This window comes from Streptomyces sp. NPDC048639 (assembly GCF_043199075.1).
GTDB lineage: Bacteria > Actinomycetota > Actinomycetes > Streptomycetales > Streptomycetaceae > Streptomyces.
In genome coordinates this window covers 112,454-289,635 of record NZ_JBICVP010000010.1, presented here as the reverse complement: position 1 = coordinate 289,635, position 177,182 = coordinate 112,454, and the positions used below count along the sequence as shown (strand labels likewise).

Below are 177,182 nucleotides of genomic sequence, written 5' to 3'. Positions count from 1 at the left end.
TGCGCACTGCAACTGCATGTACTGCTGCCGGCAGTTCGTCTCTGCCAGGCCCTGCTGTCTCTCTGGGCTACGAGAGAAACCATAGCCACGCCACCACCCAATGTCTACTCCGGCCAAGGCAGATTTCCATGCCTTCGGCGATGAGGTAATCGAGTCCCGCCGGGTTGAGGGGTGCCAGGCGGGGCATAAAGGGCGGCGTAGGCAGGACCGGCATTGACGAGCCAGAGACCAGGGGAGCCTGATGGACACGATGTGCGCCAACGCCACGACCACCCGCTCCGCGACCACTGTCTCCGGCGCACGCGAGACCACCCGGGCGTTCCTCGAAACCCTCGGGCAGTCGGCCGTCGACTCAGAAGCGACCGACAGTGTCGTCCTGGTCGTCTCCGAACTCGTCACCAACGCCCTGCGCCACGGCGGCGGCACCTACACCCTCCGCCTGACCGCCCACCCCGGCCTCATCGAGGTGTCCGTCGACGACCTCAGCCCGCGGTTACCGCGGATGCGCACCGCAGACCTGAACGGCGGCACCGGAGGCTTCGGCTGGCCCATGGTCAACCGCCTCGCCCGCGCCACCACGGTCACCCGCCGACCGTCCGGCGGCAAGACCGTAAGCGCCCTCCTCGCCCGCATGTAGGACACATTTGCTGGTGGGCGGATTGCTACGTTGGCCGCGTGCGCTCCCCAACAGGGCAGCGCCCCGCGGGAAGACATCGACTAGGCAGAGAACGGCAGGTGAGCCCCCGCCAGGCATATCTGCTGAAGCACGCGGAGGGGCCCGGGGCGGGCGGCGCTGGAGACGCAGGCCCCCTGCGTAAACGCCGCCCACCCCGGCCGAGAGACCAGGTGGCCGGATCCGCTGCAAGGGCACCGGCCCCGGGCGCCGAATCACGCAGGATCACTGGTCTTGTGCCCGATGACGATCCAACCCCAGGGCACGTTGAGGGCAGCAGATGTCGCAGGGGAGCACGTCCGGGTCGGCGAGTAGGTCGAAGGCCTACTGGCGCCGGAAACGGCGGCCGGGGCGGAAGGCGCTGGAGGCGCAGGTCCCCTGCGTAGACGCCGCCCACCCCGGCCCTGTGGATCCGGGTTCCCCCAATTCACAACCCTATGGATCCGCCTGGGCGTTTCTCGAAGGCTTATGCCGGATGGGAAAAGCGCAAGCATGCAGGTGGGGCCGGACCAGAGATCGATCTGGTCCGGCCCCACCCATAGGTTGAGACGGTCTACCAGCGGTACCAGCGGCCCCTGCGGCCGCCGGCTCCGGTGCTGCGGAGAACGAAGCCGAGAAGCCAGAGCACCAGCACGATGACGGCAATCCACCACAGGGCCTTAAGCGCGAATCCGGCACCAAAGAGGATCAGTGCGAGAAGCAGAACGAGGAGCAGGGGAACCATGATTATCAACCTCCGAGCAGTCGTGTGCCCGGCCGCAATCTGGCCATGCGCAAAAAGCCAATGAGTTGATACGGCCCTGACGCGGGAACTCGCTCGCGTTTGTCGCGCATTGCAGGATCCCAAATTTCTGCCGGCCGCTACGGTCCTTGTGTTCGATGGTTAGGCAGAGCGCATGCCACTATCCCTCCCGGCATGCGGTGACGATTGTTCGCCACCAGCCGGTAGACACCGTGGGCGGTCCACCGCACGGGGGGGGCAGCATGAGCAACGCACCCGGCAGCGACCATCCCCGGCCTGCGCTCAAGAGTGTCTTCGCAACGGCCTGGGCACCTCCGTGCACTGTTCCCACGGGAGTCACCCACAGCACCTCATACTCGGCTCGTGCCTGGGTGACGCCGAACGACTGCAGGTCCGCGAACTGCCAGGGGACGATCTCGCAGCGGGGCCGGATGCGTCGCTCGGCGAATCTCACCGAGATGGTGCAGAAACCGCAATCTCCATCGAAGACGAGCACAGGCTGAGTCCGCATGACTCCATCATGGCCTCCTGGGCGTAGACGTCGCCGGTCTACTCGCCGTGATGCTCTGCGACCAGCTCACCGGCTTCGCGCAGTGGCCCCGCTCCCAGCTGGCGGGAGCGAGCCACTGGGGCGCTCAGGGTCAGGCGGGGGTGATGTTCTCCGCCTGGGCGCCCTTCTGGCCCTGGGTGACGTCGAAGTGCACCTTCTGCCCCTCCTGCAGCTCACGGAAGCCGGAGCTGCTGATGTTGGAGTAGTGAGCGAAGACGTCCGGACCTCCACCGTCCTGCTCGATGAAGCCGAAGCCCTTTTCCGAGTTGAACCACTTCACGGTTCCGGTAGCCATGCATGCCCTCCACAGGGACTCGAAATCGGCTCCCGCACCGCGCGGAAGCCTGAGGTGATTGCCCTGGTCCTTCGTTGACCTGAACAGCAAACCGCCCGTGCATCGACTGATAACGGGCGGGAACTTCGGAACCACGACAGCTGGAACAGGCGCTACACGGCTGCTGTCGCGGACTCCACGATCTTCGGGCCGCGGAGCACCGCTGCCGCCAGCTGAGCCGGCGCCCGCGTCTCACCCATCGCGCTCGGGCAGGCCCAGCGACATCACTGCTCGCCGTTCAGCAGCGAATACATGAACGTGTCCCGCCTGTCGGTCCGAGAGGACCACTCCTGCGCCAGGGTGACTGGAACGCCTGGCCGCGAAGCAAACGAAAGGGGTCCACGCAGCCCAAACACCGGGCGGACATTAAGGGCAACGAAGGGCTCAAAGGGGCCCACACGATCGATAAGCATGTCGGGAAAACTGACACCGAACTGCGAGCTCGGCTTCGTGACGATCCGAACATCGCCGGCAGTTCCACTTTCCGCGATGAAGCCGATGCCCAACGCTTCACGGATGCGGCGATGCTGGACAAGCAGAGCGAAGTAAGCAGATGGCTTGACGGCGGCAAGGGCTCCTCAAAGGTGATCGAGGTAGAATTTGGTGAGGTTACGGGGCGTAGCCTGTCCCGTGAAGATTTCATACGTGGCTCGGGACCGCACGACGTCCAAAGCGTGAGGCTGGTGCTGCGCCGCGATCCCGACCTTGCGGACGGGTTCCGCATCCAGACGTCGTTCCCCACTCCCTAACCTCGGAGACTGAAGCATGAGCCACCCCAGAGATCTTGCGGAGTATGAACGCTTCCCCGCCCTCCACGAACTGCTCGATTCCTACGCTTCGATTGACTACACCTTCACGGATACGCCCGACCAACCAGGGCCTGCCCTCCAGGCGTATGCGCGGCTGTCACGCGATACACCAGACCGACTCGACATGGCGGTCCGTGAAATCGATGAGCTGCTCCACATCGGCTTGGCCAGTGAGGAAATCGCAAACGACGTGGACCTCCTGCCCCGTATCAAGCCGGCAGCAGGGCGTAGCGTCGAGGAATGCCTTCAGATCGCTCGTGACCATTTGATTCGGATGGCTGGCGCCGACAACGTGGTGAAACCTATGGCGCCGCAGACCAAATGGGAATGGAGAGCCCGATTCCCGGAGCTGCACCAGTTGCTCGGCGCCTACTTCCACCAGGACTTCTCTCACGACTACGCCTCTCATGATGAAGCGATCGCTGACTACTCCTCAGGGGCACCAACTGATGACATCCGTCAAGCAGTAGAGGAGATTCACACGCTCTTGTCGCTTATCGAGTCGGACACCGAGCTCAGCCACGCTGCGAACGTGCTCGGCCTCGAGGTCTATCCCCCCAAGGGCACTTCACTCCGCCAGTGGTTGACGGACGTATCCGACCGCCTCGCCCGATCCGTGGAGTACAGGTAGGGGCCCCGAGGGAGCGATGGTCCGCCTCGTGTGTGCAATGGGGCCCTGCTGTCCGGAGCGGCAAACGAGCACGACATGAAGAGGCCCCGGCAGTCATTCCGGGGGACCCAGCCGGCAGGGGCGGCTGGGTGGTTAGGACGCGGCGCGGACGAGCAGGGTGCCGATGTGGTGGGGCTCGGGCGCCGAGAAGGCGTGCCTCGGCTGCGGAGAACACACGATTCAGAGCCGGCCACCGATTCTGGAACCACGTAGCCCCGCTCGCACCCCCCTGGCCGAACGTGGCCAATGCCCTGGAGGAAGGGATCCCGTTCTGAGACCTCAACTGCTAGTGGTGGTCACGGACGCGTGCAGAAAGGCACCCCGTCCAGAGCGGTGCGCTCAGCACTCGGTGACCGCACGCAGGATGCCATCGCCGCCTCATCCGGTCCGGGGAAAATCTCACCGCCGTGGTGAGAAGAGGGAGTCGGATCGAATTCCGAGACCATGTGTTTGATCTGGTGCAGGTACGTCTCAGCGAACGGCGGCTCGTAACCCAGCTCGTTCCAGCGGTGCCGGCACAAAGCGAGCTCGACGGTGCGGAGGATGAACGCCTTAGCCCGGTCTGGCTCGTCGCCCCAGTCGAGGTCCTGCAGATCAAAACCCACGGCGCCTCTCCCCATGACGATGGCCACGAGCTTTTGCTGCTCGGCGGAGAGGCCGGCCGGGTTCTGCCCGGCCTCTTCCTCAAGACCCACATGGCGCAGAGCTTCCATGACAGCAGTCCGCCGGGCCGTGCGGTCGGTGGCGCACAACCCCTGGGCCAAGGCCTCGTACGTGGTGAGCGCCGTGAGCAAAGCGGGCTGCTGCGGGACGAGAAGACCTCGAAGCTCCGTGAGTTCCTGCTCGTCCATAGCGTCCAGCTCCCGGGAGCCCTGGAAGACCTTGCCCTGGCTTGGTCGCTCCAGGCCCGAGGCGCACCGCAGGAGTGTGCTCTTGCCCGCACCGGGAGGGCCCACGACCGCGGTCAGAGTTCGCTCCGGGAAGCCGACACTGGCTTCGCTGAGGCCGGCGGCACCGTGGTGGTCGACGGAGACTTGACCAACTGGACGACGGGTAGACGAATATCAGCGATCTGGGGCATGTCGGTCAGTCCTCGTCGAGGTCGAATGCGGGTGGTCTCAGTGCAGCAGGACGACCTGGGGGTGGCAGTAGACCTGACAGGAGAGTCAAGGGGCGGGTTTCCCCCACCGCCGCCCCCGAAATGGCAGGTACCTGGCGTTTGCGATCGTTCAGCCGCGGGGCATGACGGACTTCCTGTCTCAAAGTTGTCGGCAAAGGATCAGCGGGGCCTAGGCTCGGATGTGTCCTGCAATCCAGAAGGAGCCAGAAAAGCAGTGGCCGACAAGCGAGTTGTCATCGTGACCGGTGGAGGTACGGGCATTGGAGAGGCCACCGCCCGGCTGCTCCGAGAAGGAGGTCACCACGTGGTCGCCTCCGGTCGGCGGAGCGAGCCGTTGCGACGTCTCGAACAGGAGATAGGGGTACTCGCGCATCCGTCCGATGTAGGGGACCCGGAGGCCGCCGACGGTCTCGTTCGAGCCGCCCTGGCCGTCCACGGGCGACTCGACGGACTTGTACTCAACGCGGGCATCGGGCGCGGTGGGACCGTAGGCGACTTGTCGTTGGAGGACTGGGACGAGGTGATGCGCACGAACGTCACCGGCCCGTTGCTGCTCCTGCGCGCGGCGATCCCGCACTTGCTGGAGGCGAGCGGAGCGGTGGTCGCTGTCGCTTCGGTATCCGCGCTGCGCAACGGCACGAGCAACGCCCCGTACGCCACGTCCAAGGCAGCCTTGCTCCAGCTTTGCCGTTCCGTCGCCGTCGACTACGGGCGTCAGGGGGTGCGGGCCAACATCGTGTGTCCGAGCTGGGTGAGGAGCGAGATGGCCGACCGCCGCATGGCGCGCTTCGCCGCTGAAGCGGACCTGCGGGGCGATGGCGTGGATGACGCCTATGAGGAGGTGACCGGGCACCTTCCCCTGGGCCGACCGGGTGAGCCGCGTGAGATCGCGGAGGCGATCGGCTGGCTGCTGTCCCCGGCAGCGTCGTATGTGAACGGTGCCGTGCTCACCGTCGACGGCGGGGCGACGGCCCTGGACCCCGGGACGCTCGCGTTCGACTTCCACGTCGCGCCACGCCGCGACGAAGTATCCGACACTCCCCGATGAGCACCGCTGGGCCTACGACTCTCCTGCCACCTGAGCCTGTTGCTCCCGGGGGGCCAGGGCTGCCGGGCCGGAGCGCGCCGGTCCTGGTACGGCAGTGCGTCCGTCATGGACGGCCACATCCGGGCGATCCCGAGCAATGTCTCCGGGCTGCCGTGAGCCATGCCGGGCAGGGGGACGGAGGTGGATGGCGGAGTACCTGCGAGTTTGGTGCGCCGGGCCTGGCCCAGCGCACCGGCGAGTCGCGGTCACGGCGACCGTAGGTGTCCTCGGGGGAACTGGGACGGCGACCGCTTCGACCAGCGGCGAGTCCCGGCCCCAGGCCGATCCGGCGTACAAGATTCTCAAGCATCTGGACTACCGCGGTCCGGGGAAGGCGTCGCTGCGGCTGGGCTACTACAACGCCGGCGCGGACAGGGGCTTCGGCTGGACCAAGGTCAAGCGGAAGCACAACATCACGAAGTACTCGGCCGTGGAGTACATCGCGAAGTCCCCGAAGCGGAAGCACATCAGCGGTGACTCGCACCAGGAAACCGGCTACGCGGGGAAGTACAAGTGCCGCAACGGCGTGTGTCGCTTGGTGAAGCAGTACAAGGTGCTCCTGACCGTCAACGAGAAGGAGCTCCGCGACGGGCAGGACAAGGGTGTGATCACCCAGTACTGCGTGGGCATAGTCCGATGCCCGAACTGGGTGACGAAGTCCCTGTCGAAGGCCAACCGCCGCGCTGTCGCGACGGAGGGCAACGAGAAGTACGTCGGCGCCTACGAGCCTCTCGCCCGCACGCAGCGTGCCGCGGAGGTGGAGGCCGGCGTCAACGAGAAGCTGGCAGCCGGCTATGAGCCGCTCAGGCGGGAGACCGCAGCACGCTGACGGCGTATCACCGTTACGTGCGACAGCCATCCAGCGCGTTCATGCCGCCCCCGGTCTTCGAGCCTGACCAGGCTTGGGGACCGGGGGCGGCTCCTCTCCCGAAAGGCAGGGCAATCACCCGTGGCTTCGCCCGACAGCATCTTCCTCACCCGCACCTCGGAATCCGTCTTCGACCTCGGCCTGGACGGGTACCGCCTCAGTGCACTCGACATCACCGGCCGCAGCCTGACCATGATCGACACCGGAACCGCGGGTGACCCGCCCCAGTACGCCGATGGGCCCCCGCCCGTCCCCGGACGAGAAGGACGCCGAAAGCACGACTGGCAACCCGCCCCGGCCGCGCCGTCCTGGATGCAGATGGCCTGGCTTCTGGAAGACCTGGCCACCTGGGCAGAGTCCATGGCGGAGGAGCACGTCACCCTGACCGGAATCGACGCCCCACAACCCCAGTGGTGCGACATCCTGCTGCGCGATGGCGATGCCTATCGGGTACGCATCGCGCTCACCGGCCGGGACGAGCCGCTGGACTTCCCCGGCATGTACCTGCGGGACCTGGTCACCGAAGGCCGCCACCGCGACCACCTGACGACCGACGAGACCAGTGACGTGCCGGTCGTGGACATGCGCCGCATCCTGTGAGCCCGGCACATGTCTCGAGCCAAGCGATACACCGGAGCATGCGTTTGTCGGAGACGGCAGGCCCCCGGCACCATCCCGGGCGCCGGGGCCTGCCGCTGGCATGGGCCGCTGAGAGAGCCCACTGGGACCCGCGTGCACGTGGCGTATAGATCAACGTGTGGTCGCGAGACCGTAATGCCCCCGCGTTTCCGCGGGGCCACCCCAGGCAACCGGGCAGCGCGCCAGTTCAGAGAAGGTCACCTTGCCCATTGCGCTGGTGACGGCGACGGAGTCCCACACGGTCCGGTTTCATCAACTCCAGCGCGGGACGTCCGACTGGGTCCGGAACAAGCGAATGAACGAGCGCACGGGGAAGGGAGTCTCCTTCGACAGCATCGTCAAGGCCTATGAGACCGGGCGACGAGAGGTATGTCGTGGTGGAGCCCGACGAGCCTCGACGAACTGGCACCGGGGCGCTCCCAGGCGGTGGAAATCACGGGATTCGCGTGCCTGGAGGACATCGAGCCCGGCCATTTCGACGCCACGTACCACGTTCAGCCCAGGTCCGAGGGCGACGCGAATGTCTATGCCCTAATGCGGGATGCCTTAGAGGACTCCGGCCGGGCAGGGATCGCCACGATGACCATGCGTCAGAAGGGGTATCTCGTAGCGGTGCATGCCGAGGGCGGGATCGTCGTCGTGCACACATTGCACTGGGCCGACGAGGTGCGTGGTCCCCACGAGGTCAGCGTCCTTCGAAGCAACGCAAGATGGCCGTCCAGCATTGTCGTCGTGACCGGTGGGCCGGGGCACCGGCATGACCGTCATCGCCTGCCGGCTGCTGGGCGACGTGTGCAATCAACCAGGCGGCAACCCACGCCTGCTGTCCCCGTCAGGCACACTCACGCGACAACTGCGCAGACGGTCGGTGAGGACTTCCGAGGCCTCACCGCGCACACCGGGCCACTCCCCCGTGGATGTCCAGCTCCTCGACCACGGCCTGCTCTTCCAGGCGCCGGGACGTCGAGACCGGGCGCGAGCCGCCGACTGGGCACTGCGCGTCGTTGCCCGGGATCCCCTGCGCGTCCGCGGGCCGCTCAACCTCGAAAGGCGTGACGGAGTACCCGACCTCGCACAGCGGCCGCCAGGCCGCTGCCTCAGCCGCACCCGCGGCGGGCCAGGCCCCGCGGGCCCACGAGGATGCCCCCAGCACGGCCGCCCCCGACCCTCGCCGCGCCATGCAGCAGGCCGCGAGCGACCCAGCGTTGCGGCTGACCGCTCTCACCGCACCTGTCCCCCGGGTGGCCTTCACGGCAGCCTGGAAACCGACCAGCTCGCACGCATCAGCGCTCTGGCCGTCGAGGAACTGGACGCGTCGATCCATCAGCTGGCTGCCGTGGGTTGCATCAAAGCGTGGTCGAGCGATCCAGTTCGCAACGAACTTCACTGGCACGCATCGCGGAACTGACCGGTCCGAGGAGATTCAGCAGGGTCCTCGTCGGCTTAATCCAGCACGAATGACGCCATCCAGGTGTGCCAGACTCGCTCGCAGACATGAGGGGGGCGGCCACGGCAAAGGTGAACCGGGTCAAGCCTTTGCGGGTTCATATTTCGTACCACAGCTGGTGCTTCCAGGAATCCGACGAGCCCCAGGTCCCCGTTCCCTTCCCTGACGATGCCGGAGAAGAGTCGTTCCTGACGGGGTTTCAGGGACGCTTTGATCTTCTGAGTGCGGGTCATACTCACACGGCAGCGGTAACGGTAGAAGTCTGGATGGTGAGCCGCCTCAGGACACGCGCCGGTCGTGGGATGAGCTGGGCGAGGCTGTCTTTGAATCGGCGTCAGGTGAGGTGGCGGTGTGGTCGCATGGGCATGACCACACCTTCCGGCTGACCTCGCCCGGGGTGTGGCGGGTACGGGTGCATTGTGCGGGCCGAGCCGAGGTCGAGCGAGTCTGCCGGAACGAAGGCGTAGCGGACGGGGTGGAGGGGCTTGATGTAGTGGGTGCACTTGGAGGGGTGCGCGGAGGCCGACGGGGCGAAAGCGACAGAACTGCCAAGGAGCGCCGAAGTCATGACGGCGGTCGAAGTGACCGTACGGAGCGTCTTCGCGGAAGCGCGCGTTTTCTTCACGGAAGGAATCCCTTTCTGGGGAGGTCGTATCACCGCGGAGTATGTGCAGAAGTGCCGTGCATGGACGCAGAGCCAGGGCTGTGGAGACGCTGCCAACGACGAGAGCGGGCAGTGCCTGGGGATGCCTGGCGGGCTCGGAGGACGCACTGCGGGCGCGGGTCAGCGAGGTGAACGTGCCGGTGATGGCCCGCATTTTCCTCGGAATCGTCACGCCGTGGACCTGCGGCAAAGTTCGTCACGAGCGCGTCACCGGCGTGCGGCAGCCTTGTCCTCGAAGGAACGGCCGTCATCGCTCCGGCATGTTGCCATTTCATCGAGCGGGCGGGATGAGAGGGACGCATGCGCGAGCACTGAGCAACGCATACTCTAGGTTGTCAGACGTCTGATGTCTATTCTCTGCTGATGGCGGCGAGCAACCACCGTTGGCGACGGTGGGGCGACCTCCCCGCTTTACATTGCAAGCGTTTGAGGGGAACCACACACATGCGGATACGAACTCGTTCCGTCGTTCCGGCGATTCTGTTGGCTTCGGCGCTCACGATTTCGCTCTCGGCGTGCGGGCCGGAGGAAGACAGCAACGGCTCCGGCAAGCCGGCGAGCAGCGCATCGAAGTCCCAGGGAGGCGACTCAAAGGACAACGGCGAGGGCGGCTCGTCATCCGGGTCCGGTAAGGGCTCGTCGTCCGGCTCCGACACAGGAGGCGAAGGCGGGAACAGCGACTTCGACAACTCGAAGTCCACGTCCCTGCCGCTGCCGATCGGCTACGGCACTCCTTCCTCCGCCTTCACGGAGGAAGAGATCCTTCATCTGGAGTTCGAGATCACCGGCCCTCTCGAGGAGGCCGAGGAGGAGTACAACAAGACACTCCAGGAGAAGGGATACGAGGCGCACGAGAACGGGACCTTCAGTCGGGGCCAGCAGGAGCTCACTTACGGCACGGAAAGCGGCGCGTTCCGCATGACCGTCGCCTACCCGGATGCCGCGCCTCCCCTCCCGTCGGACGAACTGTTGACGGGGATCAGCAACCCCAGCGACGACACCCTGGTGCTCACCTACGACCTGCCGGAGGACGATGGGGACTACGCCACGTTCAAGGAATACATGGGTGAGCTCAAGGCGGACGGCTATGAGGTTCCGCTGGAGGGTGACAGGCCGGTGGCCACCAAGGGCGATATGAAGGTCCAAGTTGAGATGCCGGACGACAAGTCGCTGCAGGTGATCGTTCCCCTTCCGAGTTCTGTCAGCTGAGAAGTCGGTCGACGCGGGCGTCACACCAGCACTCCTCTGCGGCGAAGGGGGCAGCCGGAGCGGAGGGGTCCCTGAGGGACCGCCGATCAGGCCCACCTTGCGTGAGATGGGCCTGATCCTTTGATCCGCTTCCGGCTACGTGGCGTCGGCGTCGGTCATCTCGTACTCACTGGTGAGGAGTTGAGCCTTTCCGGTGGGCGGGATGTAGGCGGTGGACTGGTGGAGGTAGTCCACGGTGAATGCGCGCTGTGGCTCTATTCACCAGTAGTGACGTCGGTTTGTTCACGGGTTTGGGAGGCACCCGGATCCACGGTCGGGTGATGTTCACAAGTTGCGACAGCACTGGGGTACTTGCCAGGGCAGCATCGGGGTGCTCAGCCCGCGGAGGAGCTGGCTTCGGCGGGTTCAAAGACCTGCTTCTGGAGCACGATCTTCATCTGCTTCTTCTGCGGGTCGATGTGGAGCAGGTCCCCGTTGTCGCCCTCCACCGAGATCAGCCGGCCGTCCTTGGGGTGGTGGGCGAAGTCGTCCCACCGCCCGGCGCCGGAGTCGCTGCCGGCGGTCGCCGTCCTGGTGGTCACACCGATCGAGTAGCTGGGCACGCCGGGGTAGCTCACGACGTAGAGGGTCTTCCCGTCGTCATCCAGGTCCCCGCCGTACCAGGTCTTGCCGCTCGGCAGCCCGTTGACAACAGCGTCCGTGACCGTACCGGCCTCCACGTCAATCGTGACCAGCTTGTTGTCGCTGACCGCCAAGAGCAGCGGCTCCTTGTCCTCACCCCGGTACTGCGCGCCCATGGCGGTGCAACCAGCCGCGTATGCCGGCACGTTCCCGACCACGCGAGTGTCTCCGTCGATCGGATCGAAGCGGTAGATCCGGGTGTTCGTCCTGCCGACCGCGAGATGCGGGGCCGGAGTGGAAGGGCCTGTATGCCCGCCACCCCCTTGCGCTGAGCCCAGCGCGCCGCCCGGCGAGGCCGCAGGCCCCCTTCATGCGCTCGCAAGCCCGTCGCGGCGGGAAAGAGCTCCGCCGCGACACCCGGGCCGGATTGAAGGGCCCGGGCCCCTCAGACCTCCTTCGCCTGCTCCAGCATCCGGTCGACCACCCGTGCCGACGCGCTGCCGTCGTCCAGGTCGCAGAACAGGTGATGGAACCGGTCGAAGCGGTCCTGGTACTCCACCGACACCTTCTCGATGTCGCGGATCGCGTCGATCAGCTCCTCGGAGGTGCGGATCAGCGGTCCGGGCGAGTCGTTCTCGAAGTCGAAGTAGAACCCGCGCAGCTTGTCCCGGTAGTGCTCCAGGTCGTACGTGAAGAACAGCATCGGCCGCTTGAGGTGCGCGTAGTCGAACATCACGGAGGAGTAGTCCGTGATCATCATGTCCGCGGCGAGATACAGGTCGGCGATGTCGGGGTACTCCGAGGCGTCGAACACGAAGCCGCTGCCCGCACCGGGAACCGCGTCGACCACGTTGGAGTGGCGGCGGATCAGCAGCACATGGTCGTCGCCCAGCTTGTGGCGGGCGTCTTCGAGGTCGATCCGCAGGTCGAAGCGGTACTGACCGGCGCTGTGCGACTGGTCGTCGCGCCAGGTCGGGGCGTACAGCACGACCTTCTTGTCCGCGGGCAGGCCCAGCTTCGCCTTCACCTTCTCGGCGATGGCGTCCCGCTCGGGTGAGTACAGGTAGTCGTTGCGGGGGTAGCCCGCTTCCTGGATCTCCCCGTCGTAGGAGAATGCCCGCTTCAGGATGGGCGTCGAGAAGCGGTTGGACGACACCAGCAGGCTCCAGTTGTTCGCCTCAAGCGCCAGACGGTTCTGGTACTCGCGGTCGAAGTGGAGCGTCTCGATGTCGTGGCCGATCTTCTTCAGCATCGTGCCGTGCCAGGTCTGCACGATCACCTGGCCGGGACGGCGGACCACCCACTCCGGCAGGTGGCCGTTGGTGACGATGTAGCGGGACGTGGCGAGCGCCTCGAACCACTCGGTGCCCCACATGCGTACTGCCTCGGCGGTCTCGGGCAGCACCACCTGGCCGTCACGGACGGCCCACAGGTACGTCATGTCGCTGCCGCGCCGCAGCAGTTCCTCGTGCATGGCCCGGGGGCTGTCCGAGTACTGCTTGCCGTTGTAGCTGAGGAAGAAGACCTGGTCACGCAGCGGCTTGTCGCGGCCGGCCTCGTAGACCTCCCGGCGCAGCTGCAGCTGACGGTACGGGCCGAGCTCCAGGTCGCTCAGCTCGGAACGGCAGTTGAGCTGCGGGAAGTCGCCCCAGCGGCTCTCGAACCAGTAACGGCGGCCACCCAGCTCGGTCTTGAGCGGGAACAGGTCGGCGGCCAGCCGGTCGATGACGAACGCGGTGTCCGGGGCGTCGTCGCCGGCCTTGCGCAGGAAGAGGTTCCAGCGTCCCGCCTTGACCGGCACGTTGCCCGCGCCGCCCATGACCGACGGGTCGAAGGAGGCGGTGAACGTGCCGTCCGGCTGCCACTCGGCGGGGACCGAGCGATCGTCGAACCAGCTCCGGGCCTTGATGACCAGGTCGGCGCCGACGAGCCGCTCGGTGGAGTGGCCGCTGACGACGATGCGGCCGCCGCGCTCGGCGATCTCGGTGATCACGGCCCGGCGCGCCCGGCCGACGATCTTCAGGTAACCGTTGTGGCCGGACACCAAGGCCAGTTCGTGGTGGGACGCCTGCGTGCCCAGCGATTCCGGCAGGTCGAAGCGCAGGTCGGCGAGGCCCTCCTGGACGATGCTGCTGAACCGGCGCCGGGAGCCGTCCGGCGCGGTCGCGACCAGGACCGTGCTCCACAACCGCTGCTCGGGCTGCGCCTTCTCATCGATGCTTTCGGATGGGACCAGCGCCACGTCCGCGACCGGCACGCGGGTGCGGAAGGCCGCGCCGCCCGACTCCACGGTGACGGGGTAGTCCATCACCTCGCCGCTCCTGGAGTTGCTCAGCCGAAGCACGACCTTGTCGTCGGCGGAGACCTTCGCGCGCAGCTCACCGCTGATCTCGACGGCGTCGCCGTCCAGCCGGCGGTCGGTGATGAGCGCGTGCACCTTCTCGACACGCAGCTTCAGCGCGCTGCGTTGGACGATCGGCAGCAGCCGGAAGTCGTCGTCGAGCCACTGATACGGAGGGAAGTTCGCGGCCGAACCGCCGCGCGCCCAGAGGCCGCTGCGGCGCACGAGTCCGGAGGCGTAGACGTTGATCCCGACGTGCCATAGACCTTCCTGCCAGGTGTCGCCCTTGCGGAGCTTGGCCGGGTCGATGGCGAGTTCCCAGCCTGCCCAGTCGTAGTTGTAGCGCTTCTGGCCGGAGGAGGTGGTGCACTCGGGACGGTGGACGTTCTTGGCCGGCAGGAACAGACGGCGGCGCGACTTGTCCCGCTTGAGCTGCACGACCTTCAGCATGCTGCGCTTCGTCGCCGCCTCGATCTTGTCGATGTAGGCATCGCCGGACAGCACCAGCTTGCCGTTCTCCCAGGTGACCGAGCGCAGCGGGGCGCGCAGCGAGAGGTCGCGGTCGACCCGCAGGGCCGACTTGGGCAGTTCGACGCTGCTGGACTCCAGCGGGCCGAAGCCGGCGTACTTGCGGAACGTTCCGGAGACCTCGATCGGCTCCTTGCGGCGCTGGGAGGCGATCAGCGCGATGAGCTCCGGCATGGCGTGCTTGCGGACGAGGAGGTACTGCACGCGCAGTTCGGCGGGCAGGTCCATCACGGTCTGCTGGTCGATGGTGTCGAGGTAGCGGTTGGCGGCCTCGAGGAACGCCTCATGGAACTCCGCGGTGGCGTCCGGCAGCACGCGCAGGAAGAGGCGGAGGTCGTCGCGCAGGACTCGGTCGTCGTACTGGCGCTTGTACGCCGCGAACTCGGGACCGGGCTGCTCTGCCAGGAACCTGCTGATCATGCTCACCGAGGTGACGCGGTCCCGGATGGCCTGCGGCTCCCTGCGGCGCTGGGTGATCGAGGGCACCGACTCGCCCTCCCGCAGCCGCCAGTAGTACGTCGGCTCACCGATTATGTCGACGGCCTCGGCCAGGTAGTGGGCCGGGATCACGACGGGGCCGTCCTCGAAGAGCATCCCTTCGGGGAAGGAGAACTTCCGCTGCTCCCAGAAGCTGCGCCGGAAGACCTTGTTGCAGGCGATCCGGTCGGCCACCAGCTTCGGGTTCTGGGATATGTGTGTGCGCTTCTTCGCCTCGCCCGCGAGCATCTTCAGCAGCGGCACCTGCCAGGACTTCTCGCCCTTGAGGTGGTGGACGTTGCCGGTGGCGAAGTCGGAGCGGCTCTCGTCCAGGCTCGCCACCATCAGCCGGTACGCGTCCGGCGGGATGACGTCGTCGCTGTCGACGAACGTGAGGTACTCCGACTCCGGCGAACTGTGGGAGATTCCGGTGTTGCGGGCCGCGCCGAGGCCGCCGTTCTCCTTGCGTATCAGCGTGAAGCGCGCGTCGCGTGCCGCGTACTCGGCGGCGACGGTGGCGGAGTCGTCGGGCGAGCCGTCGTCCACCATCAGGACTTCTATGTCACGCAGTGTCTGCGCCCCCAGCGAGTCCAAGCACGCCGGCAGATAGCGCTCCACGTTGTAGATGGGTACGACGACACTGAGCCGAGGGGCCATGTGGCGAGGTTTCCTTTCGGGTCAGACCCGCTCGACCAGATCAAGCACCTGGGCGGGGGACGGAGCGTGCGGGCGTTCATCGAACGGCACGAAGGGCAGCAGGGCTTCTTCGCCGAGGAACACCCGGCGGACGACGCGTTCGGCCGCGCGGCCGTCGTCGAACTCGCAGAACCGCCGGCGGAAGTCGGCACGCAGCAGATCGGACGACGTGCCGCGCCACGCGCCCGAGCGGAGCAGACCGATGAGGTCCTCCACGGTGGTGGCCACCGCGCCTGGCGGTTCCTCGAGCAGGTCGAAGTAGGTGCCGCGGACGGCCGAGTACGTGTCCCAGTCGTCGGCGAGAATCACGATCGGGCGGTCCAGGATCGCGTAGTCGAACATCGCCGACGAGTAGTCGGTGATCAGCCCGTCGGCGGCCAGGTACAGCTCCTCCACCCGAGGGTGGTCCGAGACATCGACGATCCGGCCGCTCGCCTGGAGCGCCGTCAGCTGCGGCGACGACGAATAGAAGTAGTGGCCGCGCACCAACAGCGTGACGTCCGGGCCGAGTTCGTCGGCGACCCGCGCCAGGTCCAGACGCGGCCGGAACTCGGTCTGGTACTCGCGGTACGTGGGCATGTAGAGGAACGCGGTCGTGGAGTCCGCGAGGCCCAGCGCCCGGCGGGCGGCGCGCACGTCGTCCGACGTGCCGTTCACCAGCACGTCGTTGCGCGGGTAGCCGGTCTCCAGCGACACGTACCTGCACGGGTACACCCGCTCCCACGCGGCGGTGGAGAACCGGTTGGAGGACAGGCTGTAGTCCCAGCGGTCGCAGCGCTCCAGCAGCTTCTCGAAGTCCATGTGGGTGGACGCCGGGTACTTGCGCTGGTCCAGTCCCATGGTCTTGAGCGGGGTGCCGTGGTGTGTCTGGACGTGGATCTGGCCCTCGCGCTTGACCATGGCGTCGGCGAAGTTGACGTTGTTGACGAGGTACTTGGCCCGAGCGAGCGCTGTCCAGTAGGCGCGCGAGCCGACCCGGACCACCTCCACGCCCTCGGGCACCCGCTCGACGCTGTCCGGCCGCACGGCCCACACGCGCCGTACGTGCGGGGCGAGTTCGGCCAGGGCGGCGTCGATGGCCGCCGGGTTGCAGGAGACACTGCGGCTCCAGTACGCCGAGAACAGCGCGAGGTTCTCGTGGATCGGCGCCCGCAGGTTCGAGTGGTACAGGGCTCCCATGGCGCCGCGCTTGGACCGGTTGATCACCGAGCGCTGCCCCCGCAGGAGAGCCTGGCGGGCCTTGGCCACAGTGGTGGCGCCGGCCATCGTGGAGTAGGCGTCCCGCTCCAGCAGCGTGTACTTGTAGCCACGGCCGCCGGCCGGGCGCTGGAAGCCCTCCGGCAGATAGGTGCCGTAGTCGGCTGCGGCGCGGTGGAAGAACTCCGCGCGGGCGTTCTTCGGCAGCCGGTCGGGCTGCTTCAGGATGGTGAGGTAGTGGTCGACCATTTTCCGGAACAACTGCGGTCGCCAACGGTCCAGTTCGGGGTGCTCGTCGATGAAGGAGAACACCCGGGCGTACTGCTCGAAGACGTCGAAGTGCTTGCGGCTGACGGTCTTCAGGATGTTGCCGCCCTCACGGCGCTGGCGATAATGCACGCACACGGTGTCGAGGACGGATATTCGCTCGGCGGCTATCAGCGAGCAGTACGTCCACGGCGCGTCCTCGTAGTACCCGGACGGGAACGTCAGACCCAGGCGGGTGACCAAGTCACGGCGGTACGCCTTGTTCCAGACCACCTGGAGCAGGTCGAGCAGCTCGGGACGGTCGGACAGCGAGAAGACGTCCGGGCTGTCCTTGCTGCGCAGCAGGTCGGCGAGAGCGTTCGGGCGAACCTTGCCGTGCCAGTACGTGCGGGCGTAGTCGTAGATGAGGACGTCCGGGTCGCCGGTGGCCTCGAGCCGGTGGGCGAGGGAGCTCAGCGCGCCGGGGACGAGCGTGTCGTCACTGTCCAAGAACAGGATGTAGTCGCCGCGTGCCTCGGCCAGGCCGGCGTTGCGGGCACGTCCGAGGCCGACGTTCTCGGTGAGGTGCACGACCCGGACCTGCGGGTACCGCGCAGCGTACTCGTCGAGGATCGCTCCGGACGCGTCGGGCGAGCAGTCGTCGACCGCCACGACCTCGAAGTCGGTGTAGTCCTGTCCCAGCACGGATTCGAGGCACTCGGGCACATAGCTCTGCACCCCGTGCGCAGGAACGACGAGTGTGAAAGTGGGCATTCTTGCAACCTGTTCCGAGAACTGACATGTCGTGGGGTCGGTGAAGATGTCCTTGTGGCTGATCACCTTCAGGCCCGGGATTGCTGTGCGAGCCAGCGCGGTGTCTGGTCGTCGGTGACGAGAGAGATGGTGCGGATCCGGGCGCGTTCTGCTGCATGGAGCGCAGGGAGTGGCGCAGCTCGTCACGGCTGATGGCGTGCACGAGGACCGTGCGCCGGGCCGCGCGCCTGGGTGACACGGCTGTCCTCCACCCGCACCTCGTAGGCGAGCCCGGGCTTGCCGCCCCGGGCGTGGACGACGAGTTCGGCCTTGCCCGCCGTGCCCTTCGCCGCGCGAGCGGCTGCGCCTCGATCTGGTCGGCCGTCAACTGCGTCTTGATGGTGCGGACTTCGATTTACCGGTCCATCGCCTTGGTGACGCCCAGGTACCGGGACTTGGCATCCAGGTGGACGGCCAGGTCGCCGCCGAGCACCGGCAGACCGCGGTGGGTCGGGACGAACCGTACGTGCCGCGTGCCCTCTGCGTTGGTCAGGTGTCAATGGCCCTCAGGCCGTCGTACTTCCCGACACCGGTGGCCGCACCGTGCTTCAACGCCGCCGTCCGAGCCGCGTCCACGGCCGACGGGTGCGCGGAGCCGGAGGAGGGGCTCGCGGCTCCTGGGGGGCGGGGCGGATGCGGAGACGGCGTCTCCTGTGGTGACTGCCGCCGCCGTTGTCACCGCTGTCGCGATAGTCGGCCTGCGTATGTGAGGTCTACGCACAGCCCTTCTGGCCCTCGAACGAGTAGGCACACTTCTCCTTGAGTGTGGGGGGCACATTGCGAACGTGGCGGATCTGCACGTCCCCAGGTGGCTCTGTAGCGAACTTTCGGCGAGCCTTCCGAACGGCTTCCGCGGCCCTGGCTCGTCACCACCTGGCTACCGGGCGAGCCCACCGAGCCGCCTGACGCCAGGGTCATGGCATGGACACTTTCGCGACCGTCAAGTCGTGGCCCGCGCCGCGGAGAGCAGGAGCCGGATGTCCGGTTCCTCCGAGGCGCGGGCGACGGGGATATCAGCTGCCGAAGTTGTCGAAGGGCACCTCGTCCGGATTGCACACCGTGAACACGGGTTGCCAGCAGGACGGCGCCTGCAGTGGCGGTGAGGGCTCGAATGCGCATGGTGTCTCCGTGTCGTCTGCTGCTCGTACGGCCACACCGAGTCCCCGCAGCGCTCAGACATGGCCACATCACGTAGTCAGTGAGGATCCCGTTCCCGTCAAACCGGGCGGGCCCGCCCTGAGAGCGCGGTGGATGCGCCCGGGGGTCAATCTAGGACAGGGCCAGAGAAGTCATCAGACGTCTGATGAAATGTCTACCAATTCTCCACTTCTGCCGAGTTGCGGCTCATCAAGCTCCACCGGATACCGGCCAACCGGTCACAAACGGCGACCAGCCCTCCGCCAACTGCACCCAACCCGGACAGCGCCACCGGCTTCACCGCCCCATCCACAGGGCCGGCAACCGGATCTTTCGCTCCCCTCAGCCCACTCCGGCAGGGCGGTGGGCCCGCGACCAGGTCCTGACCGTGGGCGTTACCTCACCGCGTACGTTCTGGAATGGACGCTGCATCACCTCGACCTGATCGCGCACCTCCCGGACGCGAAGGAGCCACCCCCGGAGTGTCTGGCCCAGTCCCGGACCATGCTGGAGAGCATCGCCGGAGACGCGTTCCCCGCGTCGTTCACCGACACGGACGTCCTGCTGATCCATGGCCATGTCGTCCTGATACGGCCCGTCCGTCCAGCGCGCCACGTCCTGCACCAGCGTGTCGATCAGCTGACGCGGGTGCCGGTAGATGCGGGTGCCGAGGCCGGCGTCCTCGTTGTCGCAGTCGACGCCTATCACCGCAGCAGCCCGCCGTGCCTGGCCCCAGGAATGCAAGGCCGACGGGCCAGAGCGCGCGTGGTGTCCCGACCACGACCCGGACTCATCTTCTGCGGCGGGGTCTTCAACCCCGTCTACATCACCTAACGTTTCGCGCGCACCGCGACCGGCCGTGTCGCCCGCACGCTGCGGAAGCCCAGGCGGTCTCAGCGCGCCCGCCGGACGATCAGTCGTCGAAGTAGGCCTTGGCAACGGCGTAGCTGTCCTCGTAGAGGTGGTAGCGGGTGATCCGCCCGTCCCGGACCGTGGTGTGCAGGGCGAACGCGGTGTCGATGTCCCGGCCCGTCCTCTTGACCTCGGAGACCATGCGCCCGATGAGCACCACGTTGTCGCCCTCGGCGATGACCTGGCGGAGGTCGAACTCCTTGGTTTGCACATGGGTCTGCAGCAGCTCGAAGAAGGTCCGCATGCCCTCTGCCGAGTCGACCTCCGGTACCCACGGAATGCCCGGCGGGTGCGGGATCGAGAACGACACCGAGTCTGCGAAAAGCGCCGCCGCCCCCGCACTCTTCCCCTCGGCGAGCAGCGGGAACAAGCGTTGGACAGTCTGCACCGGTGACTCTTCTGTCATGTGTGTCGACGTTAGACGTCCACAAAGCGCAACGCGGTGCCTCCGTCATGAACGTGATTCCGTGTCAGAACGCATGATCATGCGAGGGCCTCCCGCCTGCCGGGCGAAACCCGGACGAGCGATTGCCGATCGACAGGTTGATCACGCAGTCGGGGATCAAGCGTGGTCCAAGGGCGGCGGTGCGCAGGCCCGGGGTGGCTCGAGCGGACTCGAAGTCGACCAAGACCAGCAGAACACCGCCCAAGCGGGCAGGCAGAACAACGACTGGCGCCAACCCGAATGAGGGCGATGTGACGTTGGCCGGTGCCCGAACGAGCGTGGACTGCGGAACGATCGACCGTTCCTCAACCGTACGCACCGCAGAGATCGGCGGCCGCGCCACGGCGGAAGGCGGCTCCAGCACCGGCGGGTCACTGTTCCAGCAGAACACCGCTCAAGAAGGCCGTCAGAGCCGCAGGCAATCCCCGGCCGATGTGCGTCCAGGTTGGCTCGGTCCGTCGCTGAGGGACGGCTTCCATCAGGCCCTGGAGATGCTCGACAGCCTGACCGGTGATGGAGCAGCCAGAACAGAACGCAAAGCCTCCGGCTACAGCGACCTCAACGGAGCGCGGCCCGCTAAGTGCCCGGACCGCCGACCGGTCCTTCCCTTCGTCGTCCCACTGCAGCAGAACGAAAGGAATGGTGACCTCCGACCTCCCCGGCCTACCCGAACATCCCACCCCGCCCTGACCAACGAGAACACCGGGCGCCTGCGTGCAGGGGTGGGCTCCTCCTGGCAGGAGGAGCCCACTTCGGGGGATCTGTCAGGGGCTATTCCGTGCGCAGGCCCTCCGGGCGCATCATCCGCAGCAGCGACGGCAGACTGAGCAGCGTGACCACGCCGACCACGGCCGCGCCCACGCCGGTCATGGTCAGGACGCTCGCCCAGTCCATGGCCACCGGGGTTCGGGTCATCTTCAGCAGCACCGAGCCGAGGGTGATACCCACCGTTGTGGCCAGTGCGAGGCCGAGTCCGACCGGGAGGGCCGTCTGCCACAGCACCGACAGGCTCAGCGTGCGGCGGCGAGTGCCGAAGGCGACCAGCGCGGAGAGCAGCTTCCTGCGTTCGCGCAACTGCTCCAGCTGGGAGACCAGCAGACTCGCGCCGATCAGTGCCAGCACGAAGAAGGAGCCGACGAACAGGCCGGTGCGGATGGAGGTGTACTTGGCGTCCTCCTGGGTCGCCGACCAGCCGTAGGTGCTTGCCAGCGGGTCGATCCGGGCGACGGCATTGCGTATGTACTCCCGTGAGTCCGGTACCGACGGGTCCAGGCGCAGGTAGACCCCATCCGAGAACAAGGCGGGCGCGGCCTTGGCGGGAAGGGCGGCAGGGGTGGCCAGCAGGCTGTTGGAGTCCTGCACTGCGTCCTTGCGTGCGTCCACCACCCGTACGTTCGCCGGGACGGTCCAGGGCGCCTCGATGCCGCGTTCGGCAGCGTCGCCGTACGACGGGTCGATGTAGAGCTGCCGACCGGGCTTCACCAGGGCGATTTCGGCGGCGTTGCTGGGAGAGGCGTAGTGGCTCCTCGTTCGCGTGACGAACACGTCGCCGTCCTTGCAGGAGGGAAGCGTGGCGAGTTCGCGCAGGGCCGTGCAGTTGCCCACGGTCAGACCGTTGCTGTTCTCCGGGTCGCGACGCGCGTCCCCGTACTGCGAGATGGCCAGGGCCACTGCGGCCCCTACTCCCTTGGTGCCGGTGAAATCGCGCTCGACACCGGACAGCGGCTTGCGGTCGCTGAATTCGACCTGCATCTGGACCCGGCTGGGGTCATTGCCGGTGGCCTTGGTGTACTGGCTCTGCGTTCCCGTGAACAGCATCTGCAGGGCGATGGCTCCGGCCACGGCGACGGCGATGCCGTTGACCATGCGCGCGGCGGTTCCGCTGCTCAGTTGCAGCCGTCGTACCGCGAGCTGCCAGGACAGCGCGCCCTTGCCGAGGCGGACGACGGCCGCTTCCACGGCCCAGGGGAGCAGTGCGGTGATGCCGATCAGCAGCAGCAGTACGCCGCCGATGACGAGGTACTGGTTGAAGTCGCCGTTCTTGCGGCCTTTGCCGATCAACGGGTAGAGCATCGCGAGGCCGGCCAGTGGCGGTATGAGCCGCCACCACAGCCGGCGGCGGCGCTGCTTGGCCGCGCGTACGACGCCGAGCGGTTCCACCACAACGCCGCGCATCGCCAGCAGTGTGACGAGTACGGCGGCGACCGGGATCGCCACCGCGACCAGCGCGGCGAGCGCGGGGGTGGGGTCGAGGTAGCTGGGCCAGACGCTCACGCCCAGCAACTCGGTGGAGCCCAGCGTCTGACGGCCGAGGAGGAAGAAGGCGGTGCCGATGACCAGGCCGAGCAGGGATCCGGCGAGTGCTTCGCCTGCTGCGAACCGCCGGGTCATGTGGCTGTCCGAGCCGACCAGGCGCAGCGCGGCCAGCCGGCGGTCGCGGCGCTCGCCGCCGAAGCGGACGGCGGCGGCGATGAACACGGCGACCGGTGTCAGCAGTGCCACGAACACGACCAGGACCATGAGCAGCAGTACCGGGTCGGTCTTCTCGGGTGTCTCGTCCGGCTTGCCATACTCGGTCAGCCGGTGCACCGGGGAGGAGTCCGTGAGTTTCAGCCCCGAGGCGCCCGCGTAGTAGGCCAGTTCGTGTGAGCCGATGAGTCCGCTCTCGCCGATCGTGCCGGTGATCTTGTAGGGCAGCCGCTCCCGCAGCAGCTTGGCGTCGTCCGAGGCGAGCAGGTCCCCCAGCGCGGGAGAGACCACCATTTCGCCTTTGCCCGGGAAGCTGTCGACCCCCGGGGGCAACGGTGCCTGCTTGCCCTCGGGCTCGACGATCCGGCCGCGGATGTCGTCGTCGTGCCAGGTGGTGTCGGTGGCGGCGATCAGGAAGGTGTTGTCCGCCTTCGGCGGGGCCTTTTCGGAGTAGGTGTTGTCGTAGCGGGCGTCCTCCACCTTGTTGCGGGCGGCGAACACGTTGGGCAGGGCGGTGCACAGCAGGAGCAGTGCCACGCCGAGGCCGACGCCGATGGCGGTGAGCGTCATCCGGACCCAGCCCTCGCGTCCCCCGGTGACGGCGAAGCGGGCCCCCATGGCCAGGTCTCTGGCCCACTGACGAGGACTCATACGGCGCGCTCCATTTCGCGGGACTTGCCGTCGCGGACGACAATCTCGCGGTCGGAGTAGGCGGCCACGCGTGTCTCGTGGGTGACGAGGACGACGGCGGCGTTGGTAGCGCGGGCCGCTTCGGTCAGCAGTTCCATCACGCGTTCGCCGTTGGAGGAGTCGAGCGCGCCGGTGGGTTCGTCGGCGAACAGCAGGCGCGGTCCTGTGGCCAGCGCGCGGGCCACGGCGACGCGCTGGCCCTGGCCGCCGGAGACCTCGCCGGGACGCTTGGCCTGGAGGTCGTCGACCTCCAAGCGCTCCATCCAGCCGAGCGCGGCCCGCACGGCGTCCTTGCGGGAGGAGCCGTTCAGCCGCAACGGCAGGGCGACGTTCTCCACACAGGTCAGCTCCGGCACCAGCTGACCGAACTGGAACACGAACCCGAACTCGGAGCGGCGCAGCGCGCTGCGCTGGGCATCGCTCATCTTCGTCAGTTCTCGCCCGTTGTAGGTGATCGACCCGGAGTCGGGCGGCACGATCCCCGCGAGGCAGTGCAGCAGCGTGGACTTGCCGGACCCGGAGGGGCCCATGATGGCGACGACCTCGCCGGGGTGTATGGAGAACTCGGCGCCGTCCAGCGCGTGGGTCGGGCCGTACGCCTTGCGCAGGGCGTGCGCGGTGAGCAGGGAATCGGGGGGCGAAGTTGTCATGGGGTTACAGCCTTACGGAGTTTGTCGAGTCGGGCGGTGGTCAGCTCCAGCCAGCGCAGGTCGGCTTCCAGGTGGAACAGGGCGTGGTCGCAGATCAGCTGGTCGGCCAGGTCGCCGTTGCGCTTGCGGTCGGTGAGGATCCGCATGCTGCGCAGATGCTCGGAGCGCTGGGTGTCGAGGATCTCGGTGGCGTCGCGCGGGTGAGCAGGGCGAGGACGACCTTGGTGTAGAGGGTCGACTGGAGGTATTCCTCCGGTTTCTGCGGGGTCGCCAGCCACTGCTGTACGTCGGTGATGCCTGCGTCGGTGATCGCGTACCGCTTACGCTCGGGACCGCCGCCCGCCTCGATCCCGTCGACCTCGACGAGACCGTTCTTCAGCAGCCGGGACATCGTCGAGTAGACCTGGCCGTAGTGCAGCGGCCGGTCGTGACCGAACTTCTCGTCGAAAGCCCGCTTGAGGTCGTAGCCGTGGCGCGGGCCGGCCTCCAGGAGCCCTAAAAGGGTCTGACCGATGGACATGACCAGCACTATACACGCCGCGTATACATGGCATGTATACGCGGCATGCATACTCCAAGAGTGCAGGTCATGGCAGGTACGACAGGGCAGGTGAGGGAGCCTGGAGTTCCGATCGTCACGCTTCGAAACAGTGCACATGTGGGCCGGTGACGGCACTTGGGAGCCGGTGTTCACCGCGTTTGATGGCCAGGCCGACGCGGACGAGGACATGAAACTGGGCCGTCTCGGTGGACTCCACGACCGTGCGTGCCGATCAGCATGCGGCCGAGGCCCGCGGACCGCCTGACCACGCCATCGGCCGGTCCGCGGCCGACTGACCACAAAGGTTCATCTCGCATGGCCGCTCTGCCGGTCAACGCGGCGACGCGGCCCACGGGGCGGTCGCCGCCGGATTTCGGTCCCGCAGCCGGCTGACCATCCCCCGACGAGAACGGGCTGGTCCCCGGGCCGGCGGTCACGCACTACCACCACCCCTCGATTGGCCGCCGCCCTTCCGCGACCCGGGCCTGAGTGCCGGACGCGACACCGGACCGCCCCGCCCTGCCGGACGACTGAGTCCGGCTGAAGCGGCACCCGTACCGCGTCGTGCAGTCACATGACGGACTCGCGGAGCCGGATCCCCGCAGCACAATTCGAGGCGTACGGCGGTGGTCACCACGTCATCCGGCGTCATCGCAGTGCACCACAGACCGAGCGTCCCGCCGTACGCATCGCACGCGCCCGGTCCGGAACCACAGCTCGGCAGGAGGATCCGCCATGTCGAACCACATCCTTATGCTCAACATCCCGGCCTGGGGTGACATGCGGCCCGCCCTGGCGGTGACAGAGGAGTTGGTTCGCAGGAGCCACCGCGTCACCTGCCTCTCGCCAAAGGGATTCGAGGAGGCTACCCGGGCGTCCGGCGCCACCCCCGTGCCCTACGTCTCCACGCTCGTTAGCGTCCGACCGTGAATGGGCTATACGCACTCAAACCGTGGTTCGCCCGCCGATTGGCAGTGCTGCAGCGGCGGTTGCTTCGGGGCGGTGTTTCTCCTGATGTGGTCACCTTCGCTGGAATACTGTGTGCAGGGGCCGCTGCGATATCCCTTGCCATGTTGCCCGCCACTTGGGCCGTCCTACCAGTTGTGGTATTTCTGACTGCGCGGTTGGCCTGCGCAAATCTTGACGGCTCCATTGCCAGGGAAACAGGAAAGCAGACCCGCCTGGGTTCGGTCCTGAATGAAGTCGGTGATCGAGCGGCGGATCTCGTGATGATTCTTGGCCTTCTGCCGCACACATCGCTTCCGCTCGTTCTCGGTGCCCTGCTGGCCGGTTCCGCACCGTCATGGATCTCCATCGCCGGGGCGGCAGCCGGGGTGCGGAGAATCAACGGCGGCCCGATGGGGAAGACCGAACGCTGCCTCGTCATCGCGGTCGCCGCGGCGACCGGTTGGTATGCGCCCGCCGCCGTGGTGCTGGTTGTCGGTTCCGTACTGACGGCCGGGCTGCGGCTGTTCCAGGTGGGGGCCCTGTGCAACGGCCGTGTCGGTGAGGGTCGCGATGCCGTGGGCGGCCGGTCATGACCCCCTCTGCAATTCCGCTTTCGCCGGAGATGACGCGGGCCGTACCCTTCCTCGCCGGGACGCTCACGGTGAGCGGCCTCGTACTTGTCTTCGTCCACAACGCCGAACTGCGCCGCCGCTGGCGGACCTGGTGCGTCACTGCCCTGATCCTCTGCGGGACACTGGCCTTCGGCCCGCCCGGAGCCGTCCTGCTCGCGGCCGGGCTCGGCGTGGTGGGATCCGTCGAGTACGCGCGCATGGTGGGCCTGCGCCCCGCCGACGGTGCCGTGCTCCTCTGTGCCGGGGTGCTCCTGCCGCTCGGCGCCTGGCTGCGCCCCGGGCTGCTCACCCTGCCCATGGCCGGGGCCCTGTTCTGCGTGGCCGTGCTGCCGCCTCTGCTCGGCCAGGACATCACCCATGGCGCCGGCCGTGCGGCCAGGACCGCCTTCGGTCTCCTCTGGCTGCCCGTCGCCCTCACCGGACTGGTGTCCCTGGGGGAGACCGCCATCGCGATCTGCGTCAGCGTGGCCTTCGCGGATGTGGGCGGCTGGTGCGGCGGGCGGGCGCTGGGGCGCTCCGGCCCCCTGAGCCTGCCCCTGTCCGGCCTCTCACCTGCCAAGACCTGGGGCGGAGTTGTGGGCTCAGGCGCCCTGTCCGCTTTGGCGCTGGGCGTCATGGACGCCTGGACCCCGCTGCGGTGGCTTGCCGTGCTCTGCGGCTGCGTACTGGGCGACCTGCTCGAGTCCATGATCAAGCGAGGCGCCGGTGTGAAGGACGCGGGCCGCTGGCTGCCCGGATTCGGGGGGCTCCTGGACCGCATCGACTCCCTTCTCGTCACCCTTCTCCTGTTGGGAGCCATGCCATGACGAAGAATGCGGCAATCGGACGGTTGACCAAGGTGAGGCGTTCGGGGGTGGTGCGGCCCGAGCGGACCACCACGCGCGGAGCGGAGGCCGCCGGGCGGAGCGCACGGCCCGCGGTGCGGCTGATGGTTGCTGCGTGGCTGCGACGGCGGTTCTGGCGGAACTTCCTCTTCCTCACCGGCGGTATCACGGTCAACGGGAAGCTGCCGCGAGGTGGTTGCGTGGTGGTGGCCAACCACTCCTCGCACACGGACACCGCAGCGCTCCTCGCCGCACTTGGCGCGGCCCACGCCCCCCGGGTGGCGGCCGCCGCCGACTACTGGTTCCGGAACGGGCTGCGCAGCCTGGTGTGTTCGGTCCTGGCCGCCGCCTTTCCCGTACGCCGCCACGGCGGCGGCTATTGCGACCTCCAGGACATCGCCGGTCCCCTGCTGCGCGCCGGACACGCGGTCGTGGTATTTCCCGAAGGCACCCGGGGAGACGGCCAGGTCCGCACATTCCACCGGGGTGCCGTCGAACTGGCCGCCCACAACGGTGTGCCGGTGGTACCCGTCGCCCTGTCCGGCACCTTCGAGCTGCTGCCCAAGGGAGGACGGCTGCGTCCGCACGCGGTCCAGGTGCGCGTCGGACGGCCACTCGCGGATGCCGACGCCGACACCGCTCGCACGGAGGTCCTCGCGCTCCTTGCCGAGTGCCGGCCTCGCGACAGCCGGATCCGGCGCCGGGTCGCACGGCTGGCGGTCTCCGGATGGGGCCTGGGCCTGGTCGCCGCCTGGTCCTTCACCGAGGCGCTGAGTTGGCCGCTGCTGCCGGAGATCGCGCTCGCCGTCGTGTGTGTCGCCGCGCCCAGGGCGGGGGCGCGGCTCACCGCGGGCGCCGCGGTGGCCAGCGTCGCCGGCGGTCTGGTCGCGCTCGCCCTGTACTCCGGAACCCACGTCGACCTGCCCCAGCCGCTGACCACCCCACGCATGCACACCGCGGCGCGGCACGAGATCCGGCAGGAGGGCGCCGCTGCCGTACGGCACCAGCCTGCCAGCGGCATCCCCTACAAGGTGTACGCGGCCGAGGCGGGGCGAGCCGGGGTCCCCGCAGGCGACTGGGTACTGCGCTCCGCTCTCGCTCGCGGTCAGCGCATCGTCGTCGTCGGCCTGGTGTTCACGCTGATCGGCGTGCTCACCCAACGCTGGCGGCGATTCTTCCCGCAGTACCTGATCTTCCTGTGTGTGGCCTTCACCGCACTGTTCGCCCTGGTCATCCGTATGTGGAGCTGACCCCTGCCCCCGGCGGGTCGGTCGCCGCGCCCGTGTCGTAGGCCCTGCCGACGCCGCGCCCGCAGCCCGCCGAAGACCGACAGCCGTGTGAGGAGTTGCCCGCCGATGTCCACTCAGCCTGTCCCGGAAGCGACGGCGCCGGTCGACCGCGCCTCGTCCCTCCCACAAGGGGAGGCCCGCCGCATCCTGGCCCTGACCAGCCTCGGCGTGTTCATCGTCTTCCTCGACACCACGATCGTGAACGTCGCCTTCGACACGATCGGTCACAGCTTCGACGCCGGCATCACCCGCCTGGTGTGGGTCCTCAACGGCTACACCCTGGTCTTCGCGGCGTTCCTGATCCCGGCCGGGCAACTGGCCGACACCTACGGCCGCAAGCGCCTCTTCCAGATCGGTCTCGTCGGCTTCTCGCTCAGCAGCGCCCTGTGCGGGCTCGCTCCCGGCCTCGGCGTTCTCATCGCAGCGCGGGCTGCCCAAGGCGTCTTCGGCGCCGTCATCGTCCCGGCATCACTGGCGCTCCTCCTGCCGGCCTTCCCCCTCGAGCGCCGGGCCACGGCGATCAGCACCTGGGGCGCCATGGCGGCTGTCGCCACCGCGATCGGCCCGACCCTGGGCGCGCTCCTGGTCGAATACACCACCTGGCGCTGGGTCTTCCTGCTCAATGTCCCCATCTGTCTGCTCACCGCGGCCTGGGGCGCACGCCTGCTGACCGAGACTTGCAACACCCGCAGCAGAGGCTTCCCCGACCCCCTCGGCGTCGCCATGAGCGCCGCCGCGCCCGCCTTGCTCAGCTTCGCCGTCATCTACGGTCCGCGCCTGGGGTGGGGCGATCCGCGCGTCCTGGCCGCCGCGGTGGCCGGTGTCGTCCTCATCCCCGCGCTGATCCGCCGGTCGCGGCACGCCTCGCGGCCGGCCCTCGATCTGAGCCTGTTCCGGATCCGCAACTTCCAGGCGTCCAACATCGCCACACTGATCTTCTCCGTGGCCTTCTTCGCCGTCCTGCTCTCCAGCCTGCTGTTCCTGCAGAACGTCTGGCACTACTCCGTGCTGAAATCCGCACTGGCCGTCAGCCCCAGCGCGCTCGTCACCGCGCTCGTGGCCCCCTCAGCCGGCCGGCTGGCCGAACGATTCGGCTACCGCGTGGTCTTCGTGACCGGCGCCCTCTTCTACGCCACCGGCGCCGCCGCCCTCGCCCTACGCACCGGCCCCTCACCGCACTGGGCCACGCACTGGCTGCCCACCCTCGTACTCAACGGCATCGGAGTCGGCCTGGCCCTCTCCACCCTCAACAGCGCAGCCGCCAAAGCGCTGCCACCCGAACGCTTCGGTGTCGGCACCGCCATCAACAACAGCTTCCGGCAACTGGGCGCCCTCCTCGGCGTCAGCCTGTTCGTAGCCGTCCTCGGAACCCCCACCAGCGAAACGATCCTGGGCGGCTACCACCGGGTCTGGTGGGTCCTGGCCACCGTCCCTGTGATCAGCGCCGTGGCCTACCTCGCCACTCACCGCGAATCGGCTGCCACCGGATGACGCCGGACGTGACACCTGCCTGGACTCCCGCTCTCCCGAGAGCCGCGGGCGCAGACGGCACCGGCTCGGCTGAACCGGGTACAGGTAGTGGTCGTGATCGAAGCGGACCACGCCATTGAAGTCGTGCTCGACGCGGGCGCGGACCTGCTTGTGGGACTTGTTGTGTTCCTCTGTCCGGTCCGGGAGTACGGCCTGGCCGCGCTCGCGGCGGTGCGGGATGGCGAGTCCGGTGCCCGGGTAGCCACCGTCGGCGATGGTGAGGGTCTTGCCGACGGCAGCCTTGGCGCCGGATTCCTCCCATGCCTTGAACTCGTTGCGGTTCCCGGCGAGCGGCCGGCCGACCACGACGGCCAAGCGGGTGTCGGCGTCGATGACGACCTGGTGGTTGGTGGAGTACCCGTAGTTCTTCGACTGTGCGGCGATGGTGTGGTCGCGGGTGGGGGCCAGGGTGCCGTCCACTATGAGCACGGTGTCCTGGCGAACCGCCTTGCTGGGCTGGAGAACGAGCATGGGTCCGAGATGGTCGATGATCCGGTCTGCAGCCGACTTGGAAACCCCGAACAACGGGGCGAGCTGGCGCATGGTCAGGTTCGTGCGCCAATACGCCGCGACCAGCAGTGCCCGGTCCTCCAGTGGAAGGCTCCGCGGCCGGCCCTTGCGGACCGCGTTGGCACCCTCGCGCCGCAGAACCGTCACCAGCTTCCCGAAGGCGCGCGGGCTCAAGCCGGTGAACGGGGCTGTCCAGGACGGCTCCGACGCCGTGATCACACCAGCCACACCAAGATCATCTCACCTGTGACCAGCAGCTACGGGACACCCTAGGGAAAGGCGGCTGCCAAGGCTGAACGGGGCGAGCGGGGCGACTGCGCGCCCGGCCCGTGGACCTGGACTGATCATGCGCAGCAGACCCTCATCGGTCAACGCAAGCGTGAGCATCGAGGCGGCGCAGGATGTCCTTCGCTTCTGTCGGGAGCCCGTTGAATCCTCCAGCGGAAGCGTCTGAGCCTGCGGAGTCCGCGAGGGTCCGATTCAGCAGTTCCAGCCAGGCCCAACGCCGGGAAACGGGGTTGAGGCGCAGCGAATCCGGACGCCACCAGAATGTAATGTTGGCGTTAAAATCGCCAAGGTGATGAAAGCTATGGAACCAGAATGCTGGAAGAAACAGCATATCGCCTTCATGCATTTCCCCTTCCCGACATTCCATTTCATCAAAGAGCGGGAATCGCGCATGATCCGGGCTCTCGATGTTGACCTGACTGACGTTGGGCAGGGGAATTTTCGCATCAATTTCGAAGGGGTAGAACCCTTCTAGACCAACGGGCGGAAAAAGCCAGAAGCGCTTGGACCCAGAGATCTGTGCATTGAGATTATGACAGCCGTTGTTGTCATAATGCAGCCAGGTACGGGGTCCTGCCGAACCGAACCACGACCATACTGTATTGATTCGATCCTCACTGAAATACGGTGGAATCTCGAAGTCGTCGATCAGCGATCCAAGACTTGGACTGATCTCACGTGAACCATCAGGCATTGCCCGCATCAGCTGGGCATCTTCGCCCATCAAAAGGAACCTCGCCGCATCGGGTCCGCGCAGCCTGGCTAGAAAATCCGCAAATGTACTCTCCTCCGAGGCGAACAGAGGTTCACCCTCTTCGACATCGAAATCGGGGTGCAGATGGCTGCTCGACACCTTGTAGCGGACCGGCACAGAGCCGATCCGTTTCCTCAATTCTTCGGACGACCAGTTCTTGCGCGCGATCCAGTGATCGATCGCCCCTGAAATGATGACAGGGCGATCAGCCTGGACGAATTCTTTTTCGAATTCTTCCCGCGATGGCGCCTCTACCCGTTCCACGGAGCCCACTACTTTCATATGACACACCTCCTTACGCGCGACCCTAACAAAGAATGCCACATCCACATATAGCCCACACGGGTGGTAATTCTGTCGAAGCACGCACCAATGGGCAGTCACACTCCATGGACTCCTACCAATCGTGGCTCACGAAGTTTCTCGCCACACAGGACGGAGTCGCCGGCACGGTACATCTCGTGCGCGGTGATCTCCTGGAAATCACAGCTGCTGTCAACATCCCCGAGAGCGTCCAAACAGCCACTCGGGTGATTCAGCCGGGTAAGGGAATGGCCGGGCTGGCTTGGAGCCGGAGGCAACCGGTCCAGACCTGCAACCTACGCGAGGACACGACAGGGGACGTAAGTCCGGGCGCCTGTGCCGTCGCCGCACAGGCCGCTGTAGCGCTCCCAGTGCCGGATGGTGCGGGCGAAGTTCGCGCCGTCGTGGGAATCGCCTTCGCCAGCGAACGAGAGATCGAAATGTGGGAGCTCGACCGCCTCAGCGGGGCTGTGGTCTCCCTTCCTTGACCCTGACTCCATGAAAATCCGGTCGAGCGGATGTCGAAAATCCATGATGCAGACAGGTGGCCGAGGCTGCTCACAACATCAATGGCGTCAGTCCCATTCATGAAGGTCACGAACCTCAAGAACCGCGGGCCGCCCACCTGGTGTTCCAACAGTCGTTCACAAAGGGAGAGGTTCGCGTGATTCCCTATGTAGACCTGCCGCCGATCTCGGAGATGCCCAACGACGTCCTAGTCGGCGACTGGTATGTGGTGTTGGCTTCCGAACCGGCTCAGCGGGAAAGCAACATCAGTGTCGTGCCACGGTGTGACGATGCTACGACCTTCGATGCCGTCCAGACCTATCCGGCCCCCTCGAGGGACTCTCCCCCACAGACCGTCACGTACGCATTTGTGCTGCGGTCCACAAACCAGTACAGCTACACCTCACTCGGGTTCTCAGGCGACCTTCTCGTACTCAGCGGCAACAGTGAGAGCCATCTGCTGATCGGATCGCGCTCTGCCAAACACTCCCAGCTGAGCGTGATCAGCCGTACTCCCCGGCTTGATTCCGAGAACCGCGACGCCCTAAGGCATGATTGCCTCCGTCTCGGCATCGACCACGTCAGGCACCTCGGCCTCGGCTACTAGGAAAGCGGACGTCTTCCGTCGGAGATAGGGAAGTCGATGCGATGCCCTGCGCTCGGGGGATGAGACATGCTGACGCCGCCTGCCGGACCAGGCTGGACGCATTCACAGCATTGGGTGTGTATTCCGGAGCCGACAACGGTGATGCTCTCCCCGGACCGGGCCGTGGTGGTCGTGGCACTCCCCGCCATGGCGCACGATCTTGCTCTGGGGAACCTGGCGGCCCTGGGCGCGTTCGGCGGGCGGCTCGGCAGCATGATCGGGCCCCTTCAGCGTTCCGGATGGGCATCACGATCTGTGCGCTCGCCTCCGTGGGGTGCGCGTTGGCGCCGGCCGGGGAAGAGTCAGCGGCTCTCCTTGTCCTGTTCCGCTGCCTGGAGGGCGTGGGGGCCGCCCTGACCGTGCCGGTGACGGTCTCCATCGTGGCGGACACCTTCGGCGAAGGCTCACGGGGCCGCGCCATCGCCCTGTTTGCCGGCCGCTCCCAACTCGCCTCGCCGGCAGGGCCGTTGGTCGGCGGTGCAATACCGAGACTCTGGGCTGGCGGTGCGTTCTCTGGCTCGCCATCCCTGTGGCCGTCTGTGTGCTCATCCTGGTCACTGAGGGCGCCCGGTGTCGCGAGCGCCCGAGGGAGGCTCCGCCCGACTCGGTGAGCTGCTGCTCATGGCCCCGGGACTCTCGTTCCTCGTGGTGAGGTTCCGCAGAGCGCGGTCTGGGGCCTGACGTCGTGGCGATCGGGCGGGGCCGTGTTCATCGGGCTGATCCTGACCGCGCTCTTCTGCCGGGTCGCCCTGCGCTCGCCACAGCCGCTGCGGTCCCGCCCCGGCATCGGCCGGCGCGGGACCTGCCCAGCCGCTGCGCCGTTGGGCAAGCTCCGCACGGAGGGGATCGTTCACCAGTCGGTGCCTACAGGGCATCGACTGGTGCAGTTCCTGTCTCCCGCGCCGGTGTGACTGGCCGTCCTTGTGATCGTTCACGGGGCACCCGGTCGGGGGCGCTGGAGGCCTGTATTTCCAGGTCGGTCATGCGCGGCTGCCGTTCGGCCTCGTACGGCGCGTTCAATCAAGCGCTCGGTGCGCGGCCGAGCCGTGCCTGCTTCGAGCTGACTTCCCTCAATGGCCTTCCGCTCACGGGAGGCGCGTCTTCGCGGAACCAGTCGAGTGGCATCAGCGCGGGCGCCTTGATGGTCGGTCAGGCCGGCATCACAGGACGTCGGGTGCTGGTACGGCAGGGAGGGCGGAGCGACGTCCGGGTCCTTCATGTCTTCGCGCGATTCTTCGGGCATTCTTCGGGCCGCAGGGTGCTGAGGCACGGACACCCGTTGTCAGGATGGTCCGGCCCACCGATCACACGTCTGCCTCCCACGGCTTGCCGCAGTGGTCGACCGATCCCTTCATGGCTCCATGAGAGTTCCTGTGCGGCCGTTGCGGTTCGTCCTCCCGAAGCCGGTGTCCCGATCACTTCGCATCGGTTCCTTCCCGTCCTCCTCCGTCCGCAGCCGCCGTAACAGAAGGTCGGTCGCCGGAGTCGCTGCTCTGGCCTTGGCGATGCTGCTCGCCCCGGGGTGCACGCCGGCGCCCTCCTCACCGGCCGTTCCGAGACCGGGGGGTCCCGGCCCCAGCACGCCCGCCCCGAGCTCCGTCCCGAGTCAGGAGGGCGGCCCTGAGCCATCCAATTTGTTCCCCGAACCGCTCACCCTCACCCAGTGCCGGACACGGCTCGGCGTCGCCTGTTACACGCCACGGCAGATTCGCACTGCCTACGGGCTGACCGGCAAGCGCGTAGGTCATCTGACGGGGAAGGACGTCACCGTCGTAACCGGCATCGGCGTCATCCCGAAGACCATCCAGCACGACCTCGACGTATTCTCCGACCGCTTCGGACTGCCGCGCACGAAACTGGAGTTGGCGTACGAGAACGGCGCCTCACCCTCAAGCCCGCAGGACGCCTCGAACTACCGCGAGGCGATCCTGGACGTCTCGGCCATCCACGCCATGGCTCCCCGGGCTCGGATCGTCGTTGTCGCCGCTCCGACCATCCCGAACCAACACGCGGGCGACCTGCCTCCGGCCTACCTCGACGCGTTGGAACGGTATGACGGTGACGTGCTCTCCATGAGCTGGAACAACTTCGAGGAGCTCCTCTCGCAGCAGGACCCGGCGCTGCGGCAGGGGTCCGTCGCCCTGGAGCGACTGCGCGAGCCGCTGGTCCGGGCGTCGGAGCAGGGAGTGACCATCATGGGCTCCTCCGGTGACTGGGGAGGCCTGGCCCCCTCGGTGGGCGCGCTGTGGCCCACGGCCGACCCGGTCGTCACCTCAGTCGGTGGCACTGTGCTCGACCTGGACGCCGACGGACACCGCCTACGACCGGACACCGGGTGGAATGCGAGCTCCGGCGGTCTCTCCTCGTGGTTCGCACGACCCGCCTACCAGGATCCGGTGAGCCGGCTCGTGGGCACCCGTCGCGGCGAGCCCGATATCAGCATGATGGCGCGTTCATTCTGGGTTCACGACAGCGCAGGGCCCCAGCCTCCGGGTTGGCAGCTCGTCGGGGGCACGAGCCTGTCCGCCCCGTTGATGGCGGGGATCGTCGCGCTGGCAGTGGAGGCGGCGGGCCACCGGCTGGGGAACATCAATGAAACCCTCTACCGCCTCGGCGAGCGTCCGGGCGGTGGCATCGTCGACGTGACTACGGGTCAGAGCTCACGTGACGCCCACGTCGGCGCACACGCGGCACCCACGGTCCCCGAACCACCCGGTTGGCACGGCTACACCGCACACGCGGGGTACGACTTGGTCACCGGCCTGGGCACGGTCGACGGCGAGCGCCTCATCCCCTCCCTCGCCGCGGCGGGCCGGGGCAAGGAGGACCGGCATGAGATGCAAGAAGACGCGGTCCCTGACGATGCGGCCACGTCCGCGGGCAAGTAGAACGGGACCCCGATCGGGTCACTGGGACAAGCCCTCACGCCATCGGTCACAGAGCGATCGGTGGTCGCCCTCAGCGCTGGGTCCGGGTTCGAGCGACCTTCGCTGCTCGGAAGAGAAGGAGCGCAAATCCACAGGCGGGCAAGAGGGCGGATCCCCGCAGGACACTCTCCACAGCCGACGTATTCGTCGCGGCAGCGCCTGAACCCTCGTTGAGAGACTCGAGGCCGGTGGCCGCCAGGGAGATCACGGTGGCCGACGCGAGCATCTTGGCGGCCAGGGTCAGACTCATGGCTGCTCCCGCTTGCTCCGGTGGCACATGCTGCTGCGTCAGGACGTTGGTCAGTCCGCCTGCCAGTCCGACGCCGAGTCCGCAGAGGACGAAGGCCAGCACATAAGGGCCGAGGGTTTCGGACCACGTCACCATGAGCACGCCGACGGTGGCCGATGCCATCGCCCCGCACAGCCATGCGTACGTATATCCGGAGCCGGCCACTCTCCCAGCGGCATAACTGGACACCGCATCCGGGACGGAAAGCGCGAGAAAGACGCAACCCGCACTGATCGACGAAAGCCCCTGGGCCTCCTGCAGATAGAGGACCGATAACGTGGTCAGCAGGACGTAGGTGGCCATTGCCAACGTTCCGATGATGGTCAGCATCCGGATGCTGCGATCCCGGTACAGAGCCCGGTCGTGGAGTGATCGCTTACCTCTGGCCTCCTGAAGCGCGAAGGCAACCAGCAGCAGGACTCCGCCTCCCCCACTGGTGAGGGTTGGAAAGGATGTCCAGCCCCACGTCGACCCCCGGTCCAGGGCCAGGGTAACCCCGACAAAACCGAGAACGACAGAGACGGCATGGAGCAGAGGCGCTCGGCCCGCCGCCTTCCTGGAGTCGCGTGAGGGCGTGACACACCAATAGATAATGGGCATGGAAGCCAAGCAGAGGGGAATGTTGACAATGAATACATAGCGCCAGTTGAACTCCGCCAGGAGCCCGCCGATAAATGGTCCGAACGCAGCCCCGGCTCCCGCTGCCCCCAGAATAAAACCCAGGCCGACATCTTTTTGGTGGCCTTCAAGTACGGCAGAGATCATACCCACGGCCCCCGGAACCACAAAAGCTCCGCCGACTCCCTGCCCCACCCGTCCGGCAATCAGCCACAATACGTCCGGGGCCGCCGCACACACTGCAGAGCCGGCCAAGAAGGTAGCCATGCCATAGATGGTGACAAGCCGCCTTCCATGAGCATCAATGAGCCGGCCTGTAAGAGGAAGCACACCTCCGAACGCGAGCATGAAACCTGTAATGATCCAGTGCAAGTCCGTAGCCGGCCGGGAGAAGTACGAGGCGATGCGTGGAAGAGCCAGGTTCACCGCCAGCCAGTCCAGTTGCACCACGAGCACGGCTACCGCAGCCGAACACAACCCGAGCCTTTCCCGCCATGTGAATTGCGTCCGGGAGATGTGTCGCGCTCGATGCTCCATGAGCCCCAGACTCCTTCATGGTCCCTTCCCGGCAAAGGTAGACACGTTGAACCTCCACGGACGTGCCATGTGCAGCAGATGTCAGGACTCACGCACGTGATGCCGCTTCGCGACTCATGGAAGTGCGCCCGACACGGATGACCGCGCGTTGCCTGCCCTGGTCTCGGGAATCGGACGGATGATGCCAGTGCTGCAACTGGCACGCTGTCAGGCATCCGGTCCGCTTGCGAGTTCGTCCTCGCGTGAGGGGTGAGCCCATGCTGCAGGGCGCCGAGGACCTCTCGGCCCAGCGATCCGCCTGAGGATCACTACGCCAAACGGCTCGAGTCACTTGACCGGCGCCTTTGACACGGGCAGAAATTCGCACGGACGGAATGTCACATCCGTCAAATGTCCGACCGGCACCGGGAAGCCGGGGTCGTAGTAGAGCCGACGCGGTGACGGCAACCGGGTCAGGAGCGCACATTGACTCTGCCGGCATCCGCGGCTTCCTCACGACCCCGCAAACGATTCGTCCTCACGGCCATGGGTGGGGCCGGAGGGATGGTGCTGCTGGATCAGACCGTCGTCGCGGTGATCCTCGTTCCGATGACGCGCAGTCTCGGGATCAGCGTGACCGCCGCCCACCGCGTGCTCCTGATCTATCTCCTCGCCCTCTCATCGCTCACTGCCGTGGGCGCCATGGCAGCCAGGAAGTTCGGCCTCCTGCGTACCTTCTGGTTCGGAGTCATGCTCTTCACGCTGGCCTCCGGTTGCTGCGGTCTGACGCCGGAGGGCGACATCGCTGAACCCTTCCTGCTCATCTCAAGGGCTCTGCAGGGCGCAGGTGCGGCTCTCTTGCTCCCCGTGGCCACCACCCTGATCGCCGACGTCTACGAAGATCATGAACGCGCGGGGGCGTTGACGACGTACGCGGGTGCGGCACAGGTCTTCTTCGTGATCGGGCCGCTTGTGGGGGCTCTCCTTGCACAGTTCCTGAGCTGGCGCTGTGTCTTCTTCCTGAACATTCCCGTGGGCGTCGCGATCATCTGCTTCATCACCCGGGCGAGGCTCGGCAGGGAAGCAGTCGGTGGCAGGTTTCTCGTGGGCCAGCCGGTACTCATGATCTCGGCCTTGGCTGCCGTCGTGTTCGGTCTCTTCCAAATCGGGATCTGGGGGCCTGGCGATATCAGAACGATGGCGATTCTCACCCTGGGGATCCTGTTGCTGGCAATTTCGATCGCGTTCACACTGCGAGCGTCGCGCCCCCTTGTCGAACTACGGCTGCTCCGCAATAGGCCCTACAGGGCGGCGGTGACGATCACATTTCTTGTACAGGGCGCACAATTGATTGCGGTGGTGCACGGTACAGTGCATCTGCAGCAGGACCTGCATCTCAGCATCCTGGATTCCGGGGTCGCCATTCTTCCGCTGGTCATCGCGCTCGCAGTTGGCACATGCGCCTCGGCATATCTTCTGGATCGCTTCCGTTCGATCCGCGTGACCGCGCTGTCGAGCCTGGGGTGCGCGACGCTGGGCATGGCCGGCTGGACCTCCGTATTCGTGGCCGGGACATACGCCTGGCAGATTCCGGGGATGATTGTCGCCGGCCTCGGAATGGGCGCACCGATCCCTGCGCTCAGCGCGGAAATGATGCGTGTTGTCCGTGTGGAGCAACGCGCGGACGCCTCGGTTCTCCGTCAGACCCTGCGGCAGTTGGGAGGTGCGTTGGGACTCGCCGTTGCCGGAGCGCTCGTCCTGTCCGGCAACGACAAGGCGTCCGACGCCGCGGGAGCCATCGCAGCACCGGCAGCAGTTTCCGGATTTGTCTTCGCATCCATCGTGCTGGGTGCCGCATTTCTTGTTGCGGCCTTGATCATGCCGCGGGAGTGATGCGGCCGCCGCTTGTGACGGAATCTGCAGAAAAAAGGGCCCGACTCGTACGCGTGCTTGCCCCTGAGAAGTGCGTGCCACAGCGAGGCCGAGATGCCTCATCTCCCCCGCCTTGCCGCTCCCCCGCGTGTCCCTACATTCACGTCACCCCCACTGCCCTATCTTTGCTGCGATTCGGCCATGGACATCACGAGGTGGACCTCATGGATCAGGAAGTGCCGACCCGGAACCTGCTCGAGCGACTGAGGCAGCGCCTGGCGCGGGAGGAGCGCCTGATCGTGGCTCTCTCCGGAGGGGTCGATTCCTGCCTTCTGGCCGCTGTGGCCGGAGAGGTCCTGGGCGAACGGGCCATTTCCGTGACGGCGGTGTCCGCAAGCCTGCCGACGGCAGAGCGGGACTACGCGCGCGCTTTCACCCGTCAACACCGACTGCGCCACATCGAACTCTGCACAGATGAGCAGGACCGCCCGGAATACCGTGCCAATGGCGCGGACCGTTGCTATCACTGCAAAGATGCCCTCTTCCAAGCGATCGCGCCCCTGGCCGATTTGCTCGCAGCACCTGTGGCCCTGGGAACAAACCTCGACGACCTCGGTGACCACCGGCCTGGCCTGCGAGCAGCCGCCGATTGGTCGGCGATCGCTCCACTCGTCGACGCCGGCTTCGACAAAGCGGCAGTACGCCGCGCGGCTCGGTCTCTCGGTCTGGACGTTGCCGAGAAGCCGGCAGCGGCCTGTCTTGCCTCTCGCATCGCGTATGGGGACACCGTCACGGAGGAAGTCCTCGCACGCATCGAAACCGCGGAAGTCGCCTTGCACGCGCTGGGGTTCGCCGAGTGCCGAGTCCGCTCCCACGCCCAGGGAACAGTTGCCCGGCTGGAGGTTCCGCCCCAGGAGATCGAGCGGGCAACCGCCCTCCGGGACCGCGTTGACGCCGCGGTTCGCGAAGCAGGGTTCACGTTCTGCGCGCTCGACCTGGCCGGGTTTCGCAGCGGCCGGATGAACGTGCTGCTCGGTATGCCAACCCTGGCCTCCACGTCCTCCTGAACGCCGAACCCACTCCGCCGAACTGCCGCTCCGAGGACCCACGGTCCTCCTCTGTTCCGAAAGGTGTCCCCGTGCCCGGCCTCACCTCCGAAGACCGCACACCGACCGGGCCGGCACAGCACCCGTCCGTACCCCTTTCGCCCGAGCCCGGTTATGCCGATCTGGGCTTCGCGCGCGTCGACATCGACCGCGAGGCCCGGCAGGGCCTGCCGGAGGTCGTCTACGGTCCCGGCAAGACCATTGACGAGATCGCGGCGATCGTCTCCCGACTGCTGGACCGCAACACCGGTCCGGTTCTCGTCACGCGCGTCGAACCGTCCGTGGCAGCAGAGGTCACACAGCGCATGCCGAACGGTCGCTACCACCCTGAGGCACGCCTACTGGTGTGGCGACCCGCGGCGCAGGGCCTGTTCACGGTGGCCGTCGTCACAGCCGGCACGGCGGACGGCCCGGTCGCGGCGGAGGCCGCATCGGTTGCCGACGCGCTCGGACTTCGTGTCATGAGTCTGCGTGATGTCGGTGTCGCGGGCATCCACAGACTTCTGGCCGTTGTCGACGAACTGCGGTCGGCGGACAGCATCATCGTCGTCGCCGGGATGGAGGGCGCGCTCGCCAGCGCTGTCGGTGGTCTGGTGGCCTGCCCGGTGATCGCCGTCCCGACATCAACCGGTTACGGCGCCGCGCTCGAAGGAGTCACCGCCCTGCTGGCCATGCTCACATCGTGTGCTGCCGGGCTGACCGTGGTGAACATCGACTCCGGATTCTCGGCTGCCATGGCAGCCCACCGGCTCGCTCGCACAGGAGGGACACAAGGATGATCCTTTGGCTCAACCCGTCGACAGGGTTGTCCGGCGACATGCTCCTCGGCGCGCTCCTCGACCTGGGGGCACCGATCGCCGAGGTGCGGGCCGCGATCGCCTCGGCATGCCACTCCGGTTGGCAGCTGGACGCGGAGCGCGTCGAGGGAGGCGCTCTGCGTGCCAAGGTCCGTGTGGAGGACGGCGCCGTCGACAAGAGGCGGGCCACGGAAATCCTGGACATGGTCAGCAGCGTCTCGTCCGAACCGGTAGCCGCCATGGCCGCGCGCGCTGTCACTGCGATCACCAAGGCCAGGGGGGAGTTCAGCGACACGAGCCACGCAGACGTCGAGCTCTACGAGATCGGCCAGATGGACACCGTGGTGGACATCGTGGGCGTGGCCGCAGCGGTCCACTCCCTCGGCATCTCTCATGTGTACTGCGCCCCCGTGGCGCTGGGTTCCGGTGAGATCACCACGCGCCAGGGCACCCTCTCGACACCCACGCCCGTGACTCTCGCGCTGCTGAAGGGGGCCAAGACGCGCGGCATCGACGTTTCCGCGGAGACCGTCACCCCCACGGGAGCGGCCCTCCTGGTAGCGATGGAGGCCAAGTACGACCCCATGCCGACGATGCGTATCGAACGCGCGGGCTATGGTGCGGGCGGGATGACCTTTCCCGGACGCACGAACGTACTCCAGGCAATGCTCGGCACGATCGGGCACGTGAACGGCACACGTGAGTTGATCCTCATGGAGACCAACCTCGATGACGTCACAGGCGAGTTGCTCGGTCGGCTGATGAGCCAGCTCATGGATACCGGGGCTCTTGACGCCTGGACCTCGGTTGCGGTGATGAAGAAGGGGCGGCCGGCGCATCTCGTCCACGTGCTCTGCGAGCCGGGCGACGCACCACGCCTCCAGGAACGGCTCTTCGCGGAGAGCGGAACCCTAGGGATCCGGACGAGCAGCGTCATGCGCACCGCACTGCCCCGCAGCACCGTCACAGTCGATGTCGCGGGACAACGGGTTCGTGTGAAGGTGGGGCCCTACGGCGCGAAGGCCGAACATGACGACGTCGTCTCCGCTTCTGCGGCTTCGGGGCTGCCTGTGTGGGACGTGATGGCAAGGGCCCTGGACGCCTCCCGTACGAACTGACCGGGCCCGCCGACGTATTCGCCCAGCAGCGGGGTGCCGCTCAGCCATCCTGCGGCGACCTCCGGTCCGCTCCGATCGGGCGGTGAGGTGGTCAAGCCGCCTCGTCCCGATCACGCTCCGCCTCGACCTGCGCTTTGCCGGGCAGGAGCGCCACCCCGGCAGCCGCAACGAACAGCACTCCCGCCGCGACGTAGTAGGCGGTCGACACCGCGGCGGTGGTCGCCCCTTTCAGTGCCGGCAACAGATCCGAGGGGATCGAGGCGGGCAGTGATGTTCCCTGCTCGGACGCGGTCACTGCCTTTCCGATCGACCGTTCCACCCGGTCGTACTGGTCCGCGGGAACACGGCCGTACTGGTCGAGAACCTGCCTCAGCCGCGCATTCTGCTGCTGGGCGACCACGGCTCCCAGCACTGCCAGTCCGAAGGCGGCACTCACCTCCCGGCACGTCTGGACCATCCCTGCCGCCGCCGCGCGCACGCTCTGCGGGACACCGTTGAGCGCGGTTGTCCAGGCCGGTGACACCGCCATGCCGACCCCGGCACCCAAGGCGCAGTACGACGGAAGCAACCACGCCAGACTCTGTTGATGCAGCACCGCAGCCGCCCACAACAGAGCCCCCAGGCAGAGGATCATGCCGATGCCGAGGGGAAGGCGCGGGCCCGCACGGTCGTAGAGCCAACCGCCGAGAGGCGCGCACAACATGGTGGGCAGCGTAAGAGGGAGGACCCACAGGCCGGCTTCCAGGGCAGACTTTCCCAGGACGTCCTGAAGCCAGATCACTCCGAACACCGAGAATCCGACGAACGAGAAGCGCACCGTGGAGATGACCGCCGCCCCCACGGAATACTCTTTCAGCCGGAACAACGCGAAGCGGATCAGGGGATCGGGTCGTCGCCGTTCACGCCGGAAGAGAAGGCCCAGGAGTGCGGCACCCACGGCCAACAGGGAGATGACGGCCGGTGAGGACCATCTCCAGTACCTGGCCTGCATGAGCGCCAACACCACGCACACCAGGCCCCCGATCAGCAAAGGCGCGGCTGCCCAGTCGACCCGCTCGTGTCGGCGCGGTTCCGGGGCGAGCAAACGGCGTGCCAGGATCACCGCGGCGATGCCCAGGGGCGGATTGATGAAGAAGACTGCCCGCCAGGAGAACGCAGTGGTCAGTGCGCCACCGATGAGCGGTGCCAAGCTGTAGAACATGGTGGAGACACTGGAGGAGAACCCCATGGCCCGGCCCCGCTGGTGACGCCCGAACTCCTCGACGATGAGCACAAAGCATGCGGGGCGCAGAATCGCCCCGCCGGTGCCCTGCGCGGCACGCGCGGCGATGAGCCACCCTTCCGACTGTGCGAACCCGGCCGCCACCGACGCCACGACGAAGAGCATCGTGCCGAACAGGAACGTGCGTCGGTGACCGAACGCATCCCCCGCACGCCCACCCAGCGCACCCGCTCCGGCGAAGCTCAGAAGGTACGCGGTGACGATCCACTGCACTGCTGCAGGTGAGCTGTCCAGACTCCTTTGAATGCTGGGAAGCGCCACGAGAACCACCAGCGCATCGGTGGCAATCATCGAGGAGGCGCCGGTCATGACGGCCAGAACCCACCACTGGTGGCGTCTCTGCGATCGCGGCCGTTCCATGCTCTCCCTTTCCGAGCGATCCCTGCGGTCGGGAAGACGACTGCCGGATCAGAGCGCCCGGCGTGATCGGAGAACCGATTGGACGCCAGAGGTCCGACCCGGCTCCGGGACGGTGCGGGTGGTGGCGGGGGCCCTCCGGACTCCCTTCGGATGGCCGCTCGGGCCTCGTCACTCGCCGCGCGCCGCGTCCCGTTGGTACGGACGTCGTAGTGTGCTCAGCGCCCGTTCACTCAGCCGCGTGCGCCCGTGCGGCCCGGTGTACGTCACTTCGGTCACAGGGCCCACGTCGTACCGGACCTGATCCGCGATCAGGTAGCCGGCTTTTCGGGCGTTGGCCGTCGGGCTGAGGTCCGTCATGCGGACGGGCGCGCGCCCGACGCGGGCGGGCAGATGGCGCACGATCCGCGCACACACCTCAGCAGCCCGGCGAGATGCCAGCACGCCACGGTAGATGTCCGGGTGCCAGGGCGTGTCGGAGATTCCGCGGACCACCAGCCACGGAACACCCGAGACGGCATTGGCGAAGGCGAAGCCCGCCCCCTCGTTCTCCTCGGCATCGCTCTGGTACAGCATGTTCTGCGCCTCGATCCAGTCCAGGTTCTCCGTCCAGACCGGGCCTTCACCCACCGTGCCGATGACGACGCTGCCGGGCGCGGGTCGGGACACCGCGCCCCGTCGGCGGGGGTTTTCGGGGGCAGCTGCTCGCTTGGGGCGTCCCACGTTCTCGTGGGCACCGGCCCCGGCGGCCCGTACCAACTCCCTGCTGCCCGCAAGCGCCTTGACGTAGACCCAATTCCTGTCTACGGGCTGGGCCTCGGCATCGAAGTCCCGAGCCTCCTCGGGGGTGGCGTACTCCTTGCCGTAGCCATCGATGACCGCCCCCTCGAGGTTCGTCGTTCCGGTGATGTGGATCTCCATACCGGGGTACGGCACTTGACGGTTGTCCCGCCGGTAGTGGATCGCCTCCTTGTCGACCACGTATCCGCCGAGGACGACGTCGCCGACCCCGATACCCGCGTTCTGCGAGCCGGCGGTCCCGGAGAAGAGCGTGGCCCGAGGATGAAACGTCTTGTTCAGGATCCAGGTCGCCAGCTCAGCACCCGAATCCATGGAGCCGCTGGCCACACTGACGACGGGGCGGCCCTCCATCGCCCCGACGGTGAAGCGATATCCGTCGATGTCGACCTGCCGGTCGACGTCCATACGCGCCAGCACCGCCGCTTCCTCGACTGGAATCGCACTCACGATCCCGACCGGCGCCAGACCTGCGTCCTCACCGCGATCGCCGGGTACCGGTGCGGACCCCGCCCCGCACAGCAGCCCGAGCACGGCTGTGACCGTCAGCGGTGACGACCGTCTTCCGCGCCTGGAGATACGGGTTGGGAAGCGCACTTGGACTCCTTCTGCTCTGCCGGCCGATCCGCCCCGCGGGTGACCCTCGGCACGGTAGGGCTGGCCACGCCGCCGGGCACCGACCCACGTACGCGACACGGCACTTCTCAGGCCAACGGCCCTGCACCACCGCGTGTGCGGCCGGTGCCCTGGCCTCTGCCGCAAGCGGCGGTCCATGGGGACGACACAGTGGGCGTCCGACGAGGGGCAGTTCCTCGCTGAATCCGACGAACTCCCCCACGACCGCCGTCCCTCGATCAACACGATCGTTTCGAGAGCACCGGCACCGGGACCGGCTGTGCCCGGGCTTCACTCGCGTCCTGAACTCCCCGCCCACTCCTGCCCCTTGACCTGACAGCCCGGCGACATGGAGAGGGTGGACCGCGGCCGTCCTCCCCCGCGTCCACACGCTTGCTGTCACGGCACGCCGAATCGCTGACGAGCTGACTGTGCCGCCCGGCGGTACGTCCCGGTGCTCCTCGTCCTCGGCCGGAACCAGCGGGGGCGGGCGGACGCTTCGCCTGCCGAGGCTCGGCCTCCGGAAGCCGCAGCAGTTCGAGGGCAGCGGCGTTGACAGCGACGACGATGCTTGAGCCGGCCATGGACAGAGCGGCGATCTCAGGGCGGAGCACCAGTGCCGGCCTTGCCGAAACGCCGCTTCGAGGACGGGCAGGGGGAGCCGCACCTACCGGGGAAGGGTCCACCGCGTGGTTGGCGGAGCCCGGACGAACCGCGGTCGCCCAGGGTTTATGCGACGCGTATCACGAAACTCGTGAGAGTTCCGGCGGCGCCTGCGAAGGACGTGCGAGAAGAGGGACTCTGCGCCGATGACCAGCGCGTTCGCTCGTTTCAGTCACCGGCTCCGGCGTTCGCGCCAGAAGCCGGAGGGCGCCCCCAGCCTGCGCTGGGTCCTGGTCGGCATGATGCTCGTCTCGTTCATGGGCGCCCTCGACACGACGATCCTGGCCACGGCGCTCCCGACCATCGCCGGGGACCTGGGCGACCTGAAGCACCTGTCGTGGCCCGTCACCTCTTACCTACTGGCTGTGATGGCCTCGGCGATGGTGTGGGGAAAACTGGGGGATCTCCTCGGTCGCAAGCGGGTGCTCACGGCTGCGATCGCCCTGTTCCTCGTGGGATCCCTGCTGTGCGGGCAGTCGGAATCCATGGCGGAGTTCGTCGTATTCCGCGGTCTCCAGGGCTTGGGCGGCGGTGGGGTGATGGTTCTGCCGCAAGCCATCCTCGCGGACATCGTGGGACCTCGAGACCGGGGGCGCTACCAGGTCTACTTCGCCGCGAGCATCGTCCTCGCGGGAATCATCGGGCCGCTGGCGGGAGGGGTGCTGGTCGACGGGGCTTCATGGCGGTGGGCCTTCTACCTCAACCTGCCGATCGGGATCTTCGCCCTGCTGGTCATTGTCCTCCGACTGCGTATCGCGACACCCCGGGAGCCGCCGGACATCGACGGCTGGGGAATCGCACTCGTCGCCACGTTCTCCGTCGCGCTCGTCCTGATCATCACGTGGGGCGGCGTCGTGTTCCCCTGGCTCTCCCTGCCGGTCGTGGGACTCATAGCCCTATGCCTTGTCCTCCTGCCCGTCATCCGGCGGATCGAGAAACGGGCCGGAAGTCCCGTGCTCCCTCTGCACGTCCTGCGCCGACGAGGTTTCATCGTTCCTGGCAGCATCAGCTTCTTCTTCTTCTGGATTCAGGTGGGGCTGATCAATTACATACCCATCTACTTCCAGCTGGTGAAGGGCACTTCGGCGCCCGTGTCCGGCCTTCACCTTCTGCCGATGACATGCGCCGCGCTCGTGTGCTACACGCTGAGCGGGCGGGCCATCTCGCGCTGGGGCCGGTACAAGGTGTTCCCCGTCACCGGTGCGGTGTTCCTGACGGCAGGCGTGACGCTGTGCTCCTTCCTGGACAGCCGAACCACCTCCCTTGTCGCCTGCCTGTACCTCGTGGTTCTCGGACTCGGTTTCGGAATGATCTCCCAAGTCGCCCTCGTGGCGGCCCAGAACAGCGCGCCCTATCGCGATCTCGGCGCCGTGACCTCGGGTATCGGATATCTGCGCAACGTCGGGGCCGCCTTCGGCCTGGCACTGTTCGGAGCCATCCTCAACCGCGTACTGAGCTCGCGACTTTCCGCCGCAGCGGCAGAAGGAAGATTCCCCGGGGGGAACGAGAAGCGATGGACCGATGGAAATCCGAAGCTGCTCCACGAGCTGACCGGAAGTGCCCGGACGGTCTACATCGACGCGTACGTGGACGCCGTTCACACCATCTTCCTCTCGGCCATCCCCGTCGCCCTGTGCATCCTGGTTCTGGCCCTGATGATGCGTGAGGTGCCACTGCGGCGTACCGCGGGGGGAATCCGGATGCGGGACGGCTCGATCGTTCTGCCCGCATCGCAGGAATCACGAGAAGAGATGCAGCGTCTGCTCGAGGTGATCGCCGGTTTGCAGACCGGCGAGGACCTCCACCGGCATCTCGCGGAAAGGGTCGGCGCCCGCATCTCCTCAATGGAGAGCTGGACCCTGTTCAGAGTTGTCCAATACGGCCCCGCCACAACGGAGCATCTGGCCCGTTCCACTCGGATCGCCGGTGCCGAACTCCGGGAGAAAATCGATACGTTGAGGGGCCGGGGGCTCGTGGAGGAGGATCGCGGCGGTGTCGTGTCGCTCACCGCGGCGGGCGATGAGTTCAGTCAGGACATGATCAGGGCCCAGACGGAGGACCTGGTGGAACTGGTCGCCGACTGGTCGCCCGAAGGGGATGCGGAATTGCGTGGCCTGCTCCAGTCCCACGCCCGGGAGCTGCTCGTCGACGAACGCAAACCGCCGCTCCCCAGCGGCGGCTCGTCGTCGTGAGGATCCCCAAGGCGACCATGCCGACCGCGGTGCGGGCACAAGGCCGTACACCTGGGCCGCAGGAATGCGTCGCGGGCGTGGGTGCCGCGGCGGATGGCCTGCCGCGGCACCCACTGATGCCGGTGCGGTGCTAGCGGAGAGTCACGATGCGCCAGGCGCCGAGCTGGGACTGGGCGACGCCGGCGTCGATGTCCGGGGTGGAGGACATCAGGACGTACCGTCCCGGTCGCGGTGCCGGCGGGGTGGGGCTCGGGGGGGTGGGGGCTCCGCCGGGGCCGAGCAGTGTCGCCTCGTGGTGAGCGGACATGCCGTTCAACCCAAAGGCGGGCCCGTCGAAGGGACAGCCAGCCCCAGCGCAGCCGTCTTCCAATGCTCTGCGCACCTGGGCCTGGGTGGCGTTGGGCCGGAGGCGCTGGAGCAGCATCTCGCCGCCCTGGTCCGTAGCGTTGGTGAACCTGATGGGGCCCCGGGCGGGCAGGGTCTCCGGGGATCGCAAGCGCGGTCCGGCCGCGGTCTCAACCAGCTTGACCGTAGCGGGTGCTGTGCCGGCTCTCCCCTCCTGGGCGGGGCTGTTCTCGCATGCCTCGTGGTCGCCGGTGACGCGCAGCGTCTTCGTACGAGCCGGGCCATCGAGCACCTGAGTGAGGTCGACCAGTCTGTAGGTGCCGGGGCAGAGGGTGACGCTCATCCGGACGGGGTGAGCGCGCTGCACCTGGGCTCCGCCGAAGAACTCGGCCTCCCGGTCGACGAGTCTGGCCGCTGCGGCGACCTCACGCGGCGGGTTGGCCAGCGAGGTGCCGCGCAGGTCCCTCAGCACCTGGTTCACGGTCGCGCCCCGACGCGGCCGGAAGATCTCCAGTCCGTGCTCCTCCCCGTCGGCGGAGGAGACGCGGAACTCGACCGGACCGGCGGGTACGGACGCCGGAGCGCGGAAGCCCGCGTCACTCATCCGTACGTCGACGACGGGACGGTCGGTCGCCTGGACCGCCGAGGGGATGGCGATCATTCCGCCGACCAGACAGGCCAGAACCGAAGCCCTCCGGGCCTTGGCCCCTACAGTCAGTGTGCTCACGTGCTGTTCCTTTCGCGAAGCAGGCCCGGCCCCCTCCGTCCGGACCAAGTGGCTGACTCCGTCATGGAGTCACACATTCGGTCGGTGGGCGACACGAAAAGGGCGGCCCCGGACGGCTCCCCCGTCGCGGGCGAGGGAGGTTTCCGAACCGCATCAGGGCCAGTCGGGACGCGGGAGGGCCCCCTCGGCCGCCGGGAGTGGGCTTCCGCCGATCGGACCAGGGGAAGTGCACTCGTCAGGAGGAGCGCCCCGGGGTCGTGCCCGGAGGTGCCTTCGGCCCAGGGACAAGGCCCTGACCGTTCACGGGGCGGTGCCGTCGAGGAAATCCGCGGAGAGGCGCCCGCGAGAGGAGCACGGTCAACTGGGGTGGTCCTTCATCGAGGACGCGGACCCGTCGCCCCGGGGAGTCTCCGGGTGCAGTCGCGTCCAGGTGCGGTCACCGGACCCAGAGGTACTACAGGAAAGAACAGGGAGGCTGCTGTGCAAAGAACCTTCCGGCGAATGGGATCGTCCGTCCTCCATTCCCCGTCGCACCCGCTGTGTGCCTACGGTCCCACGAGGGGCGGGTCATGACCGGCCCGCGGCCGACGGTCAAGGATCTGACGGGTGTTTGGCTCGTGGGGGCGCGCGGTTCCGTGGCCACCACCGTGGTCGCGGGTTGCGCGGCCCTCACCGCGGGGCTTCATGAACCGACAGGCATGATCACGGAGACGGCGCCGTTCTCGGACTGCTCCCTGCCCGCACTCGAGTCCCTGGTCTTCGGTGGCCACGACACAGCGGTCTGCCCGCTTCCCAAACGTGCGGAGGAACTGGTTGCCGGCGGCGTACTGCCCCACGGCCTGCCGACGGCCATTGCCGGCGAACTGGCCGCTGCCGACTCCGCGATCCGTCCCGGTGGACCACTGCCGGGTGACGATCGCGACGACGAGCAGCTGATCGCCGCCTTCACCGAGGACATCACCGGCTTCGTGCGGGAACGGGGCCCGGCCCGCACCGTCGTGGTCCACCTCGCCTCGACCGAGCCCGCCCCCCTGCCGGACGACGACCGGCTGCCCGCCAGCTCGCTCTACGCGGCCGCCGCCCTGCGAGCAGGCTGCCCCTATGTCAATTTCACCCCCTCCTCCGGGCTGCATCATCCGAAGCTGCGTGAAGCGGCCGAGACGTCGGGTCTGCCGTATGCCGGGCGGGACGGCAAGACGGGGCAGACGCTGCTGCGGTCGGTGCTCGCCCCCATGTTTCTCCAGCGTGCCCTGAGCGTCCGGGCCTGGTCGGGCACCAATCTGCTCGGCGGGGGCGACGGCGCGGCGCTCGCCGACCCTGCCGCAGCAGCCGCGAAGAACGCGGGCAAGACCCGGGTTCTCACCGACACCTTGGGTCACCGTCCGGAGGGGGACCTGCACATCGACGATGTGCCGGCTCTGGGCGACTGGAAGACGGCCTGGGACCACGTCGCTTTCGACGGCTTTCTCGGCTCGCGCATGGTGCTGCAAACCATCTGGCAGGGCTGTGACTCGGCGCTCGCCGCCCCCTTGGTCCTGGACCTCGTACGGCTGACGGCAGCGGCCCACGCATCGGGCCTCACCGGCCCGCTCCCGGGTCTCGGTTTCTTTTTCAAGGACTCTGACCCCGGTGCCCCGGCCGGGCTCCCCGATCAGTGGCTGGCCCTCCTGGAATTCGGGGCCCGGCTCAGGGGGCGGACATGACCCGCAGGTCTACTCCGTGGTCAGGCGCGGGCCGGGCCGGGCACAGGGGACAGGAGCCCTCCGGCACCTGGCGCGGTTTCGGCCCTGTGTCCCGCGCGGAGACGTCTCACGCTCCGCAGGACCCGGCTGCGGCTTCCCGGCCCGAGGGCGGCGCGCCTGCCCGGCCGTACCCCAGTGATCCGCCGCCTCCGTCACCGGCCACGGTCGAGCACTCCGCGGTGCCTTGGACCGAGCAGGTGGAGGCACATGTCGCTCCGCGGGTGGGCGGGCAGGATGGCAGGCATCCTCGCCTGGCCTCTCCACGAGACCTTCGCGCTCCGAGGACCTTCCGGGCGCGGGCCGCGGTCTGGGGTGAACTCCTGCGTCTGCCGGCCCTGTTCACCGTGCCCGGTGACGCACTGGCGGGCGCGGCGGCGGCGGGGGTACGCCCCAACTCCGGCACGGCCCTCGCCGCCAGTGCGTCTCTGTGTCTCTATGCCGCCGGTATGGCTCTCAACGACTGGGCCGACCAGGAGACGGATGCCGTCGAGCGCCCGTCCCGTCCGCTGCCGTCCGGCCGTATCCGCCCTGTTTCCGCTCTCGCGGCCGCGGGGTGCCTCACCGTCTCAGGAATCGCCGTCGCCGCCCGGGCCGGCCGGGGCGCCGCGGTCACAGCGACCGCCCTGGCCGGGACCGTCTGGGCCTATGACCTGTGCCTGAAGGAGAGCAGTGCGGGTCCGGCCGCGATGGCCACCGCTCGCTCACTCGATCTGCTGCTCGGGGCGGTCGCCTCCCTCTCGCCCCTGGCGGGACATGCGCGAGGCACAGCGGCTTTCCTCCGGCATGCCCCGCTCGTCCGGGGCAGCTCAGGGCCTGCCGGCCTCGCGGCTGGTGGTCGGCATCGTCCTGGGGGCCCCGCGCATCAGCACCATGGCTCACCTGCGCGGGCCCTGACGTCGGCATGGCAGTCGGCGGCGATCCTGGGCTCCCATACGCTCGCGACAACCACTGTCTCCCGCCATGAGGCGTTCGGTGGTTCGTCCTCCGCGCCTTTGGCGGGGCTCGTCACAACGGCCTCGATCTCGGCGTTCCTGGGCTCCCGGGCCAGTCGCGGTTTCCGGACACACAGGTCCCGGCTCATGGAAGGCCGGGCCCACGGAACCGGTCCGCGCTCCTGGTCTGCCGCCACGGCCCCTCGTACGCCTTCCCCAGGCGCTCGTGCCTTCGCCATGGGGACCAGCGTCCTTTACGCGGCAACCGCGGGCCGACCCGGAGCCCACGCCGCCCTGAATCCGTCGCCGCAGCTCACCCGTCGCGCAGTCAGTGGCGGTATCCGCGCAATGATCCCGCTGCAGGCGGCGCTCGCCCTGCGCCACGGTGCCGTGGGCACAGCGTTGGCCTTGCTCGGTCTGGCGCCCATGGCTCGGCTCCTCTCCAGGAGGATCAGCCCAACATGACCGGCATCGAGACCAGGGACCGTGAACGTACACCCCTGCGATTCGCCTACGGCACCAACGGACTGGCCGACCTTCGGCTCGACGACATCCTCACCCTGCTCGCCGAACTCGGCTACGACGGGGTCGGTCTGACGCTGGACCACATGCATTTCGATCCCCTTGGTCCCGCAAGGGAATTGGCTGCCCGCGCCCGGCACGTCGCACGACGGCTCGACGCACTCGGGCTGAGTGTCGTCGTCGAAACCGGAGCGCGCTACATCCTCGATGCCCGACGCAAGCACCACCCCACCCTGTTGGATGCGGACCCCAATGCACAGGCCGCCCGGATCGATCTGCTGAAGACCGCCGTTCGTATCGGTGGCGACATCGGGGCGAACGTCGTCCACTGCTTCAGCGGGCCCCCACCCCGTGACACGCACGAAGAGATCGCATGGCAACGGCTGGCCGATGCTTTGATGCCCGTGCTCGATTGCGCGGAGGCGGCCGGTGCGACGCTCGCCATCGAACCCGAGCCCGGGCACCTCCTCGAGGATCTCGCGGGCTTCCAGCGCCTGTTCAAGATCCTTGGCGAGCCTGAGCCACTCCGTCTGACCTTGGACATCGGCCACTGCCAGTGCCTCGAGCCCGCATCGCCCGAGGAGTGCGTCCACCAGGCCGCGCCCTGGTTGCGCCATGTGCAGATCGAGGACATGCGACGGGGCATCCATGAGCATCTCCCGTTCGGAGAGGGCGAGGTCGACGTCCCGCCCGTCCTCGCCGCGCTGCGCGACATCGCCTACGAGGGACTGGTCGGCGTCGAACTCCCACGCCACTCCCATGCCGGCCCCGAACACGCGGCAGCGTCGATCGACTTCCTCCGGGCCGGCGGACGCCACCCCCGGTGATGCGGAGCGAGGTGCGAGGCGACCGGCTGCTCGGGAGGCACCTCCTCCCGTGCCGCGAGGGCCCTGCGCTGCGAAATCCGGGAAGACCCCCACGGATCCCACCCGAGCCGGCGTTTTCCCCGGCGGCCGGTCACGGGAACAGGACCCATCCAAGGAGGCATCACGTGGCGAGCGATCAGAGGTGGGCGGTCGGCCCCTCGGTCCACCGGATTCGAGCCGAACTCGAGGAGCAGCTCACCGAGGAAGCACGGGCGTGGCTGGGTGAAGCGCTCGCTGCCGCCTGCGCCCCCAGGGGGAAGCTGCAGCGGCAGGAGACGCCGTCCCCGCCCGTATGGCAGATCCACTTCGCGGCAGCGGGGCGCCGTTGTCAGTCCCGGCCCACCGATGACAGGGCTGCTCTCGCCGGCATGGAATCCCCCACTGCCGCGCCCCCGGGCCGCCGCGCCTCCCGGACGTCCGTCACATCCCCGTCCCCCTCCCCCGCGCCGCGTTCCTCAACGACCGGCCCCACTGCTGCGCGGGACGCGGCGCCTCATGCCGATCTCGTGGACGCGGCACGTGTGCTGCTGCTCCACGCCGCGCAGGCCGACTCGCATACGGTGATGCGGCTCTACCATCAGGGCTCCCGGTCCGAACGACGGGCCGTGCTCTGGGCTCTGCCGTACCTGGATCTCGGCGACAGCGCGCTTCCGCTGATCGAGGACGCACTCCGCACCAACGACACCCGCATCATGATCGCGGCCTTGGGCCCGTACTCCGATCGGCACCTGGACGCCCACACGTGGCGGCAGGCCGTTCTCAAGTGCCTGTTCACCGAGGTGTCCGTGACCGTGGTCGCCGGGCTCGAGCGCCGCGCACGTGGCGATGCCGAACTGGCGCGAATGCTGAACTCCTTCGCCGACGAGCGCAATGCCGCCGGCCGCCCCGTCCCGGAGGACCTCCACCACCTCCTGGCGCTTACATCCTCCGGCCCCGTCCGTCAGGAGTCCTGATGCGCATCTTCGATCCGCACATCCATATGAGTTCACGCACCACCGACGACTACCAGGCCATGTACGAAGCGGGAGTCAGGGCCGTCGTCGAGCCTTCGTTCTGGCTGGGTCAGCCCCGGACCTCCCCCGAGAGCTTCGTCGACCACTTCGACGCGCTGCTGGGCTGGGAGCCCTTCCGCGCGGCGCAGCACGGTATCGCCCATCACTGCACCCTGGCCCTCAATCCCAAGGAGGCCAACGACCCTCGCTGCACAACTGTGTTGGAGCTGTTGCCGCGCTACCTGGTGAAGGACGGGGTGGTGGCGGTCGGTGAGATCGGATACGACGCGATGACCGCCGAGGAAGACCATGCACTGGCGGCCCAGCTGCAGCTGGCCGCCGACCACTCTCTGCCCGCCCTGGTCCACACCCCGCACCGCGACAAGGCCGCGGGATTGCATCGGACCCTCGCCGTACTGCGGGAGTCGGACCTTCCCGCCGAACACGTCGTGCTCGACCACCTCAACGAGACCACCGTCGAGGCGGCCCTCGCCAGCGGCTGCTGGCTCGGTTTCTCGATCTATCCCGACACGAAAATGGACGAGGACCGGATGGTCGAAGTCCTCCGTCTGCACGGCACTGACCGGGTTCTGGTGAACTCGGCCGCCGACTGGGGACGCAGCGATCCGCTCAAGACGCGCAGAGTCGGCGAGGCCATGCTCGCCGGGGGCTTCACCGAGGACGACGTCGACAAGGTTCTGTGGCGCAATCCCGTCGCATTCTTCGGCATCAGCGGCCGGCTGAACCTCTCCGTGGAGGAAACGGCCTCCAGTCACCAGGGCAATTCGATCCTCCGCGGAGGAGAGTGACCGTGCGCTTCCGGCACCCCGACGGCTCCACCGTCCACCTCGCCTACTGCACCAACGTCCATCCTGCGGAGGACTTGGACGGAGTGCGCCGGATGCTGAGCGAGTACGCCGAGCAGGTCCGCCGTCGTCTCGGACGGAACACGCTCGGTATCGGTCTCTGGCTCGCCCGGAACGCCTCGCGCACGCTCGTCGAGAACCCCGCTGCCCTCCGCGATCTGAGGTCCGAGTTGGACGGCCGGGGCCTGGAGGTCGTGACGCTCAACGGCTTCCCCTACGAAGGCTTCGGAGCCGAGGAAGTCAAATACCGCGTGTATCACCCCGACTGGACCGAGGAGAAGCGTTACGCGTACACCCTCGACCTGGCACGTCTGCTCACCGTGCTTCTGCCCGACGACGTCACCGAGGGGAGCATCTCGACCCTGCCGCTGGCATGGCGCGCCCCGTTCGGGCAGACCCGCTCGCACACCGCTTGCCGCGCCCTGACGGCTCTGGCCGAACAACTCGATGCCCTGCAGCAACGCACGGGGCGCTCCGTTCTCGTAGGCCTGGAACCCGAACCCGGCTGCGCCGTCGAGACCACGGCCGACGCCGTCGAGGCGCTCACCGGCGCGGGCGCACCACCGCACCACCGTGTCGGAGTCTGCATCGACACATGCCACCTGGCCACTCAGTTCGAGGACCCGGGCGCCGCCGTCGACCGCCTGCGGTCCGCCGGCATTCCGATCGTCAAGGCCCAGCTCTCCGCGGCCCTCCACGCAGAAGAGCCGCATCTGCCCTCCGTCAGAGAGGCCCTGGCCGCCTTCGCCGAACCGCGTTTCCTGCACCAGACCCGTACCCGTACGCCCGACGGCACCGTCCGCGGAACCGACGACCTCGACCGGGCGCTCACCGATGACCGCCCCCTCCCCGACTCCGGGCCGTGGCGTTGTCACTTCCACGTGCCCCTGCACGCCGCACCCGAACCACCCCTGACGTCCACGATGCCCGTGTTGCGCGACACCCTGGCGCGGCTTGTCGGCGGCTCCGTACCACTCACCCGGCATCTGGAGGTGGAGACCTATACCTGGCAGGCCCTGCCGGCCCGTCTGCGCCCTTCCGACCCCGGGCAGCTCGCCGCCGGCATCGCCGAAGAACTCGCCCTGGTTCGCGGCTACCTCATCGATCTGGGCCTGAAGGAGATCCAGTGAGCGCTCCTACCGCCCCGGCCCCCCTCCTCGTCCTCGACGTGGTGGGCCTGACCCCCGCACTTCTGCCCTCCATGCCACGGCTCCGCGCTCTCGCCGACGCAGGCTCGTACGCACCGCTGGAAACGGTGCTGCCCGCGGTGACCTGCACCGTCCAGTCGACGTTCCTCACCGGAGCCGCCCCGAGCGAGCACGGCATCGTCGGCAACGGCTGGTACTTCCGCGAACTGGGCGAAGTACTGCTGTGGCGCCAGCACAATCGACTGGTCGGCGGGGAAAAGCTCTGGCACGCGGCTCGCCGGGTCCACCCGGACTACACGGTGGCCAACATCTGCTGGTGGTACGCCATCGGTGCCGACACCGACATCACCGTGACGCCCAAGCCCATCTATTACGCCGACGGCCGCAAGGAACCCGACTGCTACACCGAGCCTGCCTCACTGCGCGACGAACTCACCGAGAAACTGGGCACCTTCCCCCTGTTCGACTTCTGGGGTCCCCGTGCCGGGCTCAAGTCCTCGCAGTGGATCATCAACGCCACCCGCCACATCATCCGCACCCGGCACCCCGACCTGGCACTCGCCTACCTCCCCCATCTCGACTACGACCTCCAGCGTTTCGGTCCGGACGACCCACGGGCCCACACGGCCGCCGGCGCCCTGGACGCCGCCCTCGATCCCCTCCTGAACGAAGCTCAGGCCGAAGGGCGCACCATCGTCGCGCTCTCGGAATACGGCATCACTTCCGTCCGCCGGCCTGTCGACATCAATCGAGCCCTGCGCCGGGCCGGGCTGCTGGCCGTCCACACCCAGGACGGCATGGAATACCTGGACACCGGCGCCTCCCGCGCATTCGCCGTAGCCGATCACCAGATCGCACACGTATACGTGCGCCATCCCCGAGACCCGGCGGCCATCGCCGCGGCCCGCCTTGCCCTCGAAGAGCTGCCTGGCGTCGACACAGTCCTCGACACCGCGGGAAAGAAGGCTCACGGGCTGGACCACCCCCGTTCGGGGGACCTGGTCGCGATCGCCGAACCCGACGCCTGGTTCACCTACTACTACTGGATCGACGACGAACGGGCCCCCGACTTCGCGCGCATGGTCGACATCCACCGCAAGCCCGGCTACGACCCGGCCGAATTGTTCATGGACCCGCTCGACCCGTTCGTACGCCTGCGTGCGGGCACAGCCCTGCTTCGCAAGAAGGCCGGACTCCGCTACCGGATGGCAGTCGTCCCCCTCGATCCGTCCCCGGTCGGCGGCAGCCACGGGCGCCTGCCTGCCAACGAGGCCGAGGGTCCGGTCCTCATCTGCTCCCGCCCCGGCAGCGTCCGCGCCCCGGTGAAGGCCACCGACGTCAAGACCCTCCTCCTCGGCCTCGCAGGCATCCGCCCCACCGACGCAGTCCGGGCGGACATCACGCCCGTCCCCTCAGCTCCGGCTCCTGCCCGGCCCCTCATCGAGACGGACCGGCACGAGCACCGAGAGTAGGCGCTCGCCGATGCCCCCGAACCACGGCGCTGTCGAAGAAGTCCTGCGGCACATGCGCCTCGCCTCCTACCCCGTCCACCGACGACTGCGCGAGGAGATCCCCCTGGCCCAACTCCCCGGGCTGGGGTGGCTCGTGAGCCGGTACGGGAACGTCTCACACGTCCTGCGAAATCCGGACTTCCCCCGTGCCGACCGTGCGTGACTCGCGGTCGGAATCGCTCTTGCCGGTGACCGAGCGCACATCGCCGTCGGACGGGAGCGGGGGCGCCGCGTTGGGGTGGTGGACGAGTAGCTTGACATCGGCATCGACGTCGCCCCCGACCTGGAGTTCCTGCTCCCCGCGTGTCATCCGGCGAGCCGGTGCGATTCATAGCCGTTCTTCAGGAACTCTGCGTGTCGCCGTCACTGCCCCGACGCCCCCCATCACTATCGAGAGGCGCAACTGCGCGGGACATCGAGCACGGCAGGACAAGGAACCAACGGAGCCCCAAGGCTGAAGAGTTGAGCGTAGAGACCTTGCTCGACAGCCCGGGGGCTTCACCCGTCTCCCAGCCACCCTCATGTCACTCGATAGGTGGCCGAGTCGAAAAGGCTCAGAGCCTAGTCATCGGCGGGGGTGATGAAGATCTTGCTGCCGGCGATGACGTCACACCGGCCGTCCCCGTTGTAGTCACGGTACTCCGTGATGTCCTTGTACTTCAGGGTGGACTGGTTCAGATAGTGCTGAATACCCTCCGAATCCCACCACCACCAGGTCACACCGTTGGCACGGAAGTGATCCTTCGTCCCGTCGCCGTTGAAGTCGCAGACCGAGGTCATCATCGGCTCATCGGTGACACCGAACCTGTTGTCCGACTCCTTGAGGCCCTTCTCGGTCTGGTCGAAGGCACCGTCTCGGAAGATGGCGTCCGTCCACTTGTTCTTGTGGGCGAAGAGATTGTGATGCACGGTCATGTCGATGGTCGGGGTGCCCCGCAGCTTGACGCCGGTACCGGCCGTGTACCTGATCCAGTTGTAGGCGACGTCCATGTACTCACCGGCAAGACCACAGTTGTAGGAACCGAAGATTCCGCAGTTGTCACGCCCATGCATGTCGATCTGGTGGGTGTGGTAGACGTCCGTGTTCCACCCGCCGCCGGCCTCGACGATGTTGCGGTAGAACAGGAAACCACTACCCGCTCTGCCATCTCCCGCGACGGCATGCCGGTTGTGGTCGAACGTGTTTCGTTCGATCAGAGCGGTGCCGCCATACGTCACCTCGACACCGTAGCCACCACCGTGCCCACCGCCGAAGACGTCACCGGTCTGGTGCTGGTTGTGGTGGAAGTAGTTGTCCGTGATGTGCGGCAGCTCCTGCCGCCTGGCGATATCGAGCCGGTTCTGCTCGTCCCGGACCTGGATTCCCATGTTGCTCCACCCGTAGAACTCCGAGTGGTCGATCTTGACACCTCGACTTGATGCAAGTTGCACCCCGATTGAGTGCGGCTCTTCTTCCTCCGCCTGGCGCGTTCCGAGACCGCCGTCGATCCGGATCCCGCTGATCCGCACATTGTCCGCTGTCAGGTGGTACCCCTCGTAGTCCCGGCCGATCTTCAGGAACACCTCAGGGAACGTCGTGGTGTAGATACGCGGCCCGCGTGGAAACTCCTTGGTCCGCTCACCGATGATCTGCACCCCTGGAGCAATGAGAATGTCCTGAAGGCCGCTAAGGTTCAGGTTGACGCCGGCGCTGATCCTCACCTCGGCATCTTGCACCTTGATCGCGTCCAGGAACGCGTCGACCTGATCATCGGAAGTGATCTTTATCGTGGTCCTGGCGTTGAGAGCACCGGGGAGCTTCTGCCACCCCGACCAGTCGTCGACCGAGGGGCGATTCTGCACGTCCTGATAAAGGGCCCCGTCCTTGTCGACGCCCAACAGCGTCATAGTGCCGTTCTTGTTGCCCTCGACGGCCACGGAACGCATCCTGCCAAACGCACTCTGCCACTCGGACCATCTATTGGTGTCTGCAGAAGTCTGCCACGTGCGGAAGAGGGAGTCGTCGTCTCGGGTAACGAACGTCTCCATGCGGCCATCGGCATTCCGACCCACCGCCACCGAGGTCAACGGCGAAGCCGGCATCTGCTCCCACGCACTCCAGTTGTCGGTGTTCGCCTTGGTCTTCCAGCGGTGGAAAGCCTTGCCCGAGTTGTCGATGCCCCAGAGCTCCAGACGCCCGTCAGCCTGCCGCTCCACCGAAAGGGAACGCAGGGCTCCTCCGAAAGGCTTCCACCCGGACCACACGTTGGTGTTCTTACTGACCTGCGACATGGCGAAAGTCTCGGAAGCCGCATTCGTGGCGAAGACTTCCAGACGCCCATCCCCGTTACGGCCGACCGCAACCGACTTCAAGGGAGACGCGGGAACCTTTTCCCAGGCACTCCAGATGTCACTGTTCGCAGTCGTCTTCCACCGGTGGAAAATCTCGCCCGAACTATTCACACCCCACAACTCAAGACGACCGTCCTCATTCGCCTCCGCTGCCACCGAGCGCAGCACCCCGCCGAACGGCTTCCACTCACTCCACTCCGGGGAGTCAGCCGAGACTTGCTGACGATGCCACATCTGATCGTTGGAATCCGAAGCGAACGCCTCCAGACGTCCATCCCCGTTACGCGCCACAGCCAAAGCGCCATGCGCGAAGCGTTCACCCGCCGTCGCATCCACGTCAGGCCCAACGACCAGCGTCCCGGCGAGCACCACGAGCGCTAAACCACCCGCAGTACGCCTCAGCCGACGGGTCACCCCCCTGGGGAGGCGTTCGGCACACCAACTACTCATCGCACGATCCCTTCCAAGGCTGATCGAACATGACGGCATGATCTGACGCTCACTGTGCGTCGCTGCTGCGCCGACGGCGGAACCGAGCGATTCCGACTGCGGGATGTCCGGCAAGCAGGATGAGTGCGGCGGCATAGGTGCCGACGACATCCCCTGTGACGCTGAGATGCTCGTGCTCCCGGTGATCGGTAACTGCGAAGTAGAGCATGGCAGTTGCGTGAAGGAGATTCGAAACGATGGTGTAGTCGATCAGTGTCCGGTATCGAATGGGGTTCCGTGCACCCCGGATGAGAAAGACACCCAATGTTCCATATATTGCGTACAGCATGTACTCGAACGAGGTCAGCCGGTGAGGCTCCCCCCACACCCAACCGCCAGCCCCCAGAAGCACCAAGACCGGGTAGACAGCGCAGTACCCGACTCCTGCGACGGCCATAGCCACGGACGATCCCGTTGAACTCCCGCCTGCCGACGCAGCCTCCATGCCTACTCGCACTCCCTCTCGGCTCCCGATGCCAACCACGCGGCCACCGCGCATGTCGCCCGACTCCCCTCCGGACCGCTCATCGTCACGGTTCGGTCGGAACGCGCAGGCCCGGCCGAGGTGAGCACCCACATGGATGATTCCATACTTTAACTATCTTGGGAATCGGGATAGCTCTCTGTCGGCAGCCTTGAGTGGCCGCGCAGCAACTCGTTGGCAGCGACCGTGAAGGCGCTGCGGCGAACGAAGCGATCTGTGGCGCGCTTCTGGAAGAGGGGGCCGAGGATGGGACCGAGGAGCGTGCCTGCCACGGCGATGAGGGTCGTCAACACCTGATCCACCGGCGTGGTGGACTACCCACGCGTTGCTCGATTCAAGGCCGCATCGAGCGTCAGCGGCGGAGGAGGTAACCCGTCGGCCGTGAGCGTGCCTTGTCGGAGTGGATCCTGTGCGGGCCTCAGCCGTCTACTTCTCGCTTCAAGTGCCCTGACCGTGCACGGAAGCGTGCAACTCTGCGATGGAGTCGTGACGGATCCGGTGGGGCGGAGTTCCGAGCCCGACCAAGGTGTCGACGCCGTTGCTGACAAGGCCGGGCGGTCCGGCGAGATAGACGTCGCATGTGTCCCAGAGGCCGAACCGCCCCACAGCCTCGGGAAGCAGGCCCCTCAGGGCCCCGGACGGCGTGGGCCCCTCGGCGACGACGGTGCGGACACGGAGCCACGGGTGGGCGTGCTCCAGCCGCAGCCAGGTGTCCATGTCGTGGAGCTCGTGGCCACTGCGAGCGCCGTAGAAGACGTCGACCGCGCGCTTGCAGCCGTGCTCGACGATGTCTTCGACGAGCGCCTTGATGGGCGCGATCCCGGTGCCCCCGCCCAGGCACAGCAAGCCGTTGTCAGTGGCATGGTCCACGGTCATCGATCCGGCGGGCGGACCGAGACGGATGACGTCGCCCGGACGCGCGCGGTGGACGAGGGCGTTGGAGACCCAGCCGGCCGGGAGTGCCTTGATCTGGAAGGAGAGCAGACCGTCGGGGCGGGGCGCGGAGGCGAAGGAGTAGTGGCGCCAGACACGCGGCCACCACGGCGTTTCCAGCATCGTGTACTGCCCTGCCCGGAAGGGGTAGGGCCGGCTCGGCCGCACGGTGATGACCGCGATGTCGGAGGTGCGTTGTTCGTGCGAGACGACCTCTGCCTCCCACCAAGCGGGAGCCTTGACCTCGTCCTCGGCTGCGGCGTCGATCATGATCTGGGACATCGCGGTGTAGGCGCGCACCCAGGCGGCCTCGGTCTCCGCGTCCCAGCTCTTCGTGGCATAGCGTTCGAGCGCGAGGAGCAGGCTCTCGCCGACGGCCGGATAGTGGTCGGACACCGTGCCGTATTTGCGGTGGCCACGGCCCAGGCCCACGAGGTACTCGGTGAGCGTGTCCGCGTCGTCGACGTGCTCGGCGGCGGTGAGCAGCGCGTGGAGCAGGCGGTCACGCTGGGTATCCATGGCGGCGGGGAAGAGCACGCGCACATCGGGGTGCCGGACGAAGAGCATCGCGTAGAAGTACGAGATGACCTTGTCCGCGACCGGCCCGATCTCGGCCAGGGTGCGGCGGATGAGGATCGCGTCCGGCGAGGGGGAAGCGGAGCCGGCGCCGGAGGTGCTCTCCGCTGGGGCAGCGGCCGCTTCCGGGCTGGAACCGGTGTCGACGGGGAGTGGTGCGGGGGTACCGGGGCCGGGCGCTTCGGTGGGGTCCCGCCCGGCGTCGGCGGGAGGGGGGTTCTGAGCGGACCGCGCCGGGCGCGAGCCCTCGTTGGTCCGCGGCTGGGGCACGAAATCCGGCAGAGGGCTCGCGACGTGCGAGATCTGGGGCGCCCCGGCGGAGGCCGGGCCGCCGTTCCGGTCGGGGGCCAGGTCGGATATCCGCTCACGATGCGGTGACGCGCTCTGTGCGCGGCGGTGCCGCGGGCTCCGGCGCGCAGGCGGGGCGAACCAGCCCCACTCGCGCAACGCACCGCTCCCCCGGAGCTTGATCAAGTTTCTCAACAATGTGTTCCAACCTCAGCAGAGCCACATGAAGGAGACAGAGACCCCATGCGGCGATATGCGCCGTGAGATCCGTTCCGTGCAGCTTGCCACTCCCGACCCGGAAAGGGCGACCCCTGTCACACATACCGCAAGAAGCCATCACCCACGGTCACGCCGCATGCGCCCAGCGCGCGACCCGGTCGGTCGGTCGGACTCCCCCGTGGTCTGCACCGCGGTTTGTGCCTTCGGACCGCTCCCCAAAGCCTGGCACGAACTCGAGCCCGCCAACTGGCTGCGGACGCCGGCAGGTGACGTATCCCGATCCTGTGAGCGGGAGGTGACGGCGCAGTTGCTGGATGGCGCAGTTGTGGGCCGGGCCCGGCCGCCGCGACCGCGCCCGGGCCGCACACCGGGCTTCGCGCGCGACCACGGGATCACGGGTGTCCCGGTTGCCTTCCGCAGCCCGCCTGTTGGCACTGGCGCTCAGCGCTCAGCGCTCACCGGAGTGGCATTGGTCTTCACTGTTCCGCGGAAGCCGACACTCTGGGGCCAATGTGCGGCCTGAACCATGACCTGTTGTTCACGCTTCCCGACCAACCAGTGAGCGTCAGCGTGATGGCAACGTGGTCGCTCGATCCGGCTGCGGGCGATCTCCGGTGGGAGTTCCACCCCTGCAGGGGTGCTTGAGCCGCGCGGGTAACTGCTGTTGACCTTGCAGGAGCACGATGCATGACCGGCTTCCCCACCGGCAGGCTTGAGCCGGCTCCCGCGGCCTCGGCACCTCCGGAGCTGAGCCGTGTCGCGCACGTGGCAAGCGATCACCGTGCGATGGGGAAGCAATCTTTGGAGGGCCCATGCGCCGCTGGTCAGCCGTACTCGTGAGCACCCCGAGACATCTGTCGGGCTCACAGGATGTGGCTCCGTACGGAGGCGTTGGGGCAGCATGTCCGTCTGCCGGGCCGTTGCCCTTCGAGGCCCGGGTGGAACGTCGGGTGGTAGGACTTCCCACTCCCCCGGGTGGTCGTCGACCGAACGGACTCGGGAGCGGTCGCCTGGCTCCACCGGCCGAGTCGCCCCTTGACCTCTGTCGAGCGCATGGTGGCCACGCTCCCGGCAGGCGGGAGCGTGGCCACCATGGCGCCGCTGGAAGGTCAGGCGGGGGTGATGTTCTCCGCCTGGGGGCCCTTCTGGCCCTGGGTGACGTCGAAGTTCACCTTCTGGCCCTCCTGGAGCTCACGGAATCCGCCAGCGTTGATGTTGGAGTAGTGGGCGAAGACGTCGGGGCCTCCGCCTTCCTGCTCGATGAAACCAAAGCCCTTTTCCGAGTTGAACCACTTCACGGTTCCGGTAGCCATGCTTGCCCTCCACAGGGACTCGATGAGGTCGGTTCCCGCACCGCGCGGGAACCGGAGGTGATCGCCCTGGCTCGCGTTGACGCTGACAGCAAAACCGCCCGTGCATGTGCTCACGGGCGGAAAGACTTCGGAACCACGACAGCTGAGGATGACGCTACACGGACCTGGCCTCGGAAACCACGATCTCTCGAGTCAACACCGGGCTCAGGGGCGCTACGTGGCCTGTTGCTTCTTCCCAGCGGTGATGTTTCCGACGCCGGCACCAGCCTCGGAGCCACTTGTGGGCTCGGCTGGTCAAGCCGTCGATCACGTGGAATTCAGGGTCGGCAAGGCGCACCAAGTCCTGATCGACTCCGGAGGAGGTGCCGAAGACACGGCGAGCCTGTGGGCCGCAGTCCTGCTGTGCGCGGCTGCGCTCATCGGTTCCTCATGAGCGGGCCAGGAGACCGGAGGCGACGCCGGCATTGAGGTCACGCGCGAGGTGGGCGCACCGGCTGTCGTCCTTCTCGATTACTTCCCCGCCCTCAAGGCCGTCGTCGACGAAGACGGCGCGTCCGAACCGTCCTTATCACCGACTTGCCGCTCCCGGGAGCCACGTCTGGGCCCACCACCAGCTCGACGCCGAGCAGTCCGCCACTCCGCCACCAGGTCGGCATTCGGAGGGCTCCATCGTCACGACGTGCGGCAAGTCCGGCTCGTTGAGCTGGGCGAGTTCGAGCTCACCGTGGCGCCGGGCGGCAGGAGTGAGTTGCTTCCGGGAGTCGGAGACCATTGCCCCGGCCTTGCATACATCAGCTGGCGGGGTTCGTGGTCTTCGGGCGGTTCGACGGATCCGCCTGGCAGTTGCCATCGGCGCCAGGGGCGGCCGTTGACGGCGGCATCCGCCCCATCAGCAACCGTCGGCCGTCCTGATCCAGAACTGGCCCCCGCTGGAGAATCAGGAGGTAAGGGTGTCTTACGGAAGAAGGAACAACGGAGGACCCGGACGTGTTCAGCCTCGGCAAGCCAACAGGGCGTACCGGCCGAAACTGCGGCTCCACCCCCTGAACGGCCCCTCCGGCAACGGGCGAGACGAATGAGGAGAGACAGGATGTTTCACCGCATGCAGCCCGGTCGACCACACGGCCAGGTCGGGTCCGAGCCGTCGGGTCCCTCCGGGACCACCGTACGCGAACTGGGCGGGGGCGTCAGGGTGATCACCCATCCTCAGCTGACGCCGACGCTGGAGTCGGAAATGGTCGGAACCTGGGTGGAGGTCACCAATCGAGGAGGCGCGGGAATCGGATTTCTGCCACCCGTCAGCGCCCAGGATGTCGAGCCGGCCTCCGCCGAACTCGTCAAGAAGGTCAGAAACGATGCGGCACGCCTCGTGGTGGTGCAGCGCGACAGCACTCTCCTCGGCTGGCTGGCAGTTGTCCTGAACCGCGACCATACGCAGAGTCACTGGGCCTGGCTCAAGCGCATGCATGTGATCCCCGAAGGCCGCAGCGCGGGAATCGGGACGGCCATGCTCGACGCCGCTGTTGATCTCTGCGTGGCCGAGGGCTTGCGGCAGCTCTACCTGACAACCGATGGACAGACTGGGCCAGTTGGCTTCTACGGAAAGCGTGGTTTCGTCGAGGTCGGGCGCATGCCGCGCAACACACTTGCCGCCGACGGCAACCTGCACGACGAGGTGTACATGATGCGCGAATTCGAAGTCGCCGACAGCTCCTAGGGGGCGTCCAGCGGATCTGGACGGGCGACGGAGCACCACGCAACCGGACCGGCTTCCGTGACCCGTCCCCGGTGCCGCCCCACACCGACGCGGCCCTCCCCTCGCCCCATCGCAAGTCACGGCGGCAGGACGCTCCTGAGCCTCCTTCGTGCTGCCCGGAAGAGCAATCCCTCGAGTCTTCAAAGCGTCCGAACAGCCGCCGATCCCCCGACTCCCCCTATCAGGTGTCGAACACGGGCAAAGGTCTGCTCCATCGGCGGATCTGCCCCAAGCTGGTGCCCCGCCGGGCAGAGGCCCGGCCATCGTGCGGGGGCCATGACCGTACGAGAACTACGAGGTGCGCTGCGCACCGAGCTCGAAGCGTTGTTCGGGGCGTCGTTGCGCGGGATCCGGGTGCACGAGTCCGGGACCGTGCCGGGCGGCAGGCCCGCCATGGCATGGGCGACGACATGGTCTTCGCATCAGGCAGATACCGCCCGCACACGCGGTGGGGCCGAGAGCTGCTCGCCCACGAGCTGGCGCACGTGCTCCAGCAGCGGGCGGGTCGGGCCCACTCCGCGGCGGGGGCCGCACTGGAGGCGGAAGCGCTGGCGGCGGGCCGTACGGTGGCGGGCGGCCGGCCGGTCGTCCTGCCGGGTCTCCGGAATGTGCCCGGCGCGGTGGCCAGGCCGATCACGCAGCACTACACCGTGGTCACCACCGCCGCGCAGCGCCTGGCGCTCAACCTCCAGATGCCGGGCGCTGTGGGGAACGGCCCGTCGAATCCGGGGGACGCGTTCCCCGGGCAGACGAAGGTACTCAACGTGGCTGCCCGGACAGGCACGTTCATGAACGGCGCCGTACCCAACCTGCAGTCGACCCCGCCCGCCACCGCGCACCTGCGTCTCTCCGCCGCCGGGAACATGGCGATCGAGCACTGCGATTCAAACCTCCGTCAGCCGAAGGTCCTCTACGCCACCGACGCGGTGATCAACGAGAGCAACGCCCGACTGGCGCTGATCGGTGCGCACTACCGGCTGCTCAAGGACGTGGGAGTCGGCGCACAGCAGATCACCCTGCCCGGCCGGGTGCTCTGGCGGGCCGTACCCCAGCACATCGCCACCGGCACCTCGAACCTCACCGTGCAGTGCGACCAGAACTGCAACCAGGTCGTCAACGCGGTCATCGGCTCCAACGACCTCATGCCGCGATTCCTCGCGCCACTTGCCGTCGACCCGGCGTCGCTGTACGAATACGAGGTCGCCCGGAACCTGCTGCCGGGGGCCCGTCCGGCCCCGATGGGCGGCGCCGGCACCGCCCTGACGGACAGCCAGCGGAACATCGCACGGCCGTACGGGCAGATGCTCCAGGCACCGACCGCCGCCTTCACCGGCGCGGTAGCCGGCCTCGGGGTCAACGAGCGGGCCGTACCCGGGGTCGGCGAGGCGTTCCTCACCTGCTCCGTGCTGGCGTTCGCACCGGGCACGGTCCTCCCGCCCACGCCCGGCAGCCACACCGACTACTCCCGGCCCGCAGACCCGGTGTTCGAAAGCGGCGCGGTGTGGAGTTCGCATTTCGCGGGGGTGGTGGCGCAGGACGGCACCGAAGTAATGACGCTCGAGAACCATGCGCGGACCCACGAGGTGGGAGCCCACCCGAACTCCGTCGGCCTGTACTTCCAGATGTACGACACCGACCCAGCGGGCGCGGCGCGGTCCTGGCACACCATGTGGGGGACGCAGGCCCCGATCGCGCACCACGCACCGCCGGCCCTCCCGCTCCCGCCCACCCACGAGCCCGCCACCTTCGGCTCGAAGACCTTCACCAACCCCCTGACGTTGGTGCTACAAGCGCGGCCGGACTTCTACGACACGCGGGCGTCCGCCCTCTACGCAGCCGGAAACCTGGACCTGATCAAGAACGACCACAACTTGCTGGTCGCGGGCATCGATCCCAACACCGAACTGGAACACGCGCTCAAGGGGCTGCACTACGCGAACGTCCACCTGGCAGCTGATCGCACCGGAACGGGCAGCCGCATCGACGCGTGGATCGCCGCCGTCGGCGCGGCCCGGGCCGCGCCGACGCAGCTGGTTCGGACCGGCGACACAACATCACCGCGCTGGACTACACCCTGCTCAGACTGCACCTGGTGCGACGCTGACGCGTCCGACCGGCCAGGGCGGGGGGAGAAGCGGAGAAGAGAGAAGAGCCGAGGAGAAGCGGCATGTGCGGCTTCCATGAGGCCGCCCCACGCCCCGCTTCTCACCCGTGCCGTAGCGTGCCACTCAGCCGGTCGACGGCCCGGCCCCTCAGGCCACCTCAGCCATCATCTGCCTGCAGAGGTGGATCTCCTGGGCTTCATAGAACTCTTATCACTCGTATTGCAATGACTTCAGGCGTCGCCAGCAGATGAGTGCGCGTTGGCGCGGAAACTCCGGGTCGTTCGCACGGGCCCATCGCAACGTCGCCAGAGTGATGTTGAGCAGGTGCTTTTCTTCTGCTCGGCGGTGTCACGTTCCTCGAATGTGTCGGCCAGGGCGCCTTCGGTTTTGGACACGGGAGTGGGGGGGGTTGAACTGCTGTGGCTAGCACGCCCGCGTCCGCAAACCTGCCTGCGACGTCTACGCCCGGGCAGCCTGCTACACCGAGCCGAACTGAAGTGAGCCGCCGCCGTACGGCCTGCCCCTCGGGTAAGCGCCCGGCCCACCGGCCGCGATCGTGAGTCCCGCGACAATGGCTCTGAAGAGTGCTCCACGAGCGGCAGCACGCACGCCCGGGGCCGGCCTCGCGTAAGTCCTGGCACCCCCGTGACAAGGCGTGGGGAGAATACGCCGTAGAACACCGGCGTATTCTCCCCACGAAAATGATCCCCTCCGGCACAAGGCCTCGGCGCGCGGCATCGTCCTCCGAGCGCCGTTGCCGTCTCCGAAAGGTCGCGCGAAGCTCTCAGGTATTGAGCCTCAGCGTCCGCTTCAGTTCGTCGGCGCCCCGTCGAGGGGGAGGAGCGAGAACCGGACAGTGTGGCGGTCCACGGAGTTCTCCACGCCGTTCTGGCAGATGACGGGGCCCTCTGCCTCCTGCTCATTCCCGAGGAGCCCATCGAGGAGGCTGCCGTACTGCTCCTGATGGACGTTCCCGCACACGTTGAACTGGTCATAGTTGTCACGCGGGTGGTGCCCCCGCTCGCCGGCCGTCGCGGCCGCCGCGGAAGCGCAGATCAAACCCGCCGCAACAACAGCAGTGAATGATGCCCTGGTGAATTTACGCACTTCATTCTCCTTCTCAGTCCTTCTCCGGATTGAAGAACGAAGTCACGCCTACCTCCGCCGACGTGCATCACTAACCCCCCTTAGGCCGTCCGCGCTGTTTCGTCACCCGATATCAGCCTTTCGATTCAAATGCACCGATGACCCAACATTTCAAATGGATGTTCGCATGATGCAAGTGAAGTCAGCGTTCTTGCGACGCAGTTCCCACTGAAGCATCCGCCCGCAAGTGAGGAAAAGACGGGCGACGTGCGACCAAATGAGGCCCTGGATTTTCCGCCGATGCAGTTGAGTGCTGCGCCAGGGTCCGGGCACTCCCAAACTCTCTCTGCGCCGTAGCTCAACCAAGGGCGGCCCCGCCCAAGCACCAGTGGATTCGGGACCGCCCTTGTCAGCCAGCTCCCAACCCAGAAACTGGAGACCATCAGCATGCTCCAACCCCTGAACCGACGCGAGCACCGATCCGTGCATCGCCTCCCAATGGGGGCCTTCGACCATGCCCTATGGGTGAGTCGGATGAGTCGCTTGCAGCAGCCGAGCGCCTGATCGCCGCGAACGTGTCTCGTGGAGCGTCCTGGTCCCCCCGCCCCGCGGACTCGTTTTCGACGGCGGGATCAACGGCTCTGCGATCTCCCACAGCCCGTCCGGAACAATCCAACTCCACGTACCCCGCCCCATGAACAGCCAAGCGACCGACGATCACTTCGGACATGGTCTTGAGGGCGTGTTGCAGATGGCTGTGGCGGAGGGCATTTTTCCTTACATAGGTGGGTGTTGAGGTCCTGAAGGCATGTCAGGAGCCATAGCAGGCAAGCAACAGAAGTCCGACGCCGAGCTCATCACCATCGCGGAGACCGAACTCGGAACGGCTGAGCATCCGGGCCGAACGAAGTCGGTCACCGCTGCCGGGCGACGGCGGTGGCCAGTTCGACGCGGGAGGTGAGGCCGAGCTTGCTGAGGATGCTGGACACGTGTGACTGCACCGTCCGACGGGAGAGGAATATTCGGGCGGCGATGGCTGGGTTGGAGAGTCCTTCCGCGACCAGCGCCGCGATCTTGTGCTCCGTGTCGGTGAGGGCGTCCCAGCCAGTGGCCGGCCGCCGCCTGCGAGCAGAGCGCCTCCTCGGCAGGCCGGCGGCCACCAGCCGTTCCTCCGCACAGGTGATGCACCAGTCGGCGCGCATCTGGCCGTAGGCATCGAGCGCTTGGTCGAGCCGCGTCCGAGCTTGGTCCAGGCGACCGGTCAGAGCGAGGACCGCGGCGTAGTCCTCGTAGTACTGCGCGCGGGAGAACAGCCATGGAGTCCGCCAGTAGTAGTCGGCGGCAGCGGCGATGGTGTCGGGATCCCGGTCGACCAGCCCCCGGCAGTGGGCAATGATGGCGCGGGACCGTGGTGTCGAGCGTTCCGTGCCCTCGCTTCGCTCCGCTTGCGCGATCACTTCCCGCGCGGTGTCCGGCTCGCCGAGATCCATGGCCAGCCGCACCAGATCCGCGCCCCGGAACAACAGCCCCACGCCTCTGAACGGGCCGAAGCCCCGCCGCCACCCGTCCAACAGGTCGGCGAGCGCCTCGTGTCGTCTGCCCTGGGACTCGAGTCGCACCTCCCTCGCCCAGCGAGGCAGATACTCGAAGAAGGGGATGGTGGGCGAGGATGCGGTGGCACTGGCGGCATGAGCCTTGGCAAGGCGGGCGTCGGCGGTCGCAAAGTCGCCCCGGAGCCCGGCGATGAGCGCCATGAGGCCGTGGAAGGCCTGGGGCGTCTTGCTGCTCAGGTAATCCGGCAGCTCCAACCCGACCTGGGCCTCGGCGAGCGCGTCGTCCCAACGGCCGGAATGGAACATGAAGGATGCCCGGTTGGCATGACACAGCATCAGCATCATGGCGCCACTGCTCTCGCCGATGCGCATGCCCTCCCCGGTGGACTGGTGTGCCTCCTCGGCCCGGTCGAGTTCGAACAGGCTGCGCCCCCGGATCAGGTGGAGAGCGATCAGGCTGTACGCCGGTATGGCCTGTCCCGGTGCGTTCCGGAGCGCGTGTTCGGCGGCATCCATGGCCTCGACGTAGTGGCTCTGGAACAACTGCACGATCGCGATGGTGAGATAGGCGTCGACCATGGCGTGGTGCTCGTCGTGCTGCGCCGCGGCGGGGCGGACCTCCTCCGCCACCGCCGCAGCCCGTGGCAAGTCGCCGAGGCGGAAGAGACAGGTGGACAGGAAGGCCTGATACCTCCGGGCTTCGGGGGGCGATAGGCCTCCCGAGGCCAGGGCGTCCTGGGCCCGCTGCGCGGCGTGGTCCGGGCGGCCGCAGGCGATGTCCGCCAGGGCCAGCACCCAGAGCAGCTCGCTACGCAGCGCCGGGTCGTGCACGTGCTGCAGGGCCTCCTCGGTCTGCGGTTGGACCTCCGGGGCGCGGTCCGCCCACAGCAGGGCCGCAGCCAGCAGGGTTTCCAGGTGGCCGGCTTGTTGGCTGCCTGGTCTCGCAACTCGGAGTGTTTGCTGCAGCAGTTCGACGGAGAGACTCGGCGCGCGCTGGGTGAGCGCCGTGGCGTGGTCGGCCACCCAGTCGATCAATGCGTCCCGGCCCCCGCGGTCACTCATCAGCAGATGTTCGGCGACGCGTTCCACCGGGGCACCGCTTCTGGCCAGCGCACGGCCCACGGCACTGTGCGACGCGGCGCGCGCCGGAATCGCCTCGTACAGTGCCTGCCGGATCAAGTCGTGGCGGAATACCAGCCTTTCGCCCTGTTCCCTCAACAGGCCGTAGCGGACGACCTCTGTGATCGAGTCCACCAGTTTCGCGGCCGGTTTGCCCGTCACGGTCGACAGCTCCGGCACGGTGAAACCCGAGCCGAGCAGTGACGCGGTTCGCAGGACCTCCAGACCCTCCGGGGACACCCAGTCCAGTCGGCCCACGATCGCGGAGACCAGCGAGGCGGGTACGGCGGCGGTGTCGGCCTCCGCCGAGCCGTGCACGATGCGGATCGCGCTCTCTCGCTCCAGCGCTCCGAGCATCTCGGTGACGTAGAGCGGATTGCCCGCCGCGTCCCTCAGCAGCCCGCGCAGCGTCGGCCCGGCCGGGGCGCTGAGCAGACCATTGACGACTTGGGACACCGCGTGGTCGCTGAGCGGCCCGACCTCCACGAGCACGGCGCCGCGGCCGATGAGGCTGTGACGAAGCTGGTTCAGCTCCTCGTCGGCCGCGGTGGAGCGGGCTGCCATGAGCAGCACCAGAGGCAGGCTGTGGAGGGACTTACCGAGCTGGTTGAGCAGTACGAGTGTGCCGTGGTCCGCCCACTGGAGGTCGTCGAGCGTCAGCGCCACTGGACCCGCTGAGCACCAGTCGTCGAGGAGGGCGAGGATGGCCTCGACGGTCGCGAAGTCCGTTTCGATTTCCGGGACGCCCTCGGCTCGCCCCTCGCCGCGGATCTGTCCCGCCAGGACACTCAGTTGCGTGTCGGCACGGGCCGTGCCGATGCCGAGGCACCGCTGGATCGCGGCGAAGGGAAGACGCTGCTCCAGCTCCTCCGCCGCCCCGTACAGCACCCGCATCCCGGCCTCCCGGGCATGAGACGCGGCTGCCTGCAGCAGCGCGGTCTTGCCGATCCCCGGTTCGCCCTCCAGGAGGATGGCCCGACCGAGCCCGGTGGAGGCTCTGGTGATGGCGGTGTCCAGTTCCCGCATCTCTTCGGAACGTCCTGCCAGCCCGGTTGGTGCCGTTCCCATGTCGCCCACCGATCTGCGTTGCAGGTGCCGGACTCGCCGCCGTCTGCCACAGACCGAGCACTCATCTGGCACCTGTCTAAATCATGATAAGTCTCCACGGGTGACATGGGCGTGGAAGGGCCCCGCGCTCGGTAGCCGGGACGATCTCCATGATCTCCACTGCGGTGATCAGGATGGCCACCAGGCAGAGGGCGTAGACCAGGGCCAGCCCCGTCCGCCTGGCGATGGCTGCGGCGAAGTACGGCTGCCGCCCGGTCCATGTATCCAGGGACGCAGTGTTCTCCGGCTCCCGCGTCCGCTTTGACGGGAACTGCCTCCCGACCCTGTCACCCCTTACGGCGCGGCCAAGGCCGCAGCGGACACAGGGGTTCGCCTCGTGCACCCGGATGCCGTTAGCGTTCGCACCTCGCTGATCATCGGCGACCGGCAGTCTGGCGCACGTACGCGTGGTGCACGACCTCGCGGCCTGCACCCGAAACGACGTCCTGTTCACCGATGACGTCCGCTGTCCCGTCCGTGTCGGCGGCCTGGCCGCCCCTGCTGGAACTCGCGGCCTGCGACGCGAACGGCGTTCACCATCCGGCAGGAGCCGACGCCGTGAGCCGTCACGAACTCGGAAACCTATACCGCCAGGTGTGACGGGCTCGACGTCTCCCGACTGCCCCGCGGGCCAATAGCGCGCCTCCCGGGGGCCTCGGCGTCCGCCTCGACAACCGCGCCACCCAGCGCAAGCTGCCCACTACGTTGCGCGGCGCCCGCCAGCTCCTCGCGATAGGGGCTGAGCGCTTGCTCGACGCGACGCGCTCGACACGCTGTAACTTCGATCCTTCGGCGAATGGACGTCTGATCCTCGCATTGTTCGGTTTGCCGACGTTCATTCCTGCCGACATGTGCCCCTCCACGCGAAAAGGCGATGCGATGGACACCCTCGACTCCACCGGGGCGGACACCGTTGCAAGCCGCTCGGCGGCTGACCGTTTCTTGATGCACCGGCTGTGCTGTACCTCGGTGCGCGAAACGTAAGAGGTAAGGACGTGGGGAGGCGGCAGTCAGCAGCATTTCTGGGCACTTCCTCGACTTGGATAGAGCGAAGGCCCCTCACGCCAGGAAGGGGAACAGGCATAGGCCAGGGAATGCATGCACAATTTCCTGGGAGGGATGGGAACCGGTCCACAGTCGGACCGCCGAACGAGGGAACCCGTGCACAACTCGCGCTATCCGGGGGCAACTTATGCACATCTCGCTGACGTGAGCCCTTGGGACATCAGGCCGTCAGGGACGGAGGGCGTGGCTCACTGAAGTTCTCAGCGAAATGATCTCGTGGGGTGACTGGGCCCAGGGGACCCGCGTGCCGCGTGCCGCGATGAGTCCTGCGGCGTCCGGCGGTCGTACTGTCGAACTCGAGGAGGACTTCTGATGCGCAACGTGACCTATTCGATGAGCGTCTCACTCGACGGCTACATCGTCGGGCCGGACGGCGACTTCGACTGGACGGCTCCCGACGGGGAGGTCTTTCGCTTCTGGATCGACGAGATTCGACAGGTCGGCGTCCACCTGTTGGGACGACGGCTGTACGAGACGATGCTGTACTGGGAGACCGCCGACCAGGATCCAACGCTCGACGACGCAGATCGCGAATGGACCGCGCTCTGGAAGCCGCTCCCCAAGGTGGTGTTCTCCACCACGCTGTCGGCGGTGCAGGGCAATGCCCGCCTGGCCTCCAGCGGCCTGGCGGAGGAGATCGAGCGGTTGCGAGCCGAGCCGGGTGAGGGCGACATCGCGATCGGCGGCGCGACTCTCGCCGCCGAGGCGGCCGCGTTGGGTCTGATCGACGAGTACCAGGCCATGGTCTACCCGGTGCTGGTCGGCGGTGGCACTCCGTTCTTTCCCCAAGGCGAGCGCCGGGTGGATCTCGAACTCCTCGAGACCCGGACCTTCAGCTCGAGAGTCGTCTACCTCCGCTACCGCGTGGCGCGTTAGCCGGCTCGTCCGCCGAGCCCCAGGAAGAACGGGCCTGGGCGACAGGGGCCCTCACCCGGACAAGGCGCCCCGCCAGGCCCCCTGTTGTCAGCAGTCCTTCACGGCGTCGTGGTAGCAGCGGATGATCGCGGCCGCGCTGCGGGCTATGTCGTCGGCGGTCGTCTGCCAGGAGCAGACCGAGATCCGCATGACCGCGCGGCCCGCGAATACGGACCCGGACAGCCAGCACGTCCCGTCCTGCTGGACGTGGCGGACGACCTCTTCCGTGAGGCCGTCCGCGTCCTCCCGTACGGGGCCGGTGAAGCGCACGAGGACCTGGTTGAGGACGACGTCGTTCACGATCTCGACGCCCGGCTCGGAGGCGAGCAGCGACGCCATGTGCCGGGCATGGTCGATCGTGCCCCCGATCAGGCGGGCCACGCCCGCGCGGCCGAGACTCCGCAGGGCGGCGTAGACCGGGACCGAGCGGGCCCGGCGGGACCACTCCGGGACGGTGTCGATCTGCTCGCGGTGTCCGGAGATCTCCAGGTAGTCGGCCGTGACGGCGAGTGCGGCGCGGTGGGCCTCCGGGTGGGCCACGAGCGCGATGCCGCAGTCGAAGGGGATATTCAGCCACTTGTGCGCGTCGGTCGTCCAGGAGTCGGCGAGCTGCGCACCGTCCAGGAGACGGCGGTGTTCGTCGTCCGCGGCCAGGGCCCACAGGCCGATCGCCCCGTCGACATGGACCCAGCCCCCGCTCCCGTGGACGCGTTCGCACACCGCGCGCAGGGGGTCCACCGCACCGGTGTTGATGCTGCCCGCCTGGGCGCAGACGATCGGCGGGCGGTCGACCCGCGCCAACGCCGCGTCGAGCGCGGACAGTTCCATCGCGCCGTTCGCGTCGCACGCCACGGCGTCCACGCGGCTGCCCATGCCCAGATAACGCAGGGCCCGGTCGATCGAGGCGTGGCGCTCCGCGCTCGCAATGACCGGGATGCGCGGCGCGTCCCAGAGACCGTCGGCCTGCACGTCCCGGCCTGCCGCCGCCATCAGGTGGTGGCGGGCCGCGGCGAGACCCGTGAACGCGGCCATCTGGGTGCCGGTGGTGAAGCCGACCGACGTCCCGCTGGGGAGCCCCAGCAGGTCGACGATCCACGCGGCGCACACGTCCTCGACGACGCTCGCCGCTGGACTGCACGAGTAGAGCGTGGAGTTCTGGTCCCATGCGGTGACCAGCCAGTCCGCGGCCGCCGCAACCGGCAGCGAGGAACCGATGACATAGCCGAAGTAGCGCGGGCCGGCGCTCGCGGTCGATCCGAGTTCACCGGCGCGCGCGAGGGCGTCCAGGGTCGAGACCGCGTCCTCGCCCGTCGCGGGCATGCCGTCCACCTGCCCCAGTGCGGCGCGTATCTCGTCCGGTGTCGCCGCCGGGAAGACCGGACGGTCCGGCAGGGACGCCCGCCAGCGCACCGCGTGTTCGTACGCCTGGTGCAGCAGGCCCGGGAAGTCGCTCACGTCCGGCCACCGTGTTCCGTGGTCCTCGACTGCCGTCATGTCTCTCGCCGCCCATCCGTCCGGTGGTGACCGCGTTCGAGGGGCGGTCCTACCCGGGGACCCATCGTGCGCGGGACCGGGCGGAGGCGCTGGCGGAAATCGGACGTCCCGAACCAGCCGAGCCATTCGCCTCCTGAAACACCGGCCCGTCTCTCGCTGTCATGGCCCCGCTGCGTCTCCCACCCCAACAGCACAACCGAACCGTACGGGTTCCGGCTTCTCCGTTTCTCGTAGGACAACCGCCTTGCATCCAGGGGTAGGAGACGAACCGTCATGCGACGTTCATGCGTCGCCTACCTGCCGCGGGGTCAGAGCTGGCATCGCCGCGGAGACTTACGCTTCCCGCCGGGCCGGCAGCTACGGCGATGCCGGGTGGTCGGCTCGCTCGCAGGCCATCCTCCGGCTGATGCCGGTCGGCTTGCCGCCGTCGGGGACGGACTGCCGTGCGGGCGGCGGTAGTTCATCCGGCTACCCTCAATCTCCTCGTTGGGGGGGCGGGCCGGGAGGTGGCGTGTGTCCCGGGAGTGCACCGGTCAGGTGCGGAAGAGGGTGCGCAGTGTTCTTTCCTCTTCGGGTTTTGTGCGCCCTCGGAGCTTCATTGCGCCCCCTGCGGGCATCTCTGCCGTCGGTGCTTTGAGCATCGTTCTGCTTGGGAGGCCGCGGTTTCGGGAATTTTCGTTTCAACTCCCCCGCAGTGCCACTGACGTTGACTGCTTGGGGGGGGCGTTCTCGGGCCGATACATGCGCCTGAAGGGCCTTGAAGGGCAGTAGCACGCCAAATCTTGGAGGACGAATGCCGATCGATCCGGACCAGGGTTCTTCTGGTGGTGGCTCCACGGTGACCTTTACGGGTACCGCCCTCGGTGGCGCCACCGCAGTTCGTTTCGGGGACAGGCCGGCGACCATCACCGAGAATTCAGCGACATCGGTGTCGGTCGTCTCTCCGTCAGGTGCCGGCGTGGTCGGGGCCACCGTAACCACACCGGGAGGCACGAGCGGTCCGGTGCCGTTCTATTACATCCCACCGCCTGTTGTCGTTGCCGTCACGCCGGCCTCCGGACCGGTCTCAGGGGGCAGCGCCATCACCGTGACGGGCCGTCACCTCGGCACCGCCGAGTCCATACACTTCGGCACCACGGTCGTCACACCCACGGTGGTCGACGACCAGCAACTCACCGTTCTCACGCCCGTCACCGCGGCCGGTACCGTACCCCTGGTCGTCACCACCCGCGGCGGAGTCGCCAACGCCTCCTTCAGCTTCGTGGATCCGCCCGCCGTCACAGCGTTCAGCCCTCCAACCGGCTTACCTGCGGGCGGAACCCTCGTCTCCATCACGGGCACGAATCTCTCGACACCCACGAGCGTGACCTTTGATGGCCTCCCGGCCGTGTTCGCCGCTCTGTCCGATACACAGATCGCTGCCCTGGCCCCCGCACACGGGTTGGGCACTGCTGCCATCGTGGTCACCACCACGGGCGGGAGCGATACGGCGCCCGGCTTCTTCATCTACCTGCTGTGAGCCCCTCCCGCGGGCTCAGCCGGTGCAGAACACTCCCTTCTCCCAGGGCCTGCACAATATGAACGCTGGACCGGAGCACAACACCCGAACCCCCGCCGACTTCCGCCTCCATCCCGCCATCCCGCGCATCCTGGCCCCGCCCCGGCAGCAGAGAGCCGCCGACGGCCAGGAGTTGGAGATCGCGATCACGGTCAGCGACCCGGACCGGACCTACGGCTGAGCGACCGGCCGAACCCGGGGTGAGCGAGGCGATCGAGCGGGGCATCCTCGCGGGCTTCGAGATCTACGTGCTGGGGATCCGCGACCCTTCGAGGCAGCCCGCCACGGGATTCGGACTCCGCGTCAGGGCAAGACCGGCCTTGGCAGCCCCGGCCACTCCGCCCCGGCCCTCCAGCCACAACGTCCCCGCCATCGCCTCACACAAGCTCCCGGAACGCGAGCGCCGGGACCGCTCCGCATCAATGGACGGCACCCTGCGTGGTCGGCTCCATGCCCGAGAAGCCTTCCACCTTCGACGCGTCGATCGATTCACCGGGGGGCGTCACGGTGAGGGGCACGTCGTAGTCCGAGAATTGAACCGTCACCTCTTTGCCCCGGCCTGAGCCCTTGGAGGTCCCAGTGGACTCCAACTTCAGGGGGAGCGGCTTGCCTGCGACCGCAATGTAGATGGCCCCGGTCTGTCCCTCGGGCGAGGTCCCTCGCAAGACGACAGCAGACTTGCCGTCAAAGGTGACCATGCCGTCCTTCGTCCACTTCTCCACCTTCGAGAGAAAGCCGTGCTCAAGCGGGTTCATCTCACACATGAGGGAGTGGAACCCCAGTACGAGGGAGGAGGACTCCGTGCCCGAAACGTACTTACCCCTGGCCTCCGGAACCTTGGCAAGAGCCGCCTTGCCCCTCTTGGTGGCCCAGTAGGAATCCTCCGGCTTGAGCCAGATCCTCTCGCCCTTCCTGATGAGGTGCAAAGGAGATCCATCCCCTTGGGCAGTGACGGTGCCGGTGCAGTTGTCAGCCCGGTCCACCCTCAAGTCCACACCCGTTGTGCGCAGGCGTACGGACTCCATTTTCCTCAGCGCCTCAGAAGACTTCTCGACGATCTCCGTCGCGGACAGCTTCTGCACACCATTGGGAGTCTTGGCCTGACCAGAGCCGGCCCCGCCGCGGCTGTCCTTGCCCTTCGCGGAGGCACCGTGACTTTTCTTGTCCTTGCCGCCGTTCGTACCGGCGCCATCGGAATCGCTGCCGCATCCGGAGAGTCCCATCGCGGCGGCCGCACAAACAGCCACCGTCCACCTGCCGAACGTCTTCGCCATAGGGTGATGCTCGCCTTTCACTTGGTACAGCAGGCCATCTGCACCTCGCGGAACTCCCGGGAGGTGCAGCCGAATCGGCGCGCCAGGACAGCGCGTCGGAGACGCGCGCGCTGAGGAGTCGACACGGGCTGCGCTTCCATCGCCGCGGCAGCCGGAGGCCTGCGTGATTCGTTCAGGCCTCTACCCTCGGTGGGTGGGCGCCCGGGTCGGTAGTAACGATCTACGGCGACATCTGCCGGATCTGTGGTTCGCGCGCGGCCCACAGCACAGAAGCCCTCCGAGAGAAGGGCGGATGGCGGGTTCGGTGATCCAGAGGGGGCCGGGGGCCGGGTTGCGCCCCGATGCCGGCAAATGGCACTCAAGCACGCCCACGAGCATTCGACCCACGGCCATGGCCTCGGCCTGAGCCGCGGCCGCAGCGGATACGGGCCGGGCCGAGCTTGCGGGAGGTGCGTTGTGCGCACATCCGGGCTTCGAGTACTGCCGGGGTGCGCGATGCTGCCTGGTGAACGGTCGACCGGAGCGGTCGTGCAACCCGTTGGGGCCCTTTCAGCGGTGAAGCGGCGGAAGCGGCGGACCTACTTGAGGGCCGTGGCTCGTGAGACTCCCCTCTCGGCAGCGAGGTGAGCGACCGGCCGCCCGGAATGGACACGATGTACCGGCAACCGCCTGCCGTGAACGGTCAGCCGGGCGCTACGGGCGTCAACAACGCTCGTGATCAATACAACTAGCGCTTCTCGTCGTACCGCTGACGCGCTGCAAGTACGTCATCCATGCTGCCCTCCAGGAAGTGGATGAGGGTCCGCAGATGCTCGGCGACCTCATGGCCGAGCGACGTCAGTTCGTAGTCCACGCGGGGCGGATTGGTCGGCTGGGCCTCGCGGTGCACCAGGCCGTCGCGCTCCAGCGCGTGCAGGGTCTGGGAAAGCATCTTCTCGCTCACGCCATCGACGCGGCGGCGCAGCTCGTTGAAGCGTACGGAACCCTCGTACAGCGCGCCGAGCGTGAGCGCGCCCCAGCGGCCCGTGACGTGCTCCAGGGTGCCGCGTGAGGGGCATGCCTTGGCGAACACGTTGTACGGGAGGTCCTGCTCCCCCGGGCACTGGCTGAACATACATCGAGCGTACCCCAATGCAGCGCTAACCAGCAGGTTGCACTAACGAAAAGTTAGTGCTTTCCTTCTTTCATTGCCGGTGAGCTTCTGTCTCGCCGTGTCCTTTGCTCACGCCTTCCGAGGAGTACGTAACGTGACCACCCCTGTTGTCTCCATCGCCTACCACTCCGGCTACGGCCACACCGCCGTCCTCGCCGAGGCCGTCCGCACCGGTGCCGTCAAGGCCCGTGCCGAGGTGCACCTGATCAACGTGGACGAGATCACCGACGAGCAGTGGGCGACCCTCGACGGTTCGGACGCCATCGTCTTCGGCTCACCGACCTACATGGGCACCGCGTCCGGCGCCTTCCACGTCTTCGCCGAGGCAACATCGAAGCGCTGGGCCACGCTGGCCTGGAGGGACAAGCTGGCTGCCGGCTTCACCAACTCCGCCTCCAAGAGCGGCGACAAGCTGCACACCCTGCAGTTCTTCCAGATCCTGGCCGCGCAACTGGGCATGCACTGGGTCAACCTGGGCCTGCTCCCCGGCTGGAACAGCAGCTCGGGCTCCGAGAACGACCTCAACCGCCTTGGCGTCTTCGCCGGCGCCGCGGCCCAGTCCAACGTTGACGAGGGCCCGGATGCCGTCCACAAGGCCGACATCGCGACGGCCGAGCATCTGGGGCGCCGGGTGGCCGAGACGGCGAAGGTGCTCGCGCAGGGGCGCGCCGCGACTGCCGCATAAGCGTTCGCGCGAACGCACCTCGGTGAACCCGCCACCCAGGCCTGAAGGTCAGGCTTGCATCTGCGCCGGAGTGCAACGACAGCGGCAACGGCTCTCGCCGGCGAAGGCCAGGGACACCTCCATGAAGTCCCGGGCGCTCAGACGCCGATGCCGATGGCGATGGCGGAGACGCAGGCGTAGGACGCAGACGGCGAGGTCGAAGCCGAGTTCGTTGATGGTGTCCAGATGGCGTCGAGTTCGCCGAGGTCGCGTGCGGCCCAGGCGTCGACGATGTCGTCCCGGCCGTAGCGGACTTGGAGGCCTGGGGTCAGCACCCCCACGGACCACCACACGCACACATGGCATCACCGGCCCGTGTATGCCACGGACGGGCCCAGCCTCCTCATCATGGCGGCGACCCGCCGCCCCTGCCCTGCCCTGCCCTGCCCCGCGAACCGGACGGGTGAGAGCCGGCGCCCCGAGCCCAGGGACGGAGACCTCGTCCAGGCTCTCTGCACCGACTGGCTGAAGGGACCGAGCGCCGCCGGGCCCTCAATCGGTGGGGCGACGGGTCCCGGTCCACCAAACCGGCACAGGAAGCAGCGGCCCGATCAGGGAAGGGTCATCCTGCGTTGTCAATGCAGCCTGGAAACCTCGTACGGACGGCTCAGGAGGAACGAGCGGGTTCGCCGAATTGTCCTCCGACTCGTCGAAGACGATGACCGCGACGAGACCCTCATGGTCCTCCCGCCCCTGTAACTGGCAGGCGTCAGGATTGCTGTGCCGGCAGTGAGAGGGAACCATCCGGTTCCAGTCCGAACCGGATGATCGCTCGCAGGTGCGATGAAGGGGCCCGGAGGCTCGCGAGCGACCGCATAGCGCTTGGGTATCCGTGGTCGACGGCTTTGCGTGCAAGGCGCTCGGCCGCTTCTCGATCTCCGGCCCATTCCCGGGTTTCCGCGAGGGTGCGCAGGGCGGTGGCGTCGCCCCGGTCGGCGGTCTGGAAGGCGAGATGCTCGGCCTCCTCACCGTCCCCGGCCTTCTCCCGCATCGCTGCGAGGGCGCGCAGGGCCTCGTGGTCGTCGCCCTGGTCAGCGGCTTGGAAGGCGAGACGCTCGGCTCCCTCACCGTCCCCGGCCTTCTCCCGCATCGCTGCGAGGGCGCCCAGGGCGTCGTGGTGCCCCTGGTCAGCGGCTTGGAAGGCGAATCGCTCGGCCTCCTCACCGTCCCCGGCCTCTTCACGCAGCTCCGCGAGGGCGGGCAGGGAGTAGGTCGCCCCGTGGTCGACGGCGGCTCGAAGCAGACGTTCGGCTCTGTCCCGGTCCCCTCGTTCCCGGACGTGCCTTGCGACTTCGTGCAGGATCCACGGGTGGTTCTGCTCTGCGGCCATGAAGGCGAGGCGCTCGGCCCCCTCGGCGTCCCCTCTCATGGCGGCCCGCTCGAAGGCGAGACTGTGCAGGGGGGTGGAATCCCCGCGGTCGAGGGCCAGAAGCGCCAGACGCTCGCCCTCCTCCTGGTCGTCGCTCCGCCGCCAGTGCGCGACGAACTGCAGCGGGGTGGTGGAGCCGCTGTCGGCTGCATCAAGTGCGAGGCGCTCGGCCCCCTCACGGTCTCCCGCATGCTCCAACGACATCACGGCGCTGACGTCGGCCATGACGTCGCGGGCCCCCGCGACGGGCGGTGCGACGCGTTCTCGCGCTTCTGCCGGGGTGCTTGCGGACGCGAGTTCACCGTGATTCGCGGGGGGCTGGGGCGGGAATCCGGCATCCTGCCGCAGCCCCGGCCCCCCGGTGTCGTAGCGCTTCGCAGCGAATCCGCGCAACGCGCCCGCCGCGGCGGCGCGGAGGAGACGTCCGCCTTCCTGGGCGTCTCCTGCCCTCTCCCGCATCATCGCCAGCTCATGCAGGGCATCGCGGTTGCCACGGGCGAGGGCTGCACGGAAAAGACGTTCGGCCGTGGTCAGTCGCAGGCGATCATCGGCGGCCTTGGCGATACGTACGAGAGCGGCGGCAGGGGCCAAGTGGTTGCCCGAGGCATGCCAGAAGGAATCAGGCGGGACAAGGTGGCTGCGCGAGGTGGTCCCGTACTGGTCAAGGGACTCTGCCAGGCGGTAGACGCCGACCGTGCCGGATGGGACGTCGCCTTCCGTCCCCCTCTGCCGTCCCCGGTCGTCGGCGCGGGTGGCCGGAGCCCGGCCTCCCACATGGCTGAGGGGTGCCATGCCGGCGTCGCCGGGGCGCAGTGCCTCGCTCAGAGCGGAGTCGAACCAGCCCGTGGGCAGGTCATCGAGTACGTCCTGATCCAGGTAGCCGGGCGCTGCCTCTTCGAGGAAGAGCCGGGGCAGGTCGAGGTCGGCCCCGAGACGGCGAGCGTCCATCGCAGCCTCGAGGACCGCTCGCACACTCGCATGCACTTGCTCGAAGCGGGCCACCAGGTCGAGTGCAGTCGGTTCTTTTCGTGCTGTCATGCCGCCGCAGCATGGCACTCGGCCGGCCCCGGACGCCTAGCTGGATTTTCTAGTGACACCGGCGATGCAGGGACCCAGGCTTCGAAGCCATGACACCGCCCGGAGGAACGTGCGGTGGTGCTCACCGGCCTCGGCCGAGCCGCTCGCCTTCGGCTCGGGACTGCGGTCCGCGACGCACGGGATCCGAGGCACATTCCGTACTGGTGGTGATCGACGACGTGATGACTCATCGGCGAAGGCGGGTTCCGGAGGGGCCGGTGAAGCGGGTGCCGTACGTGCCCCAGCGGCCCTTGCTGGTGCGAGCCGAGGCACAGCGTCTGGACCGGGCGCACCCCGCTGTGGGCTTCGGGCCGCACGCGCACGACTTCTTCGAGATCGTCGTCTTCACCGCGCCCGGGGGCATGCACGTGGTCCAAGGCACCCCCGAGCCCGTGCGGCGGGGGGACGTGTGGATGCTCGCGCCCGGCGTTCCCCATGACCTCGCGGGGATCGGCGAGGCTCAAGGGTGGGTGGTCGTGGCGGGGTTGGAGGTACTGGGCCTGCCCTCTGGTGTACGCGATATCGCCCCGTGGGCCATGAGCCCGCTGGTACACGCATTCCAGCAGGCCGACCCCGCTGGGCGGCCCCGTCTCCTGCACCTCGACCGCGGAACGCTGCGGCGCTGGACAGGATGGCTGAGTGGCATGGCTCGCGAGTGCGTCGAACTCCGGCCGGGCTACCAGGAGGTGGTGGGGGCGCTGCTGCGGATCCTGCTCGTCGACGCCGCTCGGCTGACGCCCGCCCCGGCTTCCTCGACCAGGGCGGACACGCTGGTCCACCAAGCGCTGGAGCTGGTCGACAAGCGCTTCTCCGACCGGCTGTCGCTGGGCGATGTCGCCCGCGAGCTTGCCGTCACCCCCGGGCACCTGACCGAAGTCGTGCGCAAACAGACCGAACGCCCTCTGGGTGAGTGGATCCTGCAGCGCCGCATGGCCCAAGCCCGCCTGCTGCTCGCCGAAACGACCCGACCGATCGGCCTGGTGAGCACCGCGTGCGGATTCCAGGATGTGGGGCACTTCTCGCGGCAGTTCCGCCGCCACCACGCCATGAGCCCCTCGGCCTGGCGCACCGCGGTGACCGGAACGGCTCCGGTGACCAAGGACCTGGCCGGGGGCCGCTGAGACATCCCGAGCGTCCTGCGAGCTGCTCACCCGGACCACGGATCCGACCGTTCACGCCACAGATCACCACTACCGGGCCCCTGCGCCATGGCCTGAGGCTGGAACACATGAGCAGCGCGATCCATACGGCCGTCACCACGCTCACCAGCAGCGTGAACGGCCTGCACAGCAACACCTGCCTCGTCCACGCGCCCCACGGCATCATCGTGAAAGACCCTCCGACGCTCCTGTCGGGCAGGCGGCCCATCGACGACATGGCCATGGCCGAACTGCTGCGCGCCATGGAACAGTTCCGGCCGGGCGCACCATTGAGCAAACCCGTCAGCTGAGCGCCGGCCCCGTGACGGCCGAACTCGCCGCCCTGCCCGACAGCCATTCTGAGGAACCTGGGAAAACACTGCCGTGGAAGCCACATTTGACGTCCTGAGCGAACTCGCTGTGCAGCACTTGCCTTCGGATCTCGCCGAAAAGTGGATCGGGCAACTGCGCCCGGGCATAGCCCTGGAGGAGGGCACCGAAGCGGGACCGGTCGTCGGGTACCTCGGAGGGCTGCCGAAGCTGGCCGACGACATGGAGTGGCCGGTATGGAAGCACGGGCCCCTCTCGCTCATCGCCTCGATCGACTGTGCGGCCCTGCCGGCGGGTGCCCTGGACATCCCGCTGCCCGAGAGCGGCACACTCCTCTTCTTCTGCTTTGGCCACGGTGGAGACAATGACACGTCCGACAAGTACGTAGGCGTGGACGTCGAGGACCGTGAGACCTGGGACGGTGCCCGTGTGCTGTATGTGCCGGCCGGAGTCCCCACCGCGGAACGTGAAACACCCCTGGGGCTCGAACCACACATCAGGCGACCGCTGTCCGCACGGGAGACCACAACTGCCCCAGACCTGTGGCATGTCTGCCTCCGGGACATCTTCGCTCCGGGCCAGCCTCTGGCGAGCAGGTGGGAAACCACCTATCCGAAGGAGTTCTTCCAGGCGGCCTGCGATCTTCCCGAGGAGAACACACCGCACCGGATCGGCGGACACGCCAACGTGTGTCAGAACCCGGTGGAAGAGGAGCTCGCGTACCACCTCCTCGGTAGGGACCAGGCAGACGACGCCCGTCTGTCAGAGGAAGCACGCGGCTGGGTCCTGCTGGGACACTTCTACGGAGATGGCAGTCACGATGGATGGCTGTACTGGCTGATCCGCCCGCAGGACCTGGCCGAACGACGCTTCGACCGGGCCATGTTCATCTTCCAGGCTGAGAAGGCCCGCCTCGATCCCGTCACCTTCCGGCGGGACTGCGCCCGGCCCGTAGGGAGCGCTTGGCCAAGGCGATCCGTCTTTCCTCGGGGAGGTCGGCCCTGTGTGCTGTCGAGGATGGTGCGGGCGATGGTGTGGAGCTTGATGTTGGTGTGCCGGGAGACCTCGACCAGGAATTCCGTCGCAGCCTCCGGACACACGTCGCGTTGGATTTCTTGGCGTTGGTGGAGCAATCCTCGGACACCGCACACCTCCCGGCAGCCGCGCCCGTCGCAGCAGGCGCCGACCGCGTCCCCTCCTGACGCCTTTCGCACCTCACGCGCGCCTCTTCGCGGAGGCGCGCCCCACGCAAGGACTCATCCACATGAGTAGATCGCAGCGAAGTCGAAGTCGACCCGCACTTGCGCGTCGATGGCGCGATGCCGAAGCAGGTCGCGGCCGAGCTGGCCCACCGCGGGCGCCCCGATGGTCGTCAACGCCGGCATCGGCCTGTGGCCTGGACGACAGCAGGCAGGAAGGTGACCGCGCGCTGGTGAAAGGCGGTCCACATCGGATTTCGGATGGTCCGGTGTCGACCGCACAGCTCAGGCGGTCCGGATCGCGGCCACCAACCCGGTCACCAGGATCGCTCGCTCGACCATGCTCTCGACCAGCAGGTACTCGTGATCGGCATGGGCCCCACCACCGACGGCTCCAAGGCCGTCGAGGGTCGGCACCTCCAACGCAGCCGTGAAGTTGCCGTCGCTCCCGCCGCCCACGGCCACGGCCTCGATGCCGGGCAGCAGCCGGCTCGCCATCGCGAAGAGATCCACCGCCGCGGACTCCGGCATCGGCGGTCGGCTCACCCCACCCCGCACCTCGATCACGGCTCCCTCGACGTGCGGTGCCAACGCCGCGAATGCCGCTTCGACACGGTCCTTCTCGTCTCCCGACTCGACCCGCACATCCACGACCACGGTCGCTTCAGCCGGGACAACGTTGCTCTGCGTGCCGGCTGACGCGATGGTCGGGGTGACCGTGGTACCCGCTTCGGGACGGCTCATCGCGTCGATGCGGAGCACCTGGTGAGCGGCTTCGATCAGGGCGTTGACGCCGGCCTCGGGTTCGAGACCGGCGTGCGACGCCTGGCCGGTGATCAACACCTCGAACGTGCCACACCCCTTGCGGCCGGTTTTCAGCCCACCGCCCTCGGCCGCGCCCTCGAACACCAACGCCGCTCCGCACGCCCGTGCGCGTTCCTCGATGAGGTCCCGCGAAGTGTGGGAGCCGTTCTCCTCGTCGCACGTCACCAAGATCTCGACACCGGTCAGATCCTCGAGCGCGGCCAGCCCGTGGATCGCCTGCACCAAGCCGCCAAGCATGTCGAAGACGCCCGGACCGGTCACCCGCCCCTCCTCGACCGCGAACGGGCGACGCTCCAAAGTGCCGAGCGGGAACACTGTGTCGTGGTGTCCGAGGATCAGCACCCGGGGTTCACCCCCGCCCGACCAGTGCACGTGCGGTCCCGCCTCACCCTCGACGAGGACGGCCCGGCCGCCGAGGCGGTTCTCCAGGATCCCGGCGACCGCCTCGGCCGACCCTGCCAAGGCGGTTGGATCACCGGAAGGCGATTCGAGCTCGACGAGAGTCCTGAGGTCGTCGAGCATCGCGCCGACGGAGAGGGGAACGGCCGTGTGCGAGATCATATGGGGACGATAATCGGACGGCGGAGCGGGCTCGCTCACGAGGGTGTGAATGGGACGCTGTTGACCGCGGGACTCTGCTGAGCGTTGACGACAAGCCGCTACCCGGCGCGACGTGCCGGACGAAGACGCCAGAGACCCAGTGAGGTTGGCCAGGTGGGAGGTGATGTGTTCCAGGGACTGAGTTCTACGCCGAAACCGGTGTGGTCGCCGTGATGGAGGTGGACGAGCTTGTGCTGTGGCCGGGCCCGGTTGAGGCGCGACTGCAAGGGGCGCATGATCGCTCTCCGTGTAGCACCGGCCGGGTGTCGCTGTCGCTACCGAGGCGGGAGCGGGGAGCAGCCAGCGCTGCGACGGGCGCGGGTGTGTACCTGGCTCTTCCTCCGGCGCGAGGCGCAACCTTCGTCTCATCTGCTGAAGGATCACGAGTCAGAGGAACGTACGCAGGGCTACACCGTCGACGCCAGCGAGTCGACACACACGTCGCCGGTCCGGAACACCGTCGTTCCAGCATGTGCCCCCTCCTCCTCGCTACGCCGTTCAGGACCGATGTCCCGCCGAGGAGGCTGACACTGCTCACCCCCGCGATTCAGAGTCACGTGTCTCCCGCGGCCCCGACCAGCCGTGTGCCCAACTCCCGTACACACTGCACCAGTTGCTCCGGTGACCGGACTCGGAAGTCCAGGCCCAGCATGGCAAGCCGAACCGCCAGCCACTCCACCGGGTCCGAGACTGCGGTCCGCAGGACGCATTCGGCTCCGCCCTGCGTCGGCTCCGGCTTCCCCAGCCACTCCGGAAGGCGCGCCGAGACCACCGCCGTCGGGGCAGCGAAGGCGATCTCGACCTCGTAGGAATCTCCCAGCCGGCGTATGGAGCGCCGTAGGTACTCCGCGGCGCTCCCTGCCGGCAGTTCCCGTTGCGCGAACCGCGCACCTGTGGCGAACGGCTCGCTCACCCGGTCCACCCGGAAGGTCCGCCAGGCGGCGCGGTCGAGGTCATAGGCGACCAGGTACCAGCGGCGGCCCGTGGACACCAGCCGATACGGCTCCGTCACACGCCGGGACGTTGTGCCGTCCCCGGCTCGGTAGGCGAAACGCAGCAACTCCCGAGCAGCCACGGCCGAGGCCATGACAGTCAACGTCTCGGGCGCGATGCTCGGCCCGTCCCCACCGGTCAGCAGTGTTGTCGCCGCCTGGAGGGTGGTCACCCGGTGGCGCAGCCGCGCAGGCAGCACCTGTTCCAGCTTGGCCAGCGCGCGCACCGACGCCTCGTCCACGCCCTCGACCGCGTGCCCGGCTCCGGCGCGCAGCCCGACTGCGATGGCCACCGCCTCCTCGTCGTCGAGCACGAGAGGTGGCATGGCTTTGCCCGCAACCAGGCGGTACCCGCCGTCGGCGCCCATGCTCGCCTGCACCGGGTAGCCCAGCTCGCGCAGCCGGTCGATGTCCCGGCGGACCGTGCGCCGGGAGACCCCGAGTCGCTCGGAGAGCTCACCGCCGGGCCACGCACGGGGGGTCTGGAGAAGGGAGAGGAGTGTGAGCAGCCGGGCGGGGGTGTCCGTCGTCATGTCATCCAGAATGCTGCATGACTAGGACACGATCTGACCTACTGCCTGACTAGCTTTTCGGCCATGACCTTCACCGAGCCCATATCCGAAACAGATCGGGCGGCCTCCGGCGACCGCCGCCGCTGGTTCGCCCTCGCGATCGTGATGACCGCTGCCTTCATGGACCTGGTCGACGTCACGATCGTCAACATCGCGATCCCGTCGATACAGCAGGACGAGGGCGCCTCGTTCAGCCAGATCCAGTGGATCACCGCCGGTTACGCCCTCGCGTTCGCGGCCGGTTTGATCACCGGCGGACGACTCGGCGACATCCACGGCCGCAAGCGGATCTTCCTTCTCGGTGTCGGCGGTTTCACCATTGCCTCCGCACTGTGCGGGCTCGCCGCCAACCCGGAGATGCTCGTCGCGTCCCGCATCCTCCAGGGCGCCATGGCGGCGCTGATGGTGCCGCAGGTGCTGTCGATCGTGCACGCCACCTTCCCCGCGCACGAACGCGGCAAGGTCTTCGGGCTGTTCGGCGCGGTCGTCGGCCTCGGCGCGGTCTCGGGGCCGCTGCTCGGTGCCCTGCTCACCGAGTGGAACCTCTTCGACCTGTCGTGGCGGCCCATCTTCCTGATCAACCTGCCGGTCGGCATCGCGGGCCTGGTCCTGGGCAGCCGCGTGATCACCGAGTCCAAGGCGCCAGGCGCCCTCAAACTGGACCTGGTTGGCGTCGGCCTGGTCACGCTCGGCCTGCTGATGCTGATCTATCCGCTCACCCGCGGCCGCGAACTGGGCTGGCCGTTGTGGGGGTACGTCTCGATGGTGTGCGCGCTCCTCGTCCTCGCGGCACTGGTGGCCTACGAGCGCAGGAAGAGCGCGCGGGACGGATCCCCGCTTGTCGAGCTTTCGCTGTTCCGGGTGAAGAGCTTCGCGGCGGGCATCGCCGTGCAGACCGTCTTCGGTGTCGTGCTCGGCGTCTTCTTCCTGGTCTGGACGCTGTACATGCAGGTCGGGCTCGGCTGGAGCCCCCTTCGGGCAGGTCTGACCGGCGTACCGTTCTCGATTGCCGTGTCGACGGCGGCGGGGCTGTCGGTGCAGAAGCTGGTCCCGCGTTTCGGCCGCAAGGTGCTCCAGGCGGGAGCGCTGATCATGGCCGCCGGTGTGCTGCTCTACATGTGGGAGTCCAGCCGCTACGGCATCGGTACCACCTCCTGGCAGATGGCGTTGCCTCTCTTCGTCATGGGCGTGGGCATGGGCCTGATCATCGCCCCGCTGACCGACGCGGTGCTCTCCGAGGTGCCGCGCAAGCACGCGGGTGCTGCCTCCGGACTGATCAACACGGTGCAGCAGATGGGCAACGCACTGGGGCTGGGTCTGGTGTCCGTGGTGTTCTTCGGCTTGATCGACGATCACCTGAGCCCGGCGGAGATCGGCCCCGCCTACATTGACGCCTTCCGCCATGCGCTGGGCTGGGTCGCCGCCGTATTGGGCGTGATCTTCGTGGTGATGTTCGCCCTTCCGAAGCGGCCCGCTCTGCACGTCGAGGGCGCGCCGTCCGAAGGGCCGGCGGAGGTGAAGGAACCAGCACTGGTGCCCTAGGTATTGATCACGGTATTGATCACGAGCGTTGTTGACGCTTGTGGGCCTTGGGCAATGACGAAGACCTCCGGTGTGGTGGGCACGGCCCATGAACAGATCACGCGGAGGTCTTCGTGACGAGCGCGCGTCGCACCCGAGCTCGCCGTGAACGACCGGACCCGACCGGTCGGCCCGTGCGCGCTCCCTCCGGAGGAGGGGGGCCTGAGCAGAAGTCAGCAGGTGCGCTCGTACTCGACTTGGGCGAGGGGGTTGCCGTCGCCGAAGTCGAGGGTGCGTGCCCGACCCGACTCGGTGAAACCGCACTTGGCGTAGAAGCGGCGGGACCGTGGGGTGTCGCGCAGGGTCCAGAGGTGTACCTGTGCGAAGCCGTTCTCGCGCAGACGGTTGAGTGTCTCGTTCATCAGCACGGCCGCGGCGCCACTCCCCCAGCCGTCGGGATGGCCGTAGAAGCTATGGATCTCCGCAAGGCCCGGCCGGGCCGGGGACGAGGAAAAGTAGGACAGCGCCAGTGGGCGGCCCTCGAGCGCGGCGAGCAGAATCGTCTCGGGCCCGTTCGTGATCCGCTCGTGCCATCGCGTACGCCTGCTCCGTACGGCCTCGGCGACGAACCCCCGCGCGAAGAACGGCCCGTAGGCCGCCTCCCACGCCGCGGCGTGGATCTCCCCGAGGGTCGCAACAAGCACGGCCAGCAGGCAGAAGGTCCGTTGGCTGATGCACTCGAACGGACGGGTCACCACGGAGGGTGCGCGGAGGTGCACTGTCTAATTCAGGCGCAGGCGGCAGAGGGTTCCGAGGCCATCAGGGATGGAACCATGCGAACGGTAAGGACGCGGAATAGCTCCATGCCGACGTCGAATACGGATGGGCATGGCGAACCGGCTCACCCCTGCGGCCGTTGTGGTCGGCTACTGGAAGACCTAGGGATCAACTGATGTCCATCATTCGATTCGACTCGCTCAGCAAGGATTTGCTTGGGGCGCTTGTTGCGTCCGGGTGGAGCGCAGGCAGGAAAGTTGACGCCGGTCAATGGATAAAGCCGTTGGAGGGTGAAGGGTATCGGGCTCACCCATTGGCTCAAGAAATCCTCGCTGCGGTGGGAGGGCTCTCGATCGATCCGGTCAATCGAGTCGGCCAGAACTTCAATAATGACGAGCCTTACAATTTCGATCCCTTCGCCGCCGGATCAGGGCAGCGTGATCTAGCGGAAGAGGTAGAGAGCGTTCTCGGTGGGGCTTATTTCCCAATTGGCGAATGGCTCAGTTACTCAAGTGTATTCGTCGAGGCTGGGGGGAGGGTGGTTGCTGCTGGTATGGGATGGATTTGGGAGCTCGGTTCCACCTTTGAAGACTCCCTGGAGTTGGCAGTCTGCGCGAATCGCCCGCTGGTCTGCCTGCACTCCGATCCGGGACTCGATCCTTGGCCGAGACCTGATTCCCGTTAGCGAATCTCGGCCGCGTCGAGCATCGCCTGACGGAGCTTCCGGTCGGGGTGACAGCAGCGGCGGACACAGTGGTGTCCGCCGCCTCTGGCCGTCAGGGCGGTCGAGCGCATGGCCGAGCAGGTCGATGGCGCGTCGCGCTGCAGACGGATGCGTACGTGGGCGTAGACGGTGGCGGTGACCGCCGATGTGGGCGTGGCCCGAGGATTTCCCTGCCCGAGGAAGGGCCATTCTTGGAGGCCGCCACCGCTGGGACGAACTCCAATCAAGGATGGGCGAATAGCCCGGGACACGCCAATCCGTATCGACATCCATGGCGGGGAGTAGCGTTCGGATGCCAATGATTAATTCAATGGATCCCGACTTCCGCGTGTGTCAGATCACTTTCGATACGCTGCTGGAGCTCCAGTTGGAGGCGGAGGGCCGTGGCTGGGCTACCCGGTGGACTTCGATCCACGCACTCCGCAGCCAAGTCAAGGAAGAAGACGTCTTCCTCCAGTCGCTCATGCGCGAGGAGCGGGCAGGGGCGGTTCTGGCAGTCCGGTGCCTCGTGCTGTTCCCGGCCGTGGGCGGCAGAAATTCAGGCGGACTCGCCACGATCGATCTAGACCCAGCCAGGTTCGAATCGTTGCAGCGGATCGATCGCGACGCGGACACCCGGAGGGCGCTTGCCCGGATGTTCTCGCTTGCGGTGGGCGGCATCACGATGGTGGCAAAAATGTAGCGAGCGTTGTTGATACTCAGTGGCGTGATCGTCAACTGCGGCCCGAGTGCGACCGTCGGTCAGCCCATCGTGACCGCCTAGCGGGCTCTGGAAGCTGTGCGGCGCCGTGGAGTACAAGAGCATTGGATCGGGCGGGAATTTTGCCTATTCATGCGGCGATCTGGAGCCCTGCCAGGTGTCATCTGGCAGGGCCTCAGTGCGGTCTGATGGCATGGGTTTCACGTAGCCCGAACTCAGGGAGCCTCTTCGCATGGGTCGACTCGCAGAGTCGTCTCAGCCTCGGGCACGATCGGGTTCCGGGATCGAGTTCGCAGTTCCGGCACGCGCCGCCGGCACGCTCCTCTCGTTGATCTTGCCGAACGGAACGTGCACGCTGGGCGTGCTGCGCGACGTGCCCTCCAGGTGTCCCACCTGGTCGTCGAAGAAGATGTGGGGCTTGAGAATCCCCATGACCGTGCTCTTGTCTATGCCGCCGAGGAAGAAGGCGTCGTTGACCGTCACACCCCACCCCTTCAGGCTGCGCACCGCGCGTTCGTGGGCCGGGGCGTTGCGGGCGGTGACGAGCGAGACGTGGACGCGGACCTCGTAGTCCGGGTCCTGCGCCCGTCGTTCTTCCTCTCGCTGCTGAAGCCGGTTGATGCTGGCGAGGAAGTCCCGCAGCGGGCCCGGGTCGTGCGGCGTGGCGGCGTTCCTCGTCTCGTGGGAGCGGAACCCTTCGAGGCCGTCGGCCTGGAAGACCTGCTCGGAGGAGTCGTCGGCCAGGACACCGTCGAAGTCGAAGGCGATCCGCAGGTCCTGGTCGTCGGTCTCGTCGGCCGCGGCCGCACCCAGGACGCGGCCGGCGGGCAGGCCCAGGGCCACGGCCTCGCGGACGTCGGTCTCGTCCGCCGACAGGAAGAGCGACATGTTCAGCGCGGGCATGAACCGGTACGGCGAGCGCCCCTGCATGAAGATGGCCCGGCTGATCGGCAGGCCGTGCGCCTGGATCGACCGCATGACCCTCAACCCGGTGTCAGGGTCGTTGCGGGACAGGACGATCACTTCCACCAGGGGATCGTCGGGAGAGCTGAGGTCGTTCAGGGACAGCAGCCTGCGGATGAAGGAGAATGCGACTCCCTTCCCCAGCGTGTCGTCCAGGTGCTCCTCCTGGTAGGCGCGGTAGGACTCCTCGCCCTGCTCGCGGAAGACCTCAGCCGACTCCGCCAGGTCGAACAACGCGCTGGTGGCGATACCGACGACCAAGCGGTTCGCAAGTTCGTACTGCACAGCTCTCTCCCGCATCAACTCGTGCGCCGGTTTCGGTGATGTGCCGGCCCGGGCCAGGATCCCAGTCGGTGATCGGACCTGGCGAGCAGGCCGGTCCTCCCGACACCGGGAATGCGCTTGTCCGCGATTCCGGCACCGCACTACCGTGCCGATGTGGATCTCTTCTCCCGCGCCTGGACTGCGCTGCGCGCCGCTGTCGCCGAGCTCCCGGACCGGGACTTCGAACAGCCCTCCGGCTGCAACGGCTGGCTCGTACGGGACCTCGTGTGCCACTTGGTCATCGACGCGCAGGACGTGCTGATCACCCTGGTCACCCCGGCCGACAGGGAGCCGACCCGTGACGCGGTGACCTACTGGAATGTCACGAAGCACCCGCCGACCGGCGACGATCCGCTCGATGCCCTCATCGTCCGGCTGGCCGCCGCGTACGAGGAGCCGCGCCTGCTCACGTTCCACCTCGACGACGTCGGCTCCGCCGCCGGACGCGCCGCCGAACTCGCCGATCCCGGCGCCCGGGTGAGCACCCGCGACGAGGTACTGACCGTGGGCGACTACCTGACCGCGTACGTCCTGGAATGGACGCTGCATCACCTCGACCTGATCGCGCACCTCCCTGATGCGAAGGAGCCGCCCCGGGAGTGTCTGGCCCGGTCCCGGGAGATGCTGGAGAGCATCGCCGGGGGCGCGTTCCCCGCGTCGTTCAGCGACACGGACGTCCTGCTGATCGGTACCGGCCGCCGGGTGCCGACCGACGCCGAGAGGGCCGAACTCGGGGAGACAGCCGCACCATTGCCGTTCGTCCTGGGCTGAGGAGTCCGCTTCCGATACGAGAGCGGGCCTGGTCTCAGCGGGGACGGGAAGGGCGCTCGTCGGGGATGCGGGCCAGCGCGATGATGGCCATGTCGTCCTGATAGGGGCCGTCCGTCCAGCGCGCCACGTCCTGGACCAGCGTGTCGATCAGCTGACGCGGGTTCCGGTAGGTGCGTGTGCCGAGGCCGGCGTCCTCGATGTCGTAGAAGGCGCCCATCTCGTTGCGGGCTTCGGTGACCCCGTCCGTGATCAGCAGGAGTGTGGCGCCGGGCGGCATCGCGAAGCTGTCGGCCGTACCCGCGCCCGGCCCGGCGTCCAGGCCCCCGAGCTCCATCCCGAGCGGAAGCTGAGGGTCCGTGGGATCGAGGCGGACGACGTCACCGGCCTGTACGAGGAACGGGGACGGGTGTCCGCGGTTGACCCGGCGTACGGTGTCACGCCCCGGGACGATCTCTGCCAGCAGGGCGGTCGTGAAGTCCTCGAGGCCGGTGGGCGCCGACCTGTGCTCGTTGTCGCGCCGCAGCGCCGCGTCCAGCCTCTGCGCGAGCTCGTCGAGGGTGGGCGCGTTCTCGGCCTCCTGCCGGAAGGCACCGATGAGGACCGAGACGGAGGCCACTGCCTGCAGGCCCTTGCCCCGTACGTCCCCGATGATCGCCCTGACACCGAAGGGCGTGGCCTGCACGGCATAGAGATCGCCACCGATACGGGCTTCGGCCTGCGCCACCTCGTAGCGGGCCGCCACCTCCAGCTCCCCGGCGCGGGCCGGTGGATCGGGCAGCAGCGCGCGCTGGGCCGCCTCCGCCACGTCACGGGCCTGGGCCAGGCGCCGACGGTGCCGGGTCAGGAGCACATTGATCAGAAGCGCGAGGCAACTGGTCACGGCCACATCGGCCAGATCGACGACGAGTGCGGTGACCGGACGCCCGAGATGGATGTCGAGCGCGACGGAGGCGGCACAGGCGACGACGGCGACGGCGAGGCTCTCCCGGAAGGAGAGCATCGCCGCCGCGACCAGAGGAGTGGCGGCCAGCAGAGGCAGCCCCATGTAGGGCTCCGGCCCGAAGATGTCCGCCGCCGCGCCCGCGACGAGCAGCAGGACCACCAGGAGCCGGGTCAGCCCGGGCTGTCCGATGGCCTTCGTCACGATCGCTCTCCGCTCTCCCCGCAGGCGTCCACCTATGAGCCCCATCGGGACGTGGTGCGTCATTGCCGCTGCTGGCGAGCATGCCGCCGCGAGGAGGCCGTCGCACGTGACCCCGCGGGCCCCTCACTGAACCGACGTACGCCCCGGCCGCGCAGGCCGGGGCGTACAGGTGTCAGTGCCCGTCGGAGGGGTCGGACGTCCGACTCTCAGGTCACCAGCCGCCGGACCGCCTCCTCGAAGACGGCCAGATGGGTGTCGACGTCCGCTGCGGTCGTCGCCGGGCACATCAGCGCCATGTTGTGGAACGGGGTCAGCAGGATCCCCCGGTTCACCAAGTACAGGTGCAGATAGTCCTCCAGGTCCACGTCGGTGGCCCGCTGCGAAGCCGTGCCGTTCACCGGGGCGGGGCTGACGAAGCGGTACTCGGCCCGCGCGCCCAGCTGCGTGACGCTCCAGGGGAGCGAGCAGCTGTCGATCACGCGTTGCACCCCGGCCGTGTAGCGCGTGGCCAGGGCGATCATGCGCTCGTACGCCTCGTCGGTGAGCACCTCGGTCAGCGTCGCGCGGGCGGCGGCCAGCGACAGCGCGTTGCCCGCCAGGGTGCCGCCGACCCCACCGGTGTCGACGAGGTCCAGATCGGGGTGGCCCCACAGGCGGTCCGCGAGGGACTCGCTCAGGCCGTAGGCGCCGATGGGGATGCCGCCGCCGATGGCCTTGCCGAGGGTGACGACGTCCGGGTCGAGGTTCCACGCCGCGGTGCAGCCGCCGGGGCCCGCGGAGATCGTGTGGGTCTCGTCGTTGATGAGCAGCGTCCCGGAGCGCCGGGTGAGTTCCCGTACGCCCTCGAGGTAACCGGGCTCGGGCAGGACGATGCCCATGTTGGTCAGGGCCGGTTCCATCAGGACCGCGGCCACGTCCCCGTGCGCGAGCTCGCGCTCCAGCTCGTCGAGGTCGTTGTACTCGGCGACGCGGCTGGTCAGGGTGACGTCGCACGGCGCGCCCACATTGCCGGGGCGCGAGCGGGGCCCCGTACCGGAGTTGACGATGAACGACTCGTCGACGGTGCCGTGGTAGCTGTAGCTGTTGACCAGGACGCGCGGCCGGCCGGTCACGGCGCGGGCCAGGCGCAGGACCCAGCGGTTGGCGTCCGTGGCGGTCAGCGAGAAGCTCCAGCGGGAGACGCCGAAGCGGGCAGCGAGTTCGCCCGCCACGACGGCCGCGTCCTCGGTCGGCATCATGGTCGTGGCGCCGCCCCGCTCGCCGAAGCGGCGGCCCACCGCCTGCACGGTGGGGTCCGGGGAGTGCCCCGCCATGGCTCCGGTGTCCCCGAGGCAGAAGTCGATCAGCTCGTGCCCGTCCAGGTCCACCAGCCGCGCACCGGACGCACGGTCGAGGTACAGCGGATGGCCCGCCGCGCTCTTGGCCATCCAGGTCATCGGCACGCCGCCGAGGAGATGCGACGCGCCCCCGATGTGGGCCGCGCGCGAGCGCGGGTTGCGTTCCTCGAAAAGCCGGCGCTCCTCGGTGAGCAGTTCCGTCAGCTTCTCCACCGCTGGTGTCCTTCCTGTGTCGTCCCGTGTCATCCCGTGTCCGTCCGGCTGCCGTCGCCGCGGAGCAGCGCGGTCGCCGCCGTGTCCGGATGCTGCCGGGCGTCGAGGGCGACCCGGTAGACCTCCCATGCCCGCTGCTCGCTGATCCACTGTTCGCGTACGTCGCGGGCCACCTCCTCGGGCGGGCGCGCGTCCGGCGGCCCGTACCCGCCGCCTCCGCTGGTGCGCGCGACGAGGGTCTCGCCCTCCTCGACGCGTACCGGGCCGCAGATGTCGACCTCGTGCAGGGTTCCGTCGCGGTCGCGCTTGAACTGCGCCGACGGCGCGCCGGAGTGGCCGCCGCGGGCCCCCGCCATCGGGTTGATGGATCCGTCGTTGGCGTAGATGGCTTCCAGCTCGCCGCCGACCGGGCCGTACTCGACCTCCAGGCCGGGGGCGCCTCGGTGGCGACCCGCTCCCTCGGTGTCGTGCGCGAGGTGCCTGCGGTGGATGACGATCGGCTGCTTCAGCTCGTCGATCTCCACGCTGTCCAGGAGCAGGGTGCCGCCGCTGCCGAGGTCGCTCATGGTCAGCCAGCCGTCGCCGTCCGGCCCGGCCGCGCCGCCGTTGGGGCCGGTGAAGATCTGGTTGACGAAGGGGACGGGTACGCCGCTGCGCCGGTCCACCCCGGACACGACGGCCTCCGACGGCGACATCCCGGAGCCGACCTCGGCCAGGCCCATGCCGTCGCCGATCTCCGCGAGCGCGCGCTGCACGATATTGCCGACGCGGTTGGCCAGGTTGGTCGTGGCCGCCGAGCAGCTGAACGGGTGCCGGGTGATGCCCACGACGCAGTTCTCGCGGAGGTGCACGCGGACGCGGCGGAAGCTTCCCTGGTTGTGCGGCACGGTGTGGTCGATGCTGTTGAACACGCCGATCAGGGCAGCCGTGCGCGAGGCGGCCTCGCTCAGGTTCAGGCCGGAGGGGACGCAGTCCGGGTTGTCGCGCAGATCGACGTCGATCATGCCGTCGTCCGGACGGACCGTCACGGTGGCCTGGACCGGCACCCCGTCGGGCACGCGGGGGAACGGGTCGTGACACGTCGTGGTGGTCGCGGTGCCCGACGGAAGCGCGCGGATCGCCGTCTCCATGCGCGCCTCGCCGTAGTCGAGCCAGTCGTGGGCGAATTGGTCGAGGGCGTCCCAGCCGACCTCGTCGGCGAGTTGGAGAAGGGCGCGCTCACCGATACGGGCGCTGCCCAGCACCGCGAGGTAGTCGCCCCGCCACTGGTCGGGTACGCGGATGCGCATCTCGCACATGCGCAGGACGTCCTCGCAGTCGGCGTACGCGTCCTGGACGCGGACGACCGGGAAGATCAGCGCCCCTTCCTCGTAGACGTCGCGCGCGCCCGCCATGTACGTGGTGGGCACCGAGTTGCCGCAGTCGGCCTGATGGGCCTTGGCCAGCACGGTGTAGCGGTGCACGCCGTTGTCGTCGACCACCGGTACGAGGACGGAGTGGTCGGCGGCGTGCGTGTTGCCGTGGTAGGGCGAGTTGTGCAGGAAGGCGTCGCCCGCCCGTACGCGCGGATAGAACTCCAGCATGGACTTGGCCTGCAGGTCGGGGCCGCCCATCACATGGATCGGCGGGCTGTCACCGGTCATCAGCACCTCCCCCGATGCCGTGAGCACACAGCAGGAGAAGTCGCGGGCGGTGTTCAGGACGCCCGAACGCCCGGATCTGGCCAGGGTGTTCGACATCCGTCGCACGATGGCCTCGAAGCGGTGGCTGAGCACCGCCATCCGCGCTCCGTCGAGCGTCTCCGCTCCGGTCCGGCCCCGCTCCGGGGCGTCGATGCCGCTCATACGGCTCCACCTCCATTGATGATCAGGGATCCGGATGGGCCCAACTCGGCTGTGGCGGCGGGGTCGGCGACCACCACCGTGGTGAACGGCGACTCGATGAGCACCGGCCCTCGCACCACATCTCCGGCCGCGATGGTGCCCAGGGGCCGTACGGGGACGTACGTCATGCCGCGCCCTTCCACGTAGGCCCGCCGCACCGAGGGCATTCCCCGGCGGCTGACCCGCGCCTTGAGGGTGCCGCCCGAACCGGGCAGAGCGACCCCGACCCGGGCGCCCCAACTCACCACTTCCACGGGCGACTTCTCGTCGGCGATGCCCAGGATCTGCTGGTGCATGGCGTGGAAGTCGGCTTCGAACTCCTCGACGTCGGCGGCGCCGAACTTCCGTACCCTCAGGGGCACTTCGAGCTCCCAGATCTGCTGCGGGTAGCGCGCTTCGGCGTAGAGGCTCACGGAGCTGCGGTCCGCTCCGACGCGGGTGGCGAACTCCTGGCAGCGCCGGAGCAGGCCGCTGAGCGCGTCGTTGACCTTTCCGGTCGGGAAGGCACTGGTCAGTACGGGGACGGTGGCGGAGTACACGGCGGTGAGGTCCGACATCAGCGCGCCCGCCGCCGCCAGGGCCGCGCCCACGGCCGGAACCACGAGCCGGCGGCAGCCCAGGCGTGCGGCCACCGCGGCGGCGTTCAGGCCCGCGGCCCCTCCCCCGCCGACCAGGACGGCCCGTGCCGGGTCGATGCCCTGCTGCAGGGTGATCTCCTCGATGGCGCGGACCATCTGCTCCGTCGTCAGTTCGAGGACCGCGTGCGCGGCGTCGACCGGGTCGAGGCCCAGGGGCTCGGCGACGTCCTTGGTGACGGCCTTCAGGGCGGCCGCCGGGTCCAGGGTCATCGAACCGCCTGCGAAGTCCGCCGGGTCCAGGTGGCCCAGGACGAGCGCGGCGTCGGTGACCGTGGCACGGATGCCACCACGCCCGTAGCAAGCCGGGCCGGGCACCGATCCCGCGCTCTGCGGGCCGATGTGCAGCAGCCCTCCGGAGTCCACCCAGGCGATGCTGCCGCCTCCCGCGCCCACGCTCTTCACGTCGATCGACGGCAGCCCGGTCATGTGACCGGTGCCTTCCCCGCCGATCCACGCCGAACGGGTCGAGGGGATCTCGCCCTTGCGGACCAGCGTCACGTCGTACGTGGTGCCCCCGGCGTCCGCGACGATCACCTCGTCCGCCCCCAGGTCGGAGAAGGCGTACGCGCGGCCGGCCACCGGAGCCATCGACGGGCCCGAGTTGAGGGTGAGGATCGGCGCGGCCGCGGCGTCCTCGACGTCCGCGACGCCGCCGATCGAGGTGACCATCAGGATGCGCCCGGCCAGCCCGGCGTCACGCAGCCGCGCGGTGAGCCCCTCGATGTAGCTGCTCATCAGCGGCTTGAGCGACGCGTCGATGGCCGCGGAGGACGCCCGGCGGTACTCGCGCAGCGACGGGTTCAGCGCGTGCGAGAGGGTGTGGGGCACCTCTGGGAGCCGCCGGCGGAGCACGTCGGCGACCGCCAGTTCGTGGTCCGGGTTGACGGTGGACCACAGCAGGCAGACGGCTACCGCTTCCACCTCCTCCTCGATCAGCCGGTCGCAGACGCGCTCCAGCCCTTCCGTGTCCAGGGGCCGCAGGACCGCGCCGGTGGAGGAGATACGTTCCTCCACCTCGAAGGTCAGCGAGCGCGGCACATACGGCTCGGGGTAGGGGACGGTGAAGTCGAACGGATCGCGCCTGCCGCCTTCGCGCAGCAGCAGGACATCCGGATGACCGGCGGTGGTCAGCAGCGCCGTCCTGGCCGTGTTGCCGGTGAGGACGGCGTTGAGACCGCGGGTCGTGGCGTGCGCGAAGGACTCGACCCGGCCGAGAAACACCCTCAGGGGCGTGCCGTCCGCGTCGGCGGCCATCGTCAGCGCGTTCAGGATGCCCCGGACCGGATCGTCCGGCACGGTCGGCGACTTGTAGAGCCGCATCTGCTCACCCTGCTCGACCACCAGGTCGGTGAAGGTCCCGCCGATGTCCACGGACACCCGCAGGGCCAGGCGGGAGAACTCAGAACCCATAACTGGACACGCTCCCTGTGGCGGCCGCGGCCGGCGCGTCGTTCAGAGGGACGGCCACGCTCTTCACGGCCTCGCGCAGATCGTCGAGGAACGCCGGGATCTGGCCGTGGTTGTGCGGCATGGGCACCACCACGATGCCGACGGGCGCGGGTACGGCCCGGGCGGCGAACATCCAGCCCCGCGACCGGAGTTCGGTGGCCACCGGCCGCAGATCGAGGTCGTCGGAGTGGATCAGTGCCATGTTGATCCGGGAGCCGGGGTGGATGCGGAGGCCGTCGATCCCTCGTACGCCTTCGACGATCTCGTCGCGCATGGCCATGGACTTGAGCGACACCGCCGTGTAGCCGGGCTCTCCGAGGAGCTTGACCATGGTCCAGGCACCGGCGATGGGCCCGGTTCCGCGGGTCCCGGTCATCGTGCCGTTGGGCGGGCAGATCTCCTTCGCCGTGGCGAGCAGGGACGCGTCCCGGAAGAACAGCGTCCCGGCGGGCGGCGGGGCCATGCCGTTCTTGTGCAGGTCCGCGCTGATCGAGCAGACACCGGGCAGCCGGAAGTCCCACGGGGGAATGTCGGTGTCGTAGCCGGAGCGCTCCAGGAACGGCAGGATGTAACCGCCGAACGCGCCGTCGACGTGCAGGTAGAGCCCCCGCCGCAGGGCGATCTCACTCATCGCCTCGACGGGGTCGACGCTGCCGTAGGCCCAGGTGCCGGCCGTCGCGATGAGGGCGATGGTGTCGGGGCGGATCGCCGCTTCGATGGCCTCGGGGTCCACCAGATGCAGCCCCTCCGCGGGAGCAGGGACCGGAATGGCGTCCAGGCCGAACATCCCGCACAACTTGGCCAGCGAGTAGTGCCCGTTGTCCGGATAGACGACGCTCCCGCCGCGGCGCCCCGAGCGCTGCTTGGCCGTCAGGATCGCGCACATGTTGGACTCCGAACCGCCGGACGTCACAAAGCCCGCCGGTGAGGCGGCCCCGAGCAGGCCGCCCATCCAGTGCACGATCTCCGCTTCCATCTCGCGCGCGCCGCTACCGGTGATCCACGTCTCGCCGTGGATGAAGCGGCGATACGCGTCCACGGTCGCCTCGCGTACCGCGTCACCCCAGGGCAGTTCGGGTGTGGACACCAGGTGCGGTCCCTCGTCGAAGAGGTTGCGCGAGGTCTCGGAGAAGCGTGAGACGCGTTCGAGCCGGTCGAGTTCACGGTGGAGGTCATCGGGCCGCAGGCCGCTGGGAAAGGGGGTCATGCCGAACTCCTGGAAATCATGAGGGCAGGGGTCATTGGGCGATGAAGCCGCCGTCGACCGGGAGGCTCGCTCCGACGACGTACGCCGACGCGTCGGAGGCCAGGTACACCACGGCCGGGCTGATGTCGTGGACCAGCCCCACCCGTCCCGCGGGCGTGGCGGCCACGATCTCCTTCTCCACCTCCGGAGTGATCAGCTCCCGGTTGATGGGGGTGTGCACATTGCCCGGGGCGACGGCGTTGACGCGTATCCCCGCGGGCGCGAGCTCGGTGGCCAGCGCTTTGACCATCAGCTCCACCGCCCCCTTGGAAGTGCAGTAGGCGCTGTCGTCGGGTGATCCGACGTGCCCGGACATGGAGGAGACGAAGATGACCGCGGCGCCCGGACCGAGGTGCGGCCGGGCGGCGCGGGTGAGCCTGAAGGGGGCGCGGACGTTCGTGAACCACTGGTCGTCGAACAGTTCGTCGGTGGTCTCCTCCAGGGAGGCCTGCGCGTAGATCCCGGCCGAGTGGACCAGGACGTCGATGCGGCCGAACCTGTCCACCGCGGTGTCGACGATCGTCCGCGGCGCGTCGTCGGCGCGGACGTCGACGGCCACGGTCGCCAAGGCGGCTCCGGTGGCCGCCACTGCGTCCGCCGACCGCTCCAGCCGGTCCTGCGAGCGGCCCGTCAGGACGACGGACGCTCCCGCTTCGCCGATCGCGCGGGCGATCTCCGCACCGATACCGGAGCTGGCGCCCGTGACCACCGCGACCTTGCCTGACAGGTCGAACATGCCGTGTTCCTCTTCTCTGTTCATGGTGATGTCCGTCCGTCGGCGACGAGTTCGCGGACCGCCGCCGAGATGTCCGCCCGGAGGAAACGTGCGCCGCGCAGGAACACGTAACCGGCGATGAACGCCGATGTCGGCACGGCGACGGCCAGCGCCGTGCGCGCACCGAAGGAGTCCGAGATGACTCCGGCGAAAATGGATCCGATGAAGCCACCCATCAGGAAGGTGAACACCGGCAGGATCGCGAACGCCTGGGTGCGCAGCCGCGGGGGTGTGACCGACGCGATCAACGGGCTGACGGCGACCAGAGCGATACCACTGCACATGCAGGCCAGCACGTAGAACCCGAGCAGGGCCCAGGCGGGCCCCGACCAGACGCCCAGACCGATGAGCGCTCCGAAGGCCAGCAGGGCGGAACCGGCGATGTGCATGGTGCGCGGCGGGTTGCGCCGGTACGACCGGTCGAACTGGTGCCCGCCGACGACCATCGCCATGATGACGGGCACCTGGGTCACGGAGAAGATGACGCCGCGGTCGAAGGTCCCGTACCCGTACTCGTCTCCCAGGAGCATTGACATCTGCAGGGGCAGCGTGAACAGGGCCAGGCCCAGGACGCCTATGCCCAGGCACATGTGGACGAAGGTCTTGACGCGCATCATCCGGCGGAATGCCTCGACGATTCCTGCGGGTGGGGCTTCCGTCCCCTCACCGGTTCCACCGAGCAGCATCTGCCGTTCGGACTGGCCCCGGGCGGGCTCTCTGAGGAAGACCGCCGCGGAGACGGCCAGCAGCGCGTACGGAACCGCCAGTCCGATGTACGCCCAGCGCCACGCCTGTTCGCCGCCCGCCAGGGCCGCGAGCGAGCCCGCCAAGGTCGGACCGAGCGCCTGCCCGAGCGGAGTGGCCATCGCGTGCAGCGACAGGATCCGGCCGCGTCCCTCGACCGGATAGGTGTCGGTGAGCATCGACAGGAAGACGGGACTCGAGTACGCCGCGGCGATGCCCGTGAGGATGTAGGCGGCGAACAACTGCCAGGTGTTCTGGGCGAGGGCGGCCCCGAGCAGCGCGCAGGCACCGAGCCCGGCCGAGCCGACCACCAGGTAGGTGCGGCGTATTCGGTCGGCCAGCCAGGCCACGGGTATGCCGCCGAGTGTCAGGGCGACGCCGGCGAATCCGGCGATCGCGACGAACATGGCGTCGGAGATGCCGAAGTGATCTCTGATGTCCGGTGCCAGAACGGTGGTCGCCTCGCGGAAGAGCTGTTCCATCGCCACCAGCGGGACGGCAAGCGAGCAGAGCGTCCATCCACCGCGGCGGAGCGTGTCGCGCAGCCCCATCTCCGCGGCTCCGACGCCGGGCAGCCGGTCGTCGGGAAGCCGGTCGTCGGGCAGGTCGGCGTCGAGCCGGTCGGCGTCGAGCCGGTCGGCGTCGAGCCGGTCGGCGTCGAGCCGGTCGGCGTCGAGCCGGTCGGCGTCGAGCCGGTCGGCGTGGAGCCGGTCGGGCAGGTCGTCCGGGAGGACGGAGGGGTCGACCCGGTCGGGCAGGTCGGCGGTCATGAGGCCGGCACATGCGGCCGCCGCGGGCGCATATGCGTCATGCGTCGACGGCGGGAGAGGGCGGAGTGGTAGCGCCACATGGTGTCTTTCCTTTGCGCTGGTGCTGCGGGGCTGCTGCTAGAGGTGTTCGTCCAGCCAGTCGAAGGTGAACTCGGCGGCCGCAGCGGTACCGCCGTTCTGGCAGTGCAACTGCGCGGTCGACACCTCGTCGAAGTGGAGGAAGTCCTTCGGACAGGTCAAGGCGTCGTAGAGCTGCCGGGCCTGCCCCGCGGAGAAGCGTTCTTCGGCCCCGTCCATCACCAGCGTCCGGCACGCGATCCTGTGGGCGACGCCGGTCAGGTCGCACTTCGCGAACTCCTTGAACAGCTCGTACGGCGTCTGCACGCCGTGCTTCCAGGAGGAGTCGCGGATGAACCAGTCGGCCAGCGGGGACTGGGCGGTCATCGCGGCCGCGGCTGCGTTGAAGGTTTCGGGGCCTTCCTCCAGCGCGTGGCTGAGCGTCTCGGGCAGCTGCGCCAGGATGGACGCTCCCCACTGCAGGACGCCGGGGTTGGCGACGCACACCTTCAGGCGCCGCTCGAACACGGCCGCGCGGGGGGCGAGGTAGCCGCCGAAGCTCAGCCCCATCAGCCCGATGCGGTCGTGATCGACGCCGTCGATCTGCACGGCGGTGTCGACGACGGGGGTGACGACGTTCTCCCAGTCGTGACGGAACGTCAGATCGTTCAGGCGCAGCGCCGTTGCCTGGCCGGGACCCTGTACGCCGAGGCAGTGGTACCCACGCCGCATCGCGTTGTCGTACACCCAGCGGGTGTCCTCCGGCCAGGCGTCGCGCCCCTGGAAGAAGATCAGCAAGGGGGCCGGACCCACGGCCACGGGAGAGCGGTACAGGTACGACGGGAGGAAGCTGCCCTCGTAGGGGATCTCGAGGAACTCCCCTGGATAGCCCGACAGTTCGAGGTAGCGGTCGTAGCAGTGGTAGGCGGCGGCCGCGTACTCCCTGACCCGGGGGTCACCGGGGAAGCTGAAGTGCAGGAGGGAGGCTCGCCAGTAGGTCGCGGCCCGCAGATAGGCCGAGCCCGCGGTGACCTTCCGGCCCTTCCGCTCGGCTTCCTCGGCGCGCCCCTGCAGGCGCCAGGCCACCTCGGACCATGCCCGGACCCAGCTCTGCTCGTCCTCGGCCCGGATCTTCGCCGCGGCCTCCAGGCATTCGCCGAGATCGGACATGCCGAAGAACATCATGCTCAGCTGGTGCTTGAACTGGTCGTCCATCACCTCGCTGGGGATGAACTGGTGGGAGGTCCAGTGCGGGCCGGGGAAGAGCGGATTCGGCCACGTGTCGGTGGGCGCGGTCATGAGTACCTCTCGGCTTGGTGCGTTGGTGCGCGGTGCGTTCGTGCGCGGTGCGTTCGTGCGCGGTGCGGTGCGGTGCGGTGCGGGAGAACGGTCAGTGGCGGGCCGCGGGTGGAGTTCGTCGGGCCCAGGGCCGCGCCCGCTCCAACTGGGAGGCCAGGCGGAAGAGCAGGCCCTCGTCCCCGTACGGCGCGACGAAATGGGCGCCGATCGGGACCCCGTCGGCGTTCCAGTGCAGCGGGATCGACACGGCCGGCTGGCCGGTGATGTTGATGAGCGTGGTGAACTGCAGGAATGCGCCCTGCATGCGCATGGTCCGGGACGGGTCACCGGGCGTGGCGGCGAAGGATCCGAGCGGCGGGGCGGGTATGGCGGTGGTGGGCGTCAGCCAGACGTCGTACGGGCTCTGGAAGGCCGCGAGGTCGTCACACAGCGTCTGCAACTCGGCCAGCGCGTCCATGTAGGCGCTCAGACTCGTGGTGTCGGACCGGCCGCGTTCGATCATGGCCCAGGTCGCTTCCTCGAAGTCCTCCGGCCGGGCCTTCTTGCCGGTGACACGTTCGAGGTGCGCGATGTCCCATGCCAGGCCGCCGGCCGAGACCGTCGCGAACGGCTCGGCCAGGCTGGAGCCGAGCCGAGGGGTGCCCTCCTCGACGTGGTGGCCGAGGCTCTCGCACAGACGAGCGGCGTCCTCGACCGCCGCGACGCAGTCCGGGTGGAGGGGCACGCCGACCGGCGACTCCTTGCTGAAGACGATGCGGAGCCGCCCGGGATCGGTCCTGGTCTCGTCGATGTACGGACGGCTTGGAGGCGGCGCGATGAACGGATCGCCCGGCAGCGGCCCCGCGGTGGCGTCGAGGAGCGCCGCGCAGTCACGGACGCTGAGCGTGATGGCATGCTCACTCAGCACCGCGATGCGCATGGAGACCCCGGCGCGACGGCGTGCCGATGAGATGCGCAGCCGGGTCGGCTTCATGCCGAACACTCCGCAGCAGGAGGCCGGGACGCGGATGGACCCGCCGCTGTCGCTCGCGTTGGCCATGGGCACCATGCGCGTGGCGACCGCTGCCGCAGCGCCGCCGCTGGACCCGCCGGCCGACAACTCCGGGTTCCACGGGTTCTCGGTGGGGCCGAACAGCTCCGGCTCGGTGGTCGGCTGGAGGCCGAACTCCGGCAGGTTGGTCTTTCCGCACACCACCAGGCCCGCGGCCTTGTACCTGCGGGTGAGCTCGCCGTCCTGCGCGGGGACGTGGCCGGCGAGGAACCTGCTCGCGGATGTCATCGGCACACCGGCGTAGGCCACGCCACCGCCGTCCTTGAGCAGGAACGGCACACCGGTGAACGGGCCGTCGGGCAGAGGGCCGACCGCCGTCGCGCGTGCCTGGTCGTACATCGTCGTGACGACGGCGTTGGTCGCCGGGTTGGACTTCTCGATGCGTGTGATCGCGTCCTCGAGGAGCTCGGATGCCGCGACTTGACCGGTGCGGACCAGTGCGGCCAGGGCCAGCCCGTCCAGGCCGTCGAACTCGCTCATGTGCCCGACCTCGCCCGTGTTCTCGTCCGACCAAAGTAGTTAAAGCCTTTAACCATGCCTGTGGAGTTTAGCCGCTCTCCGGCTGTGCGCAATGGGTCGGAGCCGCTCAATCCATGCCGGCCTCGGCGCCGCGGTGCCCAATGTGAAGCTGTGGCCGTCAGGGAGCAGGCGTCGAGTCGACCGACCCGGCCCTGTCGTTGCACGGGTCGCGATGGCCGACCGGAGTTCTGCGGGGCAGGCTCCCGGCCTGCCGAGCGGGGCACGTTCGGCCCGTGCCCCGGCAAGCAGCGGCGGGCTGCTCGCGGGAGCCCCGCCAGAGGGCGGCCGTCCGCCACCGCTCCACGGCCAGGCGAGACGGCCGAGGGTGCGGATCACGTGCAGGACCAGGCTCCGCGCCACCCGGCCAAGCGTCAAGCCCCCTGCGGAACGCCCATGAGCCCGGCCCCGCCACAGCGGTCGATGATCGTCCATTGCCCCGTACAGTGCGGTGTCGAGGGTGTTCAGCTCCGTCGTCACGAACGGACCGGACGCCCTCGGCGCATGTCCGCAACCGAACGGCCCACCTTCTCGGCCCTTGTGAGCAACCATTGAGGCCGAGTCGGATCAGGTACGCAGTGCGAAGGAGACGCATGAACAAGGGTGAGGACGTTGAGCTGCTCAACGCCGTACGGACCGTCGTCCGCCTGGCCCGTATCGCACAGCAGGCCTGCGAGGAGGGCGGCCTCACCATGCCGCAGTACCGGGCGCTCACCAGCGCGGCGAGAGGGCGACAGCGGGCCTACGAGCTGGCTCGGTACGCGGCCGTCAGCCGGCCGGCCATCTCCGCCCTCACCAACGGAATGGTCAAGAGCGGCCTGATGGAGCGCGGCGGGCTGGCCTCCGACGGACGAGGCGTGATCTTCGACATCACGCGGCACGGGATGGAGGTGCTCGCCAGCGTGGACCGCCTGCTCGTCGAGCGCTTCCAGGAGACCCTCGGAGACGCCGAGGCCGCCCTGAAGATCCTCGACAGCCAGGCGCTGGAAGAGGCCCTCGACCAGCAGGCCGACAAGGACTTCGGCCCGTCCCGGCGCCAGGCCCCCAAGACTCTCGACGAGGAGTCGCTCGGGCCCATATAGTTAAAGGGTGGAACTAGATTCATCCCGAGCGCAGCTCTCCGATCGCGAGATCATGAAGGCGTTGACGGGACTGCTGCTCGCGCTGTTCTCCTCCGTGTCGAGCACGATGATCGTCACCAACGCCCTGCCCTCGATCGTGGCCGATCTGGGCGGTGATCAGGCGCAGTACACATGGCTGGTGGCGGCCTCGCTCCTGACGATGACCGTCAGCACCCCCCTCTGGGGGCGGTTCGCCGACCAATTCGACAAACGCAAGCTCGTACAGGTGGCCCTCGCGCTCTTCGTCGCCGGGTCGATGGCGGCGGGGACGGCGCAGTCGATCGGGATGCTGATCGGCATGCGTGCCGTGCAAGGGGTCGCCATGGGTGGTCTGCTGGTGACCACCCAGGCCATCGTCGGATCCATCGCCCCGCCACGTCAGGGCGGACGCTACGGCGGATACGTCGCGACCGTGATGGCCCTCGGCACACTGTGCGGGCCGCTGATCGGTGGCGCCATCGTCGATACCGAGCAGCTGGGCTGGCGGTGGTGCTTCTTCGTGGTCGTGCCGTTCGCCGTCGCGAGCCTGCTCATCCTCCATCGCCACCTGCGCGTACCCGGGGTACGACGCAGGACCGAGGTCGACTACTCCGGCGCCGTTCTGACGACTCTGACCGCGTTGGTGCCGTCGATGTGGGTGACGACCGCCGGCCGCGCCTACCCCTGGCTGTCGTGGCACAGCGCGGCGTTCCTGGCAGGCACCCTCCTCTCCGGGGCCCTCCTGCGGCACGTCGAGCGACGCCATCCCGAGGCCGTCGTCCCGCCGTCCGTCACCCGTGATCGCACCACCGCGCTCGCGATCGTCGGCAGCGTGGCCGTGGGCATGGTGATGTTCAGCTCGATCGTCTTCCTCAGCCAGTACTTCCAGATGGCCCGGGGATACTCGCCGACCGAGGCAGGGCTGCTGGGCATGCCCATGATGGTGGGCACCGCCGCCGGGACCCTGGGTTCGGGTCACCTCATCACCCGCTTCGGCCACTGGAAGGTCTTCCTGGTGGGTGGGTCGGCCCTGCTGGCCGCCGGGTTCGCGCTCCTGGGACTCCTCGGTCACGGGCCGCCCACCTCGTACGTGGTGGCCGCCACGATTCTGGTCGGCCTCGGCATCGGGGCGGTGCTGCAGAACTACGTGCTCGTCGTGCAGAACACCATGCGGGCCGACCGGGTCGGAGCGGGGAGTGCGTCCATCTCGTTCTTCCGCTCCCTCGGTGGCGTGACGGGGGTTTCCCTGCTCGGCGCGATCGTCACGCACCGGGTTGCGGGGGTGGAGGGACGCGGCCTGCCCGCCCGGGACACGTATGCCGACGCCATCGGAACCGTCTTCGCGGTGTCGGCCGGCCTCGCGCTGGTCAGCCTGCTGGCGTCGCTGGCGATCAAACCGGTCCCGCTCCGCGGCACCCACGACCCGCTTGACCGGGCTGCGCCGGCCGGAGGGCATCAGCCGGGACCCTTGCGCCGGATTCCCGGCACAAAGGCCGGGCGCATTCGTATGGATCAGCCCGACGATCCAAAGGAAAGGACCTAGCCGGCGACTCGGGAGCGTCGCCGTTTCACCGCGCCACCGCCGCCTGTGCGATCTCGACGGCGGGGGCGGGATCCGCGGAGACCGCGCCGTCGTTGCCCCACCGTCGGCCTCGACTCTCCGGTGGAGCACTGTGACGACATCTACCGGACACGGACGCTCTGTTCCAACTCCGGAGGTCCTGCCGAACCGTACGGAGACCACTGATCTCGTGGATCCGAGACCCCAAAGACCGATCACCCAGGTGATCCCTAATGCCAAGAGGGCAAGAGATGAAACTTCCCAAATACTCCCGAACAGGCCAGGGCAGCCGTGAGGCACACCCATCGCGTCGGACGGCTTCGGTGCTGGTTGTGGGAGCGCTCGCCGCCGCGTCGTTGGCGATATTGCCGGCATCCGAGACGGCGGCCAATGTCGGGGGCGGACAGGGCACTTCGCCGGCAGCGCGAGGTAAACCGGCCCTCACACCTGGAGAAGGGACAACGCCGTGTGTGAATGACGTACGCGCATCGGTGACCGAGAGGCTTCGGGACCACGGTGACGCCATGGGGCTCTACCTCGGTGGCGGCATGCCGGACCCCGAGCAGAGCGACACCCACCGAAACGATCACCTGCAAGGAGTGCAGCGGCTGCCGGTCGATGGCGGCAGGTGGTTGGCCATTTCCTACGATGACACCGATGACGGGCCGGGCGGTGTCGGCTTCGCGCATCTTCCCTCCCGCTCCCCCACCGAGAACGGTGGGAGACTCCGGTCCAACCGTCTGGGTTCCGCCGACTCGGTGGATCAGTCTCCACCGACGACGGACTCCGTGGTTTCCAAGATCGACAGTGGGCGAGGAGACCTGGACCACGCCGGCGGCATGCAAGCGCTCGGCTCATATCTCGCTGTGCCTTACGAGGGGGATGCGGCGTCGTCCGAGGTGCGGATCTATGACGTCAGTGACCCTTCCGCACCGACCCTGAAGTCCACACTGGTCCGCACAGGACTCAAGAACAGCGGAAATGTCGGCTGGACCCGTCTCGCGGACGGGCGCTACCTCTTGATGGTCGGCGGATATGACTCGACACCGCTGGACTTCTACACCAGCGACGAAGTCACCGGCCCCTACAGTCACTTGAGCACATGGAAAGGCAACTTCGCCGCCTACCAGAGCACAAACATCGTCACCGAATGCGGCACGGGAAGCCTGTTCATCGTCGGCAGCTACAAGAACGGCGGCGAAGACACGCTGGACGTCTATTCGCTCGCGCTGTCACCCCATCCGGAGATCGCCCCGGTGGGCAGTCGTCACATGTACTGCGCGATAGACGGGGTCAGGCAATGCGACTTCTCGGCCGCCGGCGGAGTGTACGCCTCCCCCGCTCATGAACTGTACTTCTACGCCACTGAACATGAGAATGACGGCCCCGACGATTCGGTGAAGTTCAGCGAGTTCCGCACCGTCGACCCGAATCCTTCCTCATGCGCCACGGACCCCGCCAATGCATGGGTCGAGCTGTACGAGCATGCCGACTACGGCGGGCGCAGCATCATTATCGATCATCAGGACCACGAGTTGGAGAACTACGCCGACTACAAGACCGTCGAAGACTTCGGCGACAAGGCGTCATCTGCCCGATGGTGTCTGACCGCCGACCAGACCTATCAACTTCACGAGAACTCCGACTTCGGAGGATCCGCGAAATGGCTCACCGGGGTCGGTGAAGACGCAGATCTCGACGAACTCCCCGGCATCGCGGGATGGACCGACCGAATATCCTCGTCTCATTTCTGAAGCCGACGGAACCGGTCCGGTGGAGAGAGCCGTTGCCCCGCGACCGCGACAGCAGCTTCGACCCGAAGACGTCACGAAGCGGCGGAAGCGCCAGCAGACCGGGCCTGAAGGCCCGAGGACGAGGACGGGGAGGGGGACGGGTGCACCTGGCCGGCCGGCCAGGGAGCCCCGTTCGAAAGGAGGTCTGCGTTCACCTGCACGGCAAGATGCTGCGCGGCCGGGGCCAGGTGGTCAGGAGGCACGCCAAGGGAGCGCTCATACCTGAGGACGACCAGCGGAAGCTCTCACCCAGGCGTGCCGACACAGGATGCGGGCCAACTGTGCGATGGCCTCGATGACCGGGAAAGCCACCTGCCGCCCCACGTCGCGACGGGCCCGGTCCGGCACGCTCAGGCGTGAGCACGTAGCCGCGCAGCTCACTGAGCGCACGCGGGTCTACGCCGACGCCGAAGCCCACAGGGCTCGAACGCCGGAACCACGCCCGGTGGGACGACCGAGAACAGAATCCGATCGCGACCGACCCGGCGGACACCTCGCGCGGAGGTCCGCCGTACGGTGCCCCGACCCTTGAGCAGAGGCACCGCACGACGCTGCCGAGGGTCAGGCAGAGGTGATGTTCTCCGCCTGAGGGCCCTTCTGTCCCTGGGTGACGTCGAAGGTCACCTTCTGGCCCTCCTGCAGCTCACGGAACCCGCCGCTGTTGATGTTCGAGTAGTGGGCGAAGACATCGGGGCCTCCACCGTCCTGCTCGATGAAGCCGAAGCCCTTCTCCGAGTTGAACCACTTCACGGTTCCGCTGGCCATGCATGCCCTCCACAGGGAGTCGTATTCGGTTCCCGCACCGCGCGGGGACCGGAGATGACCGCCCTGGCTCCTCTCGACCCTGAACAGCAAAACCGCCCGTGGACGTGCTCACGGGCGGAAGGGACAACGGGAACCACGGCAGCTGAAGGAGACGCTACACGCAACAGGTCACGGACACCACGATCACGCCCAAGTGCCGCGGCGTTGAGACCGCGGCCCGGTTCGGGACACCTGACCGGTTCAGCACCCTGAACCGCTGTCCCTCATCGGGAAATCGAACGTCGAGGAGCCGTCCATGCAGCCAGGAGAGCCGTCCACGATGCACCGGAAAATGCCCGACCTGTCCCAGCGCGAGAGCGGCGAGGGAGCCGGGACGGGCGGTAAAAGGGAAGGAACTGTCATGGCTTGTGTCGGTAGGCTCGGCCCGGTGAAGGTGAAGTCACTGGGGTTCCGAACAGACCTGATGCTGCGCGAGATGGCCGGGGCGCTCATCGCCGATCATGCGTCCCATGTGGTCGTCCGGACCCCGGCCAATCCGGGGTTCTGGTGGGGCAACTTCGTGTTGTTCAATGCCCCGCCGCGTAAGGGCGACGCTTCGCGGTGGTCAGCCGTCTTCAGCGGCGAGTTCCCCGATGCCGCACATCTTGCTCTGGGAGTCGACGGCACTGACGGTGACGCGGGAGACGAAACGGAACTCGCCGAACTCGGGGTGACCACCGAGGTGAGTTCCGTACTGACCGCGACACGGCTGATGCCTCCCGCACGACCGCGCACGGACATCACCATGCGCCCCCTGACCAGCGACGACGACTGGGCGCAAGCACTCGAGCTGCGCTTGGCTTGCCATGACGACGGGCCGCTGACCGCCGACTATCGGCGGTTCGTCGAGGAAAAGGTGACCGAGGACCGCATGCTGTGCGCGGCCGGTCATGGCACATGGTTCGGTGCGTTCGTCGACGGTGGGCTGCGATCCGGTGCCGGTCTGTTCAGCGACGGCAGCGGACTCGCACGTTTCCAGAGCGTCGAGACCCATCCCGGCTATCGGCGGCAAGGGCTCGCCTCCTCTCTCGTCCATCACATCGGGCATTGGGGACTGCACACGCTCGGCGCCCGGACCCTCGTCATCGTCGCGGACCTCGATTACCACGCGATTCGCATCTACCGTGCACTCGGCTTCGCCGACGCCGAACGGCAAGTCCAACTCCACCGCTCACCTGCGTCCGCCGAGGACAGCCGCGACTGATCGAGCTCCGCTCCCGGTCGACAGGGACCGGCGCTTGGCCGCTGAACCGCCTCCCGGGACAACCGGGAGGCGGCGGTGGCGGTCCCGTTCGCGGACCGGCCCGGGCTCAGAACGGCCGAGGCCGGCCCGGGCGCGTACCGGCTCAGTGCCGCTCAGCGGTTCCCGTACGACCTGAGCCCCGCACGACGGAGCGGCGGGCGCGGAAAGAGCGAGGTTCCTCAGTCGTTTTTGAGTAGTGGGAACTCTGGAATGCGCCAGGCGTGGCCGCGAACCATGCAGTGCATGGAACCAGGCAACGCCAATAAGGCGATGAGTCAGCTGCGACGGGGCGTGCTCGAGTACTGCGTGCTCGCTCTGCTGCGTGGCGGAAGTCGCTACGGCGTCGAGCTGCTGCGGGAACTGGGACATGTGGACGTGATGGTCACCAGCGAGGGGACCATCTATCCGCTGCTCTCCCGGCTGCGTCGGGAGTCCTTGGTGAAGACCTCGTGGCAGGAGTCGAGCAGTGGGCCGCCCAGGCGCTACTACGAGCTCACCCCCTCCGGTCAGCGGGCGCTCGATGATTTCACTGCGGAGTGGCCGCGGTTCCACGATGCCGTCCTCCACTTTCTCTCCCAGAACGAGGCACCCCGCTCATGACCCACGACATACGCCCCAGCGCGAGAGCCGAGAACTACTTGGCGGAATTGGAACGCGCCGCAGCCGCTCTGCCGCCGAACCGCCGTGCAGAACTCCTGACCGACGTCCGCTCGCACATCGACGTCGCGCAGGCCGAGGCCCGAGCCGACAGCGCCGCCGGAACCGACGATGACGCGGCAGTGCGCACGATCCTCAACCATCTCGGCGATCCGCAGGAGATCGTCGCGGCCGCCCTCAGCGACCTGCCGGCCGCGGCCGAGAGCGATCTGCCGGCCGTGGCCAAGGCCGACGGGGCTCCCCGAACGGCCTCCGCGGCACGGGAAGCTGCCGCCCTCATCCTGCTGATCCTCGGAGGGATGTTGTTCTGGGTGTTCCCGGTTGTGCCCCAGGTCGGCTGGTTCGTCGGCCTGGTCCTCTTGTGTCTGTCGCGACGGTGGACCGTGGGCGACAAGCTGATCGGCGCCGCAGGCATTGCGCTTCCGCCTCTGCTGCTGACCGGGGGCATGCTGTTTGCGACGTCCACCACTTCGTGCTCGGACGAGACCGCACAGGCACCGCTGCCGGGCTCACCCGGCGGAAACGTGGACACCCAGTCAACGCTGGAGTGCACGACAAGCGGTGGAATGCCGGACCCGCTTGCCAACGGCCTGATGGTCGCTCTGCTGGCCGTACTGGTCTACGCCACGATTCGTCTGGCCCGGCGGGCTCACCGGCCCTGAGCGAGGCTATTCGAAGGTGGAGGCCCCCGGTGCGGCCGTGGGGCGACCCGTGCCACCGCTCCGTGTCCCCTTGGTGCTCCTGGTGTTGGGCGTACCACGGAGAGGTCCGTTGCGGCCTGCGGTTTCGACGCCGAGCCGAGCATCGAAGCCCTTGTTCGACCCGGTCCGGGGCGCACGGGTGCCGGATGCTGTCTCATGTCGTTCAGCGGATCCGGTCCGACGTCACGCGTCTCGGTCGGCTTCCTGAGCCGCACGCTCGAGTCGGCTTCGATGGTTCCCCCACCACGCCGAGTCGCCCGGCGCCATGTTGACGTTGCCCTTGTTCATCCCCACGGCGCCGTCGATGAGTTCGCGGACGATATCGGCGTGCCCGGCGTGCCGGTGCGTATCGGCGATCACGCGCACCACGGCATGATGCAACGTCACCTGGTCCCTGTCGTGGGGCCACCACGGCACTCTGCCGATGGTGTCCAGGGACAGCGCGTCGATCGTGGCGTCCGCATGCGTCCAGGCCCGGCGGTAGAGCGCCACGATGAACTCGCGTGACTCGTCGGCGGTGACCCACATGTCCGCGTTGGGCTCGGCACCGTCTTCGAGCCAGGGCAGCGGCTCGCCGGACGGACGTCCGAAGGTGTCGCCGAGGTAGCCCAGTTCCACACTGGCCACGTGTTTCACCAGGCCCAGGAGGTTGGTGCCGGTCGGCGTCAGCGGGCGGCGAATGTCGTACTCCGAGAGCCCTTCGAGCTTCCACAGCAGGGCATCGCGGGCGGACTGCAGGTAGGAGCGAAGGTCGGCCTTGGGATCCGATGCGGTCATGGCGCCAGTCTGCCGCTCGCGCGATCTCTGTCCACCGCTCACGGCGAACCGGATCCGGCGGGGGATGTCGCAGTGTTTCGGATGAGGGCGTCCGGGCCGACCCGTGCGGGCCGGCCCGGACGTCATGATCAGACGAGGTCGAACCGGTCAAGGTTCATGACCTTGTCCCATGCCGCGACGAAGTCGTTCACGAACTTCTCCTTCGCGTCATCGCTCGCGTACACCTCGGCGAGTGCGCGCAGTTCGGAGTTCGAGCCGAAGACGAGGTCGGCACGGCTGCCGGTCCACTTGACCTGGCCGGTGACGGCGTCGCGACCCTCGAACGCGTTCGCGTCCTCGGGTGTCGCCTTCCACGTCGTGCCCAGGTCGAGCAGGTTGACGAAGAAGTCGTTGGTCAGCGACCCGGGGGTGGTGGTGAAGGCGCCGAGCGACGACTGCTGGAAGTTCGCGCCCAGGGCACGGAGGCCACCGACGAGGACCGTCATCTCGGGGGCGCTCAGGGTCAGCAGGTTCGCCCGGTCGAGCAGCAGGTACTCGGCCGGCAGCCGGTTGCCCTTCCCGAGGTAGTTGCGGAACCCGTCGGCGGTCGGCTCGAGCGCGGCGAAGGACTCCACGTCGGTCTGCTCCTGCGACGCGTCCACGCGGCCGGCCGTGAACGGGACCTGGACGGCGAAGCCCGCGTCCTTGGCCGCCTTCTCGACGGCGGCAACTCCGGCGAGCACGATCAGGTCGGCGAGCGAGACCTGCTTGCCGCCGGTCTGGGCGGCGTTGAAGGTCTTCTGGATGCCCTCCAGGGTGGACAGCACCATCTCCAGCTGGTCGGGGTCGTTGACCTCCCACCCGTTCTGCGGCTCGAGCCGGATGCGCGCACCGTTGGCGCCACCGCGCTTGTCGCTGCCGCGGAAGGAGGAGGCCGACGCCCATGCGGTGGAGACGAGCGTGGACACCGACAGGCCCGAGGCGAGGACCTGGCGCTTGAGGGAGTCGATGTCCTCGCCATCGATGACCTCGTGCGTCACCGCGGGGAGGGGGTCCTGCCACAGCAGTTCCTCGGCCGGGACCTCCGGGCCGAGGTAGCGGACGACCGGGCCCATGTCGCGGTGGGTCAGCTTGAACCAGGCGCGGGCGAACGCGTCCGCGAACTCGGCGGGGTTCTCCAGGAAGCGCCGCGAGATCTGCTCGTATGCCGGGTCGAACCGGAGCGAGAGGTCAGTCGTCAGCATCGTCGGGGCGTGGCTCTTCGACGGGTCGTGGGCGTCGACGACGGTGCCGGCCCCGGCGCCGTCCTTCGGCCGCCACTGGTTCGCGCCGGCGGGGCTCTGGAACAGCTCCCACTCGTAGCCGAACAGGATCTCGAAGAAGCTGTTGTCCCACGTGGTGGGGGTGTTCGTCCAGATCCCCTCGAGACCGCTGGTGATCGCGTCGCCACCCTTGCCGGTGCCGAACGAGTTCTTCCAGCCGAGGCCCTGCTCCTCGATCGAGGCCGCCTCGGGGTCGGCGCCGACACTCTCCGCCGGGCCCGCGCCGTGGGTCTTGCCGAAGGTGTGGCCGCCGGCGATCAGGGCGACGGTCTCCTCGTCGTTCATCGCCATCCGGCGGAACGTCTCACGGATGTCGCGGGCCGCGGCGATCGGGTCCGGGTTGCCGTTCGGGCCTTCCGGGTTGACGTAGATGAGGCCCATCTGGACGGCGCCGAGGGGGTTCTCCAGCTCCCGGTCGCCGCTGTAGCGCTCGTCGCCGAGCCAGGTGGTCTCGGGACCCCAGTAGACGTCCTCGTCGGGCTCCCACACGTCGGCGCGACCGCCGGCGAAGCCGAAGGTCTCGAAGCCCATCTGCTCCAGAGCGACGTTGCCGGTGAGGACCATGAGGTCGGCCCACGAGAGACTCTGGCCGTACTTCTTCTTGACCGGCCACAGCAGACGGCGAGCCTTGTCGAGGTTCCCGTTGTCCGGCCAGCTGTTGAGGGGGGCGAAGCGCTGCTGGCCGGCGCCGGCACCGCCGCGGCCGTCGCTGATCCGGTAGGTGCCCGCGCTGTGCCACGCCATCCGGATCATGAAGGGGCCGTAGTGGCCGAAGTCGGCAGGCCACCAGTCCTGCGAGGTCGTCAGCACCTCCGCGATGTCCTGTTTCACGGCCGGGAGGTCGAGGGCCTTGAAGGCCTCGGCGTAGTCGAACTCCTCGCCGAGGGGGTTGGACACGGCCGGGTTCTTCGCGAGGATCTTCACGTTGAGCCGCTCCGGCCACCACTGGCGGTTTCCGCCGCCCTGAGTCGGGTGCGCGGCGCGCCCGTGCGCGACCGGGCAGCCGCCCTCGCCCTCCGTCTTCGCATCTACGACGATTGCTTCATGGTTCTCGGACATGGGAACCCTTCCCGGATTAGCGGATCACAGTGCTCAGGGCACTGCTGGCGGTGGAACAGCCGGGGCGCAGGCCCCGGTGGATGACCTCGGCTCCGTCGATCGAGGAGCCGTGGTCGTCGGACCGGTCAGGCAGGGGATCTCGCCGACCGTGCAGGCGACCTCAGCGACGGCACCGCACGACCGGCACACGCCTCGGCGGCCGGGCCCGACACGCGCCTCGAGCCGGGCCGGGACGCCGGCCGAATCGAGGCGCCGTACGGGTCCCGCCGCGGTGAGCGCGCGGCGGGGCACAGACACGGCTTCGGTGGAGATGGGGCCTGCACCATCGCGTAGCTCCGGAAACGATCGTTTCGACGCCGAGGTGGTCACCGTCCCTGACGGTCTCCGGCAACGCGGCGCGAGCGGCCGTCGCCGCAGGCGTAGCGCGCGTCTCCTCGGCGATGATCCCGTCACGGTCTGTCTCGTGAAGTACTGGAGTCCCCTGTCCCTTGGCTATTGACGGAACCGATCCTACGATGGACAGAGTCCAGGTCAAGAAGTGCGCCAGACCCGTATCCGATCGGAACTCGGACTTCAACCGGTGAACTTCGGGAAGCCCAGCGAGCGTGAATAGGTGAACCGATATGAGTGACCTGCTGGAGCGACTGCGAGGGCGTGGCTGGCGGGTGACGTCCCAGCGGCGCGTCGTGGCGGAGGTCCTCGACGGCGACCATGTGCACCTCACGGCCGACGAGGTGCACTCCCGCGCGACACAACGGCTGCCCGAAATCTCCCGCGGGACCGTCTACAACATCCTGGGCGAACTGGTCACCCTCGGTGAGGTCATCGAGGTCTCCACCGACGGCCGCGCCAAGCGCTACGACCCCAATGCGCACCGCCCGCACCAGCACCTGGTGTGCTCCCGGTGCGGCACCATCCGCGATGTCCACCCGACCGGCGACCCGCTGGCCGACCTCCCGGTGGAGGAACGGTTCGGCTTCACCGTGTCCGAGGTCGTCGAGGTCACCTACCGCGGGCTGTGCCCATCCTGCGCCCCGCTGCAACTCCCCTAGCGGTCCCGGCTCACCCCGTCACCCCACCCGTTCCCGTCGCATTCCTCCGACCATGCAGGACGAACGGGTAAGACGGGCGGAAGTGGATAAAAGGGCTGATATCTACACGTAACATCGAGCCGCGGCGGCCGAAGGTCCGGCAGAGTTCGTCGACGGTTCCGGGTGACACTCAGCGATCACTGAGCCCGGAAACGCCGATGAGAATCAACGCTCCGGTCAGCGCCCCGTCAGCGTGATCGTCAGTGAGCCCTTTCCAGACCTGCCCATGTGTGTAGGGAGATGCGGTGGCCCCGGGTGCTTGATGCGGCGACCGGCTCCTCGGCTAGCCTGCGGGTGTGAGCACCGGACAGGAAGGCCCAGACGCCGAGAGCTGGTTGGCGGACACCCGGGCGTCCTACGATGCCGACGCCACCAGCTACGCGGACGAGACGCGAAACCTCCTGGCCGAACTGCCGGCCGAGCGGGACGTCATGGCGCTGTTCGCCGAGTGGGTGCGGGCGCACGGCGGCGGACCCGTCGCGGACGTGGGGTGCGGGCCCGGGAGGATCACCGCCCACCTGAGGAACCTCGGCGTGGACGCCTTCGGTATCGATCTGTCGCCCCGGATGATCGAGGTGGCGCGGCGTGAGCATCCCGGTCTGCGGTTCGAGGTGGGGTCGATGACTCAACTCGACCTTGCGGACGGCGCGTTGGCCGCCCTGATCGCCTGGTACTCGATCATTCACGTCCCCGATGACGCGATCGGCGCGGTCCTTGCCGGCTTCCGCCGGGTGCTGCGGCCCGGCGGTCTGCTGCTGCTGGGTTTTCACGTCGGCGACGCCTCACCGCCCAAGCCGCAGGAGAACGGCGAGAGCTGGCCGGAGTCCTACGTCCGTCGTCGCCCGCCGAGTCAGGTGACTGCCTGGCTCGACGAGGCAGGCTTCACCGTCGAGGCCCACCCCACACTCACGTCGGCCGCGCGCAGGCTCGGCGGAGTGCTGCTGGCGCGCCGCTAGGTGATGGCGGGCACCGGGGGCTTGACATGGCGCAGCCCCTGACAGACGAGTGCACGACCAAGATCGCTCGTCTCACCAGGAGCTTCGTCGTGCTTGTCCACCCGTACGCGATCGACCTCTCCAGCTCGCACTTGCGCCTCCTGACCCGACAGCTCGCGGATCATCGCCGCCGGCTCGGCACCCGCCGGCGAGACGGCTGTCTGCGCACCGCCGAGCCCTACCCGTCCTGACCCACCTGCGCTGCGGCGACACCCATACCCGTCTGGGCCACCGCTTTCGGTATCGGCACGACGACGACGTTTCGCTACATCCGCGAGGCCGTGGAGGTAATGGCCCACCGCTCCCACGCGAAAGTACGGGCCCTGGTCGAGGAAGCCGTCGCCACCCTCAAGTCCTGGCGACTCCTGCCCGGGCTACGGTGCTCACCCACCCCGGATCACGAAGCTCGTCCAGGCCGTCCTCAGCCTGCATCCGGCCGGCTCGGACCGAGGACGGAAAGGGCTCAGTGCCAACTACCCACCGGCTTCAGGCAAGACGCGCCTGCATAGGGTATGAGCCGGGGGCGGCGGTAACCGGGTGAGGCAGCCCCCCGTACCAGCCGAGGGGAACACAGCCGTCCGATGAATCAGATCCTTTTCGCCGGGGCCATCGGCCTCTTTCTGACCCTGACCGGCACCCCGCTGCTGATCAAGCTGCTGGCCCGCAAGGGGTACGGGCAGTTCATCCGGGACGACGGGCCGCGCGGCCATCAGGGCAAGCGGGGAACGCCGACGATGGGCGGCATCGCCTTCATCCTCGCCACCCTCGTCGCGTACGCCGTGACCAAGATCGTCACCGGCGAGGGCGTGACCTACCCGGGTCTGCTGGTGCTGTTCCTGATGGCGGGCATGGGCGTCGTCGGATTCCTGGACGACTACATCAAGATCGTCAAGCGGCGTTCGCTGGGTCTGAGGGCCGGCGCGAAGATGTCCGGGCAGCTGATCATCGGCACGCTCTTCGCCGTCCTGGCGATCCAGTTCGCGGACGACCGTGGTCAGACCCCGGCTTCCATGAAGCTGTCGTTCGTCACCGACTTCGGCTGGACCATCGGGCCCGCGCTGTTCGTCGTATGGGCACTGTTCATGATCCTGGCCATGTCGAACGGGGTGAACCTGACGGACGGTCTGGACGGGTTGGCGACCGGCGCCTCGGTCATGGTCTTCGGCGGATACACCTTCATCGGGCTGTGGCAGTTCCAGAACTCGTGCGCCAACGCGATGAACCTCACCGACCCCTCCACCTGCATGGAGGTCCGTGACCCGCTCGATCTCGCCGTCATCGCCTCCGCACTCATGGGCTCCTGCCTCGGGTTCCTGTGGTGGAACACCTCACCCGCCAAGATCTTCATGGGTGACACCGGCTCTCTCGCCCTCGGCGGCGCCCTGGCCGGTCTGGCCATCTGCTCTCGTACCCAACTGCTGCTCGCCCTGCTGGGCGGCCTGTTCGTCCTGATCACCCTGTCCGTGATCATCCAGGTCGGATCGTTCAAGACGACGGGCAAGCGGGTCTTCAAAATGGCGCCCCTACAGCATCACTTCGAGCTCAAAGGCTGGTCCGAAGTCCTGGTCGTGGTCCGTTTCTGGACCGTCCAGGGCGTGTGCGTCATCGTCGGTCTCGGTCTGTTCTACGCGGGATGGGCGGCGGGCTGAGGCGCCCTCGGCAGGGTGCAGGCCGTGCGCGGCCGCACCGGCCGGCTCAAGTGGTCCCGGATTTCGCTGACAGGGCCCCACGCCGTTTCACGGCGCGGGTGCGGCGGCGCGTACGGCGGAGTGGACGGCCCGAGCGAGGCGGGCACCCCACAACGAGCGTGGTCCGGCGAAGGCGTGGACCTCCTCGTCGGAGCGGGGGATGCGTGCGGCGATGCACACGGCGTCGGTGGGTGTGCCGGAGCAGTCGTAACCGGCGTCGATGAGGGCCTGCACCTTGGCTTCGGTGGCCGTGGCCACCCCGTTGACCAGGGCAGCATCGGTCAGCGACACCGGGAGGGCGACGACGATGTTGATCGTGCCCGGTTCGGCCGACACGAGGGATCCCTCGGCCGGGGAGGCGGCCCACCCTCGTACCCCGAGCCCCGCGGTGACAACCGCCTCGACGCCGCCGTCGTGCCCGCGGGCGCAGGCTCCGACGTCGGCGGCCGTCATCAGCCCGACCCCCGGCCCCTGCGCGCCGGCCCCACCGGCCAGTTCGGCGAGATGCCGGTCCGGGTCCGTGCGCCGGTAGCCGTGGGAGACCTGGGCGTTGAGAACCCAGGCGCGCTCCCCGATGCCTCCACCGAGCACGGCAGTGCTGACCATCCGCCAGCCGGCACCCGCCTGCCACAGCAGGGCGTGCAACCGCTCGCCGTGCTCCGTACGGATCAGCTGCCGCATCGTCAGCAGACCGGTAGCCGTACGGGGCGGCGGGATGACAGCGGTCACCGAGCAGACTCCTTGCTGGGGCGGGGGGTTCGGCTGATCGTACGCGGACCGCTGTGCTGGGCATCGAGCGGTCGGTGGCCCGGATCATGCGCCCGCAGACAGGGGCGGGACCACGAAACTCGTGCAGCACGGCGAAGCGTTGATGAGTGGGCGGACACGCTGACGACTCGCCGCATCGCACGGCACGAGGAGTTTGCATCCCCTGCGCGGTGCCCCGCTTCCTGTCGCTCGAGCCGCTTGACCGGCGTGCAGACCAGTGCGGGCGAATGGCTTCCGGCAAGTGGCCTGCCGCGCCTGGTAGTTCCGGCTCCGAAGGCTCCGGCGTCGAGGACGCGCCGCGTTTGGGCTGTCCGAGGGGTGGGGGGCGGAGGGGCGTGACCAGTGGTTCCGGGGTGCGTTGTGGCAGACGGCAACCGGATCGGTATGTCCCCTCCCTGGAAGGCGTGGTGCAGGTGCAGAGAATCGCGACGGCGACGTTGGTGGTGTTGGCGTTGGGGGGTGTGGCGTCGTTGGGCGCGGGGCCGGCGTACGCGGATGGTCCCGGCGCGACGGCCACGGGCGGCTCCAGCATGGGGCCCGGGCTGATCCAGCAGGGCATCGCTCAGGAGGGTCGGCAGAACAACCACTGCTCCGACACCACCGCCAACGGAGACACGGTGAATGTGATGGGGGGACGGCTCAAAGGTCGGTGTGTGACCGGTGACGGATCGTTCAACCGGTTCTCCACGGTCCGTCATGGTGCCGCCGATGCCGCCGGCGGATCCGGCCTGTTCACCGTGAATCAGCAGAACACAGCTCAGCGCGGTCGGCAGAACAACCACTGCGCCAACGCCAACGAGACGCCTTTCGAGATGACCGGAGCGGTGTGGGAAGCCCGGTGCACCGACCGGGACGAATCACGCAGCGACCACGCAACGTTCGCGGGCAGTGGCGCCGGCGCGTCCGGCGGCTCCGGCGGCGGTGGCGAGGGCGACCCCACGGTGTATCAGCAGAACACGGCACAGGTGGGTCGGCAGAACAACGCCTGTGCCAATCCCAACGAGTCGTTCTTCGGGATCTCGGGGGGCCGGTACGGCGTTGCCTGCGGGAACCGTGATGCCTCGCTCAGCAAACACACGCGGGATACCAGTGGTGGGGCCGAAGCCGAGGGCGGCAACGGAACCAGGCTCATCGAGCAGAACACCGCGCAGGAGGGACGCCAGAACAACGCCTGCGCCGACCCCAACGGCTCCATCCCCCTCCAGATCACGGGGGGCCGGGCCGAAGGCCGCTGCGAAAACGAGGACACGTCACTGAGGTGGGGAACGCTCACCCAAGGCGGCGGCGTCAACGCCAGCGGTGGAACCAGTACCGGGAGACTGGTCCAGCAGAACACCGCCCAGGAGGGGCGGCAGAACAACCACTGCGCCAACCCCGACTTCACCGAAACCGAGATCACCGGTGGCCGGGACGAGACCAGGTGCGGAGCGACCGACCGGTCCGCCAGCGTGGAGACCACAGAGATCGGCGGGGGCGCGGAGACCGACGGCGGGAGCAGCGCCGCGGAGCTGTTCCAGCAGAACACCGCGCAGGAAGGCCGGCAGAACAACAGCTGCGCCAACCCCAACAACCTGGACCTGACCGTCTCGGGCGGACGCGCCACAGCCCAGTGCCAGGCGGTCGACAACTCCCGCAACGTCGGGACGATCTACCGGTAGAAGCCAGGGCGCCTCTGGACCGGCGCCCTCATCGACCGATCCCCAAGGCATGGCTACGGCCCTGGGGATCGGTGTCCTCGACTCGCGCACGCACAGCGACATCAGCTCCCGGATCGCCGGCACCACCGACACGCCTGACGACGTCGGAACAGCCGTCCCGGAGACGGAACTCGGCCACGACGTCCTGGAACTCGCGGTCGTCCACCACCCCGGACCACATTCCGCGACCTGCGTGCGCCGTGCCTCCTGGGCCAATCGGGCCTGCCCTCGGAGGCGCCGTCCTCAGACTCACCCAAGCGGATTGGCAACGATGCGGCTTGCCCCACCATCTGCCATCAACCGTGCCGCCGCGCAGCCCGGCTTCCGATCGGCCTGGTCGCGGAAGAGGCTCACGAAGGACTCAGCGAAGCCCAAGCGGGGGTAGGCCGCGACAAGTGCCTGGGCGAACGACGCGTCGAAGGCGTCCAGACCCCTTCCGGACACATCCGCGCTCGTGCCCACCTGCAGCAGTCGGCTCTCCAGGTCCGCCTCCGGCGCCACATCGTCCCGCATGTGCAGCACGATGAGCTCGGCCGCCCGGTCCCGCCGCTCACCCGGCCAGCCCAACCCCGCGGTGAAGACCCGGGCCAGGTGTCCCCCGGCCTCCTCGAACGGGAGCGTATGACTGTCGAAGGGCGGGGTGAGTGCCAGGTCGTGCAACATCGCCGAGACGAAGACGAGTTCGCGATCGAAGTCCAGGCCGCGGGCCTGAGCCCATGCCGCACCGAAGAAGTACGACCGCAACGAGTGGTGGTACAGCGCCTCGTCCGCATACTCCGCACAGACCAACCGCGCCGCTTCCACCGCTCGCCCGCCCGGAGCCTTCACTCCTGCGACCTCGGTCACCATCGCCCGACTCCTCTGCACCACGGACAGATCAACCCTGCACTACGGCCACAGCCTAATGATCTCGCCCGGAACATAAGGCGTTAGTGGGCGCATGGGCGGGGAGGAACCCGTGTTCGCCGCGCACGAGAGATGCTGCGTCACCCAACGCCCGTACGTGGGAGGGCCATTCCTCCGCTCGTACGTGGGAGGGCCATTCCTCACGACATGGCAGGAACGGTGAGGAAACGTCAGGTCGACCGGCTGCCGTAGCGAGCCCCGGCATGCCCGCCCGCCCGAGAGGTGGTCGGCGAGTCAGCGCATATGTGGCCGTGGCGGGCGGATTTGCGGCCGTCCCCATGGGGGCGGCTGCCTCAGAAGCCATCCCTCTGGTCGGCTCCCTGACCTCAGCGCGGCTGTGACCCCGGTGGTCCGGCGGCGATGAAGGTGACCGACCAGCGCGTGGCCGGGCCCGCACGCAGGAGAACAATCGGCGTTGTCAGACCTGCCTGCAACGGTGTGCTCTACGGGGCGGTGCGAGTGCCGCCCGGATCGACGCCGAAGGAGGCAGGGTGACAGGTCTGAGCGATGGCTGGGCAGGCGTGGGCTGGAGGGACTGGCTGGACCACGACGACATCCGGCGGCGTCTCGATGACGGTGCCGACCCGGAAACATGGCGCGGGGGACGACCTCTGCACCGTGCGGCAGAGTTCGGCTCACCGGACGTCGTCAGCGAATTGGCACGACGCGTGTCGGACGTCGACGCGATGGAGGACGGGACGACCGCGTTGTGGGAAGCCGTCCTCTCCCTTCGCCCCGACAACGCGCGTGCCCTCGCCGCCGCCGGAGCAGACCCCTGGCTGCCCTTGATCGGCGGCTGGTCACCGGGGCGGCTCTCCCTGGCAGGACCCACACCGGACCTGTTCGTGGTCCCTGAAGGAGAACGCGGCCTGACCGAGGCGGAGCACACGGCAGCGCAGGAGGGCAAACGGCTCATCAGGGCACTGGGAGACCAGTACTGCGAGGGCACGGGCCTTGCCTGCGTGGCCGGGATCGACGCCGAGGAAGCGATATGTCGCCTGGAAGCCACCCCGGCAACGGGTGAAGCTCTGGACACGCTGCTGGAGGAGCCGGACGCGTTCGACATGGACGAGAGTCTGCGCATCATCGGCGTGACGACCGTGCCGGGCGGCTGCGTCGTCACTCAGCCGTGGGGTTACGCGCCGCAGATGCCAGGCGTGCTGACCCGGCTGTCCGTCGCGACCATCTGCTACGGCCTGTACGCCAACCCCAAGAGCGGCGACCAGGGCAGCATCGCCCGCAACGGCGTCATCGAGCGCGGGGATCTGCACCCGGGCGGCCCACCGGAGCCGGAGTTCACATCCGAGGAAGTCCTGGCCTCCTACCTCTACCAGAACCACGCGGTGGCCTACTGTCTCGCCTACGCGGGACTGCGGCCGACCGACCCGCGCCCCGTCGTCGGACCACCCGACACCTGGGTCGAGCTACCACCCCGGGATGACTACTGGACCTACTGAACCGCAGTCCTCCCCCGGCCCCCGCGACACCCCGGAGAGGTCCACAGGTGTCGCCGGCCTCCTGCCGCTCGCAGCCCGGACCACCGCCCTGTCATCGTGCGGCGCACGTCATCACGTGCTCACGGAAACGGAGTTCGCGGCGAAGGCAAAGGCGCCACCGAACCGGCGCAGGCACAGGCACAGGCACAGGCACAGGCACAGGCAGCGGCGGACCGGGGGCGCGTATCGGAGGGACCGTGTCCCGATGAGTACCGTCGCCTCCCGGCCGCCGCACTGCGTCACGACCGGCGGCCCACCGCGTCCTGGCCGTCCACCCTTTCCGGACCGTCCACCGCCTCCTGGCCGCCGTCCACCGCGTCCCGCCGTTCCGCGGATCGTGTCCCGCTCTCGGCCGGTACATGTCCCGCGGGTGCGGGCTTACGTCGCCTGGCCGTGAGGCGCAGCGCCACCGGCTCGGTGAATCGGGCGGTCAGCGGGCCAAGGATGACGAGGATCAGGACATAGGCCGTGGCCAGCGGGCCGATACGCGGTTCGACGCCGACCGCGAGACCGGCGATCACCACGGAGAACTCCCCGCGCGCGACCAGCGTGCCGCCCGCCCGCCAGCGGCCCTTCGCGGAGATACCGGCACGCTTGGCAGCCCAATACCCCGTCGCGATCTTCGTCAGCGCGGTGACGACGGCCAGCGCGAGCGCGGGCACCAGTACCGGCGGAATGCTGGCGGGGTCGGTGTGCAGGCCGAAGAAGACGAAGAACACCGCCGCGAACAGGTCCCGCAGCGGGGCCAGCAGATGGTGCGCGCCCTCGGCAACCTCACCGGACAACGCGATGCCGACCAGGAACGCCCCCACGGCGGCGGAGACCTGCAACTGCTGCGCGAGCCCCGCGACCAGCAGGGTCAGACCCAGCACCACCAACAGCAGCTTCTCGGGATCGTCATGCGACACGAACCGGGAGATGAGACGGCCGTAACGCACCGCGAGCAGGAGCACCAGCCCGGCCACTCCGAGAGCGATGGCCAGGGTGACGCTGCCCGCCGCGAGACCGGTTCCGGCCAGCAGGGCGGTGATGATGGGCAGGTAGACGGCCATGGAGAGGTCTTCGAGGACCAGAATGCTCAGGATGACGGGCGTCTCCCGGTTGCCCAGCCGCCCCAGGTCCCCGAGTACCTTCGCGATCACGCCGGAGGACGAGATCCACGTCACCCCGGCCAGGACGACCGCGGCCACCGGCCCCCAGCCGAGCAGCAGCGCCATCGCGGCTCCGGGCAGCGCGTTGAGCGTCGCGTCGACGAGTCCGGCCGGATACTGGGTCTTGAGGTTGGAGACGAGGTCGCTGGCCGTGTATTCCAGGCCCAGCATGAGCAGCAGCAGGATCACGCCGATCTCGGCGCCGATCGCGACGAACTCCTCGCTGGTGCCCAGCGGCAGCAGACCGCCCTCGCCGAATGCCAGACCGGCCAGCAGATAGAGCGGGATCGGCGAGAACTGCAGACGCCCGGCGAACCGGCCCAACAGCCCCAGACCGAGAATGATTGCGCCGAACTCGATTAGAAAGATTGCAGAAGAGTGCACAGGCGATCACTCTCGCCCGAGTATCTCGGCCGCGGCGTCGACACCCTCGCGTGTGCCGATCACGATCAGGGTGTCGCCCCCCGCAAGGCGGTAGTCGGGACCGGGGGAAGGAATGGCCTCAGCGCGACGCAGAACCGCCACGATCGACACCCCGGTGTCCGTACGCATCCTGGTCTCGCCCAGCAGCCGCCCGTTCCAGTGCGAGGTGGACGACAACTCGATGCGCTCCGCGACGAGTCCCAGTTCCGTCGTCGACAGCAGACTCGGGCTGTGATGCGCCGGCATCAGCGCGTCGATCAACGCGTCCGCCTCCCCCGCCGTCAACCGGGCGGACAGCGCACAGGCGTCCGGATCGTCCTCCCGGTATGCATTCACCGTCCGGGAACCGTCGCGGTGAGCCACCACGGACAAACGGCGCTGCTCCCGCGTGGTCAGGTCGTAGCGCACACCGATCCCTGGCAACGGTGTACTGCTCATGCGCACGGCACTCATGGCTGCCCCCATTTCCGGCCATCCGGTTTTTGACGTTTCTTGGGAAAACTTTTGATGACACCCTAGCGTTGCGTTTTGCAACCGGCCGACCACACCCGAGCGGGGCACCAGTGGGAGAATCCGTGCTCAGGGTCCGCGTCCACAGTCAGGGGGACGAACGGCGTTCCCCGTTCGCCGGTACGGGGCGGACCGGAAGGAAGCGTCAGGATGATCGAGTGGGGATCTCTCGGCACCGGAGCCAGGCCCGTACCCCGGCCCGTCGCCACGCCGCTGGTGTGGGCCGCGGCCTTCGGTGGCGCGCTGGTGCTGGTGGCGGTCCTCAACACTGTCGTGGGACTGGACCGCCCCGGACTCGCCCTGGTGGCACTGTCCTTGATGGCCGGCGTGCTCGGCTCGTACGCGCGCTTCACCGCCGCGCCCGGGACAGCCGTACTGTGCTGGCTGTTCCTGAACGGCTTCGCCATCCCGCCGCTCGGGACGCTCACCTGGGCCGCGGCCCGCGACATCCTCTGGCTGGCATGTCTGTTCACCGCGACCCTCATCGGCACGGGACTGGCCCGCGTGATCCACGCTCGTGCCGCCTACCACCGCCTCACCACACGTGCCGGCAACAGGGTGTCCGACGCGGGTCATAGGTCCGGGCCGACGCGCGGCGTCTGACCGGCTTCACCGCTGCGGCGCGTACGCTGGCCTGCGGTCCTGCCCTTCGGGTGGCCACACGTCCGGTTCCGAGACCGGTGTTGCACCCGCCGCCGGTGGAGGCTGAGCGGCTCAGGCCGATGAGGCGCTGGACGGTGCCGGTGTGCGTTCCTCGCTCCTTCGGCGATCGCCCGGTCCGTCCCCGCACTGGTGAGGATCGGCGCCCAGTGGCACAGCACGCCCTACTCCTGAGCGGTGGACCGGATTCAGGACAGCAGAACGCCGAACACCGAACGTCGGCAAGGGAGTTGGAGATCTCGATGATCGGGAGTCATCGATGCGCCCGGACGGTGATCAGCCGATCGTCAGCTGCCATCGGACCTCTCCGTCGTGCCAGTGCTCCGTGGGCCGGAGCCCCGCCGCTGCGGCGACAGTGGCAGACGCCGCGTGGTCGGGGTGGATGTGGGCGACGACGGTCCGTACCCTCTGGCCCGCGAGCCAGGTGATCAGGCCGCGGGCCGCTTCGGTGGCGAGGCCGCGCCGCTGCCAGGGGGTTCCCACCACCCAGGAGATCTCGGCGACTTCACCGTGATCCCCTGCGGCCACCGTCGCCTGAACCGTGCCGGTCAGGCAGTCCTCCTCGCGGAGCCGGAGGACCCAGTTGCACCAGGAGACGGCGGGGTCGGGCGAGCCGGCGACCAGGCGCTCGTAGCGAGCGCGCAGGTCCGGTCCGGTCGCCGGGGCGCCGCCGATGAAAGTGTGCAGCTCCGGGTCGGACAGCACGGTGGCCATTTCGTCGGCGTGCTCCACCAGCAGGGGCAGGAGGGTCAGCCGACTGGTGCGGATGGCCGGGGGCTCGATGATGGTCACGGTCCCTCTCGCTCGGGGGTGCTCGACGCGTGTGCCGCGAACGCGGCGGGCACGGGTTCTTGCAGCGGCCACCCGGCCACCTACGGGCGAGGGCAACCGGGTCCTGGCCTCTAGGAGGACCTCCCCCAGTGTGGCGACCGCGGGCGTCGGTGTCAGCGGGCCGACAGTCCCTGATTGCCGACGGGCAGGGCTCGGTGCGTCGGGTGCGTCCGTTCCGGTCGAACGTGATCGCGATCAGCGACGATCCTTCCCGCACGCTCCCGTTCGCGACGACCCGCCTTCACGAGGCCGCCGCGGCCGACCGGCGACCGGCGACCGGCGACCGGCGACCGGCGACCGAGGCACCATCACACCGCCGTCCGGCACCCCCCGCCCGGATTGGCCCCGTACGTCGGTACCGCGGACGCCCCGCGCATGGCCCCGGGCGCCGGTGGGGGCTACCAGCCCGCCGGTTTCGCCGTTCCCATGGCCCGGGTGACGGTGATCTCGATGACGACGCGCTCCGGGTTGGGCCGCGGGGGCTTGTACCGCTCGGTGTAGCGGCGCTCGGCGTCGGACACGGAGGCCGGGTCGTCCTTGATGACGGCGGTGCCCTCCAGGGTGCACCAGCGGCGGCCGTCGGCCTGGCTCACCGCGACGTGCGCCGTCCCATCGGCGGCGCGCACGTTGCGCACCTTCTTGCTGCCGGCGCTGCTGATGACGCGGGCGATACGCGTATCGGGGTCGTACGTGACGCCCACCGGCACCAGGTGCGGGGTCCCGTCCGGGCGCCGCGTGGTGAGGAAGCAGATGCGGCGTTCCCGCCAGAAGGTGTCGTCGGGCGAGGAGGGGGGTGGGGCGGTCATCGGTGTCCTTCATACGGGCGGCGTGGGTGCGCGGATCAGGTCGTGGCCGCAAACCACGGGCAGGGTACGTGACCGGGCCCTCGCGGTGCCCTTCCGAGGGTGGCGCGGCGGGGAGCGGCTGCCGGAGCAGCCCACGGGGTTGGCGGCCACGGGCAAGGTACTCACCGGGTCGGCAGCCCAGTGCCGGTGGTCCGTGCGGACTCACGTCCAGGTGGTCCCGGTGGACCACCAACCGACCAGTTCCTCCAGCCGGTTGTGCACCTCCTCCTCCGTGTCACCGATGACGACCGCATCGGCGGCGGCGTCCACGGCGTGGCGCATGCCCTCGCTCCGGGTGCCGGGCTCCAGATGGACGGTGAGGTGCACTCCCGGAACCGGGCAGGGTTCGGCGGGCGGCTGGAAACGGCCCGTTCCGGGTGGGAGGACGACCCAGCCGCAGGCCTCCTCCGGCGCCTTCGGCTGGACGTCGAGGGTGAGGTCCAGGCCGCACTGGGCGCGGAGGCCCTCTTTGGCGAGGTGGACGCCGAAGGCCCGTTCGTAGGTCGTGGCGATGGGCCCTCCGCCGGCGCGGCATGCGATCTCGCAGAGGACGGGTACGCCGTCGTCCCCCACCCATGCCTCCAGGTGGAAGCTGCTCGGCATCGGGGAGGGTGGCAGGGCGGCGACGACGTCGGCGGTGAAGGCGGCGAGTCGGGCCGTGCGGGGGTTGTGCGGGCTCAGCAGGACGCTGCTCAGGGCGGATGCGTGGCGAGTGTGTTCGGCCACGCCGGTGTTGTAGCGCGAGGGCCAGCAGTGCACCACCTCGTGGCCGCGCATGATGCCGTCGACGTGGAAGAAGTCCCCGTGCGCGAAGGACTCCGCCATCCACTGGCCCGGCAGAAGCGGGACCGTACGGGGTCGTTCGGGGTCGAGGAAGCCGGCCAGGTCCGCGTCGTCGCGCAGGGCGGCGAAGCCTTCCGCGCCGGCGCCGGAGCGCGGCTTCACCACGACGGGAAAGCCGTGCGCGTCGATGAAGTCGAGCAGGTCCAACGGGTCGTCGACCGGGGCGAATTCGGGCACGGGCAGCCCGGCCGCACGCGCCAGCCGCTTCATGGCGACCTTGTCGCGGTAGGCGTTCGCGGATTCGCCGTGCTGTCCGGGGAGGCCGAGGCGGCCCCGCAGCCGGGCGGCGCGCAGGACGTCGTCCTCGCTGGTGCTGGCGACCAGGTCCACACCGAAGGCGCGGGCCGCCTCCTCCGCGATACGGTCCGTGGCCCAGCTTCCGTAGTCGTCCACCAGCCGGTGCCCCAGAAAGCGACCGGTGACGTCGGAGCCCGATGCGGCGACCGCCTCCCGCGGGGTGACCAGCACGACATCGGCTGCGGCGTCGCCCAGCCATCGGTGGAGGGGCCGCCGGTCCAGCGGTCGGCGGGAGAAGAGAAGGACTTTCGGCATGGGGTCAGATCCTTGCGGGAGAGGGGGAACCGGCGGGGAGCAGAGCACCGTGGAGATGCACCAGGCTGTCCCCGGGCGCGCCGGTCTCCGCGTGTTCGACGCTGCAGATGACCAAGTGGTGGTCGCCGAGCCGGACTTGGCCGTAACGGAAGCCGACGAGTCGCGCCAGGCAGCCGTCGAGCAGGGGGACTCCGTGCGGTCCGGTGCTCCAGCGGGTGGGCGGGGCGAAACGGTCGACGCCGCGGCCGGCGAATCGCTCGGCCGTCTCCGTCTGGTCCGCTCCCAGGATGTGGAGGCCGAACCAGAGGCTCCCTTGGAGACGGGCCCAGGTGGAGGAGGAGTCGGCCAGGGCGAAGGAGACCAGGGCGGGATCGGCGCTGATCGAGGTGAAGGAGGTGATGGTGACGCCGGCGGGCCCGGTGGGCGTGGCCGCGGTCAGCACGGCCACACCGGAGGCGTACGAGCGTAATACGGTGCGCAGGACCGTGCCGTCGACCGTCATGCGCCGGCCTCCGCCGGTCGGAAGGCGGGGCGGGGCAGGCCCAGGTTCTCCCGGAGCGTGGTCCCTTCGTACGCGGTGCGCATCAGCCCGCGGCGCTGCAGCTCCGGTACGACGAGGTCGACGATGTCGTCGAGCCCGCCGGGCAGGTGGCTGGGCATGATGTTGAATCCGTCGGCGGCTTCGTTGTGGAACCAGTCCTCCAGTTCGTCGGCGATGGTCTCGGGGGTGCCGAGGAGGAATCGGTGCCCGCGGCCTCCGGCGACCGAGAGATAGAGCTGGCGGATGGTCAGACCCTGCCGCCGCGCCTGCTCGTAGACGAGTTGCTGCCGGCTGGTGCTGCCTTCGGTGGGCGGGAGTTCGGGCAGGGGTCCGTCCAGGGGCAGGTGGGAGATGTCCACGTCGCCGAGGAGTCCGGTGAGCAGGCCGAGGCCGACGACCGGGTCGACGAGGTCCTGGAGTTCGGCGTACTTGTCCTCGGCCTCTGCCCGGGTGCGTCCGGCCATGAGGAAGACGCCGGGGAGGATCTTGACGTCGTCGGGATTGCGGCCGTGGGCGGCGGCCTGTTCGCGCATGCCGCGGTAGTAGGTCTGTGCCTGGTCGAGGGTCTGCTGTGCGGTGAAGACGACCTCGGCCCACCGGGCGGCGAAGTCCTGTCCGTCCGGGGAGGAGCCCGCCTGGACGATCACCGGGTGGCCCTGGGGCGGGCGGGCGACGTTGAGGGGTCCGCGGACCTGGAAATGTTCGCCGCGGTGGCCCAGGATGTGCAGCTTCTCCGGGTCGAAGAACCGGCCGGACTTCTGGTCGTGGAGGAAGGCGTCGTCCTCCCAGCTGTCCCACAGGCCGGTGACGACGTCCATGAACTCCCGTGCACGGTGGTACCGGGTGGCGTGGTCGGGCTGCTGGTCGAGGTTGAAGTTGCGTGCCTCGGCGTCGGTGACGGAGGTGACGACGTTCCAGCCGGATCGGCCCCCGCTGAGGTGGTCCAGCGAGGCGAACTTCCGGGCGATGTGGAACGGCTCGTTGTACGTGGTGGAGGCGGTCGCCGTCAGCCCGATGTGGGTGGTGTGGACGGCCAGCGCGGACAGCAGGGTCAGCGGCTCGAAGTGGACCATGCGTCCCTGGCGGCTGAGTTCGTCGGCGTCGCGGTAGTGGGTCCGTATGCCGGCGCCGTCGGACAGAAAGATCATGTCGAACTTGCCGCGTTCGGCGGTCTGCACCACGGAGCGGTAGTGGTCGAAGTCGAGGCCGCCGTCCGGCCGTGCCTCGGGGTGGCGCCATGCGGCGACGTGGTGACCGGGTGCCGGAAGGAAGGCCCCGAGCTTCATCATGCGCCGGCTCGTGCCGGGCCGGTTGGTGTTGCGGTACTGCGTCGTGCGCGGGTTCGTCATGCACGGGTTCGTGTCGGGCTTGTTCGCGGTCACGGTGTTGCTCTCCGATGAGTCCGATAAGAGTGGGCCGGCCGGTGCGGCCGGCATGCGGTCAGCCGAGGCGTCGGACGGGCTCTCCGTCGAGGAAGGCCCGGATGTCCTCCACCGCCTGGCCGTAGTACGTCTCGTAGTTGGCGCGGGAGACATAGCCGAGGTGCGGGGTGGCCAGCAGGTTGGGGGCGGTGCGCATCGGGTGCTCGGCCGGGAGCGGTTCGGTGTCGAACACATCGACTCCGGCGCCCGCGATCCGGCCGTCCCGGAGCGCGGTGAGGAGCGCGTCCTGGTCGACGATGGCGGCCCGCGAGGTGTTGATCAAGTAGCCCGTGGGGCGCATCAGTGCCAGTTCCGGTGCCCCGAGCAGTCCGCGGGTGCGATCGCTCAGGGCGAGGTGGACGGAGACGACGTCGCTGGTGCGCAGCAGCTCTTCCTTGGATGCCGCGAGGGTCACGCCGACCTCTCGGGTGCGTTCCCGGTCGAGGTTCTGACTCCAGGCGACCACGTCCATGCCGAACGCCAGGCCGACCTGGGCGACCTTGCTGCCGATCTTTCCCAGGCCGAGCAGACCGAGCCGCCGCCCGGAGAGGTCCGCGCCGAGGGTGCTCTGCCAGGGTCCGCCCCGGCGCAGGGAGGTGCTCTCGGTGACGATGCCTCGTGCGAGGCCCAGGATCAGGGCCCAGGTCAGCTCCACCGGGGGTGTGGAGGAGCTCGCGGTGCCGCAGACGGTCACGCCGTGCTGCTCGGCGGCGGCGAAGTCGATGACCGAGTTCCTCATGCCCGAGGCCACGAGCAGCCTGAGCCTGGGCAGCGCCGCGAACAGGGAGGCGGGGAACGGCACACGTTCCCGGAGGGTGACGATGATGTCGAACCCGGCCATGGCGGCGGCGAGTTCGTCCTCGGTGGCGAAGTGCTCGGTGAAGGTGACGATGTCGACGTCGGTCTCCAGCGGGGACCAGTCGGCGACGGACGTCGCGACGCTCTGGAAGTCGTCGAGCACGGCGCAGCGCAGTGTCATATCAGGTAACTCCGTCGGGTGTTGTTCTGCAGGGCGCCCAGGCCGGGGCCGTCGGGCACCATGATCGTGCCGCGGTCGACGCCGATTCCGGTGAACGGGTCGGCGAGCAGGTCGACGTGTCCGTCCAGGTCGAGGAAGTCGGCCAGGGGTGCCAGTTGGGCCATCGCGCTGACCCCGAGCGCACTCTCCGTCTTGCAGCCCAGCATGACTTTCAGTCCCGTGTGCTGGGCGAGGGAGATCATTTCCAGGGCGCGTCGCAGTCCCCCGCACTTGGTCAGCTTGATGTTGACGGCCCCGGCGCAGTCGCGCAGCCGCAGGACGTCCGCGGGGACCTTGCAGTCCTCGTCGGCGACGACGAGGAGCGGCGCGTGCTCGTGTACGTGGCGCAGCCCGCCGGGATCCGCATCCGGCGGCACGGGCTGCTCGAGGAGTTCGACGTCGTGGCGGTGCAGTTCGCGGGCCACCTCGACGGCCTGCTCGGGGGTCCAGGAGCCGTTGCCGTCGGCCCAGATGCGGCCGCCGTAGACCTCGCGGAGCACTCCGGCACGGCTGCCGTCGTCCTCCGGCGTCAGCTTGAGCTTGAGGATCGGCCAGTCGGCCAGCTTCTCGCCCCTGCGTGCCAGTTCGTCGTCGGAGCAGATGCCGATCGACAGCGCGGTGGGGGGCAGCGGAAGGCCGTCGAGTCCGAGGAGGCGGTACAGCGGCTGTCCCGCCCGTTTGCCCAGCAGGTCGTGCAGGGCCATGTCCACGGCGGCGATCACGGCCGGCCGTACGCCCGCTGCTTCCAGCCGGTCCAGGGCGGGGACCATCCGGTACGGGCCGCTGCCGGCGAGCAGTCGCACGCAGGTGTCGAGTTCGGCGGGGGAGGCTCCCAGGGCGGTGCCGTATCCCTCCAGTCCGTCCCAGCGCAGTCGCACCACGCTCTGCCGTACGGCGTCGGTCACCCCCCTGGTGCCGGCGAACGGCTCCGAGAGCGCCGACTCGATGCGGTAGTGCGTCATCCGCATGCGCCGGCCTCCTCGAACGCCGCGACGATCGCCGATGCCTGACGGAAGGTCAGATCGCGGAAGCCCTCGGGCTCCACGGGTACGGCCGGCTCGCGGGGCACTCCCCCGTACGGAATACCGCTGCCCTCCCGGAACCTGCCGCACAGGTAGTCCGAGAGGCCGTCCCGGTGCGCGCCCAGCCAGGTCAGCGCCGCGTCGTACTCCTCGCCGGGGCGTGCCGCCGCCGTCGCCCGGAAGAGGGCGGCCATCGGTTCGGCGTCGCCGGGATCGGTACTGGCCGGACACAGCATGAACACCGGTGCGGGCAGCAGCACGACACACAGCGGGGAGGCCTCCGTGAACTCCCCGGCCAGACATTCGCTGATGGAACGCATGCCGCGGACGGCGGCGCGGCTGGTGAAGTAGCCGCCGCGCCGGGGAGGGCATCCGGCCATCGAGCGCGCCCCCCAGTGCAGATGCGTGATGAAGGGATCGTCCGCGGGCACGGCCGGACCGTCGGGGTAGTGCGTTCCGAACATCGCTGTCAGCACGCCGGTCAGCAGATGGGACACCACCGGGAGCACCGGAGGCAGGTCGCTGATCCGCTCGAAGAACCGCGCCGGGTCGGTGAGGGCGCGGAACGGCAGCAGAGCGGCTTCGGCGAGTTCGCCGGCGGAGCCGTAGTGGTGGCCGTCGAGCCGGTAGCCCCGCCCGTCGGGGCGGAGTTCGCAGCGTGCGACCTCTCCGTCCAGGCGGACGGCGTGGCTGATGAGATCGGCGAAGGCCCTGCGCGCATTGTCCCGGGTGGCCGCCCGCTCCAGCAGCACCGTCAGCATCGCGGTGACGGTGGCGTCGTGGGCGACCAGGGACGATGCCTCCAGCTCGAAGCGGTAGCCGGTGATGGCCCGCATCCGCCGCAGGTGTACGTCGACCAGCGGGGTCGGTTCGCCCTGTTCCTCGGTCCGCACCAGCGGGCAGAACAGCGGGCGGCTGCGGTCCCGGGGCGCGAACCCGCGCCCGTCCCAGGTGAACAGCGGCAGTGGCCGCCGCCTGCCCTGTTCGACGAGCGAGCCCGGCAGATACACGCCGTCACCGCCCGCGTCGGCGGTGTCCGTCTCCGTCCGGGTGAAGCCGTAGATCAGCGGATAGCCGTGCCCCTGGCCGCAGATGGCGGTGTTGAAGTCCATGGGGCCGGACCGCCCGAGCGCGATGTCCTCCCAGTTCCCCAGGTGTCCGCTGCGCGGCGGAAGCAGCGCGTCCTCCTTGTGCACCAGGTCGAGCAGCGCACCGATGGGCACGTCCCGGGTGCCGAGGTGGACCGGCAGGAAACTGCGGGAGCCGTCGGCGAGCCGGTCGGCGTCGGCAGCCGTCAGAAGATCCAGTTCGTCGGTGATCCTGCGGCTCATGAAGCACGCTCGCTTTCGAGACGGCCGAGCAGGTACGGCAGGGCGCCGCCCGCCAGCAGGACGTCCCACTCACCGCGGGAATGGACATCCGTCCGCGCCGTGAACGCCGTCGCGTCCGCCCGGATCTCGACGGTCCCCCGCTCCCGCATCCTCCCCAGGCCCTCCAGCGTGAACTCCTCGGCACCGGTGAGGCCCAGCCGTTCCCGGCCCCCCTCCGGGAGGAGCAGCGGCAGGATGCCCATGGCGCAAAGGTTCGCGCGGTGGATGCGCTCGAAACTCTCCGCCAGCACGGCGCGTACGCCGAGCAGCCGCGGCCCCTTGGCGGCCCAGTCGCGTGAGGACCCCATGCCGTAGTTGCGGCCGGCCAGGATGACCAGCGGCGTACCGGATGCGGCATAGCGCTGTGCCGCCTCGAAGACCGGCAGACGGTCGCCGGTCGGGAGGTGCACGGTCGCGCCGCCGCCGTCCCCCTGCCCGATCAGGCGGTTGCGGAGCCGGGGATTGCTGAACGTTCCGCGCGCCATCACCTCGTGGTTGCCGCGACGGGAACCGTAGGAGTTGAAGTCCCGCACTCCGCGCTCCCGCAGATACTCCCCCGCCGGTGAGTCCGGCGGGATCGCGCCCACGGGGGAAATGTGGTCGGTGCTGACGTCGTCGCCGAGGACCAGCAGCGCTCGCGCCCGGAGCAAGGGTGCCGTGCCGAGCGGCTCCACGGGATCGACGGCCCCGGTCGCATCGGCGGGCCCGTTCCCGCCGGGCTTCCGGGCCCCGGTCACGTAGGCGGGGGGTCGGATGTACGTGGAGTCCTGCTCCCAGACGAAGGTCGCCCCGCTCTGTCCGGTGATGGACTCCCAGCCCGTGGCCGGGCCAGGCGCGGCGTCGGCGTCGGCGTCGGCGTGGACGTGAACCCCGGCGTCGGCGTCGAAGACCTCCGGGCGCACGAACTGCGCCTCCAGCGCGCCCAGTTCCGCGCTGTCAGGCCACAAATCCCTCAGGTACACGGGCTTCCCGTCGCCGTCGGTGCCCAGCGGCGCGCTCTCCACATCGGTACGGACATGGCCGAGGAGGGCCAGTGCCACGACGAGGGCCGGGGAGGCGAGATATCCGGCCCGGACCTGGGCGTGCACGCGGGCCTCGAAGTTCCGGTTGCCGCTGAGCACCGCGCAGACCGTCAGCCCGCTCCCGGACACGGTCTCCCCCACACCGTCCGCCAGCGGGCCACTGCCGCCGTTGCACGTCATGCAGCCGTATCCGGCGACATGGAACCCGAGCTTCTCGAGGTAGGGCATCAGACCGGCGTCGTCCAGGTAGCGCGTGACCGCGCGCGATCCGGGAGCGAGGCTGGTCTTGACGTGCCCGGGTACGGTCAGCCCGAGCTCGACGGCACGACGCGCCAGGAGTCCCGCGGCAAGCATGGCCTGCGGGTTGGAGGTGCTGGTGCACGAGGTGATGGCCGCGATGACGATGTCCCCGTCGGCCAGGCCCTGCGCCGAGCGGACCGGCCGGGGGCTGAACTCCGCGAAGGAACCAGGGAGTTCGCGGAGCGGAATCTGCTGGTCGGGGCGGCTGGGCCCGGACACGCTCGCACCGACCGTACCGAGATCGAAGGCGATGGTGCGGCCGAAGACGGGCCCGGTCCCCTCGCGCAGCAGCCTCTGCTGCCAGCAGTACTCCTCGACCAGACGCACCTGCGCCACGGGGCGTCCCGTCTGCCTCAGATACCGCAGGGTCTCCCCGTCGACGGGGAAGAATGCGGCCATCGCACCGTACTCCGGGGCCATGTTGGCGATGGTGCAGCGGTCGGCGGCGGAGAGGGCCGAGACCGAGGGGCCGGTGAATTCCAGGATGACGCCGGTGACGTTCTCCTCGCGCAGCCTACGGGTCAGGGTGAGGACCAGATCCGTGGCCGAGGTGCCCGGCCGCGGCTCACCGGTGAGCCGGACCCCGACGATCGGCGGTATGCGGATCGGCTGGGCAAGCCCCAGCATCAGCGCCTCCGCTTCGAGGCCCCCGACGCCCCATCCGAGGACGCCGAGCCCGCCCACCATCGTGGTGTGGCTGTCGGTGCCGATCACGGTGTCGGGGAAGAGCAGTCCGTCCTCGCCGGCCGCCACGACCGTGGTCAGCCGCTCCAGGTTCACCTGGTGCACGATGCCGCGCCCGGGAGGGATCACCCGTACCGCGTCGAACGCCGTCTCGGCCCACTTCAGGAACGCGTAGCGCTCCTCGTTGCGCGTCAGTTCCAGGGCTTCGTTGAGGGCGAGCGCGTCCGGCCGCCCGGCCCAGTCCGTCTGCACCGAGTGGTCGACGACCACGTCGACCGGCAGTGCCGGATCGACCCGCTCGGGACGCGATGTCCGGTCGCGCAGCGCGGCCAGGTCCACCAGCAGGGGGATTCCGGTGTAGTCCTGCACCAGGATGCGGGCGGGCCGGAACGCCATCTCCGCCTCCGGTGCCAGGCCGGCGGCGAGGCGTTGTCCGAGCCGCGCCGCCGCCCGCTGCTCGCCCGACCGCAGCAGGGACTCCAGCAGGATGCGGCCGGTGTACGGGAGCGATCCGAGGTCGACTCCCGCGTCGGCAGCGAACCGCGGCAGGCTGTGGAGACCGGCCTTGCGGCCGGCGATGTGCGCGTGGTCGGTCACGGCGTGCTCATCTCTGCGCGGGCGGTCGAGGACAGACGACGCGGGACGTCATGGACGGTTCCGGGATAAGCGCGTGACGCCGGGCCGCGGTACTCCAGCAGCGGGCGGATCAGCACGTTGTTGGCGTGCTGTTCGAGCGCTTGGGCGACCCATCCGGCGGTCCTGGCGACCACGAACATCGGCACCGTCAGATCGCCGGGCAGGCCCAGCAGCCGGTACGCCAGTCCGGCGTACAGGTCCACATTGGGCGCCACACCGTGCCGCGCGTAGGGCCGCATGGCCGCGGCGACCGCGTCGAGGACGTCGAGGCCACGGGTGTCGCCGCGCTCTTCGCTCAACTCGACGACGGTGGCGCGGAGATGGCGTACGCGCGGATCCTCCGTGCGGTAGACGCGGTGCCCGAAGCCCATGACGGGCTGGTTGCGGCTGTGCAGCTCACGCACGTACGCCTCGGCGTTCTCCGGGGTGCCGACGTCGTCGACGAGCCGGACGACGCGCTCGGCGGCGCCTCCGTGCACGGATCCGGCGAAGGCCGCCACCGCGGCGGTCAGCGCGGCGGTCATCCCGCTCCGGCAGCCGATGGCGACGCGCGCGGTGAACGCCGACGCGTTCGAGCTGTGGTCGGCATGGACGATCAGCCCCTTGTTGAGGAACCGGACCGCGGCGGGTGTGGGCGCCTTCCCCGTCAGTGCCGTGAGGAAGCCTTCCGCGTACGAGACGTCGTCGGGCGCCATGACCGGCTCGCGGCCGGAACGGAACGCGTGGTGTGCCGCGACGAGCATCGGGATCCGCGCGATCAGTGCCATCCCGGCCTCGCGCGCCTCGTCGTAGGACTCGTCGGTGCCCGGCTCGCGCCCAGGGGAGAAGGCCCCGAGCGCGGACACGGTGGTGCGCAGCGCTTCCATCGGGTGGGCATGGGCCAGGGAACGCGCCAGATCGAGGACCGGTCCGGGCAGCTCGCGGTGGACGCGCAGTTCCTTCTCGAACGCCTCCAGAGCGCCGGCGTCCGGCAGTTCACCGTTGACCAGCAGATGGGCGACCTCCTCGAAGGAGGCGTGTCCGGCCAGGTCGTGGATGCTGTAGCCGCGATACTCCAGGACGCCCTGCGCACCGTCGATGCGGGTGATCCGGGTGTGGTCGAAGCGGACCCCTTCCAGGCCGCGCTGGACGGCCGGCTGCTCCGCGGGCGCGGGCGCGGCCTCCAGCGGTTCCCCGCCTCCTGCGAACGCGCGGATCGCGGCCACCGTGCGCAGTCCCACGACCTGGTCGTCGTCGACGGGCAGGCCGAGTTCGTCGCCGAGCGCGACCATGAGCGCTACATGGCCCAGGGAGTCCCACTCCCTGACGGACTGGTACTCCAGGTCCCCGGTGACCCGGTCCTCGGCGATCCCGAGGGCCCGGGCGATGATCCGGTCCACGTGGTGCATGATTCCCCCCTTGGGTGATGGATGGGTGCGGCAGGCCTGCGCGTCCCCTCGCGTCAGGTGTGCCGCGGTCTCGTACGGTCCGTCAGATCCCGCCGGTGGCACGGCCGTCGAGCCATACGCGCAGGGCCTTGCGGTCGGTCTTGCCGTTGCCGTTCACCGGCATCTCGTCGATGACGTGGACGGACCGGGGCACCATGTAGGCAGGGAGCAGGTCCGCGACCGCGGTGGTGAGGGCCTTCGCCTCGACGTGGCCGGTCACCACGGCGGCGATCGAATCCTGGTCGGGCCAGAGCAGGCAGGCGGCCTCGGCGCAGCCCGCGCGGCGCAACGTGGCCTCGATCTCGCCGAGTTCCACGCGGTGTCCGCCGACCTTGACCTGCTGGTCGTTGCGGCCGACGTAGACGTACGTCCCGTCCTGGCTCCGCACCAGGTCACCGGTGCGGTAGTAGGTGCTGCCCTCGTGCTCGAAGAACCGCTCGGCGGTCAGCGCCGGATCGCGCCAGTAGCCGGGCGAGGTCTGCGGGCCCGCCACGCACAGCTCCCCGGTACGTCCCTCGGGCACGACGGCGAGGGTCTCGTCGACGACCAGCGGACGGAGTCCGGGATAGAGCCGGCCGATGGGGACGTTGTCGTGCAGGCACTGTGCCGGACTGGCCGCGGGGTCCCACCGGTGGACGGAGCAGGCGATGGTGAGTTCCGTCGGACCGTAGAGATTCTCCAGCACCGAGGCCGGCGCCGCGGCCTGCCACGACTGGGCGATCTCCCGGGGCAGCGCCTCGCCGCAGAACAGGCTCCAGCGGAGCGTCGGCATCCTTCCCGGCGTCAGGGCTCCCCGCTTGCGGAGCATGGCCGCCACGGACGGTACGGAGAACCAGACGGTGATTCCGTGGCGTTCCAGGTAGCGGAAGGGCGAGAGGATCTCGATGGGGTCCATGGCACAGACACGGGCGCCGTGGTCCCAGGCCATGAAGAGGTCGAAGACCGAGAGGTCGAAGGTCTGGTCGAAGGTCTGCGTGAAGCGGTCCTCGGGAGTGAACCCGTAGCGCTCGCGGCCGGCGTCGAGAAAGGCCCGTGCGTTGCCGTGGGTGATCGGCACGCCCTTGGGTGCTCCGGTGCTCCCGGAGGTGAACAGCAGATAGGCGAGGTCGTCGGGCGCGGCCTGCGGCGGGTCCGTGAGCGGTGCGGACCGGGCCAGGTCCGCAGCGCCGAACACCGTCCCCGCTCCGGCGATGCGGTCGCCCGATCCGCCTTCGGGGAGCAGGACGGCCGGTGGCTTGCGCAACCCGGCCAGCAGCGGCGCGAGTTGGGGCAGGGACTGTTCGTCGACGATCAAGGCGTCGAGGTCGGCCCGCTCCAGCATGGTGCGGGTGCGCTCCAGCGGTAGCTTCCGGTTCAGCGGGACGAACGCGGCTCCGGCGAAGAGCGCGGCCAGGGTTCCGAGGTACGACGCCTCACTGCGGTGGGCGAACACCCCTACGCGCTCCGGTCTTCGGCCGCCAACGGCATCGACGAGCCGCGACGCCCAGCGCAGGGCGATGTCGGCTCCCTCTCCGTAGGTGTACTCGCGCTTGCCGACGGTGAGCGCAACACTTCCGGGGCTGTGCCGGGCGTGGTGCAGGAAGCCCGAGGCCAGACTTCCGTACGGCGGTGGGGCGGTGGTGAGGGTGTTCACGGTCACGCTGTGCGTGGTGGGCATGTCGTGCGTGGCGGGCATTTCGTGCGTGGCGGGCATGTCTTTCCTCCAGCGCGGATGGTGCGGGGTTCGGGTGCACGGTGGGCAGCGGCCGCAGGTCGGGGCCGTGGAGCAGTCGCCTCGGGCATGCGGGGGCGGTGCGGAAGTGCGAGCGCGGCGCGAACGGGTGCGACGGCGGGACGATGTGATCGACCCGGCTCGTGTGAGAGGTGCCCGACGGCGCATCGACCGGGGCGGAAGCCCTCCGGGGAGGGCGTGTGCTGAGGGCACGTCAAAGATTGAGCGTAGGTGCGGAGTTGGGCAGGACCGCTCGGCCGATGTCAGCCGCGGCCGGACCCGCTGTCCGTCACAACCGGGTTCCTCGGCCGCGCTCACGCATCGGCCATCGCCCTTCTCTCGGTACGGGCTCCCAGCGCGACCCGTTCCGTGGCCACCCCGGCCACGAGGAAGACGACTGCCGCGCCGATCCAGCCCACCGTGCCGGTGCTCAGGAGCAGCCCCGTGACCACGACCGGTCCGAGTACCCGTTGTCCGGCGTTGCCGAGGTTGAAGACCGAGAGATAGCGTCCGCGGGCCTCCGGTGGCGCCAGGGCGATGGAGAGGTCCCAGCCCGCGGAGTTGGCCACGACCTCACCGAGCGACAGGGCCACGACGGCCGCGAACAGCCAGCCCACCACCCACCAGCCCTGCGCGGCGCCCGCGCCCGCGAAGCAGAGGCTCGACGCGGCCAGAGCGACACCGGCGTACGTCATCATGCGGCTGGTGCGCCGCAGGCCCTGGGCCATCCTGCTGACCGGGATCTGCAACAGCACGACCAGTCCGGTGTTCACCGCGAACAGGACCGAGACCGTCGCCGGCGATGCTTCCGTGTGCTCCAGAACCCAGACGGGCATGGCCACCAGCAGCAGCGCGTCGAAGAAGGACAGCAGGAAATTCAGCCCGGTCAGCAGGAGATAGCGGCGATCGGGCAGCGCGGCCCGCTTCTCCTTCTGCCGGGCCTGCGGCGCGCCCTGCTCGGGGATGCGCAGGACCAGCGCCGCGCCTCCCAGGAAGGCCGCGCCGATGGCGACCAGGGTGATCCGATAGGCGAACAGGGTGTCGCTGAGCAGAGCGGCGCTCGCCGCCATCGCCCCGGCGCCCAGGCCGCAGTTGCGGACGACGTTGATCACCGCCAGCAGACGTGTGCGCTGCCGCTGCTCGGTCACGGCGGCGGCCACGAGCGCCTGGAGCACGGGTGGCGCCGCGCGGTCGGCCGCGATGGCGAACAGCGTCACGACCATGAACTGCCAGTAGTTCGTGACCAGTCCGTACGCGGTGCAGCACACCGCCCGGCACACGTAGAGGACGGCCAGGACCCGGCGTGCGCCGAAGCGGTCCGCCAGTACGCCACCGCCGAGCGAGACGCCCAGTGCGACTGCGCCCGCGACGGCCAGGCCCACGCCGACCTGGTTCGGGCTGAGGCCGACGTGGCGTGTGAAGAACGCCATGGAGCTGGCCATGAAGAGCCCGATACCGAGCGACTGGACCAGGGCGGCGGCCGCCAGACGCCTCTCGGCCGGGGCTAATCGACTCATATCCGGGTCCGCGGGCGCGAGGCGACGGGGGCCCGGACGGTCGGGTCGACGTTTCCAGACATGTTCTCAAACCTTGCTGTGCTTACAGAAACTTCACGGAATGAGAACATCATCCGCGCGATGTTCACAGGCGGCGTGAGTCGCCGGTACTCAGTTCTGACGCTCAGTGAGCTGACGCTCGGTCACCGCCGCCGTGCCCCGCCACACCGCCGACTCACCGACTCGCGACTCACGACTCACGACTCACGACTCACGACTCACCGACGCCATCAGAAGTGGCCGCCCTTCACCCAGCCGTGCTTCTCCTTGCCGGAGTAGTACCAAGTCCCGTCGTAGTCGTCGTTCGAGGACGCGTGCGTCGCACCCGAGCTCCTGGTCCTCACCATGCCGCTGCTCTTGCTGACGCCCCCGCCCTTGCTCTTGCTCTTGCTCTTGCTCTTGCTCTTGCTCTTGCTCTTGCTCTTGCTCTTCTTCGAGCCACCACCGCTGCTGGAGTCGTTGTCGCTTCCGTCGTCGCACCTCTCGGAGTCGATGACGTTGTAGCCCTTGGCCCGCTGGTAGCTCTCCCGGTCCACACACCTGCGGTCTTCTTCGGTGATCACGAAGAAGACCATCAACCCCAGGACCGCGACAGGTATCAGCCACGCCCACTTCCTGCCGCGCGAACGGCTCTTGCCACTGCTGTCCTCGACCCTCTCGATGCGGATCATGGCTGCTCCATTTCGTCATGTACGGCTCAGATTCCGGGCCATGCTAGGGGCCGCCGTAAACGATTACTCAAGTAGGGGGCTACTCACCGTTCACCAACGCATCAGCGCAGGTGAGCCCGATCGACACGACAACCGGGCCCGCCCGGCAGGGGTGCTGGACCGTCCCGCTGGGCGCTCGGGCTGCCGCCTCATCACGGCAGCGAACCGTCATCAACGAATGCACCCGCTGACCGCTGCTCCGTCGTCGGTGGCCTGCCAAGGTCCGCGGACCTGCGAACGTTTGGTGGGCAGCCGCCACTCAGGGATAGGAGGGTGACCTCCCTCGGATATTGAGAGGCCGCGCCACGGCGGGCCTGTTAGGTTGCCGGGGCGGCAGATCGCCCCTCAAGGCCCCGTCCGCTCGCCCCAGGAGCGCCCGCGATTCCACCCCGTCTGACTCCGTTGCTGGAGCAGTTCGACTTCGCCCGCGAGCGCCTCGCCTGTCGTCTGTCAGGGCCCGTCATGGACAGCGGCGACGGGGCGGACACCCGGGTCGGCCCCATGACCGACGAGGAGTTCTTCTGGGAGCCGGTGCCCGACTGCTGGTCGGTGCGGCGGCGCACGGACGGGCCGGGGCCGCGCGCAACTCTCCTTGCCGGTACCGGCGATTGGGGACGGGATGGCGCCTCCTACCCGCACCCCTGGCCGCCGCCGGTCACCACCATCGCGTGGCGCCTGAGCCACCTCAGCGAGATGCTGACCGTGCGCGCCGACCACACCGCCGGCAGCCACTCGCTGACCCGGGACGACTATCGCGTCAGCGGGGACACCGCAGGGGCGATCGCCGCATTCGAAGCGGGCGCCACGGCATGGCGGAAGGCTCTGTCGGGCGTTGACGACGTCGCGCTCGACACCGTGGGGTACTGCACCTACCCGCACGGCAGCGATCCGGACGACCCGTTCATCGACATCGTGTGGTGGGTCAACCAGGAAGTGCTGCACCATGGGGCCGAGATCGCTCTGCTGCGCGACCTGTACCGCGCGGGACAGCACTGACCTGAGCTCGTCCGGGTCCGCAACGCTCTCCCGCGACCGGCCGGTTCACAGCGCGGCCCCCGCCGACCGTCAACCGGTCGCGGGGGCCCTGTGGTTCGCCCGCGTTCAGACGCCCAGCTCACCGCTCTTCACGGCGTCGACGAACGACGACCAGCCGTCCGCCGGGAACATGAGCACCGGGCCATGCGGGTCCTTGCTGTCACGCACAGGGACGAGGGCGGCGAAGTCGTCGGAGACCTCGACGCACTCGCCGCCGTCCGAGTTGCTGTAGGAGCTCTTGCGCCAGGTAGCGTCGCGAGTGGGATGCCGAACCCGGAGGCGTCCAACTGCTCAGCCAGGCCGAGCTGTTGAGTGCCCGCGTCGCGGAGGCGAACGCGCGCAGCCGGAAGGACGGCCGCTGAGCGATCGGGGGTCGAGGAAGCCGAACGACGGCCGTGCCGCGAACGTCCGGCGCCCTGTCCGCGGGCCGGCCGAAGGGTGTGGCCGGCAGCGGGATGCGGCGCAGGTTGTGCCAACTGTCCGCCGTGGTGGGCGTCGTGGACTCAGGCGGCGTCCAGCAGGAACTGAACTGATGCAGCACACGTCTCTCGCACCATGACTTCTGACGAGCGGCAAGAGCACGCGAGCTCCACCGGGCTCACGTCGCCGTCCGCTGTGCCTGTGGATCCGCCGAAGGTCAACGACTACAACGGGTTCGCCGAGGCGTACACGGCCGAAAATGAAACCAACCTCATCAATGCCTACTACGAGCGGCCCGCGATGCTGGCCCTCGCCGGAGACGTGGCCGGCCGGCGGATCCTCGACGCCGGCTGCGGCTCCGGGGCCCTCTTCGCCGCGCTGCGCGACCGTGACGCCGTCGTGAGCGGCTTCGACGTGAGTGCCGGGATGCTGGAGCCGGCCCGGCGGCGGCTCGGCGACGGTGCGGACCTGCAGGTGGCCGACCTGGGCAGCCCGCTTCCCTACCCTGACGACACGTTCGACGATGTCGTCGCGTCCTTGGTGCTGCACTACCTGGAGGACTGGGGGCCGGCGCTGGCCGAGCTGCGACGCGTACTCAAGCCCGGCGGTCGGCTGATCGCCTCCGTCGATCATCCCTTTGCTATCAACCTCATGCACCGCCAGGCCGGCCGCGAGGCCGAGTACGAGTATTTCGACACCACCAACTGGACCGAAGAGTGGACCATGGGCGGCCAGACCGCGCTGATGAGCATCTGGCACAGGCCGCTGCACGCGATGGTCGAGGCGTTCACCGCGTCAGGATTCCGGATCACGGTCATCAGCGAGCCAGAGCCTGATCCAGCCGCCCGCGAGCTGTTCCCTGAGGCCTTCGCGGCCAAGCCGCGCTTCCTGTGCTTCTTGTTCTTCGTCCTGCAAGCGGACTAGGCGGCTTCTTGCCGGGTTGGACTCTGCGATCCCCGCGAACCACGCGCCCCACGGCCGATGAGTCCTGCCGCTGCCCGGAGTCGGAACGGGTGTAGGCAGAGAAGATACGGAGCCCCACAGCGAAAGGACGCCTCCCATGGCCTTCACCCACGTACTGGCCGTCGCTCCCGTCCGGGACATCGAGACGGCCGTGGCCTGGTACGAACGCCTCACCGGTCGGCCCGCCGACCGCAGGCCGATGGACGGGCTGGCCGACTGGCACATCTCCCCCGGCGGCTGGATCCAGGTCTTCGTCTCGCCCGAGCACGCCGGATCCACCTTGCTCAACCTCGTCGTCGAGGATCTCGACACCGCGCTCACCGAGATCGCCGACCGGGGTCTGACCGCCGGCCCGGTGGAGCACGGCGGTCGGACGGTGCGGTTCGCCGCCCTGCACGATCCCGACGGCAACCGCATCACGCTGATCGAGAACCCCGTCACCTGACCGCCCGGGTGCGGAACTCGTCCGCGGTTCGGAGCGGGCGACCCTACCGGTCGGAGCCACCGGGTGCGGCGCATCCCCCGCCGCCTGCTCGCACCGCAGCCCGGGCGCGCTCCGCGGTGGAGCCCGATGCGCTAGGTCTGCGCCATCAACAACTGCGCGGCGAGGTCCGCGCCGTCGGTGCGCACCGCGCCGGCCACGGACCGGGCGCGGGCTGACACCTCGGACCCGTACTGCGACCGGCACCAGGAGCGGATGAACGGCGACCCGCGTCAGGTCGTCACGGAGCACGACGCGTGGAACGACGAGAACTTCTCCGTCGTGAAAGGCGCACCGGGCGCCGCCACGTTCAACAACGACCCGGGCGACATCATGCGCGCCTACCCCCGTTACACCAAGGGCGACTTGATGAACTTCACCTATGACGACCTGAGCAGGGACTACGGCGACGAGACACTGAACTGGTACGAGATCTCCCCCGGTGAGACCGGGCACCACTACGTCAACGACAAGAGGTTCTCGCTCGTATCCTGGCGCGGCCGCCATTCGGACGGCCCCACCGAGGTCTATCTCCCGCCCGGCTTCGACCCCGCCGCCACGGCCGTCGTGACGGACCGCACGACGCAGTACGGCTTCACCGTGCGCAACGCATCGGCGAACACCCCCGACGAAGTGATGATCGCCGATGATCCGCACACGACCCACTCCTCCGCGGCCGGCCGTGGGCACCGCCTGGTCGTCTTCGACGACCAGGGCGAACGCCCCGGCAACGACGCCGAGGACGACACGGATACCTGGCACTACGCGCTGGTGGTCGCCGATCCCGACGCCGCGGACACCGCTCGGCTCCAGGACATCCGGGCCGAGCTCAACGCCGCGGTGCAGGGCGATCCCTCACATGGGCGACAGCCCACCAATCCCGTGCAGTTGGTCGGCAAACTCAACGAGTGACCCTCCCGTCCCGCCCGGCGGCGGTGGCGACCGGAGCACAGCAGGCCAGACCGATCAGCAGCATGACCACCGGGAACAGCAGGGCGGCCCGGGTGGCTGTGGTGGTGGTCGCGCCGAGTGCGGCCTGGAGAAGGGCGCCCGTCGCGGCGCTGCCGAGGGCTCCGCCGAGCTGGCGGGTGGTGCTGAAGACCCCGGAGGCCACCCCCACCAGGCCCGGGTCGAGGGTGGAGGTGGCGATTCGGGCGAGCGGGGCGGAGACGAGCCCGATCCCCACCCCCGAGACCACCAGCGAGGGCATCAGGGCCCACAGGCTCATCCCGGGCCGTAGCAGCACCACGAGCGACCCGGTCCCCGCCACCAGCAGCGCGAAGCCCGCTGCCGCCAGGAGCCGCGGATCGGCGGTGTCCGACCATCCACCGGCCCGGCGGGCGGCGACGGAGGACAGGACGAACATCGGCACCGTGGCCGCCCCGGCCTGAAGCGGTGTGTGGTGGAGGGTGTTCTGCAGGTAGATCATCAGCGGCAGGAACAGACCGCCCATGGCACAGCCCATCGCACCGCCGGCCGCGCTCGCCGCGGAGAAGCCGCGATTGCGGAACAGCCGCAGCGGCAGCAGTGGCTCACGCGGGTTGCGGTGCTGCCAGAGGACGAACGCGCCCAGGCACACCAGGCCGAAGGCGATGATCCGGCCGATGGTGAGAGGTCCGGCGACAGTGCCCCAGTGGTGGAGCTCGCCGCTCTGTACCGCGAAGACGACAGCGAACAGGCCCGCTCCGCTCAGGACCGTGCCCCACGGGTCGAGCCGGTGACGCCTGGCCGGCCGCCAGTCGGGGACCAGCCGCGCCGCTGCGATCCAGCCGGCCACGCCGACCGGCACATTGATCAGGAAGATGCCCCGCCAGTCCAGCGTGGCGACGATCAGGCCACCGGCCAGAGGACCGGCCGCCATCGAAGCCCCGCCGACCGCGCCCCAGACACCCAGCGGCCGCCCCCGCCTCTCGGCCGGGAACATGTGCACGATCAGGGCCATCGTCTGCGGGGCGATCAACGCGGCCGACAGGCCCTGGACCGCACGCGCGGCGATCAGCGCCCCGGGCCCCGTCGCCACGGCGCACGCCAGCGACGCGAAGGTGAAGCCCGCCAGGCCGGTCAGGAACACCCGCTTGGGGCCGACGCGGTCGCCGAGGCGCCCGGCGAGGATGAGCGGGACGGCGTAGCACAGCGCGTACGCACTGTTGACCCACACCATGTCGTTGACCGTGGCGTGGAGGGTGTCCTGGATCCGGGGGATCGCCACGTTCACGACCGTGGCGTCCAGCCCGATCATGAAGAAGCTGACGCAGAGCGCGTACAGGGCCGCCCAGGGCCTGCGGCCGGATCGAGAGGTCGGGTTACCGCGGAGAGGGTGCTGCAGCTGCAAGGGGGGTCGTGTCCTTCGTACGTCCCGCCCGGCCGTACGCGACACCACGACGTACCGATGCGGGGAACGGAAGCCCATACCGGGCCATGACGTTCACGCTCGCTTCGGTTCGCACCACTACACTCCCGATCTCGACAGAAAAGGGCCGGATGCGGCCCATCTCGTCCTCTTTCCTATCATCCCTCCCTCCGGGTTCCGAACCGGGGTCCAGAGCGCCCCGGAAACACCGGTCGCGGGTGGCGCGGGTGGCCGGTCGGCGCGGGTGGCAGGTCGGCGGGGTCGCGTCGCGGTGTCCACGGCCGATCAGTGGCCCATCGCCGGAAGCCGGGCAGGCCGGTGTCGAGCTGGATGCGGTCGACATCCTGGCGAGACCACGCCGTCCGGACCGACGTCCGAGTCGAAGCCTTACTGACGCCGCCGCTCATCCCAGGCGACGTTGAGGACGAGACCCGCGCCGATCACAGTGCCTGCGACTTCCACATATGCGTGATGCATCAGGTCAGAGCGGTCGGCGACAGCCCAATCCCGGCCTGCGAATACCGGTATGTCCGTCACGAGCTCCTCATGGTATTCGGGGTTCAGACCTTCGATCTCACCCTTGCCCCGCTGTCCACCAGGAAGTCGCGATACGCCCCGACATGGGCTTTCCGGCTGGCAGTTCACGTGTCCTTCCGTCGTCGTCCGGTGCCCGTCGATGTACCGGTAGGTGTTCTTCGCGGCGAACCGCAACGGCAGCGCCAGAGCGCACAGGAACACGATCAGCACCACCCGTTGCCACAGCTTGAGCCCACGTATCGGATCAGCGCTCCACGAGACCGGCCCACGCCCGACACCTCGCGTTCTGTGACCACCGGACCGGACCCCGGACGGCCGGCGGCGTGTCTCACAAGTCACGACAGGCCGCCGCCGGCCAACTCCGGGAAAACACCGAGCAGGCCGTTCCGCCCCGCAGACAGGACGAACGTCGCCTGCGGCGGCGCTAGTCCCGCTGGAAGTCGGAAAGGATGAAGTCCGAGCCCTTGATGTACATGCCGTCCATGCCGATCCCGTCCATCAACTCGGCGTCGACGTCGCCGACCTCGTCGAACGCGAAGACAGCGCCGTGGACCATGCGGCCTTCCTTGTCTCCCGGAAGGGTGTAGGCAAGGGTCGCCGAGGCCGAACGGGAGGGGGCGAGCTTCAGTCCCTCGCCCGCGGGGTCCACCTCCAGCTCGACCGGAAGCTCGTTCTTGTTCTCCCAGAGGGAGAGGTCCACAACCTTCGGGAGACGACACGTTGTGGAGCCCGTGTTCTTCGCCTGGACGGTGGAAGCGCCCGCGCTCCCCTCACCCGCCTGAACCGTCATGGTCACCTTGAGGTCCGGATTCGAGCAGGGCTCGGTGCTCTCCTCGCCGGAGCCGCCCGAACCACCCGAGCCGTTGCCACCGTTGGTCCCGCCGCCCGAGGCGGGGTCCTTCTCGCCCTCGGCGATGCCTTCGCCCTTGCCGCCTTCGTCCTTGCCCTTGGACGGCTTCGAATTCTCGGCCGGGGTGGACTGCGACTTCCCGTCCCCCTTGGCCGTGTCCCCTTCGTTGTCATTGCATCCGGTCAGGGCAACTGCCATCGCCACGGAGGACAGCAGGATGCCCATGGTGCGTATCTTCACTGGATCTCTTTCTCATCGGCCGTCAATGCGGTCCGGACGCACGGGGCGCCGGGACCGTGTCACGCAGTCGACGAGCGACCGCGCCGCATCCCCGTACTGAGCGCGTAGCCATGTCGACCGGGGGCATGGCTGCCGCGGAGGACGTCGAGCCGGTCGAGGTGGCGTCCCAAGCTGCCCAATGGCCGTGCGGATGGCCGGAGTTCCCCACGTCCGACAGCAGGTGCTTGTCCCGTGGAGGATCGAGGCTCCGGGACATCGGACACGGCCGGGCCCCTGGGCACGCTAGGGCGGTCGGCCTGCTCGGGCATGATGAACCGCTACTCAACTGCGAGGGAAATGGGGGTGTCCTGCATCACCTGCCGTAGAGGCCCGCCGGGCCGGCTCAACGGACCAGCGGCGAAGCACTGGACACGAACGCCTCTATCGCACGCCTGGCCGCGGTGTCCTGTGCGTCGCGTGCGCCCTGGCCTTGCGCCTTCGATACATCCCGGGTGTTCTCATAAGCCAGTTCGGCCGCGAGGATCACTTCTCGGTCATCGGTGGTCAGTTTGACCCGGTAGAGCGATTGCCTGGCCACGGTCCGCAGACGATGCGCCTCGTCCCTCGCGGCGATGAATGCTTCCCCGTCCGGGCCCTCCAACTTGCGGTACCAGCGTGCCGCCTGGCCGTGGCGGTAGTCCTCGACTGCTCCGGCGAACGCGCTGTAGACGGCCATGCGTTCCTGCCGGAGCGCCTCGGACCGCGCGAACGCCTCCGTGCGCCTGGCCGCGAGGCGCTGGAAGGTGTGCGTGATCACGGAGCCCAACAGGGTGCCCCCCACCGCTACGACACTGGTCCAGATGGCTTCCATTGGTCCAGCCGATCACGGAAGCGGGCCACCGCGACACACCTTCACGGCCGATACCCGCGGTGTACGGAATGCGCAGCGGATGTGGACGCTCCGCCAGCGACACGACCATCCCCGACCCGGCATGGTGACCGTATCGCCCGGTAGCCGATCGCGGGGGTGCGTATCGAGAGCCGGCAAGGGTCGCACCCATCAACGGCAACTTCCTCGGTGTCCGCTCTTCCTCATGTATCGGCTGCCGATGTATTCTCGCCCGCATGGCGTCGAAACCACTCACCGAACCGGTCTTCTTCGTGCTCCTCGCGCTGCACGACGCGCCGCGCCATGGGTACGGCATCAAGCAGGAGGCCGCCGAACTCTCCGACGGGCGCATCGATCTGCGCGTGGGCACGCTCTACGGCGTCCTCGACCGGCTCACGGCCGACGAACTCGTCGAGCACGACCACGACGAGGTCCACCAGGGGCGGCTGCGCCGCTACTACCGCCTCACCAACGACGGCCGCCGGGCGCTGGAGGTCGAGAACGCGCGGATGGCCGCCAACGTCCGGGCCGCGGAGCGGCGTCTGACCGGAGCCCCCGAGGCCGGGACACCCGCGGCGCCCACCGCCGCTCCCCCGTCCCGCGGACGGGCACGGCCCGCCGGAGCAGGAGGAACCGCATGAGCACGAGCAGCTCCCCCACTCTGCTGGAGGACCGGTTCCGCGCCCTCCTGCGCGTACTGCCCGCCTACTACCGGCAGGAGCGCGAGGAGGAAATGGTCGACACCTTCCTGAGCGACCACGAACCGCTCGACGAGGAAGCGGAGTTGGGCCGCCCCAGGCCCCGCGAGGTCGCCGGGGTTCTCGTCCTCGCGGTCCGCACACGCCTGGCCGGGCCCGGCGCCCCGGCCCGTTACGTCGCCTACGGCCGGGCGGCACGCCTCGTCGGCCTGCTCGGAGTGGCCCTGTTCGCCGCCTCCACGGCGGTGAACCTGCTGGCCGATGCGGCGCTCCTCCTCGGCGGATCCGCCGAGGACAAGCACCTGGTACTCGATGCCTTCCTCGGTCGGTCGCCCGACGGGTCCGCCGACGCCCTCAGTACGGCGCTGGCACTGATGGTCGTGGTGCTGCCCCTCGGCTGGATCGCCGCGGCCATCGCTCTGGGAACCGGGCACCGGCGACGTGCCGCCGCATTCTGCGCCGTGGCCGCGCTGCCCACGTTCGTGCACCTGGGCCGGTCGGCGGTCGAAGGCTTCGGCCCGTCCGTGGCGCAGTCGGCAGCCGTCGCTCTCGTCGTCCTGGTCCTCGGCAGCGTGGCGGCGGCGTTCCACCCCGGCGCGCCCCGCGCCGAGATCTCCGGCCTCGCCGGTGAATGGATCACAGCGGCCTGTGTCCTCGTCCTTCTCGCCACGGCAGTCACCGGCCGGCTGATCCTGGGCTTCGACGACGGGGGCCACGGCTGGGTCTTTCTGGTGGGCGGAGCGGCGTGCCTCACCCTCCGCGCCCGTGCGCGCCGCCGGCCCCCGGAGGCCCCGAAGTCCGCCGGATCTCCGGCCGTTCGGACACCCCGTACGCACATGGCGGCCCACGATCCCGCGCTGCCTGCGGCACTGGCCGTCCTCGGTCTGCCCGTGGTGGTCATGTGCCTGGACATGGTGACGTATTACACGAGTATCTCCGGTTTCCCCGTTGCCGGGATCATCACCGGCGTCGCCCGGGCATTGGCCGTCGCCCTGCTCGAGGCCGTGCTGCTCGTGGTCGCGGCACGGGCGCTGCGGCGCGAGCCACGGATGCGCAACTCCGCGCCCACCGCGCCCGCTTCGGCCACTCGCCCCGGCGCCTGAGCCATGCGGGCATGGTGTACGGCCCGGGCGCGCATCGGAGCCCGGGCCGCACACCGCGGAGATCGCGTCCGCCCGTCAGACGTCGCGGTCGACGAGGTGGTCCAGCAGCACGCGCAATTCGTTCGCGGCCGTTGCGGCCAGCGGCACATCCGCGAGGGCCCTCTCCACCGACGCGATGTGGTCACCCGCCTCGGCCAGGGCCGCCGTGCGGCCGCCGGCTTCATCGATCAATGCGGCTGCACGCCGGGCACCGGCCTCGTCGACGGTCCCCGCGGATTCCAGGAAGGCGGCAAGCCGGCCGGCCTCCGGCCCGGGGGCGTCGAGAGCGGCGAGCACGGGGAAGGTCTTCTTCCGCTCCCGTAGATCACCGTGCGCGGGCTTTCCGGTCACCGACGGGTCGCCCCAGATCCCCAGCACGTCGTCGACCACCTGGAACGCGAGCCCCAGATGCCGCCCCGCACGCTCCAGTGCCCCGACCGTCTCCGCTGGCGCGCCCCCGAACAGGGCGCCGAGCGCCGCGGCGCAGCCCAGCAGGGCGCCGGTCTTGCGCTCGGCCATCGTGCGGTACTCCTCCAGCCGCACCCGCTCGGGCCCGGCCCAGGGGCGGGCGGCGAACAGCAGGTCGTCCGCCTGGCCCGACACCAGGTCGCCCAGCGCGGAGGAGAGCAGGCGCAGGGCATCCGGGCCCGCAGGGGTCGCGGCGAGGGTCTCGACGGCCAGGGCGTACAGCGCGTCGCCCGCCAGGACTGCCGGACCCGTGCCGTACGCCTTCCACACCGTGGGCCGGCGGCGCCGGGTGGCGTCGCCGTCCATGATGTCGTCGTGCAGCAGGGAGAAGGTGTGCACCAACTCCACCGCGACGGCCGCCTCGACGCCCGCCTGCCCGGGCGCACCGGCCGCCTCCGCCCCGAGGACGGCCAGCGCCTGGCGTATGCCCTTGCCGCCGGGGTGGGTGGCGGGTGCGCCGCCGGTCTCGCACCAGCCGAAGGAGTAGGCGGCCATCTCCCCGACCCAGGGGTGGAGGCGTTCGACGGCACGGGTGAGCGCGGGACGCACCAACGCGCGGCAGCGGGCGAGGACTTGGGGAGCGGTCCCGGTCCGGAGGGCTGTGGGGGTCACGGTCACCGCACGGCCTCCTCGGTCCTGTTGACTCCGGCGGGAGTCGGGGCGGTGGTGGCTCGCGTCGACGCGGTCGTACGGGTCGACGCGGTCGTACGGGTCATCGGGGCCGTACGGGTCGACGGGGTCGCCATGACCGGGGAACCCTCACCGGCCCGGGCCGCCGGAGGGGTGTCGGAGGCGAGTTCCTCCCGGGCCCGTGCGGCCATCTCCCGGGCATGGCGCAGGCCGATGCGGGCGAACGCGGCTTCCAGGTCGGCGAGTTCCGCCATCGTCAGGGCACGGTCGCGGCCCAGGCGGGCGAGGGACTTGGTCAGACCGAGCCGGGACAGCGCCTCCCCGCGCGGCTCGCTCATCCCCTGGAACCGTGCGAGCGCCTGCTCGTAGAAGTCCCGGGCCTCGGCGTAGCGCCCGGCCCGGTAGAGGACGTTGGCACGCATCTTGTGGTTGTAGGCCAGAGCGCTGGAGAGGCTCATGGCCCGGCATATCTCCTCGGCCTCCGAGAGCAGGCGGAGCGCCGACGGAGTGTCCTCGTCGCGTACGGAGACGACGTCGGCCAGTCCGCGCAGGGCCCAGGCACGGCCGCGCCGGTCGTCGGCTCCGGCGGCGATGTCCGCGGCTTCCTCGAACATCGCGTACGCGCTGTCGTACGAGCCGGTGTTGCGGTGCATCTGCGCAATGCCCTCCAGGGCCCAGACGGTGTGGCGGGCCTCGCCCCGCTTCCGCGCCTCCGCGAGGAGTTGTTCGTGAAGGCGGCCCACGGCCTCGTAGTCGCCCTGGATGCGCCCCGTCTCCGCCAGGCCGGCCAGCGAGTAGCCGCGGACGACGATGTCCCCGCCCCGCTCGCCGAGTTCGGCAGCCAGCCCGAGCAGCCGCCAGGCCAGCGGGAACGCGCCGCGCTGGCGGGCCAGGGTGCCACCGCTCCACAGTGCCCACGCCATGGCCGCGGTGTCCCCGACCTCCCGGGCCGTGCGATAGCTGGCCTTCCAGGCCCGGTCGGCGTCCTCGACCTGCCCCAGCCGCCGGTGGGCCTCGGCGACGGCCAGTCCGCAGCGTGCCACCTCGCTCCGCTCCCCCGCCTGCTCGGCGGCGCTCAACTGCTCGGTGGCGGCGGCCAGGACGTCGGTGAGTGAGCTGTTCACCGACAGGGTGGTCAGGGCGCCTTGATATTCCGGGGCGATTGCCTTGCCGTACATGCGAGCCTTTCGGGTGCGGGGACATCGTGCTGTCCGGCAGGAGCGCCCCGGACCTCGGAAGCCAGCTATACACACGCAGTATACGCGGAGTGTATAGCGAGCCCTGAACCCGCCTGGGAAACCCGGAAGACCCGGGGCAGCCTGCTGCCGATCAAGACGTCGAAGCATCCAGAGAGGTTGCCCCACCTCGGCAGACACCGACGAGAGCGCCGTTCCCGGCACGGGCCGGCACGCGGCGTCGTGCCGGGGTGCGGATCACCTCGTCCCCGTGCGGCCGGCGGCGGCGAACGGCCTGATGGGAGACGGTACGGCTGTCGGTTGACGTGGGGGTCGACGGGCGCCGTAGCGCGCGCTGCGGTGTACTGGTCTGGAGACGGCCACGGCCGTGGGACGCGCCGGACCGACCGATGGCCGCCACCGACGCAGCCAGGCGCGGAGGCCCCGGCGCAGGCCGCCGTCGTACGGGCTTCGTACGGGGCGGCACCCAGGCACCGGCCAGGCGTCGACGCCGCCGGACGTCGGCGGCCGGGGAGCCGCAGCCGCTCCGGTACACCCGGATGTCGCGGACGACCCGGTGACCACGATTGCCCGGCCTGGATCTGCCGCCGCCGGACAGAACGGGGAAGGGAGAGCGCGGTGACCCCCTACGAGACCAGCACCCCCCTCGCCGCTCCCGGGACGACGCAGACCGTCGGCGTTCACCGCGAATGGGACGCTCTGGCCGAGGTGGTGGTGGGCCGCCCACTGGACTTCACATTCCCCACCCGCGCCCCCCAGACCCAGGCGGCACTCGCCTTCCTCCCCCAGGGGTTCGAGCACCGCTGGGCCGAGGCCGCGGGCAAGCGCTGGTCCGAGACCGATCCGGAGAGCTATACGCGCTGCCGCGACCAACTCGACGCTCTCGCCGCCTTTTTGGCGGACCGCGACATCACCGTCCACCGGCCCGTCGAGCTGAGTCCCGAAGAGCAGGCGATCCTGGGCGAGTTCTCGCCCGTATCACTCCAGATCTTCACTCGCGACCCCATGATCGTCATCGGTGACACCGTGATCGAGGCGTCCTTGCGTCTGCCGCACCGCTTCAAGGAACGCTTCGGGCTGCGCCCCCTGATCGCCGACCTGGTGCGACGCGGGGCCCACCACATCGTCGTACCTCCGGGCCGCCCCGTGCCCCTCGACCAGGTCGCGCTCGCCCAGGGCCCCTTCCTCGAAGGCGGCGACGTCATGCTCTTCGGCCCGGACATACTCGTGGGCGTGGGCGAGGGCCGCTACGCCACCGACGACGCCGGACTCGACTGGCTGCGCGCCCAGCTCGGCAGCCGGTACCGCGTCCACCGCGTCCCGCTGCACTCCCGGGTCCTGCACCTGGACGACGGCCTGGCTGCCGTCCGCGAAGGACTTGCTGTCGTCGCCCGCGAACAGTTCACCCACGGCCTGCCCCCGCTCATCGCCGACTGGGACCTCATCGACGTCACCCTCGATGACGCCCTCAACCTCCTGGCCGCCAATGTCCTCGTCCTCGCCCCCGGCGAAGTCCTCCTCGACACCCGCCTTCCCCGCCTCGCGGACGAGCTCACCGCCCACGGCGTCACGGTCCACACCATGGACTTCGACGCCGTCACCCCCTTCGCCGGCGGATTCCGCTGCTCCCACCACCCGGTCCGCCGCACTCCGGCCGGCTGACGGGCCGTTCGGAACGCGGCGACGAGCAACCCGGGGTGTACTGCCGTCGCGGCACGGCTCGGTAGGAGGCGGCGGCTCGTAGGCTCGGTGCTGCGGTTGTCGGGGCGCGAGTGGTGGGGGCGGTATGCCTGCTTCGGGTGGGGGCTGTCGGCCGGGTGGCGGCCGGTGGTGGGGGTTGAGCATCGGGGCGGGCGGGGTCCTGGCTGGGCCAGGCGTCCGGAAGCGCAGGCCATAGTCCGGTTGCGCAACAGACCAACCACGCCATCCCGCCTGGGCCGTTGATCGAGCCGGTCCCGGAGACCCGTCGTCGAAATGCTTGACCGGAGGCAAGCAATTCCACAGCGGGTGTCGGAGAAAGGCGCACGGCCCCGAGCGCCTGCCCGTACCCCGCAGTGTCACGGCCCCCTCCACGGACACGGACCGCGGCCACGCCCCCCGCCGCCCCGATGCTCCATCGTTGCGCCGCAGGCGCGAGACGAGACCGGTACTCGACGTGCCACCGCAGCCCAGCCGGGCATGCGGGAAACGCCATGTCACCGGCCCCAGCCACAGACACGGACCCCGGCGGCACCCCCTGCCCAGGCCAACGCTCCTTCCCTGCGCCGCAGGCGCGAGCCTTCTTACGCCGCAGGCGCGAGACGGGTACGGCGTGGGGCACTGGCGCGCAGCGGTCGTCGCCCCCTCCGAACCTCGGCATACGGAACCCGGGCCGCCCGTGCTCCCTCCTGGGAGTGGGCGGCTCCCCGTCCACGACACGGCTTGCCGGGCGATCGCTGACCGGATCGCGCCGGGAGAACGAAGGAGAAGTTTGATCATGCATCCGGGAATCCCTGGAACTCTGGCCGCCTTACTGGGTGTTGTGGGCCCGGCCGGTTCGGCAGGCACGAGCGCCATGCCCTCGACCGGTGACCGCATGGTCACCGTGGCGGGCTGCACCCATGCCACGGACACCGGCGCCGTGACCGTACGCGACGGCGGTGACCTCGAATGGGTGCTGAGCGGCATCGTCAGGGCACGCTGCGACTCCCGTCCCGACGGGCACCTTCTTCAGGCGTCGCTGCAGCACAAGACCCACGGCACGTGGGCGACCCTTCCTCCCAGCGAATACGACGTCACGCCCACCATCCACGTCGAAGACCCTGACGGTGTCTCCACCGGGAACGGTGCGACGTACGAGGTCTCCGCCGAATGCGCTCCGGGAACCTACCGGGTCCGCTACAAGGCCACCGTGACGCGGGGCGGTACGACACAGACCACCGGCACGGTCACCACCGCGCCCGTCGTCATCAAGCACTGCGACGGCTGACACACCGGCCGCACCGCCGCATTCGTCCCCGCGCGACCCCGTGCCGACCCGCGCCGCCTTCGCGCCGCCCCGGGCCGACCCCGGGCTCTGCGTCCGGGCCCGGAGTCCGGCACACGGCCTACTCGCCTCCCTCCGTGGCGAGTTCATCCGCGCGACGCGGGACGTGGCAACAGGATCGCCGACCACAGGACCGCCTGCCCGAGGCAGGCGGTCCTGCCCGTGCGCGCGGAAGCTGTGCCGGCCGGTGCCTCGGATCACTGCCGAGAGCGTGTGGGTGAACGAGTCGGCCAGAGGGTGCCGTGAACGCGACGGCCGGAGCGTGCCGTAACGGGACGACCGGAGCGTGCCGCAAACGGGACAGCCGGGGGCGTGCGGTGAACGGGACAGCCGGGGGCGCGGCAGACTCACCCCCGCGGCTTCCGGTCAGCCGCTCTTCGCCTCGGTGACAGCCGTACGAAGCGCGTCGAGGAGACGATGGCCCTCGGTGTCGTCGCCGAATCCGAGGTAGAACGACGCCCCTTCGGTGGAGCCCGACCACTGCCCCGTCACGCCGACCCCGAAGTCGATATCGGCCGAGAGCCGCGACGCGGCCAGGCTGACGGCATCCAGCCTCGCCGACCGCACGTGCACGCCACGCTTCTCCCCCTCGACCACGATCAGCAGAACCGGAGGGGTGACCAGCGTCAGTGTGCGATGCGCGGTGTCGGGATCCGCGGAGCCCATGAGGCGGGCCAACAGGCCCGGCTTGCGCAGCCGCACGCTGGAGGTCTCGAAGCACCATCCGGTCCGGCCCAGTACGTCGCCGAGTTGGTGATGCTCGGCATGTGCGGCGATCCCGGCGCGTAGCGGCTCATCGATGGCACTCACCTCGCAGGCCCTGCTCGTGCGCTTGTAGAGCGGGTCCATCCGACGGCCTCTCTCGCGACTCTGCCCGGGCTGATCACCGCTTCGGATCCTACGCCGCGCCGTACTCCGGGAATCTGTGTCGTCGCCCGGGAACCCGAAGGCTCCTTCGACGGACTCCTGCAGTGGAGCAGCAGTGGGCTCCAACAGAGCTCGTAGGAGCGGTTGTCGGGCCACCGACCACGCACCGCACCCCCATGATCATCGAACCGAGTGATCCGGTACCTTTCTGATCATTCGGGGGCCGAGCGGGCAATCAGCCTGTTCGGCACATAGCTCGCACCAGAAGGAAACCCCTTGGCTCGTCGTCGCCTCCACCGCCTGATACCCGGAGCCATCGCGCTCACCACCGCGCTCAGCGCCGTACCCGCAGTTCCGGCCTACGCGGCCGATACTCCGCCCACGCCCCATCTGGACGCCGTCGAGAAGGCCTTGAAGGAGGTCTCGCCGGGCCTGGAGGGTTCGGTGTGGCAGCGCACCGAGGGCAACCGGCTGGACGCGCCCGAGGGTGATCCGTCCGGATGGCTGCTGCAGACTCCTGGCTGCTGGGGCGACCCGGCGTGCACGGACCGTGCGGGCTCCCGTTCGCTGCTGGAGCGAATGGAGCGGAACATCGCGCAGGCCGAACGCACCGTGGACATCTCCACCCTGGCGCCGTTCCCGAACGGCGGTTTCCAGGATGCGATCGTCAAGGGGCTCAAGGCGTCGGTCGCGGCCGGCCACAAGCCCCGGGTGCGCATCCTCGTCGGCGCCGCTCCCCTCTACCACCTGAACGTCGTGCCCTCCCGCTACCGCGACGAGCTGATCGGGAAGCTCGGCGACGCCGCGAAGGACGTCACGCTCAACGTGGCCTCGATGACCACGTCCAAGACCGCGTTCTCGTGGAACCACTCCAAGCTCCTCGTCGTCGACGGCCGGACCGCCGTCACCGGCGGCATCAACGGGTGGAAGGACGACTACCTCGACAGCGCGCACCCGGTCGCGGACGCCGACATCGCGCTCAGCGGTCCGGCGGCCGGGTCCGCGTCGCGGTACCTCGACACGTTGTGGGACTGGACCTGCGGCAACTCCTGGAATCCCGGCAAGGTGTGGCTCGCGACATCGGGCGGCGCCTCGTGCATGCGGACCCTGGAGGGCGGAGGGGACGGAGATCGCGGAAAGACCGGCGGGGAGGGCGGCGCGCCGGCACCGCGGGCGGTCGGGGACGTCCCGGTCATTGCTGTCGGCGGCCTCGGCGTGGGCATCAAGGACAAGGACCCGTCCTCCCTCTTCACCCCCGCCCTGCCGTCCGCGCCGGACGCCAGGTGCACCGCCGGCCTCGCCGACCGCACCAACGCGGACCGGGACTACGACACCGTCAACCCGGAGGAGAGCGCGCTGCGTTCACTCGTGTCGAGCGCCGAGGACCGCATCGACATCTCCCAGCAGGACCTCAACGCCACCTGCCCGCCGCTGCCGCGCTACGACGTGCGGCTCTACGACACCCTGGCGGCCAAGCTCGAGGACGGCGTGAAAGTACGCATCGTCGTGAGCGATCCGGCCAATCGCGGAGCCGTCGGAAGCGGTGGCTACTCCCAGATCAAGTCGCTCTCCGAGATCAGTGACCTTCTGCGCGACCGGCTCCGGAAGCGCACCGGGAGCCGGGAGAAGGCGGCGTCGGCGATGTGCGAGAACCTCCAACTCGCCACGTTCCGCAGCTCCTCGAAAGCGCGGTGGGCGGACGGCAAGCCGTACGCGGCTCACCACAAGGTCGTCTCGGTGGACGACTCGGCGTTCTACGTCGGGTCGAAGAACCTCTATCCGGCCTGGTTGCAGGATTTCGGCTACATCGTCGAGGACCGTACCGCCGCAGGGCAGTTGAAGAAGGCGCTACTGGACCCGGAGTGGAAGTACTCCAAAGCGACGGCCACGTTCGACTACGCCCGGGGCGTATGCCCTGAGTGAACGTCCCCGAAGTCCGCTGACACAGGCCTGACTTCGGAAACGGGGGACCGCACCAATGGGCATCCTGCGTACCATTGGGGCGGTCCCCTTCCGTTGTTCCGATGCTTTTTCGCCATGAGATCCACCTCACCCCTGCTTCCGGGTCCGCTGGGTAATCGGAACCCCACAGGGGGTGTTATTGTTGGGTGTCGGCGCAAGCATCAAGCGGTAAGAGACAACCCAGAGTCGGCCACCGGAGCAAGGGTTCCGACCTTGCCCCTCCAGCCGTATTCCGGCCGTCGTGAGAACTTCCGGCCCGGCCGTGCAACACCGCCATATCTGCGTGACCAGCACTTGAACCACACCACCTTTCAGCGGTGTTCGCGTTTCCGGGACACCGTCCTCCTTCGCATGCCGCAAAGCAGGAATTGATGCCCGTTCAATCACTCGCGGAACTCATACGCTTCGTCCGCCGCAACTCGGCCTTTTACTCGGAGCTCTACTCCGGTCTGCCCGAGCGCGTCACGGAGTTGACCGCGCTTCCGGTCATCCCCCAGGCCGAGTTCTGGCAGGCCAACTCCCCGCGCGGTAACACCCTTCTGACCGGACCGCTCGAGGAAGCCGTGGTATTCAAGAGCGGAGGGACGACCGGGGCACCGAAGTTCTCCTTCTACACCCGGGAGGAGTGGCGCGAATTCACCACCGCTTTCGGTGCCGGACTTGTCGAGGCCGGACTCCGGCCCGGGCAGCGGGTCGCCGACCTCTTCTACGCGGGCGACCTCTACGCCAGCTATACCTTCATCCTCGACTCCCTGCACCGCTCCCCCGTCGCCAATGTCCGCCTCCCGATCGGCGGTGGCGCGCCGCCGGCCACGACGGTCGCCACACTGGAGCAGTTCGACGTCGACGTGATCGCCGGAACGCCCACGACGCTCTGCTCGCTCGCCGAGCACCTGAACGCCGAAGGACGGCAACTCCCCGGTGTCAGCACGCTGTTCTTCGGGGGCGAGAGCGTGTTCAGCGACCAGCAGCGGCTGCTCGCGAGCGCCTTCCCCGCCGCACGCGTGGCCTCGATCGGCTATGCCGCCGTGGACGCGGGCCTCGTCGGCCTGCCCGTCCCCGGCCGCGACCCGCGGCTGCACCGTGCCCCGGCCCCGTACACCGTCGTCGAGATCCTTGACGAGCACACCGGAGAGCCCATCACCCGCGAAGGCGTCCCCGGCCGGGTCGTGGTCACCGATCTGCGGCGCCGGCTGATGCCCGTCCTGCGCTACCCCGTCGGGGACCGTGCGGAGTGGACCGACACCGCCGTCGGCCACTTCCGCATCCTCGGGCGCGCCGAGGAGGGCGTACGCGTGGGCCCGGTGGCCCTGCACACCCAGGACGTGCACGACCTGGTGCGTGCCGCCGATGCCGCGGGCCGTGTGACCGGCGTGCAGCTGGTCGTACGCCGCTTCGAGGACCGTGACGGCGTCGACCGGGACGGCCTACTGCTGCGTCTCGGCTGCGGCGCCGGGGCCGCCGACCTGCCGGGGCTCACCGCGGCCGTCGAGAAGGCGTTCCACGCGGCTCGTCCGATGTACGCGGAGGCTGTCGCCGCGCGCCACGTCCACCCGCTCGCCGTGGAGTGCGCGCGCCACGCCGATCTCGCCGTCAACGCCCGTTCCGGGAAGCTGATCCGCGTCCTCGACGAACGGCCGCACGCATGACCGCGCCCACGCCCGCGCCCGGCTCCCGGCCCCTGCGGAAACGATCCTCCGCACGGTTGCCGATCGTCCTGCGCAACCCGTCCTTCGGTGCCGTCTGGATCGCTCAGGTGCTCACGCAGGCCTCGGCCCGGATGTTCCAGGTCGGCATCGTCTGGTGGCTCGTCCAGTACGCCGCGGGGTCCGGACGGGGCCTGGCCTCGGGTGCGTTCCTCGCCGTGAGCACCCTGCCTGCGGTCGCGCTGGCCCCCGTCGTCGCCACCGTCATCGCCCGCAACCCCTACCGGACCGTCATGGCCGCGGCGGCCGCCGGTGCCGGACTCGTCGCCGCGTCCACAGCGGCCTGGGCGTACGCGACGCCGTTGCCGATGGGTGTCGCCTACGGGGCCGCGCTGCTACTGGCGGGCTGCCAGGCGCTGTTCGACCCGTGCCTGACGACGTCGGTGCCCGACCTGGTCGACGACGCCGACATCGAGGCGGCCACCGGATTCGAACTGGCCACGCAGTCGCTGGCGGGGCTGGCGGGCGGGCTCCTCGGTCCGCTCGTCGTCGACGCCCGGGGGCTGCCGGGCATCGTCGCCGGCTGCGCCGCTGCGTACCTCCTCGCGGCCGGGCTGATCGGCCTCACGCGATTCCCTCGCGCCACCGCACAGGCGAGTTCAGCCGCCGACACCTCGAGCGACGCGGCCGGGAGCGGTGCGGCGAGCGCGCCGCCGGCCGCCCCGCGCCGCACACTGCGCCGCATTCTCGCCGAACTGCCCTTCATCCGGAGGGTGTTGTTCTGCTTCGCCGCGGCGAACGTGTTCACCACCGCGGTGTTCGTCGTCATGCCGCTCTACACCGCCTCCGTGCTGCACGAGGACGGTTCGACCGTCGCGCTCCTGGAAGCGGCGCTGGGTGCCGGCACACTCGCCGGGTCCTTCACCGGGGGCCGGCTGCCCGGACGCCCGATCACCACCGGCACCGTCTGCATCGGACTGATGGCGGCCTCGTTCGCCGTGCCCGGACTGGTCGCGGACCGGACCGCCTTCGCGGCGGCGATGGTCGTCGCGGGATGGTCCGTCGGCGCCATCGGCGTACGGTTCGTGGCCCTGTTCCAGCGGCTCGTCCCGGCCGCGGACAAGCCCGGCTTCTTCGCCGTCATGCAGTCGCTCCTCGGAGCCACCTTCCCGCTCGCCTCGCTGCTGTTCGGCGTGCTCGGGGACCAGATCTCGCCGCGCACCCTGTGCCTGGTCCAGGCGGTCGGCCTGGTGCCCGTCGCCGTTGCCCTGTGGTGGACGGGCAGCCGGGCGGGCGCGCCCGCCACCGGCCACGCGGGCCGGAGCACCGCCGCCGCACACGAGACCACCACGGCGACCACCGCCACCACCACCGCCACCACCGGAGGAGGAGCTCGATGACCGTCACCATCACCCCCGCCGTCCTCCAGGACATCGCGGAACTGCGGCAGTTGTACTTCGACGTCTACGGCCACGGCTATCCCGTACCGCTCGGCAGCGACCCCGCCGAAATGCGGCGGCTCATCGCCGATCCGCACACCCACTGGCTCGTGGCCCGCCCCGACGGCGGCGGCGACCTGGCCGGCTCCGTGGTCGTGCAGACCGACCCGGGGACGCGCATCGGCAAGCTCGTCGGCCTCGCCGTCCACCCCGCTCAGCGGCAGGGCGGGCTGGCGGGCCGGCTCACCGGAGCGGTCTGCGCCGACGCCCTGGCCACCGGCAGCGTCGACTCGATCTACGCGACCGTCCGGGTGGTGACCGAGGGCCCCCAGCACGTCGTGGTCCGCAACGGCTTCCGTCCGCTCGGGCTCATGCCCAACGCCGTCGAGGTGGCCGGCTGCGAAAGCCTCGCCCTCTTCGCCCGCTACGCCGACGGCGTGCTGGACCGCCGTGAGGCCGTGCCGTGCGTGCCGGAGCCGATCGCCCCGCTGCTCGCCGCCGCCGAGGAGGCCTCCGGTATCGCCTACGCGGCGGTCCGTCCGATCGAGGCCGCGGGCACCGGCCTGTTCTCGGGACCGGCCGTCCCCGCCACGACGGCCATGGAGATCGTCACCGCCCGTTCCTTCGTCAGGCGCCGGTTCCTGGAGCTGTTCCCCGACCCGGCCGGGCGCTTCTTCCCCCTGCACTCCCCGAACGCGATCCTCACCCCCGAGGACGGCACGTTCGAGGTGTACGCGGATCTCGACCCGGCCGCCCGCAGCTGTTCCCTGATCGCGGTGCACCCCTACCCGGCGGCCATGGCCCACGCCCTGGAACCGCTGATGGCCGCGGTCACCCGAACCGGCGCGGACTACGTCGAGACCCTGCTGCCGCTGTCCGACACCGCGGGGCTGAGCGCCTTCCTGGCCGCGGGCTTCGTCCCCAGTGCGCTCTATCCGGCCATGCGCCGCATCGACGACCGCTTCCACGACTACGTCGTGCTGTCCCGGACGAACCGTCAGATCGACTTCCGCACCACCGCCGTCAGCTCACTGGTGCAGCCGTATCTGACCGCGTACCTCCGGGCCTGGACCGCGACGTACCTTCCCCTACACGAGGTTGTCTCTTGAATCCCCATCTGCTTCCCGTCGAGGTCCCCGACCCGGTCTCCCTCCAGCACGTCCAGCGGCTGTGCGACCTCGCCGAGCCGTACGAGCACGGGCCCGAGGCCGATGCCCTCTTCGCCGCCGCGATGGCCGAGACCAACTCCTGGCACGCCGAACGGTCCCCGTTCTTCCGCTCGTTGCTGACCGACGAGCCGGAGACGCCCGCGCCCAGCGTGGGCCGCGATGTCCGTGCCCCGCTGGTGCACGCCAACTTCTTCAAGCGGCACGAACTGCTCTCCATACCCCGGGAGGACGTCTTCCTCCACCTCACCTCCTCGGGGACCACCGGCCAGAAGTCGCAGATGTTCTTCGACGAGTGGACCATCCGCGCGGCCCAGCGCATGGTGGCCCGGATCTTCGACCACTACGGCTGGATCACCCCGGACCAGCCGGTCAACTACCTGCTCTACAGCTACGAGCCCGCGCCCTCGCTCCAGCTCGGCACCTCCTTCACCGACAACTACCTCTGCGACTTCGCCCCCGCACGGGACACCACTCACGCCCTGCGGCACACCGGCACGGGCCACGAGTTCGACGTACGCGGCTGCATCCACGCCCTCCAGCGGTACGCCGAAGAGGGCCTGCCCGTACGGATCCTGGGCTTCCCGGCGTTCCTCCACTTCACCCTGGAGCGGATGCGCTCGCTGGGCGTCCCGCCGGTGCAGCTCCCGCCCGGCTCGCTGGTCGTCCTCGGAGGCGGCTGGAAGGGGCACGCCGACCGGCAGATCGGCAAGGACGTCTTCTACTCCGAGGTCGGCGAGCAGCTCGGCATTCCGCCGGAGCGGATCCGCGACACCTTCGGCTCGGTCGAGCACTGCGTGCCGTACGTCGAGTGCGAACAGCACCGGCTGCACGTGCCCGTCTGGTCCCGTGCCGCCGTGCGCGACACCGCGACGCTGGAGCCGCTCCCCCACGGCGAGATCGGCTACCTCCACCTCGTCTCGCCGTACATCACCTCGGTCCCGGCCCAGAGCGTGCTCATGGGCGATCTCGCGTCGCTGCACCCCGGCGAGGAGTGCGGCTGCGGCCGGCCGACGCCGTGGTTCACCGTCCACGGCCGGGCCGGGGTCAGCCGCAACCGCAGCTGCGCGGTGGCCGCCGCCGAACTGATGAAGGGTATGTCATGACCAGCGCACCGACCCCGGGGACGGCCTCGGCCACGAGCGCGGGAACGGCCCATGCGCCGCTCCCCGGCTCCACGACCGCGCCTCACCGCGGACTCCACCTGTGGCAGGGCGCGTTCATCGACGACGCCGAGGCCGCCGAACGTCTCGCCGACCTCCCCGCCCTCACCGAAGCCGCCCTGCGCGAGCAGCTGCCCACCGAGATCGTGCTCGGCGCCTGCGACCGGGTCGCCGACGCGTTGCGCTCGCCGGGCAGCGCGGTGCACGCGCGGCTGACCGGCTGCCTCGCCGACGGCGGGACCGAGCCCGAGGAGGCGTCGGCCCTGCTCGCCGAACTCGCCGCCGCCCTCGCCCGTCCGGCCCTGGAACGCAAGCTCCGTCGCGAACTCGGCGGCCTGCACCCCGAGCGCTTCACCCGCCCCGACGCGCGCGAGACCGTCTACGAGGCGTGGGCACCGGTCGGGCTGCTGGTGCACATCGCGCCCGGCAACGCGGCGGGGGTCGCGCCGCTGAGCGTCGTCGAGGGCCTGCTGGCCGGCAACCTCAACATCCTCAAGACCAGCAGCTCCGACACCCTGCTCGCCCGGCATCTGCTCTCCGAGCTGGCGGCGGCCGACCCGACCGGCACCCTCGCCCGCCGGGTCGTCGTCCTGAACTTCCCCTCCAGCAGGCGTACCTGGCTGGAGCCCCTGTGCGCCGCGGCCGACGCCATCGCCGTGTGGGGCGGCGAGGACGCCGTGGCGGGCATAGCCGCGCTGACTCCGCCAGGCTGCCGCCTCGTCGAGTGGGGCCACAAGATCTCGTTCGCCTATCTGACCCGCGACGCCTGGGCCGACCCGGGCGTCCTGTCGGCGCTCGCCGCGGACGCCTGCCGCCTGGAACAGCAGGCGTGTTCCAGCCCCCAGGTCGTCTACCTCGACACCGGCGACAGCGACGAGGTCTTCGCCTTCGCCGACACCTTCGCCGACCATCTGGCGCAGGTCTCGGACAAGCTGCCCCGTCCCGCACTCGGCCTCGCCGAGCACGCCGAGATCACCAACACCGAAGTCGTCGCCCGGCTCGAACAGCACCTGGGCCTCACCCGCGTCGTCGCCGCCGACGACGGCTCCTGGCGCGTCCTCGCCGACGCCCGCCCCGCCCTCACCGCCTCGCCGCTGCACCGCAGCGTCTGGGTCAAGCCGCTGCCGCGGCGCGACGTCGCCGCGACGCTCCGCCCGATGCGGCGCTACCTCCAGACCGCGGCGGTCGGCGGCAGCCGCGCGGACGTCGCCGAACTCTCCCGCGCCCTCGTCACCGCCGGGGTCACCCGGGTCACCCCGGTCGGCGCGATGCTGGACAGCTACGAGGGCGAACCGCATGACGGCGTCTACGCGTTGCAGCGCTACAGCAGGCGGGTCTCCGTACGCGCCGACGAGCGCTTCACCGCCACCTCCTGCCTGGACGACCTCGTCGCCCCCGTGCTGCTGCCCGCTCCGCCCACCGGCCCGCTGCTCGACAAGGCGGGTGTGCAGGAGCAGTTGCGGCGCTTGGACCCCGACCACGCTCATCTGTACTTCCGCAGCGGAGGTACGACGGGCGCGCCCGCGCTGTCGGTGTTCACCAACGCCGACTACGACACGCAGATGCGCGCCGCCGCGCACGGTCTGATCGACTCGGGATTCGACCCGGCCCGTGACCGCGCGGCCAACCTCTTCTACAGCGGCGGCATGTACGGCAGCTTCATCAGCTTCTTCTCGATCCTGGAACGCCTCAACGCCACCCAGATCCCGCTGTCCGCCGGCACCGACCTCGCCGCCGTGGCCGAAGCCCTGGTGATCCACCGTGCGGACACCCTCTTCGGAATGCCCTCCTATCTGTGGCAGCTCTTCCACACCCAGGGCGAGACGCTGCGCGCCTACGGCGGCGTCCGGAAGGTGTACTACGGGGGCGAGCACTTCACCGACGAGCAACGGCGCGTTCTCGGCGAGGAGTTCGGTGTCGAGGTGATCCGGTCGGCCGCGTACGGCAGCACCGATCTCGGGCCGCTGGGCTACCAGTGCGAGCACGCCGAGGGGTCGGTCCACCATGTCCTCACCGATCTGCACACCCTGGAGATCCTCGACACCGAGGAGGACCGTCCGGTGCCCGTGGGCGAGCCGGGCCGCCTGATCTTCACCAGCCGGGCGCGGGCGGGGCAACGGCTGGACCGCTACCAGATCGGTGACCTGGGCCGCGCGCTCGACGGCGTCTGCCCGTGCGGCAGCCGCACCCCGCGTATCGAACTCCTCGGCCGGCACGGCGACGTGGCCCGCGTGGGCGGGTACTCCTTCCACTACCGGCGCTTCGCGGAGGCGGCGGAGACCCGCCTGGGCTATCGCGGCGAACTGCAGGTGGTCCTCACCTCGGAGACCGCATGCGAGCGGCTGACGGTCCGTCTCGACGCCCTCTACGCCCCGCCGGCCGAGGAGGCCCGTGGCGCCTTCCTGGCGACGATCCCGGAACTGCGCTCCGCGGTCGAGGAGGAGGACCTGCTGACGCTCTCGGTCGAGATCACCGATGTCGCGTCGTTCGAACGGACCGCGACGAGCGGCAAGTTGAGGACGTTCGTGGACCGGCGCACCACCGACTGAGCGGGGGCGGCGGCGCCGCGGTGCGGGTGCCGTGGCGGCGCGTGAGTTGAGTAGTGGACCCCGGAAACCGTGCGAACCTTCCTCTCGTCTTCCGGGGGCGGGTCCGGACCGACCGCCTGTCGATCACGAGGCGGGACGTCGGCCCGGCTGCCGCTGACGAGGAGAGAGGTCCGCCGATGCACCGAGGAATCACTGCGCTGACGGTCGCCGCCACTGCCGTAGCCGTCTGCGCGGGCTGCACGAAGTCCGTGACCCCTTCCGACCACGCCCCTGCCTCCTCCCGCTCCGCAGGGGAGGCCGGGGCGCTCGGGAGACTCCCCGAGGTCGTGGCCGCCGACGCGCCTCTCGCCATGGAGGAGATCCCGGTCCCGGCGGAGAAGCAGCGCATCCTCGGAGAGGTGTACAGCGGCGGGAAGCGGATCATCGCGTACACCGGGGGCCAGGCGTGCGGGTTGCTCGTTCTCCGTTCCTCCACCTCCCGGGAACGGGTCACGACCATGAAGGCGTCCTGGCCGACGGAGAGTTCCGTCGGCTCGTCGATCCTTCCGATGGGCCCCTACAGCACGGCAACGTCCTCCAACGCCGATGACAAGGGTTCGTGGACATCCCTGTCCTGCGCCAAGGACGCGATGGTGATCGAGTACGCATCGGACCGGTCCTTCCGGGTCACACGGACTCGCGGCGCCGTGTCCACGGTTCGACTGCACGGCAGGAAGAACGACCTTGCCGTCGTGGTCGGCGAGAAATCCGCCCGTTCCCGGATCATGGCAAGACTGACGCGCCACTCCTGAGGCCGCTCCTGCCGCACACGGATTTGAGTAGTGGATTCCGGAACTCATGCGGATCTTGCTCCGGTCCCCGGGAAGGAAGGCGACAGGCACCCGACGTGCGGCTGTGCCTGTGGCCGTACGCCGCCGACAAGAGGAGAAGTCCGCCGATGCACCGAGGAAGCGCCGCACTGACGGCCGCCGCCACTGCCGTACTCGTCTGCGCAGGCTGCACGGAAAGCGTGACCTTCTCCGACCGCGCCCCCGCCTCGTCCCGCTCCGCGCGGGTGTCCGGGGCGCTCGAACAGCTCCCCGAGACATCGACCGCCCATCGGCCGGTCGACATCGACTCCGGGGAGGAGCAACGCGTCCTCGGGGAGGTGTCCCGCGGCAAGGAGCACATCGTCGCGTACACCGAGGGCGACAAGTGCGGCATGCACCTGGTTCCTGCCGACCCCTCGGGGCAGGCAGGCTCGGACACACTGGCGGCCTGGCCGACGGACGAGCCGGCCGACTCGTCCGGCCTTCCCCTGGGTCCCTACAGCGTGGACTCGACCTCTTCGTACGGCCACAACAAGGCGTCGTGGGCCACGCTGCGGTGCTCCAAGGACGCGATCGTGATCGAGTACGGCTCGGACGTCAACACACCGGTCACGGGGATGCGCGGCTCTGTTTCCACCGTCACGCCGGACAAGAGCAGGAACGACGTGACCATCGTGGTCGCGGAGAGCCGCGACCGGCTCCGCATCCTGACGAAGCTGACCCGCCAGTCTTGAGAGCGTGTTGGTGAACCGCTGACGTCGGGGCCTGGCCGTCGGGGCATTGGCTGATCAGCGGCCGTTGTCCGGTTGATGGACGCTGAGGTCCGTGGGTCGGCAGGACGGCGGCCAGGTTGTCGGGCCTGCGCCGCAGTGTGGTGTCCAGGAAAGTGTGGTGTCCAGGAATACTCCGTGAACTGTTCGAACCACTGTGGCGCTGCTGACAGGTGGTGCCTCGGACGTGAGGGCCGGACCGGATCGGATACTCGGTGTTCTGCCCGCCCCATGACGACACAAGATGGTGCGCATGACTTTGGCCACCCCCATGCTGCACACCCCTCGCCTGCGGCTGCGACCCTTCACCGACGCCGACGCGGACCCCCTCTTCGCACTGCACAGCAGCGCCTACGTGATGCGCTACTGGGACTCCCCGCCGTGGACCGAACGGGCCCGCGCCGAGCGCTTCATCGCGATGTGCCGGAAGATGGCGGACGAAGGCACCGGAGCGCGGGTGGCCATCGACCGTGCTTCTGACGGGGCCTTCGTCGGCTGGTGCGCTCTGGCCGAATGGAACCCGGACTACCGCAGCGCGTCGTTGGGCTACTGCCTCGACGCTGCGATGTGGGGCCACGGCTACGCGACGGAAGCCGCGCGCCCCTTGCTGCAGTGGGCATTCGACACACTGGACCTGAATCGAGTCCAGGCCGAGACCGATACACGCAACGTGGCATCTGCCCGGGTGCTGGAGAAGATCGGATTCGTGCGTGAAGGGACATTGCGGGAAGACTGCGTCGTGAACGGCGAAGTATCCGACTCATGGGTGTTCGGGTTGATCAGGCGAGAGTGGCAACCGCCAGCCGTGCCGATTCCAGCCCGCTGAGCGGACGTTGAGTCGGTTTCTGGAATTGGCCGCGTCCGGGTTGGTGAAGAAGCCTTGGCGGGCGAGGCGCCCAAGTGGGCTCGATGCCCGTGCCGCCGTCCACGGACCCACCTGACGTGCAGCGAACGCCCGTCATCGCCCAGCGGTGAGATCAAGAAGCGTTCGCATACGTCTCTGCGCTCCGGCCGCCGGGCATATGCGCTGCGCGCTGGGCCGTTCGGGTGGACGAGCGGCACAACCGTTGCCGATGGGCTCGCCCGGTGGCCCACTGGTACGACCGCACCTCAGGTCCAACCAGAGCGTGTCCCCCTCCCCCCTCCGGACGCCGTGTGACGGCGCAGCAGCTCGGCTGCCGTACGCCGCCCGGCGGGGACATCGCTGCGACCGGTCCGGCACCGTTCCCGTTCAGTTCTGACGACACGTCAGACCTGACACTCAGGAGGAATTGCTGTGTCGCTTGCATCGCAGAAGAGGTCCCCTTCGGACACCAGGAGGAACACCATGCTCACATCCAGGCCGGGCCGTTTCGCCCTCGCCGCAGCTGCCGGGCTGCTGGCCGTCACCGCGGCCACCCCCGCGTACGCCGCCTCCGCGGGCAGCAGTGCCAGCAGCCCGCAGGTGATGTCCGACTACAAGGGCAGAGTCATCGCCGCGACCGGGCTGAACGTCCGGAAGCAGCCCTGGCAGAGCTCGCCGGTGGTCGGCTTCCTGCCCTACGGCAAGGTCGTCAGCATCGAGTGCAAGGTCAACGGGCAGTCGATCGACGGCAATCCGCGCTGGTACCGGATCAACGGATACGGCGGATACGCCTCGGCCCGCTACATCGAGAACATCGGCCCGGCCCCGCACTGGTGCTAGGGGCGCAGGGCTGACGCCCGCGTACTACCGAGCCCCCTGTGCCTACCGGTCCTGTCCGGTAGGCATAGGGGGCTCCCTGCCGTGCCCTCTGCTGTGCTCCGCGCTGTTCCCGCGCCGACCCGAGGCGTCAGGAGACCGTGAACTCGGGCGAGGTGCCGGTGAACGCGGTGATCCGCCCGTTCCAGCCGTTCTTCCAGTCGCCGAAGTGCACGACGCGGTACGTACCGGCCGGGGTGCCTTGCGGGATGTCCCACGTCACCGTCGCCTTGGACGTGGCGCCGAACGTACGGGACCAGCGGTACCGCGTGGTCCAGTCGCCGTCATCGGCGTGGCGGACCCAGCGGTCCCCGTCCCGGCGCTGCACCTCCAGGAAGGTCCCGCCGCGGCGGAGGTTGTTCTTGGGGTGGCCGGTGGCGAACACCACGGAGACGCGTTCCCCGCGGGCGTAAGCCTCCTCCGGTTCCTCCAGGACATCGCCGAACTCCTTCATGAGCGGCGCGCTGTCGAACACGACGCCGGTCTGGAAGTTGAGCTGGTGCCCGGACAGATCGCGGGGTGTGGGGCCGTGGTCGACGTCCTCGCCGGCGCGCAGGGCGGCGGCGAGCTTGCCGAACTCCTGCTGGTAGGCGGGCAGGGTGTAGCGGCCGAAGAGGGTCGAGCCGCCCTCGTACTGCTGGCTGTCGTACTCCTCGGGCGTGGTGACGTACTGGCTGTAGGCGTTCGCGTACCCCTGCACGAGCACGTTCTCCAGCGGAACGCCGAGTTCCTTGGCGACCGTGCGGCGGATGCGCAGTCCGGCGACGATCGTGTACTCGGCGGGGCCGGCGACCAGGTGGAGCGGGCCGATGCGGACGATCTGCAGGGGCAGGACCTCGGGCGTCCACGGGTACGGCTTCATCACACCGACGGGCAGCACCACGAGCTTCGGGGCCTGGGCACTGGCGAGGGCCTTGGGGATCGGTGCGTCGAGTCCGCCGAGGGCGTCGATGAACGGGTTCTTCGTGCCCTCGGGCACGGGGATCCCTGGCCCGTCCTCGCTGCTGCCCGCGAGCACGGGTTCGCCGACGGCGGCTTTGCAGGTGGAGTGGGGTTCGCCGTCCGGGGTGAAGGCCCCGTCCACGTCGACCGCGGACATGTCCACGTACCGCATCCGGGAGTCGACGCCGCCGGTGAGCTTCTCGGACGCGCTGTCGTAGGCGC

At 68.9% G+C, this 177,182-nt stretch carries 140 protein-coding genes and 11 pseudogenes (1 of these 151 cut by a window edge); 76 read left to right on the top strand and 75 right to left on the bottom strand.

Annotated features, from left to right (window positions below):
- Positions 1-241 precede the first annotated feature (241 nt).
- Positions 242-637, top strand: coding sequence for an ATP-binding protein (locus ACGFNH_RS27175; protein WP_393658018.1), 396 nt, complete (start codon positions 242-244; stop codon positions 635-637).
- A gap of 589 nt (positions 638-1,226) precedes the next feature.
- Here ACGFNH_RS27175 and ACGFNH_RS27170 read toward each other — a convergent pair.
- From ACGFNH_RS27170 to ACGFNH_RS27160, 3 genes and pseudogenes are all read right to left on the bottom strand, one after another.
- Positions 1,227-1,397: a hydrophobic protein gene (locus ACGFNH_RS27170; RefSeq protein WP_393658016.1), complete on the bottom strand. Its 171-nt coding sequence runs from the start codon at positions 1,395-1,397 to the stop codon at positions 1,227-1,229.
- A gap of 137 nt (positions 1,398-1,534) precedes the next feature.
- Positions 1,535-1,926 (bottom strand): annotated as a pseudogene (locus ACGFNH_RS27165) (thiol-disulfide oxidoreductase DCC family protein).
- A gap of 130 nt (positions 1,927-2,056) precedes the next feature.
- Positions 2,057-2,260 (bottom strand): cold-shock protein, encoded by a 204-nt coding sequence (locus ACGFNH_RS27160; RefSeq protein ID WP_393658014.1) that lies wholly within the window; start codon positions 2,258-2,260, stop codon positions 2,057-2,059.
- A 140-nt stretch (positions 2,261-2,400) separates the two neighbouring features.
- Here ACGFNH_RS27160 and ACGFNH_RS27155 point away from each other — a divergent pair, with 140 nt between their 5' ends.
- Positions 2,401-3,048 carry an RNase A-like domain-containing protein gene (locus ACGFNH_RS27155; protein ID WP_393658046.1) on the top strand — a complete coding sequence of 216 codons (648 nt, stop codon included), beginning with the start codon at positions 2,401-2,403 and terminating at the stop codon, positions 3,046-3,048.
- 16 nt (positions 3,049-3,064) lie between these two features.
- On the top strand, positions 3,065-3,739 hold the full coding sequence (locus ACGFNH_RS27150; RefSeq protein ID WP_393658012.1) for a contact-dependent growth inhibition system immunity protein: 675 nt from the start codon (positions 3,065-3,067) through the stop codon (positions 3,737-3,739).
- Positions 3,740-4,074: 335 nt separating this feature from the next.
- Here ACGFNH_RS27150 and ACGFNH_RS27145 read toward each other — a convergent pair whose 3' ends face one another.
- A complete protein-coding gene (locus ACGFNH_RS27145) occupies positions 4,075-4,734 on the bottom strand; it encodes an ATP-binding cassette domain-containing protein (RefSeq protein WP_393658010.1) in 660 nt (219 codons plus the stop codon).
- 378 nt (positions 4,735-5,112) lie between these two features.
- Between ACGFNH_RS27145 and ACGFNH_RS27140 the strand changes: the two genes are divergently transcribed.
- From ACGFNH_RS27140 to ACGFNH_RS27115, 6 genes and pseudogenes are all read left to right on the top strand, one after another.
- Entirely contained in the window at positions 5,113-5,946 is an 834-nt protein-coding gene (locus ACGFNH_RS27140; protein ID WP_393658008.1) for an SDR family NAD(P)-dependent oxidoreductase, read from the top strand.
- 184 nt (positions 5,947-6,130) lie between these two features.
- On the top strand, positions 6,131-6,814 hold the full coding sequence (locus ACGFNH_RS27135; RefSeq protein WP_393658006.1) for a hypothetical protein: 684 nt from the start codon (positions 6,131-6,133) through the stop codon (positions 6,812-6,814).
- Between the two features lie 120 nt (positions 6,815-6,934).
- Positions 6,935-7,453, top strand: a complete 519-nt coding sequence (locus tag ACGFNH_RS27130; RefSeq protein ID WP_393658004.1) for a hypothetical protein — start codon at positions 6,935-6,937, stop codon at positions 7,451-7,453.
- A 241-nt stretch (positions 7,454-7,694) separates the two neighbouring features.
- Positions 7,695-7,850 (top strand): annotated as a pseudogene (locus ACGFNH_RS27125) (Ku protein); the annotation flags it as partial.
- A gap of 11 nt (positions 7,851-7,861) precedes the next feature.
- Positions 7,862-8,548, top strand: a complete 687-nt coding sequence (locus tag ACGFNH_RS27120) for a Ku protein (protein ID WP_393658002.1) — start codon at positions 7,862-7,864, stop codon at positions 8,546-8,548.
- Between the two features lie 1,499 nt (positions 8,549-10,047).
- On the top strand, positions 10,048-10,812 hold the full coding sequence (locus ACGFNH_RS27115; protein ID WP_393658000.1) for a hypothetical protein: 765 nt from the start codon (positions 10,048-10,050) through the stop codon (positions 10,810-10,812).
- A 374-nt stretch (positions 10,813-11,186) separates the two neighbouring features.
- On the opposite strand, the gene ACGFNH_RS27110 is transcribed toward ACGFNH_RS27115, so the two are convergent.
- The 4 genes from ACGFNH_RS27110 to ACGFNH_RS27095 all read right to left on the bottom strand — a co-directional run bounded on the left by ACGFNH_RS27110 (position 11,187) and on the right by ACGFNH_RS27095 (position 18,224).
- Positions 11,187-11,651, bottom strand: a complete 465-nt coding sequence (locus ACGFNH_RS27110; RefSeq protein ID WP_393657999.1) for a DUF6923 family protein — start codon at positions 11,649-11,651, stop codon at positions 11,187-11,189.
- Positions 11,652-11,878: 227 nt separating this feature from the next.
- A complete protein-coding gene (locus ACGFNH_RS27105; protein ID WP_393657997.1) occupies positions 11,879-15,436 on the bottom strand; it encodes a CDP-glycerol glycerophosphotransferase family protein in 3,558 nt (1,185 codons plus the stop codon).
- Between the two features lie 21 nt (positions 15,437-15,457).
- On the bottom strand, positions 15,458-17,692 hold the full coding sequence (locus ACGFNH_RS27100) for a CDP-glycerol glycerophosphotransferase family protein (protein ID WP_393657995.1): 2,235 nt from the start codon (positions 17,690-17,692) through the stop codon (positions 15,458-15,460).
- 394 nt (positions 17,693-18,086) lie between these two features.
- Positions 18,087-18,224 carry a hypothetical protein gene (locus ACGFNH_RS27095; protein ID WP_393658044.1) on the bottom strand — a complete coding sequence of 46 codons (138 nt, stop codon included), beginning with the start codon at positions 18,222-18,224 and terminating at the stop codon, positions 18,087-18,089.
- A gap of 1,014 nt (positions 18,225-19,238) precedes the next feature.
- On the opposite strand from ACGFNH_RS27095, the pseudogene ACGFNH_RS27090 reads away from it, so the two are divergent.
- A pseudogene (locus ACGFNH_RS27090) lies at positions 19,239-19,438 on the top strand (maleylpyruvate isomerase); the annotation flags it as partial.
- A 343-nt stretch (positions 19,439-19,781) separates the two neighbouring features.
- Here the strand turns inward: ACGFNH_RS27090 and ACGFNH_RS27085 are convergent.
- The 4 genes and pseudogenes from ACGFNH_RS27085 to ACGFNH_RS27070 form a co-directional block, all read right to left on the bottom strand.
- The gene (locus ACGFNH_RS27085) at positions 19,782-20,168 is read right to left on the bottom strand and encodes a nuclear transport factor 2 family protein (protein ID WP_393657993.1); all 387 of its coding nucleotides are present in this window, start codon (positions 20,166-20,168) and stop codon (positions 19,782-19,784) included.
- 828 nt (positions 20,169-20,996) lie between these two features.
- A complete protein-coding gene (locus tag ACGFNH_RS27080) occupies positions 20,997-23,345 on the bottom strand; it encodes an ABC transporter permease (RefSeq protein WP_393657991.1) in 2,349 nt (782 codons plus the stop codon).
- On the bottom strand, positions 23,342-24,034 hold the full coding sequence (locus ACGFNH_RS27075; protein WP_393657989.1) for an ABC transporter ATP-binding protein: 693 nt from the start codon (positions 24,032-24,034) through the stop codon (positions 23,342-23,344). Before ACGFNH_RS27075 ends, ACGFNH_RS27080 begins: the two co-directional genes overlap by 4 nt.
- A pseudogene (locus ACGFNH_RS27070) lies at positions 24,031-24,554 on the bottom strand (PadR family transcriptional regulator). Before ACGFNH_RS27070 ends, ACGFNH_RS27075 begins: the two are co-directional and overlap by 4 nt.
- 947 nt (positions 24,555-25,501) lie before the next feature.
- On the opposite strand from ACGFNH_RS27070, the gene ACGFNH_RS27065 reads away from it, so the two are divergent.
- The 4 genes from ACGFNH_RS27065 (at position 25,502) to ACGFNH_RS27050 (ending at position 29,759) form a co-directional block, all read left to right on the top strand.
- Positions 25,502-26,116 carry a CDP-alcohol phosphatidyltransferase family protein gene (locus ACGFNH_RS27065; protein WP_393657987.1) on the top strand — a complete coding sequence of 205 codons (615 nt, stop codon included), beginning with the start codon at positions 25,502-25,504 and terminating at the stop codon, positions 26,114-26,116.
- Positions 26,113-26,961, top strand: coding sequence for a phosphatidate cytidylyltransferase (locus ACGFNH_RS27060; protein ID WP_393657985.1), 849 nt, complete (start codon positions 26,113-26,115; stop codon positions 26,959-26,961). The genes ACGFNH_RS27065 and ACGFNH_RS27060 overlap by 4 nt, the downstream gene beginning before the upstream one ends.
- The gene (locus tag ACGFNH_RS27055; protein ID WP_393657983.1) at positions 26,958-28,229 is read left to right on the top strand and encodes a lysophospholipid acyltransferase family protein; all 1,272 of its coding nucleotides are present in this window, start codon (positions 26,958-26,960) and stop codon (positions 28,227-28,229) included. The genes ACGFNH_RS27060 and ACGFNH_RS27055 overlap by 4 nt, the downstream gene beginning before the upstream one ends.
- Positions 28,230-28,334: 105 nt before the next feature.
- Entirely contained in the window at positions 28,335-29,759 is a 1,425-nt protein-coding gene (locus ACGFNH_RS27050) for an MFS transporter (RefSeq protein WP_393657981.1), read from the top strand.
- A gap of 117 nt (positions 29,760-29,876) precedes the next feature.
- On the opposite strand, the pseudogene ACGFNH_RS27045 reads toward ACGFNH_RS27050, so the two are convergent.
- Both ACGFNH_RS27045 and ACGFNH_RS27040 read right to left on the bottom strand, forming a co-directional pair.
- A pseudogene (locus ACGFNH_RS27045) lies at positions 29,877-30,536 on the bottom strand (transposase family protein); the annotation flags it as partial.
- A gap of 133 nt (positions 30,537-30,669) precedes the next feature.
- Entirely contained in the window at positions 30,670-31,632 is a 963-nt protein-coding gene (locus ACGFNH_RS27040) for a cupin-like domain-containing protein (RefSeq protein WP_393657979.1), read from the bottom strand.
- A 107-nt stretch (positions 31,633-31,739) separates the two neighbouring features.
- Here ACGFNH_RS27040 and ACGFNH_RS27035 point away from each other — a divergent pair, with 107 nt between their 5' ends.
- The 4 genes from ACGFNH_RS27035 to ACGFNH_RS27020 all read left to right on the top strand — a co-directional run bounded on the left by ACGFNH_RS27035 (position 31,740) and on the right by ACGFNH_RS27020 (position 35,694).
- Entirely contained in the window at positions 31,740-32,141 is a 402-nt protein-coding gene (locus ACGFNH_RS27035; RefSeq protein WP_393657977.1) for a GAF domain-containing protein, read from the top strand.
- 56 nt (positions 32,142-32,197) lie between these two features.
- Positions 32,198-32,767: a hypothetical protein gene (locus ACGFNH_RS27030; protein ID WP_393657975.1), complete on the top strand. Its 570-nt coding sequence runs from the start codon at positions 32,198-32,200 to the stop codon at positions 32,765-32,767.
- Between the two features lie 41 nt (positions 32,768-32,808).
- Complete coding sequence (locus ACGFNH_RS27025; protein WP_393657973.1) at positions 32,809-33,417, top strand: MFS transporter; 609 nt, start codon at positions 32,809-32,811, stop codon at positions 33,415-33,417.
- 1,023 nt (positions 33,418-34,440) lie between these two features.
- Entirely contained in the window at positions 34,441-35,694 is a 1,254-nt protein-coding gene (locus ACGFNH_RS27020) for a S8 family serine peptidase (protein WP_393657971.1), read from the top strand.
- Positions 35,695-35,764: 70 nt separating this feature from the next.
- On the opposite strand, the gene ACGFNH_RS27015 is transcribed toward ACGFNH_RS27020, so the two are convergent.
- The gene (locus ACGFNH_RS27015) at positions 35,765-37,177 is read right to left on the bottom strand and encodes an MFS transporter (RefSeq protein WP_393657969.1); all 1,413 of its coding nucleotides are present in this window, start codon (positions 37,175-37,177) and stop codon (positions 35,765-35,767) included.
- Positions 37,178-37,720: 543 nt separating this feature from the next.
- On the opposite strand from ACGFNH_RS27015, the gene ACGFNH_RS27010 reads away from it, so the two are divergent.
- From ACGFNH_RS27010 to ACGFNH_RS26995, 4 genes are all read left to right on the top strand, one after another.
- Positions 37,721-39,049, top strand: coding sequence for an MFS transporter (locus ACGFNH_RS27010; RefSeq protein ID WP_393657967.1), 1,329 nt, complete (start codon positions 37,721-37,723; stop codon positions 39,047-39,049).
- A gap of 203 nt (positions 39,050-39,252) precedes the next feature.
- Positions 39,253-40,095 carry an ATP-dependent sacrificial sulfur transferase LarE gene (gene larE, locus ACGFNH_RS27005; RefSeq protein ID WP_393657965.1) on the top strand — a complete coding sequence of 281 codons (843 nt, stop codon included), beginning with the start codon at positions 39,253-39,255 and terminating at the stop codon, positions 40,093-40,095.
- 71 nt (positions 40,096-40,166) lie between these two features.
- Positions 40,167-40,913, top strand: coding sequence for a nickel pincer cofactor biosynthesis protein LarB (gene larB / locus ACGFNH_RS27000; RefSeq protein ID WP_393657963.1), 747 nt, complete (start codon positions 40,167-40,169; stop codon positions 40,911-40,913).
- Complete coding sequence (locus tag ACGFNH_RS26995) at positions 40,910-42,049, top strand: LarC family nickel insertion protein (RefSeq protein ID WP_393657961.1); 1,140 nt, start codon at positions 40,910-40,912, stop codon at positions 42,047-42,049. Before larB ends, ACGFNH_RS26995 begins: the two co-directional genes overlap by 4 nt.
- 91 nt (positions 42,050-42,140) lie before the next feature.
- Here the strand turns inward: ACGFNH_RS26995 and ACGFNH_RS26990 are convergent, their stop codons facing one another.
- Both ACGFNH_RS26990 and ACGFNH_RS26985 read right to left on the bottom strand, forming a co-directional pair.
- The gene (locus tag ACGFNH_RS26990; protein ID WP_393657959.1) at positions 42,141-43,640 is read right to left on the bottom strand and encodes an MFS transporter; all 1,500 of its coding nucleotides are present in this window, start codon (positions 43,638-43,640) and stop codon (positions 42,141-42,143) included.
- Positions 43,641-43,859: 219 nt separating this feature from the next.
- Positions 43,860-44,936 carry a hypothetical protein gene (locus tag ACGFNH_RS26985; protein ID WP_393657957.1) on the bottom strand — a complete coding sequence of 359 codons (1,077 nt, stop codon included), beginning with the start codon at positions 44,934-44,936 and terminating at the stop codon, positions 43,860-43,862.
- A 974-nt stretch (positions 44,937-45,910) separates the two neighbouring features.
- On the opposite strand from ACGFNH_RS26985, the gene ACGFNH_RS26980 reads away from it, so the two are divergent.
- Positions 45,911-47,956: an MFS transporter gene (locus ACGFNH_RS26980; protein WP_393657955.1), complete on the top strand. Its 2,046-nt coding sequence runs from the start codon at positions 45,911-45,913 to the stop codon at positions 47,954-47,956.
- 130 nt (positions 47,957-48,086) lie between these two features.
- Here ACGFNH_RS26980 and ACGFNH_RS26975 read toward each other — a convergent pair whose 3' ends face one another.
- A complete protein-coding gene (locus tag ACGFNH_RS26975; protein ID WP_393657954.1) occupies positions 48,087-49,028 on the bottom strand; it encodes a hypothetical protein in 942 nt (313 codons plus the stop codon).
- A gap of 569 nt (positions 49,029-49,597) precedes the next feature.
- Between ACGFNH_RS26975 and ACGFNH_RS26970 the strand changes: the two genes are divergently transcribed.
- From ACGFNH_RS26970 to ACGFNH_RS26940, 7 genes are all read left to right on the top strand, one after another.
- The gene (locus tag ACGFNH_RS26970) at positions 49,598-50,731 is read left to right on the top strand and encodes an inositol-3-phosphate synthase (RefSeq protein WP_393657952.1); all 1,134 of its coding nucleotides are present in this window, start codon (positions 49,598-49,600) and stop codon (positions 50,729-50,731) included.
- A complete protein-coding gene (locus ACGFNH_RS26965; protein WP_393657950.1) occupies positions 50,728-52,167 on the top strand; it encodes an SCO3242 family prenyltransferase in 1,440 nt (479 codons plus the stop codon). Before ACGFNH_RS26970 ends, ACGFNH_RS26965 begins: the two co-directional genes overlap by 4 nt.
- Positions 52,164-53,051 carry a sugar phosphate isomerase/epimerase family protein gene (locus ACGFNH_RS26960; protein WP_393657948.1) on the top strand — a complete coding sequence of 296 codons (888 nt, stop codon included), beginning with the start codon at positions 52,164-52,166 and terminating at the stop codon, positions 53,049-53,051. Before ACGFNH_RS26965 ends, ACGFNH_RS26960 begins: the two co-directional genes overlap by 4 nt.
- A gap of 164 nt (positions 53,052-53,215) precedes the next feature.
- Positions 53,216-54,043 (top strand): EboA domain-containing protein, encoded by an 828-nt coding sequence (locus ACGFNH_RS26955; protein WP_393657946.1) that lies wholly within the window; start codon positions 53,216-53,218, stop codon positions 54,041-54,043.
- Complete coding sequence (locus tag ACGFNH_RS26950) at positions 54,043-54,891, top strand: TatD family hydrolase (protein ID WP_393657944.1); 849 nt, start codon at positions 54,043-54,045, stop codon at positions 54,889-54,891. The genes ACGFNH_RS26955 and ACGFNH_RS26950 overlap by 1 nt, the downstream gene beginning before the upstream one ends.
- Positions 54,892-54,893: 2 nt before the next feature.
- Positions 54,894-56,078, top strand: coding sequence for a metabolite traffic protein EboE (eboE, locus tag ACGFNH_RS26945; RefSeq protein ID WP_393657942.1), 1,185 nt, complete (start codon positions 54,894-54,896; stop codon positions 56,076-56,078).
- Entirely contained in the window at positions 56,075-57,568 is a 1,494-nt protein-coding gene (locus ACGFNH_RS26940) for an alkaline phosphatase family protein (protein ID WP_393657940.1), read from the top strand. Before eboE ends, ACGFNH_RS26940 begins: the two co-directional genes overlap by 4 nt.
- A gap of 154 nt (positions 57,569-57,722) precedes the next feature.
- Here ACGFNH_RS26940 and ACGFNH_RS26935 read toward each other — a convergent pair whose 3' ends face one another.
- The 5 genes from ACGFNH_RS26935 to ACGFNH_RS26915 all read right to left on the bottom strand — a co-directional run bounded on the left by ACGFNH_RS26935 (position 57,723) and on the right by ACGFNH_RS26915 (position 64,240).
- Positions 57,723-57,917, bottom strand: a complete 195-nt coding sequence (locus ACGFNH_RS26935) for a hypothetical protein (RefSeq protein ID WP_393657938.1) — start codon at positions 57,915-57,917, stop codon at positions 57,723-57,725.
- Between the two features lie 251 nt (positions 57,918-58,168).
- Complete coding sequence (locus ACGFNH_RS26930; RefSeq protein WP_393657936.1) at positions 58,169-60,310, bottom strand: tectonin domain-containing protein; 2,142 nt, start codon at positions 60,308-60,310, stop codon at positions 58,169-58,171.
- Positions 60,311-60,437: 127 nt separating this feature from the next.
- Positions 60,438-60,824, bottom strand: a complete 387-nt coding sequence (locus ACGFNH_RS26925) for a DUF6632 domain-containing protein (RefSeq protein WP_393657934.1) — start codon at positions 60,822-60,824, stop codon at positions 60,438-60,440.
- A 525-nt stretch (positions 60,825-61,349) separates the two neighbouring features.
- Positions 61,350-62,894 (bottom strand): globin domain-containing protein, encoded by a 1,545-nt coding sequence (locus tag ACGFNH_RS26920; RefSeq protein WP_393657932.1) that lies wholly within the window; start codon positions 62,892-62,894, stop codon positions 61,350-61,352.
- Between the two features lie 1,142 nt (positions 62,895-64,036).
- A complete protein-coding gene (locus ACGFNH_RS26915) occupies positions 64,037-64,240 on the bottom strand; it encodes a cold-shock protein (RefSeq protein ID WP_393657930.1) in 204 nt (67 codons plus the stop codon).
- A 1,090-nt stretch (positions 64,241-65,330) separates the two neighbouring features.
- Here ACGFNH_RS26915 and ACGFNH_RS26910 point away from each other — a divergent pair.
- Together ACGFNH_RS26910 and ACGFNH_RS26905 are read left to right on the top strand one after the other, a co-directional pair.
- On the top strand, positions 65,331-65,957 hold the full coding sequence (locus ACGFNH_RS26910) for a GNAT family N-acetyltransferase (RefSeq protein ID WP_393657928.1): 627 nt from the start codon (positions 65,331-65,333) through the stop codon (positions 65,955-65,957).
- A 71-nt stretch (positions 65,958-66,028) separates the two neighbouring features.
- Complete coding sequence (locus ACGFNH_RS26905) at positions 66,029-68,329, top strand: DUF4157 domain-containing protein (protein WP_393657926.1); 2,301 nt, start codon at positions 66,029-66,031, stop codon at positions 68,327-68,329.
- 582 nt (positions 68,330-68,911) lie between these two features.
- On the opposite strand, the gene ACGFNH_RS26900 is transcribed toward ACGFNH_RS26905, so the two are convergent.
- The 3 genes and pseudogenes from ACGFNH_RS26900 to ACGFNH_RS26890 all read right to left on the bottom strand — a co-directional run bounded on the left by ACGFNH_RS26900 (position 68,912) and on the right by ACGFNH_RS26890 (position 72,927).
- Complete coding sequence (locus ACGFNH_RS26900) at positions 68,912-69,208, bottom strand: hypothetical protein (protein ID WP_393657924.1); 297 nt, start codon at positions 69,206-69,208, stop codon at positions 68,912-68,914.
- A 570-nt stretch (positions 69,209-69,778) separates the two neighbouring features.
- Positions 69,779-69,883, bottom strand: a pseudogene (locus ACGFNH_RS26895) (IS5/IS1182 family transposase); the annotation flags it as partial.
- A gap of 218 nt (positions 69,884-70,101) precedes the next feature.
- Positions 70,102-72,927, bottom strand: a complete 2,826-nt coding sequence (locus tag ACGFNH_RS26890; RefSeq protein ID WP_393657922.1) for an ATP-binding protein — start codon at positions 72,925-72,927, stop codon at positions 70,102-70,104.
- A gap of 197 nt (positions 72,928-73,124) precedes the next feature.
- Here ACGFNH_RS26890 and ACGFNH_RS26885 point away from each other — a divergent pair.
- From ACGFNH_RS26885 to ACGFNH_RS26875, 3 genes and pseudogenes are all read left to right on the top strand, one after another.
- Positions 73,125-73,698 (top strand): annotated as a pseudogene (locus ACGFNH_RS26885) (sugar nucleotide-binding protein); the annotation flags it as partial.
- A gap of 15 nt (positions 73,699-73,713) precedes the next feature.
- Positions 73,714-73,950, top strand: a complete 237-nt coding sequence (locus ACGFNH_RS26880; RefSeq protein ID WP_393658048.1) for a hypothetical protein — start codon at positions 73,714-73,716, stop codon at positions 73,948-73,950.
- A gap of 393 nt (positions 73,951-74,343) precedes the next feature.
- Complete coding sequence (locus tag ACGFNH_RS26875) at positions 74,344-74,907, top strand: dihydrofolate reductase family protein (RefSeq protein WP_393657920.1); 564 nt, start codon at positions 74,344-74,346, stop codon at positions 74,905-74,907.
- Positions 74,908-74,994: 87 nt separating this feature from the next.
- On the opposite strand, the gene ACGFNH_RS26870 is transcribed toward ACGFNH_RS26875, so the two are convergent.
- The gene (locus ACGFNH_RS26870; RefSeq protein WP_393657919.1) at positions 74,995-76,401 is read right to left on the bottom strand and encodes a pyridoxal phosphate-dependent decarboxylase family protein; all 1,407 of its coding nucleotides are present in this window, start codon (positions 76,399-76,401) and stop codon (positions 74,995-74,997) included.
- Positions 76,402-77,233: 832 nt separating this feature from the next.
- On the opposite strand from ACGFNH_RS26870, the gene ACGFNH_RS26865 reads away from it, so the two are divergent.
- Positions 77,234-77,959: an IPT/TIG domain-containing protein gene (locus tag ACGFNH_RS26865; protein WP_393658042.1), complete on the top strand. Its 726-nt coding sequence runs from the start codon at positions 77,234-77,236 to the stop codon at positions 77,957-77,959.
- A 58-nt stretch (positions 77,960-78,017) separates the two neighbouring features.
- Positions 78,018-78,179: a hypothetical protein gene (locus tag ACGFNH_RS26860; RefSeq protein ID WP_393657917.1), complete on the top strand. Its 162-nt coding sequence runs from the start codon at positions 78,018-78,020 to the stop codon at positions 78,177-78,179.
- 238 nt (positions 78,180-78,417) lie between these two features.
- Here ACGFNH_RS26860 and ACGFNH_RS26855 read toward each other — a convergent pair whose 3' ends face one another.
- From ACGFNH_RS26855 to ACGFNH_RS26845, 3 genes and pseudogenes are all read right to left on the bottom strand, one after another.
- On the bottom strand, positions 78,418-79,272 hold the full coding sequence (locus tag ACGFNH_RS26855; RefSeq protein ID WP_393657915.1) for a hypothetical protein: 855 nt from the start codon (positions 79,270-79,272) through the stop codon (positions 78,418-78,420).
- A gap of 421 nt (positions 79,273-79,693) precedes the next feature.
- Positions 79,694-79,991: pseudogene (locus ACGFNH_RS26850) on the bottom strand (leucine zipper domain-containing protein); the annotation flags it as partial.
- An 8-nt stretch (positions 79,992-79,999) separates the two neighbouring features.
- Positions 80,000-80,386, bottom strand: coding sequence for a winged helix-turn-helix transcriptional regulator (locus tag ACGFNH_RS26845; RefSeq protein WP_393657913.1), 387 nt, complete (start codon positions 80,384-80,386; stop codon positions 80,000-80,002).
- Positions 80,387-80,519: 133 nt separating this feature from the next.
- Between ACGFNH_RS26845 and ACGFNH_RS26840 the strand changes: the two genes are divergently transcribed.
- Positions 80,520-81,110 carry a flavodoxin family protein gene (locus ACGFNH_RS26840; RefSeq protein WP_393657911.1) on the top strand — a complete coding sequence of 197 codons (591 nt, stop codon included), beginning with the start codon at positions 80,520-80,522 and terminating at the stop codon, positions 81,108-81,110.
- 137 nt (positions 81,111-81,247) lie between these two features.
- Here the strand turns inward: ACGFNH_RS26840 and ACGFNH_RS26835 are convergent, their stop codons facing one another.
- Entirely contained in the window at positions 81,248-81,424 is a 177-nt protein-coding gene (locus tag ACGFNH_RS26835; protein WP_393657909.1) for a hypothetical protein, read from the bottom strand.
- Between the two features lie 434 nt (positions 81,425-81,858).
- The gene (locus ACGFNH_RS26830; RefSeq protein WP_393657907.1) at positions 81,859-83,556 is read right to left on the bottom strand and encodes a hypothetical protein; all 1,698 of its coding nucleotides are present in this window, start codon (positions 83,554-83,556) and stop codon (positions 81,859-81,861) included.
- Positions 83,557-83,813: 257 nt separating this feature from the next.
- On the opposite strand from ACGFNH_RS26830, the gene ACGFNH_RS26825 reads away from it, so the two are divergent.
- The 3 genes from ACGFNH_RS26825 (at position 83,814) to ACGFNH_RS26815 (ending at position 86,336) form a co-directional block, all read left to right on the top strand.
- Positions 83,814-84,716 (top strand): helix-turn-helix domain-containing protein, encoded by a 903-nt coding sequence (locus tag ACGFNH_RS26825; RefSeq protein ID WP_393657905.1) that lies wholly within the window; start codon positions 83,814-83,816, stop codon positions 84,714-84,716.
- Positions 84,717-84,823: 107 nt separating this feature from the next.
- The gene (locus tag ACGFNH_RS26820) at positions 84,824-85,045 is read left to right on the top strand and encodes a hypothetical protein (protein ID WP_393657903.1); all 222 of its coding nucleotides are present in this window, start codon (positions 84,824-84,826) and stop codon (positions 85,043-85,045) included.
- Positions 85,046-85,118: 73 nt separating this feature from the next.
- Positions 85,119-86,336 carry a DUF1963 domain-containing protein gene (locus tag ACGFNH_RS26815; protein WP_393657901.1) on the top strand — a complete coding sequence of 406 codons (1,218 nt, stop codon included), beginning with the start codon at positions 85,119-85,121 and terminating at the stop codon, positions 86,334-86,336.
- Positions 86,337-86,548: 212 nt separating this feature from the next.
- Here ACGFNH_RS26815 and ACGFNH_RS26810 read toward each other — a convergent pair whose 3' ends face one another.
- Together ACGFNH_RS26810 and ACGFNH_RS26805 are read right to left on the bottom strand one after the other, a co-directional pair.
- Complete coding sequence (locus ACGFNH_RS26810; RefSeq protein ID WP_393657899.1) at positions 86,549-87,649, bottom strand: M20 family metallopeptidase; 1,101 nt, start codon at positions 87,647-87,649, stop codon at positions 86,549-86,551.
- A gap of 592 nt (positions 87,650-88,241) precedes the next feature.
- Positions 88,242-89,213 carry a helix-turn-helix transcriptional regulator gene (locus ACGFNH_RS26805; protein ID WP_393657897.1) on the bottom strand — a complete coding sequence of 324 codons (972 nt, stop codon included), beginning with the start codon at positions 89,211-89,213 and terminating at the stop codon, positions 88,242-88,244.
- Between the two features lie 63 nt (positions 89,214-89,276).
- Here ACGFNH_RS26805 and ACGFNH_RS26800 point away from each other — a divergent pair, with 63 nt between their 5' ends.
- Complete coding sequence (locus tag ACGFNH_RS26800; RefSeq protein WP_393657895.1) at positions 89,277-90,794, top strand: MFS transporter; 1,518 nt, start codon at positions 89,277-89,279, stop codon at positions 90,792-90,794.
- A gap of 212 nt (positions 90,795-91,006) precedes the next feature.
- Here ACGFNH_RS26800 and ACGFNH_RS26795 read toward each other — a convergent pair whose 3' ends face one another.
- Positions 91,007-91,528 carry a GNAT family N-acetyltransferase gene (locus ACGFNH_RS26795; RefSeq protein WP_393657893.1) on the bottom strand — a complete coding sequence of 174 codons (522 nt, stop codon included), beginning with the start codon at positions 91,526-91,528 and terminating at the stop codon, positions 91,007-91,009.
- A 197-nt stretch (positions 91,529-91,725) separates the two neighbouring features.
- Here ACGFNH_RS26795 and ACGFNH_RS26790 point away from each other — a divergent pair, with 197 nt between their 5' ends.
- Entirely contained in the window at positions 91,726-92,235 is a 510-nt protein-coding gene (locus ACGFNH_RS26790) for an SUKH-3 domain-containing protein (protein WP_393657891.1), read from the top strand.
- A gap of 349 nt (positions 92,236-92,584) precedes the next feature.
- Entirely contained in the window at positions 92,585-92,956 is a 372-nt protein-coding gene (locus ACGFNH_RS26785) for a hypothetical protein (RefSeq protein WP_393657890.1), read from the top strand.
- Positions 92,957-93,229: 273 nt separating this feature from the next.
- Here the strand turns inward: ACGFNH_RS26785 and ACGFNH_RS26780 are convergent, their stop codons facing one another.
- Entirely contained in the window at positions 93,230-94,222 is a 993-nt protein-coding gene (locus ACGFNH_RS26780) for a 5'-nucleotidase (protein WP_393657888.1), read from the bottom strand.
- Between the two features lie 153 nt (positions 94,223-94,375).
- Here ACGFNH_RS26780 and ACGFNH_RS26775 point away from each other — a divergent pair, with 153 nt between their 5' ends.
- Positions 94,376-95,032: a maleylpyruvate isomerase N-terminal domain-containing protein gene (locus ACGFNH_RS26775; protein ID WP_393658040.1), complete on the top strand. Its 657-nt coding sequence runs from the start codon at positions 94,376-94,378 to the stop codon at positions 95,030-95,032.
- Between the two features lie 34 nt (positions 95,033-95,066).
- On the opposite strand, the gene ACGFNH_RS26770 is transcribed toward ACGFNH_RS26775, so the two are convergent.
- From ACGFNH_RS26770 to ACGFNH_RS26730, 9 genes are all read right to left on the bottom strand, one after another.
- A complete protein-coding gene (locus ACGFNH_RS26770; RefSeq protein WP_393657886.1) occupies positions 95,067-96,176 on the bottom strand; it encodes a PP2C family protein-serine/threonine phosphatase in 1,110 nt (369 codons plus the stop codon).
- 206 nt (positions 96,177-96,382) lie between these two features.
- Positions 96,383-97,726 carry a transaminase gene (locus ACGFNH_RS26765; protein ID WP_393657884.1) on the bottom strand — a complete coding sequence of 448 codons (1,344 nt, stop codon included), beginning with the start codon at positions 97,724-97,726 and terminating at the stop codon, positions 96,383-96,385.
- Between the two features lie 29 nt (positions 97,727-97,755).
- Positions 97,756-99,570 carry a hydantoinase B/oxoprolinase family protein gene (locus tag ACGFNH_RS26760; protein ID WP_393657882.1) on the bottom strand — a complete coding sequence of 605 codons (1,815 nt, stop codon included), beginning with the start codon at positions 99,568-99,570 and terminating at the stop codon, positions 97,756-97,758.
- A complete protein-coding gene (locus ACGFNH_RS26755; protein WP_393657880.1) occupies positions 99,567-101,657 on the bottom strand; it encodes a hydantoinase/oxoprolinase family protein in 2,091 nt (696 codons plus the stop codon). Before ACGFNH_RS26755 ends, ACGFNH_RS26760 begins: the two co-directional genes overlap by 4 nt.
- Positions 101,647-102,903, bottom strand: a complete 1,257-nt coding sequence (locus ACGFNH_RS26750) for an aminotransferase class V-fold PLP-dependent enzyme (RefSeq protein ID WP_393657878.1) — start codon at positions 102,901-102,903, stop codon at positions 101,647-101,649. Before ACGFNH_RS26750 ends, ACGFNH_RS26755 begins: the two co-directional genes overlap by 11 nt.
- A 31-nt stretch (positions 102,904-102,934) precedes the next feature.
- A complete protein-coding gene (locus ACGFNH_RS26745) occupies positions 102,935-103,678 on the bottom strand; it encodes an SDR family NAD(P)-dependent oxidoreductase (protein WP_393657876.1) in 744 nt (247 codons plus the stop codon).
- 20 nt (positions 103,679-103,698) lie between these two features.
- Positions 103,699-105,231 (bottom strand): MFS transporter, encoded by a 1,533-nt coding sequence (locus ACGFNH_RS26740; RefSeq protein WP_393657875.1) that lies wholly within the window; start codon positions 105,229-105,231, stop codon positions 103,699-103,701.
- A gap of 117 nt (positions 105,232-105,348) precedes the next feature.
- Entirely contained in the window at positions 105,349-106,587 is a 1,239-nt protein-coding gene (locus ACGFNH_RS26735; protein ID WP_393657874.1) for an alpha/beta hydrolase family protein, read from the bottom strand.
- 91 nt (positions 106,588-106,678) lie between these two features.
- Positions 106,679-108,118: an amidase gene (locus ACGFNH_RS26730; RefSeq protein ID WP_393657873.1), complete on the bottom strand. Its 1,440-nt coding sequence runs from the start codon at positions 108,116-108,118 to the stop codon at positions 106,679-106,681.
- A 629-nt stretch (positions 108,119-108,747) separates the two neighbouring features.
- Here ACGFNH_RS26730 and ACGFNH_RS26725 point away from each other — a divergent pair.
- From ACGFNH_RS26725 to ACGFNH_RS26715, 3 genes are all read left to right on the top strand, one after another.
- Positions 108,748-109,236: a MarR family winged helix-turn-helix transcriptional regulator gene (locus ACGFNH_RS26725; RefSeq protein WP_393657872.1), complete on the top strand. Its 489-nt coding sequence runs from the start codon at positions 108,748-108,750 to the stop codon at positions 109,234-109,236.
- 7 nt (positions 109,237-109,243) lie between these two features.
- Complete coding sequence (locus tag ACGFNH_RS26720) at positions 109,244-110,797, top strand: MFS transporter (protein ID WP_393657871.1); 1,554 nt, start codon at positions 109,244-109,246, stop codon at positions 110,795-110,797.
- A gap of 542 nt (positions 110,798-111,339) precedes the next feature.
- The gene (locus tag ACGFNH_RS26715) at positions 111,340-112,569 is read left to right on the top strand and encodes a hypothetical protein (RefSeq protein ID WP_393657870.1); all 1,230 of its coding nucleotides are present in this window, start codon (positions 111,340-111,342) and stop codon (positions 112,567-112,569) included.
- Between the two features lie 600 nt (positions 112,570-113,169).
- On the opposite strand, the gene ACGFNH_RS26710 is transcribed toward ACGFNH_RS26715, so the two are convergent.
- Positions 113,170-113,373 (bottom strand): cold-shock protein, encoded by a 204-nt coding sequence (locus tag ACGFNH_RS26710; protein ID WP_393657869.1) that lies wholly within the window; start codon positions 113,371-113,373, stop codon positions 113,170-113,172.
- Positions 113,374-113,704: 331 nt separating this feature from the next.
- Here ACGFNH_RS26710 and ACGFNH_RS26705 point away from each other — a divergent pair, with 331 nt between their 5' ends.
- From ACGFNH_RS26705 to ACGFNH_RS26695, 3 genes are all read left to right on the top strand, one after another.
- On the top strand, positions 113,705-114,616 hold the full coding sequence (locus ACGFNH_RS26705; RefSeq protein WP_393657868.1) for a GNAT family N-acetyltransferase: 912 nt from the start codon (positions 113,705-113,707) through the stop codon (positions 114,614-114,616).
- A 282-nt stretch (positions 114,617-114,898) separates the two neighbouring features.
- Complete coding sequence (locus ACGFNH_RS26700; RefSeq protein WP_393657867.1) at positions 114,899-115,255, top strand: PadR family transcriptional regulator; 357 nt, start codon at positions 114,899-114,901, stop codon at positions 115,253-115,255.
- A complete protein-coding gene (locus ACGFNH_RS26695) occupies positions 115,252-115,974 on the top strand; it encodes an HAAS signaling domain-containing protein (RefSeq protein WP_393657866.1) in 723 nt (240 codons plus the stop codon). Before ACGFNH_RS26700 ends, ACGFNH_RS26695 begins: the two co-directional genes overlap by 4 nt.
- 222 nt (positions 115,975-116,196) lie before the next feature.
- On the opposite strand, the gene ACGFNH_RS26690 is transcribed toward ACGFNH_RS26695, so the two are convergent.
- The 3 genes and pseudogenes from ACGFNH_RS26690 to ACGFNH_RS26680 all read right to left on the bottom strand — a co-directional run bounded on the left by ACGFNH_RS26690 (position 116,197) and on the right by ACGFNH_RS26680 (position 119,595).
- Positions 116,197-116,790, bottom strand: coding sequence for a DinB family protein (locus ACGFNH_RS26690; protein WP_393657865.1), 594 nt, complete (start codon positions 116,788-116,790; stop codon positions 116,197-116,199).
- A 128-nt stretch (positions 116,791-116,918) separates the two neighbouring features.
- Entirely contained in the window at positions 116,919-119,150 is a 2,232-nt protein-coding gene (gene katG, locus ACGFNH_RS26685; RefSeq protein ID WP_393657863.1) for a catalase/peroxidase HPI, read from the bottom strand.
- A 16-nt stretch (positions 119,151-119,166) separates the two neighbouring features.
- Positions 119,167-119,595: pseudogene (locus ACGFNH_RS26680) on the bottom strand (transcriptional repressor).
- Positions 119,596-119,773: 178 nt separating this feature from the next.
- On the opposite strand from ACGFNH_RS26680, the gene ACGFNH_RS26675 reads away from it, so the two are divergent.
- From ACGFNH_RS26675 to mraY, 4 genes and pseudogenes are all read left to right on the top strand, one after another.
- Positions 119,774-120,202, top strand: a complete 429-nt coding sequence (locus ACGFNH_RS26675; protein ID WP_393657861.1) for a Fur family transcriptional regulator — start codon at positions 119,774-119,776, stop codon at positions 120,200-120,202.
- 335 nt (positions 120,203-120,537) lie between these two features.
- The gene (locus ACGFNH_RS26670; RefSeq protein WP_393657859.1) at positions 120,538-121,197 is read left to right on the top strand and encodes a class I SAM-dependent methyltransferase; all 660 of its coding nucleotides are present in this window, start codon (positions 120,538-120,540) and stop codon (positions 121,195-121,197) included.
- A gap of 89 nt (positions 121,198-121,286) precedes the next feature.
- Positions 121,287-121,683, top strand: a pseudogene (locus ACGFNH_RS26665) (transposase family protein); the annotation flags it as partial.
- Between the two features lie 134 nt (positions 121,684-121,817).
- Positions 121,818-122,885 carry a phospho-N-acetylmuramoyl-pentapeptide-transferase gene (gene mraY, locus ACGFNH_RS26660; RefSeq protein ID WP_393657857.1) on the top strand — a complete coding sequence of 356 codons (1,068 nt, stop codon included), beginning with the start codon at positions 121,818-121,820 and terminating at the stop codon, positions 122,883-122,885.
- A gap of 87 nt (positions 122,886-122,972) precedes the next feature.
- On the opposite strand, the gene ACGFNH_RS26655 is transcribed toward mraY, so the two are convergent.
- Positions 122,973-123,653: an adenosylcobinamide amidohydrolase gene (locus ACGFNH_RS26655; protein ID WP_393657855.1), complete on the bottom strand. Its 681-nt coding sequence runs from the start codon at positions 123,651-123,653 to the stop codon at positions 122,973-122,975.
- Between the two features lie 452 nt (positions 123,654-124,105).
- On the opposite strand from ACGFNH_RS26655, the gene ACGFNH_RS26650 reads away from it, so the two are divergent.
- Entirely contained in the window at positions 124,106-125,350 is a 1,245-nt protein-coding gene (locus tag ACGFNH_RS26650) for a hypothetical protein (protein WP_393657853.1), read from the top strand.
- A 288-nt stretch (positions 125,351-125,638) separates the two neighbouring features.
- Here ACGFNH_RS26650 and ACGFNH_RS26645 read toward each other — a convergent pair whose 3' ends face one another.
- Entirely contained in the window at positions 125,639-126,238 is a 600-nt protein-coding gene (locus ACGFNH_RS26645) for an HD domain-containing protein (protein WP_393657851.1), read from the bottom strand.
- Positions 126,239-126,786: 548 nt separating this feature from the next.
- On the opposite strand from ACGFNH_RS26645, the gene ACGFNH_RS26640 reads away from it, so the two are divergent.
- Positions 126,787-127,752: an ankyrin repeat domain-containing protein gene (locus ACGFNH_RS26640; RefSeq protein WP_393657850.1), complete on the top strand. Its 966-nt coding sequence runs from the start codon at positions 126,787-126,789 to the stop codon at positions 127,750-127,752.
- 278 nt (positions 127,753-128,030) lie between these two features.
- Here the strand turns inward: ACGFNH_RS26640 and ACGFNH_RS26635 are convergent, their stop codons facing one another.
- Positions 128,031-129,326, bottom strand: a complete 1,296-nt coding sequence (locus ACGFNH_RS26635) for a cation:proton antiporter (RefSeq protein WP_393657848.1) — start codon at positions 129,324-129,326, stop codon at positions 128,031-128,033.
- Between the two features lie 6 nt (positions 129,327-129,332).
- The gene (locus tag ACGFNH_RS26630; protein ID WP_393657846.1) at positions 129,333-129,803 is read right to left on the bottom strand and encodes a cation:proton antiporter regulatory subunit; all 471 of its coding nucleotides are present in this window, start codon (positions 129,801-129,803) and stop codon (positions 129,333-129,335) included.
- A gap of 222 nt (positions 129,804-130,025) precedes the next feature.
- Here ACGFNH_RS26630 and ACGFNH_RS26625 point away from each other — a divergent pair, with 222 nt between their 5' ends.
- Positions 130,026-130,478, top strand: coding sequence for a hypothetical protein (locus ACGFNH_RS26625; protein ID WP_393657844.1), 453 nt, complete (start codon positions 130,026-130,028; stop codon positions 130,476-130,478).
- A 333-nt stretch (positions 130,479-130,811) separates the two neighbouring features.
- Here the strand turns inward: ACGFNH_RS26625 and ACGFNH_RS26620 are convergent, their stop codons facing one another.
- The 13 genes from ACGFNH_RS26620 to ACGFNH_RS26560 form a co-directional block, all read right to left on the bottom strand.
- Positions 130,812-131,327, bottom strand: a complete 516-nt coding sequence (locus ACGFNH_RS26620; RefSeq protein WP_393657842.1) for a GNAT family N-acetyltransferase — start codon at positions 131,325-131,327, stop codon at positions 130,812-130,814.
- 437 nt (positions 131,328-131,764) lie between these two features.
- Positions 131,765-132,172, bottom strand: a complete 408-nt coding sequence (locus tag ACGFNH_RS26615; RefSeq protein WP_393657840.1) for a pyridoxamine 5'-phosphate oxidase family protein — start codon at positions 132,170-132,172, stop codon at positions 131,765-131,767.
- Between the two features lie 201 nt (positions 132,173-132,373).
- On the bottom strand, positions 132,374-133,606 hold the full coding sequence (locus ACGFNH_RS26610; RefSeq protein ID WP_393657838.1) for an acetyl-CoA carboxylase biotin carboxylase subunit family protein: 1,233 nt from the start codon (positions 133,604-133,606) through the stop codon (positions 132,374-132,376).
- A gap of 4 nt (positions 133,607-133,610) precedes the next feature.
- The gene (locus ACGFNH_RS26605; RefSeq protein ID WP_393657836.1) at positions 133,611-134,108 is read right to left on the bottom strand and encodes a flavin reductase family protein; all 498 of its coding nucleotides are present in this window, start codon (positions 134,106-134,108) and stop codon (positions 133,611-133,613) included.
- A complete protein-coding gene (locus ACGFNH_RS26600; RefSeq protein ID WP_393657835.1) occupies positions 134,105-135,496 on the bottom strand; it encodes an LLM class flavin-dependent oxidoreductase in 1,392 nt (463 codons plus the stop codon). Before ACGFNH_RS26600 ends, ACGFNH_RS26605 begins: the two co-directional genes overlap by 4 nt.
- A gap of 91 nt (positions 135,497-135,587) precedes the next feature.
- Positions 135,588-136,547, bottom strand: coding sequence for a D-2-hydroxyacid dehydrogenase family protein (locus tag ACGFNH_RS26595; protein WP_393657833.1), 960 nt, complete (start codon positions 136,545-136,547; stop codon positions 135,588-135,590).
- Positions 136,544-137,554, bottom strand: coding sequence for an enolase C-terminal domain-like protein (locus tag ACGFNH_RS26590; RefSeq protein ID WP_393657831.1), 1,011 nt, complete (start codon positions 137,552-137,554; stop codon positions 136,544-136,546). The genes ACGFNH_RS26595 and ACGFNH_RS26590 overlap by 4 nt, the downstream gene beginning before the upstream one ends.
- Positions 137,545-138,939 carry a DUF6025 family protein gene (locus ACGFNH_RS26585; protein ID WP_393657829.1) on the bottom strand — a complete coding sequence of 465 codons (1,395 nt, stop codon included), beginning with the start codon at positions 138,937-138,939 and terminating at the stop codon, positions 137,545-137,547. Before ACGFNH_RS26585 ends, ACGFNH_RS26590 begins: the two co-directional genes overlap by 10 nt.
- Positions 138,936-141,581 carry an aconitate hydratase AcnA gene (gene acnA / locus ACGFNH_RS26580; RefSeq protein WP_393657827.1) on the bottom strand — a complete coding sequence of 882 codons (2,646 nt, stop codon included), beginning with the start codon at positions 141,579-141,581 and terminating at the stop codon, positions 138,936-138,938. Before acnA ends, ACGFNH_RS26585 begins: the two co-directional genes overlap by 4 nt.
- Complete coding sequence (locus ACGFNH_RS26575) at positions 141,578-143,008, bottom strand: citrate/2-methylcitrate synthase (protein WP_393657825.1); 1,431 nt, start codon at positions 143,006-143,008, stop codon at positions 141,578-141,580. The genes acnA and ACGFNH_RS26575 overlap by 4 nt, the downstream gene beginning before the upstream one ends.
- Before the next feature lie 82 nt (positions 143,009-143,090).
- Entirely contained in the window at positions 143,091-144,740 is a 1,650-nt protein-coding gene (locus ACGFNH_RS26570) for an amino acid adenylation domain-containing protein (protein WP_393657823.1), read from the bottom strand.
- 332 nt (positions 144,741-145,072) lie between these two features.
- On the bottom strand, positions 145,073-146,275 hold the full coding sequence (locus ACGFNH_RS26565) for an MFS transporter (RefSeq protein WP_393657821.1): 1,203 nt from the start codon (positions 146,273-146,275) through the stop codon (positions 145,073-145,075).
- Between the two features lie 269 nt (positions 146,276-146,544).
- Positions 146,545-146,985: a hypothetical protein gene (locus tag ACGFNH_RS26560; RefSeq protein ID WP_393657819.1), complete on the bottom strand. Its 441-nt coding sequence runs from the start codon at positions 146,983-146,985 to the stop codon at positions 146,545-146,547.
- Between the two features lie 441 nt (positions 146,986-147,426).
- Between ACGFNH_RS26560 and ACGFNH_RS26555 the strand changes: the two genes are divergently transcribed.
- Positions 147,427-148,020, top strand: a complete 594-nt coding sequence (locus tag ACGFNH_RS26555) for a DinB family protein (RefSeq protein WP_393657817.1) — start codon at positions 147,427-147,429, stop codon at positions 148,018-148,020.
- 105 nt (positions 148,021-148,125) lie between these two features.
- Here ACGFNH_RS26555 and ACGFNH_RS26550 read toward each other — a convergent pair.
- Positions 148,126-148,311, bottom strand: a pseudogene (locus ACGFNH_RS26550) (DUF397 domain-containing protein); the annotation flags it as partial.
- A gap of 303 nt (positions 148,312-148,614) precedes the next feature.
- On the opposite strand from ACGFNH_RS26550, the gene ACGFNH_RS26545 reads away from it, so the two are divergent.
- The 3 genes from ACGFNH_RS26545 to ACGFNH_RS26535 all read left to right on the top strand — a co-directional run bounded on the left by ACGFNH_RS26545 (position 148,615) and on the right by ACGFNH_RS26535 (position 150,835).
- Positions 148,615-149,403, top strand: coding sequence for a class I SAM-dependent methyltransferase (locus ACGFNH_RS26545; protein WP_393657815.1), 789 nt, complete (start codon positions 148,615-148,617; stop codon positions 149,401-149,403).
- A 136-nt stretch (positions 149,404-149,539) separates the two neighbouring features.
- Positions 149,540-149,887 carry a VOC family protein gene (locus tag ACGFNH_RS26540; protein ID WP_393657813.1) on the top strand — a complete coding sequence of 116 codons (348 nt, stop codon included), beginning with the start codon at positions 149,540-149,542 and terminating at the stop codon, positions 149,885-149,887.
- A gap of 177 nt (positions 149,888-150,064) precedes the next feature.
- Positions 150,065-150,835, top strand: a complete 771-nt coding sequence (locus tag ACGFNH_RS26535) for a hypothetical protein (RefSeq protein WP_393657811.1) — start codon at positions 150,065-150,067, stop codon at positions 150,833-150,835.
- Here the strand turns inward: ACGFNH_RS26535 and ACGFNH_RS26530 are convergent.
- The 4 genes from ACGFNH_RS26530 to ACGFNH_RS26515 all read right to left on the bottom strand — a co-directional run bounded on the left by ACGFNH_RS26530 (position 150,825) and on the right by ACGFNH_RS26515 (position 154,750).
- Positions 150,825-152,255 (bottom strand): MFS transporter, encoded by a 1,431-nt coding sequence (locus ACGFNH_RS26530; protein WP_393657809.1) that lies wholly within the window; start codon positions 152,253-152,255, stop codon positions 150,825-150,827. The genes ACGFNH_RS26535 and ACGFNH_RS26530 overlap by 11 nt on opposite strands.
- Before the next feature lie 405 nt (positions 152,256-152,660).
- The gene (locus tag ACGFNH_RS26525; RefSeq protein ID WP_393657807.1) at positions 152,661-153,023 is read right to left on the bottom strand and encodes a hypothetical protein; all 363 of its coding nucleotides are present in this window, start codon (positions 153,021-153,023) and stop codon (positions 152,661-152,663) included.
- A 211-nt stretch (positions 153,024-153,234) separates the two neighbouring features.
- A complete protein-coding gene (locus ACGFNH_RS26520) occupies positions 153,235-153,900 on the bottom strand; it encodes a DUF4232 domain-containing protein (protein WP_393657805.1) in 666 nt (221 codons plus the stop codon).
- 382 nt (positions 153,901-154,282) lie between these two features.
- Entirely contained in the window at positions 154,283-154,750 is a 468-nt protein-coding gene (locus ACGFNH_RS26515; protein WP_393657803.1) for a hypothetical protein, read from the bottom strand.
- Positions 154,751-155,004: 254 nt separating this feature from the next.
- Here ACGFNH_RS26515 and ACGFNH_RS26510 point away from each other — a divergent pair, with 254 nt between their 5' ends.
- Positions 155,005-155,409 (top strand): PadR family transcriptional regulator, encoded by a 405-nt coding sequence (locus ACGFNH_RS26510; RefSeq protein ID WP_393657801.1) that lies wholly within the window; start codon positions 155,005-155,007, stop codon positions 155,407-155,409.
- Positions 155,406-156,569, top strand: coding sequence for a hypothetical protein (locus tag ACGFNH_RS26505; protein WP_393657800.1), 1,164 nt, complete (start codon positions 155,406-155,408; stop codon positions 156,567-156,569). Before ACGFNH_RS26510 ends, ACGFNH_RS26505 begins: the two co-directional genes overlap by 4 nt.
- A gap of 75 nt (positions 156,570-156,644) precedes the next feature.
- On the opposite strand, the gene ACGFNH_RS26500 is transcribed toward ACGFNH_RS26505, so the two are convergent.
- Both ACGFNH_RS26500 and ACGFNH_RS26495 read right to left on the bottom strand, forming a co-directional pair.
- Positions 156,645-157,694 (bottom strand): polyprenyl synthetase family protein, encoded by a 1,050-nt coding sequence (locus ACGFNH_RS26500; RefSeq protein WP_393657798.1) that lies wholly within the window; start codon positions 157,692-157,694, stop codon positions 156,645-156,647.
- Complete coding sequence (locus ACGFNH_RS26495; protein WP_393657796.1) at positions 157,691-158,884, bottom strand: tetratricopeptide repeat protein; 1,194 nt, start codon at positions 158,882-158,884, stop codon at positions 157,691-157,693. The genes ACGFNH_RS26500 and ACGFNH_RS26495 overlap by 4 nt, the downstream gene beginning before the upstream one ends.
- Before the next feature lie 636 nt (positions 158,885-159,520).
- Here ACGFNH_RS26495 and ACGFNH_RS26490 point away from each other — a divergent pair.
- Both ACGFNH_RS26490 and ACGFNH_RS26485 read left to right on the top strand, forming a co-directional pair.
- A complete protein-coding gene (locus tag ACGFNH_RS26490; protein WP_393657794.1) occupies positions 159,521-160,564 on the top strand; it encodes an amidinotransferase in 1,044 nt (347 codons plus the stop codon).
- An 814-nt stretch (positions 160,565-161,378) separates the two neighbouring features.
- Positions 161,379-161,870 carry a hypothetical protein gene (locus ACGFNH_RS26485; protein WP_393657792.1) on the top strand — a complete coding sequence of 164 codons (492 nt, stop codon included), beginning with the start codon at positions 161,379-161,381 and terminating at the stop codon, positions 161,868-161,870.
- Between the two features lie 423 nt (positions 161,871-162,293).
- On the opposite strand, the gene ACGFNH_RS26480 is transcribed toward ACGFNH_RS26485, so the two are convergent.
- Positions 162,294-162,776: a hypothetical protein gene (locus tag ACGFNH_RS26480; protein WP_393657790.1), complete on the bottom strand. Its 483-nt coding sequence runs from the start codon at positions 162,774-162,776 to the stop codon at positions 162,294-162,296.
- A 294-nt stretch (positions 162,777-163,070) separates the two neighbouring features.
- On the opposite strand from ACGFNH_RS26480, the gene ACGFNH_RS26475 reads away from it, so the two are divergent.
- The 10 genes from ACGFNH_RS26475 to ACGFNH_RS26430 all read left to right on the top strand — a co-directional run bounded on the left by ACGFNH_RS26475 (position 163,071) and on the right by ACGFNH_RS26430 (position 175,982).
- Positions 163,071-164,717 (top strand): phospholipase D-like domain-containing protein, encoded by a 1,647-nt coding sequence (locus ACGFNH_RS26475; RefSeq protein WP_393657788.1) that lies wholly within the window; start codon positions 163,071-163,073, stop codon positions 164,715-164,717.
- A 410-nt stretch (positions 164,718-165,127) separates the two neighbouring features.
- On the top strand, positions 165,128-166,405 hold the full coding sequence (locus ACGFNH_RS26470) for a phenylacetate--CoA ligase family protein (protein ID WP_393657786.1): 1,278 nt from the start codon (positions 165,128-165,130) through the stop codon (positions 166,403-166,405).
- Positions 166,402-167,802, top strand: a complete 1,401-nt coding sequence (locus tag ACGFNH_RS26465; protein ID WP_393657784.1) for an MFS transporter — start codon at positions 166,402-166,404, stop codon at positions 167,800-167,802. The genes ACGFNH_RS26470 and ACGFNH_RS26465 overlap by 4 nt, the downstream gene beginning before the upstream one ends.
- On the top strand, positions 167,799-168,950 hold the full coding sequence (locus ACGFNH_RS26460; RefSeq protein WP_393657782.1) for a GNAT family N-acetyltransferase: 1,152 nt from the start codon (positions 167,799-167,801) through the stop codon (positions 168,948-168,950). Before ACGFNH_RS26465 ends, ACGFNH_RS26460 begins: the two co-directional genes overlap by 4 nt.
- Entirely contained in the window at positions 168,947-170,113 is a 1,167-nt protein-coding gene (locus tag ACGFNH_RS26455; RefSeq protein WP_393657780.1) for an acyl-protein synthase, read from the top strand. Before ACGFNH_RS26460 ends, ACGFNH_RS26455 begins: the two co-directional genes overlap by 4 nt.
- Positions 170,110-172,719 (top strand): acyl-CoA reductase, encoded by a 2,610-nt coding sequence (locus ACGFNH_RS26450; RefSeq protein WP_393657778.1) that lies wholly within the window; start codon positions 170,110-170,112, stop codon positions 172,717-172,719. The genes ACGFNH_RS26455 and ACGFNH_RS26450 overlap by 4 nt, the downstream gene beginning before the upstream one ends.
- Before the next feature lie 176 nt (positions 172,720-172,895).
- The gene (locus tag ACGFNH_RS26445; RefSeq protein WP_393657776.1) at positions 172,896-173,510 is read left to right on the top strand and encodes a hypothetical protein; all 615 of its coding nucleotides are present in this window, start codon (positions 172,896-172,898) and stop codon (positions 173,508-173,510) included.
- 146 nt (positions 173,511-173,656) lie between these two features.
- Entirely contained in the window at positions 173,657-174,262 is a 606-nt protein-coding gene (locus ACGFNH_RS26440) for a hypothetical protein (RefSeq protein WP_393657774.1), read from the top strand.
- Between the two features lie 289 nt (positions 174,263-174,551).
- Positions 174,552-175,124 carry a GNAT family N-acetyltransferase gene (locus ACGFNH_RS26435; RefSeq protein WP_393657772.1) on the top strand — a complete coding sequence of 191 codons (573 nt, stop codon included), beginning with the start codon at positions 174,552-174,554 and terminating at the stop codon, positions 175,122-175,124.
- 501 nt (positions 175,125-175,625) lie between these two features.
- Positions 175,626-175,982 carry an SH3 domain-containing protein gene (locus ACGFNH_RS26430; protein ID WP_393657770.1) on the top strand — a complete coding sequence of 119 codons (357 nt, stop codon included), beginning with the start codon at positions 175,626-175,628 and terminating at the stop codon, positions 175,980-175,982.
- A gap of 127 nt (positions 175,983-176,109) precedes the next feature.
- On the opposite strand, the gene ACGFNH_RS26425 is transcribed toward ACGFNH_RS26430, so the two are convergent.
- Positions 176,110-177,182, bottom strand: the 3' portion of a protein-coding gene (locus ACGFNH_RS26425) for a neutral/alkaline ceramidase (protein WP_393657768.1). 973 nt of this gene lie beyond the right edge of the window; 1,073 of the gene's 2,046 nt are visible here — the last part of the coding sequence; the start codon falls outside the window, past its right edge; its stop codon occupies positions 176,110-176,112.

Excerpts from the sequence above, each read along its gene's own strand:
- ACGFNH_RS27175 (WP_393658018.1), top strand. The coding sequence starts at position 242 with ATGGACACGATGTGCGCCAACGCCACGACCACCCGCTCCGCGACCACT.
- ACGFNH_RS27170 (WP_393658016.1), bottom strand. The coding sequence starts at position 1,397 with ATGGTTCCCCTGCTCCTCGTTCTGCTTCTCGCACTGATCCTCTTTGGT.
- ACGFNH_RS27160 (WP_393658014.1), bottom strand. The coding sequence starts at position 2,260 with ATGGCTACCGGAACCGTGAAGTGGTTCAACTCGGAAAAGGGCTTCGGC.
- ACGFNH_RS27150 (WP_393658012.1), top strand. The coding sequence starts at position 3,065 with ATGAGCCACCCCAGAGATCTTGCGGAGTATGAACGCTTCCCCGCCCTC.
- ACGFNH_RS27135 (WP_393658006.1), top strand. The coding sequence starts at position 6,131 with ATGGCGGAGTACCTGCGAGTTTGGTGCGCCGGGCCTGGCCCAGCGCAC.
- ACGFNH_RS27120 (WP_393658002.1), top strand. The coding sequence starts at position 7,862 with ATGTCGTGGTGGAGCCCGACGAGCCTCGACGAACTGGCACCGGGGCGC.
- ACGFNH_RS27115 (WP_393658000.1), top strand. The coding sequence starts at position 10,048 with ATGCGGATACGAACTCGTTCCGTCGTTCCGGCGATTCTGTTGGCTTCG.
- ACGFNH_RS27105 (WP_393657997.1), bottom strand. The coding sequence starts at position 15,436 with ATGGCCCCTCGGCTCAGTGTCGTCGTACCCATCTACAACGTGGAGCGC.
- ACGFNH_RS27100 (WP_393657995.1), bottom strand. The coding sequence starts at position 17,692 with ATGCCCACTTTCACACTCGTCGTTCCTGCGCACGGGGTGCAGAGCTAT.
- ACGFNH_RS27080 (WP_393657991.1), bottom strand. The coding sequence starts at position 23,345 with ATGAGTCCTCGTCAGTGGGCCAGAGACCTGGCCATGGGGGCCCGCTTC.
- ACGFNH_RS27075 (WP_393657989.1), bottom strand. The coding sequence starts at position 24,034 with ATGACAACTTCGCCCCCCGATTCCCTGCTCACCGCGCACGCCCTGCGC.
- ACGFNH_RS27060 (WP_393657985.1), top strand. The coding sequence starts at position 26,113 with ATGACCCCCTCTGCAATTCCGCTTTCGCCGGAGATGACGCGGGCCGTA.
- ACGFNH_RS27055 (WP_393657983.1), top strand. The coding sequence starts at position 26,958 with ATGACGAAGAATGCGGCAATCGGACGGTTGACCAAGGTGAGGCGTTCG.
- ACGFNH_RS27050 (WP_393657981.1), top strand. The coding sequence starts at position 28,335 with ATGTCCACTCAGCCTGTCCCGGAAGCGACGGCGCCGGTCGACCGCGCC.
- ACGFNH_RS27040 (WP_393657979.1), bottom strand. The coding sequence starts at position 31,632 with ATGAAAGTAGTGGGCTCCGTGGAACGGGTAGAGGCGCCATCGCGGGAA.
- ACGFNH_RS27035 (WP_393657977.1), top strand. The coding sequence starts at position 31,740 with ATGGACTCCTACCAATCGTGGCTCACGAAGTTTCTCGCCACACAGGAC.
- ACGFNH_RS27025 (WP_393657973.1), top strand. The coding sequence starts at position 32,809 with ATGCCCTGCGCTCGGGGGATGAGACATGCTGACGCCGCCTGCCGGACC.
- ACGFNH_RS27015 (WP_393657969.1), bottom strand. The coding sequence starts at position 37,177 with ATGGAGCATCGAGCGCGACACATCTCCCGGACGCAATTCACATGGCGG.
- ACGFNH_RS27010 (WP_393657967.1), top strand. The coding sequence starts at position 37,721 with ATGGTGCTGCTGGATCAGACCGTCGTCGCGGTGATCCTCGTTCCGATG.
- larE (WP_393657965.1), top strand. The coding sequence starts at position 39,253 with ATGGATCAGGAAGTGCCGACCCGGAACCTGCTCGAGCGACTGAGGCAG.
- ACGFNH_RS26995 (WP_393657961.1), top strand. The coding sequence starts at position 40,910 with ATGATCCTTTGGCTCAACCCGTCGACAGGGTTGTCCGGCGACATGCTC.
- ACGFNH_RS26990 (WP_393657959.1), bottom strand. The coding sequence starts at position 43,640 with ATGACCGGCGCCTCCTCGATGATTGCCACCGATGCGCTGGTGGTTCTC.
- ACGFNH_RS26980 (WP_393657955.1), top strand. The coding sequence starts at position 45,911 with ATGACCAGCGCGTTCGCTCGTTTCAGTCACCGGCTCCGGCGTTCGCGC.
- ACGFNH_RS26970 (WP_393657952.1), top strand. The coding sequence starts at position 49,598 with ATGACCGGCCCGCGGCCGACGGTCAAGGATCTGACGGGTGTTTGGCTC.
- ACGFNH_RS26965 (WP_393657950.1), top strand. The coding sequence starts at position 50,728 with ATGACCCGCAGGTCTACTCCGTGGTCAGGCGCGGGCCGGGCCGGGCAC.
- ACGFNH_RS26960 (WP_393657948.1), top strand. The coding sequence starts at position 52,164 with ATGACCGGCATCGAGACCAGGGACCGTGAACGTACACCCCTGCGATTC.
- ACGFNH_RS26950 (WP_393657944.1), top strand. The coding sequence starts at position 54,043 with ATGCGCATCTTCGATCCGCACATCCATATGAGTTCACGCACCACCGAC.
- ACGFNH_RS26935 (WP_393657938.1), bottom strand. The coding sequence starts at position 57,917 with ATGACACGCGGGGAGCAGGAACTCCAGGTCGGGGGCGACGTCGATGCC.
- ACGFNH_RS26925 (WP_393657934.1), bottom strand. The coding sequence starts at position 60,824 with ATGGCCGTCGCAGGAGTCGGGTACTGCGCTGTCTACCCGGTCTTGGTG.
- ACGFNH_RS26915 (WP_393657930.1), bottom strand. The coding sequence starts at position 64,240 with ATGGCTACCGGAACCGTGAAGTGGTTCAACTCGGAAAAGGGCTTTGGT.
- ACGFNH_RS26910 (WP_393657928.1), top strand. The coding sequence starts at position 65,331 with ATGTTTCACCGCATGCAGCCCGGTCGACCACACGGCCAGGTCGGGTCC.
- ACGFNH_RS26890 (WP_393657922.1), bottom strand. The coding sequence starts at position 72,927 with ATGGGAACGGCACCAACCGGGCTGGCAGGACGTTCCGAAGAGATGCGG.
- ACGFNH_RS26875 (WP_393657920.1), top strand. The coding sequence starts at position 74,344 with ATGCGCAACGTGACCTATTCGATGAGCGTCTCACTCGACGGCTACATC.
- ACGFNH_RS26865 (WP_393658042.1), top strand. The coding sequence starts at position 77,234 with ATGCCGATCGATCCGGACCAGGGTTCTTCTGGTGGTGGCTCCACGGTG.
- ACGFNH_RS26860 (WP_393657917.1), top strand. The coding sequence starts at position 78,018 with ATGAACGCTGGACCGGAGCACAACACCCGAACCCCCGCCGACTTCCGC.
- ACGFNH_RS26855 (WP_393657915.1), bottom strand. The coding sequence starts at position 79,272 with ATGGCGAAGACGTTCGGCAGGTGGACGGTGGCTGTTTGTGCGGCCGCC.
- ACGFNH_RS26845 (WP_393657913.1), bottom strand. The coding sequence starts at position 80,386 with ATGTTCAGCCAGTGCCCGGGGGAGCAGGACCTCCCGTACAACGTGTTC.
- ACGFNH_RS26830 (WP_393657907.1), bottom strand. The coding sequence starts at position 83,556 with ATGACAGCACGAAAAGAACCGACTGCACTCGACCTGGTGGCCCGCTTC.
- ACGFNH_RS26820 (WP_393657903.1), top strand. The coding sequence starts at position 84,824 with ATGAGCAGCGCGATCCATACGGCCGTCACCACGCTCACCAGCAGCGTG.
- ACGFNH_RS26810 (WP_393657899.1), bottom strand. The coding sequence starts at position 87,649 with ATGATCTCGCACACGGCCGTTCCCCTCTCCGTCGGCGCGATGCTCGAC.
- ACGFNH_RS26805 (WP_393657897.1), bottom strand. The coding sequence starts at position 89,213 with ATGACGACGGACACCCCCGCCCGGCTGCTCACACTCCTCTCCCTTCTC.
- ACGFNH_RS26800 (WP_393657895.1), top strand. The coding sequence starts at position 89,277 with ATGACCTTCACCGAGCCCATATCCGAAACAGATCGGGCGGCCTCCGGC.
- ACGFNH_RS26790 (WP_393657891.1), top strand. The coding sequence starts at position 91,726 with ATGTCCATCATTCGATTCGACTCGCTCAGCAAGGATTTGCTTGGGGCG.
- ACGFNH_RS26785 (WP_393657890.1), top strand. The coding sequence starts at position 92,585 with ATGGATCCCGACTTCCGCGTGTGTCAGATCACTTTCGATACGCTGCTG.
- ACGFNH_RS26760 (WP_393657882.1), bottom strand. The coding sequence starts at position 99,570 with ATGAGCGGCATCGACGCCCCGGAGCGGGGCCGGACCGGAGCGGAGACG.
- ACGFNH_RS26755 (WP_393657880.1), bottom strand. The coding sequence starts at position 101,657 with ATGGGTTCTGAGTTCTCCCGCCTGGCCCTGCGGGTGTCCGTGGACATC.
- ACGFNH_RS26750 (WP_393657878.1), bottom strand. The coding sequence starts at position 102,903 with ATGACCCCCTTTCCCAGCGGCCTGCGGCCCGATGACCTCCACCGTGAA.
- ACGFNH_RS26745 (WP_393657876.1), bottom strand. The coding sequence starts at position 103,678 with ATGTTCGACCTGTCAGGCAAGGTCGCGGTGGTCACGGGCGCCAGCTCC.
- ACGFNH_RS26740 (WP_393657875.1), bottom strand. The coding sequence starts at position 105,231 with ATGACCGCCGACCTGCCCGACCGGGTCGACCCCTCCGTCCTCCCGGAC.
- ACGFNH_RS26735 (WP_393657874.1), bottom strand. The coding sequence starts at position 106,587 with ATGACCGCGCCCACCGACACGTGGCCGAATCCGCTCTTCCCCGGCCCG.
- ACGFNH_RS26730 (WP_393657873.1), bottom strand. The coding sequence starts at position 108,118 with ATGAGCGAGTTCGACGGCCTGGACGGGCTGGCCCTGGCCGCACTGGTC.
- ACGFNH_RS26725 (WP_393657872.1), top strand. The coding sequence starts at position 108,748 with ATGAACAAGGGTGAGGACGTTGAGCTGCTCAACGCCGTACGGACCGTC.
- ACGFNH_RS26715 (WP_393657870.1), top strand. The coding sequence starts at position 111,340 with ATGGGGCTCTACCTCGGTGGCGGCATGCCGGACCCCGAGCAGAGCGAC.
- ACGFNH_RS26710 (WP_393657869.1), bottom strand. The coding sequence starts at position 113,373 with ATGGCCAGCGGAACCGTGAAGTGGTTCAACTCGGAGAAGGGCTTCGGC.
- ACGFNH_RS26705 (WP_393657868.1), top strand. The coding sequence starts at position 113,705 with ATGCCCGACCTGTCCCAGCGCGAGAGCGGCGAGGGAGCCGGGACGGGC.
- ACGFNH_RS26700 (WP_393657867.1), top strand. The coding sequence starts at position 114,899 with ATGGAACCAGGCAACGCCAATAAGGCGATGAGTCAGCTGCGACGGGGC.
- ACGFNH_RS26695 (WP_393657866.1), top strand. The coding sequence starts at position 115,252 with ATGACCCACGACATACGCCCCAGCGCGAGAGCCGAGAACTACTTGGCG.
- ACGFNH_RS26690 (WP_393657865.1), bottom strand. The coding sequence starts at position 116,790 with ATGACCGCATCGGATCCCAAGGCCGACCTTCGCTCCTACCTGCAGTCC.
- katG (WP_393657863.1), bottom strand. The coding sequence starts at position 119,150 with ATGTCCGAGAACCATGAAGCAATCGTCGTAGATGCGAAGACGGAGGGC.
- ACGFNH_RS26675 (WP_393657861.1), top strand. The coding sequence starts at position 119,774 with ATGAGTGACCTGCTGGAGCGACTGCGAGGGCGTGGCTGGCGGGTGACG.
- mraY (WP_393657857.1), top strand. The coding sequence starts at position 121,818 with ATGAATCAGATCCTTTTCGCCGGGGCCATCGGCCTCTTTCTGACCCTG.
- ACGFNH_RS26645 (WP_393657851.1), bottom strand. The coding sequence starts at position 126,238 with ATGGTGACCGAGGTCGCAGGAGTGAAGGCTCCGGGCGGGCGAGCGGTG.
- ACGFNH_RS26630 (WP_393657846.1), bottom strand. The coding sequence starts at position 129,803 with ATGAGCAGTACACCGTTGCCAGGGATCGGTGTGCGCTACGACCTGACC.
- ACGFNH_RS26625 (WP_393657844.1), top strand. The coding sequence starts at position 130,026 with ATGATCGAGTGGGGATCTCTCGGCACCGGAGCCAGGCCCGTACCCCGG.
- ACGFNH_RS26615 (WP_393657840.1), bottom strand. The coding sequence starts at position 132,172 with ATGACCGCCCCACCCCCCTCCTCGCCCGACGACACCTTCTGGCGGGAA.
- ACGFNH_RS26610 (WP_393657838.1), bottom strand. The coding sequence starts at position 133,606 with ATGCCGAAAGTCCTTCTCTTCTCCCGCCGACCGCTGGACCGGCGGCCC.
- ACGFNH_RS26605 (WP_393657836.1), bottom strand. The coding sequence starts at position 134,108 with ATGACGGTCGACGGCACGGTCCTGCGCACCGTATTACGCTCGTACGCC.
- ACGFNH_RS26600 (WP_393657835.1), bottom strand. The coding sequence starts at position 135,496 with ATGACGAACCCGCGCACGACGCAGTACCGCAACACCAACCGGCCCGGC.
- ACGFNH_RS26595 (WP_393657833.1), bottom strand. The coding sequence starts at position 136,547 with ATGACACTGCGCTGCGCCGTGCTCGACGACTTCCAGAGCGTCGCGACG.
- ACGFNH_RS26590 (WP_393657831.1), bottom strand. The coding sequence starts at position 137,554 with ATGCGGATGACGCACTACCGCATCGAGTCGGCGCTCTCGGAGCCGTTC.
- ACGFNH_RS26585 (WP_393657829.1), bottom strand. The coding sequence starts at position 138,939 with ATGAGCCGCAGGATCACCGACGAACTGGATCTTCTGACGGCTGCCGAC.
- ACGFNH_RS26575 (WP_393657825.1), bottom strand. The coding sequence starts at position 143,008 with ATGCACCACGTGGACCGGATCATCGCCCGGGCCCTCGGGATCGCCGAG.
- ACGFNH_RS26570 (WP_393657823.1), bottom strand. The coding sequence starts at position 144,740 with ATGCCCGCCACGCACGAAATGCCCGCCACGCACGACATGCCCACCACG.
- ACGFNH_RS26565 (WP_393657821.1), bottom strand. The coding sequence starts at position 146,275 with ATGAGTCGATTAGCCCCGGCCGAGAGGCGTCTGGCGGCCGCCGCCCTG.
- ACGFNH_RS26560 (WP_393657819.1), bottom strand. The coding sequence starts at position 146,985 with ATGATCCGCATCGAGAGGGTCGAGGACAGCAGTGGCAAGAGCCGTTCG.
- ACGFNH_RS26545 (WP_393657815.1), top strand. The coding sequence starts at position 148,615 with ATGACTTCTGACGAGCGGCAAGAGCACGCGAGCTCCACCGGGCTCACG.
- ACGFNH_RS26540 (WP_393657813.1), top strand. The coding sequence starts at position 149,540 with ATGGCCTTCACCCACGTACTGGCCGTCGCTCCCGTCCGGGACATCGAG.
- ACGFNH_RS26515 (WP_393657803.1), bottom strand. The coding sequence starts at position 154,750 with ATGGAAGCCATCTGGACCAGTGTCGTAGCGGTGGGGGGCACCCTGTTG.
- ACGFNH_RS26510 (WP_393657801.1), top strand. The coding sequence starts at position 155,005 with ATGGCGTCGAAACCACTCACCGAACCGGTCTTCTTCGTGCTCCTCGCG.
- ACGFNH_RS26505 (WP_393657800.1), top strand. The coding sequence starts at position 155,406 with ATGAGCACGAGCAGCTCCCCCACTCTGCTGGAGGACCGGTTCCGCGCC.
- ACGFNH_RS26495 (WP_393657796.1), bottom strand. The coding sequence starts at position 158,884 with ATGTACGGCAAGGCAATCGCCCCGGAATATCAAGGCGCCCTGACCACC.
- ACGFNH_RS26485 (WP_393657792.1), top strand. The coding sequence starts at position 161,379 with ATGCATCCGGGAATCCCTGGAACTCTGGCCGCCTTACTGGGTGTTGTG.
- ACGFNH_RS26480 (WP_393657790.1), bottom strand. The coding sequence starts at position 162,776 with ATGGACCCGCTCTACAAGCGCACGAGCAGGGCCTGCGAGGTGAGTGCC.
- ACGFNH_RS26470 (WP_393657786.1), top strand. The coding sequence starts at position 165,128 with ATGCCCGTTCAATCACTCGCGGAACTCATACGCTTCGTCCGCCGCAAC.
- ACGFNH_RS26465 (WP_393657784.1), top strand. The coding sequence starts at position 166,402 with ATGACCGCGCCCACGCCCGCGCCCGGCTCCCGGCCCCTGCGGAAACGA.
- ACGFNH_RS26460 (WP_393657782.1), top strand. The coding sequence starts at position 167,799 with ATGACCGTCACCATCACCCCCGCCGTCCTCCAGGACATCGCGGAACTG.
- ACGFNH_RS26450 (WP_393657778.1), top strand. The coding sequence starts at position 170,110 with ATGACCAGCGCACCGACCCCGGGGACGGCCTCGGCCACGAGCGCGGGA.
- ACGFNH_RS26445 (WP_393657776.1), top strand. The coding sequence starts at position 172,896 with ATGCACCGAGGAATCACTGCGCTGACGGTCGCCGCCACTGCCGTAGCC.
- ACGFNH_RS26440 (WP_393657774.1), top strand. The coding sequence starts at position 173,657 with ATGCACCGAGGAAGCGCCGCACTGACGGCCGCCGCCACTGCCGTACTC.
- ACGFNH_RS26435 (WP_393657772.1), top strand. The coding sequence starts at position 174,552 with ATGACTTTGGCCACCCCCATGCTGCACACCCCTCGCCTGCGGCTGCGA.
- ACGFNH_RS26430 (WP_393657770.1), top strand. The coding sequence starts at position 175,626 with ATGCTCACATCCAGGCCGGGCCGTTTCGCCCTCGCCGCAGCTGCCGGG.